The sequence below is a fragment of the Catellatospora sp. KI3 genome, from assembly GCF_029948125.1.
In the GTDB taxonomy this organism is placed as follows: Bacteria; Actinomycetota; Actinomycetes; order Mycobacteriales; family Micromonosporaceae; genus Catellatospora.
Window position 1 is genome coordinate 169,107 of sequence record NZ_JASAMB010000006.1, and the last position, 185,458, is coordinate 354,564.

Consider the following 185,458-nt stretch of genomic DNA (forward strand, 5'->3'; position numbering starts at 1 on the left):
GCTACCCGAAGGCGGGCCCCGATGACGTCAGACATCTCTCGTGGCTCATACGGTACATGGGAGGAGGCCACTTCGGCATCTCGGGTTGCCGGGTGTCTGGCAGCCCACGGGAACCTGTCCGTTTTATGACTTGTAAGGAGTATATCGCTCCCGGTTCATAACGGATCAGTATGACGGCGCGGCCCCGGGGATCGCCCGGAGCCGCGCCGCTGACCTGCTGAACCAGGCTAGACCCGGATCGTGCGCAGCCGGCCCACGTCGGCCATGCGCTGCTCGGCGAGCCGGTCCGCCGCGGTCGCCGGGGAGATCCCCTCGGTGTCGGCGAGCTCCAGCAGCCGCTGGGTCGTGTCGAAGATCTTCGTGGCGCGCAGCTTGGCCCGCTCGAAGTCGAAGCCCTCGATCTCGTCGGCGACCTGGATCACACCGCCGGCGTTGACCAGGTAGTCGGGCGCGTAGAGGATGCCGCGGTCCATCAGCAGCTTCTCCACGCCGGGGTGGGCCAGCTGGTTGTTGGCGGCACCGGCGACGATCTGGGCGCGCAGCGCCGGGACGGTGTCGTCGTCCAGGGCGCCGCCCAGCGCGCAGGGGGCGTACACGTCGATGTCGCTGGTGATCAGCGCGGTCGCGTCGGCGACCAGGCTCACCTGCGGGTGGGTCTCCTTCGCCCAGGCCAGCGCCTTCGGGCTGACGTCGGTCGCGACGACCTCGGCGCCGTCCTCGAGTAGGTGGGCGGTCAGGTACTTGCCGACCTTGCCCAGACCCGCGATGCCGACCCGGCGGCCGCGCAGCGAGGTGCTGCCCCAGCGGTGACCGGCCGCGGCGCGCATGCCCTGGAACACGCCCCAGGCGGTCAGGATGGAGGAGTCGCCGGCGCCGCCGTACTCGACGCTGCGGCCGGTGACGAAGCGGGTCTCGCGGGCCACCAGGTCCATGTCCTGCACGTAGGTGCCGACGTCGCAGGCGGTGTAGTAGCGGCCGTTCAGCGACTGCACGAAGCGCCCGTACGCCCGCAGCAGGGCCTCGGACTTGAGCTGGTCCGGGTCGCCCCAGATGACGGCCTTGCCGCCGCCGAGGTCGAGGCCGGCCAGGGCGTTCTTGTACGCCATGCCGCGGGACAGCTCCAGCACGTCGTGCAGGGCCTGCTCCTCCGTGGCGTAGGGGTAGAAGCGCGTGCCGCCCAGGGCGGGCCCGAGCGCGGTCGAGTAGATGCCGATGATGGCCTTCAGACCGCTGGCGCGGTCCTGGCAGAACACGACCTGTTCGTGACTGCCGTCGGTGAATACACCCACTGCTGGCTCCAAGGAGACGTCGCTGGCCCTTGTGAGGCCATGGCCGCCGGTCTTTCCGGAGGCTGGGAGACGCCCCGGTAGTGGCGCTCCCGCTGACAGCCTAATCGTGGGAGGATCGCGAGGTGCCGTCACAGTTCGCCGCGTACCTGAGGGTGTACGAACCGCTCACCGCGTTCGGCCCCGAGCGGGAGCGGTTCTGGCGCCGATACGTCGATGAGGGGCGGGCGGTGGGCGTGGCCGACGGCCCCGGCCGCCAGCGCGCCACGGTGCTGGAGGCGCTGGGCGCGAGCTGGTCCCGCCTGCCCGACCTGCCCGACGAGGCATACGTCATGTCCGGCCTCACCGGCCCGGCCGACGTCCCCCTCGTCTGCCCGTGGAACCTGCGGGTCCGGGTGGCCGAGGCGGCGCTGCAGGCGCGCGACGGGGTGCCGCAGGTGCTCGCCGACGCGTTCGTGCCCCCGGCGCTGGTCGGGCTCGCGCAGACCGTGGTGGAGCAGGTGCGGGCCGAGGACCGGATGCACGAGCAGGTGGCCACCTGGGGCGTGCCGCTGCGCTGGTTCGTGCTGGTCTCGCCGGCTGAGCGGGACCTGGTGCTCGAGCCGGGCCGACGGGTGCTGCGCTACCGCACGGAGATAGGAAAGGCCCGCCAGCGGGCGCACAAGGGGCTGCGGACGCTGCGCAAGACCCTGGGCGACGTGCCCATCACCGAGTCGCTGCGGGAGACGGCGCGCTGGCTCGAATCGTTCCACCCCGGCTCGGTGGTGGAGCTGGACTACGGCGGCCTGACCGCGCTGCTGCCCGACGACGCCCTGCGCGACGACGACTCGGTCGAGCTGGTCTCGACCGGCCTGGCCGGGCTCGAACGCGAGGACGGCGACGCGGCCACGGCGGCGTATGAGCAGCTCGTGCAGCGGTGGCGGGCGATCCAGTTGCTCGAACGAAGCAACTGACGCTACGCGGTGGTAGCGCCACCATGCGTGACATGAAGCTATGAAATTACTGTCTTCATGCCCTTAATGCGGACATGTCGTTCTTTCATCATCCGTCCATCCACGGACCTTCACCCGTTCGGCCCATGTCGGACATCGGGGACTAGCCGGACTATGGGTAACGCGTTGGCCGGCGGGACCCCGGCCTACGTCTATAGGTACTTGTGGAGGAGTGACCGCATGGCGTCGCGTACGCACGAACCAGAGCCCCTGCTCACCCCGGCAGAGGTTGCGTCGATGTTCCGCGTCGACCCGAAGACCGTGACCCGGTGGGCCAAGGCGGGCAAGCTCAGCGCCATCCGGACGCTGGGTGGGCACCGTCGCTACCGTGAGTCGGAGGTGCGTGCTCTGCTCCAGGGCCAGATCCCGCACCAGCGTCAGGGCGACTGACACAACTGAACAGCAAGGACCCCTTGACTGAGGCGCCCTCCCGCACCGTCCCCCAACGGTGCAGGAGGGCGCCTCAGTGTTGTCGGCGCCCGCCTCCGCGGGCGCGGCGATCGGCCTCTCAGCCGACCGCATCGGCGCGTCGCTACATCGCTGCGCGATGCCACGCTCCTTCACCGATGCGGTCGGCGGCCGATCGCGGGTCGGTGACCGGGGTCAAACCGCTGCGGGGACCAGGGCGCCGTCGCGGAGGGTCACTACCCGGTCGGCCATGTCCATGAGGGCGGGGTCGTGGGTGGCGACCAGGGCGGTCATGCCGCGGGCGTGGACCAGGGCGCGGAGCAGGTCCATGATCTGGCGGCCGGTCTCCGAGTCGAGCTGACCGGTCGGCTCGTCGGCGATGAGCAGCTGCGGGTCGTTTGCCAGGGCGCGGGCCACGGCGACGCGCTGCTGCTGGCCGCCGGACAGCTCGTACGGCCGCTGGTTGGCGTGCGCGCCCACCCCGACCAGCTCCAGCAGCACCGACACGCGCTGCTCCCGCTCGGCGGCGGGCACCTTGGCCAGCCGCAGCGGCACGCCCACGTTCTCGGCGGCCGACAGGATCGGCACCAGGCCGAACGACTGGAACACGAACCCGATGACGCTGCGGCGCAGCTTCACGAGCTGGTTCTCCGACGACGACGTCAGCTCCTGGCCGGCCACGAAGACCTTGCCCGAGGTCGGGCGGTCCAGGCCGCCGACCATGTTGAGCAGGGTGGTCTTGCCCGCACCGGAGCGGCCGCGGACGGCCACCAGCTCACCCTGCCCGGCCGTGAACGACACGTCGCGTACGGCGTGCACCACCCGGTCGCCCTTGCCGAAGTCGCGGCACACCGACTCCACCCGTACCAGCTCAGCCACGGCGCACCTCCACGTGCTCGCTCTCCAAGTTCAGCTTCACCCGGTCCTTGAGCGCCAGCGCCTCCACGAAGGCGCCCGGCAGCTGCATCCGGCCGGCCCGGTCGAGCACCGCGTACTCCTCGGTCACCAGCTCGGTCTCGCCGTCCGCGGTCTGGCGGGAGGTGCGGCGCACCTCCGAGGCCAGGCGGCCGTCGCGGATGGCGACGGTGCGGCGTACCTGGCCGGCCACGTTGTGGTCGTGGGTCACCACGACGACGGTCACGCCCAGCTCGGCGTTGATGGTCTGCAGCGCGCCGAAGACGTCCGCCGCGGTCGACTCGTCCAGCTCGCCGGTGGGCTCGTCGGCGAACAGCACCTCGGGCTCGTTGGCCACCGCCAGCGCCACCGCGACGCGCTGCTGCTCGCCGCCGGACATCTGCCCCGGCCGCCGCTGCGCGCAGTAGCCGACGCCGACCATGTCCAGCAGCTCCATCGCCCGCCGCCGGGCCGACCGGCCCGAGCGGACCCCGGCCAGCTGCATCGGGGTGACGACGTTCTCCAGCGCGGTCAGGTACGGCAGCAGGTTGCGGCCGGTCTGCTGCCACACGAAGCCGACCATGCGCCGCCGGTACGACAGCCGCTTGCGGGCCGACATGGTGAGCAGGTCGTAGTCGCCGACCCGGGCGATGCCCGCGGTGGGCACGTCGAGGCCGGACAGGATGTTCAGCAGCGTCGACTTGCCCGAGCCGGACGCCCCCACGATGGCCAGCAGCTCGCCCCGGTCGACGACCAGGTCCAGCCCCTGCAGCGCGACGACCTCGACGCCTTCGGTCTTGTAGATGCGGACCAGGCCGTCGCAGACCAGGTGGCCGCGCAGCCGGTCGGCTCCGCCCGCCCGGTCGGCGGCCCGCTGCGCGGCCCGCGCCTGCAGCGTCGCCAGGTCGGGTACGGAGTCGTCCCGTGCGGGTGCCCCAGCCGTGCCGGCGAGCCCCGTTCCGAGGTCAGTAGTCATCAGCTGTCTCCCGCGTCGAAGGAACCCAGCCGCAGCACCTCGCCGAGGCGCAGCCGCCGGTTGAACAGGGTCTCCACCAGCAGCGCCGTCAGCAGCCCGGCCAGCACCATGCCGACCGCGCCGGCGACGACCACCGGGTCGAGCCGCACACCCACGTCGAACCCGCCGGTGTACGTAGTCAGCCCCAGCGCCGGGGCCAGCAGCTGCGGCAGCGCCACGCCGACCAGCGCGCCGGTGAGCACCGCGACCGTCACCAGCGGCGCCAGCTCGACCAGCAGCAGGCGCCGGCCCTGGCCGCGGCTCAGGCCCATGGTGCGCAGGCGCGACAGCACCTGCCCTCGCGCCCGCGCCCCGGCCAGCACCGCGAACGCGACCGCCAGCAGGGCCAGCGACAGCCCGCCGAACGCGCCCACGCCGTAGGCGAAGGTCAGCACGCCGTTCACGCCGGTCTGCTCCAGCCCTTCCCGGTACCGGGCCCAGGTGTTCACCCGGGTGGTCAGGTCGGGGCCGCCGACGGGGCTGCCGATCGAGGTGACCCAGCGCAGCTGGCCCTCGTCTCCGGCCTTGACGATCGCCGCCTGGTCGGCGTGCCCCGCCACCAGGAAGCCGTTCGGGCTGATCACCTTGTCGCTGCGGACGTCGAGCGCCTGCCACGGGATGACGATGAAGCTGGAGCTGTCGGGCAGGCCCGGGAAGCGGTCGACGACTCCGCCGACGCCGAACTCGTACACCCGGCCCTGGAGGTCGGCAGCGGCGCTGGTGTGGCCCTTGAACTGCTCGTACACCGAGGGTGAGAGCAGCGCCGGGGCCGGTCGGCCGGGTCGGGCGTCGACGAAGCCGGGCGGCAGGTCCAGATCGCGGCCGGAGTCGCGGATCACCTGGGCCAGCCTGGGCGCGTCGACGACCACCACGTAGAAGACGCCGAGCCGTTCGGCGCCGATCTCCTTGGAGGCGGTGACCGGGGTGGGCGGCTGCGCCAGCACCGGCGCGACCGACCGGACGCCCGGGACGGCCGCCAGCGCGTCGGCGGTGTCGGGGGCGAAGAAGAAGCCGTTCACGGACAGGTCGCCGGGGACCGCCTGGTCGGCCGCGCGGTCGCGACCCGCGTCGACCGTGCCGGAGACGCCGAGGCTGAACACCGTGGTGCAGATCGCGACGACCAGCACCGCGATCGGGCCGACGGCGGCGGGGGCGGTGCGGCCGGAGCGGGCCAGCCCGAGGAAGCCCACGGCGCTGCGGCCGCGCGAGGCCAGTCGGCTGACCAGGCCCAGCGGCGCCGGGATCGCCCGCAGCGTGAGCACGGCGGCGCCCGCCGCCAGCAGGACCGGCACCGCGGCCAGGTAGACGTCGACGCTCTCGGCGGCGTCCAGGCCCCGGCGGCGCACCAGCCACACGCCCAGCGCACCGAGAACCAGCAGGCTCAGTTCGGCGGTGCGGCGCTTGGCGCCGACCTTCGACCCGGCCAGGTCCTCCCGCTCGCCGGAGAACGACAGCCGGCGCAGCGTCAGCATCGCGATCACCGGCATCGCCAGTACCGCGAGCAGTGCGAACAGCACCATCACGGTGAGCGTGTCGGCGGGGCGGCCCGGCAGCGCGGCACCGGCCAGCCCGCCGAGGACCGCGCCCGGCAGCACCACGGGCAGGACCTCGGCCAGCGTCCGGCCGCCGATCTCCAGCACCGAGCCGCCCCGGGCCCGCAGCAGCGCGAACTCGGACCGCCGCCGGGAGACCGCCAGCCGCGCCGCCAGCAGCACCAGGCCGGCCAGCGTCGCCAGCGTCCCGGCCTGCACCACCGCCAGCAGCGACTGCCCGGCGCGGGCGGCGTCGGCGAAGCGCGACAGCGCGGTGTCCAGGCCGCCCTCCATCTGCGCCTCGATGCCCTGCGAGCGCGCCGCGTACAGGGCCGACACCATGCTGGGCAGCACCGCCATGTCCAGGTGCTCCGGGCCGACCCGGTAGCGCAGGTCGTACAGCGTCGGAACGTCTACGTAGTGGGCGCGGTCGACACCTGCCGTGTCGGTGAAGAAGATCGCCTGGAACGCCTCGCCGTCGTCGCGCGGCTGGTAGGGCTTCAGCGCCAGCGCGGCGGTGTCCCAGAAGCCCGCCTTCGGGTCGACCGGCTCGACGATGCCGACGACCTGGACGCCGCCCGCCGCGCCGAACCGGTAGCGGCTGCCCACCTGGTAGTGCAGCGCGGTGGCCTCGGCGGGGGTGATCACGATCTCGATCGGGAAGCCGGGTTCGTCCAGCGTCGCCGGCCAGCGTCCCTCGACCAGCCGGGTCTCCTGCTGCAGGCCGCTGGCGGCGCGCAGGCTGAACTGGGCCTTCGACGGCAGCCCGGTGTCGGTGGCCCACGACTCGGCCAGGTCGGTGTAGACCGTCCACCAGGACTGGCTGATCCGGTTGCGCAGGTCCGGGTAGAACACGTCCCGCTGCGACTGGAGCCGGTTCGGCATGGTCCGGGTGGACCGGTTGGCCGGGAAGCCGCCCCGGTAGTTCACGTCCTTCACCAGGTACGGCAGGGACGCGACGCGGTCGCGCAGCGCCTGGTCGGTCAGGCCGTTGGCCACCCGCGGGGTGCCGATCACCAGCACCCCGGCCACCGCCGTGAGCAGCCCGAGCAGGACGAGCTGCCCGAGCGAAGCCCGCATCCGCCTTCTCATCGGTCAGCTCCGATCCGCAGCTGTGCGGCGGCCAGCCGCTGCCGCATCGTGGTCGCGATCAGTCCGGCCATCGCCATGGACAGCACCAGCAGCAGCGCGCTGGTGCCGAGCACCGGCAGCCAGTCGAGGCTGAGCAGCGGTGCGGGCACCGGCCGGGCGGCGCTCGGGGTCAGGATGATCAGTGGTGCCATGGTCGCGGCCACGCCGATGCCCACGACCAGGCCGACGGTCACGCCCAGCCCGGCGAGGAACGCCTGCTCGACGATGAGCGCGCCGGCCAGCAGGCGCGGGCCGGCTCCGAGGGTGTGCAGCACGGCCAGCTCGCCGATGCGGCGCCGGGCGGTGGCCCGGACGTCGACGGCGACCCCGACCAGCGCCAGCGCGATGGCGCCGAGCGCCGCGATGAACAGGGCCAGGCGGGCGCCGACCCCGTACGGGTCGTGCCCGGCCTGGTCGGCCAGGGCCATCCGGTCGGTGACGCGCAGGTTGCTCAGCTGCCCGGCGGCGGCCGCGGTCGCGGCGTGCTGGGCCGGGTCGGTGGAAAGCCACCACTCCTGGGTGCCCTGGACGCCGCCGAACAGCTCGAAGTAGGCGGCACTCAGCGACGGCAGGTCGAGCAGCACCGCGGAGGTGTCGACGACGCCCGGCAGCGTCGGGACGGAGCCGACGATCTTCACCCGCAGTTGCGCGCCGTGGAACCGGACCGTCGTGGTGCCGCCGACCTCCAGGTGCATGGCCTCCAGCGCGGCGGTGGTCGCCAGTGCGGGCACCGGGCTGTTCGGCATCGTCCGGGCGACCGTGGTGTGCAACGGCGGCGGGAAGCCCCCGCCCTGGTCCTCGCTCCGGGTGTACGCCACGGTCAGCCCGTCGGCGGTCGCCGCGTCGGCGGGCAGCGGGTGGGTGCCGTTGGGCGGGTTCTGGTACTGCCAGGGCGCCTCGGCGACCCGCAGCGACAGCGGCGCGGCCGTCCCGTTCGCGTCGACGGTGGCCAGGCCCTTGACGCTCCACTCGACGTCCACGCCGTACCCGGAGAAGCCGTCGATCATGAAACCGGCCAGGCCGACCGCGCCCGCGGGCACGGCCGCCTCGAACGGGGCCGGGGTGCCGTTGAGGGCCAGGTTGCTCAGCGCGACCCGGTAGGTCTGGCCGGACGCGCCGTAGAACACCGCGTCGGTGCTGCCACTGCCCTGCCCCAGCGCCGGCAGCGGCGCGCTGAACCGCAGCGTGCCCCGCAGCTTCGCGGTGCCCTCCGGCAGCTTCACGGCGGCCCCGGACAGCCGGGCGTCAGCCAGGCGGCGCAGCAGCGCGGGCATGTCGCCGAGGTCCTCCCGCAGCTTGACCACGCCGGTCGCGGCCGCGCTGTCGATGGCGACCAGCGTCGACGGGGTCGACTTCTCTCCCAGCGGGATCGAGGTGCGCCACACCGGCAGCGCCGCGCGGACACCGGGCAGGGCGGCGAGCTCGGCGGTGCGCCCCGCCGGGTCGAAGCCGGACGCCTCGGTGAGCCGCAGGTCGGCCCCGGTGACCTGGTCGGCCTGGTCGTGGTTGGAGCGCTCGCCCGTGGCGGCCAGGGTCCAGGCCAGCGTGCTGACCGCGACGGCCAGCGCCAGCAGCAGCACCGGACCGGCGTGCGGGCGGCGTCCGGCCTGCCACATGCCGAGCTGGGTGGCGAACCACGGCCGCCGGTCGAGCAGCCGCTCGATCAGGCGGGTCAGCGGGGGCAGCAGCCGCAGCGCGAGCACGGCGCCCGCGAGCACCCCGATCGGGGCGGCGGCGGCCAGCAGCGGGTCGATGCCGAGCTTGCCGCCGAGGCCGGCCAGCGGAGAGTCGTACTGCCGCAGCTGGAACCAGGCCAGCACGGCGAAGCCGATCAGGGCGAGGTCCGCCCCGGCGCGCTGGACCGCGGCGCCCCGGCTGGGGCGGGAGCGGGCGGCCAGGTCGGCCACGTACGTGCCGGCGGACTTGAGCGTGGGCAGCATCATCGCCAGCACGCAGCCCGCACCGGCGGCGAGGGCGACCAGCCATACCGCGGCCGTCAGCGAGCCGTCCGGGTGCAGGCCCACCTCGCGGAACACGCCAAGCCCGCCGGTCCGGCCGAGCAGCAGCGTCGCCAGCGGCGGGGCCACCAGCACCGCGGGCAGCGCGACCAGCACCGCCTCCCGCGCGGCGAGCCCGGCGAGCTGGCCCCGGGCGGCGCCGCGGGCACGCAGCAGCGCCGTCTCGGGGCGCCGCTGCTCGGTCAGCAGGGCCGCCAGCAGCATCAGCGCGTATCCGCCGAGCACGACGGTCAGCAGCATCGGGGTGAGCAGCGCGGAGCGGCCGACCAGGTCGGCGGCCTTGAGCCGGTCCACCAGCCGGTCCAGGTTGGTGGTGGTCTGGCCGGAGTTGCCGAAGCCGACCGCCTTGGGCAGCTCGGTCAGGCCGGTCAGCGCGTTGCTGACCCGCACCAGCCCGGTCAGGTCCGATCCGGCCAGGCGCGGCTGCGCCACCCAGCCGGCGGCGCCGTTGGCAGCCCAGCCGCCGCCGAAGAAGTCGGCCCGGTCCAGCACCAGCGGTCCGTAGGTGGACCCGCCCAGGATCGAACCCTCGACCAGCTCCGGGGTGAGCAGCCAGTACGGGTCGTCGGCGTGCTCGGCGGTGAAGACGCCGGTGACGGTGACCTCGGTGACCTGGCCCGACCGCCGGTCGGTGACCGGCACCCGGTCGCCGGGCTGCACGTTCATGAGCCGGGCCGCCGCCTCGCCGAGGACCGCCTGCACCGGCGTGGAGCCGGGCACCGCCCAGGCGCCGGCGCGCAGCTGGGCGTGCTCGGACAGCGCGTCGAGGAACATCACCTGCGCGAAGACCAGGCCGCCGGAGTCGGGCACGGCGCTGCCGGTGGCGCCGGTGAACTGGCGGCCGCTGGCGTAGCCCGCGCCGACCAGGTCCACCTGGGCACCGCCCAGGCCGTCGGCGAACCAGCCGCGGACCTTGGCGTCGGCGCCGGTCCAGGCGTCGCCGCTGCCGGCGGGGCCGCGGACCACGATGGACCGCTCGCTGGGCGGGGCGGCGGCGACCGCCGCCTGTCCACCCGCCTCGACCACGGCGCTGTTGTAGCTGACCAGACCCGCCAGCAGCACGGTCGCGATCAAGGCCGCGGCGGCGGCCGCCGCGAGCAGGCTCCTCGCGCTGTTGGCGCGACGCCAGACCAGCATCTCCACTCCCACGTTCGTCGGCTGTTGGCCGCTGTAGAGAGCCAGGACGATGCCGGAAAGGTTCGCGTGGGAACAACGGTCGTTACTCGAATGTGACAGCGCTCTCAGAGTCGATCAGGTAACCCCGCCGTCAACTGGGCGAAAGCGGACCGCCGGGCGGCGGCCAGGTCGGGGCTCAGCCCGGCCGCCCAGGACCACAGCGCGGTGTCCCAGGCGCCCTGCGCCGCCGCGGCCACCAGCAGCGGGTACGGGTGCGCCGCCGGCACCCCGCACCGCGCGCCCACGAACTGCGCCACCTGCTGCCGCAGCTCCTCGCTGAGCAGCAGGTACGTCTGCAGCAGCATCGGCTGCGCCTCGACCAGCCGCAGCCGGGCCCGGATCTGGGCCAGCTCCGCCGGGCCGGTCAGGTCGCCGGCCTCCAGCACGGCGCGCACGGAGGTCAGGGGCGCTTCGTCGGCGGGCCGGGTCAGCAGCGCCTCCCGCAGGTCGGCGACCCGCCGGTGCGCGACGTCGCCGAAGAGCACGTGCTGCTTGGACGAGAAGTAGCGGAAGAAGGTGCGCACCGAGACCCCGGCCGCCGCGGCGATCCCCTCGACCGTGGTGTCGTCGAAGCCGCGCCGCGCGAACAGCTCCAGCGCGGCCTCCTCGAGCGCCGCGCGGGTGTGCTCCTTGTGCTGCTCGCGCCGGTTCAGCACCCTGCCGCTCATTCACTCATCCTGCGTGCCCCCACCCGGGCAGTCAAAATGCCGAGGCATCGGCGGTTGTCGGCCGCTCGTTGCCATTCGGAGCACAGACGGAGGATGGCAACGATTAAGGCCGCAGAGCCGATGCCGGGAAATGCAGAGCCGAGGCCGGGAAAGATTGCTCGATATAGCGGCATTCAAGTCCTATGCCCGGTTAACGTCGGCTCATGGTGGCGCACCGACTGCTGCGGAACCTGGCCGGCGGCACCGCGGTGCTGGCTGCCCTGCTGGTGGTCGTCTTCGGCCTGCCCGCGCTCAACCGGGCCGTCCCGAACGACCGCTCGCTGACCGGGCAGCAGCGCTACGAGGTAGGGGCGGGTGTCAGCGTCCAGCCGCCGCCCAGCGCCCGGATCGACGCGAGCAAGACCAGGCCAGGTGCCGACCGGGCCGCCGTGCTGTTCCTGCTCGGGGCGGTCCGCTACGCCATCGTGGTCACCCCGTTCGACGGGGGCATCGAGGACGCCGCCGGGCGCCTCCGGACGAAGATCAAAGCGACCCAGGGGTACCAGGTGACCGGCGACGAGGACGGGGTGCGCACCGCCAGCGGCATCGACGGGCTCGCCGGGGGCTACACCGCGCCCGGCCGGTGCGGCAGGTACGCCGTGTTCCTCACCGGCGGCGTCTCCATCGAGGTGACCGTCAGCGGCGCGGAGTTCGAACTCGGCCAGGTCATCTCCGGCATCGACGCCAGCATCGACTCCATCGCCTACGGCGGTGGCCGGTGACCGCGGTGGGGCAGACCGGGGGCAGGCGCTGGCGGTTCTCCGTACGCCCGACGCCACGCCCGGCGCGGGCGCTCAAGTCGCTCCAGCTGCCCGCGTTCTGGCTGCTCGGACTCATCCTGCTGGCCGGGCTGGCGCGGCTGGGCGGCATCCTGCGCGCCGACCTGGCCAAGTATCCGGTGGCCACCACCAGCGCGATCATCCTCTTCGCCGTGTACGCCATCCCGTTCTGGCTCTTCATCGCGTCGATGGACTTCCTCGAACGCGAGCCGCCGCTGCTCATGGCCACCGCGTTCGCCTGGGGCGGCGCCGTCGCCACCACCGCCGCCATCCCGGGCAACCAGGCCGTGCACGACCTGCTCGCGAAACTGATCTCCCCGGCCTTCGCCGCCACCTGGGGCCCGGCCATCGCCGGGCCGACCATCGAGGAGCTGCTCAAGGCGCTCGGCGTGGTCATGATCGTGCTGGTGGCCCGAAAACAGATCAACAGCGTGCTGGACGGGATGGTCTACGGCGCGCTGGTCGGGCTGGGCTTCCAGGTCGTCGAGGACATCGTGTACGCCGTCAACGCGGTCTCCGTCAGCGGCCGCGGCGACGGCGTCGGGCCGGTCGTGGCCACCTTCTTCCTGCGCGGCTTCCTGGCCGGGCTGTGGAGCCACACCCTGTTCACGGCACTGGCGGGCGCGGGCATCGCCTGGTTCCTCGTCCGCACCGACAAGCCGGTCTGGTGGCGCGCGGGCGGCCTCGCGGTCGGCCTCGGCCTGGCCTGGCTCACCCACTTCATCTGGAACTCGCCCCTGTTCGCCGACGGCATCGGCTCCGGCGCGGCCGGGGTGCTGCTCGGCATGCTCGGCAAGGGCCTGCCCGCCCTGGTCATGGTGCTGGCGCTGGTCTGGGTGGCCCGGCACCGCGAGGCCCACTTCTACGTGGCGCACCTGGCCGCGCTGCACGATCCGGCCATCGCCACCCCGGGCGAGCTGCAGATCATGGGCCACGGGCACCTGCGGGCCGACGCGCGCCGGTACGGCAAGGCACGCTGCGGCCGGGCGGGTGAGCGCGCGGTACGGGGGCTGCAGACCGCCCAGGCCCGGCTGGCCGTCGAACTCAGCCGGGTCAGCCACCTCGACCCCGCCGACGCGCTGCTGATCTACTGCCGGGACGAGGTGCTGGCGCAGCGGCAGCGGCTGGTGGCCCTGGGCCATCCAGAGGCGATCGTGTCGCCGTGCCGCCCGGCGGTGCCGCGGATCGTGGTGCTCGGCGCGCTCGGGGCCGTCCTGCTGGTCCTGCTCATCTGGCAGGCCATCCGCTCCATGCACGCCGCCTGAGCCGCACGGCCGCCCCGCCTTGCGTGAACGCCGACCCGAGCTGCACCCCGCCCCCGCCTCACATAAACGCTGGCCTGAGCTGCACCCCCGCCCCGCCTTACATAAACGCTGGCCTATCTAGAAGACGGATTTCGGAGAATCGTCTTCTAGATAGGCAAACGTCGATTTAAAGCGGGGCCGCTCGGGGCGGCGGGGAGGGTCAGGCCGGGGCGTGGCCGCCGTCGCCGTCCACAGTCGTCTCGGGGGTGCCGTCCTGGTCGAGGTCGACCAGGGTGATGTCCACCTTGCCGTCCAGGTCGGTGTCGAACTGGAACAGGTCGGCCTTGCCGTCGCCGTCGGTGTCCGACACCCACACGTCGGCCTTGCCGTCCTGGTTGGTGTCGCCGACGATCAGGTCCCGGCGGTCGTCGCCGCGGGTCTCTACGGTCTCGCTCATGAGTGCTCCTTCTCGGGATCCGGTGCGGTCAACACGTTAGTGCCGGATGGTCGCACCCGCATCGACCAGGGCCTTGATCGCTTCGGCGGATTCGGCGTACCCGATGATCAGCACGCCGTCGGCCTTGAGCGGCGCGACCTCCTTGGCGATGGTCGCCAGCTCGGCCTTGTCCTTGACGGTGCCGTCGTCGTTGATCTGGTACGTGTACGCGTGGATGTCGGTCTCGCTGAGCCCGGCCTTGACCAGTTCCTTCTTGACGTCCTCGGTCAGCTTGGTGCCGTAGTTCGCCGCGTGCGCGATGATGGCGATCTTGCGGTCACCGTCGCGCAGCATCACGTCGGCGATGGCGCGGGCCTGCAGGATGTCCGAGGGCGCGGTACGGAAGTACAGCCCCTGGTCGTCGGCCGTGGTCAGCGACGCCGAGGTGTTCGACGGCGAGAACATGATCATGTTGTTCTTCACCGCGTCGGGCAGCGAGGCCAGGGCCACGCCGGAGGCGCCGGTGCCGATCAGGATCTGCACCCCGTTCGCGTGGTGCGAGGCGATCGTCTGCCTGGCGACCTTCGGGTCGGTGCCGTCGTTGCCGTCGATCCACTTGACGTCCTTGCCGAGCACGCCGCCCGCCGCGTTGATCTCCGCGATGGCCAGCGCCGCGCCCGCGTCCATCGGCTTGGTGATGAAGGACAGGGCGCCGGTCCTCGGCAGCAGGCCGCCGATGGTCAGCGGCGTCGACGACTTGGCGTTCGCGGCACCCCTCGGCAGGTCCTTCGAGGTCACGTCGCTCTCGTTGCCGGTGCCCAGGTACTCGGTCTTGCCGCTGTCGACCTGGTTGGTGGTGTCGAAGTGCAGCGTGGCGTACGTGGTGGTCGACGGCTCGCCCGCGTCGGTGAAGCCGTACTTCACCGTGACGCCCCGGTAGGCGATGTTGTCACCCTTGCGGGCGGCCTGCAGGCACTGCGCGACCGTCTTGCACACGGCGCCGTCGGTCGTCACACCGTTGATGTACTTGGCGATGTCCGTGGCCTTGGTCGACCCGGCCTGCTGCGCGGCGAGCGCGCTGATGATGACCGCGTCATAGGTCTCCCCCGCGTAGGTGAAGTCCTTCAGGGTCGGGTCGATCGCCTTCAGCTTGCCCACGAACACAGCGTCCAGCGGCGTCAGCGGCAGCGTCCCCTTCATGCCCGCGAGCACGCCCGGGTGGTCGGCGAAGATGTCGCCGAACTCGTTGCTCATGTTGCCGTCGGTGCCGTAGAGATACGCACCGAGGTACTCGGCGGCACGCGGGTCGTCCGCCTTGTTCGAGCACGCGGCGAGGGTGAGCAGCGATACGCAGGCGGCGGCTGCGACAGCGCGCGAGATACGCATGAGGGTGCCTCCATGGCCATGGTCCAACGGGCACCTTAGCGTTGTTCCCGGGATTGGGGGAGGGGGCGGTTACGTCCGTTGGGTGGCGAGTGCTCCGGTACGGTTGCCGCCGCCCGATAGGCTCCCAGCGTGACCGTCGATCCTGACTACGCGTTCGAAGACGCCGCTCTCATCCTTGACCAGGCACTGGCAGGCGACGGGAGGGCGGTGGCAGGAACCTTCGACGCGGTAGTGAAGCGGGAAGGGGCGTCCGGGGCGTACAACGTCGCCTGGTGCCTGGCCGGCGAGCTGGCCGGCGACGGCCTGCGGAAAGGCCCGTGGACGCTCGACTACCCCGAGATAGACGAGGCGCACTACGACGCCCGCTGGGTGGCCAGATTCGTCAGCGCGTACGTCAACGAGGATGAGCCGACCGGAGAAGCCCTGGTCGGAGCGGCACTCGCCGACGGCAGGCTGCCGGAATGCCTGCTCACCCTGGCCGGCTCGACGGTGGCGACCCTGCGCCGCCGCGAACTTCCCTGAAGGTCGCCGACGCCCGCGTCACGCTTCCGAGATTGCGACAGGTTCGGGGAAGGTGCTCGAATGCAGGCCAAGATTCCTGCGCTTTCCCCGAAACTGCACTCACGCGCCGACCTGACCCGGCATACGAAAAAGCCCCGAACCCGCTTCCTGAGATGACTCAGGCGCAGTTCGGGGCTGCAAAGCCCGGCGAAGAGCTTTGGTGGCCAGGGGCGGGGTCGAACCGCCGACCTTCCGATTTTCAGTCGGACGCTCGTACCAACTGAGCTACCTGGCCGAACCCACCGAGGTGGTCTAGCAAAAGCGGTCCTGACGGGACTTGAACCCGCGACCTCCGCCTTGACAGGGCGGCGAGCACTCCGACTGCTCCACAGGACCTTGCTTGTCTTGCGCCTTGCTGTCTTGCTTCCGGGAGAGACCTTACCAGGTCTCCCGGTCGTGCCCCCAACGGGATTCGAACCCGTGCTACCGCCTTGAAAGGGCGGCGTCCTGGGCCGCTAGACGATGAGGGCGGCCGCACCATCATTGCACAGTATTGCGGTGAACCCGCAGCTACTTATGCTCTGACGGTTTGTTGCTCCCATCCGGCCCCGCCGGAGGCTCGGAAAGCATATGTGACCAGCGGCCGTTCCGCCAAATCGGGGGTCGGGTCCGCCGTGGCGGGGCGTTCAGAGGGCGTCTGGCAGGCGTACGAGCCGGTACTTCGCGCGCAGCGTGGTGATGATCCGGGGCAGCGCGGCGAGGGTCTGCCCCCGGTCGCCGCCCCCGTCGTGCATGAGCACGACCGAGCTGGAGCGGGTCCCCCGGATCACCCGGTTGGCGATGGTGCCGGCGCCCGGCCGCCGCCAGTCCTGCGGGTCGACCGCCCAGTGCAGCGGGCTCATGCCCATGCTGCGGGCGACCCGGGTCGCGGTGATGGTCCAGTTTCCGCCCGGGTGCCGGAAGTACTTGATCGGTACGCCCGGGACGGCGGCGTGGATGGCGTCGTTGGTCCGCTGCAGGTTCGCCCGGACCTTCGCGGTCGACCAGGTGCCGAGCTTGAACTCGTGGTTCCAGCTGTGGTTGCACAGGGTGTGCCCCTCGGCCACGATCCGGCGGATCAGGTCCGGGTGGGCGGCGGCCTGCGAACCGATCACGCAGAAGGTGGCCTTGACCCCGCGCGCCTTGAGCGCGTCCAGGACCTTCGGCGTCCACGCGGACGGGCCGTCGTCGAAGGTCAGCGCGACGCCGCCGATGCCGGTGGTCCGCTGCAGGTTCATCTTCTCGGGGATCGGCGACCGCTTGACCGTCGGCGACGCCGACGGACTCGCCGAAGGGCTCGGCGAGGGTGCGGCCGCGGTCGGTGACGCGCTGCGGGCCGCGGCGTCGTCGTCGCGGTCGCCGGTGCACGCGGACAGGGCGAGGGTGAGGCTGAGGCTGATCACCGCAGTGACCAGGCCGTGGCTGCGCCGTTGCGCCATGGCCGCTCCCGGGGGTGGAGTGGTGTCGCGGGCGGGAAGCCCCGGCGGTCCGCCGCGACGGCGACCACCGGCGACTGCTCACCAGCGGAGGGGAGCCCAGCGTGACACAGCGGCGCAGGCTCTGCCAGGGGACGGCCGATGAAGTCTCGGCGGATCGCCGGGGACGGGGCTAGGCGTTGTCCCCCAGCGCCACCTCGGTCACGCCGGCCAGCCAGGGGGCGAAGTCGTCCGGGCTGCGGCCGAGCCAGGCGCGCAGGTCGGCCGGGGAGATCCAGCGCAGCGCGGCGACCTCGGCCGGGTCGGGCCGGGGCGGTTCGGCGTCGGCGCCGAGGATGCCGAGCAGGACGTGGTCGTACTCGTCCTCGACCCGGCCGGTGTCCGGGTCGACGGCGCGGTAGCCGTACACCCCGATCTCGGTGAGTTCGACGGAGCGCACGCCGACCTCCTCGGCCAGGCGGCGCGCGGCGGCCGTGACGACCGGCTCGCCGGGGGCCGGGTGGCCGCAGGTGGCGTTGGCCCAGCGCAGCGCGAACCGGGTCTTCACCGAGGCGCGCTGCTGCAGCAGCAGCCGCCCGGAGGCGTCCATCAGATGCACCGAGAAGGCGCGGTGCCTGGTGCCCGGGGCGCTGTGCGCCTGACTGACAGTGGCCTTGCCGCAGGCCGTGCCGTCGGCATCGACCAGTTCGACCAGGTCTTCTTCCCGTGACCTCATGAGCGCGCTCCGATCACCCGACGCGCGGCCGCCCTACCCGAGATCAGGACCATCGGTACTCCGACGCCGGGGCGCGTGCCGGACCCCGTGAACACCACATTTGTCAGGGTCGGATGCAGGTTACCCGGCCGCAGGGGTCCGCTCTGCCGCAAGGTGTGCGCACTCGCGAACGGTGTGCCGAATGTCATACCCTGTCGGGCCCAGTCGTCGGGCGTGACCACATAGGACAAGGCCAGGTCGGCGCCCAGATCCAGGTAGCCGCGGGCCTCCAGGGTGGCCAGCAGCTCGCCGGCGTACCGGCGGCCTACCGGGCCGTCCCAGCGCACCGGCGCCGTCTTCAGGTTCGGCACCGGCACGGTCACCTGGTACGTCTGCCGCCCCGCCGGGGCCGCCCCCGGATCGGTCCGGCTCGGGTTGGTGACCAGCACCGTCGGGTCGCTCATCAGCTCGCCCCGGTTGACCACCTCGTCGAACGTCCGCTGCCAGGACCGCCCGAAGTGCAGATTGTGGTGCGCGATCCGCTGGTAGCCGCCCCGGTCGTCCCGGGTGCCCAGGTGCAGCACCACGCACGAGGGCGCCGGCCGCAGCCGCCGCACCCGCGCCGGCGCCCCGCCCGGCAGCAGCCCGTACGCCGCGGGCAGGTCGGGATTCAGCACCACGGCGTCAGCGGTCAGCCGCTCCCCGTCCGCGGTGTGCACCGCCACCGCCCGGTCCCCTCGCGTCTCCACCCGCGTCACCTCCGTATGGAACCGGAAGCTCACCCCGTGCTTCTCCGCCGCCGCGGCCAGCGCCCTGGGCACGGCGTTCATGCCGCCCCTCGGGTACCAGACCTCCGTCACCGTGTCGAGGTACGACGCGACCCGCGGGTCCCGCCCCGTCAGCAGGTTCCGGAAGGCGAACAGGCGCTGCGTACGCGGATCGGCGAAGAAGTCGGTGAGCCGCCGCCGCGCGCCCTCGCTCGCCAGCGTGCGCCAGTGCCCGGCCGGATCACGCCGCTCGAACGACTGCAGCCGCCGCGCCCAGCGCAGGAACCGCAGGTAGCCCGCGGCCTCCTTGCCGCCGCAGAGGCGGGCGATCGCGGCCACCATCCGGTCGGGGTCGGCGTGCACGTCCAGCCTCGTCCCGTCGGGGAAGTGCGCCCGGTAGGCCGGGTCGAGGCGGATCAGCTCGATCCAGTCGTAGAGGTGCTCGCCGACCGCGTGCAGCGGTTCGGCCAGCAGCTCCGGCGATGTGATCATCGTGGGCCCGGTGTCGAAGCGGTGTCCGTCGAGTTCGAGCACCCCGACCTGCCCGCCGGGGTGCCCGCTCCGCTCCAACACGGTGACCTCGCGCCCTGCCCCTGCCAGGTGCAGCGCGCAGGCGAGCCCGCCCAGGCCGGCCCCCACCACGACGACATGATTTGTCGGCCCTAGTACGGTTCGCACCGGTTCATGGTGGCACGTTCGGCCAGTCCGACACGCCATTCAGCCACTCTCTACCCGCCACCTAGCCGATATCTGACAAATCGGACATCGGGGTGGGTGCAGTTTCGGGGAAGTTGCACGAACCCGGGCCAAGATTCCCGCACTTTCCCCGAAACTGCCCCAAAACGCGGGGACCGCCCCCACCCCTGGGTGGGGTGGGGGCGGTCCGGGGCGGGCGTCAGAGGGCGGTGCAGGTGATCGGGGAGGGGACGGGGTTGGCGGTGGTGTAGTTGGCGTTGAAGCCGGGGTTGGCGGTGGAGCCGGGGGCGAGGCCGCCGTTCCAGGACTCGTTGGTGATCTGGACGGCCGCGCCGGTCTGGGTCTTGATGCCGCCCCAGAGCTGGCTGATGACCTGTCCGGCGGTGTAGTTGAAGTTGACCCGCCAGCCGGTGGTCGCCACCGTGCCGGTGCTGGTCACCACGATCTCGCCCTGGAAGCCGCCGGGCCACGAGTTGAGGATCTTGTACGTGGCGCTGCACGCCTTCCCACCCTGCGGCGACGGCGACGCGCTCGGCGAGACCGACGGCGACGGCGAGGCGCTGCGCGAGGGCGACGGAGACACCGACGGCGACGCCGAAGCCGACGGGGACGCCGAGGTCGAGGCGCTGGGCGAGGCCGACGGGATCACCGAGGTGTCGCCGTACAGGATGCCGCGGCCGTTGGTGCCCAGGTAGACGCGGCCGTACGTGCGCGGGTCGCCGGTGATCGAGTCGCCGGCGTTGCCCCACTGGTGCTGCGCGTCGTTGATGCGGACCCAGCTCGCGCCCGCGTCGTTGGAGCGGTACACGCCGCGTACGCCGTCGATGGTGGCCATGGTGTAGACCGCCATGTTGCTGCGGCCCGGCGCCGCCTTGCCGAAGCCGACGCCGACCGCGCTGGCCGAGGCGGCGAACTTGGTGAAGCTGGTGCCCGAGTTGGTCGAGCGGTAGAGGCCGGTGTCGCTGGCCAGCCACAGCTCGCCCTCCACGCCCGGGATCGCCTTGAACCCGGCGATGACGCCCAGGCCCGAGGCGGCCGCGGTGAAGCTCTGCCCGCCGTTGGTGCTGACGTAGACGGTGCCGTTGTACGCGGCGTAGAACTTGTTCGCGTTGACCCGGTCCGACTCCACCTTGGCGGTGGCCGGCGCGCCGCTGGCCTGGGTGAACGAGCCGCCGAAGCTGGTGGCGTAGAAGACGCCGTTGGCCTCGGTGCTCCACACCACGCGGGTGCCGTTGGCGTTCAGCGCGACGGTGCCGCCCTGGGCGCCGCTGGGCGAGCTGCCCGACCACCAGTTCGCGCCGCCGTCGCTGGACACGCCGATGTTGGTCTGACCGTTGGCGGTGCGCGCGCCCTTGCCGACCCGGACCACGTAGCTCGGGTTCGACTCGGCGTAGTCGAGGCTGTTGGTGCTGCCGAAGTACGGCATGTCGAACATGTCCGGGACCACGGTCAGGTCGGTGTGCCGGAAGCCGCCGATGTCACCGACGCCCGAGATCAGCGGGGCCGAGCCGGTCGGCGGGCTGATCAGGTCGAGTACGGCGGTCTCCTCCAGGCCCTTGATCACCGGGGCCAGGGCGACCGTGCCGCCGGTGTCCAGCGCGGTCAGGTTGGTGGTCCCGTAGATCGTCGCGCCGGTGCCGAACATCATCCGGTTCGAGTTGAACGGGTCGATCTCCAGCGCCTCGGTCATCCAGCCCAGCTTCGGCGACTGCTCCGGGGCCGACTTCTGCTCGTTGAAGTCCAGCCACGGCACTCCGCTGATGTTCAGGGTGTACTTGTTGGTGCGGTTCGGCCAGGCGTAGTCGTAGAACTGCTTCCACGTCGCGCCGCCGTCGGTGCTGCGCCAGATGAAGGTGTCCGGGTACCAGGAGCTGTAGCCGGTGACCATCAGCGTGCTCGGGTTCTGCTTGTCCACGGACAGGCCGGAGTAGCCGAACCAGTTGTTGTTGGTGTCGGTCGACGGGACCGGGCTGATCTGGGTCCAGGTGCCGGTCGACAGCTGCATCTTCCACACGTCGCCGTGGCCGCCGTCGTACGGGCCGCCCTTGTCGCTGGTGGTGATGTAGAGGTACCCGCCCGCGATCTCACCCTGGTGGGCCAGGAAGCCGGTCGGCTGTCCGGCCACCCGCTCCCAGCTGGTGCCGCCGTTGAGGCTGCGGTAGACCGTGTTCTGCAGGTCGGCCACGCCCACGTAGATGGCCTGGGTGGTGTTGCCCGCGGTGCCGGTGGACTTGTCGAACGCGACCCAGACCACGCCCTGGTTGTACGTCAGGTACTGGTTGGTGTCGGCGGCGTCCTGCACGTAGTTGCCGACGTTCGGGAAGTTGGTGACCTTGGCCCAGGTCACGCCCGAGTCGGTGCTGCGCCACAGGCCGTTGCCGGCCTCGGTGCCGAAGTAGAGGGTGCTGTTCTTGTTCGGGTCGATCGCGAGGCGCTCGCCCATGCCCCGGCCGGGCATGTTGCCGCCGACCTTGAACGGCAGCGTGGTCGCCGCCCAGGTGGCGCCCTTGTCCGAGGAGCGCAGGATGGCGCCGTTGTTCGGGTCCCAGCTGTTCAGGTACATGCCGACCGCGGCGTACACCTTGTTGGTCTGCACCGGGTCGGTGGCCAGGCTCAGCACGCCGTTGTAGTTCCAGTTGTCCCAGCCCGCCCAGTCCAGCAGCGGGGTCCAGCTGCCGGCCGACTGGTTCCAGCGGTAGGCGCCGCCGATGTCGGTCCGGGCGTAGATCAGGTTCTGCTCGGTGGGGTTGAAGATGATGCCGGGGACGAACCCGCCGCCGTCGATCCGGACGTTCTTCCAGGTGTACGGCTCAGACGCGGCGGCCAGCGCCGGTGTGCCACCGGCCAGCTGGGTCACCACGGCCAGTGCGCCGGCGGCGAGGGTGGCGGCTACCGCACCGGCGAGGGTGCGGGTTCTTCGAGCACGCGTTGGCATTGCGGCATTCCTCTCAGGGACGCGAGAAGGGACGTCGCCGCCGTGTACGGGGAGAGCGTGAAGCGGGCCCGGGCAGTGTCGACCGCCGCACTCACCCGTCGGTCGGCGACGGAGTTCGTGCTGCTGCGGGACTGCCCTCGGCGCACACGGCACCGGCCCCGTGGAGAGGTTCACACGGGGCGCCGAGCCGTGTCAATAGTTGGGGGTATCAACGAATTATCGGCTACGTTGACCAGCTGTTCTGATCCGGTGAGAGGGCTCTGACGGAAGATCAGGGATCGACGCGCGCTACTCGATGCGGTCCAGTGCGGGGTCCGGGCGCTCGCCCAGGAACTCGATCCAGCGCTGCTTGGCGCAGGGGTAGTGGACAGCCGACTCCACCAGGGTCAGGAAGTCGGTCATCGTGGTGGTGAACCGGCGGGCCAGCTCCGCGTCGCCGACAGCGCCCCGCTCGTCCATCGCCTGATGCGCCTGGGCCAGGGAGAACATCTCCGGGTACACCCGGGCGCCCAGGTGCTCCAGCGGCACGCGCAGCGCCCACAGGCCGCGGTTGCCACCCACCATGGACGGTGAGGCCGACATCAGCAGCACGTGCCGGGCGGCGAACGGCTGCGGCCGCAGCCGCGAGGCCCAGTCGATCAGGTTCTTCAGGCCGCCGGGCAGCGAGGCGTTGTACTCAGGTGCCGCGATCACCAGCGCGTCCGCCCCGGTCAGCGCGGCGCCGAAGGCGCCCACCGGGTCCGGCAGGCCCACCGCGGCCTCCTCGTCGCCGTCGTAGGTGGGCAGCGGCCAGTCGCGCATGTCGGCCAGGTGGACCTGGGCGCCGAGGCGGCCCGCCTCCGCCGCGGCGTACGCGGCCAGCTTGCGGTTCAGCGACTCGCGCCGCAGCGACCCGCCGAACACGAGCAGCCGCACCGGGCGGTCGGGCGACGAGTGGTCCATGCCGCCACTCAACCACCCGGGACGGCCCGGCGTCGGCGGATCGGGCGAACGCGGCCGCCCGAGATTGTCAGGTTTGGGGCGGGGACTGGGCCGCAGTGACGGAGTAGGGCACTATGACGGCGGCGCGGTGAGACGCGCCGGCTATACCCTTCAACCCCTCCGGAGCTCGATCATGAGTGAATACACCCCTCAGGTGAACCTGGTCAGCCGCACCGGTGCCGGTGTGGTCGGCGGCGTCGCCGGCGGGCTGTTCCTGGCCCTGGTGCTGCAGATCCTGGGCCACATCAAGCCGTACGCCCAGCTCGTGGGCGAGACCGATGCGTCGACCGCATGGGTGATGACCCTCGTCGTGGCCGGTGCGGGCGGCGGCCTGTTCGGCGCGTTCCTGGGCAAGTTCATCCGCGGGCAGATCATTCCCGCGATCGGTGTCGGCCTGGTCTACGGCATGATCACCTGGGTGCTGCTCGCCCTGATCGTGCTGCCGATCCGGGGCGACGGCGCGTTCCTGGGCATCGCCGACGCGGGCGGCATCTTCGTCCTCGGCGTCTACGTCATCTTCGGCGTGGCCACCTCGATCGTGTACGCCATGTTCGGCCCGCGCCGCCGCCACTACTACCGCCGCCGCCGCGAGTACGGCTTCGTCATGGCGATGCCGTCCATGTCGCGCCGGCGCCGCAAGTCCCGTCGCAGCCACGACGACATCGACATCGATGTGGACGTGGAGATCGACGACTGATCCCCGCTCTCGGATCCGGCCCGGGTACGCCCGCCCTCGCGGTGCGCACCCGGGCCGTTCTGTCACCGGACCAGTTCGGCCAGCACGTCGGCGGGGACCTCCACCACCGTCTCGTGCGCCGGGACGTCCAGCTGCGACAGCGCCTCCGGGTCCGTCACCCGCCAGCCCTGGACGACGAAGGTGCCCCGGTCGGTGCGGTAGAGCGACGGGCAGTTGGTGTCGCCGGACAGCGCCGTCTTGCGGATGAACGTGAGCTGCACTGGTCCCCCTGGCCTCGACGTCGAAACACCCTTATCGGGTATATCGGTAGCTTAGCCACGCCCACCCCGCGCCGCCGGGGAGAGGCGCGCCGCCGGGATGATCGATCGGAGGGCTCCGGTGTGGAGGGACTTCGGCTGCCTTGTGACCTAAGTCACGTGATTGCGCACGGAATCGCCACATGCCGCCAAGAGCACATGGTCGAGGCCGCCGGGCGTGTCGCGAACCGCGCGAGGCAAGATACGTACATCCGCTAAAGACAAAGTCGTTCGCGATAGGCAGGCTAGACACCATGAGCTTGATCCTGCGCGCCGTGACCGTCACCGACCCGGGTCTGGTTCGGGAGAACAACGAGGACTCGGCGTACGCGGGCCGTCGACTGATCGCCGTCGCGGACGGCATCGGCGGCTCCCCCTCCGGCGAGGTGGCCAGCCACATCGTCATCAACGAGCTCGCGCCGCTGGACGCCGAGCCCGCCGACGGTGACCCGGCCGACCCCCTGCTGGCCCGCCTGGCGAGCGCCAACCAGCGCATCCGGGAGGTCACCGACGCCGACCCCGCCAGCGAGGGCATGGGTACGACGCTGACGGTGCTCGTCTTCGACGACGGCCGCGCCACCCTGCTGCACGTCGGCGACTCCCGGGCGTACCTGCTGCACGAGGGCGAGCTCAGCCAGCTCACGGTCGACGACACGCTGGTCCAGGCGATGATCGAGCGCGGGCTGCTCACGCCCGCCGAGGCCCGGGTGCACCCGCACCGGTCGATCATCACGCAGGCCGTGCAGGGCCGGGAGTTCACGCCGGTCATCCTCACGCTCCAGCTGCGGCCCGGCGACCGGGTCATGCTGTGCAGCGACGGCCTGTCCGACGTCGTCGACGACGAGGCGATCGCCGACGTGATGTCCCGCGTGATCGACGTACGCCCGTGCGCCGACCGCTTGGTCTCGCTCGCCCTGGCCGGCGGCGCCCCGGACAACGTGACCGTGGTCGTCGCGGACGTGGTGACCGCCTAGACCGCACCACCCCGCCCGCCCTTCGGCGGGTTGATCATGCACTTTCGGGGAGAGTGCTGGAATGGACGCCAAGATTCCAGCACTTTCCCCGAAAGTGTTTCCTGATCTTGACGCGCGTCGCGTGACGCGACGCTCGGGTCGGGCATCGCGGCGGTGCCCCTGCCGGCTAGGCCGAGTCGCGCAGCACCAGTTCGGTGGGCAGCACGGTGGGTCCGTCGTCGACCTGCTCGCCGCGTACCGCCCCGAGCAGCCAGCGGGCGGCGACCGTGCCGATCTGCTCCACCGGCTGGTGCACCGTCGTCAGCGCGGGCCGGATCTGCTCGGCCAGCGCGTGGTCGTCGAAGCCGACCACGGCCACGTCCTCCGGGATGCGGCGGCCTGCTTTGCGCAGGTAGCGCACGGCACCGGCGGCCATCACGTCCGAGGCGGCGAAGACCGCGTCCAGATGCGGGCGCTGGTCGAGCAGCCGCTGCATGGCGTGCGCGGCCGAGGCCTGGCTCCAGTCGCCGTACGCGACGGGTGCGTCGTAGACGCCGATGGCCTGCATGGCGTCGCGGTAGCCGGCCAGCCGGTCCGCGCCGACGCCGGTGTCGGGCGGGGCGGCCAGGTGCGCGATCGAGCGGCGGCCCGTCGAGATCAGGTACTCGACGGCGGCGCGGGCCCCGCCCCGGTTGTCGGCGTCGACGTACGGCACCGGCTGGGGGCGCAGCGGCCGGCCGATCACCGTGACCGGCGTGCCGAGCGTCGCCAGCGTCGCGGCCAGCGGTAGCGGGCCGTGGTCGGAGACGATCATGATGCCGGAGACGTGGCCGCCCTGGAGGTATCGCCCGACCGTCTCGACCAGCGGGCCGCTGACCGTGGTGACCAGCAGCGGGATGCCGTGCTGGGCCAGCTCCAGTTCGGCGGCGCCGATGAGGCGGGCGAAGAACGGCTCGCTGAACAGCAGCCGGTGACCGGCGTGGATGACTGCGGCGAACGCGTTGACCTTGCGCTGGGCCTGGCCCCACGCGGCCCGGTGGCGGCGGTAGCCAAGGCTGCTCGCCGCGTCGCAGACCCGCTGGTACGCCTCGGCGCTGACCCGGCTGGAGTTGTTCAGCACCCGCGACGCGGTGGCGATGGAGACCCCGGCCGCCCGAGCGACTTCAGCCAGCGTGGGCGGGGTGGCGTTCAGCGACTCCAACTCAGAAATGTCGATGGAAGCGCTCCCGTGGGTCATTCGTGCACCCTAACTCGGAACGGACCCGGACGCGATAGTCGACGATCGCTCGAGCTTGCGACAAGCGGTGTCGTGGTGGTGTCGAGGCCGGTGGGACTGACGCGAATATGCTGTCAGTGCTATATTGAACGAGTGCTGATCGGCTGGTCGAGCGAGTTCGACAGGTGGCTGAGCGAGCTCGAACGGCGGGCCGAGGCGGGGTATGGCCGGGCCCGGGAACAACTCGACCTGGTGACGGCGCAACTGGAGTACCTGCAGGATCTCAAGGAAGCACCGACCGAGGACACGCCGACGCTCAAACGGGTCCGTCAGTCCGGCAGGTTTCCGTATGGCGGCTGTCGCATCCCCGTCGGGACGGCATGCGATCCGCTTGATCATCTGGTTTCCGCCGGAGGCACCACCGATGATCGTGCTGTTCGGTAATGACAAGGCCCAGATGGGCGACGTCTTCTACAACAGCGTCGGCAGCCGTGCCGATCAAGTGATCACGGCGTACCTCAGTCTGATTGATGGAGGCGACGATGACTAGCCAGCCCGACCCTGCCGACTCCACCACTTTCGTCGGCACTGAAGCGGTGCAGGACCGGATCGCTCGGCTGCGGGGGAGGCGTGGCGCCGCCGAGCGCGTGGACGGGATTCGTGCCGAGATGGCCGAAGCCGACCGCGTCTACGCCGAGAACCTCGCTGCGGTGCGCAAGGCCGCGGACCTCACGCAGGTCGAGTTGGCCAAAGCCATGGGAGTGGCGCAGTCCGAGATCAGCCGCATCGAGAGCCGCCCTGACATGCTGCTGTCCACGCTTGCCGGCTACCTGGCGGCGGCTGGCGACCGGCCGCGTGTGGTGGTCACGATCGCAGGGCACGACGTCGAGATGGACCTGACCCCGTTGATCAAGAGATGACCGCACAGGCTGGGTGGGGCGCCGGGCTGCCTTCGCGCTGGGCCTGCGGCGCGTGTCACCTTGGCGCCGACGCCCGTTGCTGGGCTCGCTGCCGTGCGGAGATCGAAAGCCCCTACCGGGACCGGTAGGGGCTTGACGTGCCGTGATGGTGGGCCGCCAGGGACTCGAACCCTGAACCTACGGATTAAAAGTCCGCAGCTCTGCCATTGAGCTAGCAGCCCGTGCTGATCAGGCTACCGCACGACCCTTTTCGGCCCCACCGAGAACCTTCGCCATTTCACTTCGTCAGGTTCTGAGGTGGTGTGGGCTGCGAGTCGCCCCGGGCGCCAGCCCCATCAACCCGCACCGCCGCCCGCTCGCACCTCGCAGGCAGACCGCATAGTCGTCAACGTCTATGCAAGGATTCGGCCTCATAGAGTTCTCTGAGGTGATCCGGCGTCGGCGCATGGTGCGAAGGTTCGCCGACCGGCCGCTCGGATCGGAGACGGTCGACCGGATCCTGGCGAGCGCGCTGCGTGCTCCATCTGCTGGATTCGCGCAGGGCTGGGCCTTCCTCGCCCTCACCGAACCGGAGGATCTCGATCGATTCTGGCCGTTCGTCCCCAACCAGGTCCGGCACACTCCGGATCTGAGGAACGCGCCGCTCGTGGTCATTCCGCTCGCGCACAAGGCCGCCTACCTCGAGCGTTATGCGGAGCCGGACAAGCGTTGGGAGGACCGGGCGGAGTCGAGATGGCCTGCGCCGTACTGGCACATCGATACCGGCATGGCGGCACTGATGATGCTGCTGACTGCTGTGGACGAAGGTCTTGGCGCCTTCTTCTTCTGGATCATGCCGCCCGTGTCGGAGCTTGAGGTCGACGGTGCGGTGCAGGTTCATCTGGCCGCGCTCCGGGCCGAGTTCGGCATTCCCGACGACTTCACTCCGATTGGCGCGATCGCCGTAGGGCATCGGGCAACCGACCTGGAACCCCAGGATCCTCGACTGTCCCACCGTCGCCGCAGCATGGCGGATGTCGTGCATCGAGGTGGCTGGGGCAGGCACTGAGGCGTGGTCGGCACGCTCCGTACTCGCATTCGCCAGTGGGCCGGGGGTGCAGGCTGCACTCCCCGGCTCTCGCTCAGAGCGTGGTCTCGCCGGATACGCCGAAGAAGTCGTGCCACTTCGCGCCGCCGGAGAACGATGTGCCGGTGGACAGGCCCACGTAGACGTCGTTGGTGCTGCCCTTGGTGAAGACGATGACGTCGTCGCGGCCGTCGCCGTTCACGTCACCCAGGTACGGGAACTCCCCCGCCGTGCAGAAGAAGTCGTTCCACTTCACCGTCGTCCCGAGGAACGCGCTCCCGTTGGAGGCGGCGACGTACACGTCGGCGTTGGCGTCGCAGGTGAAGGTGACGATGTCGGCCTTCCCGTCGCCGGTCACGTCGCCGATGCGCGGCTGCTCGGCCCCGACCGCGAACAGGTCGTGCCAGATCGCGGCGGTCCCGAACGAGCTGCCGGTGGACAGCGCCACCCACACGTCGGCGTTGGCGCCCTGGGTGAAGGTGACGATGTCCGCCCGGCCGTCGCCGTTCACGTCGCCCAGGCCCGGGTACTCGCCGGCCACCGAGAAGAACTCGTGCCATTTCACCGCGGGGCCGAAGGAGGTGCCGGTGGACAGGGCGACCCAGACGTCGGCGTTGCCGTCGTGGCTAAAGCTGACCAGGTCGGCCTTGCCGTCGCCGTTGACGTCGGCGACCGCGGGCACCTGGGCGCCGGGTGAGAAGGAGTCGTGCCACTTCGCGCCGCCGGAGAACGCGGTGCCGGTGGACAGGCCTACATATACGTCGTCGGTCGTGCCCTTGGCGAAGGTGACGATGTCGTCCTTGCCGTCGCCGTTCACATCGCCGGTGGACTGCTGCTCGCCGTCGAGGCCGAAGAAGTCGTTCCACTTCACGCTGGTGCCGGTGAAGGCGGTGCCTGTCGAGGTCGCGGCGTACACGTCGGCGAGGGTGCCCTTGGTGAAGGTGACGATGTCGCTGCGGCCGTCGCCGTTGACGTCGGTGGCCGAGCCGGCGTGGTATTCGGCGCCGGTGACCGGCGGCGGCGTGGTGCTGCCAGGGGTGGCGATGACCAGGTTCTTCATGTATCGCGCACCGGCCTGGCTGATCGCGGTGCTGCGGTAGAGGCCGGTCTTGAGGTAGCTGGTCTGGCCGGAGTACAGCGTCCCGGCGCCCTTGGGGTGCTGGCCGAAGACGGTCTGCGTGCCGTTGTACCAGGCGTCCATGACCGCGGTGCTCGCGTTGACGGAGAACTTGACCCGCACGGTGATGGTGATGGGCACCCCCGTGACGGCGTTGCCGATGTCGTACGACCAGGCGCCGTTGTTGCCGTCGAGGGCGTACCTGCCGTGCCCGATCTTGATCTCGATGGGCGGCGAGCCGGTGGAGGCGTTCTTGAACTGCATGACCCCCTGCCAGTCGCCGGTGCCGGTCGGGAAGCCGGGGGCCAGGTAGTCGGTGAACCGGACGATGTAGGTCTGGCCCTCGGTGATGTTCTGGGCCGCGGTGGGTTGCGACTCGTTGCGCTGCTGCCCGCCGGCCAGGTAGAAGCGCGCGGCCCGGCCCTGGCCGTCGGGCGAGTTCTGGATCGTCGGCCGGGCGACGGCGCCCTGCGGCTGGTCGTTCCACGGGGTGTCCAGCCAGCCGGCCCAGCCGTTGCTGAAGTCGGTCGACCAGATGACGTTCATGCCGGGTTCCGGCTCGGCGGTCGCCGGTGCTGCCGGCGCGGCGGCGACACCGGCGGCGGCGAGCGCCACGGCGGCCAGTACGCGGCTCAGTGGGGTGCGCATGGAAACTTCCGTCCTCGGAGGTGGCGAAAAGTTTCCTCAGTAAACCAGTCAAGAAAATAAACTTCAATGACGATGATCGCTGTGTATGAGCGGTCACCGGTGGGTGACATTGCGTGGCGGTGGCGGATTCTGTCGCCAACCGGACCTCTCGTGTGCGGTGAAACACAGGGTGCGCGGCAACGGGTCCGACCAGGGTGAATACGTGGTGGATCTTCGCGCGGCAGGGGCTGCTGGCTGCGGTTATGCCCGGTGGATGTCTGGTGTGGTCGGTCCGGATGCCTTTACTCTTCCACTGCGAACATCCGGTTAACGACCTGTTATAGCCCGGTCGGCTATTGCCAGGAAACGAAGAGGCCATTCCAGACCGGGCGGTCACCTGACAGGGTCTCCGTAGGCTTCCCAGGGGAGCCTGTTTTTTCTGTACTCAATCAAGATTCCTAGGGGTGTGGGGGTCACTGTGCGCGCGCGCAAGAGCGTGGCATCTGTCGTAGCAGCTTCCTTAGCCGGAGCGCTGCCTGTTCTGGCTGTGGTCGCGTTCAACGTCGCCACCGCCCCGGCCGCATCCGCGGCCCAGCCCAAGCCTGGGCACACGAAGCTGGTGCCGGACATCCCGCGGACGAACACGCCGCGGATCACCACCGGCGAGATCACGGACATCGAGTACATCGGCAACCGGGTCTTCATCGCCGGCACCTTCACGTCGATCCGCAACAACACGTCGACGAACACGACCAACTACAACCAGGCCTACGTCGCGTCGTACAACATCGACACGGGCCTGGTCGACACCGCCTTCAAGCCGGTCTTCGCCGGCGGCGGCGTGACCGAGATCGAGGCGTCGCCCGACGGCACGAAGCTGTTCGTGGCCGGCCGCTTCACCACCATCAACGGTGTGTCGAAGAAGAAGGTCGCCTCGATCAGCCCGACCACCGGCGCGCCGGTCGCGGGCTTCACCGCCAACGCCAACGGCGCGGGCACCACGCTGGCGGCGACGAACACCACGCTGTACATCGGCGGCCAGTTCACCACCATCAACAACGTGGCGAAGGTCGGCCTGGCCGCGGTCAACGCGTCCACCGGCGCCGTGGTGACCGGCTTCTCCAACGACCTCTCCGGCGGTATCGGCGTCGACGGCGCCCTCACCGTGCAGGCGCTGGTGCTCTCGCACGACGACAGCAAGCTGATGGTCGTGCACACCGGCCGCAAGATCGCGGGCCAGGACCGCTACGGCGTCGGCCTGATCGGCACCTCGAACAACCAGCTGCTGCCCTGGCGCACCCGGCTGTGGGAGGACAACCTCCAGTTCGTCGGCGGCATCCAGCGGGCGTACGCGGGCGACATCGCCCCCAACGACCAGTACATGGTCGTCACCAGCGGCTCCGGCGGCGACCGTCCCCCGGTCAACGACACGGTGATCGCGTTCCCGATCGCGGGCAACGACAACGTGCAGCCGCTGTGGATCTCGCGCTGCTTCGACTCGGTGTACTCGGTCGCGGTCGCGGAGAACGCGGTCTACGTCGGCGGCCACTTCTCGTGGAACGAGTCGCAGCTGGCGCCGGACCCGTGGCCGGGTCTGGACAACGTCGGCTACGGCACCGGCCAGGGCCTCGGCGGCTACGGCCTCGGTGACGCGGTGGTGCGGCGCGACCACATCGGCGCGCTCGACCCGACCAACGGCAAGGCGCTGGAGTGGAACCCGGGCTCGAACTCGTTCGAGGGCAACAAGGCCATGCTGGTCACCCCGCGCGGTCTGTTCGCCGGTGGCGACGCGACCACCCAGGGCGGCTACAACGTCGGCCGGGTCGCGTTCTACGACTTCAACACCATCCCGGCCGCCTCGCCGTACGACACCAAGATCACGTCTCCGGTCGAGGGTTACGTCTTCCCGGCCGGGCAGCAGTTCACGCTGACGGGCACGGCGACCGCGACCAGCGGCGTCTCGCGCGTCCAGCTTGAGATCATCGACACCGCCAACAACCGGTACCTGCAGAAGGACCTGGTCACCTGGGGTGCCGCGACCGTGATCAACACGAACCTGGCGTCGCCGAACGCGGTCAACACGACCTGGTCGCTGCCGCTGACCGTCGCGGGCAACCACGCGATCAAGGTGCAGGCCAAGGCGTTCGCGGTCAACGGCAGCAGTGACGCGACCAAGGCGATCAAGAAGTTCGAGACGTTCAGCCTCGACGACCGGACCCCGTCCGCCTCGATCTCCGGCCCGTCCAGCCCGGTCATGACCACCACGTTCACGGTCACCGGTACGGCGACCGACGACCACGGTGTCAACTCGCTCAGCTATACGCTGCGCGACACCAACACCAACCGGTACGTGCAGGACGACGGCTCGGCCGGCGCCACCTACAACTCGTTCCGGATCACGCCGGACGTGGTGGGCGGCACCAACACCACCTGGTCGGTCGAGGTCGAGGTCCCGTACGAGGGCTCGTGGCAGATGCAGGTCGTGCCGGTGGACACCTCCGGCCAGTCGTCGCTGGACACCAGCGACCGCACCTGGATCGTCAGCACCACCGGCATCGCGCCGTCGGTCAACGTCACCGCGCCCGCGGTGATGAACCCGCCGACCGCGACCGCGCCGCTGACCGTGGCGCCCGGCGGCAAGCTGACCTTCTCCGGTTCGGCCTCCGACGACCAGAACCTGTTCAGCGTCGAGATCCAGCTGCGCAACAGCACCACGCGCGAGAACCTGGCCTCGGACGGCACCTGGAGCACCGACGTGCAGGCGGGCTGGTTCCGCGTCACGCCGCTGAACCTCAACGCCACCACCACCAACTGGTCGTGGACCACGCCGTTCAACCTGAAGCAGGGCACGTACTCGTTCTCGGTCAAGGCCGTGGACGACGTGGGTCTGGAGACCAGCAGCGGCAACCAGGGCAAGCTCACGATCAACGCGCAGATCCCCGGCGACACTCCGCCGAACGGCCTGCTCAACGTGACGGGCAACCAGGTCAGCCAGGTGCTCAACCTGAACATCGCCGGCACCGCGACCGACGACAAGGGCGTGGCGAGCGTCAAGGTCGCCTTCCGGGAGACCACCAGCAGCCGGTACCTGCAGGCCGACGGCACGCTCAGCGCCGCGTTCGCCACCCGCGACGCGGTCCTGGCCACGCCGAACGGCACCAGCACCACCTGGACCCTCGGCGTGAACCTGCCCAGCCAGGGCAACTACTCCGTGACCGCGTACGCCTACGACAACGCGGGCCAGCAGGACACCAGCACCACCGGCGCGACGGCCACCTACCAGATCTTCCCGGGTGACCTGCCGCCGACCGTGACGGCGAACCTGATGGCGCCGCAGGAGGGTGCGACGTTCACCGACGCGCGCATCTTCGTCAGCGGCCGGGTCGAGGACGACCAGCAGATCGCGCAGGCCCAGGTGGCGATCGTGGACAGCAACGGCCGGTACATGAGCTCGTCCGGCACGTTCACGAGCACCTCCGAGAGCTGGCGGTCGGCGTTCCTCAACTCGCCCGGCTCGCCCGGCTCGAACTACTCGTACACCACCCCGGTCATCCCGGCCGGCAGCTACACCGTCCGGGTGCGCGGCGTCGACCAGCACGGGTTCGCCACGAACCCGACTGCCGACGTGCACGTGACCGTGACCGTCCCGCCGAACAACCCGCCGGTGGCCAACTTCACCGTGTCGTGCGCGCAGAACGTCTGCACCTTCGACGGCCGCACCTCGACCGATGAGAACACCCCGGCGCTGACGTACTCGTGGAACTTCGGCCAGGGCTCCGGCTCGGGCGCGGTCGCCACGAAGACGTACACCTCGGCGGCGACGTTCAACGTGGTGCTGACGGTGACCGACGAGTACGGCGCGACCGCCACCAAGACCACGCCGGTGACCGTCACGGAGCCCGCGGGCAACGTGGCACCAGTGGCCGTGATCGGCACCCCGTCGTGCGCCCTGCTGGTGTGCAACTTCTCCGGCGCGGCCTCGACGGACGCCAACGTGGGCGACACCCGTACCTACGCCTGGAACTGGGGCGACGGCACGGCGCAGAGCACCTCCGCCTCCCCCTCGCACACCTTCGCGGCGGCGGGCACCTACACGGTGACCCTGACCGTCACGGACGGCTGGGGCAAGTTCACGACCGCAACGGTGCAGGTGACCGTCTCGGCCGTGTAATACGCGGTGACCGAGACGCCCCCTGCCGGGTCATCCGGCAGGGGGCGTCTCCGTTCAGCGGTACGGCCGATCAGCCGGCCAGGCCGAACCGGTCCAGGGTCCAGGCGGCCACGAACGCCTCCTCGCGCCACGCGTCGTAGCGGCCCGACGGGCCGCCGTGCCCGGCGCCCAGCTCGGTCTTGAGCAGGTATTCGCCGTTCGGGGCGGTGGCGCGCAGCTTCGCGATCCACTTGGCGGGCTCGCTGTAGCGGACCCGGGTGTCGTTGAGGCTGGTCACCGCCAGGATGGCCGGGTACTTCAGGTCGGCCACGTTCTCGTACGGCGAGTAGCCCTTCATGTACGCGTACACCTCGGGGGACTCCAGCGGGTTGCCCCACTCCTCCCACTCGGTGACCGTCAGCGGCAGCGACGGGTCGAGGATCGACGACAGCGGGTCCACGAACGGCACCTGCGCCACGATCCCGGCGAACGCGTCCGGGGCCAGGTTGGCGATGGCGCCCATGAGCAGGCCGCCCGCCGAGCCGCCCCGGGCGACGATCCGCTCGGCGCCGGTCCAGCCCGTGTTCGCCAGGTGCCGGGCGCACGCGACGAAGTCGGTGAAGGTGTTGCGCTTGAGCAGCATCTTGCCCTCGTCGTACCAGCGGCGGCCCAGTTCGCCGCCGCCGCGCACGTGCGCGACCGCGTAGACGACGCCCCGGTCGAGCAGGGACAGCCGCGGGATGGAGAACCACGGATCCATGCTCGACTCGTACGAGCCGTAGCCGTACAGCAGGCACGGGTTGGCGCCGTCGAGCTTCGTGCCCGCCCGGCACACCACCGAGATCGGCACCTGGGTGCCGTCCTCGGCCGTCGCCCAGACCCGGTGCTGCTCGTAGCGGGCCGGGTCGTACGGCACCCCGGCCGGGCCGGGCAGCACCGGCTTCTGCTTGCGCAGCAGCAGGGCGCCGGTGGCCAGGTCGTAGTCGTAGATCGAGTCCGGCGTCACCATCGAGGCGTAGCCCAGCCGCAGCTGCGTCGCGTGGTAGTCGGGGTTCGTCGACAGGTTCACCGTGTACAGCGGCTCGGGGAAGGTCAGGTCGACCGGGTCGGCCCCGGCCGGCAGCAGGCGCAGGCCGGTCAGGCCCTCGCGGCGCAGCGACACCACGAGCAGGTCGTGGAAGGCGTCGACGTCGTCGAGGCGTACCCCCGGCTCGTGCGCGATCAGCTCGCGCCACTCCGCCGGGCTGTCCACCGACGCCTCGGCCAGGGTGAAGTCCTCCGCGTCCCGGTTGTGCAGGATCAGCAGCCGGTCGCCCTGCGCCTCGACCGAGTACTCCAGCCCCTGCACCCGCGGCTTGACCACCTGCGGCGCCGCGGCCGGCTGGTCGGCCGGGATCAGCCACACCTCGCTGGTGACCTTGCTGTGCACGTCGATGTGGATGAACCGCTGCGAGCGGCCCAGCTCCACGCCGATCCAGAACCGCTCGTCGGGCTCCTCGAACACCAGCTCGTCCGGGCCGGTGGTGCCGACCGCGTGCCGCCACACCTTGTGCGGGCGCCACGCCTCGTCGACGGTCAGGTAGAACAGCGTCGAGCCGTCCGCCGACCAGGCCGAGCCGTAGAAGGTGCCGGTCACCTCATCGGGCCGCAGCTCGCCGGTGGTCAGGTCCTTCACCCGGAGGGTGAACCGCTCACTGCCGTCGAAGTCGGTCGAGTACGCCAGCAGCTTCCCGTCCGGGCTGATGTTGTATGTCCCGAGCGAGAAGTAGTCGTGCCCCTCGGCCAGCACGTTGCCGTCGAGCAGGATCTCCTCGCCGGCCAGCGGCGCGCCGTCCGGCGGGATCGGCGGGGCGGTCTCGCCCTCGGCGACGGCCCGGCGGCAGAAGATGCTGTACTGCCTGCCCTCCTCGGTGCGGTTGTAGTACCAGTAGGAGCCCTTGCGGACCGGGACCGACAGGTCGGTCTCCTGGGTCCGGCCCTTGATCTCGTTGAAGAGGGTCTCGCGCAGGCCGGACAGGTGCGCGGTGGCCGCGTCGGTCCAGGCGTTCTCCGCCTTGAGGTAGTCGAGGACGGCGGGATCCTCCTTCACCTCCAGCCACGCGTACTCGTCGAGGACGTCGTCGCCGTGGTGGCTGCGGGTGCTCGCCATCCGCTGGGCGGTCGGAGGCGTTCCGGGCGCGCCGAGGAGATCGGAAGTCATGGCGGTAACGCTACCGGGCGGCGGCGCGGGCCAGCGGCGGTGATTGCCCGACAGCAGCGCGTTGCGTACTATCGAACACATGTTCGAATCATTCGGGCTGCGATCTGGCCCGAGAAGTGAGTTTTTCCACTATGCGGAAAAGTGACTCTCTGGCGTATCGCATCCCGGCCTCCGCGGGAGTCAACTTGTCATGGACGGGCACCATCGCGGTTGGAGCGTGAGATGACGGCACCGGTGCGTGAGGAGTCCAACGTGGACGAGCTGTCGGGGCTGTGCCCGGTCCGCCCGGGCGACCGGCTCGACGGCATGGCCGTGCGGCGTTTCGCCAGCCCGCGCGACGTGTCGGAGGCCGCCGCGGTGATGGGCTGCGCGTACCGGACGGGGCTGTCGGTGCTGCCGTACGGCGGCGGTTCGAAGCTCGCCTGGGCCGACCCGGCCGCCTCGGTCGACCTCGTGGTGGAGACCGTCGGGCTGGCCCGGACCGGCTACGACACCGCCAGCGACCAGATCACCGTCGGGGCGGGCGAGTCTGTCGCGGCCGCCCAGGACACGGTGGCCCGGTTCGGGCGCCGCCTGGCCCTGGACCCGCCCACCGACCGGGCCACGCTCGGCGGCGTGCTGGCCACGGCCGAGTTCGGCCCGCTGGCCCACCTGTACGGCCCACCCGCGGTGCAGGTCGCCGACGCGACCGTGGTGCTGCCCAACGGCACCGTCACCACCCTGGCCGACCGGGCCCGGCTGCTCGGCACCGGCGTGTTCGACCTCCGCTGGACGAACCCGGGCCGGCCGCACCACGCCAGCCTGATCATCGACGTCACGCTGCGGACGTACCCGCAGCCTCCGGCCTCGGCCTGGGTGGTGTGCCCGGTCGAGCAGCCGCTGCGCGTGCCCGAGCTGCGCGAGGAGGTGCTCGCCGCGCACCTCGCCCCGACCGCGATCGAGCTGGACCTGCCCGGCATCCGGCGCGGCGCGCAGGCCTCGGCCCGCCGCGACGCCACCGGCACCCTCGCGGTGCTGTTCGAGGGCTCCGAGGTGAGCGTGGCCGACCGCACCCGGCGGCTGCTTGAGCGCCTGGGTGACCGCGCCCACCTGGCCCGGCGCCCGCCGGTGTGGTGGGGGCGCTACCCGTTCCGGTCCGACGAGGTGGCGGTGAAGCTGCACGTCCCGGACGGCTACCTGCACTCCATCTGCTACGTGCTGGCCGACGCGGTCGGCATGCCGGTGCCGGTGCGCGGGAGCATCGGGTTCGGGCACGCCTGGGCCGCGATCCCCGGTGACCTGCCCGTCAACCAGCTCGCCATCGTGCTGGAGACGCTGCGCGAGGTGCTGCTGGCCCGCAGCGGCTCCGCTGTGGTGCAGGCCGCCCCCGCGCACCTGCGCGAGCCGCTGGCCGCCTACCGCGTGCCATAATCCACCTGCTGTGATCGACACGAATGAGCCGGTGGATCGCTACCCGGCAGACGCACCCGCCTCCCAGGAGCTCTTCGACCGGGCGGCCGCCATCGTGCCGGGCGGGGTGAACTCGCCCGTCCGGGCGTTCCGCGCCGTCGGCGGCGTGCCCCGGTTCATGGTCCGCGGCGAGGGTCCCTGGCTGTTCGACGCCGACGGCCGCCGCTACGTCGACCTGGTCTGCTCGTGGGGGCCGCTGCTGCTTGGCCACGCCCACCCGGAGGTGGTCGGCGCCATCCAGGCTGCCGCGGTCCGGGGCACCAGCTTCGGCACGCCCACCCCGGGCGAGGTCGAGCTGGCCGAGGAGCTGGTCGCGCGGACCGCCGCCGAGCAGATCCGGCTGGTCAACTCGGGCACCGAGGCCACCATGTCGGCGATCCGGCTGGCGCGCGGGTTCACCGGGCGCACCAAGATCATCAAGTTCGCCGGGTGCTACCACGGGCACGTGGACGCGCTGCTGGCCGCGGCGGGGTCCGGCGTGGCCACGCTGGCGCTGCCGGACACGCCCGGGGTGACCGGTGCCGGGGCGAGCGAGACCATCGTGCTGCCCTACAACGACCTGGCCGCCGTCGAGCAGGCGTTCACGGCGCACGGGCCGGACATCGCGGCGGTGATCACCGAGGCGGCCGCCGGCAACATGGGCGTGGTCGCGCCGCTGCCGGGCTTCAACGCCGGGCTGGCCGAGATCGCGCACCGCCACGGCGCGCTGCTGATCATCGACGAGGTGATGACCGGCTTCCGGGTCTCCCGCTCCGGCTGGCACGGGCTGGAGCCCGTGGACGCCGACCTGTGGACGTTCGGCAAGGTCATGGGCGGCGGCCTGCCCGCCGCCGCGTTCGGCGGCCGGGCCGAGGTCATGTCCCGGCTGGCCCCGGCCGGGCCGGTCTACCAGGCGGGCACGCTGTCGGGCAACCCGCTGGCCTGCGCCGCGGGCCTGGCCACGCTGCGGCTGGCCGACGACGCGCTCTACGCCCGGCTCGACGCCACCGCCGCGACCATCGGGCAGCTGGCCGCCAAGGCGCTGGCCGAGGCGGGCGTGCCGCACCGGCTGGCCACCGCGGGCAGCATGTTCTCGATCTTCTTCACCGACGCCGACGTGCGCGACTACGACGGGGCGAAGACGCAGAACGTGGACGCGTTCCGGGCCTTCTTCCACAGCATGCTGGCCCAGGGGGTCTACCTGCCGCCGAGCGCGTACGAGTCGTGGTTCGTCTCCGGGGCCATCGGCGACGAGGCGCTGGACCACATCGCCCGCGCGCTGCCGCACGCCGCCCGCGCCGCGGCTGCGGCCTGAACCGGGCCGAGCCATGCGAACCACGGTCCACCTGCTGCGCCACGGTGAGGTGCACAACCCCACCAAGATCCTGTACGGCCGCCTGCCCGGTTTCCAGCTCTCCGACCTCGGCCGCCAGATGGCCAAGGCCGCCGCGTCGGCACTGGCCGAGCACGATGTGATGTACGTCGTCTCCAGCCCGCTGGAGCGGGCGATCGAGACCGCCCAGCCGATGGCCGAGCAGTTCAACCTGCCGATCGCGACCGACCCGGACCTGATCGAGAGCTCGAACTACTTCGAGGGCATGCGGGTCGGCGCCGGGGACGGCGCGCTGCGCGACCCGCGCCACTGGCGGGTGCTGCACAACCCGTTCCGGCCCAGCTGGGGCGAGGCATACCGGGACATCGCGGTGCGGATGACCCGCGCGCTGCACGCCGCCCGCGACGCCGCCCGGGGGCACGAGGCCGTCTGCGTCTCGCACCAGCTTCCGATCTGGACCCTGCGTACCGCGCTGGAGGGCCGCCGCCTCTGGCACGACCCGCGCCGCCGCCAGTGCGGGCTGGCCAGCCTGACCTCGTTCGTCTTCGAGGACGACCGGTTGGCGCAGATCACATACGCCGAACCGGCGGCCCACCTGGGACCCGGAGCCGGACGCGGGGCATGATGGGGCGCGTGATGCCTCCCCCGCACACCTCCCGCCGCGCGGTGCTGGCCCTCGCCGGTGCCGCCCTGCTCGCGCTGACCGGCTGCGGCGGCGCGGACGACGCCGACACCGCCCTGGTGCTGCGCATCGCGCCGGGCGACCGCAAGCCCGCGCCCGCGGTCTCCGGTGACCTGCTCACCGGCGGCAGCTACGACCTGGCCGCGCTGCGCGGCAAGGTGGTCGTGCTGAACTTCTGGGCCAGCTGGTGCCCGCCGTGCCGGCGCGAGGCGCCCGATCTGGAACTGGTCTACCAGGCGACCAAGACGTCCGGGGTCGAGTTCGTCGGCGTCAACCACCGCGACGGCCGGGACGCGGCCAAGGCGTTCGAGTCCGCCAAGACCAGCTTCCCGAGCATCTTCGACCCGGCCGGCCGGCTGGCCCTGCGGTTCACCGAGATACCGCCGGCCGGCACCCCGACCACCCTGATCATCGACCGGCAGGGCCGGGTGGCCGCCGCGATCCGCAAGGCGACCTCGGTCGACGAGCTCAGCCCCATCGTGCGGGAGATCGCCGCCGAGCAGGCCTCCTGATGGCCGTGCCGTCCACAGAGCCGGACTTCGCCTCGGTCGTCACCGGCGGACCGCTGATCGCGGCCGTGGCCGTCGCCGCGCTGGCCGGGCTGGCCAGCTTCCTGTCGCCGTGCGTGCTGCCGCTGGTGCCCGGCTACCTGTCGTACGTCACCGGCCTGGTCGGCGCCGACCTCGACGCGACGCTGGGCGAGGACCGCAGCGGTGAGGGCACCCGCCGCCAGGGCCGGGTCGTGGCCGGGACGCTGCTGTTCATCGCGGGCTTCGCGGCCGTCTTCCTCACCACCACCCTCGTACTGGCGCAGGTCGGCCGGATGCTGCTCACGCACGACCGGCTGCTGGAGACCGTCGTCGGTGCGCTGATCGTGGTGATGGGCCTGGCCTTCGTGGGCGTGCTGCCGGGGCTGGACACGCAGTGGCGCATCCAGCGCCTGCCGCAGGCCGGGCTGTGGGGCGCACCCGTGTTCGGCGCCGTGTTCGCGCTGAGCTGGGCGCCGTGCGTGTCGCCGACGCTGGGTGCGGTGGGGATGCTGGCCACCGTCAGCGGCGACACCGCCCGCGCGGCCGTGCTCGGCCTCGCCTACTGCCTGGGCATCGGCATCCCGTTCCTGGCCCTCGGGCTGGGCATGCGCCGCCTCGGCGGGATGGTCGGCTTCATCCGGCGCAACTCGCGCTGGGTCACCCGCATCGGCGGGGCCATGCTGATCATCGTCGGGGTGGCCCTGATGAGCGGCGCCTGGGGCGACTTCGTTATCTGGCTGAAGACCAACGTCGGCGTGGGCGAGGTGAGCATATGAGCACCGACGTCGACGCGCCGGTGGAGACGGGGCGCGCGGGGCCGCCGTCGGGGCGTACCCCCCGGTTCGTGGTGGCCGCGCTCGTCGCGGCCCGCAACGCCTGGCGCCAGCTGACCAGCATGCGCACCGCGCTGGTGCTGCTGTTCCTGCTCGCCGTCGCGGCCATCCCCGGCTCGATCCTGCCCCAGTACTCGGTCAACCGGGAGGCCGTGGACCGGTACCGCGCGGCCCACCCGGACCTGGCGCCGGTGCTGGCGAAGCTGTGGGGCTTCGAGGTCTACTCCTCGCCCTGGTTCGCCGCGATCTACCTGCTGCTGTTCACCTCGCTGATCGGCTGCATCACGCCCCGGCTGGCCGAGCACGCCCGCGCCCTGCGCACCCCGCCGCCGGACGCGCCCCGGCGGCTGGAGCGGCTGCCGCACTCGGCCGAGCTGGCCGTCGCCGACGAGAGCGCGGCCCGCGCCGCGCTCAAGGGCTGGCGCACGGTACGCCGGGAGCAGCCCGACGGCACCGTCACCCTCGCCGCCGAGAAGGGCTACCTCAAGGAAGCCGGCAACCTGCTGTTCCACAGCTCGCTGCTGGTCATCCTGGTCGGCGTCGGGATCGGCGCGCAGTGGGGCTGGCACGCCAACCGGCTCGTCGTGACCGGCCCCGACCAGGCGTTCTGCAACACCCTGCAGCAGTACGACGACTACGGGCTCGGCCCGCAGGTCGGCCCCGGCGACCTGGCCGACTTCTGCCTCGAGCTGACCGGCTTCAAGGCCGACTTCCGCGAGAACGGCAGCCCCATCTCGTTCGAGGCGACCACGCAGGTCACCGATGCGCACGGCCGCGATCTAGGCAGCCGCACCTTCGCGGTGAACCACCCGCTGCGGCTGGACGGCGCGAACGTGTACCTGCTCGGCCACGGCTACGCCCCGGTGCTGCGCTACACCGACGCCAAGGGCGTCACCCAGCAGACCGTGGTCCCGTTCCCGTTCACCGACGCGACGCTGACCAGCCAGGGCGTGGCGATGTTCCCCGACGCCAACGGCGGGGCCAAGGACGCGCAGCTCGGGTTCGACGGCCTCTACCTGCCGACCCGCGACAAGGCGCCGTACGCGGTCTCGGACTTCCCGCTGGAGCGCAGCCCGGTGCTGGTGCTCACCGCCTACCGCGGCGACCTGGGGCTGGACGCCGGGATCACCGGCTCGGTCTACGAGCTGGACCAGCGGCAGATCGAGACCGGGCGGCTCAAGCGCTTCGGCGACGCCAAGCTGCTGCGCAAGGGCGAGACCTGGACGCTGCCGGACGGCAGCCGGCTGGAGTTCGTCGGCACCCGCCAGTGGATCACCGTGTCGATCCGGCACGACCCGGGCGAGCAGATCGTGCTCGTCGGCGTGATCCTGCTGCTGGTCGGGCTGCCGCTGTCACTGTACGGCCGGCGCCGCCGGGTGTGGCTGAAGCTGCGCCCCGACGGCACGGCGCAGGCCGGGGGCCTGCCACGCACCGAATACCCCGGATTCGAAGACGAGTTCGCCTCGCTGGTCGAAAGGTGGCGACGCTAAGTGGCTGCGCTCTCCGACAACCTCCTCATCGTCACGATCATGTCGTACGTCGTGGCGATGCTGCTGCACGCCGCCGAGTACTCCTTCGGCGGCCGCGGCGTGATCGCCAAGGCGGCCGCCGCCCCGGCCCGGGAACTGGTCGGCGCGGGCGGCCCGCCGGTGGTGGAGGAGTCGCCGTACGCGGCCCCGCCCGCCCCGGCCGCGCCGCGCCGCCGGATCAACGCTGAGCTGATCGGCCGGGCCGCGGCGGTCGTCACCGCCGTCGGCGCGCTGGCCCACGTCGGCACCATCGCTACCCGCGCGCTGGCCGCGGGCCGGGTGCCGTGGGGCAACATGTACGAGTACGTCCTCGCGGTCACCCTGCTCGGCGTGGCCGTCTGGCTGGTCACGCTGTGGCGCAACCCGCAGGTGCGGCACCTGGGCCTGTTCGTGATGCTGGTCGAGGTGCTGCTCGTCGGCGTCGCCGGGATGGTGCTGTACACGCCGGTCGGGCCGCTGGTGCCGGCGCTGGACTCGTACTGGTTCGTGGTGCACATCGGCGCGGTCGCGACCTCGTCGTCGCTGTTCCTGGTCGGCGGCGCCGCCTCGGCGATGTACCTGGTCCGCTCCGGCTACGACGCGGGCAAGCGGGGCTTCCTGTACGCCTTCGGCGCCCGGCTGGCCAACGCGGAGGCCGTCGAGCGGCTGTCGTTCCGGCTGCACGCGTTCGCGTTCCCGATCTGGACCTTCGGCGTCACCGCGGGCGCGATCTGGGCCGAGGCGGCCTGGGGGCGCTACTGGGGGTGGGACCCGAAGGAGGTCTGGGCGTTCATCTCGTGGGTCGTCTACGCCGCCTACCTGCACGCCCGCGCCACGCCCAGCGTGAAGCGCTCGGTCACCGCGTGGATCGCGGTCCTCGGCTTCGTCACGATGCTGATGAACCTCTTCGGGGTCAACATCTTCTTCACCGGCCTCCACTCGTACGGCGGCCTGGACTAGCGCACGCTCCCACCTCCTCCGGAGGTAAGGAAGGGCCCCTTCTTCTCGCTTTGCGAGGTAGAAGGGGCCCTTCTTAACGTGCGCGTCGGAGTGGTGGGCGCGCCGGAGCGGTAGTTAAGAAGGGGCCCTTGTTCTACGGAAAGCGATAAGAAGGGACCCTTCCTTTCGCTTTCAGCAGGTGCGGGCGGACCAGGAGTCGTACGGGCGCAGCCAGCGGAGGCAGTAGCCGTCCGCGGGGGCGCCGGGGGTGGTCGGGATGTCGCCCTGCCAGGGGCGCAGCGGGCCGGCGGGGCCGTCCTTGAGCTGGACGGAGTCGACGGACAGCTCCGGCAGGGCCAGGGCGGCGGGCTGGGCGGGGTCGGTGTGCAGCTCGACGTACTGCTCGATGCGGGCGCGGCCGGTCAGCGGCAGGGCCTGTTCGGCCAGCAGGTGCCACGAGTCGCCCCACCACAGCCAGGCCTGCCAGCGGGGGCGTTCGGTGTCGCCCTCGGTCTGCAGGTAGACCCAGAGGCGCTCGCCGGGCAGGACCGCGTACTGGTCGTAGAAGGACCAGGCACTGGTGTTCGTGTCGTACGTGTAGACGCGCTGGCGGCCGTCGCCGGACCAGCCGGTCTCGGTCCACCCGGCCTCCAGCCAGGCCACGTCGGCGGGGCCGTCGCCGGACTTGGCCATGAACCGGGCCGCGACGAAGTCCATCGTGCCGGGGCGTACGCCGGTGTCGCGCACCTCGATCCGGCCGAGGACCCCGGACCAGCGTCCGGCCGACGTCGCACCGAGGTGGTGGTAGCCGGGGCTGGGCACCGGCAGCGACGGCTCGGCCGAGGCGCCGGGCGGGTGCAGGACCGGCTGGAGCTGGGTCGCGCGGGCGCGGCAGGCGTTGGCGCGGCTCGGCGGGGCGGTGGGGGCGTGCGTGGAGGCGGCTTCGTCGCGCGGGCACCAGGGCAGATCAGGCTCGGCGGGGGTACAGCCGACGAGCGCCGCCAGCAGCAGTGCCAGCAGGCCCGCGATGGGGGGCTTCACATCTGCGTCAACTGCGCGCGGAACCCCCGGTGACGCCACTCTAGGATGGCGGGCATGGCCGCACCGCGCTTTCCCTTCGACGACCTGCAGGGTTTCCTCGACGCGCTGGAGCGCGCCGGGGAGCTGCACCGGGTCAAGGCCCCCGTCGACCCGACCCTGGAGATCAGCGAGATCGTCACCCGTACGGTGCGCGCGAAGGGCCCGGCGCTGCTGTTCGAGCGGCCCACGCGCGGCTCCATGCCGCTGGCGATCAACATCTTCGGCTCGGACCGCCGGATGGCGATGGCGCTCGGGGTGAAGGACTTCGACGAGATCGGCGCCCGGATCGGCGCGCTGGTCAAGCCGGAGCTGCCGGTCGGTTTCAGCGGCATGATGGACGGCCTGGGCAAGGTGATGCAGCTCAAGTCGCTGCCGCCGAAGAAGGTCAAGACCGCGCCGTGCCAGGAGGTCGTGCTCAAGGGCTCCGACGTCGATCTGAACCTGCTGCCGGGGCTGGTGATGTGGCCGGGGGACGGCGGGATCTACCACAACTACGGGTTGACCCATACCAAGCACCCGGAAACCGGCAAGCGGAACCTGGGGCTCTACCGGCTGCAGCAGCACTCGCACAACACGGTGGGCATGCACTGGCAGATCCACAAGGACTCGACCGCGCACCACGCGGTGGCCGAGCGGCGCGGCGAGCGCCTGCCGGTGGCGATCGCGTTCGGCAGCGACCCGGTGGTGTCGTACTCGGCGAGCGCGCCGCTGCCCGGTGACATCGACGAGTACCTGTTCGCCGGGTTCCTGCGCGGGGAGCGGGTGGAGCTGGTCGACTGCCTGACCGTGCCGCTGCAGGTGCCCGCCGGCGCCAACGTGATCCTGGAGGGCTGGGTCGAGCCCGGCGAGCGGCTGCCCGAGGGCCCGTTCGGCGACCACACCGGCTTCTACACCCCGGTCGAGCCGTTCCCGGTGCTGCACGTCGAGTGCATGACCATGCGGCGCGACCCGGTCTACCACTCGATCATCACGAGCAAGCCGCCGCAGGAGGACGGGCCGATCGGCCGCGCCACCGAGCGCATCTTCCTGCCGCTGATCAAGATCCTGGTGCCGGACATCGTCGACTACCACATGCCCGAGGCGGGCGTGTTCCACAACTGCCTCATCGTCGCGATCAACAAGCGGTACCCGAAGCACGCGCAGAAGGTGATGAGCGCGGTCTGGGGCGCCCACCTGCTCAGCCTCACCAAGCTGATCGTGGTGGTCGACGACGACTGCGACCCGCGCGACCTGCAGGAGGTGGCGTTCCGCGCCTTCGGCAACGTCGACTACGCGCACGACCTGGTGCTGACCCAGGGGCCGGTCGACCACCTCGACCACGCGTCGTACCAGCAGTTCTGGGGCGGCAAGGCCGGGGTCGACGCGACCCGCAAGCTGCCCACCGAGGGCTACACGCGCGGCTGGCCGGAGGAGATGCGGATGTCCCCCGAGATCGTCTCCAAGGTCGACAAGCGCTGGAAGGAGTACGGGTTCAAGTGAGCGCCACCGCCACTGTCGCCGAGAAGCCGAGCGGAGGCCACGTCAAGGCCTTCCTCAAGCTGGTCGCGATCGAGCACTCCGTGTTCGCGCTGCCCTTCGCCTACCTGTCCGCGTTCGTCGCGATGGACCGGACCCTTGGCCGCGTCGACTGGATCACGCTGCTGCTGATCACGGCCGCGATGGTCGGCGCGCGTACCTTCGCCATGGCCGCCAACCGGATCATCGACCGGCACATCGACGCCCGCAACCCGCGTACCGCCAAGCGGGAGCTGGTCACCGGCGCGGTGAGCGTGAAGACCGCCTGGGCGGGCGCGATCGTGGCGCTGGTGGTGTTCATGGGCGCCGCGCTGGCGCTCAACCCGCTGTGCGCGCTGCTCGCCCCGCTGGCCGTGGTCCCGCTGGTGCTCTACCCGTACGGCAAGCGCTTCACCGACTGGCCGCACGCGATCCTCGCGCTCGCGCAGGCGGTCGGCCCGATCGGTGCCTGGCTGGGCGTCACCGGCGCCTTCGCCGGGTCCGGCCCGGCCTGGCTGCTGGGCCTGGCGGTCGGCCTGTGGATCGGCGGCTTCGACCTGATCTACGCCTGCCAGGACGCCGAGGTCGACCGGCAGATCGGCGTCCGCAGCGTGCCCGCCCGGTACGGCGTGGCCAACGCGCTGCGCATCTCCACCGCCGTGCACGTGCTCACGTTCATCCTGTTCGTGCTGTTCGGGGTATGGGTCGGCCTCGGCTGGCCGTGGTGGATCGGCCTGGCGCTGACGGCCGCCGCGTTCGCCTACCAGCACATCATCGTGACCCCGACCGACCTCTCCAAGGTCAACCGGGCCTTCTTCACCGCGAACGGCTTCGTCGGCATCGCCCTGTTCGCCTTCGCGATGCTGGCCCTGCTCCTCGGCTGACCCGTTCACCTCGTGGCGCGCGTCCCATTCGGGCCGCGCCGCGTCGTATCCGGGGCGCGGCGCGCCGCGCTGGGCCGCGCTGGGCCGCGCTGGGCCGCGCCGCGCCGCGCCGGGCGCTCAAGATCCGCGCAGTTTCGGGGAAAGTGCGCGAATCTTGGCCCCCATTCCTGCACTTTCCCCGAAACTGCACTCGCCCGCGCCGCGCGTTCGGGCCGCGCCCGGTGGGTGGGGCGGGGGGTCAGGTCGCGCGGGTGCCGAGGTGGCCGGTCCAGCGGGTGAGGAGGTCGTGGTCGACGCCTACCGCGTCGAGGGCCTTGCCGGCGACGAAGTCGATGAGGCGCTGGGCGTCGGCCTTGGCGCCGATGCCGTAGAAGCCGGGGCTGGCGGGCAGCACCACCGCGCCGGAGTCGATCAGCTCGACCAGGTGCAGCAGGTGGCTGCGGGTGACCGGGGTCTCGCGCGGCACGACCACGACCGGCCGCCGCTCCTTGAGGTTCACCTCGGCGGCCCGCTGCAGCAGGTCCTTGGACAGCCCGAGCGCGATGCCCGCGCAGGCCGCCGTCGACGCCGGTACGACGATCATGCCCTTGGCCCGGTACGACCCGCTGCTCGGCCCCGCCGCGAGGTCCCCGGCGGGCCAGTACCGCAGGTCCGCGCCGTCGAGCGGGCACTCCAGCCACTGTCCGAGGTCCTCGCGCCAGTGCGCGTCGCGCAGCGAGTGCCCCGTCTCGTCGAGGATGGTCAGCCGCGCCGCCCGGGACACCACCAGGTCGACCGCGTGCCCCCCGGCCAGCAGCGCCCGCAGCACCGCCGCCGCGTACGGGGTCCCGGACGCGCCGGACACCCCCACGATCCAAGGTGTGCGGTGCGGTGCGGCGGACATGCCCCGACAGTAGCCGCCCCGTTGACCTGGCGACGCGCGGCCGCCTAGCCTCGATCATGACCGATCGATCAGCGACCTTGCGGGTGCCGATGCGGATCGTGATCGACCGCCCGGTCGACCAGGTCTTCGCTTTCCTGTCGGACCTGCGCAACGACGCGAAGTGGTGGGGCGGGGTCCGCGCGGCGGCCCGCCTGTCCGGCGACGGCGGCGTGGGCACCGTGTACGAGCTGGACACCGTGCTGCTGGGCGTGCGCGACCGGATCCGGATCGAGGTGACCGCGCACGAGCCGCCGCTGCGGCAGAGCATCCGGGTGCGGCAGGGGCGGCTGCCGTACACCGCGCACTACGAGTGGACCGCGCTGGCGCCGGGCCGCACCGGGTTCCGGCTGGTCGCCGAGGTGGAGGCGGTCCGGCCGTGGTCGTGGCTGGGGCCGCTGCTGTGCCCGGTGCTGTCGCTGCTGGGCTGGCGCTACCTGCGGCGGGTGCCGCGCATCCTGGCCGCGACGGCGGCCGGGTAGTCGGCGTTCTGCCGGCGGCCATACCGGCCGACCAGGGCTTATAGCATGGCGAGGTGAGCCGGGAGAGTGAGGAACTGAACCGGCGCCTGCTGCGCGCCCGTGATGCGATGGACCGCGCCTACGGCCAGCCGTTGGACGTCCGGGCCGTCGCGGCGGTGGCCCACATGTCGTCGGCGCACTTCAGCCGGTCCTTCCGCGCCGTGTTCGGCGAGACGCCGCACCGCTATCTGCAGCGGCGGCGGGTGGAGCGCTCGATGTTCCTGCTGCGGGAGCCCGGTCGCAGCGTCACCGACGTCTGCTTCGAAGTCGGCTTCGCCAGCCTCGGGACCTTCAGCCGGACCTTCCGGGAGATCGTCGGGCAGACCCCGTCGGAGTACCGGGGCGGCCACGGGCCGGTGGGGGTGCCGAACTGCGCCCTGATGGCCCACACCCGGCCCCGGGCGGCGGCCGTCCCGGCCGCGGCATGATCCAGCAGTTCTGGATAAGCACTGGTCGGACGGGCTGCCCTAGCCTGGCGAAACGTTGCTCGCGGACCCGAGGAGAACCCACATGATCACGAAACTGAACGTCGCATCGATCTACGTGCTGGATAAGGACGAGGCGCTGGACTTCTACGTCGGCAAGCTCGGACTGGAGAAGGGCAACGACGTCCAGCAGGGCTCCTACCGCTGGCTGACCGTACGCGTCCCCGGGGCCGACGGCACCGAGATATCCCTGGAGCAGCCGGGTGCCCCGCTGCACGACGAAGCCACGGCCGAGCAGCTTCGGGAGCTGGTCACGAAGGGTGCGCTGACCGGCCTCGTGCTCATCAGCGACGACGTGCGGGGACTGTACGAGACGCTCAGGGCGGGCGGCTTCACGGACTTCACCCAGGAGCCCACCGACCACTTCTACGGCACCGACATGGGCCTGCGGGATCCGTTCGGCAACCAGATCCGGATCCTCCAGCAGGGGTGACGGTCAGACCGCGTACTCGCCGATGGGGTCGGTGTGGCGGTGGGCGTACATGCGCTCGTGGAAGCGGACGAAGCGGTCCACGACGGTGCCCGCGCGGCGGTCGCCGAGCCGCTCGTCCAGCTCCGCCAGGCTGCCGGCCAGTCGGGCGCTGTGCTGGGCGTACAGGCCGGCGTAGTAGCTGAGGCTGTCGGCCAGGGCCCGCAGCGCGCCCTCGGCGTCGCCGGCCCGGCGCATGTGCCACAGCGCGAGGTTGCTCTCGGCGTTGTCGATGTCCTTCTGCAGCCGCGTGAACAGCGGGTCGGGCTCGGGGCTGGTGGAGGTGGTCGCGGTGGCGAGCACGTTGAGCGCGTCCTCGGCGGTGCTCGCGCCGACCTGCGCGCAGCCGGCCGCCAGTCGCTGGATCAGGGAGTTCTGCTGCAGCGCGGGCAGCCGCAGCAGCCGGGAGCCGATGTCGTTCTGCAGCCGGACCAGGACGGCGGCGTCGGCGTACAGGTCGGCCATCGTGCCGTCGGCCAGCGCGCGCAGGTAGCCGGGCACGGGCACCAGGACCTCGCAGAGCACCCCGATGAAGTAGCCCAGGGTCGGGGTGACCAGGATGCTGTGCTCGCCGAGCACGGCCAGCTCCAGGCGGGACAGGTGGGTGGCGCGCAGGGTCCGGTCGGCGGCCCGGTAGCGGTCGGCCAGCCCCTGCCGGACCAGGGTGGCGGTGTCGGTGTCGGCGAGCGCGGCGATGAGGTCGCGGCAGCTCTCGATGTTGGCGATCAGCGCGGACCAGACGCCGTACTCGAGTTCGTCGAGCATGGGGGCGGTGCGGCCGAGGGATTCGACGTGGCGCGCGTACTCCTCGGCCATACCGGCGTGCTTGGCGCGGGCCAGGCTCAGGTCGAAGCCGGAGGCGTGCCGCGCGGCTTCGCGCGCGGGCCCGGCGAGCAGGAGCATGGCGGGGGTACGCTGCGCCGGCGCGAGCGTCTGCAGCATGGCCCGGTTGAGGGAGCTGACGAGGTCGAGCCGCTCCTGCTGGACGGCGTCGAGGCGGGGCGAGCCGAGCCCGATGGCCAGGTTGTCGGAGACCACCTCGAAGACCTGGTACGCGTTCATGAGCCCGGCGAAGTGCAGCAGCACCGGCCAGTCGTCCTCCTCGACCAGGCCGGTGAGCAGACCGTTGGTCATGGTGACCAGCTGGATCACGCCGGAGCTCTGCAGGTACTCGTGGCGGCGGGGGTTGTCCGCGGAGTAGGCCCAGGCGGTGAAGTCGCGGTACGGCCCGGCGGGCATGTGCCGTGTCACGGCGTCTTCCAGGGCCGTGCAGGTCGCGGCGAGTAGCTGGGCGGCGCGCCGGTTGGTTGGCATGCGGCGACTCGTATCCTCAGGTCCGGCACGGGCCACGCCGGTACGGTGGCCCGTGGTAGGCGCCGGGTCAGCGCCGCGTGATGAGGTTACGACTCAGAGGGTTGTCCTGTCCTCCCCCGTCCGCAAAGAACTGTCGGGGTTGGACGGAGCCTTTCAGTACGTGGGCCGTCCCGCGGTCGGCCGGGCGGCGCCGTTGCCGCCTGGGGCGGGCTGCCCGGACGGGGCGGGTGGCGGCGGGACTTCCTCGTCTTCGAACTCGCCTTCGCCCTCGAGCAGGGCCCGCACCTCCGACTCGCGGAACCGGCGGTGCCCGCCGGGTGTGCGGATGCTGCCGATGCGTCCGGCCGCTGCCCATCTGGTCACCGTCTTTGGGTCGACCCGGAACAGCGCGGCCACCTCGCCAGGTGTCAACAGGCGGTCTCCCGTGTCCACGCCCACCTCCTCGCGTCTACGAAGCCGGTACGGGTCGCCCCGGGCCGCCTCCGCTGGGCCGTACGCCCAATTAGAGCACCATCGACAGATGGTGTCCCCAAAATGGTTGTATGCACCTTTTGGGGGGTTCGCTTACTACGTTGCGAACCTCATTCGTATATTGCCCGAAGATCGGCACCTCCGTGCCCACTCTGGAAGAAACTGCCTCTAAGGTGCTCTGTGTGGACGCCATCGACCGCAACCTTCTCGACCTGCTGCGCGGCAACGCCCGCCTCTCGTACGCCGAACTGGCGCGCCAGGTGGGCCTGTCCGCACCCGCGGTGCATGACCGCGTCGGCAAGCTGGAGGCGTCCGGCGTGATCCGCGGCTACCACGCCGACGTCGAGCCCAGCTCGATCGAGCTGGGCGTCACCGCGCTCATCGGCATCGTGGCCGACTCGGGCGCCGACAGCGAGAGCCTTCGCGAGTCGCTGCGCGAGTTCCCCGAGCTGGAGTCCTGCTACTTCATGGCTGGCGAGGAGTCGTACCTGGTGAAGGCGCGCGTCGGCACGATCAGCGAGCTGGAGCACCTGATCGTGAAGCTGCAGCGCACCCCGGGCGTGGCCCGCACCCGCACCGCGATCGCCCTCAGCACCACCTGGGAAGGCCGCCCCCGCCCGCTGACCTGAGCCGCCGCTGGCTGGGGAGCCGATCGCGCTGCTACGGTCCGAGCATGGAGCAGCTTGATCGGTGTTGTGACGACGACCGGGCCTGGGTGACCGAGGCGATCACGCGGGTCGTCGCCGACGCCAACCGCAGCGCCGACACCCACCTGCTGCCGTTCCCGCTGCCCGCGTCTTGGGGCATCGACCTCTACCTGAAGGACGAGTCGGTGCACCCCACCGGCTCGCTCAAGCACCGCCTGGCCCGCTCGCTGTTCCTGTACGCCCTGAGCAACGGCTGGATCCGCTCCGGCACCGCCATCGTCGAGGCGTCGTCGGGCTCGACGGCGATCTCCGAGGCGTACTTCGCGCGGATGCTGGGCCTGCCGTTCGTGGCGGTGATGCCCGCGACGACCAGCAAGGAGAAGTGCGAGCTGATCGAGTTCCAGGGCGGCGAGTGCCACCTGGTGGCCGATCCGTCGCAGGTGGTCGTCGAGGCGCGCTGGCTGGCCGAGGACCGCGGCGGGCACTTCATGGACCAGTTCACCTACGCCGAGCGGGCCACCGACTGGCGCGGCAACAACAACATCGCCGAGTCCATCTACCAGCAGATGTCGCTGGAGCGGCACCCGGTCCCCCGCTGGATCGTGGTCGGCGCGGGCACCGGCGGCACCTCCGCCACCATCGGCCGGTACGTGCGCTACCAGCGCCACTGCACGAAGGTCTGCGTGGTGGACCCGGAGAACTCGGCGTTCTACCCGGCGTACGAGACGGCGGACTGGTCGGTGGCGACCGGTAAGGGCTCGCGGATCGAGGGCATCGGCCGTCCCCGGGTCGAGCCGTCGTTCCAGCCCGCGGTCGTGGACCGGATGGTCCGGGTGCCCGACGCCGGCTCGCTGGCCGCGATGCGCGTCGCCTCCGAACTGCTGGGGCGCCGGGTCGGCGGCTCGACCGGCACGAACCTGTGGGGCGTGTTCGGCCTCGTCGCGGAGATGCTCGACCGGGGCGAGACCGGCTCGGTGGTGACGCTGCTGTGCGACGGCGGCGAGCGCTACGCCAACACGTACTACGACGACCACTGGCTGGCCGAGCAGGGCCTGCAGCTGGCGGCCCCGCTGGGCGTGGTGCGCCACTTCCTGGCCACCGGCGCCTGGCAGGGCTGACCACCGCACTTCAGCGCCCACACCTGTGGGGGTGTACGTACACCCCCACAGGTGTGGGCCCGCACCGCAAGCCGTCCGTGGAAAGCGCCAGCGGCGCCGGTCGGTCGACCGGCGCCGCTGGCGGCACTGCTTGCCTGCTGTCTGCGGTCAGGCGGTGGGCTGGGCCGAAGCCGGGCGCCGCTCGGTGAACTGGCGCGGACCGCGCTCGCCGCCCCGGTAACCACCCCGGTCGCCGCCGAAGCTGCGCTCGCCGCCGCGGAAGCCCCGGTCGCCACCCCGGTCGCCGCCGAAGCTGCGCTCGCCGCCCCGGTAACCGCCGCGCTCGCCGCCGCCGAAGCTGCCGCGCTCGCCGCCGCCGCTGAAGCCGCGGTCGCCGCCGCCGAAGCTGCCGCGCTCGCCGCCCCGGTAACCGCGGTCGCCGCCGAAGCTGCGCTCGCCACCGCGGTAGCCCCGGTCGCCGCCGCGGTCGCCGCGGAAGCCGCCCCGGTCGCCGCCGCGGAAGTCGCGGCCGCCGTCACGGCGCGGGCCGCGGCCGAAGCGGGGCTCCGGCTCGTCCACGACCGGCTTGCCGGAGGGCTCCTTGGCCCCGGTCAGCTCGACCAGCTTCTCGTCGTTGTACCGCAGCCGGTGCTCGGCGGGCTTCTCGACGCCGGCCTTCTCCATCATGGCCAGGGTGGACCGGCGCTGCTTGGGCAGCACCAGCGTGGCCACCGCGCCGGACTCGCCCGCGCGGGCGGTGCGACCGGCCCGGTGCAGGTAGTCCTTGGGGTCCTTCGGCGGGTCCACGTGCACGACCAGCGAGACGCCGTCGACGTGGATGCCGCGCGCGGCGACGTCCGTGGCGACCAGGACGCTCATCCGGCCTTCCTTGAACTCGGCCAGCGTGCGGGTGCGCACCCGCTGGGTCTTGCCGCCGTGCAGGCCGCCCGCGCGTACGCCGACCTCGCGCAGCTGCTCGACGAGCCGGTCGACGCCCATCTGGGTCCGCGCGAACATGATCGTCCGGCCGGGACGGTTGGCGACGGCGGCCGTCACCTTGAACTTCTCCTGCGGCGCGATCAGCAGCATCAGGTGGTCCATGGTGGACACCGAGGCGGCCGGCGGCGCGGTGGAGTGGGTGACCGGGTCGGTCATGAACCGCTTGACCAGCGTGTCCACGTCACCGTCCAGAGTGGCCGAGAAGAGCAGGCGCTGGCCCTCGGCCGGGCACTTGCCCATCAGCTCGGTGACCTCGGGCAGGAAGCCCATGTCGGCCATCTGGTCCGCCTCGTCAAGCACGGTGACCTCGATGTCGTCCAGGGCGCAGGCGCCCCGCTCGATCAGGTCGCCGAGCCGGCCGGGCGTCGCGACCATCAGGTCGAGGCCGCGCTGCAGGCCGATGATCTGCCGGTCGTACGGCACGCCGCCGACGGCGGTGCCGAGGTAGAGCTCCATCGCCTTGGCCAGCGGGCGCAGCGCGTCGGCGACCTGCATCGCCAGCTCGCGCGTGGGCACCAGGATCAGGGCCTTGGGGTGGTGCGGCCGGGCCGGCTTGCCCTGCGCGAGGCGGGCCAGCAGCGGCAGTCCGAACGCGAGGGTCTTGCCCGAGCCGGTCTGGCCGCGGCCCAGCACGTCGCGCCCGGCGAGCGCGTCGGGCAGGGTGGCGGCCTGGATCTCGAACGGGCGGGTGATGCCGGCGCGGTCGAGTTCGCGGACCAGCGGGCGCGGCAGGCCGAGCTCGGCGAAGCTGGGCACGGCGGTCTCGGTGTCGGCCGCGGGCTGCACGGCGGAGTCGTCGCCCTCGATCGCGATGTCGAAGACGGACGGGAACAGGGCAGGGTCGTGCTGAGTCAAAGCGTGATACCTCTCGGGTGGCGCATCCCCGCGCCGCGCGGCCTAGTGCCGCTGCAAGTCACCCGCAGGAACGCTCGAGGGCGCGGTGAGCGCGCCCAGATCAACCCGATGAGTGTACGGGTTCGCCGATGCGCCCCGCCCAGCATTACCCCGACGGTGTATCCAGAGTCACGCCGGATGCCCGGTTGTTCCGATTCGTTACTGCGGCTCGGTGGAGGGCGGAATGCTCTCGGCGACCGGGCTCGGCGACGCGGGCGGCTGGGGCGACGGCGACGGGGAAGCCGCCGGCGAAGGGCTGGCGCTGGCGCTGGCACTCGGGCTGGGGCTGCTGGAAGCGCTCGGCGAGGCCGAGGCCGACGGGCTGGCGCTGGCGCTCGGCGACGGGCTGGCGCTCGCGGAGGCGGACGGCGTCGGCACGCTCGGGGCCGGCAGCGCGTCGACCACGCGCGTCGCGAAGTCGACACTGTAGAGGTTCACCGGTGCGATCTTCACCACATCGCCGGTGGTGCGCGCGTGCACCATGCGCCCGTTGCCCAGGTACATGCCGACATGGTGGATGGTGCGCCAGTCGCCCGGATCGGTGGCGAAGAACAGCAGGTCGCCCGGGAGCAGCGCGTACTTGCTGACGGTCTTCTGCCGGGTGCCGTAGTACTGGTCCTTGGCGACCCGGTTGAGGGTGATGCCCGCCGACCGGTACGACGCCCAGACCAGGCCGGAGCAGTCGAAGGAGTTCGGACCCTCGTTGCCCCACACGTACGGCTTGCCGCGCTGGGCGAGCGCGTGCATGACCGCCTGGCGGGCCTTCGGCGCGGCCACCAGGCCCGCGTTGCTCTGCCCGGCGTCGTAGTTCGCGCCGAGGTTCTGCTCCTCCAGCTCGCGGCGCCGGTCCTCTTCGGACTGCAGCTCGGCCAGGCGGCGCTTCAGCTCGAGGAACGCGGCCTCCTTGCGCGCGCACTCCTTGACCAGGGCGGTCAGCTCGGTGGTGAGCTTGTGCTCGGTGTCGGTCGCGGCGGCGAGCACGCCGAACGCCTGCCGCTCCTCGGTCTGGACGCGGGCCAGGTCGCGCAGCGCCGCCTCGGTGGCGGGCGGGGCGTCGGCCGTGCGCGGCAGCAGCTTGTTCAGCTCGCCCCACTGGCCCAGCGAGTGGTCCAGCTGCGGCTGGTGGGCCGAGTGCTGGTAGGCCGCGACGGCGGCCTTCTCGGCGGCCTGCTTGGCCTCCCGCAGCCGGTCGGCGGCGTTGCGCCAGGCGTAGTCGGCGATGGCCTTGGCCACCATGGCGTTGCTGTACTGCTGCTGCAGTTCGCTGCGGCGCGCGTGCAGCACCGACAGCTCCAGGTCCGCCGCGTAGTACTGCGCGTTGAGGGCGTCCTTGGGGGTGGTGGGCAGCGCCACCGGCATGCTGAGCCGCCCGGCGGGAAGCATCGGCGGGGTGTCGAACGAGGGGCGGGCACCGATGTCGGGCACGGCCGTGATCTTCGAGCCGACGGGCGGGTCGGCCGCCGCGGGCAGCGCCACGCCACCGGCGATGAGCGCGCTCAGCACGGCTGACCCCAGGGCAGCCTGACCGTGACGTCCGGTCACACGACGACGGTTCGACATCGCAGGCCCCATCCTCCCCGTTGGTCCCTAGAAGTTCCTACCTGAAAAGCCCCTCACTGTCGACCCTGTCCGGTGTCGACCAGGCATCAGTCAGGTGTCCGGTTGGCGTCCGGGACAGGGCTGGGTAAGGGGTTCGGCGGGGGCGTCGTACGCTGGCTGCCATGGACGTGGGTTTGAAGCGTGAGCTGGAACAGAAGGTCTACGCGGGCGAGCGCCTGACGCGCGAGGACGGCGAGGCCCTGTACGCGAGTGACGATCTGGCCTGGCTGGGTCGCCTGGCGCACCACGTCCGGACGGAGAAGAACGGCGACCGGGTGATGTTCAACGTCAACCGGCACCTGAACCTGACGAACGTCTGCTCGGCCAGCTGCGCGTACTGCTCGTTCCAGCGCAAGCCGGGTGAGAAGGACGCCTACACCATGCGGGTGGAGCAGGCGGTCGCCAAGGCGCTGGAGATGAAGGACGAGCAGCTGACCGAGCTGCACATCGTCAACGGCCTGCACCCGACCCTGCCGTGGCGCTACTACCCGCGCGTGCTCAAGGAGCTGAAGCAGGCGCTGCCGGACGTCAAGCTCAAGGCGTTCACCGCGACCGAGGTGCAGTGGTTCGAGAAGATCTCCGGCCTGACCGCCGACGCGATCCTCGACGAGCTGATGGAGGCCGGGCTGGAGTCGCTGACCGGCGGCGGCGCCGAGATATTCGACTGGGAGGTCCGGCAGCACATCGTCGACCACGCCTGCCACTGGGAGGACTGGTCGCGCATCCACCGGCTGGCGCACAGCAAGGGCCTGCGCACCCCCTCCACGATGCTGTACGGCCACATCGAGGAGCCGCGCCACCGCGTCGACCACGTGCTGCGCCTGCGCGAGCTGCAGGACGAGACGGGCGGCTTCACCGTCTTCATCCCGCTGCGCTACCAGCACGACTTCCACGACAGCGCCGACGGCAAGATCCGCAACCGGATCCAGGCCCGCACCACGATGGCGTCGCCGGCCGAGTCGCTGAAGACGTTCGCGGTGTCGCGCCTGATGCTGGACAACTTCGACCACGTGAAGTGCTTCTGGGTCATGCACGGCCTGTCGCTGGCGCAGCTGTCGCTGAACTTCGGCGTGGACGACCTGGACGGCTCGGTGGTGGAGTACAAGATCACCCACGACGCCGACTCGTACGGCACGCCGAACACCATGCACCGCGACGACCTGCTGCACCTGATCTGGGACGCGGGCTTCACCCCGGTCGAGCGGGACACCCGCTACCAGGTCGTGCGCGAGTACGGCGCCCCGCAGAGCATGGCCGAGCGCCGGTCGCAGCCGCAGCAGGTCTGGGCCTGAGCGGCGTGGCCGAGTCGGCGGCCCGGGGTCCCAAGCGGGACGAGGCGGGCAGGTTCGTCGCGTTGACAGACCTGCTCGCGTTCACGGTGGTCGGAGTGCTGCTGTCCGTGGCGGCGATGGCCGTCTTCGACGGGGCCTTCGCCCTGCTCGGGCTGGGCCGCTTCGGCTCGATCAACGGCTGGCTGGCCGCCGTGTTCCCCGCCATGATCTTCGTGGAGCAGTTCCGGTCGGCGCGGGAGCTGTCGGGGCGCCTGCCCATCGCGCTGCTCGCGGCCGTGCTCGGCATCGGTCTGGGCCTGCTGGCCGCGGGCCTGGCCGCCGGGCTGCCCGCGCTGGTCTCCGGTGCGCTGGGCGCGCTGGTCGCCACCGTGCTCTACGCGGTGGTGTGGCACGTGGGCCTTGCGTTCGTGAATCGCTGACTAGCCGATACCCTGGTCCGGTGAGTCCTGCAGTCAAGTACACGCTGGCCAGGTTGGGCCTGTTCGCTGCCGTCTTCGCGGCGGCGTGGTTCGTGCCCGGCATCAGCGTGCTGGTCAAGTTGATGATCGCCATCGTGGTGTCCGCGGCGGCGGGCTGGTTCCTGCTGCGCAACCTGCGCGACGAGGTCAGCGCGCAGGTCGAGGGCGCGGTGGACCGCCGCCGCGAGCAGAAGGAGCAGCTGCGCGCGGCGCTGGCCGGGGAGACCGCCGACGCCGGCGCGGAGACGGAGAAGTCACACTCGTGACTTCGGCATTGCGGTGCGGACGGCGGCATGTACTAGCGTGTCGCTGACCGCTCCGCAGCGAAGCCGGTGCGAACCCGGCGCTGTCCCGCAACTGTGATCTCGTCCCCACCGGGGACGGGCAAGCCAGGTCGCCTGCGACGGTCGCGAACAACGCTCTCGAGGAAGGGCGTCTCGCAGACCGGGCGCCCCTTGTGACTCCTGCCCTGTCGGCGAAGACCTACCTCGACCGACAGGAGGACCACCGTGTTCCAGCACCGCTTCAGCCGCCGCCTGCTCGGCGCGCTCGCCGCGACCGGCCTCGTGGCCGCGCTCGCCGCCTGCGCCACCGCCGAGGACCCGGCCGCCGCCCCCAGCCCGTCCAGCGCCGCCGCCGCGTACCCCGTGACGGTCGGTTCGGTCACCCTCCCGGCCCAGCCGGTGAAGATCGTCTCGCTGTCGCCGACCGCGACCGAGATGCTGTTCGCCATCGGCGCGGGCGGGCAGGTCGCCGCCGTCGACGAGCAGTCGACCTTCCCGGCCGACGCGCCGAAGACGAACCTGTCCGGCTACCAGCCCAACGCCGAGGCGATCGCGGCGAAGAACCCCGACCTGGTGGTGCTCAGCGGCGACGCCAACAACGTGGTCGCGCAGCTCACCACCCTGAAGATCCCGGTCTTCGTGGCTCCGGCCGCGGTGACCCTGGACGACTCGTACGCGCAGATCAACGACCTGGGCAAGCTGACCGGCCACGCCGACCAGGCCGCCGCGCTGGCGAAGCAGATGAAGGACGACATCGCCAAGCTGGTCAAGGACCTGCCGCAGCGCAGCAAGCCGCTGACCTACTACTACGAGCTCGACCCGACCCTGTACTCGGTCACCTCGAAGACCTTCATCGGCTCGCTGTTCACCCTGGCCGGCCTCACCAACGTCGCCGACGCGGCCGACCCCAAGGGCAGCGGCTACCCGCAGCTCACCGCCGAGTCCCTGATCAAGTCGAACCCCGACCTGATCTTCCTCGCGGACACCAAGTGCTGCGCCCAGAACGCCGACTCGGTCAAGGCCCGCGCCGGCTGGGCCGCCCTCACCGCCGTCACCAAGAACCAGGTCATCGCCCTCGACGACGACATCGCCTCCCGCTGGGGCCCCCGCGTCGTCGACCTGGTCCGCGCCATCACCCAGGCCACCACCCCCATCCCGGCCGCCTGACCCCCTCTCGTCCGTCGATCATGAACTTATGGCACGGCTCGACGGCGTGTCCCCGCCATAAGTTCATGATCAACGACAGACTTGGTGCGAGGTGAGCGTGCGAGCGGCTGGGCTGCGGGTGGGGTGGCTGATCGGCGGGGTCGGCGCCGTCGTGGTCGCGCTGATCGCGGCGGTGGCGTTCGGGCCGGTGTCGCTGCCGCCCGGGTCGGTCGCCGTCGAGCTGCTCAACCTCATTCCGGGGGTACGGCTGAACTCCGGCCTCAACCCCCGCGAGATCGCCATCATCACCGAGATCCGGCTGCCCCGCGCCGTGCTCGGGCTGCTCGTCGGGGCGATGCTGGCCCTGGCCGGCGGCTGCTACCAGGGCGTCTTCCGCAACCCGCTGGCCGACCCGTACCTGCTCGGCGTCGCCGCCGGGGCGGGGCTGGGCGCCACCATGGCCATCGCGTTCGACGAGCGGGCCCTGCTCGCCCCGGCCGCCTTCCTCGGCGCGGCCGGGTCGGTGCTGGTTACGTACCTGCTGGGCATGGCCGGGGGGCGGGACCGGTCGTCGGCGACGCTGATCCTGGCCGGGGTGGCCGTGTCGAGCTTCCTCGCCGCGATTCAGACGTACCTGCTGCAGCGCAACGTCGACACCATCCGCGAGGTGTACTCCTGGCTGCTCGGGCGGCTGTCCACCGACGGGTGGCACGAGGTGCGGCTGCTGCTGCCGTACGCGCTGCTGACCGGGGTGGTCGTGCTCGCCCTGCGCCGGGAGCTGGACGTGCTCAGCGTCGGCGACGACGAGGCCGCCGGGCTGGGGCTGCACCCGCAGCGGTCGCGGCTCATCCTGCTGGCCGCCGCCTCGCTGGGCACCGCCGCGGCGGTCGCCGTCTCAGGGCTGATCGGCTTCGTCGGGATCATCGTCCCGCACGTGGTACGGCTGCTCGCCGGTGGCTCGTACCGGTCGATCCTGCCGCTGTCCCTGCTCTTCGGCGCCGCCTTCCTGACCCTGTGCGACCTGGCCGCCCGCACCCTGATCGCGCCCGGCGAGCTGCCCATCGGCGTGGTCACCGCGTTCTTCGGCGCGCCGTTCTTCGTGCTGGTGCTGCGCACCAGCCGGCAGGTGAGCCTGTAGATGCTGGTCATCGAAGGGGTACGGGTCACCCTCGGCGGCACCGAGATCCTGCACGGGGTGGACCTCAGCGTCGCCGCGGGCGAGTGGGTGACCGTCATCGGCCCCAACGGCGCGGGCAAGTCCACCCTGCTCAAAGCGCTCAGCGGTACGGTCCCGCACACCGGCGTGGTGACCGTGGACGGTACGGGCACCACCGCGCTGCCGCGCCGCCGCCGCGCCCAGCTCGTCGCCACCGTCGCCCAGCAGCCGGTGGTTCCGCCCGGCATGCGGGTGCTCGACTACGTGCTGCTCGGGCGCACCCCGTACATCCCGACCCTGGGCCGCGAGTCCGCGCGCGACCTGGCCAAGGTCGAGCAGACGCTGCACCAGCTCGACCTGCACCGGTTCGCCGGGCGCGAGCTGGCCACCCTCTCCGGCGGCGAGCGGCAGCGGGTCTTCCTGGCCCGCGCGCTGGCCCAGGACGCGCCGCTGCTGCTGCTCGACGAGCCCACCTCGGCCCTGGACATCGGGCACCAGCAGGAGGTGCTGGAGCTGGTCGACCGGCTGCGCCGCGAGCACTCGCTGACCGTGCTGGCCACCATGCACGACCTGTCCGTGGCCGGCGAGTACGCCGACCGGCTGGTGCTGCTCGCCGACGGCCGGGTCGCCGCCGACGGGCCGCCCGAGCAGGTGCTCACCGAGGAGCTGCTGGCCCGCCACTACCGCGCGCGGGTACGCGTCATCGCGGGCGAGTTCGGCCCGATCGTGGTGCCGGTGCGGCTCAGCTGAGCGCCCGCACCGCCGCCACCGCCCGGTCGACCTCCTCGACGCTGTTCACGATGCTGGTGCCCAACCGCAGACAGGACGGGTTGTACGGGGTCGCGCTGGCGGCGATGCCCTGGGCGCGCATCGCCTGCACCGCCGCGGCGGGCTGCGTACCGGGGATGTCGCAGCACACCAGGCCCGCCGACACGGCGGGCGAACGCGGCGTGATCAGCTTGAGTCCCGGGATCTGGGCCAGGCCCGCCTTCAGCGTGGCGGCCAGCTGCGCGGTACGGGCGGCGACCCGGTCGCGCCCCAGCGCGTTGTGGAACGCGAACGCCTCGCGCAGCGCCCAGCGGTGCTCGAACGCGTGGTAGCCGCCCGGCGACGGCGGCACCGCCCCGGCCGGACCAGGTCCGAACCCCATCCAGGCGCCGATGCTGGCGTTGTCGAACGGCGGGATGACCGGCCGGAACCGCTGCCAGGCGGCCTCGGTACCCCAGACCATGCCGGTGCCGCGCGGCCCGAACAGCCACTTGTGGCAGCCCGAGACCAGGAAGTCGCAGCCCAGCTCCGCCGGCCCCGCGTCGACCGCGCCGAAGCCGTGCACGCCGTCCACGCACAGCAGCGCCTTCTCCTGCGGCGAGCGGCTCCGGTTCACCTCGGCCAGGGCGGTGGCGATCTCCCGGACCGGCAGGCGTACGCCGGTGCTGGAGTGCACCCAGGTCACCGCGACCACCCGGGTCTTCGGGGTGACGGCGGCGAGCAGGGCGCCGACCATCTCGTCCACGCCGGCTGCGGCCGGGTCCCGGTAGAGGCGGGCGCGGCGCACCGTGACGCCGTCGCGGGCCGCGCGCAGCCGCAGCGACTCGTGGGTGGAGTAGAAGTCGTGCTCGGTGGTCAGCACCTCGTCGCCGGAGGCCAGCGCCAGGCCGCCGTAGAGCAGGCCGAGGCCCATCGTGGTGGAGTCGGTGAGGTACAGCTCGCCGTGGGCGCCCAGGTACTTCGCCGCCTCCTGGGTGATCTGGGCGTCGCGGGCGACCTCGTTGGCGTGCAGGTAGGTCAGCGGGTCGCGGTCGAGCTGGGCACGGTGGGCGTCAATCGCGGCGCGTACGGTCGCGGGCGGGCTGGCGAAGACGAACGCGTCGAAGTGCGCCACGGCGGGATCGAGCACGAACTGCGCGCGCACACTGGCCCAGTCCTGCGGATCCAGCGGCGGCGGGGTGGCCTGGCCGGTCGGCTTCGGAGGGTCGTCGTCGCACGCCGCGAGCGCACCCAGCGCCGCCGTTCCCGCCGCCGCGCCGAGCACCAGCCGCCGACTGACCGCCATGTCCCCGATCCATGCCATGCCCTTCATGGCAGCACGCCCACCCCGCCCGCCACCACACCCCGAACCCACTCGCCGCGAAAGCGTTAGACGCCGTTGCGCGAGCCTCACGCGCCGCGCCCGCACCCGCGCCGCGCCCGCGCCGCGCCCGCACCCGCACCCGCGCTGCGTGGTGCTGCAGTTTCGGGGAAAGTGCTGGAATTCGGGCCAATATTCGCGCAGTTTCCCCGAAACTGCACGCCGCTTTGGCCGCACCAGCGCCCGACAGGGGCGCCGCTGGCGTTCTGCGGCGGTGTGGTGCGGGTTGGGAAGGGGCCCTTCTACATCGGAAATCGATAAGAAGGGTCCCTTCCTTAGCGCAGGGCGGTGGGGAGGGGGGCGGTGTGGAGGACGGTGAGGCTGGTGACGGCGCGGGTGAGGGCGACGTAGAGGCGGTGCAGCCCGCGCGGCTCGGCGGCGACGATGGCGGCGGGTTCGACGACGATGACGTGGTCGTACTCCAGGCCCTTGACCAGGGTGGCGGGGACGACGACGAGTCGCCCGTCGCCGTCGAGGTCGGACGGGTCGAGGCCCGCCTCGCGCAGCTGGGCCGTGATCGCCGGGACGTCGGCGTCGGCGGCGATCACGCCGATGGAGCCCTCCAGGGTCAGCGCGGCGCGGGCGGCGGCGGCCACGTCGGCGGACTCGGTGATGTCCAGGGAGCCGTCGCGGCGCAGCGAGCGCGCGGGCGGGACCTGCACGTCCAGCTCGGGCAGCAGCTTGTTGGCCAGGGCCACCACTGCGGCGGGCACCCGGAAGCCGGTGCTCAGCGCCACGATCCGCCCGTCGGGGCGGCCCAGGTGGGTGAGCGTGTCGCGCCAGTCGCGGGCCGACCAGGGGGCGGTGCCCTGGGCGAGGTCGCCGAGGATGGTGAGCGAGCCGTGGGTGCTGCGCCGGGCCAGCGCGCGGGCCTGCATCGGGGACAGGTCCTGCGCCTCGTCGACGACGATGTGGCCGAAGCCGGGCTGCCGGTCGAGCAGGCCGGCCACCTCGTCGATCAGGACCGCGTCGGCGGCGCTGAACTTGGCCTGCTTGACCGTACGCGGGGCGGTGGGCCAGCGCAGGGCCTCCTGCTCGGCCTCGGTGAGGATGCCGTCGGCGGCGGCGCGCAGCCGCTCGGGGTCGCCCAGCAGCTCGGCCACGACCTGCGGCGCCGCGACGGCGGGCCAGCAATGGTCTAGCAGTTCGACGACGGGCTTGGCCTTGCCGATCCTGCGGAGCCAGCTGTCGGAGGGGGACTCGGCGCGCCGGGCCTCGGACTGGCGCTGGAGCAGGGCCACGACGCGGGCGCGCACCCGGTCCCGGCCGACGGCGTAGCCGGGCTGCTCGCGGCGTACCTCGTCGACGACGCGGCGCAGCACGCCCTCGTCGATCCGCCACCGGTAGGAGCCGTCGGAGATGGTGATCGGGCCCTGGGGCCGGTCGATCCGGTTCCACAGCGCCCGGTGCAGCACCTGTGCCATACGCGGGTCGTGTTTGAGGGCGGCGGTCGCGTCGGAGTCGGTGCCTCTGACCGGGGTCTCCAGCAGGTCGGTGATGGTGGCCTGCTCGACCTCGATCTCGCCGAGCGCGGGCAGCACCGCCGAGATGTAGTTTAGGAACGACCGGTTCGGCCCGATGATCATCACGCCGGAGCGGCGCAGCCGCTCCCGGTGCAGGTAGAGCAGGTACGCGGCGCGGTGCAGGCCTACCGCGGTCTTCCCGGTGCCGGGCGCGCCCTGTACGCAGATGGTGTCCGCCAGCTCGGCCCGGACCAGCTCGTCCTGCTCGGGCTGGATGGTCGCGACGATGTCGCGCATCGGCCCGACGCGGGGCCGCTCGATCTCGGCGGTGAGGATGGCGCTGCCGGTGCCCAGCTCCTGCCCCTGGTCGAGCTGCTCGTCCTCGAAGCTGGTCAGGGTGGTCGGCGCGCCGGGCGCGCCGGGCGCCCAGCCGAACCGGCGCCGCACCGCGACGCCCTGCGGCTCGCTCGCGCTGGCCTGGTAGAACCGCTGCGACATGGGCGCGCGCCAGTCGAGCACCAGCGGCTCGCCCGCCGCGTCGGTGACGTGGCGGCGGCCGATGTGCCACACCTCGGGCTCGGCCATGGTCAGCTTGCCGAAGAACAGCGGCGCGGCCGGATCGTCGGTCAGCTCCTTGATCCGCTGGGCCATCTGCCGTCCGAGCTGCTCGGCGGTGTACGCATCCCCGGCGACCCGGTCGCCGACATGGAACAGCTCCTCGGCGCGGTTGCGCATCGCGGCCAGCGCGGCGCGGGACACGGCCAGGTGCCCGCGTTCGGTGTCGAGGTCGGCCGGGCCGTCGAGGGCGCGGCGGATCGCGGGGGAGATGTCGGTGTGCATGGCCGTTTCCTCTGGTCGTCGGCGGATGAAGCGGCCGCCCGGCTCTGCGCCTGTGGGGCGGGCGCTGTCGGCTGTGCCAGAGAGGAGGGAATCGACCGACCATGCTAGTTCCTCATTCGGCGCCCGCACGTGATTTTCTTTACGGGTGAGCGCTGGGGAACAGTTGAGGATCACGGATCCAGCGGTGATGCGCGCGTTGGCGCACCCCGCCCGAATCGCGATCATGGAGCACCTGGCCGGGAGCGTCGACGACGTGACGGCCACCGAGTGCGCCGGGGTGGTGGGCCTGTCGCCGAGTGCGACGAGCTACCACCTGCGCGCCCTGGCGAAGGCGGGCCTCATCGAGGACGCGCCGAGCCGGGGCGACGGGCGCGAGCGCGTCTGGCGGACCAGGATGCGCGGGTACTCCATAGAGCTGGAAGGAAGCGCCGACTCCGAGGCCAAGGCGGCCGAGCGGGCGGTGACCGACGTCTTCCTGGCGCGCGGGGACGAGCGGGTCCGGCAGTGGGTGGCGCGGTCGGCCGACGAGGCGCCGGAGTGGTACGACGCGGCGCTGATGAGCGAGACGGTGCTGATGGTGACCGCGGCCGAGCTCAAGGAGATCACCGAGAACATGCTGGCGATGCTGGCGCCGTACAAGCGGAGCGTGCGGCAGAACGATCCGCCCGAGGGGGCGCGGCGCGCGCTGCTGCAGGTGCGGGCGGTCCCGCTCGACTGAGAGAGGTCTATTGCCCCACCGGGATGTGAAAGACATACTGTGAAGCATGTCTTTCACGTCTCGGTGGGCCGACGTGGTCGTCGCCTCGATCGCCCAGCTCATGGCCGCGCTGGGCACCTTCCTGGTGATGACGACCCTGGTGCTGGCGCTGCAGGAGCGCGGCGGCAGCGGCCTGCAGGTCGCCCTGCTGGTGGTCGCCGAGACGCTGCCCGTGGTGCTGCTCGCCCGCTGGGTCGGCCGCCTGGTCGACCGGGTGGACAGCCGCCTGCTGCTCATCGTCGCCGGACTGGGCCAGGTCGGCGCCGCGTTCGCGCTGGCGAACGCCGCGAGGTACGAGTGGATCGTGGCCGGCGCCGTCGCGCTGGCCTGCGCCACCGCGATCGCCCAGCCCACCCGCTCGGCCCTGCTGCCCGCCATGGTCACGCGGGAGGACCTGGCCCGCGCCAACGCGATCGGGCAGACCGCCGGGTCCATCGGCATGATGGCCGGGCCCGCGCTGGCCGGGCTGCTCGTCGGCACGGTCGCGGTCGAGCAGACGCTGCGCGTGTCGGCGGTGGCGTTCGCGTTCACCGTGCTCGCCGGAGTGCTGCTGCGCACCCGCCGCGGCGGCACCGCCGCCCGCCGCTCCGGCGCCGACCAGCCTGAGGCCGCGCCGGTCACCTGGCAGCTGCGCGACGACCGGATGTACTGGGTGATGGTGTGGAGCCTCGCCCTGATCATCGGCCTGGTCTCGGCGGTCAACGTGGCCGAGGTCTTCTTCGTCCGCGAGACCCTGGGCGCCTCCGCCGTCGTGTACGGCGTGGTCACCTCGGCCTGGACCATCGGCATGCTGGTGGGCGCCTGGGTGCTGGCCCGCCTGATCCGCCCCGCCACCCCCGACGGCGCCCTGGTCCGCTGGATCTTCCTCGGCCTGGCCGTCATCTGCGGCGCGGTGGTCCTCTGCGGCACGGTCACCGCCGCGCTCTGGATCATCCCGTGCTGGCTGGCGGGCGGCCTGGTCAACGGCGGTCAGAACGTCATCGCGGGCACCCTGCTCGGCCGCCGGGTGCCGGCGGAGGCGCGCGGGCGGGCCGCCGCCGCGGTGCAGTCGCGGGTGCAGGGCGGCGGGCTGGCCGGGTTCTTCCTCGGCGGCGTGGTCCTCGATCTGATCGACGCGCGCTGGGTGGTGCTCGGCGCGGGCGCGCTCGGGCTGCTCGGGCTACTGCTGGTCATGCCGCTCGTACGCGGCGTGACGGCGGCCGGGCGTACGTCACCGCAGGTCCAGGCGACGGCCGCCTGATCGACTCACCCGGGTAGGCTCCCTGATCATGAGCGCAGTGCGGCGTCCCCGGGTCGGCCACATCCAGTTCCTGAACTGTCTCCCCATCTACTGGGGCCTGATGCGTTCAGGCGCGCTGATCGACGTGGACCTGCACAAGGACTCCCCCGACCGGCTCAGCGACGCCCTCGTCCGCGGCGACCTCGACATCGGCCCCATCTCGCTGGTGGAGTACCTGCGCAACGCCGACGAGCTGCTGCTCCTGCCCGACCTGGCGGTCGGCTCGGACGGCCCCGTGCTGTCGGTCAACATCGTGTCGCAGGTCCCGCTGACCGAGCTGCACGACACCCGCGTCGCGCTGGGCAGCACCTCGCGCACCAGCGTGCTGCTGGCGCAGATGCTGCTGCAGGACCGCTACGGCGTACGCCCCGAGTACTTCAGCTGCCCGCCCGACCTCACCTCGATGCTGCTCGACGCGCAGGCCGGGGTGCTCATCGGCGACGTCGCGCTGCGCGCCCTGTTCGAGGCGCCCCGGCGCGGGCTGGCCGTCACCGACCTCGGCCAGGCGTGGCGCGAGTGGACCGGCCTGCCCATGGTCTTCGCGGTATGGGCCGTGCGCCGCGACTTCGCCGCCGCCCACCCCGGCCTGGTCAAGGACGTGCACCAGGCGTTCCTGCGCTCGCGCGACCTGTGCCTGACCGAACTCGACGACGTCGCCGCCGCGGCGGCCCGCTGGGAGCCCTTCGACGCCGCCACCCTCGCGTCGTACTTCCGCGTCCTGGACTTCTCGCTCGGCGGCCGCCAGGTCAACGGCCTGCGCGAATTCGCCCGCCGCGCCGCCGCCCTCGGCCACACCCCCGCCCTCCCCGCCGACGGCCCCGAGTTCATGCCCCTCTAGCCCAGAGCGGCAAGGAAGGGGCCCTTCTTATCGCTTTCCGATGTAGAAGGGCCCCTTCTTAACCCGCGACGCCCGGCCCGGCCCCGGTCGGGTCGGGTCGGGTCGCTCAGACGAGGTCGGTGCGGGTGCGGAGTTGGGTGGCGATGGACCTGGCGGTGTCGCCGCCGGTGGTCCAGGGCTTGCTCAGCGGGGGGCGGGTCAGCACGGCCATGGTCCAGGTGCTGCCCAGGGCCATGCAGTTGACCGTCCAGAAGCCGAGGGCCTGCCGGTCGACCCAGCCGTTCTTGATGGCGATGTCCTTCTGCTCGGCGGCGGGCCAGGCCTTGCGGATGCCGAAGTCGCCGGTGCCGCGTACCTGGCGCATCTCGTTGACGAGCCAGTTCGTCCACTTGGGGCCGGCGGCGGTGCCGTTGCCGATGCAGTGGGCGATGCGACAGGTGTCGCGGGCCGACAGTGCCGTGGTGCTCCAGCCGTCTCCGGCCTTGGAGTCGGTGAGCTTGCAGATGGAGACCAGGCGGCCGATCGTCGCCGACTTGCCGAGCTCGCCGTAGAGCGTCGAGGCGGGCTCGTTGGCGCTGTCGCGGATCATCGTGCTGATCATGTTCATCCGCGCGGTGCTGGGCGTGGTGCCCGACTCGGTGGCGCGCCGGAGGTAGTCGGCGGCCAGCCAGGCTTTGATCATCGACGCGGTCATGTTGGTCTGGTGGAAGTTCGGCGAGCCGATGATGCGGCCGGTCTGCCGGTCCATCAGCGCCCAGCTCCACCAGCCCGAGGTGTTGACGCTGACCAGGCCGGTCGTCGACTCGGTGAGGGCGGCGTGCGCCACGCCGGGCTTGCCCGGCTGCACCGGTACCACCGCGGCGGCCTCGCGGCTGGCGGCGGGCGACGGCGTCGGCACCGCCGACGGGCTGGGCGAGCTCGCCGGGAAGCTGGCGCCGAGCATCTCCGGGGTGCCCCTCCCGCCACGGGAGGCCAGCCAGAAGCCGCCACCGGCCAGTGCGGCCAGGCCGGCGCCGCCGGTCAGCAGGGCACGGCGTCGGTTCATCATCTGCGTCATGAGGGGACTCCGGGGGGAGGGGTGGTGCGGAGGGGCGTGGTGCGGGGGGGGGGGTGAGGCGGGGGCGCTGGGGTCAGGCTCGGGGCAGGAGCTGTCCGGCGACGCTGGCGCAGACGTCGGCACCGTACTGCAGGCCGTTTGCGACGGGGTAACGGGTCATCACGCTCATGATCCAGTCGTCGCTGATGGCCAGGCAGTTCAGGTGCCAGCTGCTGTCCGCGCCGATGGCGGTCCAGCCGTTCTTGATGGCGAGGGTGCGGGCGAGGGTGCTCGGTACGCCGTCGATGATGCCCCACCGGCCGCCGCCGCGGGTGGCCTGCTGGTCGGCGCGGGCGGTGCTGCCCTCGACCCGCTGCATCTCGGACAGCACCCAGCCGGTCCACTCGGCTCCGGCGGCGGTGCCGTCGGCGACGCAGGAGGCCAGCCGCAGCGCGTCGCGCGGCGACATCTGGGTGCGGCTCCACCAGGACTTGTACGCCGAGGTGTCGGTCATGCCGCACATCTGGATCATGCGGTGCACCGACTCGTCGCTGCCGTTGGCGACGTACAGGGCCTGGGCGGCGCGGTCGTCGGAGTGCCGGATCGCGTCGCTGGCCTTGGTGAGCCAGTCCTGCGTGACGGTCTGCCCGCTGTCGGCGGCGCGCCGCAGGTAGTCCGAGACCAGCCAAATCTTGATCATTGATTCGGTGCTGCTGGTCTGGTGCGCGTTCTCGGCGGCGACGACCTCGCCGGTGTGCCGGTCGAGCATCGCCCAGCCGAGGTAGTCGCCCTTGAAGTCGACGGTCACCGGGCCCGGCACCAGCGACCGGCTCTCCTTCGTGTTGCTGACCGGGCGCTGCGCCCGCACCTCGGGTGCCTTCGTCGCCGGGCTGGCCGAGGCGGGGGTGCTCGGGGTCGCCGGGGTGCTGGGCGCGGCCGGGACGGGGTCCGGGCTCGCCGCGGGCTGGGACTGGGCCGGGACAGCGCTCACCACGGTGGCCTCCGAGCCGGTGAGGGCCGATGCCGCGGATGGGATCAGCACTGCCAGGACCATAACGCCGAGCGCCGTGGTCGTGGCGGTGAAGGGTGTGCGCCGGGGCATGGGGGTGCTCCTGGGGGTGACGTCGCTGTCAGGGGGTGGTGCCCGTCCCGGCAGGGGTGGTCGCCGGAACGCGGTCAAAGGTAGGCCGGATCGCTGGGAGCTGCCTTTATGCCGGTCTTGCCCGAGCGTGAACCGGCTTGTTCCGGTGATGCTTGTCACTCGGCGGCAGTACCCGGCGGGGCGCATGGAACCAGGATGCGCAGGTGGGTGCGCTGCTTGTGACAGTTGTTGCGGCGATTGGCGAGAAGCTGTAACACTGACCGCATGGAGACCCCGCTGCCCGGTGTCGCGGGCGCCGACAGCCTGCTCGGAGAGGTCGAGGAGGCGGAGGCCGACCTGCGTGCCGCCGCCGACCGCGCCCTGGACGGCCCGGCCTCGTTCGACGCCGTGATCGCCGCCGACCAGAAGATCGAGCCGCGCGACGTGATGCCCGACGCCTACCGGGCCGGGCTGATCCGCCAGATCGCCCAGCACGCCCACTCCGAGATCATCGGCATGCAGCCCGAGGGCAACTGGATCAGCCGCGCGCCCACGCTGCGCCGCAAGGCGATCCTGCTGGCCAAGGTGCAGGACGAGGCGGGCCACGGGCTGTACCTCTACGCCGCCGCCGAGACCCTGGGCGTCAGCCGCGAGGAGCTGAACGAGGCGCTGCTCACGGGTAAGCAGAAGTACAGCTCGATCTTCAACTACCCCACGCTGAGCTGGGCCGACGTCGGCACGATCGGCTGGCTGGTGGACGGGGCGGCGATCGTCAACCAGGTGCCGCTCTGCCGCTGCTCGTACGGGCCGTACGCCCGCGCCATGATCCGGGTGTGCAAGGAGGAGTCCTTCCACCAGCGCCAGGGCTACCAGTCGCTGTACGTGCTGGCCCAGGGCACCCCGGCGCAGAAGGCCATGGCCCAGGAGGCGGTGGACCGCTGGTGGTACCCGTCGCTGGCCATGTTCGGCCCGCCGGACGCCGACTCGACGCACTCCGCGCAGTCGATGGCGTGGAAGGTCAAGCGGTTCTCCAACGACGAGCTGCGCCAGCGCTTCGTCGACATGTGCGTGCCGCAGGCGGAGATCCTCGGGCTCACCCTGCCCGACCCGGACCTGCGCTGGAATTCCGAGCGCGGCCACTACGACTACACCTCGCCGGACTTCGACGAGCTGATGCGCGTGGTGAAGGGCGACGGCCCGTGCAACCGGCAGCGGATGGCGCACCGCAACCGCGCCCACGCCGACGGCGCCTGGGTGCGCGAGGCCGCCGCCGCGTACGCGGCCAAGCAGAGCAGCAAGCGGAAGGAACTGGTGGACGCATGAGTGCCGAACCCTTGTGGGAGGTGTTCGTCCGGCCCCGGCGCGGGCTGGCGCACACGCATGTCGGGAGCCTGCACGCCCCCGACGCGGCGATGGCCCTGCGGCACGCGCGCGACCTGTACACCCGCCGCCAGGAGGGCGTCTCGCTCTGGGTCGTCCCGGCCGCCGAGATCACCGCGTCGAGCCCGGACGAGAAGGACCCGTTCTTCGACCCGGCCGCCGACAAGATCTACCGGCACCCGACCTTCTACGAGCTGCCCGAAGGGGTGGCGCACCTGTGAGCGGCACACCTGACCTGCTGGCCCTCGGCGACGACGCGCTCATCGCGGCGCAGCGGCTGGCCGAGTGGGTGTCGCGCGCGCCCACGCTGGAGGAGGACGTGGCGCTGGCCAACATCGCCCTCGACCAGCTCGGCGCGGCCCGGCTGCTGCTGACGGCCGCGGGCGAGCGGATGGCTCCGCCGCGTACCGAGGATGAACTGGCTTTTCTGCGCGACGACCACGCCTTCCGCAACTGCCTGCTGGTGGAGCTGCCGCTCGGCCCGGCCCGGGGCGACCTGGACTTCGGCTGGACCACGGCCTGGCTGCTGCTGCTGTCGGCGGCGCAGCTGCTGCGCTACACCGACCTGGCCGCCTCGGGCGACGAGCTGGCGGCGGCGATCGGGGCCAAGGCGGTCAAGGAGTCGACGTACCACCTGGACCACGCCTCGCAGTGGGTGGTGCGGCTGGGCGACGGCACGCCGGAGTCGCACCGCCGGATGCAGGACGCGCTGGACGCGGTGTGGCCGTACGCGCACGAGCTGACCGAGGGCGTCCGCGAGCGCTGGCTGGCGCTGGTGGAGCCGGTGCTGGAGGCGGCGACGCTGACCCGGCCCGCCGACCGGTGGACCCCGTCCGGCGGGCGGCTCGGGCAGCACACCGAGCACCTGAGCTACCTGCTGGCCGAGATGCAGTCGCTGCACCGCGCGCACCCGGGGGCGTCCTGGTGAACGGCACCGCGCTGCGCGATCCGCTGGAGCTGGCCGGGGCCGTGCCCGACCCGGAGCTGCGCGTGGTCACCATCGCCGAGCTGGGCATCCTGCGCGGCGTGGAGACCGGCGCCGACGGCCGGGTCACCGCGGTCATCACGCCGACGTACTCGGGCTGCCCGGCGATGGACGCCATCGCCGACGACGTCCGGGCGGCGCTGGCGGCGGGCGGGTACCCGGACGCGCGGGTGCGCACGGTGCTCAGCCCGGCCTGGTCCACCGACATGATCACCGAGTCGGGTTGGGCGGCGCTGCGCCGCGCGGGCATCGCCGCGCCGGGCGAGCACGGCACGCCGTCGTGCCCGCACTGCGCGGGCGGCGCCGGCGGGCCGGTGGTCGTGCAGCTCAGCCGGTACGCCTCGACGCCGTGCCAATCGCTGTGGCGCTGCCACGGCTGCCTGGAACCGTTCAATGCGATCAAGAAGCTGTGAGCCGTGAGCACGACATTCCATGAGCTGACCGTGGCCTCGGTCGAGCAGCTGACCCCGTCGGCCGTGGCGCTGACCCTGGCCGTGCCCGCGCCGCTGCGCGAGGTGTTCGCGTTCCGGCCCGGCCAGCACCTGACGGTGCGGCTGGACGAGACCGAGCGGCGGTCGTACTCGATCTGCTCGACCCCGGCCGACCTGCGCGAGCACGGACTGCTCACGGTAGGGGTGAAGCGGGTGCCCGGCGGCGCCTTCTCCACCCGGGCGCAGGAGTTCACGCCGGGGGAGCGGCTGGCCGTGCTGCCGCCGCTGGGCCGGTTCACCACCGAACTCGACCCGTCCCGCACCCGCCGCTACGGCGCGATCGTCGCCGGATCCGGGATCACCCCGGTGCTGTCGCTGGTCGCGACCGCTCTGGCGACCGAGCCGGGCAGCACGTTCACGGTGCTCTGCGGCAACCGCAGCGCGGCCGAGGTGATGTTCGCCGACGCACTGGCCGATCTGAAGGACCGCTTCCCTGGGCGGCTGCAGCTGGTGCACGTGCTGTCGCGCGAGATGCAGCCCAGCGAGCTGCTGTCCGGGCGGCTGGACACCGAGCGGACCACGGCGCTGCTCAAGGCGTTCGAGCTGGCGGCGGTGGACGAGTGGTTCCTGTGCGGGCCGCTGGGCGTGGTGCGCTCGGCCCGGGAGGCGCTGGCCGCGGTCGGGGCGACCGGGCGGGCGCACGTGGAGCTGTTCCACGCCGAGGAGCCGCCGCCCCCGGCCGCCGAGGCGGGCACGGGCGGGACGGTCGGCGTGCAGATCGTGCTGGACGGCCGGTCGACCGAGTTCGCGATGGAGCGCGGCGAGCGGGTGCTGGACGCGGCCCTGCGGCACCGGGGCGAGCTGCCGTACGCCTGCAAGGGCGGCGTCTGCTCGACCTGCCGCGCGAAGGTGGTGTCCGGGTCAGTGGAGATGGCGGCGAACTGGGCGCTGGAGCCCGAGGAGCTGGCCGCCGGCTACGTCCTCACCTGCCAGTCCACCCCCACCACCGATGAACTGGCACTCGACTTCGACGCCTGAAGGCGTTAAGGAAGGGCCCCTTCTTATCGCTTTCCGATGTAGAAGGGGCCCTTCTTAACGTGCCCTGTCGGGCGGCCGAGCGACGTCCGGCCGCCACTGTCGAGCGGTTAAGAAGGGCCCCTTGTTCTACGGAATGCGATAAGAAGGGCCCCTTCCTTACCTCAGGGCTGGGGGTGGGCGGTGAAGAAGGCCCAGATGAGGGTGTTGGCGTCTACCGGGTGAGCGCCCCCGTCGGGCCACTCGTGGCCCATGCCGATCACGCTGTAGACGACGTGCTCCGTACCGTTGCCGCAGCTCGCGGTGTATCGGTGCGCCTTGCCGTGCGGGCCGGTCAGCGTCTGCACCGCCGGTTCGCCGCAGGCGGCCAGGCGGCGCCACTGGTTGTTGGTGCCGGGCCAGGAGCCGGCGAACCGGTCCGTGCTGCCCTGGAAGGTGAGCAGGGATACGGGGGCCGCCAGCGGCCCGGCGCCGTCCGGCTCGGTCTCGTTGCGGCCGCTGACCGGGGCGAGGGCGCCGAAGCGGCCGGGCAGGTCGCGGGCGAGCCGGTAGGTGAAGGCGGCGCCGTTGGAGAAGCCGGCGGCGTAGGTCCGCTTCGGATCGGCGCCCCACTCCTTGACCAGGTGGTCGAGTAGCGCGCCGATGAAGCCGACGTCGTCGGCGCCGCCCGTGCGCGAGGTGTTCCAGCGGTCGCCGAACCCCTGGGGGTACGCGACGAGGAAGCCCTTCGTGTCGGCGAGCGGTGACATCCGGCTGGTCCGCTCGGCGTCAGTGCTCTTGCCCGGCTGGCCGTGGAAGACCAGGACCAGGGGCAGCGCGGTGCCCGGCGTCCAGCCGGGCGGGGCGTGCAGCCGGTAGTCGCGGCGTACGCCGCCGTGCATCAGGGCGAGGTCGTGGTCGCCCGGTCCGGGCTGCTCCGGCGGCAGGCTGACCGCCGGGCTGGGCGCGGCCGCGGGAGGCGTCCCGGTCGCGGCGCAGCCCGTGAGTACGGTGGCGAGGGTCAGCAGCACGGCGAACTGTTTCACGTGAATCCCCCTATGTCAGAGTTGACATGTCAGAAGTTACATAGTGAGGAGGCGCGATGCGGGCGCGCGACGGTGACGATTCGGTATCGGTGTCCGGTTCGGCGCTCGGCTACGCCCTGCTCTCGCTGCTCACCCGGGGTCCGGCCACCGGATACCAGCTGACCCAGCGGATGAAGTCCCCCATCGGCCACTTCTGGACCGCCCAGCACAGCCAGATCTACCCGGAGCTGGCCCGGCTGGCCGCTGCCGGCTGGGTCGAGGCGGCCGAGGGCGACGGCCCCGGGCCACGGCAGAAGAAGACCTACACGCTGACCCCGGACGGGCTGGCCGCGCTGCGGGAGTGGCTGCCCCGGCCGCCGGTGGTGGCCCCGCGCAGCGAGACCGTGCTCAAGGCGTACGCGGCCAACAGCGCCGACCCGGCCGCCATGGCCGACCTGTACGGCGGCATCGCCGCCCGGCAGCGCAGCCTGCTCGACGAGTGGACGCGCGAGGCGGCCATGCTGCGAGACGCGGGTCACGACGATCCGGCCCACCCCGGCTTCGGCAACTACGCGGTGCTGCTCATGGGCATCGAGTCGGCCCGCAGCACGGCCGCGTGGGCCGACTGGCTCGTGACCTGCCTGCGGACCGGCCGTGCCGTCGGGTTCGGGGACCCGATACCCTCGGGGGCGTGAGTGCGAACCGGGAGATCGACAGCATCGTGCAGCGGGCCGCCGACGGCGGCCGCATCAGCGCCGAGGAGGCGCTGCTGCTCTACACCGAGGCACCGTTCCACGCGCTCGGCGAGGCGGCGGACGCGGTGCGGCGGCGGCGCTACCCGGACGGCATCGTCACGTACCTGATCGACCGCAACATCAACTACACCAACGTGTGCGTCACCGCGTGCAAGTTCTGCGCCTTCTACCGGGCGCCCAAGCACGCCGAGGGCTGGACCCACGACACCGCCGAGATCCTGCGCCGCTGCGGCGAGGCGGTCGAGCTCGGCGCCACCCAGGTCATGCTGCAGGGCGGCCACCACCCGGACTACGGCGTGGAGTACTACGAGAACCTGTTCTCGTCGGTCAAGCAGGCGTACCCGGACCTGATGATCCACTCGATCGGGCCCAGCGAGATCCTGCACATGGCCAAGGTCTCCGGCGTCTCCATCGAGGACGCGGTGATCCGGATCAAGGCGGCGGGCCTGGACTCGATCGCGGGCGCCGGCGCCGAGATGCTGCCCGACCGGCCGCGCAAGGCGATCGCCCCGCTCAAGGAGTCCGGCGCGCGCTGGCTGGAGGTCATGGAGGTCGCGCACCGCCACGGCGTCGAGTCGACCGCCACCATGATGATGGGCACCGGCGAGACCAACGCCGAGCGCATCGAGCACCTGACGATGATCCGCGACGTCCAGGACCGGACCGGCGGCTTCCGCGCGTTCATCCCGTGGACGTACCAGCCGGAGAACAACCACCTGAAGGGCCGCACCCAGGCGACCAGCCTGGAGTACCTGCGCCTGATCGCGGTGGCCCGCCTGTTCTTCGACAACGTTGCCCACCTGCAGGCCTCCTGGCTCACCACCGGCAAGGACGTGGGCCAGCTCGCGCTGCACATGGGCGTGGACGACCTGGGCTCGATCATGCTCGAGGAGAACGTCATCTCCTCGGCCGGTGCCAAGCACCGGTCCAACCTGGTCGACCTGGTGCAGCTGATCCGCACCGCCGGGCGCATCCCGGCCCAGCGCGACACGCTCTACCGCCACCTCAACGTGCACTGGACCCCGGCCGACGACCCGACCGACGAGCGCGTCACCTCGCACTTCTCGTCGATCGCGATCCCGGGCGGCGGCGTCGGCAAGACGCTGCCGCTGGTGGAGGCGCGCTAGCGGATCCGCATCCGTCAAGATCCGCCCGATCGGCCCATGTGGCCGGTCGGGCGGCGCCGCCTATCGTCCACGAATGCGTGAACGGGGAACGCTTCAGGCTGTCCGCTGTGCGGCTGCCCTACTGGCAGGGGCGGCGCTGCTGCTCGGATCGGGCGCGCCGGCATGGGCCGACGGTCCGGCGGATCTGGCGCTGCGCTCGTACGCGGTCCACGGGGTCGACGTCGGCGAAGGCGCGCGGGTGCCGCTGGCCGTGCACAACTACGGCCCCGCTGAGCCGCTGCCGACGGCCATGGTGGAGGTGTCGGCGCCGCCCGGGACCCGCATCCACCGCTCCTCGACCCCGCCGGACGTCCCGCCATGCCAGTTCTTGGAGGGCGACACCCGGATGCGCTGCCGCCTGGGCACCCTGTGGCGCGGGCAGGCCATCCCCGTCGGCGGATCCAGCGGCCTGATCACGATCGTCTTCGACGTACGCGCCGACTTCGTCTCGCCCGCCGAGGGCTGGGCCGAGGTGCAGTGCAGCTGCGACCCCTACCCGGCCAACAACCGGGTCGCGATCGTCCTGAACGGTGAGAATCCGCCACTGCCGAAGCCCGGGCCGCGATCGTCCGCGTCCAGCAAGCCGGCGGCGTCGGTCAAGCCGTCCGCGTCGCTGCGGGCCTCGCGCGCCGCCTCGCCCCTCGCCTCGACCGCGACCACGTCGCCCACCGGTGACTCGGAAGCAGCGCCGACGGGACCGATGCCGGAGCTCACGCCCGACCCGACTGCCGAGGTGGATTCGGCCACGGCCCCGCCTGGCTCCTCGGGGCCGGACCTGGTCCTGCTCGCCGGCATCGCCATCGTGCTGCTCGCGCTGGCGGGACTCGGCGGCGCGGTGTACGTGTGGCGCCGTGACCGAACGGAGTAGCGATCGGGCGTTGTGACCGATCAGCCCATTTTCCGGCGTCTTGCCGATGTCTATCGTCCACGCGTGCGTGAACGGGGAACGTCTCTGGCGGTGCGGGCCGCGACCGTGCTGCTGTCGGCCACGGTGCTGGTGCTCGGGTCCGCCCTGCCGTCGTCGGCGGCGGGCAAGGCCGACCTGGCGCTGCGGTCGTACGCGGTGCGGGAGGTCAAGCTCGGCGACACCGTGACCATGAAGCTCGGCGTGATCGACTTCGGGCCGGACGCCCCGGCGTCGACCGCCCGCCTGATCCTGCAGGCGCCTCGCGGCACCCGCATCGTCCGCGGCTCGGTCGACCACGGCGGGGGCGCCTGCGAGATCAACTCGACGGACACCAGGGTCGTGTGCACGCTGACCCGCACCCAGCAGTGGAAAGACGTCCAGCCGGGCGGTCCCATGGTGTGGGGCACGTTCCAGCTGCTGGTCGTGGGCAAGATCGGGTCGGTCGGGTCGGCGGTGGTGAGCTGCGCCTGCGATCCGTACACGCGCAACAACCGGACCGCCCTGGTGCTCAACGGCAACAACCCGCCCGCGCCCAAGCCCGGTCCGCAGACCTCGCCGACGCCCTCGAAGTCGGCCGAGCCGTCCGCCTCGCCCAGCGCGGAACCGACCGAACCCAGCCCGGCCGTGCCGACCGAGGCCGAGGTGCCCGCCACGGACGCGTCCGCGCCGGACGAGGACGGATCCGGCGTCGACCTGCTCTTCGTCATCGGCGGGTTGGCGGTGGCGGTGGCGCTGGCCGGGCTCGGCTACGCGGTCTACCTGTGGCGCAACAGCGACGAAGAGGAAGACGAGGGCTGAGCGGGCCGCCTGCCGCCGGGTACCTGCCGCGGCACGGCGCACCGAGCAGGGCGGCTGAGTCCCGCGCTCGCCGGAGTGTCGTGGCGGACGTCTGGGTGAGCCGGATGCGCGGGCGTCGCGGCGGTTTGGCAGAGTGGCGCCATGACGCGCGCAGACCTGGACAAAGAGCCGAACGAGATCGCCGCGATGTTCGACGGCGTGGCCGAGAAGTACGACAAGACCAACTCGGTGCTGTCGTTCGGCCAGGACAAGTCGTGGCGGCGCGCGACCCGGTCCGCCCTGGACCTCAAGCCGGGCGAGAAGGTGCTCGACCTCGGCGCGGGCACCGGCGTCTCCACCGAGGAGCTGGCCCGCTCCGGCGCGTACGTGGTCGGCGCCGACCTGTCGCTGGGCATGCTCCGGGTCGGTCGGCGCACCCGGCCGCACGTGCCGCTGGTCGCGGGCGACGCGCTGGCGCTGCCCTTCGCCGACCAGACCTTCGACGCGGTGACCACCTCGTTCGTGATCCGCAACGTGGCGAACACCCCGGCGGCGCTGCGGGAACTGGCCCGGGTCACCAAGCCGGGCGGCCGCCTGGTCATCTGCGAGTTCTCGCACCCGACCAACGGCGCGTTCCGCACCGCGTACCTGCAGTACCTGATGCGCTCGCTGCCCGCCGTGGCGCGCAAGGTCTCCAGCAACCCCGACGCGTACGTGTACCTGGCCGAGTCGATCCGGGCCTGGCCCGACCAGCGCGAGTTCGCCGCGATCATCGGCGAGAACAACTGGTCCCAGGTGAAGTGGCGCAACCTCACCGGCGGCATCGTCGCCCTCCACCGCGCCACCCGCCCCTGACCCACCGCCCCGCCCCGCCCCGCCCCGCCCCGCGCGGGGCGCGGCGCCGTTCGTGCAGTTTCGGGGAAACTGCACGAATCATGAGCGCGATTCGCGCAGTTTCCCCGAAACTGCACCCTGCCCCACCCGCCCGGGTCACGATCGGAGGGTGGGGTATGAGGAGAGCGCGGTGATCGGGCCGCTCGGGGGCGGGTTCGGCGAGCCCCCGGTGCGCGTGGCGGATCTCGAAGAGGCGGCGCGGCGCCGAGCGGCGGCCAGACGAGCCGCAGCGGCGGCAACCCACCCCGCCACGCCCACGCCGACGTCGCCCGCTCAAGCACCACCCGAACCGACCGAACCCGAGCCGACCCGCCTCCAGCGCCAGCGTGCCACCGAGTGACGAGCACCGGGTGCCGAACTCCTGGTGACGAGCAAGGAAGGGCCCCTTCTTCTCGCATTGCGTAGAGGAAGGGTCCCTTCTTAACCCGGTGGCCAGGCCCGCGTGCATAGGCACGTGGGCACCACAGGTTCGGTCAGCCGGTCAGTCGGTCGCCGGTCAGTCGGACAGCTGGTCAGGCGCGGCGGCGGCGGGCGAGCACCAGCAGGATGGCGCCGCCGAGGGCGACGGCGGCTCCGGCGCCCGCGACGCTGACCGCGCTGAAGCCGGTCCGCGGCAGGTCGCCGCCGCTGCCACCGTCGCCGTCCGCGACCGGCGGGGCCGAGGTCGGCGTAGTCGTACCGGTGGCCGAGGGCGACACGGCGGCGGACTTCGACGGGCTTGCCGACGCCGTTGCGCTCTTGCTCGCCGACGGCGCGGGCCCGGCCGTCAGGCTCGGACCGGCACCGGGACTGCTGCTGGCGCTGGCGCTGGCACTGGCACTGAGGCCGGGGCTGGCGCTGGCGCTGGCGGTGGGGCTCGCGGTGCGGCTCGGGCTCGCGCCGGCGGAGGGCGAGGCCGATGCCGAGGGCTTCGGGCTGGTCGACGCGCTGGGCGTCGGGCTGGGCACCGCCTTGGCGGGCCGGACGGCGACCTCGGCGTAGTTGTCGTCCGGGTTGTCGTCCTCCTGGTCGAGGCTCTCGTACGCCCAGTCGTCGGCGAACGCGAAGACGAAGTTCTCCGCGTTCTCGGTGAGCTTGACGGTGACCTTGCGGGTGGCGGTGGCCCCGGCCTTGAGCGAGTCCAGCTCGCAGTCGAAGTAGACCTCCGGCTCGGCGAACTCCTGTGCGGCGGCGGCCTCGGCCGCCGGCTCGTCGAGGTTGAACTCGAGGCACTCGGCGGGCTTGGCCACGACCTGGACGCCGGGGGTGGTGAGGAACCCGTAGTAGGGCTCCTTGGCGTCGGCCGTACCCCGGTTGGTGATGGTGAACGTCAGCTCGGCGACCTTGCCGACCTGGACCTCGGTTGTACGCGGGGACGCGGTGAACGTGATGTCGCGCTTCGCGGCGGCGGCCGCGGCACCGCCGACGGGCTCGCCGGACGGCGTCGGCGCGGGTTCGGCGTGGACCGGGTTGGTGAGGCCGAACACCGCTGCGGCCAGCGGGGTGACGGCGACGGCGCCGAGGCGCAGGGCACGGCGGTGCCCGGGGGTGACGTGCACGGGGAGCTCCAGAGGGGGTGGACTGCGAGCACGAAGAGTAATACATCCAGGTCAGAACCTATTAATCAGGGGTTCATGTGGATGTTTGAGATTCCTGGATGCCCGGATATATCGGAAAGGGCACCCACCCCGTCTCCACCTGCCACTTAGGGTCACCTAACCATTAGGGGATCTCGGCGCGGTTCTAGACTGCACGCCGGACTGGCTTGTGAAGACTTTCACGAGCCCGGAACGAGCGTTAAGGCCGAGGTGGAGGTGAGCATGACACCGACCGATGTCGATGCGGATGTGATCGTCGTAGGTGCCGGTCCGGGGGGCTCCGCCACCGCATACCACCTCGCCAAACACGGTGCGAAGGTCCTGCTGCTGGAGAAGACCGAGTTCCCTCGGGAGAAGGTCTGCGGCGACGGACTGACCCCGCGCGCGGTCAAGCAGCTGATCGACATGGGCGTCGACGTGAGCCCTGAAGCGGGCTGGCTCCACAACAAGGGCCTGCGCGTCATCGGCGGCGGCGTCCGGCTTGAGCTGGACTGGCCCGAGCTCGCCAGCTTCCCGAACTTCGGCCTGGTCCGCACCCGGATGGACTTCGACGACATGCTGGCCAAGCGTGCCGTCGCGGCCGGGGCCGACCTGCGCACCGGTCACAACGTCACCGGCCCGGTGCTCGACGCCGAGGGCCGCGTGGTGGGCGTCGAGGTGAAGACCGCCGAAGGCGTCAGGACGCTGCGCGCCCACGTGGTGGTCGGCGCCGACGGCGTCTCCGGTCGGCTGCCGCTCGCGCTGGGCATCGCCAAGCGCGAGGACCGGCCGATGGGCGTGGCGGTGCGCCGCTACTACCACTGCCCGGCGAAGGCGGACGACGACTACCTCGAGTCGTGGCTGGAGCTGCGCAGCCGGGAGGCGGGCAGCGCGCAGCTGCCGGGGTACGGTTGGATCTTCGGTCTCGGAGACGGCCGGGTCAACGTGGGTCTGGGCGTGCTCAACTCGTCCAAGGCCTACCAGGCCACGAACTACCGCACCATGCTCACTGACTGGCTGGGTGCCACTCCGGAGGAGTGGGGTCTGAACGACGAGGCCAACGCCGACGGCAAGATCCTGGGCGCGGCGCTGCCGATGGGCTTCAACCGCACTCCGCACTACACCCGCGGCCTGGTGCTGGTGGGTGACTCCGGCGGCATGGTCAACCCCTTCAACGGCGAGGGCATCGCGTACGCGATGGAGTCGGGCCAGCTGGCGGCCGAGGTGATCATCCAGGCGCTGGCGCGCCCGGCCGGTCAGGCCCGGGAGCTGGCGCTGCACGCGTACGGCACCGAGCTCAAGCGGCGGCTGGGCGGGTATTACCGCATCGGCGGGATCTTCGTGAAGCTGATCGGGAACCCGCAGGTCATGAAGGTCGCCACCAAGCACGGCATGCCGCACCCGACGTTGATGCGGTTCGTGCTGAAGCTGCTGGCGAACCTCACCGATCCGCGCGGTGGCGACGCGATGGACCGCATCATCAATGCCCTGTCCCGCGTGGCACCCGCTGTGTAGCGGAACGCCGCGCGAGGATCTTACGAGTACCGCAAGCAGGCGAAACAGGCCGGCTTAAACCACAGGAAGGGACGCAGGCAAGTGTCGCTCTCCGCGTACGTGCCGATTGTGGGGCTCTTCGCGCTCGCCGGTGCCTTCGGGCTCTTCTCGGTGGCGGCAGCACCATTCATCGGACCCCGTCGCTTCAACAAGGCGAAGCTGGACGCCTACGAATGCGGCATCGAGCCGACCCCTCAGCCGGTCGGCGGCGGTCGTTTCCCGGTCAAGTTCTACCTGACCGCGATGCTCTTCATCGTCTTCGACATCGAGATCATCTTCCTTTACCCGTGGGCGGTCAGCTTCAACATGCTGGGCGTCTTCGGCTTCGTGGAGATGCTCCTGTTCATCGGCACGGTGTTCGTCGCGTACGCCTATGTATGGCGTCGCGGCGGCCTGGATTGGGACTGACATGGGACTCGAAGAGAAGCTCCCGAGCGGGGTGCTGCTCACCACCGTCCAGGGGCTCGTCAACTGGACTCGTAAAGCCAGCTTCTGGCCCGCCACCTTCGGCCTGGCCTGCTGCGCGATCGAGATGATGGCCACCGGTGCGGCCCGGTTCGACTCGGGCCGCTTCGGCATGGAGGTCTTCCGGGCGTCGCCCCGCCAGGCCGACCTGATGATCGTGGCCGGCCGGGTCAGCCAGAAGATGGCCCCGGTGCTGCGCCAGATCTACGACCAGATGCCCGAGCCCCGCTGGGTGCTCTCGATGGGTGTCTGCGCGTCGTCGGGCGGCATGTTCAACAACTACGCGATCGTGCAGGGCGTCGACCACGTCGTGCCCGTCGACATGTACCTGCCCGGCTGCCCGCCGCGGCCGGAGATGCTGCTCGACGCGATCCTCAAGCTGCACGACAAGATCCTGGCCGAGCCGCTCGGCGCCGGTGGGCGCAAGATGCTGGCCGCCAAGGAGGCCCGCGAGGGCAAGCCGGTCGTCGCGCCGGGTGCCATGCCGTCCAGCTACCGGTACAACAAGCAGTTGCGCCAGGAGTGGGAGCAGGCTGCCGCCGAGGGCCGCGAGGAGCAGCTGCGCATCGAGAAGTGGATGGAGCGCAAGCGATGACCCAACCTGAAGGCCTGTTCGGGGTCAGCGGCTCCGGTGACACGTCCGGCTTCGGCGGCCTGGTCCGCAAGCGGGCCGTGGTGCTGGAGGCGCAGCGCCCGCTGGGCGGCGACTTCGACGAGATCGTCGACGCGCTGGAGGAGGCGTACCCCGGGTTCGCCGACGCCATCGAGCGGATCGTGATCGACCGGGGCGAGCTGACCCTGCACATCGTCCCGGCGAAGATCGCCGAGGTGTGCCGGTCGCTGCGCGACGACGCGTCGCTGCGCTTCGAGCTGTGCAACTCGGTGTCGGGCGTCGACTACCTCAACGAGGAGCGCCGGCTGCACGTCGTGTACCAGCTGACCTCGATGACGTACCGCCGCCGGCTGCGCCTGGAGTGCGCGGTCACCGTCGCCGACCCGCACCTGCCCAGCGTCACGGAGATCTACCCGACCGCTGACTGGCAGGAGCGCGAGGCGTACGACATGTTCGGCGTCATCTTCGACGGCCACCCCAACCTGACCCGGATCCTGATGCCGGACGACTGGGACGGCCACCCGCAGCGCAAGGACTACCCGCTGGGCGGGGTCCCGATCGAGTACAAGGGCGCCGAGATCCCGCCGCCCGACGCGCGGAGGTCCTACCGATGAGCGCGAGGAACGTAGCGCAGCGGAGTCCCGCAAGCGCCATCCTTGGGGAGCACCGATGAGCAACGCAGGTTACGCGCAGGAGCGCGAGACGACCGAGGGCAAGGTCTTCACCGTCACCGGTGGCGACTGGGACAGCATCGTCTCCGGCCACGACCCGCTGCACGACGAGCGCATCGTCGTCAACATGGGTCCGCAGCACCCGTCCACGCACGGCGTGCTGCGCCTGGTGCTGGAGATGGAGGGCGAGACGGTCACCGAGGCCCGGACCGTCATCGGCTACCTCCACACCGGCATCGAGAAGAACATCGAGTACCGCACCTGGTCGCAGGGTCCCACGTTCGTGACCCGGATGGACTACCTCGCCCCGATCTTCAACGAGACGGCGTACTGCCTCGCGGTGGAGAAGCTGCTGGGCATCGAGGACCAGATCACCGAGCGGGCCACCACCATCCGCGTGCTCATGATGGAGCTCAACCGGATCTCCTCCCACCTGGTGTGGCTGGCGACGACCGGCATGGAGCTCGGCGCGCTGTCGATGATGATCTACGGCTTCCGCGAGCGCGAATTCATCCTCGACATCTTCGAGATGATCACCGGTCTGCGCATGAACATGGCGTACGTCCGGCCCGGCGGCGTGTCGCAGGACGTGCCCCCGGAGGCGGTCAAGAAGATCCGCGAGTTCCTGGGCTTCATGCCCAAGCGGATCAAGGAGTACGAGGACCTGCTCTCCGGCCAGCCGATCTGGACCGCCCGTACCAAGGGCGTGGCCGTGCTCGACGTCACCGGCTGCGTGGCGCTCGGCATCACCGGCCCGGTGCTCCGCAGCTCCGGCCTGGCCTGGGACCTGCGCAAGACGATGCCTTACTGCGGTTACGAGACGTACGAGTTCGACGTCCCGACGCAGCCCGACGGCGACGTGTGGGCCCGCTACCTGGTCCGCCTGGCCGAGATGCGCGAGTCGCTGAAGCTCGTCGAGCAGGCGCTGGACCGGCTCAAGCCCGGCCCGGTCATGGTCGAGGACCGCAAGATCGCGTGGCCGGCGCAGCTGGCCGTGGGCGGCGACGGCCTGGGCAACTCGCTCGAGCACGTCGCGCACATCATGGGTCAGTCGATGGAGTCGCTGATCCACCACTTCAAGCTGGTCACCGAGGGCTTCCGGGTCCCGCCTGGCCAGGTGTACGTGCCGATCGAGGCGCCGCGCGGCGAACTGGGCGCGCACGTGGTCTCCGACGGCGGCACCCGGCCCTTCCGGGTGCACTTCCGCGAGCCGAGCTTCGTCAACCTCCAGGCCATCCCCGCGATGGCCGAGGGTGGCCTGCTGGCCGATGTGATCGCGGGCGGGGCCAGCCTCGACCCGGTGATGGGTGGGTGTGACCGATGACAGCGCCGAAGACGGACGTCTTCACCGACGAGACCCGGGAGCGGGCCCGCGAGATCATCGCGCGCTACCCCGAGGGCAAGCAGCGTTCGGCGCTGCTGCCGATGCTGCACCTGGTGCAGTCGGTCGAGGGCTACGTGTCGCCGAACGGCGTGGCGTTCTGCGCCGAGCAGCTGGGCCTGACCAAGGCCCAGGTCGGTGCGGTGGCGACGTTCTACACCATGTACAAGCGCCGCCCCACCGGTGACTACCTGGTCAGCGTCTGCACCAACACCATGTGCAACGTGCTCGGCGGCCAGGCCGTCTACGACGAGCTGTCGCAGGCACTGGGCGTCGGCCACGACGAGACCACCGAGGACGGCAAGATCACGCTGGAGCACGCCGAGTGCCTCGCCGCGTGCGACTACGGCCCGGTGCTCACCGTCAACTACGACTTCTTCGACGGGGTGACCCCGGAGGGCGCGCTGCAGCTCGCCGCCGACCTCAAGTCGGGCAAGCGGCCGATGCCGACGCGCGGCGCCCGCCTGTGCACCCTCAAGGAGATGTCGCTGCAGCTGGCGGGCTTCGCCGACGAGCGCGAAGGCGCGGTCGCCGACGGCCCGGCGGGCGACGCCACCCTGCGCGGCCTGCGCCTGGCGCAGGAGCACGGGATCAGCCCGGCCGGTTTCGACATCAACACGCCCATCCCGACTCCCTCGAAGGAGGCGGCGAAGTGACCACGCCCAGCAAGGCCGTACTGGAGAAGCTCACGCCCGTCCTGACCAAGCGCTGGCTGTCGCCGGACGCGTGGCGGCTGGACGTCTACGAGCGCCTCGACGGCTACGCGGCCCTGCGCAAGGCCCTGGCCGTGCACCCGGACGACCTGATCGCCCTGATCAAGGACTCCGGCCTGCGCGGCCGCGGCGGCGCGGGCTTCCCCACCGGGCTCAAGTGGGGCTTCATCCCGCAGAACGACGGCAAGCCGCACTACCTGGTCGTCAACGCCGACGAGGGCGAGCCGGGCACCTGCAAGGACCTGCCGCTGATGACGCACGACCCGCACTCGCTGGTCGAGGGCGTCATCATCGCGTCGTACGCGATCCGCGCCAACCGCGCCTACATCTACATCCGCGGTGAGGCGGTGCACGCCGCGCGGCGGCTGCGCCACGCGGTGCAGGAGGCGTACAAGGCCGGCTACCTCGGCAAGAACATCCTGGGTACGGGGTACGACCTGGACCTGGTCGTCCACTCCGGCGCGGGCGCCTACATCTGCGGCGAGGAGACGGCGCTGCTGGACTCGCTGGAGGGCTTCCGCGGCCAGCCCCGGCTGCGCCCGCCGTTCCCGGCGACGCACGGCCTCTACGCCAGCCCGACCGTGGTGAACAACGTCGGCACCATCGCCAGCGTGCCGTACATCGTGCTCGGCGGCGCGGCGTGGTGGAAGACGATGGGCACGGAGAAGTCGTCCGGTCCGATGATCTACTCGCTGTCCGGCCGGATCAAGAACCCGGGCCAGTACGAGTGCTCGATGGGCATCACCCTGCGCGAGCTGATCGAGCTCGCCGGCGGCATGCAGGACGGCCACCAGCTGCGGTTCTGGACCCCGGGCGGGTCCTCGACGCCGCTGCTGGCCGCCGAGCACATCGACACCGCGATGGACTTCGAGTCCGTCGCGGCGGCCGGCTCCATCCTCGGCACCACGGCGACGCAGATCTTCAGCGACCAGGACTGCCCGGTCTACGCGACCTACCGGTGGCTGGAGTTCTACCACCACGAGTCGTGCGGCAAGTGCACCCCGTGCCGCGAGGGCAACTACTGGATGGTCCGGGTCTACCGGCGGATCCTGTCCGGCGAGGGGACCCTGGAGGACCTGGACACGCTGCTGGACACCGCCGGCAACATCCTGGGCCGTTCGTTCTGCGGTCTCGGTGACGGCGCCACCAGCTCGGTGACCTCGTCGCTGCAGTACTTCAAGCAGGACTACCTCGACTACATCGAAGGCCGTACGGCGCCGAAGCTCAGCGCCGCCGCCCTGGCGGGAGCACACTGATGAGCCAGGAAGTACAGAAGCACACCGACACCGTCAAGCTGACCATCGACGGGATCGAGGTGGTCGCGCCCAAGGGCGAGCTGGTCATCCGGACCGCCGAGCGGCTCGGCATCGACATCCCGCGGTTCTGCGACCACCCGCTGCTGGCCCCGGCCGGCGCCTGCCGGCAGTGCCTGGTGGACGTCGAGGGCCAGCGCAAGCCGGTCGCCTCCTGCACCCAGACCGTCGCCGACGGCATGGTGGTGAAGACGCAGCTCACCTCCGAGGTCGCCCGCAAGGCGCAGGAGGGTGTGATGGAGCTGCTGCTCATCAACCACCCGCTCGACTGCCCGATGTGCGACAAGGGCGGCGAGTGCCCGCTGCAGAACCAGGCGATGCAGGTCGGCCGCCCGGAGTCGCGCTTCCACGAGCACAAGCGCGAGTACGAGAAGCCGATCAACATCTCGTCGCAGGTGCTGCTGGACCGCGAGCGCTGCGTGCTCTGCCAGCGCTGCACCCGGTTCTCCGAGGAGATCGCGGGCGACAAGTTCATCGACCTGATGGACCGGTCCTCGGCCGAGCAGATCGGCATCTACCGGGACGCGGCCTTCGGCCACCCGCACGCCCACGGCACGATCGACGAGCTGGCGTACGACCAGGAGGAGCCGGAGTCGGGCGACGTGCCCTTCAACTCCTACTTCTCCGGCAACACCATCCAGATCTGCCCGGTCGGCGCGCTCACCAGCGAGCAGTACCGCTTCCGCGCCCGGCCGTTCGACCTGGTGTCGAGCCCGAGCGTGTGCGAGCACTGCTCCTCGGGCTGCGACCAGCGCACCGACCACCGCCGCGGCAAGGTGCTGCGCCGCCTGGCCGGCAACGACCCGCAGGTCAACGAGGAGTGGAACTGCGACAAGGGCCGGTGGGGCTTCCGCTACGCCACGGCCTTCGACCGGCTCACCACCCCGCTGGTGCGCGACACCGAGACCGGTGAGCTGCGCGAGGCGTCCTGGACCGAGGCGCTGCGCGTCGCGGCCGAAGGCCTGCGCGCGGCGCGCGACGGCGCGTACGGCGTCGGCGTGCTGACCGGCGGCCGCCTGACCGTCGAGGACGCCTACGCGTACGCCAAGTTCACCCGCGTGGTGCTGGGCAGCAACGACATCGACTTCCGGGCGCGCCCGCTGAGCGCCGAGGAGGCCGACTTCCTGGCCTCGTCGGTGGTCGGCGAGACGGGCGTGACCTACACCGACCTGGAGCAGGCCAAGCACGTGGTGCTGGTCGGCTTCGAGCCGGAGGAGGAGAGCCCGATCGTCCTGCTGCGCCTGCGCAAGACGGCGGCCAAGCGGAAGCTCAAGGTCACCTCGGTGGCGCCGTTCCTCACCCGGGGCGCGGAGAAGGCCGGCGCCTCGCTGGCCGAGTGCGTCCCCGGTGGCGAAGCGGCCGTCCTGGGCAACCTGGAGGGCGTCGACCCGGGCACCGTGATCCTGGTCGGCGAGCGGCTGGCCACCGTACGCGGCGGCTTCTCGGCCGCGGCGGCGCTGGCCGCGCGGACCGGCGCGAAGCTGGCCTGGGTGCCGCGCCGCGCCGGTGACCGGGGTGCCGTGGACGCGGGCTGCCTGCCCAACCTGCTGCCGGGCGGCCGCCCGGTCGGCGACGCCGCCGCGCGGGCCGAACTGGCCGGTGCCTGGGGCGTGGCCGCGGGAGTCATCTCCAGCAAGCCGGGCCGCGACACCGACGCGATCCTGGCCGCCGCCGCGGCGGGCAAGCTGGGCGCGCTGGTCGTGGCGGGCGTGGACCCGTCCGACCTGGCCGACCCGAAGGCCGCCGACGAGGCGCTGGACAAGGTCGGCTTCCTGGTCTCGCTGGAGCAGCGGATGAGCGGCGTCGCCCGCAGGGCCGACGTGGTCTTCCCGGTCGCCGTCGACGCGGAGAAGTCCGGCTCGTACGTCAACTGGGAGGGCCGCCTGCGCACGTTCGAGCAGGCGCTGGAGACCCCGAACACCGGCGCCAAGCTGACCGACGGCCGGGTGCTGGACGCGCTGGCGTCCCAGCTCGGCGTGGTCCTGGGCGTCGCCGACGTCCTGGCCGTACGCCGCGAGCTGGGCAGCCTGCCCGCGACCGCGGCGCCGCGCCCGTCGGCTCCGGCCGAGGTGGGTGCCGCGGCTCCGTCGCTCAAGGACGGCGAGGCCATCCTGGCGACCTGGGCCCAGCTGATCGACCTGGGCAGCATGACCGACGGCGACGAGGTGCTGGCCGGCACCGCCCGCCCGCCGGTGGTGCGCCTGTCCAAGGCCCGCGCCGCCGCGCTGGGCGTCGCCGACGGCGACCCGGTGACGGTCGGGACCGCGCGGGGTGCGATCACCCTGCCGGCCGCGCTCACCGAGCTCTCCGACGACGTCGTCTGGCTGCCGACCAATTCGCCGGGCTCCACCCTGCGGCGCACGCTGGGCGTGTCCGCCGGCGCGGTGGTCACCGTCACCGGAGGAACCAAGAAATGATCCTCTCCCTTTTGTCCGACGTGCCGCCGCTGACTCCGCTCGGTGGCGACCCGACGCTGGAGGACTTCGGCAAGGACCCCTGGTGGATCGTCCTCATCAAGGTCCTGGCGGTCTTCGTCTTCCTCGTCGTGATGACGCTGTTCACCATCTGGTACGAGCGCCGCGTGGTGGCCCGGATGCAGGTGCGTCCCGGCCCCAACCGGCACGGGCCCTTCGGTCTGCTGCAGTCGCTGGCCGACGGCCTGAAGCTGGCGTTCAAGGAAGACATCATGCCGCTCAAGGCGGACAAGATCGTCTTCTTCATCGCGCCGGTCATCTCGACGGTCTGCGCGTTCACCGCGTTCGCGATCATCCCGTTCGGGCCGATGGTGTCGATGTTCGGCGTGAAGACGCCGATGCAGCTCACCGACATCCCGGTGGCGGTGCTGCTGGTGCTGGCCTGCTCGGGCATGGGCATCTACGGCATCGTGCTGGGCGGCTGGGCGTCGGGCTCGACGTACCCGCTGCTGGGCGGTCTGCGGTCGAGCGCGCAGCTGATCTCGTACGAGGTCGCCATGGGTCTGTCCTTCGTGGCCGTCTTCATGACCGCGGGCACCATGAGCACCTCCGGGATCGTGGCCGCGCAGGCGCACGGCGGCGAGGCGTTCGGCTGGCTGCCCACCCCGGGCTGGTTCGCGCTGCTGCTGCTGCCGAGCTTCGTCATCTACTCGATCTCGGCCGTCGGTGAGACCAACCGCGCCCCGTTCGACCTCCCCGAGGCCGAGTCGGAGCTGGTCGGCGGCTTCCACACCGAGTACTCGTCGCTGAAGTTCGCGCTGTTCTTCCTGGCCGAGTACATCAACATGGTGACCGTCTCGGCGCTGTGCACCACGCTCTTCCTGGGCGGCTGGCGCGCACCCGCGCCGATCACCACGGTCTGGGCGGGCGCCAACTCCGGCTGGTGGCCGCTGCTGTGGTTCACCATCAAGGTGCTGCTGCTGCTGTTCGTCTTCGTGTGGCTGCGCGGCACGCTGCCCCGCCTGCGCTACGACCAGTTCATGCGGTTCGGCTGGAAGGTCCTCATCCCGGTCAACCTGGTGTGGATCCTGGCCCTGGCCGGCCTGAAGGTGGCGCAGAAGTCGAGCTACAGCACCACCGACAAGCTGATGTTCGTCGGCGTCCCGCTCGCGGTGATCATCCTGCTCGCGCTCTTCTGGCCCGCCAAGGCCGAGGAGGAGCCGAAGACGGTTCAGGAGCAGGTGGCGGAGCGCCCCGAGGGCAGCTTCCCGCTCCCGCCGATGGACCTGCAGGTGCCGGTCAGCCCCCGGGCCAAGCGCCTGACGGCCGAGCGCGAGACCGTACCGGCCTCGACCGAGAAGGAGGTGTGACATGGGTACGTTCATGGGCGGCGTGAAGAGCTTCGGCGTGACCTTCTCGCACATGTTCAAGAAGACCGTCACCACCGAGTACCCGGAGAAGCCGGACGCCACGGCGCCGCGCTACCACGGCCGGCACATCCTCAACCGGTGGCCGGACGGCCTGGAGAAGTGCATCGGCTGCGAGCTGTGCGCGTGGGCCTGCCCGGCGGACGCCATCTTCGTCGAGGGTGGCGACAACACCGACGACCAGCGCTTCTCGCCCGGCGAGCGGTACGCGTCGAACTACCAGATCAACTACGCGCGCTGCATCTTCTGCGGCCTGTGCATCGAGGCCTGCCCGACCCGCTCGCTCACCATGAGCAACGAGTACGAGCTGGCCCGCGACAGCCGCCAGGACCTGATCTTCACGAAGGAGCAGCTGCTCGCGCCGCTGCTGCCCGGCATGGAGCAGCCGCCGCACGCGATGCGGCTGGGCGCGACGGAGAAGGACTACTACCTGGGTGCGATGAGCAACCCGGGCACGTCGGCAGGGGCTGAGACGCGATGACTCTCGCTACTGAGGTGCTCGCCGCCGCGGGCCAGGTCGGGACCGGGGAGAAGGTCGTCTTCTTCATCCTCGCCCCGCTGGCCGTGGTCGGCGCGCTGGGCATGGTCATCGCCCGCAACGCGGTGCACTCCGCGCTCTGGCTGGTGCTCACCATGCTCAGCCTGGGCGTGTTCTACATCGTGCAGACCGGGCCGTTCATCGGCATGGTGCAGATCATCGTCTACACCGGCGCCATCATGATGCTGTTCCTGTTCGTGCTGATGCTGGTCGGCCGCGACGCCAGCGACTCGGTGATCGAGACGCTGCGCGGCCAGAAGGTCGCCGCGATCATCCTGGGCGTGGGCCTGGCCGGCCTGCTCGGCTTCGGCGTCTACGAGGCCACCCGGGGCATCGTCCCGGTCGGCCTGGAGGGCGCGAACGCCGCGGGCAACGTCCAGGGCATCGCCAAGCTGCTGTTCACCAAGTACGTCTGGGTCTTCGAGGTTACCAGCGCCCTGCTGATCACGGCCGCCGTCGGCGCGATGCTGCTGGCGCACCGGGAGCGGGCCGCTGGCGAGCGCGTCGGCCAGGTCGCGATGATGAAGGACCGCTTCCGGCCGGGCAACTACCCCGGTCCGAAGCCGGGCCCGGGTGTCTTCGCGAACTCGACGTCGGTGGCGACCCCGGCCAAGCTGCCCGACGGCACCCCGGCCGAGCGCAGCATCTCGCCGATCCTGCCCACCCGTGAGCTGACCGCGGCGGAGATCGCGAACAAGCCCACCGAGGGGAAGTGAACCCATGACCCCCATGTACTACATCGTGCTGGCCGCCGTGCTGTTCAGCATCGGCGCGACCGGCGTGCTGATCCGCCGCAACGCCATCGTGCTGTTCATGTGCATCGAGCTCATGCTCAACGCGGCGAACCTGGCCCTGGTCACCTTCGCCCGGATGAACGGGACGCTGGACGGCCAGGTCATGGCGTTCTTCTCGATGGTGGTCGCCGCGGCCGAGGTCGTGGTCGGTCTGGCCATCATCATGTCCATCTTCCGCACGCGGCGCTCGGCGAGCGTCGACGACGCCAACCTGCTGAAGTACTGAGGCGGACATGGTTGCAACTCTGATCAACGAGCAGGCGGAGGCGGTCGTGTACGCGCCCGCCACCGGCCTGCTGTCGTACATGTGGCTGCTCATCGCCATCCCGGCGGTCAGCGCGCTGATCCTGCTGCTGGCGGGCAAGGCCGCGAACCGCTGGGGCCACTGGCTCGGCGTCGCCTCGGTCCTCGCCTCCTTCGTGCTCGGCCTGACCCTCTTCTTCCAGCTGCGCAACCTGGAGAACCGGTCGGTCGTCGAGAACCTCTACAGCTTCATCCCGGTGGGCAACCTGCGGGTGGACTTCGGGCTGCTGTTCGACCCGCTGGCGGCGTGCTTCGTGCTGCTGATCACGGGCGTCGGCTTCCTGATCCACCTGTACGCCACCGGCTACATGGCCCACGACGAGGGACGTCGCCGCTTCTTCGGCTACTTCAACCTCTTCATCGCGGCGATGCTGCTGCTGGTGCTGGGCAACAACTACGTGATGCTGTACTTCGGCTGGGAGGGCGTCGGTCTGGCGTCGTACCTGCTGATCTCCTTCTGGTACGGCCGCCCGGCCGCCGCGACCGCGGGCAAGAAGGCGTTCCTGATGAACCGCGTCGGCGACGCGGGCCTGGTCCTGGGCATCTTCCTGATGTTCGCCTGGCTCGGCTCGACGAACTACGAGGTCGTCTTCAACAACATCGGGACGCTGGGCAGCACCACGGTGCTGCTGATCGGCCTGGCGCTGCTCGCCGGCGCCTGCGGCAAGTCGGGCCAGTTCCCGCTGCAGGCGTGGCTGCCCGACGCGATGGAGGGCCCGACCCCGGTCTCGGCCCTGATCCACGCCGCGACGATGGTGACCGCCGGTGTGTACCTGATCGCGCGCTCCAACCCGATCTTCTCGGAGAACACGACGCTGCAGACGGTCGTCGTCAGCGTCGGCGCGATCACGCTGCTGCTCGGCTGCATCATCGGCACGGCCAAGGACGACATCAAGCGGGTCCTCGCCTGGTCGACGGTCTCGCAGATCGGCTACATGTTCCTGGGCGTCGGGCTGGGCGGCGGCGCGTACGCGCTGGCCATCATCCACCTGCTGGCGCACGGCTTCTTCAAGGCCAACATGTTCCTCGGCGCCGGTTCGGTCATGCACGGCATGAACGACCAGGTGGACATCCGCCGCTTCGGCGGGCTGTACAAGTACATGCGGATCACCTGGCTCACCTTCATGATGGGCTGGCTGGCGATCATCGGCATCCCGCCGCTGAGTGGCTTCTTCACCAAGGAGCCGATCATCGTGGCCGCGTTCTCGCGGCCCGGCTGGACCGGCTGGCTGTTCGGCCTGGCCGCCCTGCTCGGCGCCGGTCTGACCGCCTTCTACATGACCCGCCTGTTCATCCTGACCTTCCACGGTCCGAAGCGGTGGACCACCGCCAAGGAGGGTCTGGTCGATCAGCACCCGCACGAGTCGCCCGCGGTCATGACGATCCCGCTGATCCTGCTGGCGCTCGGCTCGATCGTCGCCGGCGGCCTGATGGTCACCTCGGTGCCGCAGTGGCTGGAGCCGGTCCTCGGCCCGGAGACGGCCGAGCACCCGAAGATCGCGCACGGTGCCCTCACGGCGCTGAGCCTGGTGCTGACGGTCGCGGGCGCCGGTCTGGCGTACGCGCTGTTCCGCAAGGGCACCGCGCTCACCCCGCAGCCCGCGGGCGTGCTGGTCACCGCGGCCCGCAACAACCTCTACACCGACGCCTTCAACGAGGCCGTGTTCGAGAAGCCCGGCAACTGGCTGACCCGACTGCTGGTCTTCGTCGACAACAAGGGTGTCGACGGTCTGGTCAACGGGCTCGCGGCGGCGGTCGGCGGCGGTTCGGGCCGGCTGCGGCGGCTGCAGACCGGGTTCGTCCGGTCCTACGCGCTCTCAATGCTGGTCGGCGGGGTGCTGGTGCTCGGCGCCTTCCTCGCGGTGCAGCTCGGCTGGATGGGATAACGATGAAATACCTGTCAATCCTGACGCTCGTACCGCTGGTCGGTGCGCTGGCGGTGGCGTTCGTGCCGCGCAGCAGGCCGCAGCTGGCCAAGCAGTTGGCGATGCTGGTCTCGCTGGTGGTGCTCGGCGTGGCGGTCGCCACCTGGCTGGCCTTCAAGACCGGTGCGGGCGCCCCGCGCCTGCAGCTGCAGGAGTCCTACAACTGGATCCCCGCCTGGGGTGCCAAGTTCGCGTTCGGCGTGGACGGCATCGCCCTGGTGATGATCGCTCTGATCGCGCTGCTGGTGCCGCTGGTGATCCTGTCCGGCTGGCACGACGCCGAGCGCAGCCAGCGCAGCGTCCCGGCGTACTTCGCGCTGCTGCTGGCGCTCGAAGGCATGATGATCGGCAACTTCGTCGCGACCGACGTGCTGATGTTCTACCTGTTCTTCGAGCTGATGCTGGTCCCGATGTACTTCCTCATCGGCTCCTTCGGCTCCGACGTGCAGCCCAAGCAGCGCCAGTACGCCGCGGTGAAGTTCTTCCTGTACTCGCTGGTCGGCGGCCTGTTCATGCTGGCCGCCGTCATCGGCCTGTGGGTGCTGGGCGGACACACCTTCGACTGGCAGACGCTGACCGACGCGGAGTTCGCCACCAACGCGCAGCGGTGGCTGTTCCTCGGGTTCTTCCTGGCGTTCGCCATCAAGGCGCCGTTCTTCCCGTTCCACACCTGGCTGCCCGACGCGGGCGGCGCGGCTCCGGCCGGTGCCGCGGCGCTGCTGGTCGGCGTGATGGACAAGGTCGGCACCTTCGGCATCCTGCGCTACTGCCTGCCGCTGTTCCCGGAGGCGTCGCGCTGGTTCGCGCCGTGGGCGATCGCGCTGTCGCTGGTCGGCATCATCTACGCGGCGCTGCTCGCGGTCGGCCAGAACGACCTCAAGCGCCTGGTCAGCTACACCTCGATCGCGCACTTCGGCTTCATCGGCATCGGCATCTTCGCCTTCACCATCCAGGCGGGCAGCGGCTCGGTGCTGTACATGCTGAACCACGGTCTGGCCACCGGCCTGCTGTTCCTGGTCGTGGGCATGTTCGTGGCCCGGCGCGGCAGCACGATGATCGGCGACTTCGGCGGCGCGGGCAAGCTGGTGCCGGTCCTGGCGGGCGTCTTCTTCATCGCCGGCATGGCCTCGCTGGCCCTGCCGGGCCTGGCCCCGTTCGTCAGCGAGTTCCTGGTGCTGATCGGCACGTTCACCGTCAACAAGACGGTGGCGGTGATCGCGACGGTCGGCATCATCCTGGCCGCGGCGTACGTGCTGTGGATGGTGCAGCGCACCACCCAGGGCACGCTCAACGACAAGCTCCGGGACATCGAGCCGATGAAGAAGGACCTGTCGCTGCGTGAGGGCGTCGTCGTGGCGCCGCTGATCGCGCTGCTGCTGGTGCTCGGCTTCTACCCGAAGCCGGTCCTCGACGTGATCAACCCGGCGGTGCAGGCCACCCTGAACGGCGTGGTCAGCCCGGAGCGGTCTGACCCGGCGCCCGCCACCACTGTGGAAGCAGGAAAGTGACCATGGGCGACACCATCTCGTTCCCGCATCTGGACTACGCCGCACTGTGGCCGATGCTGATCCTCTTCGGCGCGGCGTGCGTCGGGGTGCTCGTCGAGGCGTTCGTGCCGAAGGCGTGGCGCAACACCGTACAGCTGGTGCTCAGCCTGCTGGCGATGGGTGCCGCGCTGGTCATGGTGATCAAGCGGGCCGCGGCCGGCGTGACCGCCGCCAACGCCCACACCGCCTCCGACGCGATCTCGATCGACAAGGCGGGCCTGTTCCTGCAGGGCGCGCTGCTGGTGCTCGGCATCGTCTCGCTGCTGCTGATCGGTGAGCGGACGCTGGAGACCGGCGGCCCGTTCGTGGCGCAGGCTGCGATCACCGTCGGCTCCGAGGCCGACCGCCGCCAGGCCGCCCGGGAGTCCGGCGCGACCGAGGTGTACCCGCTGGCGCTGTTCGCGCTGGCCGGCATGCTGCTGTTCGTGACCGCGAACGACCTGCTGGTCATGTTCGTGGCGCTGGAGGTCTTCTCGCTGCCGCTGTACCTGCTCTGCGCACTGGCCCGCCGCAAGCGGCTGCTGTCGCAGGAGGCCGCGGTGAAGTACTTCCTGCTCGGCGCGTTCGCCTCGGCGTTCTTCCTGTTCGGCGTGGCCATGGTCTACGGCTTCGCCAACGCGGTCGACTTCAACTCCATCCACGCCAACATCAGCACCTCGGACAAGCCGTTCGCGCTGCTGCTGATCGGCCTGGCGATGCTGGCGATCGGCCTGCTGTTCAAGGTGGCCGCGGTGCCGTTCCACGTGTGGACGCCCGACGTCTACCAGGGCGCGCCGACCCCGGTCACCGCGTTCATGGCGGCCTGCACCAAGGCGGCGGCCTTCGGCGGCCTGGCCCGCGTGCTGTACGTCGGCTTCGACCGCAGCAACTGGAACTTCACCCCGGTGCTGGGCGTCATCGCGGTGCTGACGATGCTCGTCGGCGCGGTGCTGGCGGTCACCCAGACCGACCTCAAGCGGCTGCTGGCCTACTCCTCGGTGGCCAACGCCGGTTACCTGCTGGTCGGGGTGCTGGGCGGCGGTGCGGCGGGCCTGAGCAGCATGCTGTTCTACCTCGTCGCGTACGGCTTCGCCATCATCGCCGCGTTCGCGCTGCTGACCCTGGTGCGCGACGCCGACGGCGAGGCCACCCACCTGTCCCGCTGGGCGGGCCTGGGGCGGCGGTCGCCGTTCTTCGCCAGCGTCTTCACCTTCCTGCTGCTGGCCTTCGCCGGTCTGCCGCTGACCAGCGGTTTCACCGCGAAGTTCGCGGTGTTCGGGGCGGCCATCGGCGGCGGGCAGACCTGGCTGGTGCTGTTCGGTGTGCTCAGCAGCATCATCCTGGCCTTCCCGTACCTGCGGGTGATCGTGATGATGTGGCTGTCCGAGCCGGGCGACACCACGCCCAGCGTGTCCATCCCGGGCGCGCTGACCTCGGCCGCGCTGATGGTCGGCGTGCTGGTGACGCTGCTGCTCGGCGTCGCGCCCAGCTCGCTGCTGGACCTGGCGAACAACGCCGCGTCGTTCGTCCGCTGATCGGTTTCGACCAGTAAGAAACGGTAAGTCCGAAGCTCCCCCCACGGTCTGTCGAAGGCATGGGGGGAGCTTCGATCATGTGTGAGTCATGTGGCATCGTGGGGGCGTGGTGAGCAGTGTTAACGGTCGTACTGCGCGGGGAGCCGGCGTCAGTTTCGACGACCCAGTCCTGGAGGCGACGGTAACCCGGACGCTGGCGCAGGTGGAGGCACGCCTGCGGGAGTCCGTCGAGTCCGCCGACCCCTTCGTGACCGAGGCTGCCCGGCACCTGCTGGACGCGGGCGGCAAGCGGTTCCGCCCGATGCTGGTGTCGGTCTGCGCACACTTCGGCGACCCGGAGGCCCCCGAGCTGATCGACGCCGCGGCGGTGCTGGAGCTGACCCACGTCGCGACGCTCTACCACGACGACGTGATGGACGAGGCCCTGGTCCGCCGGGGCACCCCGAGCGCCAACGCGCGCTGGGGCAACTCGCTGGCCATCCTGGTCGGCGACTTCCTGTTCTCGCGCGCCGCCGAGCTCGCGGCCGGGCTCGGCCCCGAGGCCGTGAAGATCCAGGCGCAGACCTTCGCCGCCCTGGTCCACGGCCAGATCGCCGAGACCGTCGGCCCCCGCGACGCCGACCCGGTCGAGCACCACCTGTACGTGCTGGCGGGCAAGACCGGCTCGCTCATGGCCACCTGCGCCACCTTCGGCGGCATGTTCTCCGGCGCCGCCCCGGCCGTCACCGCCCGCCTCACCGCGTACGCGGAGACGCTCGGGCTGGCGTTCCAGCTCTCCGACGACCTGCTCGACATCGCCAGCGACAGCTCGGACTCGGGCAAGACCCCGGGCACCGACCTGCGCGAGGGCGTGCCCACGCTGCCGGTGCTGTACGCCCTGGCCAGCCAGGACACCGACCCGGCCGCGGTGCGGCTGCGGCAGATCCTGGCCGACGGCCCGGTGACCGACGACGACAGGCACGCCGAGGCGCTGGAGCTGCTGCGCGAGAGCGAGGCGATGCGCCAGGCCCGGCAGACCGTGCGCGGCTACGCCGAGCGGGCCCGGGCCGAACTCTCGGGGCTGCCGGACAACGCCGCCAAGGCGGCGCTGGAGGCGCTCTGCGACGTCGTGGCGGACAGGATCAGTTGACGTCCGTGTCGTGAGTGGATCGACCTAAGTCGCTACCTTTCGGCCCTTCACCTGAGCCCTGCATTTGCATATCGTAGGTGCGGCTGCCTGGAGGTGCTGACGATGCGAGATTCCACAGTCCCGCCATCGGACATGGTCAGCAGCGTCGCCCGAGCGCTGCGGGTGCTCGAAGTGGTGGGCGAGACGCCAGCCGGATTGTCACCGAAACAGATCGCCCGCCGCTGCGACATCACCCCCGCCGCCGCCTATCGGATGCTGCGGACCCTGGCCCATCAGGGCTACGTGATGCGGCGCGGCGACGGCGGCTACACGCTGGGCCTGGCCGTGGCCGACCGGTTCCGGGAGCTCGTGGTCGCCATGCGCGGGCCCGCCGAGGTCGGCACCGTGCTGCGCCGGGCGTCGGCCGACATCGGGTACAGCCACTACCTGGGCAGCTTCGTCGACGGCCGGGTCGCCATCACCGCCATCGCCGAGGGCATCCGCTCCCCGCACGTGGAAGACCTGGTGCCCGGCTTCGACGACGGGGCGCACGCCACGGCCCTGGGCAAGAGCCTGCTCGCCACGCTCGAACCGGCCGCCCGGGAGCGCTACCTCAAGGAGAACGGGATGCGCGCCTTCACCCAGGCGACCATCCGCTCCTCGTCGGCGCTGGACGCCGACATCGCCGCGGGCATGCGGCGCGGCATGCAGGTGGAGATCGGCCAGTTCCGCTCCGGCGTCGCCTGCGCCTCGGTGGCCGTGCAGACCGCGGGCGACCTCTCGCAGCGCTACGTCGTCGCCTGCGCGCTGCCGGCCGTCGACCTGGTGGCACAGGCGCCCGTGATCCGCGAGCGGCTCTACAGCACCGCCAGGGCCCTCTCCGCCGCCCTCAACCCGCCCCTCTCCGCCGCCGCCTGACTTTGGCGCAACTGACGCAAGGAAGGGCCCCTTCTTATCGCTTTGCGATGTAGAAGGGACCCCTCTTACCGGCAGTGCGGTCAGGAGCCGACGGGCTTGCCGTCGAGGCGCCATACGCCGACGATGCCGGGCTTGCTGTAGTCGCCGTCGGGCCAGGTGCTGGCCGGCTTGTCGAACGACGCACCGGTGAGCTCGCCGGGGTGCTGCACCGCGGCGAAGACCGTCTTGTTGTCCGTGGCGATGAACGGGCCGCAGGTCTCGGCGCCGCGCGGCACGGTCAGGAACTGCTTGAGGTGGCCCGCCTCCGGACCGGAGAGGGCGGTGGCGAACAGGCCGTCGTTGCTGAGCAGCCCGTTGCCGTCAGTGGAGATCCACAGGTTGCCCTTGCTGTCGAAGGCGACGTTGTCCGGGCAGGAGATCGGCGAGACCTTGGTCTTGTCGTACCCCATGAAGTAGGTCGACGGGTCGGCCGGGTCGCCGCAGACGATCGGGATCGCCCAGCTGAACGTGGTGCCGGTGTGGTCGCCGCCGTCCTCGGTCAGCTCGAGGATGTGGCCGTGCTTGTTGGCGTTGCGCGGGTTGGCCTCGTCGGCCAGGGCGCCCCGGCCGGTGGTGGTGCCCCGGGCGGTGTTGTTCGTGAGCGCGGCGTAGATCTTGCGGTTGACCGGGTTCGGCTCGACGTCCTCGGGCCGGTCCATCTTCGTCGCGCCGACCGCGTCGGCGGCCTGCCGGGTGAAGACCAGGACCTGCTCCACGGTCCAGCCCGTCACCATCGACCGGCCGTCCTTGACCAGCGGCAGCCAGGTGCCGGTGCCGTTGAAGGCGCCGTCGGTGGGCAGCTTGCCGGTGCCGTCGATCTCGGCCGCGCTGGTGAAGTCGAGCTTGGCCACGTACAGGTCGCCGGACTCCAGCAGGGTCAGGTTCTGCTTGCGGGCCCAGTACGAGTCGCCGTGCGCGATCTTCCGGGTCGAGACGAACTTGTACATGTAGTCGAAGCGCTCGTCGTCGCCCATGTACGCCACCACGTGCCCGCTGTCGGCCACGATGACGTTGGCGCCCTCGTGCTTGAACCGGCCCATGGCGGTGTGCTTGCGCGGGGTCGAGCCCGGGTCGAACGGGTCGATCTCCACGATCCAGCCGAAGCGGTTGACCTCGGTCGGATTCGCGGTCAGGTCGAACCGGGCGTCGACCCGGTCCCACCTGCGCGAGTCGGCGGGGTAGCGGGCGGTCGTCGACACGCCGTAGCGGTTCAGCGCCGGCTTGGCCTCCTCCGGCACGCCGTCGCCGCCGACGAAGTACTGGTTCCAGTTCTCCTCGCCGGACAGGATCGTGCCCCACGGGGTCACCCCGCCGGCGCAGTTGTTGAGCGTGCCGACGACCCGCTTGCCGGTCGGGTCGGCGGCGGTCTTCAGCAGGGCGGAACCGGCGGCCGGACCGGTCACCGCGAACACCGTCTCCAGGGCGGTGATGCGGCGGTTGTACGGGCGGCGGCCGCGGGTGACGACCTGCCACTGACCCGTATGCCCGACGCGCTCCAGCTCGACCACGGACAGGCCGTGCGCCGCGATCGCGGCCCTGACCTGCTCGTCGCTCAGCGCGTCCAGCGTGGTGAACCCCGGGAACATCAGGTTCTCGTTGGTGTACTCGTGGTTGCAGACCAGCAGCGCCCGGTCGTGGCCACGGCCCAGCGGCAGCACCGCCACGAAGTCGTTGTTGTAGCCGAACTGCTTCGACTGGCTCGCGCCGGTCTGGGCGGCCGGGTCGAAGTCCGGCGCGCCGGGCACGACCTCGTCGCCCCAGCGGATGATCACGTTGTGGTCGTACCCGTTCGGGACCACCAGGTTGTCCAGCGTGTTCGGGGGGATCGGCGCGAACGTCAGCGCGGCCGGGCCGCCCGACGCGTGCAGCGAAGCGGCCGAGAAGCCCTCGGCCGCGGCGGACTCGGCCGGACCGGCGAACGCGGGGGCGGCACCGGCCGCGGCACCGGCGGCCACACCGGCCGTCGCACCGGCGAAGCCGAGCGCGATCGCACCGGCCGAACCGGCCTTGAGCACGCCACGGCGGGTCACCTCGGCCTCGACCTGGTCGCCGAAGTACTCGTTGGCGGAGGTGTTGGGGGCGGGGTGGTCGCAGGCGTTGGCGCAGCGGTACAGGCAGGTCATCGAGGAGCGGCTGCCTCCGCTGTGGCCGTCCCCGCCGAGCAGGGGGAGCCGGCGGCGGGATTCGTTCATGAGGGATTGCCTCCAGGCGTGAGGATCGGCACGAGCCTTTCGTCACGCACGGTAGGGACGCCGGATGATCCCACCCCTGACCCGCGATGAACGCGGGGTGAACGTCTCCACCACCCCGCTCCCGCCGCGCCGCGCGCGTCCGCGCCGCGCCCCGCCGGGCCGCAAGATCGCGACACTTTCGGGGAAAGTGCTGGAATCTTGGCGGTGATTCGTGCACTTTCCCCGAAACTGCAGGCTTCCGCCGCGCCGCGCCTCGCCGCGCTACGCGGCGCGGGCGGGGGTGGCGGTGGGGGTCGGGGTGGCGGCCGCGGTCAGGCGGGTGGCGCGGGCGGTGCGCAGCCCGTCCCAGGTGAAGACGGCCAGGGCCAGCCAGACCAGGCCGAAGCCGAACAGGCGTACCGGGGGCATGGGCTCGTGGAAGAGGAAGACGCCCAGGGCCAGCTGGAGGGTGGGGGCGACGTACTGGAGCATGCCGAGGCTGACCAGGGGGAGGCGGTTGGCGGCGCCGGCGAACATCAGCAGCGGCACCGCGGTGAGCACGCCCGCGGCGGCCAGCAGCACGGAGTGGCCGGTGCTGAGGTGGCCGAAGGTGAGCTGGTCGTGGCGGGCGTACCAGATGAGCAGGGCGAGGGCGGGCAGGCTGAGCACGGCCGACTCGACGAACAGGCCGTCGGTGGCGGGCAGGCCCAGGCGCTTCTTGACCAGGCCGTACATGGCGAAGCTGAACGCCAGGATCAGCGCCACCCACGGCGGGTGCCCGTAGTCGACGGTGAGCACCAGCACCGCCACGGTGCCGATGCCGACGGCGGCCCACTGGGCGGCGCGCAGGCGCTCGTGCAGGATCACCACGCCGGCCACGATGACCACCAGCGGGTTGATGAAGTACCCGAGAGAGGTCTCGACGACGCGGTCGATGTTGACGGCCCAGATGTAGGTGGCCCAGTTGACGCCGATGAGCACCCCGGCCAGGGCGATCCCGGCGAGGGTGGCCGGGCGGTGGCGCAGCTGCGCGATGCGGCGCCAGCCGCGTACGGCGGTGAGCAGCAGGACCATGAACAGCACGGACCAGACGACGCGGTGCGCGAGCACCTCGAACGGACCGGTCGGTCGCAGGACCTTGAAGTACGCGGGGAAGAAGCCCCACATGACGTACGCGCCGAGCCCGTACAGGTAGCCGAGGCGAAGCTGACTCACCCTCGAATCGTAAGGGGTGGGTCGGCGAGTGCTACTGACAATGTGATGGCGATCGCTGCCTGAGGTCGGAACCCGGGGTTACCACCCGGATTCCGACCGCAAACGGCGATCATGGCCTGGCGCCGGACAGCGCCGACGGTGCGGCGGAGGTCAGTCCTTGTCGGGGATGAGCAGGTTGAGGGCCCAGCTGACCAGGCCGACGACCAGCGCGCCGAGCAGCGCGGACAGGAAGCCGTCGACGTGGAACGGGACGTCCAGCGCCCCGGCGATGACGCTGGTCAGCCAGAACAGCAGGCCGTTCACGACCAGCGCGATCAGGCCGAGGGTGAACACGTAGAACGCGCAGCCGACCGTCTTGATGACCGGGCGCAGCAGCGCGTTGCACACGCCGAAGATCACGGCGATGGCGACGAACGTACCGATCTTCCCGAGGGTGGTCTCGGCGTTCACCGTGATGCCGTCGATCAGCAGCGTCGCCACCCAGACGGCGGCCGCGCTGGCGGCCAATCGGAGGAGGATGCCCATGGTGCGGCATCGTGCCACGTATCGCCGCGGAAAGCACCCCCGCCCTAGCGGGTGCCGCGCGCCGCCGATCCGATTAGCTGCTGCTCGTACGAGGTCAGCGACAGCGCCGCCCAGCGCACCGAGCGCCGGTGCACCACGCCGATCATCCCGGGCTGCGCCCGGGACAGCCACGCCTCCTGGTCGCGCGACAGCCCCAGCACCGACACCGCGACCGCGGCCTCGGCCGGCTGCAGCGGCTGGAGCAGGGCCAGGTCGGCGCGGCCGAGCACGTCCACGTCCACCGGGGACAGGTCGTCGCGCACCACCAGCGTGCTGTGCCAGGGCGAACCCGGCGTGCGGTCGGCCGAGACCGGGCCGATGTCCACGATCGTCAGCAGTGGCCGCAGCGGGGTGCCCGGTGGCACGGTCACCGGACCGGGGGCCATCACGGTGAGCGGCGCCCCGGCGCCGAGCCCCCGGGAGAACGCCTCCCAGGCCCAGGGCCGGGTCGTCTGCACCAGCACGTAGCCGCCCAGCGCCATGGCGCGCACGGCGACCGTCTGCGCCACCGGCACGCCGCCGATCAGCACGGCCCGGGTCGCCTCCGGGCGGAACAGCCGGAACGAGACCGCCTCGTTGTTCCGGTTCACGCCGATCATGAGCCCGCTGCCGCCGTACGGCGTGACGAGCGCGCCCACGGCGGCGCCGCGCCGGGCGGGGCCGAGGTGGCTGCCGGGCGCGACACCCGACGGGGTGGGGCCGCCCAGCGGCAGCGTGGCCAGGAAGCCGTCGAGCTGCTCGCCGTCCAGGCGGCGGGCCTGCGCGTGGTCGGCGGCCAGCACCTGGCGCAGCGCGCCCGCGGCGTTGCCGAGCGAGGTCTGGTCGGGGGCGGTCAGGCGCACCGACAGCTGGCCGTACACCTGGTCGCCGTGGCCGGTCCAGGGGCCCGCGGTCAGCGACACCGCGACCGTGGTGGCGGGCAGCCGCAGCAGCCGCGGCAGCAGCGCGTGGGCCGGGTCGGCGTGGGTCTGCGGCCAGCGCTCCACGGTGTACACCGTCTGCAGCAGGCCGCCCGCGTACAGCGCCGACCAGCCCTCCTGGACCGCCTGGCCGCTGTCGTGCCCGGCCGTCTCGCCCACCACGCGCAGCGCGGCGACCTCGCCGAGCAGCCGGTTCGGGACGGTGCCCAGCCGGGCGCGGACCTTGCGCACCACACCGGCCAGCGCCCGCTGCAGGTCGTGCTCGGCCCAGCCGTCGGCCCGCTGCACCCGGACGCAGAGCACGGCGCGCTCGTCGGCGAGCAGGCGCCCGCCGGTCAGCTGCCGGTATGACGAGGCGGCCGGGGAGGAGCCGTTGGCGGCGTTGGCGAGCAGCAGCAGCTGGAGCCGCACCGGCGGCGCGTCCGGGGCGGGCGCGGGCAGCAGCGCCGCGGGCGACGGGAGCGGGTGCCACGACCGGGTCGGCAGGACCGCCTGCTCGCCCAGCTCCAGCAGCACCGCCAGCCCTTCGGCGTCGGCGAGCACCGCGCACGGCTGGCCCTCGACGTCGGCGGTGCCCACCCGGCAGCCCGGGTGCACCAGGTCGAGCAGGTCGGCGACGTCGGCACCGGCCTCGATCCGGCGGCGGCGCGAGCGGAAGCGCGCGTAGACCGACAGCCACTGCGACAGCCAGCGGCCGCGCCAGCGGCCCCAGCCGAGCACCACCAGCGCCGCGGCGACCGGCACGGCCAGCGCGATCGCGGCCGCGCCCGCCTGCACCGCACCGACCAGCAGCACCAGTGCTATCTGGACACTGACGATCTGGCCGCCGCTGAGGCCGAGGAAACGCCGCGGTGGCAACGGATACGCCACGGCCGCGGGTTCGGTGGTGCTCGACGTCGGCCCGGTCAGCGTGTCGACTGTCATCGCGGTAACCTCCCATCGGCGCGTACCGCCGCATTCGCCTGGCTCATGTTAGAGCCGCTCGCCGATCTGTGGGGGAGGGCCCATGCCGTCGAGACAGGACCAGCTGCACTCGTACCAGTTCAGCGTGCAGCGCGTGGTCTCGGCTCTGGTCATGCGGGACACCGATCCGGCCCAGTCGCCGTTTCGCCGCGCCGCCAGCAGCACCGTGGCCAGCATCTGCCTCGCCGTGGTCATCGCCGCCGGGTTCGGGGTGTACGGCGTGTTCAGCGAGCGCGGCGACGTCGGCTGGCAGCAGGACGGCACCGTCGTCATCGAGGACGGCACCGGCGCGGTGTACGTGTACCGCAACGAGAAGCTGCACCCCGCGCTGAACCTGGCCTCGGCGCTGCTCGCCTCCGGCCAGTCGCAGCCGACGACCAAGACGGTGTCCCGCAAGTCGCTGGCCGGGATCGCCCGCGGCCTGACCGTCGGCGTGCCCGACCTGCCCGACTCGCTGCCCGACGCCGACGGACTGCTCGGCGCGCCGTGGTCGCTGTGCTCGCTCAGCGGCGAGAAGAAGCCCGTCGCGGCGGTCGCCGTCGGCGACGCGGCGCTGGCGGCCAAGGGCCGCCCGCTGGGCGACGACGCGCTGTTCGTCCAGGCGGCGGGCCAGTTCTACCTGCTCTGGCACGGCCGCCTGTTCAGCACCGACGCGTACGCGGCGCAGACGCTGGGGGGCGGCAGCCCGGCCGTGTCGGTGCCGGTGGCCTTCGTCAACCCGCCCGCCAAGGGCCAGCCGCTGGGCCTGCCGAAGGTCGACGCGCCCGGCGCGGTCTCGGCCGCGCTGCCGAACTACCGCAACGGGCAGGTGCTGAAGATCAAGGACCTCGACGGCGCGGTCAAGCAGTACGCCGTGGTGCTGGACGACGGCCTCGCCCTGATCACCGCAGTGCAGGCGACCCTGCTGGTGGGCGGCTACCACAGCCAGTGGAACATCCCGGCCGAGGAGACGGTCGACAAGAGCCGGCTGTCCGAGCTGGACAAGTCGCCGCGCAACCTCGTGCCCGACCCCAACGACCAGCGGCAGCCGCCCGCCGTGATGCCGACCATCGCGCAGTACGGCAGCGGCGCGCTGTGCGCGGTGTTCCGCGACGAGACCGGCGTGGTCGAGGCCCGCCTCGACGTCCCGGTGAACGTCTCGGGCCGCCCCGCGACCGTGGCCCGCGCCGGCAACGGCTCGCCGTACGCCGACTACGTGCTGGTGCCCTCGGGGCAGGGCGCGATCGTGGCGGCGGGCACCACGCTGAGCCTGGTCACCGACCAGGGGGTGCGGTTCGCCGCGGCGAAGGCGGAGGTGCTCAGCACGCTCGGCTACAGCGGCAAGGGGCCGCTGAAGCTGCCGCCGAAGCTCGTCGACGTGCTGCCGGAGGGTCCGGGCCTCGACCCGCAGACCGCGTCCGCGCAGCTGGCCCTGGGCTGATCCAGCCCGCGCCACGGGCGGTTATCCACAGGTGACATCGATCGGGCTGGCAAGACTGGTCGTCGGACGCTACCGTCACCGAGACAGGCGCACCGCCATCAACGGTCCGCATGGGACGGTGGATGCGCAACTGCACAAAGGGAATGGGGTGACGCAAGACAATGTCGGGGAGTTCGTCTTCCGAGGCCGCCATCATGGCGTCGACCGCGCAGAAGTTCGACCACGCCAACGACGCACTGCAGAGCATGCTCAGCCGACTGCTGAGCGAGCTCGAGGGTCTGCAGACGGCCTGGGTCGGTCGCGCCGGAAACTCGTTCGAGCAGGTCAAGCGGTCCTGGTCGGAGGACCAGAAGGCACTGCACCAGGCGCTGGGCGAGACCTCGCGCGCCATCCGCACCGCCGCACAGGAGTACACCCGCGCCGACGAGGAGCAGGCCAGCAAGGTCGCCTCCAAGCAGTCCGGCGGCATCAACCTGAACCTCTGATGGCAGACCACAAGGGGGAGGAGCTGACATGAGCGACAGACTCGTCGTTGATTTCCAGGCGCTGCACGCGGCCAGTGAGCACATCCAGAAGGCCATCAACAGCCTCGACTCGCACCTCGACCAGCTGGAGAGCGACGCGAAGCCGCTGATCTCCACCTGGAGCGGCTCGGCGCAGTCGGCCTACCACGAGCGCCAGCACAAGTGGCGCAGCGCCGCCAACGACCTCTCGGCGATGCTGCGCGACATCAAGGGCGCCGTCGACGAGGCCGCGGTGCAGTTCAAGGACGCCGAGGACCGCAACACCCGGCTGTTCCTGCCGCACTGACCCACCGCACGGATCCGCACGCCCGGACCCTGGGTGCCTCCCGGCACCTCGGGGATCCGGGCGTTCGCCTTTCCGGGAGCGGGCCGCGACCGGGCACACGCTGCGACCGGGCGCACGCCGTGACCGGGCGCACGCCGCGCTTCGTCGCGTCATGGCCGGCCGCGCCGCGCGCGGCCATGATCGGCTGCAGTTTCGGGGAAACTGCACGAATCATGGGCCCGATTCCGACACTTTCCCTGAAACTGCAGCCACGGCCGGAGGGCGGGCGCGGCTGCGGCCATGCCCGGGGGCTGCGGCCATGCCCGGGGCTGCGGTTACGCCTGGTGGGGTGGGGAGGTCGGGCGGGGTCAGTCGGGGGCGCCCGCTGGGCGCCAGCGGCGGCGGATGCCCTTGGGCAGGGCCAGGGCCAGGCCGAGCACGAGCACGGCGAGTCCGATGCCGATGGCAGCCAGCCACAGCGACCGCTCCTGCCGCCGGTCGGCAGCGGCGGCGGCCGCCTCGGCGGCCGGGTCGATCTTCGGCGGCACCAGCGCGGCCGGGGTCGTCCGGATGCCGTCGTCGAGCACGTCGGTCACCGCGCGGACCGGGTTGACGACGCCCGCGCCGTACTCTTCGCTGCCCAGGCCGCCCGGGGCCGGATCGGCGGTGGCGAGCAGGCGGCGTACCACCTGTTCGCGGTTCAGGTGCGGGAACCACTGGCGCACCAGCGCGGCGGTGCCCGCCACCATCGGGGCGGCGTAGCTGGTGCCGCTGAGGTTCGCCAGCTGCCCGCCGCCGGGCCAGGCGCCGGTGACGTTCTCGCCGGGGGCGACGATGTCCACGTAGGACCCGGTCTGCGACTGGGCCTGCCGCTGGCCGTCGGCGCTGATCGCGCCGACGCCGAGCACGCCGGGCCAGGCGGCCGGGTAGGGCGTCTTGTTGCCCGAGTTCTTGCCGTTGCCCGCCGCGGCGACGACGACGACGTCGTGGGCGAGCGCGTAGTCGACCGCCGCGCGGATCTCCGGCAGGCCGTCGGGCCCCGTACCCGTGTAGCTGAGCGACAGGTTCATCACCCGGGCGCCGTGGTCGACCGCCCAGCGGATCGCCCGCGCCATGTCCGGGTCCAGCGCGATCCGGGCCCGGTCCTGCTCCGGCTTGTCCTGGCCGCCGACCTGCTCGCTGACCCGGATGGGCAGGATCTCGGCGCCGGGCGCGATGCCCCGGAACTCGCCGGGAGCCACGGCACGGGCCGCGATGATGCTGGCGACCCCGGTGCCGTGGCCGAGGCAGTCGTGGCGGCCGTCGGTGCCGGGCTTCTCCAGCACGTCGTATCCGGCCAGCACCCGGCCGGCCAGCTGCGGGTGGTCGCCCGCGACGCCCGAGTCGACGACCGCCACGATCACGTCGTGGCCGTCGGCGCCCGGGGGCAGGCGGCTGAGGTCCCAGAGCTGCTGCGGCCAGGGCTTGGCGGTGACCTGCGCGGCGGGCTTCGGCTCGCCGCTGGGGCACGGCGCGGCCAGGGCGGGGGCTGTCGTCAATCCGACGAGCGACGCCGTGCAGGCCAGAGTGGCCGCTGCGGCGGCGGACAGGGTGCGGCTGAGATGCAAGGTCGTGCTCCCGGCGGACCAAGGGGTGAAGGGGACGCGAGCGTTCTCAGCCGCCGATGGTACTGGAGCGGGCCGACCTAGACTGCTGGTTGCGGCGCGCCTACTCGGCGCAAGGTAAGTTGTGTGACGTACTCTCCCGGCGGCAGGAGGTGAGCGCGTGATGGGTTGGCAACCGGCCAACGACATTGAGATCGCGCTGCTCGAGGCGTTGCACGCCGGCGATCAGGAGCAGTATTTCCGGGTGCTGAGCCGCTGCGAGCTGATCCTGCCGGTGGCGGAGGAGAACCGTCCGGGCGGTGCCCCGGGCTGGGGCACCTGGGTGGCCGAGGGCCGCACCCACGTCCTGTCGTTCACCTCGGCGTCCTCGATGCGGACCTGCCTGGCCGAGCATGCCGGCGCCGCCCGGCGGGTCCCGTTCCAGGAGCTGGCCGCCGCTTGGCCGAACCATGAGTGGTGGCTGGCGGTCAACCCGGGCCTGCCGATCGAGGGCTACCTGCCCGCCTGGTTCGTGACCCAGATGGTGCGCGGCGACGTGCGCATCGCCGGGGCGCCCGCCGAGGCGCGCGGGCGGCTGGAGCGGCTGGAGGCGCTGGAGCGGGCCAAGGCCGCCCGCTCGGCCGCGCCGCCGCCGCAGCGCCCCGCGCACCCGCCGGCGCCGGTCGGCGATCCGACCATCGTCGACGCGGAAGTGATCGAAGTCTCAGATCATCCGCCGGCGCTGCCGGCCCGCCGCAACTACGAGCCGCCGCCGCTGCCCGCGGCGCCGCCACCGGCGCTGCCGCCGTACACGCCGGTCGCGCCCGCGCCGCTGCCGCCGAGCATGCCCGCACCGGCACCGCTGCCGCCGGCCGTGCCCGCACCGGCACCGCTGCCGCCCGTCGTGCCCGCGCCCGCGCCGCTGCCGCCGGTGGTGCCCGCGCCGGCACCCCTGCCGCCGGTCGTGCCCGCACCGCTGCCGCCGACCGCGGACATGTGGACCACGACGCAGCCCATCGTCGTGCCGTCGACGCCCGCGCCGCTGCCCGATGCGGCACCGCCGGTCGTGCCGCCGCCGGGCGACCCCGACCAGGGTGGGGGCCGGTACGGGCAGGCGCCGCGCCGCGAGGTCCCCGCCGGGTCGCCACGGCACGTGCTGCCCAGCGACGAGCCCGACTTCATTCCGGCCAACAGCGTCGAGGCGCAGCTGCTCGACGCGGCCGAGGCGGGCAACACCGACGCCTTCCTGTCCACGCTGCTGCTGGCCACGGTGCTGGTGCCGACCGCCGGGCCGGGCAGCCCGCTGCCCGGCGAGGAGGGCTTCGCCTGGCAGCCCACCGACATCGACGGCGAGCCGCACATCGTCAGCTTCACCTCGGCGCAGTGCATGCCCGCCCCGGGCGACGTGGTGCCGGTCCGCTTCATCAAGCTGATCAAGACCTGGCCGGACCCTGCCTGGTCGTGCGCGGTCAACCCGGGCACGGCGATCGGCGCCTCACTCCCCGGCGACCAGCTGCTCGAACTGGCGCGCTGGGCGGCCGAGATGGGGCTGGGCGGCGAGGAGCGCGAGCCGGTCATGCCCGCGCCGACCGCGGGCACGGCGCCGCCTCCGGCCAAGCGCGACGAGGTCACCGAGATGCAGAAGGTGATCGCGGCCAGCCAGGTCGGCTACTACCTCGAGCGCGGCTACGACCGGGTGTCCGGGTTCGTGCACCGGGCGCGCGAGGTCGGCCACCTGCGCGGCCCGCAGGCACTGCGCGGTGCGCTGGGGCTGACCTGGGTCGGATCGCCGTTCCAGGCCGAGGACACCGAGATCTTCGTGCTGCGCTGGCCGGCGTACCGGCCGAGCCTGTACCGGATTCCGTACGGCGGGCAGCACGAGGCCGCGATGCGGGCGATGGAGGGCTGGGTCATCGAGCGGGCCCCGTTCCGCGGCAACGGCTTCGCGCCCGGGGACAGCACCGAGATCATCGCCGAGTTCAAGGTGGACAGCATCCGCCTGCCCCACGGCGCGCGCCTGCTGCGCGTGGACGCCGAGGGCAAGGAGGAGATGGTCGCCGTGCTGGACAGCGACGGCCCCCGCTGGCTGCGGACCGACGGAGGCGAGTGATGCGCGACGGCTTCATCGCGTCGTACCTGGGCCGGGAGTACGAGGCCAGCCCCGACGGCGACAGTGTGCGCCTCTACCGCCCCGAGGGCGCCGACGGCTTCGAGGAGGTCCGCCCCGGCCGCTTCGTCCGGGTCGTGCCCGTCGCCGAGGTGGACGAACTGGCGTACGTGCGCACCGTGTGCAACTGGCGCGGGCAGCCGTTCGTGGTGCTCGCCGAGCACGACGGCTGGCTGCGCGTGGAGTACACCGGGGGGCGGGCGCCGGTCGCGGCCGAGCTGGGCCTGGAGGAGTTCGACTACGGGGTCTACCAGGGCTGGGCCCCGCGCGCCGAGGTCACCGAACTGCGCGAGACCCGGGCCTGACCGCGGGCCCCGCGCCCGGGTGAGAGCTACTTCGCCCAGCGGATGATCTCACCGGCGACCAGGTCGGGCCGCTCCACGTGCAGGAAGTGCCCCGCGTCGTCGATCAGGTGCCACTCGTAGTCGGCCAGCACGTACCGGCCTGAGCCCTGCGCGGTGGCGGTGAGCGTGATCGGGTCCAGCGCACCCTGCAGCTGCAGCGTCGGGGTGATGATCGGCTGCCGCACCGCCCGGATGAACCGGTAGCCGTGCAGGCGCAGCGTCGACCGGAACGCCCACCGGTAGGCCTCCATCGCGCAGAAGGCGGCCTGCGGGATGCGCATCGCCTCCCGGCAGCGCGCCTCGTACTCCCGGTAGGCCTCGGTCTGGCGGAAGGTCGGGCCGGTCCACGCGCGCATCAGGTCGCCCGCGAGCTCGGCGCCGCCTCGGGTCAGCACGTGCTCGTAGCGGGGCAGCTGGAACCGCAGCAGGGCCCGCCCGGCCCGGCGCTGGGCGGCGTCGGCCACCAGCGCGGTACGCAGCCGCAGCGGATGCGCGGAGCCCAGCACGACCAGGCGGTTGACCAGCTTCGGGTGCAGGGCCGCCGCCGACCAGGCGATCAGGCCGCCCGCCCCGGCGCCGACGACCGTGGCGCTGCGCTCGCCCAGGGCGCGGATCAGGCCCACCACGTCCGCGGCGAGCGTGAAGCCGTCGTACCCGCGCGGGGGTTTGTCGGTGGCGCCGTAGCCGCGCAGGTCGACCGCGACCGCGCGGAAGCCCGCGTCGGCCAGCAGCGGCAGCTGCTCATGCCAGGCCCACCAGAACTCGGGGAAGCCGTGCAGCAGCACCACCAGCGGTCCGGTGCCCAGTTCGGCGACGTGGAAGCGGCTGCCGTTGGCGCTGACGAAGCGGTGCGTCCACGGACCCTCGGTCAGCACGCACGCCTCGTCCACCGGGCCGTGCGGGCCTCGGTCACTCATGCCGAAACCACGCTTCGCGTGTTTTCGGCATGAGGCACTTTCGCACCGTGCCCCACGATTCGCTCGCTCATAGGTGCAGGCTAGCGTGCCCGTGCGCGGACCTGTCTGCGCAGCAGGGCTGCCGCCAGCAGCGACGCGATCAAGGACCCGACCAGCACCGCTTCCTTGATCAGGATTTGCTGCGCGCCGACCGGGAAGGCCAGCTCGGCGATGAGCAGGCTCACCGTGAAGCCGCAGCCGGTGACGACAGCCACCGCCAGCAGGTCGCGCCAGGTCAGCCCCTCGGGCAGCTGCGCGAGGCGGGACTTCACCGCGACCAGCGCGCCGCCGAGCACGCCGACGGTCTTGCCGACCACCAGGCCGACCAGCACGCCGAGCGCGGCCCGGTCCGTGAACAACGCGGCCAGCGTGCTCATGCTCACGGCGATGCCCGCCGAGAAGAAGGCGAACAGCGGCACGCAGATGCCCGCCGAGATCGGCTGCAGCGTGTGCTCCAGCTGCTCGGCCGGAGCCTCGTGCTCGCCCTCGTCGGGCCTGACCCGGGTGAGCAGGCCGACCGCGACGCCCGCGATGGTGGCGTGCACGCCCGAGGCGTGCACCAGCGCCCAGGCGGCCACGGCCAGCGGCAGGTACAGCCACCAGCCGCGCACCCGGAACTGCTGGAGCAGGAAGTACACCAGCAGCACCGCGGCCGCGCCGAGCAGCGGGAGGAACGCCACGTGGGCGGTGAACAGGATCGCGATCAGCAGGATCGCGCCGAGGTCGTCCACGATCGCCAGCGAGAGCAGGAAGACGCGCAGGCCGGGGGGCAGGTCGCGGGCGCAGATGGCGAGTACCGCCAGGGCGAAGGCGATGTCGGTGGCGACCGGGACGGCCCAGGCGTCGGTGCCGCCGGGTGCGCCGTACGCGATGAAAAAGCAGGTCAGCGCCGGTATCAGCATGCCGCCGACCGCCCCGGCGATGGGCAGCGCCGCCTGGCGCGGGTCGCGCAGCTCGCCCACGACCAGCTCGCGTTTCAGCTCCAGCCCGGCGACCACGAAGAAGACGGTGAGCAGGCCGTCCTGCGCCCACGCGGCCACCGACAGGTTCAGGTGCAGCGACTCGGGCCCGAACGTGTAGTCGCTGAGCCGCTGGTAGGCCCCGGCCAGTGGCGAGTTGGCCACGATCAGGGCGAGCGCGGTCGCGCCCAGCAGCACCAGGCCGCCGATCTGCTCGGTACGCAGGAACCGGACGACCTCGGCGGCGGCGGAGCGGGCCGCCTGGGCCCGGCGCCGCTTGATCCGCTTCATCCGCGGGCTCGGCGCGGGCCTGGTCCGGCTGTCTCCCATGATTCGGATCCTACGTTTCGGACCAGGGGTTTTCGGGCACCTGGCCCAACTGGCAGCGGCCGCCATATCCCCTGGCGTGCCCCGGCCGGGGTGCGGCAGAGTTCCGGACATGACCACCCCCCTGCGCGTCGTGGACGTGAGCGGCACCCCCGAGCAGCTGGGCGAGGCGTACGGCGCCGCCGCCGCAGACCTCATCCAGGCCAACGTCGCGACCTACCTCACCCGTTTCGCCCGCTCGGCCGGGCTGGACCGGCAGACCGTCCTCGCCCGGGGCGCGGCCTTCCGCGACACCACCCGGGAGCTGGCGCCCCGGCTGGCCCGGATGCTCGACGCGACGGCGGGCGGCGCCGGGCTGGCGCCGGAGCTGATCTACGCGATCAACGCCCGGTCGGAGCTGCTCTACGGCGACCCGTCCTGCGGGTCGCCCGGCGGCGCGGAGGCGGGCGAGTGCACCAGCGTCGGGGTGCTGGACTCGCGTACCGCAGACGGCCACACGGTGCTCGCCCAGAACTGGGACTGGCACCCCGAGCACCGCGACACGAACCTGCTGCTGGTCACCCGGGACGAGCGCGGGCACGTGGTGGCCGCGCTGACCGAGGCGGGCATGCTGGCCAAGGCGGGGCTGAACAGCGCCGGGGTGGGTGTCTGCGTCAACCTGCTGGGCTGCGACCGGGACGGGCGGCCCGGTGGATTGCCGTACCACGTGCTGCTGCGCTCGGTGCTGGAAGCCGACTCGCTGTCCTGGGCCATCCGCAACGCCGTCCGCGCGCCCCGGTCGGCATCCATCAACCTCCTGATCGGACAGCCTGGTCCGGCGGGCGGCGAAATCATCGACCTGGAGCTCGCGCCCGGTGACGCCGGTTGGCTGCACCCGGTGGACGGCCTGCTGGTGCACGCCAACCACTTCGAGACGTCACTACCCGTATACGACACCATCAAGGACTGGGGCGGATCGTCGCTGTTCCGCTCGGCCCGCGCGCGGCGGCTGCTGGCGGCCGCCGGGGACCGGCTGCGGCGCGAGGACGTCCTGACGGTGCTGCGCGACCACCACAGTCACCCGGTGTCACTTTGCCGCCATATCGATCCTCGGGACGCGGATGCCGACCGATCCGAGACGATTTGGACCGTTTTCATGGACCTGGATGCCCGATCTATCCAGCTCATACCCGGGCCGCCCTGTATCGGTGGGGAAGGTACGACATTCACCGTCCAAGCGCGACTGTGAAAAATCTGGGAACGTTCCAACTGATGACAGCGACGGTCAGTTATGCAAGGCTGCTTTCACAATCGACGACGCGGCCCTGCCGATAACCCTGCCGTGCCCGTGCCTCGTCGTCACCGTCAAAGGGAGGGAGGACCCTTTGCGAATCCGCAAAATTGGCAGCGCAGTCGGGATCACCGCTGCTCTGGTCGCGGCCAGCCTCGCGGGTGCCCCCGCGAGCGGCGCGCCGAAGCCGGTAGTCCCGCAGGAGCCGTCGCTCGCGCACCGAGACGACAACCTGCCCAACCCCCTGGCCGAGTCCAAGTCCGAGCTGACCAAGCAGGCTATCGCTGCCGTCGTCTCGGGTAAGGCGAAGGCCGTCGAGCGCAACGGCTCGCAGGTCGTCCGCCTGGGCGGCCGCTGGGCAGAGCTGAAGAAGAAGGCCGACAAGGTCGACCCGATCTTCGTGGTGCTGTCGCAGTTCAGCGACACCCCGCACCCCGTCGTCGGCGGAGCCCCCGGCCCCCAGAAGAACGAGATCCCGCAGCCCGACCGGGCGGTGGACAACTCGACCTACTGGGAGTCGGACTTCAACCAGGCCCACTTCGACAAGCTGTACAACGGCGACACCGAGTCGGTGGCCGACTTCTACTACCAGCAGTCGGGCGCCAAGTACACGACCAAGGCCGCGGTCTCCGACTGGGTCCAGGTCCCGTACAACGAGGCTCGCTACGGCAGCAACAACTACGCCGACAGCAGCACGTACTGGCCGTTCATCAAGGACTCCGCGAACGCCTGGTACAACGCGCAGATCGCCGCCGGCAAGAGCCCGGCCGAGATCGCGGACTACCTCAAGCAGTTCGACATCTACGACCGGTACGACGCCGACGGCGACGGCAACTTCAACGAGCCGGACGGCTACATCGACCACTTCCAGGCTGTGCACGCTGGAGAGGGCGAAGAGGCCGGCGGCGGCGCGCAGGGCGCCGACGCGATCTGGTCGCACCGCTGGTACGCGTACTCCAACGGCGCCGGCACGACCGGTCCGGCGGGGGCGCTGCTGGGCGGTACCCAGATCGGCACCTCGGGCATCTGGATCGGTGACTACACCATCCAGCCCGAGAACGGCGGCCTGGGCGTGTTCGCGCACGAGTTCGGCCACGACCTCGGTCTGCCGGACCTGTACGACACCGCCGGCGGTGACAACAGCACCTCGTTCTGGACGCTGATGTCGGGCGGTTCCTGGATGAGCCACAGCGCCACGAACATCGGCACCTCGCCGGTGTACATGGGGCCGTGGGAGAAGCTCTTCCTGGGCTGGCTGGACTACACCGTCGTGGAGAACGGCACGACCAAGATGGTCTCGCTGGGCTCCGCCGCCACCCCGAAGGGCCTGCCGCAGGCGGTTCTCGTGCCGCTGCCGACGCAGACCCTGACCACCGAGTGGAACACCCCGTTCTCGGGCTCCTACGAGTGGTGGGGCGGGTCGGCCGACGGCCTGAGCAACACCCTGACGCGCACCGTCGACCTGACCGGTGCCACCACGGCGACGCTCAGCGCGAAGGTCCAGTACGACATCGAGACGGACTACGACTACCTCTACGGTGAGGTCAGCACCAACGGTGGGGCCAGCTGGACCCAGCTTGGTCAGCTGGACGGCAGCTCCAACGGCGCGTGGGAGGATCTCTCCTACGATCTGTCGGCCTACGCCGGCCAGGTGTTCACGTTCCGTTTCCGGTACGCCACCGACGGCGGCGTGCACTACTCGGGTCCGTTCCTGGACAACATCGCCCTCACCACCGACGGCGCCGGCGGTTTCTCCGACGACGTCGAGGCCGGTGTGGGCGGCTGGACCGCGAGCGGGTTCACCCGCTTCGGCGGCACCAGCACCCGCCAGGCGGAGCACTTCTACCTCGCGGAGTACCGGTCCTACACCGGTTACGACAAGAACCTGAAGACGGGTCCGTACAACTTCGTCGGCGGCTCGCGCCCCGACTGGGTCGAGAAGTTCGCGTTCCAGGACGGTCTGCTGGTGTGGTACGTGAACTACGCGTACGACGACAACAACACCTCGGCGGAGGGCCAGGAAGGCCACGGCCAGGTGCTGCCGGTCGACGCCCGTCCCGCGCCGCTGACGTTCTCGGACGGCAGCCTGCTGGGCAACCGTCGTCAGCCGTTCGACGCGACCTTCGGTCTGCAGAAGACGGACGCGGTCACGTTCCACCGCAACGACATGGTTCTGAACGTGCCGTCGAAGCCGGGCATCCCGACCTTCGACGACTCGGACCCGAACCGCTACTGGTCGGCCGCGAACCCGCTCAACTCGGTCAAGGTCGCCGGTGACGGCGTCAAGATCTCGATGTGGCTCGAGGTCCCCGGCACCCTGCCGGTGGTCCTGCTCCAGGTCAAGAACTGACGACCTGAACCACCAGCACCAAAGAGGAGCTCGCCCGTGAGGGCGGGCTCCTCTTCTCATCCCCGACGGCGGCCGACGGCCGCCGTTTCCGTCCCTGAGAAAGAGGCATCCATGTCAAGACCTGCCCCAGCGCTCCGAGCGGTGGCGCTGGCCGCGGCCACGACAGTCGCCAGCGTGGCCTGCCTGCCCTTCGGGCAGCACCTCGTACCGGCGGCGCCGGGCTCCGACGACTACCACCTGCCGATCACGGCAGGCGAGATCGTGCTGCCGGTCGTACTGGCGCTGCTCTGCCTCGCCGGTGGCTGGTGGTTCGGGTCGCGTGGCGGGGTGCTGTGGACGGCAGGGGCGATCAGCCTGCCCGCAGTGGTGGTGTACTCGGTGTCCTGGGCCTCCGCCGAGTCGATCGGCGCCAACATGTGGATCATCGGCACGGTGGTGTCCGTGCCGGTGCTCCTGCTCGGTTCGGGTGTGCTGGCACTGGCCGGCCTGTGGCTGCGTCGCCTGGCAGACCGCCGCAAGGCCGCGTGACCCCGTGCACGCGGCGTGGGCGGCACCCGGTCCGGGTGCCGCCCACGCTACGAGCCGATCGGTCAGTCCTCGTTCGAGGAGCCGGAGTTCATACCGGCGGCGATCAGGTTCATGACCGCCGAGTCCTGCAGGGTGGTGACGTCGCCCAGCGACCGCTTCTCGGCCACGTCGCGCAGCAGCCGTCGCATGATCTTGCCGGAGCGGGTCTTCGGCAGCTCCGTGACCAGCATGATCTGGCGCGGCTTGCAGATCGGGCCCAGCGTCTTGGAGACGTGCTCACGCAGCTCCGCCACGCCGACCTCGGCCCCGCCGCGCAGGATCACGAACGCGACGATCGCCTGGCCGGTGGTCGGGTCGGTGGCGCCGACGACCGCGGCCTCGGCCACCGCCGGGTGCGCCACCAGGGCCGACTCGACCTCGGTGGTGGAGATGTTGTGGCCCGACACGAGCATCACGTCGTCGACCCGGCCGAGCAGCCAGATCGCGCCGTCCTCGTCGCGCTTGGCGCCGTCGCCGGCGAAGTAGAAGCCCTGCTCGGCGAAGCGCGACCAGTACGTCTCGATGAACCGCTTGTCGTCGCCCCAGATGGTGCGCAGCATCGACGGCCAAGGACCGGTCAGCGCCAGGTATCCGCCGCCGCCGTTGCCGACGATCGAGCCGTCGTCGGCCACCACCTCGGCCTTGATGCCGGGCAGCGGGCCCATCGCCGAACCGGGCTTGCAGCTGGTCACGCCGGGCAGCGGCGAGATCATGATGGCGCCGGTCTCGGTCTGCCACCAGGTGTCCACGATCGGGCAGCGGTTGCCGCCGATGTGCTCCCGGTACCACATCCAGGCCTCGGGGTTGATCGGCTCGCCGACCGAGCCGAGCAGCCGCAGCGAGCTGAGGTCGAACTGGGCCGGGATGTCGTCGCCCCACTTGGCGAAGGTGCGGATCGCGGTCGGGGCGGTGTAGAGGATCGTGACGCGGTACTTCTCGACGATCTCCCAGAACCGGCCGCGGTGCGGGGTGTCGGGGGTGCCCTCGTACATGACCTGGGTGGCGCCGTTGGAGAGCGGGCCGTACACGATGTAGCTGTGGCCGGTGACCCAGCCGATGTCGGCGGTGCACCAGTAGACGTCGGTCTCCGGCTTCAGGTCGAACACCGCGTGGTGGGTGTACGACGCCTGGGTCAGGTACCCGCCGGTGGTGTGCAGGATGCCCTTCGGGCGGGCGGTGGTGCCCGACGTGTACAGGATGAACAGCGGGTGCTCGGCGTCGAAGGCCTGCGCCTCGTGCTCGGCCGACGCGGTGCCCACGGCGTCGTGCCACCACACGTCGCGGCTGTCGTCCCACGCCACGTCCTGCCCGGTACGCCGCACGACCAGCACCTTCTCGACGGTCGGGCACTCGGCCACCGACTCGTCGACGGTCGGCTTGAGCGCGCTGGGCGCCCCCCGGCGGTAGCCGCCGTCGGCCGTGATGACGACCTTGGCGCTCGCGTCCTGGATGCGTCCGGCCAGCGCGTCCTTGCTGAACCCGCCGAACACGACGGAGTGGGTGGCACCGACGCGGGCGCAGGCGAGCATCGCCACGGCGGCCTCGGGGATCATCGGCAGGTAGATGGCCACCCGGTCGCCCGCGGTCACGCCCAGCGAGGTCAGCGCGTTCGCGGCCCGGCACACCTCGGCGTGCAGGTCGGCGTAGGTGATGGTGCGGGTGTCGCCCGGCTCGCCCTCCCAGTGGATGGCGACGCGGTCGCCCAGGCCGTTGGCCAGGTGCCGGTCCAGGCAGTTGTACGCGATGTTGAGCTTGCCGCCGACGAACCACTTCGCGAACGGCGGGTTCGACCAGTCCAGCACCTGGTCCCACGGCTGGGCCCAGTCGAGCCGCCGGGCCTGGGTCTCCCAGAAGGCGAGCCGGTCGGCGTCGGCCGCCGCGTACGCCTCAGCGGTGACGTTGGCCTGCGCCGCGAGTTCCGCCGGCGGGTCGAACCGCCGCGACTCGTGCAGCAGATTCTCCAGGGTCTCGCTCACTGCCGCGCCTCCTTGGGGTGTCGAATATGCCTGTGACGTCGGTCTCGGGGCTGATGTTACGTCGCCGTGACGGACGTTTACAGTTAGGGTCCCTAACAATTTCCGGCGAAGTGCCGTGACGAGGCCATGCCCGACCGGCGGCTAGTCTCCGGGCATGACTATGGACCCCCTGGCCCCGCTGCTGGAGCTGGCCGACGTCGAATCTGCGGTGAACGGTGCCCGCGCTGCGGTGGATGGCGCGTACAAGCACCGGGCCCTGCGGCGCCAGGGCGGGGCGGTCGCGGCCGAGATCAGCCTGCGCTGCGCGGTGGCCAGCGCCGCCCTCGAAGGCCACCGGTACGAGCTCAGCGCCGTACGCGGCGGAACGGTCCTGGATGCGGTCCTGCAGGGTGCGCTGCGCGTAGCCGAGGCCCTGCCGACCCTGCACGAGCGCTGGCGCACATCCCCCCGCCAGGTGCTGGCCCGACTGCACCTGCTCGCCGGCACCGGCGTCCTGCCCGAGCACGACCTCGGAAAGCCGCAGTCCGCGGCCGCCCCCCGGCTGGACACGCTGCTGGAGCTGGTCACCGCCGAGGCGGGCGATCCGCTGGTGCGGGCCGCCGTCGTACACGGCGAACTGCTGGCGCTGCAGGCATTCCCCGGCGTCAACGGCATCGTGGCCCGGGCGGCCGCCCGGCTCACCCTGGTCGGCAGCGGCTTCGACCCGCGCGGCCTGGTCCCCGTCGAGATCGCCCACCTGGACCGCGAGCCCGAGTACATCGGCGCCGCCAACGCCTTCGCCACCGGCACCCCCGACGGCCTGCGCTCCTGGCTACGCCACTACACCACCGCCGTCACCCAGGCCTGCACCCGGCTCCCCGACCTGGCCGACCCCTTCCTCTGACCCACCACCACCACCCTCTAGCCCGCCATCACCACCGACCCCGCGCCCTGCACAACCGGCTCCTACCTGGACAAGCTCACTCACACCCGGGCAGTTCCAGCCCGACTCCCCGCAACGCCCGGCTACCCGCTACGCGGAAAGGCTCACCGAACGTGTCCAGCCGGTTCGGCAGGCGCACAGAATCCCTCGTTGATCGCTACCAGCGGTCAAACCAGCCGGTTCTGAACGACATTCCGACCGCGCACAGTGATCAAGGCCGCGAAAGCACCCGAAGATCGCGTCCAGCGGACACTTCCCGGGCACCCAAATCGACGAAATCCAAGGTTCCGACCCCCAGCACTGATCAAGCCAAGCCCGAGACAGCAAGATCGCCACCAGTGGTCATCCTCCGGGCGAGCCCTCCTGCGGCGAGTGGCCATTCCCGAACAAGGCTTCACTGCGGCGAGTGGTCCATCCTCCGGGCGACGCCGCTACGGCCCCAGACTCGACTCACCGGCAACAAGCGGCAAGCCCCACCCCATACCAAATGAAAAGCAGTCGCCGCCCCACAAGCAGCAACCCGCACAGCCCTAACCCGCACAAAGCCGAAAGCCCCGCCCCGCCCATCCTCCACTCAGCCCAACCCGCGCGCGCTCGCCGGCGGCGTCTGGACTGAGGAGCGTGACTGGGCCGAAGGCCCAGCAGCGACGAGGGAAGACGCCGCCTGAAAGGCGAGCGCGCGCGCCCGCGGAGGCGGGCGCCAGAAGCAGAGCGAGCGCGCCGCGCCTGCGGAGGGAGGCGCCGAAAATATGGATGGCGCCGCATGTTCGCGACGCCATCGCGCACGTCCGCCCGGGTTACCAGGCGTGCACCTCTGGCTAACTGCCCTCGGCGGACCCGTGGGTCTCGCCGGGACTTTGCCTTCACGACGGCTAGATCGCGCGTGGGTGCCCGGTGGCCGTGCTCGAAAGCTGGCTTCTGCCAGCTAGTTTCGGCTGCAGAACGCTTCCGTACTCACTTTTCTACGCCCGTTTCGCCCCGATGGCCAGCCCTCGCCGGGAATGTGTGACAGATGGGGCTGGTGTGGCACTCCGGTCACTCGGAGGCGTGGTCCGATTGCTCAGAGTGCGGCTGCTGCCGCGGCGGCCCGGGCGCGGCGGCGGCGGCCGTACCAGGCGATGCCGATGGCGACGGTCACGCCGAGCCCCAGCGCGGCGGCGGCCACGGGCACTGCCGGCCGGTTGCGCAGCCGTCGGGCCAGCGGCACCGGATGCCGGAACTCCAGCACGGGCCACCGGCGTTCGAGGGCTTCGCGGCGCAGCGCCTTGTCGGGGTTGACCGCGCTGGGGTGCCCGACGGCGGCCAGCAGCGGCACGTCGGAGACCGAGTCGGAGTACGCGTAGCACTCGGCGAGGTCGTAGCCGCGCTCGTCGGCGATGCGGCGCACCGCCTCGACCTTGGCCTGGCCGGCGGCGTAGAAGTCGATCTCGCCGGTGTAGCGACCGTCGGCGACCTTCATCCGCGTCGCGATCACGTCGGTGATCCCGAGCTGCGCGCCGATGGGCGCGACCATCTCCTCGCCGGAGGCCGACACCAGGATGATGTCGCGGCCCGCGGCCTGGTGTTCCTCGATCAGGATGGCCGCCTCGGCGTAGATGTAGGGGTCGATCAGCTCGTGCAGGGTCTCGCCGACGATCTGGCGCACCTGGTCGACTTTCCAGCCCTTGCACAGCTCGGCCATGTAGTCGCGGGTGCGGACCATCGACTGGTCGTCGGCGCCACCGCGCTTGAACATGAACTGCGCGTACGCCGTCTTGACGACGTCACGCTTAGTGATCAGGCCGTCTCGATAGAACGGTCTGCCGAAGGCCAACGCGCTCGATGTCGCGATGACGGTCTTGTCCAGGTCGAAAAACGCGGCGCTGCGGCCCACGGCGAGAAAGTGTAGCCGGGATGTTTCGTTCGCGGCGTCCGGCAGGCGCAATCGTTCACGGGAGGGCGGTAACTGAGCGGCGAATCAGTGATTGCGCAGCGTAGGATCTTGACTTCATCTACGGCGTGTCGGGGCGTGTCGGGACAGAAGCCTCTCGACGGCGCCGCGTCGGGTGGGGCATGCTTTCGCACACGAGCCCTCAGCGGTTGCCTCCCCCCCGCAGCCGCTGAGCGGGTTCCGGCCCACATCCCCCCTTTGGCCGGACCCCAGGACGGCCCCCGTCTCCCCGGACGGGGGCCGTCGTCTTTCCGGGTCCGGCCTGCGTCTTTCCGGGTCCGCGCGCCGCGGCGGCATAGCAGATCGACACCCGGGGCGACGCTTCGTCCACAAGCGACCGGTCGTCCACAGGGCGGCCGCCGCGGCGGTGGAGTCGGCACTGGACGGCGGCGCACAGTGCCCGCATGAGCCGTACCCCCAACCGATCCGGCGACACCGCCCGCGCGCTGGTCGTGACCGCCGACCCCGAACTGCTCGACCACGTGCTGCGCGTCGCCGCGGCCGCCGGGGTCGAGATCGAGGTCGCACACGACCCCGGCGCGGCCCGCCTGCGGTATGGCCGCCCGCCGCTGATAGTGCTCGGCGGCGACCAGGTCGGCGCGTGCGTCCGCGCCCGGCTGCCCCGCCGCCCCGGCGTCGTCATCGCCTGCCGCGACGGCCGCGACGCCCGCCCCTGGGACGACGCCCACCTGCTCGGCGCCGAACATGTGGTGCTGCTGCCCGCCGCCGAGCCCTGGCTGCACGAGCGGTTCGCGGGCCTACGCACCGCGCCGCGCGGCGGTCGGGTGCTCGCCGTGCTCGGCGGCCGCGGCGGCGCCGGGGCCAGCGTGCTCGCGGCCGGGCTCGCCGTCACCGCCTGCCGGGACCGGCTGCGCACCCTGCTCGTCGACGCCGACCCGCTCGGCGGCGGCGCCGACCTGCTGCTGGGCTGGGAGGAGATGCGCGGGCTGCGCTGGCCGCAACTGGCCCGCGCCAGCGGCCCGGTCGACCCCGCCGCGCTGGTCGAGGCGCTGCCCAGCCGGGGCGACCTGGTGGTGCTGTCCTGTGCCCGGGACGTGCCCGACGAGGAGTCGCCGGTCATGCCAGCGCTGCCCGCCGACGCCATGGCGGCCGCCCTCGACGCCGGACGGCGCGGGCGGGACCTGGTCGTCGTGGACGTACCCCGCCGACTGGACGAGGCGGCGGCGGTGGTGCTGCAGGCCGCGGACCGGGCGCTGCTCGTCGTCCCGGCCGAGCTGCGCGCCGCCGCGGCGGCGGCCCGGATCGTCGACCTGGTGCTGGCCCAGCGCCGCGAGCTGTCCGTGGTCGTACGCGGCCCAGGGCCGGGCCGGCTGGGCGCCACCGAGATGGCGCAGGCCCTCGGGCTGCCCCTGGCCGGGATGCTGCGCCCGGAGCCGAGACTGGCCGCGGCCCTCGAACGCGGCGAGCCGCCCGCCTCCGCGCCGCGCGGTCCGCTCGCCCTGCTCTGCGCCAAGCTCATCCGCGAGGTGACGGCGTGAGCGAGCAGGTCACCGTACGCAGGACCGGCGGCGGGGCCGAGCGCGACCTCGTCGGCGCCGGGGCGCTCGCGCCTCTGCTGGCCGACCCCGACGTCACCGACGTGCTGGTCAACGGGGTGCAGGTGTGGACCGACCGGGGCCAGGGCCTGGTACGCGAGCAGCTCACCATGCCGTCGTCCGACGCCGTACGGAGACTCGCGCAGCGGCTCGCGGCGGCGGCCGGGCGCCGCCTCGACGACGGCACCCCGTTCGTCGACGCCCGGCTGGCCGACGGCACCCGGCTGCACGCGGTGCTGCCGCCGGTGGCGACGTCCGGGCCGTACCTGTCGCTGCGCACGTTCCGGCAGCGCACGCTGTCGCTGGCCGAGCTGGTGCCGCCCCGGCTGGCGGAGTTGCTGCACGCCGTGGTGGCCGCCCGGCTGACCCTGCTCATCTCGGGCGGGACCGGCTCGGGCAAGACCACCCTGCTCAACGCGTTGCTGGCGCAGGTGCCCGCCCGGGAGCGGATCGTCGTGGTGGAGGACTCCGCCGAGCTGCGGCCGGTGCACCCGCACGTCATCGGGCTGCAGGCGCGCACTGCCAACGTGGAGGGCGTCGGCGGGGTCGGCCTCACCGAACTGGTCCGGCAGGCGCTGCGGATGCGCCCGGACCGGCTCGTGGTCGGCGAGTGCCGGGGCGCCGAGGTGGTCGATCTGCTGGCCGCGCTGAACACCGGGCACGAGGGCAGCGCGGGCACCCTGCACGCCAACGCGGCCGGGGACGTGCCCGCGCGGCTGGAGGCCCTCGGCCTGCTCGGCGGCCTGCCTCGGGCGGCACTGCACGCGCAGGTGGCCGCGGCGGTGCGGGTGCTGCTGCACCTGCGGCGTACGCCAGGCGGCCGCGTCCTGGAGTCCGTCTGCCTGCTGACCGCCGACAACCCGGACCGGCTGGTCAACGCCCGCCCGGCCTGGACCGCCGAGACCGGACCCGGCCCGGCCGCCGCAGAACTGCGCCGACTGCTGCGCGAACGCGACGTTCCCGCGCCGACCTGGCTGGTCCAGCCGTGAACCCGGCCTCGCCCACGCCGTACCGGCCGCGCACCGCACTGGCGGGGGTGCTGGACGCGGTGCCGACCGCGCCGTCGCGCCGAGCCCGCAGGCTGCTCGGGCTGGATCGCGGCCCGTCGTTCCAGCCACCCCGCCGGATGCTGGCGGTCGTCGCCGCGACAGTCGGCGCGACCGGCGCGGCGCTGCTGCTCGGGTCGGTCGCCGCCGGTGCCGTCGTCGCCGGCTACACCGCGCTCGGGCTGCGGATGCGCGGCCGGTCCCGGGCCGACCGGCAGCGGGCCCGACTGCGCGCCGACGCGCTGGACCTGCTGGCGGCGGCCGCGGCCGAGCTGCGCGCCGGAGTCGTGAGCCGGACGCTACTGCTGCCCGACGAGGAGATCGACCGCCAGGTCCACGCCGCCCGGCGACTGGCCGACGGAACCGGCGCACCCCTGGCCGACCTGCTGGAACGGCTCGAATCCCAGTGCCGGGCCGCCGACCGGGCCGACGCGACCGCCACCGCGCAGGCGGCGGGCACGCAGCTCACCGCGATCCTGCTCGCCGGGCTGCCGGTCGGCGGGATCGGGCTCGGCTACCTCATCGGGGTCGACCCGCTGGCGATCCTGCTGCACACCCCGCTCGGCCTCGGCTGCGCGTTCGCCGCCGTGCTGCTGCAGGCGGCAGGCCTGACGTGGGCCCAGCGGCTGGCCCGGGGCGCCGCGGACCCCGCACCCGGCCGGGCCGCGGGTCGCAGGCTGCGCCGCCTGCGGCTGCGGCGGCGGCAGCAGCCGGCGTCGACGCGTACCCGGTGGCTGCTGGCGTTGGCCGCCGGGGCCGGCACCTGCCTGATCGTGCCGCAGCCCGCCGGACTGGCGGCGGGAGCGCTGGCGGCGGCAGGCACCTGGCTGCTGCTGAGTCGGCAGGAACCGGCCGCGGTCCGGCTCGAACGCGAACAGGCCGTCGGCGAGCTGCCCTGGGCCGCGGACCTGGTGGGGGCCGCACTGCGCGCGGGCGTGCCGCTCGACGCGGCGGTGCTCGCCGTCGCCGCGGCGCTGCCCGGACCGCTGGCCACCCGGCTGCGCCGCGTCGGCCGCAGCCTGCGGCTGGGCGCCACCCCGGCCGAGGCATGGCAGCACGTCTCCGACCTGCCGCTGGCCGCACGCCTCACCGCCGCGGTCGAGCGCAGCTCCGCCAGCGGTACGGCGCTGGCCGGGGCACTGCACCGCTGCGCCGACGACCTGCGCGCCGAGTCCGGATTCCGTCGCCAGGCCACCGCACAGCGCAACGCCGTACTCGTCGTACTTCCGCTCGGGCTGTGCTTCCTGCCCGCCTTCGTACTCGCCGGCCTGGTGCCGGTGGTCCTCGCCGTGCTCGGCGAGGTGCTCTGAGAACCGCTACCGAAAGGAGTCCGCCCATGCGGCGACGACCGTCCACCACCCAGACCCTGACCGAGCCCGACCTGCTCCCACCCGTCGCGCCCGACCTCGACGAGCCCGTCCACCACGACACCGACCTCGACGAGCCCGCCCTGCGCGACAGCGACCTCTACGAGACCGACCCGGCCGACCCGGCCGAAGTGGAGGACCCGGCCGACTGCCTCTATCCCGCCTCGGACGAGCCGGGTCGGCAGACCGGGCGCGGCGCCGCGCCGCGCCGTCGGGTGACCGCGCCCGACGCGGGCATGAACACCGCCGAGTACGCCGTCGGCACGCTCGCGGCGGTCGCGTTCGCGGGCATCCTGCTCAAGGTGCTGACCAGCGAAAGCGTGCAGGCGGCGCTGGCCGGTGTGGTCCAGCGGGCACTCGGGTGATCCGACGAGACCGGGGTAGCGCCACCGCCGAGCTGGCGGTGGCGCTACCCGCCGTCGTCCTGCTGCTCGTCGCCGGGCTGGGCGCGGTCGCGGCGGTCACCACCAAACTCGGCTGCACGGCGGCCGCCCGCGACGCGGCACTCGCCGCCGCCCGGGGCGACGGGGTGCCGGACTGGGCCGCCATCGAGTCCACCGACGACACGGTCACGGCGACGGTCCACCGCTCGATCAAGGTCACGGTGCTGACCTGCTCGGCGACGGCGGCCCGGGAACCCGGTGCACCATGAGCACCCTCGACCCGGTGCGGCCGGCGGTCCGCCGCCGGACCGGGGTCACGATGCTGACCGGCATGGCCGTGGCAGCCGGGGAATCGGGTGCGCCGTGGGCACGTTGACGGCGCTCGCAGTCGGGCTCGTGTTCGTGCTGGCCGGGACGTCGCTCGCGGCTACCGGTGCGCAGTCGGTCGCGCGGGCGCAGGCCCGTACCGCCGCCGACCTGGGCGCGCTGGCGGGGGCGGCCAGAGCGGCCGATGGCGCGGACGTGGCCTGTGCCCGAGCCGGGCAGCTGGCGGCCGCCAACAGCGGCACGCTCCTGCGCTGCGAGCTGGACGGACTCGACCTGACCGTCGAGGTCCAGGTGGTGACCGCCGCGGGGGCCGCGACCGCGACTGCGGTAGCCGGCCCGGTCCGCATCACCGACCAGTCCGCCACGGCCCGTCCAGCGGGTGCGCGCTGGACGATCACCGAGCCGGGCCTGGAATCGGTGGCTGCGGGCTTGGTGATGGCCGAGTCGGGCCTGGAACCGGTGGCTGCGGGCTTGGCGATGGCCGAGTCGGGCCTGGAACCGGTGGCTGCGGGCTTGGCGATGGCCGAGTCGGGCCTGGAACCGGTGGCTGCGGGCTTGGCGATCGCCGAATCAGGTCGGGAACCGGTGTGGGAGGCAGGGTCATGACCCGAGGTGGCGATCAGCTACGGCTGGACCAGATGGCGGCCGAGCAGGCGGGACTGTTCACCCGAGTGCAGGCTCGCGAATGCGGCTACTCCGACGATCAGATCAGGCGGCGGTTGCGAACCGGAGACTGGCAGGTGGTGCTGGGCAAGGTCCTGGTCCGGGGCGGGCGGGTGGTGACGGCACGCCTGCGGGACCGGGCCGTCCACCTCGGCGTACCGGGGGCGGTGCTCTGCGGTCCGTCGGCGGCACGCCGCTACGGCCTCGACGTATCCGACGGGCGCAGTTGGATCACCGTGGGGCCCGGTCGTCGCGTGCGGTTGGACGGGGTCGAGGTACGCCGGGCGGACCTGCCCGACGACGACATCACCATGGCCGACGGCCTGCTGCTGACCAGCCCCGCCCGAACCGTGCTCGACTGCGTACGGGTCCTGCCGCCCGACGATGCGGACGTGCTGCTGGACCGGGCGATCCAGGCGCGCCTGATCACGTTCGACGAGTTCGTGGGCAAGATCGGAGCGGAGGTGGGGCGGCACGGCGTACGGGCGCTGGTCGGCGCGGTTCGGCGGCATGCGCTCGGGGCGAGGTCCACGGCGGAGCGGCTGCTCGTCGGGGAGCTGCGTCGACGCCGGATCAAGGGGTGGCGGACCAACCTTCCGGTCCATGACGCGGACGGGCTGATCGGGGCGCTCGATCTCGGATTCGAGGAGGTGCTGCTGGCGGTGGAGGTGGACGGCCGGGCGTGGCACAGCGCAGGCGACCGTTTCCAGCACGACCGTACGCGGCAGAATCGGCTGGTCCGGGCAGGCTGGACCGTGCTCCGCTTCACCTGGCACGACCTGCGGGACATGGAGCGGGTGACCACCTTGATCACCGAGATGGTCCACCGCCTGCGCCGACGACAGGCGGACCACGGCCGCAGCTCGGGCGCTCGCCACTGATCACCGCCGCCACAGACGCTGGGCGTCCGCCCAAGCCGGGCTGATCATGGCCCATGTTCGGGGAGCCAGGTACTGACGACCTCGCCGCAGGCGCCGAATGTCCGCACGAGTTGGCCGTGGCACCAGCTCGGACACTCGGCCCGGGTGGCCGCCGCTCGCACGCTTCGAGTACCTGAAGGAGTTGAGCTGATAATCGCCGCAGCTCGGCAGCTCGGCAGCTCGGCAGCTCGGCAGCTCGGCAGCTCGGCAGCTCGAAGGCTCGGGGATTAACGCTTGCGGGCGACGAGCGTCTGCTGGCGACGAATCGGCCGCAGGTTCTGACCTCGATCGCAGATCTATCCATGGCAGACCGGGGGAGATCACGATCGTCGGTCAGGACCTGCGGCAGAAAGCCGTCTTCCGACCGTCAACGGTGATCAAGCCACCGCTCCGGCACGAAGATCGGCGTCTGGGGTCGACTCCTGGGCGTGGTCGTGGGCCTGGTCGTGGGCGGAGCCGCAGATTGCTTCCACAGGCGGCGATCAAGCCCCTGGCTCGGAAAAGTGGACGACCCGTTTCTCGGCCCGGTCGCCACCGGGGTCCACGATCGGCGTCCGTGGTCGGTTTCCTGGCGGGTGATGGTTGGCGACCAGTGGTCATGTCCGCAGACGGTGATCAGGCTGTGGTTCGGAAAGGGCAGGCGGCATTCACAGTCGTTCTGGTGGCCGAGGGCGGGCGGCGAACACTAGGTTGCGACCGTAGGTGGCGATCAGCCTGTGGTGGGGGAAGGGTGATCGGCCTTTGCGGCCGTTCCGTGGGGCGGGAGCGGGCGGCGGACCCGAGATTGTGACCGCAGGTGGCGATCGAGGGGCACTGTCGGTCGAAGACCGCCACCTGCGGTCAAACGCCGAGGCTAGAGCCGATCTAACGACCCCGAACGGTGATCACACCGGCCGGGCGCGACCCAGGGTGGCTCGCAGGGTGCGCGAACCACAGCGGACCAGATTCACAGCGGACCAGATCCGCGGCGGACTAGTTGCGCGGCGGACTAGTTGCGCGGCGCGGGGTCGGGGAGGTGGGTGAGGATGGTGTCGAGGACTTGGACGGCGCCGGCCTTGTGCAGCGGATTGTTCCCGTTGCCGCACTTCGGGGACTGGATGCAGCTCGGGCAGCCCCGTTCGCAGGAGCAGTCGGCCACGGCGGTACGCGTGGCGCCGAGCCAGTGCGCGACCATCCCGTACGCCCGCTCGGCGAATCCGGCCCCGCCCGGGTGCCCGTCGTACACGAAGATGGTCGGCGCGTCGGTGTCGGCGTGCCGGGCGGTGGACAGCCCACCGATGTCCCACCGGTCGCAGCTGGCGACCAGCGGCAGCAGCCCGATCGCCGCGTGCTCGGCGGCGTGCAGCGCCCCGGGCAGGTCTTCGAGCTCGCCCACCGCCGCCTCGGCGATGGTCGCCCAGACGGCGACGGTACGCAGGGTGCGCGTCGGCAGTTCCAGGGGCCAGGTGCCCAGCACCTCGCCGCTGTCCATCCGCCGCCGCTGGAACGATACGACCTGGCTGGTCACCTCCACCTCGCCCAGGAACAGCCCGACCGGGCCGCAGTCGAGGTAGGACCGGACCTCCAGCACGGTGAGCGCGATGGTGTCGCGGGCGTGCGTGGAGAACGGCGGGTTCTCGGCGTCGACCAGGGCGACTCCGTCGGCGAGGTCGAGTGACTGGACGACGTACGTGCGGCCCTGGTGGGTGTAGACGGCGCCGGGGTGCAGGTGGTGGTGGGCGGCGCCGGAGTCGGCGGTGCCGATGAGGCGGCCGGTCGAGGCTTCGATGACGGCGACGGGCGGGCCGCCGGTGCCGCGCAGGTCGATGTCGGGGCGCTGCGGGTGTGTCCAGTACCAGCCGGTGGGGCGGCGGCGCAGCGCGCCGGTGGCGACGAGGTCGGCCATGAGCTGCTCGTCGGCGCCGAACAGGGGCAGGTCGGCTTCGGTGAGGGGGCGCTCGGCGGCAGCGGTGCACAGGTGCGGGGCGAGCACGTACGGGTTGGCGGGGTCGAAGACGGTGGCCTCGACCGGGGTGCCGAACAGGGCGTGCGGGTGGTGGATCAGGTAGGTGTCCAGCGGGTCGTCGCGGGCGACGAGCACGCACAGCGCGTCGCGTCCGTTGCGCCCGGCCCGCCCGGCGCGCTGCCACATCGCGGCGCGGGTGCCCGGATACCCGGCGAGCAGCACCGCGTCGAGTCCGGTGACGTCGATGCCGAGTTCGAGGGCGTTGGTGGTGGCCACACCGGTGAGGCTGCCGTCGGCCAGCGACCGCTCCAGGGCGCGCCGCTCCTCGGCGAGGTAGCCGGCCCGGTATGCGGCGACCTGGCGGCCCAGCCCCGGCTGTGCCTCCTCGAGGGCGGCCTTGGCCTGGGCGGCGACGACCTCGGCGCCGCGCCGGGAGGGGACGAAAGCCAGCGTTCTGACCCCCTGGACGACGGCGTCGGCGAGCAGGTCGGACGTCTCGCGCAGGGCGGAGCGGCGGACCGGGGTGGCGTCGCCGTCGGCCGATACGCCGGGCAGCTCCGGCGGCTCCCAGAGCGCGAACGTGGTCGACCCGCGCGGCGCGGTGTCCTCGGCGACCGCGACGACCGGACGCCCGATGAGCCTGCTCGCGCTGCCCGCGGGATCACCCGAGGTGGCGGAGGCTAGGACGAAGACCGGCCCGCCGCCCCGCTTCGCGGCAGTGCCCGCCGCAACCGTATCCCGGACCTCGACCGCTCCGGCTCCCAGGTCGCCCGATCCGAAGCCTGCGGTGCCGGCGCCAGCCGCCCCGGCAGCGGCGTTGAGAAGGGGCCCTTCACCTACGGATTGCGGTAAGAAGGGTCCCTTCCTTGCGCTGTCGGCGGAGGGGGCGGCGGGGGTGGTGAGGCGGCGGAGGCGGCGCAGGACGTGGGCGACGTGGGCGCCGAAGACGCCGCGGTAGCTGTGGCTCTCGTCGACGATGACGTACCGCAGGTTGCGCAGCACGCCGGACCAGCGGGTGTGCTGCGGCAGGATGCTGTGGTGCAGCAGGTCGGGGTTGGTGAGGATGATGTTGGCGTGCTGCCGGATCCAGTCGCGGTCCTCGCGGGAGGTGTCGCCGTCGCAGACGGCGGCGCGTACGCCGGGCAGGCCGAGCGCGGCCAGTGTCCGGAACTGGTCGGCGGCCAGGGCCTTGGTCGGGGCGAGGTAGAGCACCCGGGCGCGCGGGTCGGTGAGCACCGCCGCCAGGGCCGGGAGCTGGTACGCCAGCGACTTGCCGGAGCCGGTGCCGGTCGAGATGACGACATCGGCGCCGCGGTACGCCAGTTCGGCGGCCTGCGCCTGGTGCCGCCAGGGTGCGCCGATCCCGGCCCGGCCCAGCGCCTCGACCAGGGGCGCGGGCACCCAGTCCGGCCAGGTCGCGGGCTGTCCGGCGCGGGCGGGCAGCCGTTCGACGTGCGTGATCTGGTCTCGGTTGAGCCAGTCCGGCAGCAGGTCCACCCCAGCACTCTGCCACCGCACGGCCCGGCGCGGCCAGCCCGGCGTACGCGTAGCCGCCGGGCGTGGGCGATGGTTAGATGCACTGAGACACAGTCAGGCCGGGTACGGCGTCGTGAGGAGGTGCCGATGGAGCTGTCGCTGGCGACCCGGGTGGTCGCGGCGCACACCGTGCTCGAGGTCGGCGGCGAGGTTGACGTCTACACGGCGCCCAAGCTGCGCGAACGGATCGCGGAGCTGCTGGACAGCGGGGTGACCGCGGTCGTGGTGGACCTCGGCCGGGTCGAGTTCATGGACTCCACCGGGCTCGGGGTGCTGGTGGGCGGGCTGCGCAAGGCGCGGACCGCGGGGGCGACGTTCGGCGTCGTGTGCGCCCGGGACTCGCTGCTGAAGATCTTCCGCATCACCGCGCTGGACCAGGTGCTGCCGCTGTTCCCGTCGGTCGACGCGGCCACGGCGGGCTGAGCCGGGCAATGGCGACGGTACGCCTCGAATTCACCCCCGAACCCGCGCACGTGCGTACGGCGCGGTTGGTCGGCGTGGCCGTGGCCCGGCGGGCCGGGGTCCCCGACGACCAGCTCGACGAGGTGCGGCTGGCGATCGGTGAGGCGTGCGCGCGGGCGGTGGCCCGGCACCACCGGGTGGGGATGCGCAGCGCGGTGTCGGTGGCGTTCACCGACGGCGACCGGTTCGTCGTGCAGGTGTGGGACCACGCGGACGACGACGCGCCGATCGAGGACGAGGAGCAGATCACCTTCGACGTCAGCGCGAGCCTGCTGCAGGGGATCGTAAAGGATCTGCAGGTGCGGCCGCTGGAGTCGGGGCCGGGCTCCGAGGTGCAGATGGTGTGGCCCGTTCGGCGCGCCTCGCGCTTGGGGCGTTGAAACCACGCTCGGCGGGCATAGAGTCGCTGAGCGTACCGCATATACCCCCGTGGGCGCAGCAAGAAAGATCACCGCGACGCGGAAGGTCCTGGATGTGACCCGGACCACGTGCCCGGTTTACAGTTCACGGGTTGTTTCTGCGTCGTAACCGCCGCCGTACATGCGTCGGGACTCGATCGCGCGTTTCAGTTGATCATGATCCTCGGGAGGACAAAGATGTCCGGGACCACACCTGTCGCCGCTGGCGACGGGCTGTCCCTTACCGGCACGAACGTGTCGTACGTAGTTGTCGCGGCAGTGATCGCGCTGGTGGCGTTGGGTTTCGCCGCCGCGCTGGTCAAGTCGGTGCTGGCAACCGGTAAGGGCACCAACAAGATGCAGGAGATCGCCGCCGCCGTCCAGGAGGGCGCGTCGGCTTACCTGTTCCGCCAGTTCAAGACGCTCGGCATTTTCGTCGTGCTCGCGGTCATCCTGCTCTTCCTGCTGCCGGTCCACGGCAGCGGTGACAACGAGACCGCCCTGAAGATCGGCCGCTCGGCCTTCTTCGTGGTGGGCGCGCTGTTCAGCGCGTTCATCGGCGGTGCCGGCATGGCGCTGGCGACCCGCGCGAACCTGCGCGTCGCCGCCGCCGCCCGTGAGGCGGAGGGCGGCCGCGAGACCGCCATGGCGATCGCGTTCCGCACCGGCGGCGTGGTCGGCTTCCTCACCGTCGGCCTCGGCCTGTTCGGCGCCGCCCTGGTGGTGCTGCTGTACAAGGCCGACGCGGCGACCGTGCTGGAGGGCTTCGGCTTCGGTGCCGCGCTGCTCGCGATGTTCATGCGGGTCGGCGGCGGCATCTTCACCAAGGCCGCCGACGTCGGCGCGGACCTGGTGGGCAAGGTCGAGCAGAACATTCCCGAGGACGACCCGCGCAACGCGGCGACCATCGCCGACAACGTGGGCGACAACGTCGGCGACTGCGCCGGCATGGCGGCCGACCTCTTCGAGTCGTACGCGGTGACCCTGGTCGCGGCCCTGATCCTGGGCAAGGCGGCGTTCGGCGTCAGCGGCCTGGTCTTCCCGCTGATCGTCTCCACGATCGGCGTGCTGATCGCGATCGTCGGCGTGTTCCTGACCCGCCTGCGCAAGTCCGACAAGAACGGCCTGCAGGCGATCAACCGCGCCTTCTACATCTCGGCCGCGCTGTCGGCGGTCGTGGTGGCCGGTGCCTCGCTGTGGTACCTGCCGAAGACCTTCGCCGAGCTGGGCAAGCCGGAGTTCTCCGGCAACCCGCAGATCGTCGCCATCGGCGCGGTCATCATCGGTATCGTGCTGGCCGCCGCCATCCAGGCGCTGACCGGCTACTTCACCGAGACCGACCGCCGCCCGGTGCAGGACATCGGCAAGACCTCCGAGACCGGCCCGGCCACCGTGGTGCTCTCCGGCATCAGCGTCGGCCTGGAGTCGGCGGTCTACTCGGCGCTGCTCATCGGCGCCGGCGTGTACGGCGCCTACCTGCTGGGCGACGGCAACCTGGTCGTCTCGCTGTTCGCGATCGCGCTGGCCGGCTGCGGCCTGCTGACCACCGTCGGCGTCATCGTCGCGATGGACACCTTCGGCCCGATCTCGGACAACGCGCAGGGCATCGCCGAGATGTCCGGCGACATCGACGAGAAGGGTGCGCGCACGCTCACCGAGCTCGACGCGGTCGGCAACACCACCAAGGCGATCACCAAGGGCATCGCGATCGCGACGGCCGTGCTGGCCGCGACCGCGCTGTTCGGGTCGTACACGGACACGCTCGGGGTGTCGCTGACCGAGGCGGGCAAGACCGCCGGCGACGTCATCGACGAGATGCTGAACGTGGCCAACCCGGCCAACCTGGTCGGCCTGCTCATCGGCGTCTCGGTCGTGTTCCTGTTCTCGGGCCTGGCCATCAACGCGGTGTCGCGCTCGGCCGGTGCCGTGGTGCACGAGGTGCGCCGCCAGTTCCGCGAGCTGCCGGGCATCATGGACGGCACCCAGCGGCCCGAGTACGGCAAGGTCGTCGACATCTGCACCCGGGACGCGCAGCGCGAGCTGATCACCCCCGGTCTGCTGGCGGTGCTGGCCCCGATCGCGGTCGGCTTCGGCCTCGGCGCGGGCGCGCTGGCGTCGTACCTGGCCGGTGCCATCGGCGCGGGCACCCTGATGGCCGTGTTCCTGGCCAACTCCGGTGGCGCCTGGGACAACGCGAAGAAGATGGTCGAGGACGGCGCGCACGGCGGCAAGGGCTCGCCCGCGCACGCCGCGACCGTCATCGGCGACACCGTCGGCGACCCGTTCAAGGACACCGCCGGTCCGGCGATCAACCCGCTGATCAAGGTCATGAACCTGGTCTCGCTGCTGATCGCCCCCGCCGTGGTGGCGCTGTGGTACGGCGAGAGCGCGAACGCCGGTGCCCGCACCGGGATCGCCCTGTTCTGCGCCGCGGTCATCGTGGTGGCGGTGTTCATCAACAAGCGCAAGCCGGTCGCGGTGGGCGCGGGTGACGAGGGAAAAGCTGACGCTGCGTCCTCGTCGCAGCGTGAGAAGGTCAACGCCTGAGCACCAGCAGGTACTGATCTCCAGAGATCAGTGGTAATCGTGGGGGCTGCCGGGAGGCGGCCCCCACGGCATAAGGTGCGGAGTATGCGTTCGAAATCCGGTGCCGTGCCGGCGCTGCCGCTGGCCGTGCTGGTCGGGCTGGTGGGGCTGGTCGGGCTCGGTGGCTGCGTCGCGTCCGGACCCCCGCCGCGGGTGTGGGCGGCCTCGGTCTGCTCGGCGCTCACCCCCTGGCGCGATGAGATCTCCACCCTGACCACCCGGGCCCAGCAGCAGACCCCCACCTCGACCACGCCCGAGCAGGCCAAGGAGAACCTGGTCCGGATGCTCCAGGGGGCCCGGGACGCCAGCGAGCGCGCCCGCGGCAAGGTCGTCGCCGCCGGGGTGCCCGAGGTGGACGACGGCTCGGCGATCGCGACCGGGGTGGCCGACTCCCTGACCAAGGTGCGCGACGCGTACGGCAAGGCCGGCGACGCGGTCCGCGACCTGTCCACGGAGGACTCGGGCGTCTTCTACGAGCGCGTCTCCGGCGTGATGGTCACCCTGCAGCAGGAGTACTCCGCCAGCGCGCTCGACACGAGCTCGCTGCGCTCGGCCGAGCTGCAGCAGGCGTTCGCCGAGGTACCGGAGTGTCTCTGAACCGGCAGCTGGCCATGTTCTCCGCCGAGTCGGTGCGGCCCTCGCCGTACGACCTGTCGGGGCTGCTCATCGGGCCCGGCCAGGTGACCCGGATGGGCGGCACGGCCCGGGTGTCGACGGTGGTGGACGCCGCCTGGCGGGTGCACGCGCTGGCGGCCGAGTTCACCGCGCGCGGCCTGGAGACCTCCTGGGAGGAGGCCGCGATCGAGGGCCACTTCGGGGTGCGTACGTCGTACACGGGGATTCTGGCGCCGCTGGGCGAGGCCTGGCTGCGCGGCTCGGGCAAGCGCCCGCCCGCGGGGTTCGCCCTGGACGGCGCCCGGCTGCGGCTGTGGTTCGCGGCGGCGGGCACGGTCGAACCCGAGGGCGACGGCGCGACGCTGCGGCTGGGTGCCAGCGACGAGCACTGCGGCGCGGTGGCGCTGCGCGCGTTCACCGCCCTGGCCAGCGCCGCCGAGTTGGCGAAGGGCCCGGCGCTGCGGATCAGCGGGCGGCGGCGGGTGGCCCGGCTGCGGGAGCTGATCGGCGAGCGCCCCCACGTGGCGCCGCCGGGCACCTGGCCCGGCGACGCCACGTTCGCCGCGGAGTCCGACGCGACGTCGGCGCGGCGACCCACCCCGGCTCCGAAGTCGCCCCCCGCGACTGTCGAAGCGCCGAGTGCCGAGGAGTGGCTGCTACTGGATCAGCGTCCGGCCGGCACGGGGACCGACTCGACCGGGCCGTAGCGGGCCGAGGCTGCGCCGGTGACGTGCGCCCAGTAGCGGTCGCCGTAGGACCAGTGCCACCACTCGGTCGGGTAGTTGACCATGCCGACCGAGGTCAGCGCGTCGCCGAGGATGCGGCGATGGCGGGCTGCCTCGGCGGAGACGTTGGCCGAGTCGGTGTGGCAGGCCTCGCTGTCGGTGTCGTTGACCTGGGTCCCCATCCAGATCTCGGTCCCGTCGGCGGTGCACAGCGTGAGGTCGACCGCGGCGCCGGCCACGTGCGGGGCGACCTCGGGCGGCGAGATGTAGCGGCTCGCCCGCCGGTGGTACCAGTCGTCGTCGCGGCCGGGTTGGATGCCGCGCAGCCGCTGCTTGTGCGCGTCGAAGTACTCGCGCTGCAGGCGCATCGGCCGGTAGCACTCGACGATGAGCAGCCGCAGCCCCGACGGCAGCAGGGTCTGCGCGGTGACCAGCCGGTCCACCACGCTCAGGCGGACGTGCGCGAAGGCGCCGTCCGGATCGGCCAGCCGGTCGTCGAGCCGTAGCGCCCCCACGGTCCGCAGATCGATCAACGCCTCCTGGCAGTCGGTCACCGGGGTCTGCACGACCGCGGCATCCGACAGCAGCACCATCTCCGCCATGACACTTCCCCCTTCCCCCCGTGCCCAGGCGTATGTGTGCCGGATACGGGTGGCTGGCCCCGTGCCCAGCCACCCGTATCTCCGACGGCTGTCATCTTTCCGGCAGACGCTTTAACTTTTCTGTAATTGACCAGGTCGGATGGCCTGCGGTGCACATCGGAGGCCGATTCCCACGGTCAGTGGCCGGGCGCGTACTCCACGTACTCGCGCGCGCCGTGGTCGTGGAAGACCTTGCGGGCGCGGTCGCGAGCCGCGGCGGCCCCTTCGCGGTCGCCGCGGGCGCTCAGCAGCGCCGCGCGGTCGCGGTCCAGGCGCGCCTGCCACAGCGGCACGTCCATGGTCTGCCAGATGCCCAGCGCCGCGTCCAGGCAGGCCTCGGCCAGGTCCAGCCGGTCGCAGGTCAGGTGCAGCTGCCCGAGTACGCGCAGCGTGGCCGCCTGCCCCCAGCGGTCGCCCATGGTGTGGCTCACCGACAGGGCCCACTCCAGCCGGGGCAGCGCCTCGTCCGGGAACCCCTGCCGCAGCCGCGTCTTGGCCAGCGCCCGCACCGCGTACGCCTCCATCAGCTCGTCGCGCTGCTCGTGGAAGATCTCCACGGACAGCTCGCACAGCTCCCGCGCCCGGTCCCACTCGTCCCGGGCCCGGTGATAGAGCCCCAGCGTGCGCAGCGTGTGGCCCTCGCCCAGCCGGCTGCCCACCCGCCGGTACGCCGCCAGCGACTCGAACAGGTCCTCCCACGCGCCGGGGTAGTCGCCCAGCTCCAGCCGGATCGACCCGGCCAGCCGCCGCGCGTACCCGATGCCGGTGTCGTCGCCCGCCTCGTGCAGCAGCACCACCGCCTGGTCCAGGAAGTGGATGCCCTCGGCCAGGCGGCCCGGTTCCCGGCAGGCGATGCCCAGCCCGGCCAGCGCGGCGGCCTGCCCAGGCTGGTCGTCCAGGTCGCGGAACAGGCTCAGCGCGGCCCGGAAGTGGCGCCGCGCGTCGGCGTAGTGGTCCTGGTCGTAGCGCAGCTGACCCAGCTCGGTCAGGATCACCGCCTCGTCCTGCGGCAGGCCGGCCTCGCGGGCCGCGCTCAGGGCCGCCTCGACGACCCGGCTGCGCGCCTCGAACCGGTTGGTGCCCATGAACGCCGACGCGTTGCGGGACGAGGCGAACTCGCACACCAGGTCGTACATGCCCAGCGCACCCGCGCGCTCGACGCCCGCGGCCAGCGCCGACTGCTCGGCCTCGAACCAGTCCCACGGGTCGGCGATGACCAGCGCGGTCACCTCGTCGTCGACCGGGAAGAAGGTCGACGGGGCGCGGCGCCAGCGCATCTCGGCCGGCGGCGACTCGGCCGCGGCCCGGTTGATCAGCGCCAGCCAGCCGCGCAGCGCCCGCGCCACCGCGTCGGTCAGCTCCTGCGGCGGCTCCTCGATCACCGCGCACTCGCGGGCGTAGAGGCGGATGAGGTCGTGCAGCCGGTAGCGCATGCCGCCCATCCGGTCCACCCCGACGAACTCCACCAGGTGCTCGTCGACGAGGCGCTCCACCAGCTCCTCGGCGTCGGCCAGCGGCGCCGAGGCCAGCCAGGAAACCACCCAGGGCGAGAAGTCGGGCACCCCGAAGTAGCCCAGCCGCCGCAGCACCGAGCGCGCGTCGGCCTCCAGCGCGCGGTAGCTGACCTCGATCGTGCTGCGTACCCCCACATCGCCCACGGACAGGTGGTTCAGCCGCCTGCTCTCGTCGGCCAGCTTGTCGGCCAGCTGCCGCAGCGGCAGCGTACGGCGGCCCGCGAGCCGGGCGCTGACGATGCGCAGCGCCAGCGGCAGCCCGTCGCAGTACTCGATGATCCGGGCCGCGGCGGGCAGGTCCGCGTCGATGCGCTCGGTCCCGGCCAGCCGCCGCAGCAGCTGCAGCGCCTCGCCCGGGTCGAGCATCGGCAGCTCGGTCAGCACCGCCCCGGCCAGGCCGGGCAGCCGGTCCCGGCTGGTCACCAGCACGGCGCTGCCGGTGCTGCCCGGCAGCAGCGGGCGCACCTGCGCCTCGGACCCGGCGTCGTCGAGCAGCACCAGCATCCGGCGCTGCGCGAGCAGGCTGCGGTACAGGTCGGCCCGCTCGGCCGCGCCGTCGGGCAGCTGCGACTGGTCGACGCCGAGCGCGCGCAGGAACCGAGCCAGGATCTCGGCCGGGTCGGCCGGGGCGTCGGACATGCCGTGCAGCTCGGCGTACAGCTGCCCGTCCGGGAAGTCGGCGGTGAGCTGGTGGGCCACCCGAGCGGCCAGGGTCGACTTGCCGGTGCCGCCGGGACCGGCGATCACCTGTACGGCGGGCAGCCCGCCCTCGCGCAGCCGCAGCGCCGTGACCAGCCGGTCCACCTGATCGCCCCGGCCGGTGAAGTCGGCGGGCACCGGCGGCAGCTGCGCCGGCACCGGGTGCACCGCCCCCGAGGCGGCCTGCTCCGGTGAGCTCGACGTGGCGGCCAGCAGCTCGGTCTCGCCGCGCAGGATGGCGTGGTGCAGCGCGGTCAGCTCCGGCCCCGGCTCGACCCCCAGCTCGTCGATGAGCACCTCGCGCGCGTCGCGGAAGCAGGCCAGCGCGTCGGCCTGGCGGCCCAGCCGGTAGTAGACCGTCATCAGCTGGCAGCGCAGCCGCTCGTTGGTCGGATTGCGGCCGACCAGGACGGTCAGCTCGCCGACCAGCTCGCCCCACTGGCCCTGCGCGATCTCGGCGGCGATGCGCTCCTCGGCGGCGGCCACGCGCATCTCGTCCAGCCGGGCGGCGTCGGCGGCCAGCCCGGTCTCGGCCAGCCCGGCCAGGGCGGCACCCTCCCACAGCGACTCGGCGCGGCGCAGCAGGTTGGCGGTCAGCGGATGGTCACCGGCCGCCGCGGCGCCGCGGGCCTGGGCGACCAGGTCGGCGAACAGGTCGCGGTCCAGCGAGCCGGCCGGGATGCGCACCGTGTAGCCCGGGGCGGTGGTGGCGATGACGTCCTCGACGCCGCGTGCCGCGAAGGCCCGGCGCAGGCTGGAGACGTACGTCTGGATCAGGGCGCGGGCGCTGTCGGGCGGGTCGACGCCCCACAGCACGTCGACCAGGCGCTCGGTCGGCACGACCCGGCCGTGCTCGAGCAGCAGCGCCGCGAACAGCGCTTTGGGCTTGGTCCCGCCCAGCGGCACAGACTCCCCGGCGACTGTGGCGCTGACGGGCCCGAGCAGCCGGAACTCCACTTCGCACCTCACCGTCACACCTCAGCGGCGCCCAGTGTAGCGGCCCGGTGACCAGGGCAAAGCGTCTCGCGCCAGGTCACCAGGGCCGCCGGGTCCTGCCGCACCGCGTTCCCGCGCAGGTCCCGGCGCTGTGTCGGCGCGAAACCTTCAGCTGTGCGTAATCACAGCGCCACCAGCGAGTTGGCGGGCTTTCGCCATGACGGAACCCCGCCAACGACGCCTATTCACCTGAGGGGTCGCCGACCGGTAGACCCTTGTCATGTTCTCCCCCTCACAGCCTTCCGGCTCCCGGCGCAGACGCTGGCAGCTGATCTCGGCGGCCGCCGCGGTGCCGCTGCTGGCGGCGGGTCTCGCCGTCGTGCAGGCGCCCGCACTGGCCGCGCCGAGCAAGCCACTCGTGCCCGCCAAGCCCTCGGCGACCCACAAGGTCACCCTGGTCACCGGCGATGTCGTCACCGTCACCACGATGTCTGACGGCCGGCAGATCGCCGATGTCGACCGGCCGGACAACGCCGTCGGCGGCGTGAAGATCCAGGAGATCAAGGGCGACCTCTACGTCATCCCGGACGAGGCCGCGTCGCTGCTGTACGCGAACAAGCTGGACCGGCGCCTGTTCGACGTCACGGACCTGATCGAGATGGGCTACGACGACGCCAGGTCGAGCCAGGTGCCGCTGATCGCGACGTACACCCAGCCCAAGGCGAAGACCAAGGCGGCCGACCCGGCGGCCCCGCGCGGCAGCAGGCTGGTGCGCAGGCTGGCGGGCGTCCACGGTGCCGCGCTGTCGGCCGACAAGCGGCAGACGCGCACCTTCTGGACCACCATCGCGTCACCGGCCGCCGCCACGGCGGGCAAGGGCAGCACCACCCTGGGCTCGGGCGTGGCGAAGCTGTGGCTCGACGGCCGGGTGAAGGTGAACCTGAAGGAGAGCGTGCCGCTGATCGGCGCGCCCGAGGCCTGGGCGGCCGGGTACGACGGCCACGGCGTCAAGATCGCCGTGCTGGACACCGGCATCGACACCACCCACCCCGACCTGGCCACCCAGATCGACGGCACCGCGAGCTTCGTGCCCGGCGAGACCGTCATCGACATCCACGGCCACGGCACCCACGTCGCCTCGACGATCGTGGGCACCGGCGCCGCCTCCGGCGGTGACTACAAGGGCGTGGCGCCCGGCGCCGACCTGATCGTCGGCAAGGTGCTCGGCGGCGAGGAGGGCTACGGCGCCGACTCGTGGGTCATGGCCGGCATGGAGTGGGCGGCCCAGCAGGGCGCCGACATCGTCAGCATGAGCCTCGGCGACACCACCCCGTCCGACGGCACCGACCCGATGTCGATGGCGGTCGACCAGCTGTCCGCGCAGTACGGCACGCTGTTCGTCATCGCCGCCGGCAACGCCGGTCCGGAGACGATCTCGGCACCCGGCGCGGCCGCCTCGGCGCTGACCGTCGCCGCGACCGACAAGCAGGACCAGCTGGCGTACTTCTCCAGCACCGGCCCGCTGACCAACGGCGCGATGAAGCCTGACATCTCCGCGCCCGGCGTGGACATCACGGCCGCCCGCTCGCAGCAGCAGACCACCCCGGCCAACGACGGCATGTACTGGACCATCAGCGGCACCTCGATGGCCACCCCGCACGTGTCCGGCGCGGCCGCGATCCTGAAGCAGCGGCACCCCGACTGGACCGGCCAGCAGCTCAAGGAGGCGCTGATGAGCAGCGCCAAGGGCCTGGCCGAGTGGTACAGCCCGTACGAGGTCGGCACCGGCCGCGTCGACGTGGCCGCCGCCGTCCGCAACACGGTCCGCGGCACCGGGACGCTGTTCTTCGGCAACTACACGTGGCCGCACCAGCCGAGCGAGACCGCCGTCACCAAGGACCTGACCTTCACCAACAGCGGCACCGCCGACACCACGCTGAACCTGGCGCTGACCAACACCGACGGCACCTTCACGCTGGGCGCGAGCACCGTCACCGTCCCGGCCGGCGGCACCGCCTCGGTCCCGGTGACCGGTGACCCGCAGACCGCCCCCACCGGCCGCAGCGTCGGCTACGTGGTCGGCACCGACGCGGCCACCGGCCAGGCGGTGACCCGTACCTCCGTGGGCCTGCTCAAGGAGGACGAGCGCTACGACCTGACCATCAAGCTGGTCGGCCGCGACGGCAAGCCCGCCGCGGGCTACGTCGGGATCAACCTGGCGGGCGACGGCTGGCCGTGGGCGCAGTACGTCGACGGCTCGACCACCCTGCGCCTGCCGCCGGGTGCGTACACCCTGACGACGTCCCTCGACGTCGCGGGTGAGAAGCCGGACCGCAGCGGTCTGGCCGTCCTGGTCGCCCCGGAGGTCCTGCTCACGGGCGGCTCCGCCGAGGTCGTGTTCGACGCGCGCAAGGCGCGGCTGCTGGAGACCCAGGCGCCGCAGCGCGCCGAGGACCGCCAGCGCAAGGTGGACTTCAACGTCCACTACCGCGACCTCGACCCGTACTTCGACTTCCGCAGCGCCTACCAGATCCCGATGGCGTACGACGACATCTACGTGTCGCCGACGCAGCAGATGACCAGGGGCGACTTCACCCTGACCACCCGCTGGCGCAAGGGTGAGGCGCTGATCAGCGTGAGCGCGGTGGCCGGCCTGGTCCAGTTCGACACGATGACGCAGGCGGGCAGCGCCCTGGGCACGGCCTCGGAGACGCTGCGCGCGATCTACGCCGGCAAGGGCGCGGCGGCCGACTACAGCAAGGTCAAGGCCAAGGGCAAGCTCGTCGTCGTGGAGCGCAGCGACACGGTGACGCCCGAGGAGCGCACCGCCGCCGCGATCGCGGCCGGGGCCAAGGCCCTGGTCGTGGTCAACGACCAGCCCGGCGGCCTGCTGGAGTACGTCGGCGAGTCGACGATCCCGGTCGCCTCGGTGCACCGTGACGCCGGCAAGACCCTCATCGCCCTGGCCAAGCTGGGCTTCTTCAACCTGCGGGTGAAGCAGACCGAGTACACGCCGTTCATCTACGACCTGGCCCGCGACTACCTGGGCCAGGTGCCGAACCAGCCGCTGGTGTACAAGCCGAGCCAGCGCGACCTGGCGAGGATCGACGCCCGCTACTACAACGCGGCCGAGCCGGGCGACGCGTCCGGCTACCGCTACGACCTGACGCTCAGCCCTTCGCTCGGCTTCCACGAGCGCGAGTGGCACCCGGGCACCCGGGTCGAGTGGGTCACCCCGAACCAGGTGTGGGTCGAGTCGCACGCGCAGAACCTGAACAGCGAGCTGCCGTGGGAGATGGTGTCGGGCGTCAACACGTACGCCAAGGGCAGCACGACCCGCCTGGACTGGTTCGCCCCGGCGACCCGCCCCGGGTTCAGCGACTCGTTCGGCGTGTACAACTCGCGCGCCCAGAACTTCATGACCTGGAACGTCCAGCCGTGGAGCTCCTCCAGCGACACGATGCGGCTCGGCGGCTACCTGCCGTGGGGTGCCACCCCGACCCACCTGCAGGTCTTCCAGGGCGACACGCTGCTGCGCGACAACCAGTTCAGCGCGGACATGCAGTGGCAGGAGGTGCCCGCGGGCAACCTGCCCTACCGCGCCGTCCTGGACGCGGAGCGGCCCGGTGACCAGTTCCGGCTGTCGACCCGCACCCACAGCGAGTGGACCTGGATGTCGGACTACGTGGACTCGGACTACTTCCAGCCGTTCTCGGTGCTGAACCTGGACTACAAGCTGGAGTCCGACCTGCACGGCGACGTGAAGGCGAACGCGGTGCAGCAGATCTCGCTGCACCCGGTCTCGATGGACCTGGGCACCGTGCCCGGCAAGGTCGTCAAGGTGACCCTGTCGGTCTCCTACGACGACGGTGCCACCTGGCAGAAGGTGACCCTGGCCAAGGGCGCGAACGGCTACTGGACCGGTTCGTTCAAGACTGCGAACAAGGCCGGCGGCTTCGTCTCGGTGCGCGCGAGCGCCGAGACCGACAGCGGCTACAGCGTCAAGAACGAGATCATCCGGGCGTACGGCCTGCGATGAGTCACCAAGGTGGGCCCCGGGGAGGCGACTTCCCGGGGCCCGTCCCGTCTGACCGCCCGTCAACAGGGACTATTCAAGCTTCCGCGCCGTGGCGCATACTCTCCCCGCAGTCATCGCCGATGGGGAGGGTGCCGATGCTGGGCGCGCTGGGGCTCGACCCCGCCGAGGAGCGGGTCTACCGGGCCCTGCTCAGCCGCCCCGCCGCCACCGCGATGCTGCTGGCCGACGTGCTGGAGCTGCCCGAGCCGGAGGTGGACCGGGCGCTGGCGCGGCTGGTCGAGTGCGGCCTGGCCCTGCGCTCCGGCGGCGAGGCGTACGTCTCCGCGCCGCCCGCGATGGCGCTCGGCGCCATGATCACCGAACGGCGCGACGGCCTGCGGATGGCCGAGCAGGCACTGGTCACGCTCGCCGAGGAGCACCGCGCGGCGGTGGCCGGGCGCAGCATCGGCGAACTGATCGAGGTCCTGTCCGGCGTCGACGCCATCCGCCACCGGTTCCAGCAGGTGCAGCAGGCGGCCCGCAAGGAGATCCGGCACTTCGTCACCGCGCCGTACATCGCGGTGCCGCCGGGGTCGAACGCCCAGGAGGACGCCGCCGCCGAGCGCGGGGTGCGCTTCCGCGTGGTGCTGGAGCGGCCGGTGCTGTCCGAGCCCGGCATCGTGCCGGAGATCATCGACTCGCTGCGGCGCGGGCTGGAGCTGCGGGTCGCCGACTCGCTGCCGATGAAGCTGATCCTGGCCGACGAGGAGCTGGCCCTGGTGCCGATCGCGGTGTCGTTCCTGCCAGGCAGCGAGCCCGGCGCGGTCCTGCTGCACCGCAGCGCGCTGCTGTCGGCGCTGGAGGCGCTGTTCGAGATCGTCTGGCAGCGGGCGTACCCGCTGGAGCTGGCCGCGTTCGCGTCGGGTGAGGCGACGTACACGGAGCTCGCGACCGACGGGCCGACCGAGCTGGACCGGCGGATCCTGGCCCTGCTGCTCTCCGGCCTGACCGATCAGGCGGTGGCCACCCAGCTCGACCTCTCCCTGCGGACACTCCAGCGCCGCCTGCGCCACCTGATGGACCTGGCCGCCGTCGACACCCGCATGCAGCTCGGCTGGCACGCCGCCCGCCACGGCTGGGCCTGACCGGCGCGGTCCCTGCGGCGCCGCGCCCGGGATTCGTGCACTTTCGGGGAAAGTGCACGAATGAACGCCAAGATTCCTGCAGTTTCCCCGAAACTGCACCACGAAACGATCTTGGTGATGTGCGACTGGTGGAATCCCTCTTGTCCGGTTTATGGCGCGGAGTATCGTGTCTCCGGTCACAAGAATGTGCCCGTACGTCGATGGGGCGTGTAACCCCTGGCGCACACTGAGCGTTACCTTGAACATCCGCGGCCGGTTGTCCCCCTCTCGGGGGCAGTCGCCGCCGCCCGCTCGCTGCGTAACCTCAGACCGAGCCGCCCCGTAGCGGCTACAGCCACCCGGACCACCGCGGAGAGAGAAACGTGCCGACAGCTTCCAGGAACCGACTGGTGATCGTCGAGTCCCCGGCGAAGGCGAAGACGATTTCGGGCTACCTCGGCCCGGGATACGTCGTCGAGGCGAGCCTCGGGCACATCCGCGACCTCCCGGCGGGGTCCAAGCAGATGCCCGAGAAGTTCAAGAAGGAGCCGTGGGCCTACCTCGGCGTCGACGTGGACAACGGCTTCGCCCCCGTATATATCGTCAACCCGGACCGGGCCAAGCACGTGAGCAAGCTCAAGGAGCTGCTCAAGAACGCCGACGAGGTCTTCCTCGCCACAGATGAGGACCGCGAGGGCGAGGCGATCGCCTGGCACCTGGTGGAGACGCTCAAGCCCAAGGTGCCGGTCAAGCGGATGGTCTTCCACGAGATCACCAAGCCGGCCATCCAGGCGGCCGTGGCCAACCCGCGCGAGATCGACCGCGACCTGGTCGACGCGCAGGAGACCCGCCGCATCCTGGACCGCCTCTACGGGTACGACGTCTCGGCGGTGCTGTGGAAGAAGGTCCAGCGCGGCCTGTCCGCGGGCCGGGTGCAGTCGGTGGCGACCCGGATCGTGGTCGAGCGGGAGAAGCAGCGGATGGCGTTCCGCGCCGCCGACTACTGGGACATCACCGCGACGCTCGCGGTCGAGAAGCCCGGCGACGGCCCGCGCACCTTCACCGCGACCCTGATCGCGCTGGACGGCGACCGCATCGCCTCCGGCAAGGACTTCGAGCCGACCACGGGCAGGCTCAAGCCGGGCGCGGGCGTGGTGCAGCTCGACGGCGACGGCGCCCGGGGGCTGGCCGCGCGGCTGGACGACCGGCCGTTCACGGTCACCCGGGTCGAGGAGAAGCCGTACCGGCGCAAGCCGTACCCCCCGTTCATCACCTCGACGCTGCAGCAGGAGGCGGCGCGCAAGCTGCGCTTCTCCTCCGCGGCGACGATGCGCACCGCGCAGAAGCTGTACGAGAACGGCTACATCACCTATATGCGTACCGACTCGGTGAACCTCTCCGAGTCCGCGCTGGCCGCCGCCCGGACCCAGATCGCCGAGCTGTACGGCTCCGGCGCCGTCCCGCCGCAGCCGCGCCGCTACTCCGGCAAGGTTAAGAACGCGCAGGAGGCGCACGAGGCGATCCGCCCCGCCGGCGACCACTTCCGCACCCCGGGGTCGGTCCGCGGCGAGCTGTCGACCGAGGAGTACAAGCTCTACGAGCTGATCTGGCAGCGCACCATCGCCTCGCAGATGTCCGACGCGGTCGGCATGAGCGTCAGCGTGCGCATCCGCGCCACCACCGCCGCCAACGAGGACGCCGACTTCGGCGCCAGCGGCCGCACCATCACCGACCCGGGCTTCCTGCGCGCCTACGTGGAGTCCTCCGACGACGACACGGCCGAGGCCGACGACGCCGAGCGCAAGCTGCCGGTGCTGGTCAAGGACCAGAAGCTCAAGGAGGAAGGGCTGGAGGCGGTCGGGCACACCACCCAGCCGCCCGCCCGCTACACCGAGGCCTCGCTGGTCAAGGCGCTGGAGGAGCTGGGCATCGGCCGCCCGTCGACGTACGCGTCGATCATGCAGACGATCCAGGACCGCGGCTACGTCAACAAGCGCGGCCAGGCGCTGATCCCGACGTTCGTCGCGTTCGCGGTGATCGGGCTGCTGGAGCAGCACTACCCGCGGCTGGTCGACTACGGCTTCACCGCCGCGATGGAGGACCAGCTCGACCAGATCGCCGGTGGCGACGCCACCGCGCTGGAGTTCCTGACCTCCTTCTACTTCGGCTCGCCGAGCGCGGCAGAGGGTTCGGTCGCGCAGGCCGGCGGCCTGAAGAAGCTGGTCACCGAGCACCTGGGCGAGATCGACGCGCGCAGCATCAACTCGATCAAGCTGTTCACCGACGAGCAGGGCCGCGACGTGGTGGTCCGGGTCGGCAAGTACGGGCCGTACCTGCAGCGCGGAGCGAACGGCCACGGCCACGCGCCGGGCACCGACATCGACCCCGACGCCGAGACCGCCAGCGAGGGGGACCGCGTCTCCATCCCGGAAGGGCTGGCCCCCGACGAGCTCACCCCGGAGAAGGTCGAGGAGCTGTTCCTCGGCGGCGGCGGTGAGCGCCGCCTGGGCGACCACCCGGAGACGGGCGAGCCGGTCGTGCTCAAGTCCGGCCGCTACGGCCCGTACGTCTCCAGTGGCGAGGTCAACTCCTCGCTGCTCAAGACGCACACCCCGGACACGCTGACCCTGGCCGAGGCGCTGCGGCTGCTGTCGCTGCCCCGCCTGGTCGGCAAGGACGCCGACGGCACCGAGATCTTCGCCAAGAACGGCCGGTACGGCCCGTACATCGAGCGGGCCGGGGACTCGCGCTCGCTGGAGAGCGAGGAGCAGCTGTTCACGGTCACCCTCGACCAGGCGCTGGCGCTGCTGGCCGCCCCGAAGCAGCGGGGCCGCAAGGCCGCCCAGCCGCCGCTGCGGGAGATGGGTGTCGACCCGCTCACGGAGAAGCCCCTGGTCATCAAGGACGGCCGGTTCGGCCCGTACGTCACCGACGGCGAGAGCAACGCCTCGCTGCGGCGCGGGCAGACCCCGGAGAGCCTGACCATCGAGCAGGCCAGCGAGATGCTGTCGGAGAAGCGGGCGAAGGGCCCCGCGCCGAAGAAGACGGCCGCCAAGAAGGCACCGGCGAAGAAGGCCGCCGCGGCCAAGACCACTGTGGCGAAGAAGACGGCCAAGAAGACCGCCGCCAAGAAGGCGACCGCGAAGGCGGCTCAGCAGGGCGTCGAGCCCGCCAAGAGTGTGCCGAAGAAGGCTGCCGCCAAGAAGACAGCAAGCTGACCGCTTACCGACCCTGCCCAGGGTCGTTGACCCTGGGTAGGGTGTCGATGCGAGCGTCGCGTCCGGGTCCCGGAACGCACGCCGCGGTGAGGAGCGGATAAGTGTCCACACCAGCAGTCAGTACCGGCCCGCTGCGTCGCGTGCCGGTGCAGGGCCGCAGTGTCGCGCGGGTGCAGCGCATGCTCGACGCGTGCGCGGAGTTGATCGACGAGGTCGGCTACGACGGCCTCAGCACGACGCTGCTCGCCGAGCGGGCCGGCGTCGCGATCGGCTCGGTGTACCAGTTCTTCCCGGACAAGCGCGCCATCGTGCAGGCGCTGACGCTGCGCAACGTCGAGGCGTACATGGAGCGCCTGGCCGAGCGGATCCCCGCCGGTGAGCTGGCCCACTGGTGGGACGGCGTCGACGGGGCCATCGAGGAGTACATCGAGCTGCACCGCAGCGTGCCCGGCTTCCGTACGCTGCACTTCGGCGACGTGGTGGACGTGCACCTGATCGACCCGGAGCGCGACAACAACGCGGTCATCGCCGACCACCTCGCCGACCTGCTGGTCCGGTTCCACAACGCGCCGGACGGGCCGGAGCTGCGCTTCGCGCTCACCGTCTCGGTCGAGGCCGCGGACGCGCTGATCAAGCTGGCGTTCCGCCGCCATCCGGACGGCGACGCGGCGGTGCTGGCGGAGTCCAAGCGCCTGGTCCGCGGTTACCTGCAGACGTTCGCACTGGCCTGAGGGTTTTGGCCGTACCACTCCCGCGTTTTTGCGGCAAGTCTTCAGGGTTGGATCCGGGTCGGCCCCCGCTGGGGCAGGGCTAGAGTGAAGCCGCAGGAACGCCCGGCTGACGATCATGCTCTGGGCAGCGACGCGGGAGGGTACGGCCATCAGCACGCCAGCGCAGGCACCCGACGGTGAGCCGTTTCCGGCTGCCGTCACCCAGGCCGATCCGACCGGAGGCGCGGACCTGCGCGCCATCCTGCGAATCCGACCCTTCCGGCGGCTGTGGCTGGTGCTCAGCGTCGCCTCGCTGGGCGACTGGCTGGGCCTGCTGGCCACCGCCACCTTCGCCTCGGCGCAGGTCAGCGGCGATGCGGCCAAGGGCTTCGCGTTCGGCGGCGTGATCGCGATCCGGCTGCTGCCGGCGCTGGTGCTCGGGCCGCTGGCCGGCGTGATGGCCGACCGGTTCGACCGGCGCTACACGATGGTCATCTGCGACCTGCTGCGCTTCGTGCTGTTCGCCACGATCCCGACGGTCGCGCTGTACTCCACCGACGCGAAGATCACCGTCGGCTGGGCGGCGGTGGCCACGTTCATCATCGAGGCGATCACGCTGATCTGGATCCCGGCCAAGGAGGCCGCGGTCCCCAACCTGATCCCGCGCGCCCGGCTCGAAGCGGCCAACCAGCTCACCCTGATCTCGACGTACGGCATCACGCCGGTGCTCGCCGCCGCCGTGCTGGCGGTGCTCAACCAGTTCTACGCGTGGCTGGAGAAGAGCGGCACCCACGTGGCGGCCTGGGCCGACCCGTCCAGCCTCGCCCTCTACTTCAACTCGCTGTCGCGCCTGGCCACGGCCCTGGTCGTGTTCTTCGGCATCCGCGAGATCTCCGGGCACAACGGCAAGCAGCAGCGCAGCGAGAGCATGCTGCGCCAGTTCGTCGACGGCTGGCGCTTCATCGGCAAGACGCCGATGGTGCGCGGCTTGGTCTTCGGCATCCTCGGCGCGTTCGCCGCCGGCGGCGTGGTCATCGGCACGGCGCAGTTCTTCGCCAAGTCGCTGGGCGGCGGCGACTCCACCTTCGCCATCCTGTTCGCGGTGATCTTCATCGGCCTCGGGTTCGGCATCGCGCTGGGCCCGCGCCTGATCGGCGCGCTGTCGCGCAAGCGGTGGTTCTGCCTCAGCATCATGCTCGCGGGCGCCTCCGTGGCGCTGCTCTCGCTGGCCCCGCACCTGTCGCTGGCCGTCGTCGGCGCGCTGCTGGTCGGCTCCGGCGCGGGCATGGCCTTCCTGTCCGGCACCACGCTGCTGGGCGGCGAGGTCGGCGACGAGGTGCGCGGCCGGGTCTTCGCCACCGTGCAGATCGGCACCCGGGTGGTGCTGATGCTGGCGATCTCGCTGTCGGGCGTACTGGTCGGCGTCGGCGGCTCGCACGACGTCGGCGGCACCGGCGTGCCGATCTCCTCCACCCGCGTCCTGCTCGGCGTCGCGGGCGTGCTCGGCGTGCTGGCCGGGTTCTGGGCCCTGCGCCAGATGGACGACAAGCCGGGCGTGCCGCTGTTCGCCGACCTCATCGGCTCGGTGCGCGGCCGCCCGCTCACCGCCGCCGAGCACAGCGTGCGCCAGGGCGTCTTCGTGGTCTTCGAGGGCGGCGAGGGCGCCGGCAAGTCCACCCAGATCGCGCTGCTCGCGCAGCGGCTGCGGGCCGAGGACCGCGACGTGGTCGTCACCCGCGAGCCCGGCGCCACCGAGATCGGCGCCCGCATCCGCAAGATGGTGCTGGAGACCAGCGCCGCCCCGGCCGAGGCCGGCGCCCCGCTCGCCCCGCGCGCCGAGGCGCTGCTCTACGCCGCCGACCGGGCCCACCACGTCACCACCGTGGTCCGGCCCGCGCTGGCCCGCGGCGCCGTCGTCATCTCCGACCGGTACGTCGACAGCTCGCTGGCCTACCAGGGCGCCGGGCGCACCCTGCCCGTCGACGAGATCTCCTGGCTGTCCACCTGGGCCACCGGCGGGCTGCGGCCCGAACTGGTCGTGCTGCTCGACGTCGACCCCAAGGTCGGGCTGGCCCGGGTCGACCGGCGCGGCAGCGCCGACCGGCTGGAGAGCGAGTCGCTGGCCTTCCACGAGCGCGTCCGGTACGGCTTCCTCGACCTGGCCGCCAAGGACCCCGACCGCTACCTGGTGCTGGACGCCACCCGGGCCGAGGACGACCTCGCCGCCGCGGTCGCCGCGCGGGTCTCGGCGCTGCTGCCGGCCGCGCCCCGCGACACCGACCCGGCCGCCCCGGACGAGCAGCCCCGCCCCCACGGCGTGGCCGAGCCGCGCACCCCGGGCGAGTCCTCCGCCGAGTTACGGACCAGCCGGGCATGAACGACGTCTTCGCCCAGCTCGTCGGCCAGCCCGAGGCCGTGGCCACGCTGCGTGCCGCGTCCCGGGCCGCCGCCGCGGTGCTGCGCGGGGAGGCCGTCGGCGCGGGCGCCATGACGCACGCCTGGCTGTTCACCGGCCCGCCCGGCTCGGGCCGCTCGGTCGCCGCCCGCGCCTTCGCCGCCGCCCTCCAGTGCACCGAGGTAAGGAAGGGCCCCTTCTTATCGGATTCCGTAGTAGAAGGGTCCCCTCTCAACGATGAGGCCGGGCCCGGCTGCGGTGTGTGCACCGGGTGTCATACCGCGCTGGCGGGGACGCATCCTGATGTGCGGTTCGTGGTGCCGGACGGGTTGAGCATCCCGGTGGCGCAGATGCGCGACCTGGTGCTGCGCTCGGCCACCACCCCGGCCAACGGCCGCTGGCAGGTGCTGCTCATCGAGGACGCCGACCGGCTCACCGAAGCGGCGGGCAACGCGCTGCTCAAGGCGGTCGAGGAGCCGCCGGACCGGACGATCTTCCTGCTCTGCGCCCCGTCGGACCACCCCGACGACATCTCGGTCACCATCCGGTCGCGCTGCCGGGTCGTGCCGCTGCGCCAGCCCGGCGCCGAAGCCGTCAGCACGCTGCTGGTCGAGCGTGACGGCGTCGACCCGGCCACCGCGGCCTGGGTCGCCGCCGCCGCGCAGGGGCACGTCGGCCGGGCCCGCCGACTGGCCGGGGACCGCGAGGCGCGGGACCGCCGCGCGGCCGTGCTCGCCGTACCGCGCCAGCTCACCGGCGTCGGCGCCTGCTTCGACGCGGCCGCCGCGCTGATCGAGGCGGCCGAGGCGGAGGCGGCGGCCTCGGTCGCGGCCACGGACGCGGCCGAGCGGGCGGCGCTGGAGACCGCGCTCGGCGCCGGCGGCACCGGCAAGGGCTCGGCCGGGGCCGCGCGCGGCATCGCCGGGCAGCTCAAGGACCTGGAGAAGCGGCAGAAGTCCCGCGCCACCCGGGCTCAGCGCGACGCCCTGGACCGGGCGCTGCTGGACCTGGCCGGGTTCTACCGCGACGTGCTCAACGCCCGCTGGGGCGGCGCCGTGGCGCCGGTGCACGCCGACACCGCGCCGCTGGCCGAGGCGGCCGCGCAGCGGTGGACGGCGGAGAGCACGCTGCGGCGGCTGGAGGCCGTGCTCACGTGCCGTACCGCGATCGACGCCAACGTGAAGCCGCGCATCGCCGTCGAGGCGATGATGCTGGAGCTGTGGCAGGGCTGAGCCCGCTGCGTCCACAGTGGATTATCCACAGGGGCTGCCGCGCTGATCGTGCAGCCGGTACGGTGAGCGCATTGTCGCCGCGTCGACGGGCACTGCCGTGACCGCCGGCGGGCACCGCGCAGTCCACTGAGGAGCGACGCATGCCCCGGGAGATCGACGACGCCTGGATCGAGGAGGCGATCGCGTCATACCGGCGCATCGAGGAGCGGCAGGAGACGCTGACCCGGGCCCTGGCCCGGATCGAGGTGGCCGTCCGGTCCCCGGACGACCTGGTCGAGGTCGTCGCCGACGCCGACGGCGCGGTGCGCCGGGTGGTGGTCACCGGCTCGATCGAGGGCCGGACCGCCGTCGAGCTGACCCGCGCCATCCAGCAGGCGATCACCGCGGCCGGTGACGCCGCGGGCTGGGCCAGACGCAAGGTGTACGAGGAGACGTTCGGCGGCTACGCCGACCTGGGAGGTGCACGCTGATGGACCGTCTCGCCGCGCGGATGGACACCGCCGCGCAGGAGCTGGCGCAGGTGCGCGCCGAACTCGGCCGGGCCCGCCCCGGCACGGCCTGGCTCGACGCGGTGTGGCCGCAGGCCGCGATCGACGTCGACCACCCCGGCTCCGCAGCCCGCCCCGGCACGGCCGGCCGGACCGACTCGATCGACCTGCCGGGCCGCCTCGGCCGCCTGGCCGGCAGCGCCCAGGCCCAGCTCGACACCGCCTGGTCGGCCCGCCAGGACGGCGCCCACCGCAGCGAACGCGAGCTCGTCGAGCTGGCCGCCGCCGTCCGCGCCGCCGCCGCGGGCTACCGCGCCGCCGACGACGCGACCGGGCCGGTGGCGTGATGGACGCGCTGGCACGCCTGCACCCGCACACGGCCGGGCTGCTCGGCCAGGTCGACGACCTGCTCGCCCGGTGCGGCGCCCCCGCCGACCACCCCGTCTGGCCGCTGCTGCGGCGCACTGGCGCCCTGCCCGGCGACCTCGTCGGCGGCCTCGTCGCCTGGAGCCCCGGACCCTGGCTGGAGCAGGCCGAGGCGCTGCGCCGGGCCGCCCGCGACGCCGCCGAACTGGCCACCGACCTGCCGGTCGAGCGGGCCGGTGCATACGGCTGGAACGGGCCCGCCGCCGACGCCTTCGCGCGGCGCGCCGGTGCCGTACGGGCCGAGGTGCGCGACTGGAGTGAGCAGCTGCGGGCCGACGCGGAGCGGCTGGACGAGCTCGCCCACTGGCTGCAGTCGGCGCGGCAGCGTGCCGCGCGGGTGCTGGCCCGGGTGGCGAGCAGCACCCAGGCGGTCGCGCTGGTCACCGGGGTGGCCCCGGGGGCGCCGTCGGCCCGGCTGGACGCGGACGGCGGTGACCGGGTGCTGCGGGTGCGGGCCGCCGCCGCGGCGGAGATCGGGGCGGCGCTGCTGGCCGAGTTCGACGCGCTGCTCGGGGAGGGCGAGGAACTGGTCGGGCGGGTACCGATCGTGCGCGAGAGCACCGCGGCGACCCTGGACCTCAGCCCGTCCGCCGCAGCCCTACACGTAGACCTCTGACCAGGCCCCAGGCCTGGCGCACATGGTGATCGCCGCCTCGGGTCAGAAGCGGCGCGTCGCGCGCAGTTCGTGACACGAGACGGCGATCATGCCGCCCGGAGCCCGGAGCCCGGAGCCCGGAGCCCGGAGCCCGGAGCCCGGTTAGTTGAGCAGGTCGGTGGGGCCCTCGGTGGCGCGGCGGCGGGACAGGAGGAGCAGGAAGCGGCCGGCGACGAAGAGGAGGACGCCCGCGCCCGCGATCAGGGCGATGTTGGTGCCCGTACGCGGCAGGCGGCAGCCGGGGGTGTCGCAGTCGTTCGTGTCGGCGACCGGGGACCGGTCGGGGCCGCTGCCGCCGCCACCGCCGGGGTTCGCCGACGGCGAGGTGCCGCCGCCGGGGACACCGGCGGTGGTACTGGGCTGCGGGCTGCTCCCGCCGCCACCGGTGCGCTTGGGCGCCGCCGCGGCCGCGTGCAGCATGCCGACGCCCAGGTCGAGCACGGCGGCCCGCTGCCCGCGGTCGTTGCCGAGCGCGAGCACCTCGACCCGCAGGCTCGTGGCCTGCGCGGTGACGCCGCGGTCGCTGACGCGCTGCTCCACCTTGCCGATCGAGATCTTCACGACGGCCAGCTGGCACGGCCCGTCGAGGCCGCCGAGCCGGGTGCCGCCGAGCAGGTCGCCCAGCTCGGGCAGGCCGCCGAGTTCGGGCAGCTCGGGCAGCAGGGTGCCGCCGCCGCCCGTGCCGGTGAGGCGGTTCGCGACCGTGGTGAGGCTGCCGACCGGCAGCGCGTTGAGCAGGCCGCCGAGCGGGTTGCCGCCCTCGAGCAGCGGCAGGCCCTCAAGTTGGGCGCGCTGGCGCAGGGCGGGCAGGTTCAGGCTGCCGAGCAGGCCGCCCGTGGCGGGCAGCGGCACCGCGACCTCGAACGTACGGTGCAGGCTGTCGAGCGTACGGGTGCCCAGGCCGGGCGCGGTGATCTTCAGCAGGGGCGCCTGGTAGTCCACCGCGGAGGTGGCGGCGTCCCCGGTGGCCAGCACCTTCAGGCGCGGCGGCTTGAGCACGTCGACCTGGACCGTACCGCCGATGAGGTCGAGGCCGACGAGGTCGATCTCGGCACCGGCGGCGGAGGCGGCCCGGCCGCGGTGGATCAGGGTGCCGGTCATGGCCTTGCTCGCGGCGTTGCTCTCGGCGCGGACCAGTGCGCCGCGGCTGCCGGGCAGCACCGCGGCGTCGAGCAGCGCGGACGAGGCGTCGCCCGCGGGCCCGTGCGCGGTGCCGCAGCCCATGCCCTCGTCCCAGGCCGCGCTGGCGACGAGGCTGCCGGTGCCCGCCCGGACCAGGCCGAAGTCGACCGAGGTGGCGGTGTTGCGGACGGGGTCCTGGTGCGCCGGCGGCGCCTGCTGGTAGACGCGGGCGGCCAGCGGCCCGGCGGGCAGCCGGAGCCCGAGCAGCCGCGCGTCGGCGTACCGCGCCGCGCCGCTGCTGCGGACGGCGCTGGTGGCGGACATGTTCGCGCTGGCGGAGCCGATGGTCAGGTTCGCCACGGCGGGCAGCGGCAGGCCCAGCGGGCGCAGGTCCAGGGCGGCGACCTTCAGCAGGTCGGCACCGGCTCCGGCGGCGTACCCGCCGGGGCGGTCGCAGCCGGTCGCGGCGCGCGACGGCGTGGAGACGAGCGCGAGTGAGCTGACCGAGACGAGCGCGACGGTGCCGGCAGCGGCGAGATGGCGACGCATGCTTCCTCCGGGGGCGGAACCGGGCGCGTCCCGCATCCGCCGTACGGCGGTGTCGCGGAGCGGTCCTGGTTCACATGGGCGGGGGCGCGCGGGGGTGCGCACCCTACGCCGAGGCCCAACGAAGGGTCACCGGCCGGGTTACGGCGGTCTGCGTACACGTATCCGGAAGAGCTAACGACGAATCAGCCGAAAAGGTACGCAGGCTATGACTTCTGTCCGAGCGTGCCCACCGTTTCCGCCGATTCCCGAAGTAAGGTGTGCCGATGGGCATGCTCTGCGCGGTCACGTTCAACCGGTACGGGCGTCTTTACTACCTCGACCCCGGTGACTTCCGCCCCCGCGTCGGCGACAAGGTGCTGGTCGCCACCGACGAGGGCCCCGAGGTCGCCGACTGCGTCTGGGCCACCGAGTGGGTCGACGAGGACACCTCCGGTTTCCCCAAGGTCATCGGCATCGCGGGGGAGGAGGACGCCCGCCGCGACGAGCTGATCCGGCAGCGCAAGGCCGAGGCCAGGGTCGCCGCGAACCGGCTCATCCGCGAGCACGAGCTGCCGATGAAGGTCATCGCCGTCGACCACGTGCCCGGGGGCAGCCCCGGCGACGAGGTCGGGGCGGGTCCGCGTACCACCGTGTACTTCACGGCGCCGCACCGCGTCGACTTCCGGGCCCTGGTCCGCGACCTCGGCGCGACGCTGCGCTGCCGGGTGGAGCTGCGCCAGCTGTCGGCCCGCGACTCGGCCAAGGTGCAGGGCGGCATCGGCTCGTGCGGGCGCGACCTGTGCTGCTCGACGTTCCTGACCGAGTTCGAGCCGGTCAGCATCCGGATGGCCAAGGAGCAGGACCTGCCGCTCAACCCGATGCGGATCTCGGGGGCGTGCGGCCGCCTCATGTGCTGCCTCAAGTACGAGCACCCGATGTACGTCGACTACCACGCCACCGCCCCGGCCATCGGCGAGCAGGTCAGCACGCCCGAGGGCGACGGCCGCGTGGTCGGCCACTCGGTGCCGCGCGACTCCGTCGTGGTACGCCTGAACGCCGACGGCTCCCGCACCGTCTGCCCGAAGGCGTCGGTGTGCGGGAGCCGCAAGTCGTACGAGGACCGCTACGCGGTCTGAGCGATCGTGCTCGCGTCGATCGTGTCCGACGGGATCTCGGCCGGCGGGGCGGCGTGCCGCGCCGCCGGTGCCAGCGTGATGACGTCGTCGATCAGGCGCGGGCGCAGCGGCCTGCTCGGGCGGAACCACGAGCCGGTCGGCTGCGCGACCCACTTGCGGCCGACCCGGTCGATGCCGATCGGGTAGATCGTCAGGGCCCCGTCCGGGGTGAAGTGCATCCGCAGGAAGCACTTGAAGTCCTCGATGCCCTGACCGGCGAACAGCTCGTTCACGTTGACCCGGAACCGGGCCGCGACCAGCAGGTACGCCGAGACCAGCAGCGCCGCCACGACGCCCGCCGGGATCAGGTAGACCGCGACCGCCATCGAGGTGACCTGCCACTGCCGCCAGTTCTCGTCCGGCAGCAGGCGCCAGATCAGCATGCCGCCCACGCCGAGGGCTATGTGCGCCGTGCCGTGCAGCACGCCCAGGACCACCGCCGATATTCGGGTCTGCCCCTCGGTGAGGCCGACGGCGAAGAAGATGGTCGAGGCCATCACGATGGCCGTCATCAGGAAGATCGGCACCGTGATGATCCGGCCGTTGGCGTTGTTCAGCGCCAGCATGAGCATCGTGTGCAGGATGCCGAGCATGGTGGCGAAGCCCGGATTGCGCCACGGCAGCCGGGCGAAGACCCCGGTGCCGAGCCAGCGCGAGCGCATCTTCGTCGGGTACGTCGCCTGCAGCTCGTACGGCTGGCCGGTGCTCTGGCGGCGTACCTGGGAGTGCTTGGGCGGCACCGTGATCTGGTCGGGCAGGTTGTCGGTGGCCGCGGTGTAGGCGCCGCCACCGCCGCACGTGATCAGCTGGCGGCCGTCGTCGGACTGGGCGTACCGCGCGTAGTGGTGCAGGTCGCCGCTGAGCATCATCGCCACGTCCGCGCCGCTCGGGTCGATGACCGCGCGCAGGAAGTAGTCGATCGTGTCGTAGTAGAGCGGGTGCTGCTCGGACTGCACCCAGGCGGGCTGCGGGGTGAGCAGGATGATCCGGTCGCCGGGCTCGAACGTCGCCGCGACGCCCCGGAAGTACTCCAGCTGCGGGTCGTCCATGTACGCCGCACCCTGCACGTCCAGGGCCAGCAGCCACCACCGGTTCGGCAGCTTAAGCGCGAAGTAGCTGCGCGTCTGCCGGGTGCGCCAGCCGCCGATGCGGGCGCCCTCACGGCGCGCGAACAGGCGCAGAAAGGCGGTCAGGCCGTCGTACCAGTCGTGGTTGCCGGGCAGGGCGTAGACCGCCGGCGGCGGCGTGTGCGGGGCCTGCGGCAGCGCGGCACGGTACGGGCCCTCGAAGCGGTCCTCATACGCCTTGCCGCTCGCGGTCGGGTACACCTGGTCCCCGCCCAGCACCAGCACCTCGGCGCGCGGCAGCTGGTGCCCGTTGACGTCGAGGCCGTCCTGAGCCACCAGATAGGCCATCGAGTACGTGGCGTTGAACCCGTCCCCGAGGTCGGCGACGTAGTCCAGCCACAGGTCCTCGCACTCGGCGTGCTCGTCGTGGACCTTCGTGGGGAACGCGTTCTGCAGCTCGCGCTTGTCCAGATAGGCGCCGAACTGCGCGGCGAACGCCACGCGCGCGCCCGTCGCGGCCAGCTGCACCGGGCTCAGCCAGGCCACCGGCTTCTGTGGAGTGAAGCCGAGCTGCGCCGGCTCGAGCTTGCTCGGACGGGGCTTCGGTACGCCCACCGGCGTGGGGTCGGAGGGGCTGCGCGGAGGGGTCACTGTCACAGCAGCGCAGCATAGTCCGAGGTGGATCGCCAGTCAGCAGCCCGAACGGGCAATACGAGTGTGTTACGGCTTTCGGACAGAGCCCCCGCTCTCCGCCGACGCGCCTCGACCCGCGCTGGCCGCGCTGGCCGCTGGCCGCTGGCCGGGTGGGTCGTGCTGCGGTTTCGGGGAACTTGCACGAATCTTGGCCGTCTTTCGCGCAGTTTCCCCGAAACTGCAGGACCGCTCGGGTGGGGGGTGGGCGGAGTTGCGGCGCGGTGAAGGGGGAGGGGCAGGTGAGGGGTGGTCGGGGAGGGGGTGGTAAGGGTAGCCTAAGCGGCATGATGATCACTGAGGGCAAGGCCCCTACCGACCGAGCCGCCCGCTACCTCAAGCAGGTGCTGTCCCACTTCAGCCACAAGATCGACGTGGAGCAGGGCGAGGACAGCGGCAGCGCCACGTTCGGCGCGGGCAAGGCGTACCTGACGGCCACCGAAGATGCGCTCGTCGTACGGGTCGAGGCCGCCGATGCCGAGGGCGCCGCGACGGTGCAGCGGGTCATCGTCGGCCACGCCGAGCGGTTCGGCGAGAAGGACCAGCTCAAGTTCGGCGACTTCGCCCCCGTCGCGGCCTGAGTGTGACTCGCCGCCTACCCGGTGGGCACAGCCGCTCTCGATCGCGTATAGTGATGCGACGTTGCCGCCTTAGCTCAGTCGGTAGAGCGTGTTACTCGTAATAACAAGGTCGACGGTTCGATTCCGTCAGGCGGCTCGGTAAGGAGAAGCCCCAGGTCAGTCCGCTGACCTGGGGCTTTTCGCTGCTCCGGCCGAGTGTCTCGCCCAAGATCTCCTTCTCGGGTCCGGCGGCGCGGTCGGAGCGCACCTTCCGGCCGTAGACGGCGATCAAGCCGGACGGGGCGGCGGACCCGGCCGGGTCAGACGCCCAGGTCGAAGTCGGCGCGCCGGGTGGGTGGCTCGGCCGCGGGGCGGCGGCGCAGGTGGACCAGGGCGAAGACGGCCGCCGCCGGGAGCAGCAGCAGGCCGCTCGCCGAGATCCCGGCACGCAGCGAGCCGCGCCCCAGCGCCCCCACGGGCGGCCCGCCCGCTATCTGCCCCAGCGCGTCCACCTGGGCCTGCATCGAGATCACCGTGGCCCTGGTGGCGGACTCGGTCTCCGCGACCAGCAGCGCCGTCAGCAGCGGCCCCACCGCCGCCCGCAGCAGCCCCGCCACCAGGTACGCGGCGAGCGCCGCCCAGAAGCTCCCGGCCAGCGCGAACGCCACGACCGCCAGCGCGGCCCCCGTCTCCAGCCAGGCGAGCAGCCGCCCTACCGGCCGGGCCCGGCTGAGGTCCACCCGCCGCCGGATCACCTCGGTGACCAGGGCGGAGCCGAGCATCGCGGCCACCGTGCACAACCCGAGCCACACCAGCGGGGTCAACGCCCCGGGGAAGCGCAGGTCGGCCAGGAAGTGCGGCTGCGACAGCCGGTCGAACCCCTCACTGCCCATGGCCAGGAACAGCGTCGCCGCGACCAGGCCGAGCAGCGCGGAACTGCGTCGAATGACCTTGAACCCGTCCCGGACCTGACCGCCCATCGACCGGATCGCCGAGGCCATGGCCGACTGCCCGGCGATCCGGGCGGAACCGGCCGAGCGTGCCGGTGCCGGAGTGAACGAGCGCACCGGCGTGAAGTGGCGTTCGGGCATGGTGAGGGCGAGCAGAGCGCCGAGGGCCAGGGTCACGATCGCGCCGACCACGATGGGCAGGGCCAGGTCGAGTGAGGCCAGGGCGACGGCGGCGCCGATGCCGAGCACGCCGCCGAGCTGGGCGAACTGCCCGCCCCGGGCGAACGCCGGTCCGGCCCGGTCGGCGCCGAGCTCGTCACCGGCCCAGGCTTCGAGCGCGCCGTCGACGCAGACCGCGCCCACTGCCCACACGACGTTGGCGGCCAGCAGCGCGGGGTAGGTGGGGACCAGGCCCCACAGCAGCAGTCCCGCCCCCATGAGCAGGTATCCGATGATCACTGACAGCCGCCTGCTGTACAGGTCGGCGATGACGCCCGTGGGCACCTGGGCGGCGAAGCAGACCGCCTCCATCAGGGTGCCGACGAGGATGAGCTGCAACGGGTCGAGCCCGATCACCTGCACCTGGTAGACCAGGTTCAGGGTCCACGCGGTGTGGCCCGCGAACGAGCCGACGGCGCTGAGCAGCAGGAAGATGCGGTACGCGGACATGCGTCTCCGAAGGTGGTCGGGATGGGGGATCCCGGTGCCGGAGACGGCGGACTGGCGGAGGGGTCAGCAGACCCGAGCTGCGGTCGCCACGGCACCGGTGGACACGGCGGTGCGGGCAGACCTCATCGGGAGCTCCTCTCGTCACACGAACTCGGCGACCTTAACCCGCCGCGAGCGCGCGGGTAAAGGCCGTTAAGAAGGGGCCCTTCCACTACGGAAAGCGATAAGAAGGGTCCCTTCCTTACCTCGGGGCTAGGCGGGCAGGACGAAGTCCCAGAAGGCGCCCTGGCGGGGGAAGACGACCTGGCAGCGCGCGCAGGTGGCGGTGTCGGGAGTCCAGTCGAGGCGGCTGACGCACTGCGGGCAGACCACGCGGCGGGCCAGGTCGGCCACGTGCGGCGCGAGGTCGTCGCCGTGCTGGCGCAGCCGGTCGTACGCCGGGGCGGCCGGGTCGTTGCGGCGGCCGAGGACGAACTGGCTGGGCCCCCACCAGCCCCGTCCGGCGGTCTGGGCGACGACCTCCATGCCGTGCACCAGCGGCCGGGCCAGCTTGGTGGCCTTGGCCGGGGCGACCTTCTCCCACTGGCGGAAGTTGTTGACGCTGGCGCCCAGCGCGGTGCGCCAGCCCATCGCGCCCAGCCGGGCCCGGACGGCGCGCAGCTGGAAGTTCCAGTACGGCTCCTCGACGCCCATCGCGACCGGCTCCGGCCCGCGTACGCGGCGCAGGTCGCCGCCCTTGAGGCCCCGGGCCAGCCCCAGCACATGGTGCTTGATCGGCACGTCGACCAGCCACTGACCGCCGATGGTGCGGCTCATCTCGGTCAGGCCCCGGTCCAGGTCGGACAGGTGGTGCAGCACCCGGACCACCATGGCGGCGTCGAAGGCGAAGTCCCGGAACGGGATGCGGTACAGGTCGCAGCGGATCAGGTGCAGGCGGCCCGCGGCCACCTCGGCGGCGTACCGGTCGCCGGCGTTGCGCAGGTTGGTGGCCGAGTAGTCCATGATCACCGAGTGCTCGGCGTGCGGCAGGTAGTGCCCGGCGTTGCGGCCGAAGGCGCCGCCGAAGTCGGCGAACCAGCGCGGCCGCCCCAGCTTGGGCACCAGGCGGCGCAGCACCCGGTCCTCGGCCCAGAACTCGTAGTCGCGACCGGACCAGTAGCTGCGGTAGTCGTACCCGTTGGCGTCGTAGTCGATGACCTCGACAGGTTTCGTCTGCATACGACCGCTCCGCTCGGTTTCGCCGTTATGACCCGTCAATAGGTTAAGCGACCTATAGGGGCGAATTCGGGCGAACGCGCGGTCGGGCAGCTCAGCCGCGCGTCACGCGGGGACGATCGCCGGTTCGGGTTCACCCGCACGGACGAGTTCAGCGCGCGCCTGCTCCTCGGCCTGCTTGCGGGCGAGGCCGTCGCGGCCGTCGTACCGCCAGAAGCTCGGCAGCAGGCCCGCCAGCACGCCCGTGCCCGCCACGCAGAGCACGCCGCCCCAGACCACGGCCCCGCTGTAGCCCCAGTAGCGGGCACTGAGCCCGGCCCGGGTCTGGCCCAGCATCGGCCCGGTCAGGTAGGACAGCATCTCGATCCCGGCCAGCCGGCCGCGCAGGAAGTCGGGAATCGTCTGATTCCAGATAGTGGCCCGGAACAGCCCGGAGATCATGTCGGAGCCGCCCGCGACGGCCAGGCCGATCAGCGCCAGCCACAGCTGGTCCGCGACGCCGAACAGCACGATGCCCAGCCCCCAGGCGCCGGCGGCCAGCAGCACCGCCCGCCCGTGCCGGTGCACCCGGACGGTCCACGAGGAGGTCAGCGTGACCAGCATCGAGCCGGCCGCCAGCGCGGCGTAGAACAGGCCGAGCACCGAGGTGCCGCCGAAGCGGTCGGCCACCCACGGGTAGAGCGCCACCGGGAAGGCGAAGAACATCGCGTTGATGTCGACCAGGTACGTGCCGATCAGCTCGGGACGGCTTTTGGCGTACCTGATGCCGTCGGCTACCGAGCGCAGCGACGGCCGGTCGGCCGCCTCCGGCGGGGCCACCGCGCGCACCATCGAGAAGCAGATCAGCGAGATGACGAAGGTGGCCAGGTCGAAGCCGAACACCCAGGCCACGCTCAGGTTGGCCAGCATCAGCCCGGCCAGGGTCGGCGCACCGATCTGCGCCACCTGGTAGCGCAGCGAGTTCAGCGCCGCGACCGCCGACATCTGCTCCGGCCTGGCCAGGCGCGGCATCATCGAGTCCATCGCCGGGCGGTGGATGCCGTCGACGGCCGCGGTCAGGCCCGCGACCGCGAACATCACCCAGATGCTGGGGCCGGTCAGCGCGTTGATCAGCAGGACACCGGTCAGTACGGCCAGGGCCAGCTCCGCCCAGAACACCAGCTTGCGGCGGTCCACATAGTCGGCCAGGGCACCGCCCACGAACGCCATGAAGATCAGCGGCGCCAGCTCGACGATGCCCAGCAGGCCCACGATCAGCGGATCACCGGTCATCTGCTTGAGCTGGATCGGCACCGCGACGTACGTGATCATCGAACCGAAGCTGCTCACCCCGGCCGCCGTGTACACCAGCCGGTAGTCGCGCCCGCGCAGCGGCGACAGGTCCAGGGAGAAGCGCTTCTTCGTCACGAGGCCCGATGGTCTCCCGTGACCAGGCAGAATGGCAACCGGATTAGGGTGTGGCGTACGTCAGTCGACGAAGATCTCGCCGGTCTCCTCGAACCGGGCGAGGTGCTCCAGGGTCCAGGTCACCGCGCCGGAGGTGGGCTCGGGCAGCGCGTCGGGGGCGAACCAGCCGCAGTCGGAGGCCTCGTACGGGTCCGGGTCGAGCTCGCCGGTGACGTCGGTGAGCAGGTACGAGCCGGAGATGTGCTGGTAGGTGTCGCCGAAGACGTTGGTGAACGTGTACTGCGGGCCGGACAGGAACGCGAACAGGACGGCGTTGCCCGCCTTCAGGCCGGTCTCCTCGAACGTCTCCCGGATCGCGCAGTCGCGCATCGACTCGCCCAGCTCCATCGCACCGGCCGGGAACGCCCAGTAGCCGTTGTCGGTGCGCTTGATCAGTAGGATCCTGCCCTGCCCGTCGCGGATCACCCCGCGCGCGGCCAGGAAGAAGAGCGTGGCGCTGCCCATGGCCGCCCGCACCCGGCCGTGGTACGAGTTGTACCAATCATCGTCGGAGCCCATGAACGTCAACAGTAGAGCCCGCCCGGTTCTGGCGGTACCGGCCACCTGTCGGGTCATACCGTGGCAATGTTGCCCATATGAGGGCGATCTGGAAGGGCGCCGTCTCGTTCGGGCTGGTTTCGATCTCGGTGAAGCTCTACTCCGCAACGGAGGAGAAGGACATCCGGTTCCACCAGGTGCACCGGGCCGACGGCGGGCGGATCAAGTACCAGCGCGTCTGCTCGCTCGACGGCGAGCAGGTCAGCTACGACCAGATCGCCAAGGGGTACGACGTCGGCGGCGGCGAGATCGTGGTGCTGACCGACGACGACTTCAAGAACCTGCCGCTGGTCACGTCGCGGGCCATCGAGGTGCTGGAGTTCGTGCCCAACGAGCAGATCGATCCGATCCTCTACGACAAGGCGTACTTCCTGGAGCCCGACGGCGCCGCCGGGGTCAAGCCGTACCTGCTGCTGCGCGAGGCGCTGGCCCACGTCGACCGGGTCGCGGTGGTGAAGGTGGCGCTGCGCCAGCGCGAGACCCTGGCCACGGTACGGGTGCACGAGGGCGTGCTGGTCCTCAACACCATGCTGTGGCCGGACGAGGTGCGCGAGGCGGCGTTCGACTTCCTCGACGACGACATCAAGCTGCGCCCCCAGGAGATCAAGATGGCGTCGTCGCTGGTCGACTCGATGTCGGGCGACTTCCACCCGGAGGAGTTCACCGACCAGTACCGCGAGGCGCTGCAGCAGGTGATCGACGTCAAGATCGGCAAGAAGGACACGGTGGTGCAGCCCACCACCGAGGAGCCGATCGCGCCCACGATCGACCTGATGGCGGCCCTGCGCGAGTCGGTGGAGCGGGCCCGCGCGGCCCGCGGCTCGGCCAGGCCGGAGGAGAAGGCCGCCGACCTCAAGGACACCCACGCCACGGTCACCCCGATCAAGAAGGCGGCCAAGAAGTCGGTGCCCGCCAAGGAGGCCGCCTCCGCCAAGTCGTCCACGGCCAAGAAGTCGACCGAGCCCGCCAAGGCCGCGGCGAAGAAGAGCACCGCCAAGAAGGCGCCGGCGAAGAAGGCCAAGGCCGCTTGATCGTCGCGCCGATGCTGGCCACCGCGGGCCCGCTGCCCACCGGCCCCGACTGGGCGTACGAGGTGAAGTGGGACGGGTTCCGCGCCGTCTACGCCGACGGCAGCTTCTACGGCCGCTCCGGCCGCCGCCTGACCGGGCCCAGGCTGCCCGCGTTCCCGGAGGTGATCGACGGCGAACTGGTCGCCTTCGACTCGCGCGGCCTGCCCAGCTTCCACGCCATGCAGCAGGGCGTGCCCCCCGCGTACGTCGCCTTCGACGTGATCCGCCCCGACCTGCCCTACACCCGGCGCCGCGAGCTGCTGGAACGGCTGGACCTGCCCGTTTCGCCGAGCTTCGACGACGGCGAGGCCACCGTCGCCGCCGCCCGCGAGCTGGAGCTGGAGGGAGTGGTGGCCAAGCGCCGCTCGTCCCGCTACCAGCCGGGCGTGCGCTCGCCGGACTGGATCAAGTGGAAGTTCGTGCACACCGGCGACTTCGTCATCGGCGGCTGGCGCCCCGGCGCCCGCCCGCTGGGCGCGCTGCTCATCGGCACCCCGCTGCCCGACGGGCGGCTGCGCTACCGCGGCCGGGTCGGCGGCGGCCTGACCGTACGCGACGAGCGGGCGCTGCTGCCCGTACTGCGCGAGCTGGCCCGGCCGGACTCGCCGTTCGAGCCCCCGGCCGAGCCCGCGAGCTGGGTGGAGCCGCTGCTGGTGGTCGAGGTGCGCTACACCGAGATCACCCCCGACGGCCGCCTGCGCTTCCCCTGCTACCTGCGCATGCGCCCCGACAAGCTGCCCGCCGACTGCGCCGACCCGGCAGACCCGGGCGGGGACGGCGCCGATGCGTACTGAGGTCGACGGCCGCCGGCTCACCCTCAGCAACCTGGACAAGCCGCTGTACCCCGACGGCACCACCAAGGCCGAGGTGATCGACTACTACCTGCGCATCGCGCCGGTGCTGCTGCCGCACCTGGCCGACCGCTCGCTGACCCGTATCCGTTTCCCGGACGGCGCCGACCGCCCCGGCTTCTTCGAGAAGAACGCCCCGGCCAACCGCCCGTCCTGGGTCCCGCTCGCCCCCGACGGCCTGATCATCTGCCAGGAGCCCGCCACCCTGGTCTGGCTGGCCAACCTGGCGGCCCTGGAGCTGCACACCCACCAGTGGCGCGTCGGCGCCCCCGGCCCCGACCGGGTCGTCTTCGACCTGGATCCGGGCCCGCCCGCCGGACTCGACGAGTGCCGCGCGGTCGCCCTGGCGCTGCGCGACCGCCTCGCCGTGGACGGCCGCGAGGCCCACCCGAAGACCTCCGGCCGCAAGGGCATGCAGGTGACCGCCGGGTTCGCGGGCGGCTACGGCGAGGTACTCGACTACGCCCGCACGATCGCGGCCGAGTTCGCCGCCGCGGCCAAGGACATGATCACCGATCAGATGGCCAAGGAGGTGCGGCCGGGCAAGGTCTTCATCGACTGGAGCCAGAACAACCAGGCCAAGACCACGGTCTGCGTGTACTCGCTGCGCGCCGGCCCCGCGCCGACCGTCTCCGCCCCGCTGACCTGGGGCGAGGTCGCCACGGGCGACTTCACCGCCGCGGACTTCACCCCCGCCGAGGTCCTCGCCCGCACCGCCCGCCTCGGCGACCTCCACCACGGCCTTCTGCTCTGACGCGCGCCGGCGGACACGAGGGCGCCGACAGGCGGCGGTGGTGGAACCGGAGCCCACAGTCGGTGGCGCTGGCGGCGGCTGCGCGTGATCATCACATGTGGGTCGCCGCTTCGTGTCTGTCGGGTTGCTCACCGTAGTCTCCGGCGCGGAAGGACTTCGTGCCGTGCGTTACGCCTCATATGGTGTGGCCACATCACCTGAGGTGTGACGTGTTGCGAGGGCGGCCTCGGTCGGGCCGTTGTCCACAGCCGGCGGTCCGGTTGTCCACAGGGGCTCGATCTGCGACCGGGCCGGCGGCAGCATGGAGCGGTGAAGGCGGAGCAGGCCTCGTTGGCGCGGCGGCTGGGGAGGCTGCTGCGGGACGAGCGGGAACGGCGCGGACTGAGCCAGCAGGAGCTCGCGCTCCGGGCGGAGGTCTCGCAGCAGCACATCTCGAGGATGGAGAGCGGCCGCCGCTCTGTCAGCTCGGCATACGCGGATCGGATCTTCGGGCTGCTCGGCCTGCAGCTTCGGGTGGAGGTCGAGGCGGCGGGGAGCCATCTGGACGAGGTCGTGGCGAACGCGGCGGCCAACCTGCGGAACCTTCAGTTCCAGCAGGTGTGCGACATCCACCTGCTGACCGTGCGGGCGCCCGGAGGGCTGCGGTATGTCCTGGACGGGCCGTGTGCGGCGGTGCTGCAGGGGGTGCCGGTCGAGGCGCGGCACGTCGACATGCTGATGGCCGAGGCGGACGTCGAGGTGCTGGCGGCCTGGATGCTGCGGAAGGCGCTGCCGCGATGGGACGAGCGGACCCGGGAGTTCAGCGGGTACCTCATCGACCCGCGCGATCCGGGGCCGCTGCGGTGGGGCGACGGGATGGTCGAGCTGCGGGTGCGGCTGGTGCCGGAGCTGCCGCGGCCGGTGCTGGTCGAGTTCGACGGCGAGCTGCTGCCGGTGCGGCCGCTGCCCGCCGTCGAATCCGATCATCCTGAGGTCGCCTGGGTGCTGGGCCGCCTGCGTGAGCGACCGGAGCTGGCCAGTCGGCCAGCGGGTCAACCGGTCGGCCGGCCCGCCGGTCAGGCGCCGCCCGGCGGCTCGGGGGAGAGCACGTCGGCGGCGTCGACGATGGTGTAGGCGTAGCCCTGCTCGGCGAGGAAGCGCTGCCGGTGGGCGGCGTAGTCGGTGTCGACGGTGTCGCGCGACACCACCGAGTAGAAGTGCGCCTGGCGGCCGTCGGACTTGGGCCGCAGCACCCGCCCCAGCCGCTGGGCCTCCTCCTGGCGCGACCCGAACGTGCCCGACACCTGGATCGCCACCGCCGCCTCGGGCAGGTCGATGGAGAAGTTGCCCACCTTGGACAGGATCAGGGTGCGCAGCGAGCCGTCGCGGAAGGCGTCGAACAGCCGCTCGCGCTCCTTGGTCGTGGTGGCCCCGTGCACGATCGGGGTCTCGGTGCCCCGGTCGGTGAGGAACCGCCCGATCTCGTGCAGCTGGTCCAGGTAGCCGCCGATGACGAGCACCTGCTCGCCCGCGTGCCGCTCGATCAGCGCCTCGATCACCGGCAGCTTGCTGTGCACGGTCGCCGCGACCCGGTACTTCTCCTCCGGCTCGGCGGTGGCGTACCGCATGCGCTCCTCGTCGGTGAGCGAGACCCGGACCTCGGTGCAGTCGGCGGGGGCGATCCAGCCCTGCGACTCGATGTCCTTCCACGGGGCGTCGTAGCGCTTCGGCCCGATGAGGCTGAACACGTCGCCCTCCTTGCCGTCCTCGCGCACCAGCGTGGCGGTCAGCCCCAGGCGGCGCCGGGCCTGCAGGTCGGCGGTGAAGCGGAACATCGGCGCGGGCAGCAGGTGCACCTCGTCGTACACGATCAGGCCCCAGTCGCGGGCCTCGAACACCGACAGGTGCGGGAACGCGCCCCCGCGCCGCGTCGTGAGCACCTGGTACGTCGCGATGGTGACCGGCCGGATCTCCTTGCGCTCGCCGGAGTACTCGCCGATCTCGTCCTCGGTCAGGGTGGTGCGGGCCAGCAGCTCGCGCCGCCACTGCCGGCCGGCGACGGTGTTGGTGACCAGGATCAGCGTCGTCGCGCTGACCTGCGCCATGGCGGCCGCGCCGACCAGCGTCTTGCCCGCGCCGCAGGGCAGCACCACCACGCCGGACCCGCCGGCCTGGAAGTGCTCCACCGCCTCCCGCTGGTACGACCGCAGCTGCCAGCCGTCCTGGCGCAGCGCGATCTCGTGCGCCTCGCCGTCGACGTACCCGGCCAGGTCCTCGGCGGGCCAACCGAGTTTGAGCAGCACCTGCTTGAGGTGGCCGCGCTCGGACGGGTGCACCGCGATGGTGTCGGGGTCGAGCTGGGCGCCGAGCATCCCGGCGACCTTCTTCGACTTGGCCACCTCGATCAGCACCGCCCGGTCCAGCCCGCGCAGCACCAGCCCGTGCGCCGGGTCGTTGAGCAGCTGCAACCGGCCGTACCGGTCCATCGTGTCGGCGACGTCCACCAGCAGCGAGTGCGGCACCGGGTAGCGGGAGAAGCGCAGCAGCGCGTCGACGACGCTCTCGGCGTCGTGCCCGGCGGCGCGGGCGTTCCACAGCCCGAGCGGGGTCAGCCGGTAGGTGTGCATGTGCTCCGGCGAGCGCTCCAGCTCCGCGAAGGGCGCGATCGCCATCCGGCAGGCGGTCGCGTCCGGGTGGTCCACCTCGAGAAGTAGCGTCTTGTCCGACTGGACGATCAGCGGTCCGTTCGTCATGCTCACCTCGTCTGCGTCGGCGGGACACGGCTCGCGGCCGTATCCGAGGCAGGTCAACAGTCCAGTCTCCCACGGAGGGCAACCCCCGCCCAGGTGGAGACCGTCTTAGCTGCGGGCAGCGACGCTGCCCGGATCAGCCGTGAGCCTTGGGGAGGGCCTGGTGCGTCGTACCGTCGTGACCGCGCTCGCGATCGCCTGCCTGGTGGGCACCGCCGCCTGTGAGCCGAAGTCCGCGGCGCCGGGCCCGGCGGCCCAGGCGCAGGCGTCCGACCTGCCGTTGCCGCTGCCCGCCGACTCGGCGGGGCCGTCTGCCGGCCTCTCGCCCGAACCGTCGCCCAGCGAGGTGCCGCCGCCCCCGCCGTCGCCGAAGCCTTCGGCCAGCCCGAAACCGGCCACCTGCCAGCAGGGCGAGCACCAGCAGGTGGTGGAGCAGGCGCTGGCGGCGCTCGGCGGATACGGCAAGGTGACCGTGGACGGCAGGCAGTCCCAGGCGGACTGCGACGCCATCAAGAAGTTCCAGAAGCGGTTCGACCTGCGGCCGGTGGACGGCAAGGCCGGTCCGATGACCCGCAACGTGGCCGAGCGCCTGGTCGCCAGCAAGGCGGGGGCCTGCGGCGCGGGCAGCGGCCTGACCGCCTGCGTCGACCTCACCCACCAGACGGTGTGGCTGATGAACGGCGGAAAGATCGTGTACGGGCCGACCGTGACCCGCACCGGCATGAAGGGCTACGCGACCGACACCGGCTCGTTCGCCATCCACGACCGGCAGCTGAAGAACTGGTCGGAGGAGTGGGACGTGTGGCTGCCGTACTGGCAGCGCGTGGTCGGTGGTAGCGGTTTTCACCAGACGACGACCTGGATCCACAACGGCGGCATCGGATCGCACGGCTGCATCAACCTTCTGCCTGCTGACGCCGTCAAGTTCTGGAACACGCTGAAGAACGGGACCTCGGTAAAGATTTTCGGCCGTCGGCCGGGCACCTGATGCCGATGTGGACGGTCGGGTCAAGCCGATCGGTCGTTCGGTTGAATCCGGGGTCGAAACGCAACCTGGGACCGCCTGGCACGCGTAATCCGAGTGCCGTGCGCGTTCGGGGCGCCTGACGGGGGCGAGCGCAACGTCAGTGGGCCGTGGCCGCGGGGGTGGCTACGGCCCACTCCCTTTTCCATGGCCCGGCCCGCCCATGCACCGCGCGGGTCAGCGGCGGGCGCGCCAGGTCGTCCCGGCTATCGACACCACCAGCAGCAGCGCGATGGCGGTGCCGATCGACTCTCCGGCCGCGTCGACGATGTTGCGCCGCAGCCCCAGCCAGGCCCAGAAGAACCAGGCCACCAGCGCCGCCGCCACCCCGGCGACCGCGAGCAGGAGGCGGTTGGACACCGCCCGGCCCGGTGCCGGCGGCTCGACCTGCTCCCGTACCGCGTCCTGCTCTGTCGTCATCGCGCCCCCTGTCCCTGACCACCAGCGTGCCATCCGTGGGCGGCTTTCGTCCTGGCTTGCCAGGCATTAGGGGGATATCAGGTCAATCGGCCGGGGCCGCCGCCGTGATCCGGTGCAGCGCGAACGTGTGCAGCGTCTGGGTCCGGTCGTCCTCGGCCCGCAGGTAGCCCGCCCCCAGCGAAACCGGTCGGACCAGGCGCGACGCGTTCGCGCCGTGCGCGTCGACGTACCCCACCCAGACCTTGGCCTTGTCCCGCACCGCCTGCTGCAGCACCGCCAGCGCCTGGGAGTGCGCCTGCACCGCGGTCAGGCTCGACATCGGATGCCCGGCCGCGGCCCGCACCTCGGCCGGGGCCCGGCGGGCGGCCCGCGCCCGCGCCTCGCCCCGGCGGATCTCCTCGACGATGCCGAGCAGCCGCGGCTCGGTCAACCCCGGGGCCTCCAGCGGATCGGGCTGCGGCTCCAGCGCCGCGCGCGGCGCGGCCCGGCGGCTCTTCGGCCGGGTCAGTACGGCGGCGCCGGTGGCGTCCTCGGGCACCGGCGCGTACCCGGCCTCGCGCAGCGCCGTCACCAGCCGCCCCGAGCTGAACGGGGTGACCAGCACGGTCGGCGCCAGCCGCCGTAGCTGCAGCGCCGACAGCCGCCGGTCGGCCAGCGCCGCCGACACCAGCCCCTCGTCGTCGCTGCGCAGGTAGGCCTGGGCGGCGCCGGCGCGCAGGCCGCCGTGGGTGCGCGCGACATCGTCGATCAGGTACGTCAGCGCCTGCGGCACCGCCGTGCGGGAGCGCCGCTGGAACAGCGCGTGCAGATCCGCCCCCGCGTACCCGGCGTCCAGCGCCCGGCGCAGGCTCGCCGCGGTCACCCGGTACACGCTGGCGCCGCCGCCGGACTCGTGGTCGGCGACCAGGTCCAGTTCGGCGGCCAGGGCCGACTCCGGCGGGCCGGGCACGACCACGGTCAGGTCGGCCTGCACCAGCACGTGGTCGACCGGCGGCGGCAGCAGCGCCGCCAGGGCGGTCACCAGCGGCGTCTGCTCCGGCGGCAGCTCGGCCTCGGGACGCAGCCCGAGCGGATCGGCGTCGGGGTCGCCGTGCCCCACGTCCAGCAGCCTCCTGCCGTACCCGGTCAGCGCCCCGGAGCCGGTCACGCCCAGCTCGGCCGCCTCCGAGAGCGCCTCGCGGTGCAGCTCGGCCCGGCCCCGCAGCCGACGCGGCGCCTGCCAGCGCAGCCGCTCCAGCAGCTCGTCGGCGCTGGGGGCGGTGCCGGGCGGCAGCTGCGCCAGCGCGGTCAGCACGGCCCGGCGCGCGGCGGGCATCCCGGCCCGTTCCAGCTGCGGCGACAGCACCGTCAGCGGCCGGTCCTTCTCGTCGCGGCCGCCGGTCAGGCCGGGCTGGCGCGGCATGGCCAGCCAGGCCCCGGCCAGCACCGCCCAGCGCTGCGCCAGCGGGGTGCCGCGCCACAGGTCGTACCCGGCGGCGGGCAGGAACACGGTCTCGCTGCCCAGCTCCAGTTCGCCCAGCAGCCCGGCCGCCAGCGCGGTCTCCAGCAGCAGCGCCGCCAGCGGCTCGCCGATCCCGGCGGCGCGGGCCAGCCGCCGCAGCGGCAGCACGCCCAGCCCGCCGCCGCGCAGCACCGGCGCGGGCTCGTCGTGCAGCGCCTCCAGCAGGTCCTCGGTATGGCGCACCGCGCTCATGGCCTGCCCGGCCCCCGCCCGGTCGGCGCTGGCCACGGGCCGGGGCGGTGCGGCGACCTCCGGCGGTTCGGGGTGCAGCTGGCCCAGCGGCCCGGCGTCGCGGCGCAGCAGCAGGCCCAGCTCGCGGGGCAGCTCGACGGAGTCGTCGGCGGTCGCGACCAGCAGGTGGTGCTCGAGCAGCCAGGCGACCGGCTCGCTGCGGTTGGTGCTGGTGCCCACGGGCGGCCCCTCGGCCAGCCGGTCCAGCACGGCGCGCGCGTTCGGCGGCGCGCTGAGCAGCGTACGGCGCAGCTTCGCCGGGTCGCCGACCAGCGCCGTCACCGCGCCGCCGGACTCGGCGGCGGTGTCCAGTTCGGCCGCGGGCCGCCCCAGCCCGGCCAGGTACGGCGAGCACACCTCGTCGACGGTGGGGATGAGCCGGAGCGCGTCGTCCGGTCCGTACACCAGTGCCCTGGCCCGTAGCCTGCCGACGGCCTCGGCGACGCGGGCCGGTTCGGGGCCGCCGGCCGGGGCGCACGCCATGGCCACGACCGCGGCCAGCGAGGTGGTGTGCCCGTCGGGGTCGCGGGTGAGCCGCAGCCCGTCCAGGATCTCCAGGGTGAACCGGTCGAGGGTGTCCAGCGTGCGGGCCACCGAGACCCGGGTCTGGGCCCGGGCGGCCAGCACCGTCACGTCGGTCGGGACCGGCGTGATCAGGTCGGGGCGCAGGCGCAGCAGCGCGCCGAGGTCGTCGTCGGGCAGCGTGCGCAGATGTTCGGCGTACTCGGTGGTCATCGTGTCTCCACGCTAGCCGGTCCGGCCCGCGCGCGCGGACCGCCGGGGACAGGTTCCCCTCGCGGGCGCTGACATCGACTAACATAACTTCGTCGGTCGGGCCGGGGATTCCAGTTGGGTGCCCGGGACCCGATCGCTAGCCTTGTCAGCGGGCCACCGTCGGCGTGGTCGGTGTCGGACGTGTCGGGCGCAGGCGCCCGCGGTGCAGAGAAGCAGGTGTTGCAGCAGTGCCTACTGGTCGGGTGAAGTGGTACGACACGGAGAAGGGCTTCGGTTTCCTGACCCGTGACGAGGGCGGGGACGTCTTCGTGCACAAGGCCGCGCTGCCCGCCGGGGTGGCCGACCTGAAGCCGAACCAGAAGGTCGAGTTCGGCGTCGCCGCCGGTCGCAAGGGCGACCAGGCGCTGCAGGTGAAGCTGATCGACGCCCCGCCGTCGCTGGTGGAGCTGCGCCGCCGCCCCGCCGACGAGCTGAACAACATGATCGAAGACATGATCAAGGTGCTGGAGGGCAAGATCCTGGTCGATCTCAAGCGCGGCCGCTTCCCCGAGAAGAAGAGCGCGCAGAAGATCGCCGAGGCGCTGCACGCGATCGCCCGCGAGCTGGAGGTCTGACCTACAGCGTCACCGCGGGAACGAGGCCGGCCGCCGCCGCCCGGGTCAGCAGGGCCCGGGCGGCCGCGTAACCGGCCTCGCCCAGTTCCTCGGTGAACTCGTTCACGTAGAGCTTGATGTGCTGGTCGACGACGTCGGGCTCCATCTCCTGCGCGTGCGCGAGCACGTAGTCGCGGCTGGCCGCCGGGTCGGCCCAGGCCGCCCGCACCGACGCGCGCACCCACTCCGTCGCCGCGACCGGGTCGACCGTGCCGCGCCGGGCCAGGATCGCCCCGAGCGGGATCGGCAGGCCGGTGTCGGTCTCCCACCACTCGCCGAGGTCGACCAGGCTGGTCAGGCCGTACCGCTGGTAGGTGAACCGGGCCTCGTGGATGACCAGCCCGGCGTCGAACCGCCCCTGCGCCACCCCGGGCATGATCTCGTGGAACGGCACCACCTCGATGCGCCCCGGCACCTGCCCGGTCTGCTGCGCCCATAGCCGGAACAGCAGGTATGCCGTCGTCCGGTCCCCGGGCACGGCGACCGTCGCCCCGGTGAGGTCGGTCCGTCCCGCGGTCAGCAGCAGCGGGCCGCAGCCCCGGCCGAGCGCGCCGCCGCAGGGCAGCAGCTCGTACTGCGCCAGCAGCCAGGGCAGCGCCGCGTAGCTCACCTTCACCAGGTCGAACCGCCCGTCCAGGGCCGCGGTGTTGGTGACGTCGACGTCGGCGAAGGTCACGTCCAGCGCCGGAGCGCCCGGGACCAGCCCGTGCGCCAGCGCGTGGAACACGAACGTGTCGTTGGGGCAGGGCGAGAACGCGATGCGCAGCGGCGTGCTCACGAGCGCCGCTCCCGCCGGTGCCGGTCGTGCACGATCATCGTGGCCAGGCCGGGCAGCCCCCAGAGCACCCCCGCCGCGCAGATCCACAGCCAGTGCTCGTGGCCGTTCGCCACCAGCCAGTCCCGGAAGATCAGAAAGACGAGACCGACCAGCGCGAACGCGCCGATGCCGGCCAGGGCGAAGGGGACGGTCGGCGGGTCCAGCGGTTTGGGTGGTTCCATGGGCACCCTGACAGGGTACGCGCTGGCAGGATATGCACCATGCCCCTGATGCAAGCACTGCGCCGCCTCGCGGACCTGCTGGTCCGGATGATCCGCATGCTCGTCGCCACGGTGAACCGGTCGGTGGTCGGCATCCGGTGGCTCACCCGTACCGCCCTGCGGGTGCGGGCGGTGGGCTCCGGCGGCGATCCGCGCGCCGCGCGCCTGTTCGACCTGCACGCCGTCGCCGTCGCGGCCGACCTGTCCCTGCTGGCCGGGCTGGTGTGGGCGGCGGGTTCGCCGGGCGCCCTCGGCTGGTCCGCCGCGCTGACCGGCGGCGTGGTCCTGGCCATCATCGCCGCGGTGCTGATCAGCGGGGCACCCGGCCTGGCCAGGGCGGTGATCGGACTCACGCTGATCGGTCGGGCGGTGGCCACGGTGCTGGCCGCCCAGTGGGCCGGTGACCTGTGGCTGCTGCTGCTGATCCTGCTGGCGCTCGTACTGCCGCAGTGGGCGATGCACCTCTCCGCGCTGTGGCGGCTCCTGCCCCGCGCCGTGCACCCGCTCGGCGGCCTCTACCGCGCCACCCAGTACGGCCTGATCGCGGGCCTGGCCACCGGTGTCACCGGCCTGGTCGTCGGGCTCGCCGTGCCCGCCTGGCCGATGTGGGTGGCGGCCCTGCTGCTCGGCACCGGCGCCCTGCTCGCCCTGCGGCTGCCCGCCGAGCACCCGGCCGGGGCGGGCGGCCCGGCGCTGCGCGGAGAGATCGTCTCTGGTCCGCCCGGCGGCTCCGGCACCGTGGCGCGCGTGCCGCAGCAGGAGGCGCGCACCATCCCCGAGGGCTTCCACGTGTACCGTCCCTCGTCGCTCGACCCGACCGACGAGGGGACGAAGAAATGACGCTGCTGGTGGTGACCGCGGTCGCGGCCGAGGCGGAGGCGCTGCTGCGCGGCATGCCCGCCGGCCACCCGGTGACCGTGACGCCGGTCGGGGTCGGCCCGGCCGCGGCCGCCGCGGGCACCGCCCGGCTGCTGGCGCTGGCCGGTTCGCGCTACCGCGCGGTCGTCTCGGCCGGGATCGCGGGCGGCTTCGGCGTCGAGCCCGGCGGCACCGTCCTCGGCGCCCGCAGCATCGCCGCCGACCTGGGCGCCCAGGCCCCCGAATCGGACACCGGCTTCATCAGCGTCGATGACCTGGGCTTCGGCACCGCGACCCTGGACGCGGACCGGGACCTGCTGGCCGCGCTGCGGCGGGTGCTGCCCGAGGCCGCCGTCGGCGACGTGCTGACGCTGTCCACGGTGACCGGCACCGCCGAGACCGCGCGCGAGCTGGTCGCCCGGCACCCGCTGGCGCTGGCCGAGGCGATGGAGGGGTACGGCGTCGCCTGCGCCGCCGAGCAGGCCGGCGTGCCGTTCGCGGAGCTGCGCGCCATCTCCAATCCGGTCGGCCCGCGCGACCGCGCCTCCTGGCGCATCGGCGACGCCCTGTCCGCCCTCACCGCGGCAGCCCCCCACCTGGCCGCCCTCACCGGCAGCTGGTGACCCGGCCGTCCAAGACCAACGAAATCGCCGGGCAATCGGGGGTATGACAGGTGCTCATACGCCCGATTGCCCGGCAACTTGAACGATCTTGGTCAGACTTCTTCGACGCCGCCGTCGTCGTAGATGGTGGGCGGGGCGGGGATGACGGTCTCGTCGATGAGGACCTCGGAGTGGCCGCCGCAGCCGTGGTCGAGCGAGACGATCCGGCCGTCGTCGGGGGCGTACACGTTGGCGCAGGCGCCGAAGACGCGGCCCAGGGAGCCGGCCAGCGGGGCGTAGAACGCGCACGACACGCACCGGGCGGTACGCGGGGCCGCCACCGAGATGGGCGCCTCGGGGCCGTTCTCGCCGTCGTACCAGCGCTGGGCGGCCTCCTCGCGGCCCAGCGGCGACAGCACGCGCGGGCGGCCCAGGCCCAGCTCCCAGGCGACCTCGTCGACGGCCGGGTCGCCGTTGAGCATGTAGCCGGGGGTGAGCCGGTCGTCGTCCTCCGGGGTGGGCAGCAGGTCGCCGACGCCCAGGTCGCCGGGGTGCAGCCGCTCGTGCCAGGGCACCCAGCCGGGGGCCAGCAGCGCGTCGCCGCCGGGCAGCAGCACCGTCTCGCAGATCGTCACGTGCTTGCTGCGCGGGGCGCGGGTGACGGTCACCGCCCACTGCCATCCCCGGTATCCGGGCAGGTCGCAGGCGAAGTAATGGGTCACCACCCGGTCGCCCTCGGCGACCGCGTTCAGATGCTGGCCGACATGGCCGGCGTCATCGGTGATCGCGGTACGGGCCGTCTCGACGGCCTCGGCGCATACCTGGTCGACTTTCGGGGCACGGGTGGCGGTCCTGGTCACGTTCCCCATTCTTCCTCATCGCTGATTCGAGGTTTAGTGGACCCGGTCCGGATCTGATACACAAACGGGTCTTCGATCTGGGACGATGCGGCCCATGAGCACAGCAGGTACGGGCGCGGTCGGTGGCCTCGACCGCTTCTTCGAAATCTCCGCCCGCGGGTCGACGATGTCCCGCGAGGTACGTGGTGGCCTGGCCACCTTCTTCACGATGGCCTACATCGTGGTCCTGAACCCGCTCATCCTGGGCGGGAAGGGCGACATCACCGGGGCGATGCTGCCGATGGCGGCCCTGGCGGCGGGCACCGCGCTGGTGGCGGGCCTGCTCACCATCCTGATGGGCGTATGGGGCAGGTTCCCGCTCGCCCTGGCGGCCGGTCTCGGCGTGAACGCCCTCGTCGCGCTGGAGATCGCACCGAAGATGACCTGGGCCGACGCGATGGGCCTGGTCGTCATCGAGGGTGTCATCATCGGCATCCTGGTGCTGACCGGCCTGCGCACGGCGGTCTTCCACAGCGTGCCGATGCAGCTGAAGACCGCCATCGGCGTCGGCATCGGCCTGTTCCTGGCGATCATCGGCTTCGTCGACGCCGGTTTCGTGCGCTCGACCGGTACGGGTTCGCCGCCGATCGGCATGGGCATCAACGGCACGATCATCACCTGGCCGGGGCTGGTGTTCGTGGTGGGGCTGCTGCTGACGGCGGTGCTGGTGGCGCGCAAGGTCAAGGGCGCGATCCTGATCGGCATCGTCGCCTCGACCGTGCTGGCGATCATCGTGGAGGCGGTCGCGAAGGTCGGTCCGTCGTTCGTCGACGGCAAGCCGAACCCGGCGGGCTGGAGCCTCAACGTGCCGTCGGTGCCCACCAAGTGGGTGGCGGTGCCGGACCTGTCGCTGCTGGGCCACTTCAACGTGCTCGGCGGCTGGAAGACGGCCGGTCCGATCGTCGTGATCATGTTCGTGTTCACGCTGCTGCTGACCGACTTCTTCGACACCATGGGGACGATGGTCGCCGTGGCGCAGGAGGGCGGCATGCTGCAGGAGGACGGCACGGTGCCGCGTACGCGGGAGATCCTGCTGGTGGACTCGATCGCGGCCGCGGCCGGCGGTGCGGCGAGCACGTCCAGCAACACCTCGTACATCGAGAGCGCGGCGGGCGTGGCCGAGGGGGCGCGGACGGGCTTCGCGAACCTGGTCACCGGCGGGCTGTTCCTGCTGGCGATGTTCCTGGCGCCGCTGGTGACGGTGGTGCCGTTCGAGGCGGCGTCGACGGCGCTGGTCATCGTGGGCTTCCTGATGATGACCTCGGTCCGCAACATCGACTGGACGGACTACGAGATCGGCATCCCGGCGTTCCTCACGATCGTGGTCATGCCGTTCACGTACTCGATCTCCAACGGCATCGGCGCCGGCGTGATCTCGTACGTGCTGATCAAGCTGGCCAAGGGCAAGGTCCGCGACGTGCACCCGCTGCTGTGGGCGGTGGCCCTGCTGTTCGTGGTGTACTTCCTGCGCGGTGTGCTGGAGAAGGCGATCTTCTAGGCCGGTGCCCGGGAGCGCTGTGACGGCGGTGACAGCGCTCCTTCCAGGGAAAACCATTTCGTTAGCCAGGCTTATTAGCTAGGCTATGGATTGTGACGGAGCAGGTGGTGATGGTGGCGCAAGCCTCCCCCGAGGAGCTGACGGAGCGGCTTCGCGATGCCATCACCCGGCTCAACCGGCGACTGCGCCAGGAGCGGCCGCTCGGCGATCTCACCGTGACCCAGCTTTCCGCGCTCACCAGCCTGCGGATCGGCGGCGCACTCACCCCACGTGAGCTGTCCGAGGCCGAGCGGGTGCAGCCGCCCACGATGACCAAGATCGTGGCGAAGCTGGAGGACCGCGGTCTGATCAGCCGGGCCCCGCACCCCACCGACGGACGGCAGGTCCTGCTGTCGCTCAGCCCGGAGGGGATCGCGGTGCTCGACCGCTACCAGCGCGTACGGGACGAGTGGCTGGCCGACCGGCTGGCCGGGCTCGCCCCGGACGAACGCGACACCGTGGAGCGTGCCGCCCAGTTGCTGGAGCGGCTGGCCCGGGAGTAGGCGCGGGCCCACCCCGCGAATGCGCCGAGCAGCCTGGTCCGTCCCAACCGGATGGCTGCTATCCAAGGAGGCGCAACCTGCGTGCGGGCGAGAATGAGCACCACCTTCCGTTCCCTGAAGGTCCGTAACTACCGGCTGTTCGCGGGCGGTCAGCTGATCAAACTGGTCGGCGTCTGGATGATGTACGTCGCCCAGGACTGGCTGGTCCTGGAGCTGACCGACGACTCGCCGACCGCCCTCGGGCTGGTCACCGCGCTGCAGTTCGTCCCGGTCATGCTGCTCACGCTGTACGCGGGCACGCTGGCCGACCGCCTCGACAAGCGCACCCTGCTCATGCTCTCCAACGGGGCCTGGGCGGTGCTCGCCGTCATGCAGGCCGTGCTCATCGCCACCGGTGCCATCCGGTTCTGGCACATCCTGATCTTCGCGGGCCTGCTCGGCATCGCCCAGGCCATCGAGACCCCGGTCCGCCAGGCGTTCGTCTCCGAGCTGGTCGGCAAGGAGCTGCTGCCCAACGCCCTGTCGCTGTCGGCGGCCACGTTCCAGACCGCCCGCATCACCGGCCCGGCCCTGGCCGGCGTGGCCATCGCCGCGCTGGGCACCGGCCCGGTGTTCCTCATCAGCACGGTGATGGCGATCGCCCCGGTGTTCATGCAGTGGCGGATGCGCCCGGCCGAGCTGATCCGCCCCGAACTGCCCCCGCGCAGCGAGAAGGCCCGCGTCACCGACGGCCTCAAGTACGTCCGCAACCGGCACGACCTGCTGCTGCCGATGGCGATGATGTTCGTGATCGCCATGTTCGGCTACAACTTCCAGCTCACCCTCGCGCTGCTGGCCAAGACCGTCTTCGCCACCGGCGCGGCGACGTTCGGCCTGTTCAACACCGCGCTGGCGGTGGGCTCGCTGGCCGGGGCGCTGGCGGGCACCGCCCGCAAGGGCCGCCCGTCGGTCTACCTGCTGCTCGCGTCGGCCGTGGCGTTCGGGGTGCTGGCGGTGGCGGTGGGCTTCGCGCCGTACCGCTGGCTGGTGCTCGCGCTGCTGGTGCCGACCGGCTTCAGCACCGTCTTCCTGGCCCAGGCGGCCAACCAGCGGGTCCAGCTGGGCGTGGAGGCCGCGTTCCGGGGCCGGGTGATGGCCCTCTACGTGCTCATCTTCCTGGGTACGGCGCCCGTCGGCTCCATGGTCATCAGCTGGATCGTCGAGCGCTTCGGCGCCGCCGCCGGCATCTGGCTCGGCGGTGCGATCTCGCTGGTGGCCGCCGTGGTGTGCCTGGCCTGGCAGCTGCGCCACGCCGGGGACAAGCTGTCCATCCAGGTCCGGCCCAGCCCACGGGTGCGCGTCGTGCACGCCGACAATGTCGCAACCGCCTGATGGGATTCGATCGACGGCGGTGCGAGCAGCCGGGAATGGCGACGCACCGACCGTCCGTTGGACGTACGTACGGTATGCGGTGGCGAGTGGCGAAGGGTTGGGCATAGTGTCATGAGCGTGGCTACCGACAGCGCACTTCCGATCACCCTGGGGGTGATGGCGCTTGCCGGCATGCCCGCCGCTATCGCCGCCGTGATCTGCGCCGACGACATGGTGGTGCAGGTGCGCCACCGCGCCGAGAAGGTGCGCGAGGCCTGGCACGAGCAGCGCACGCTGGACCGCCTGGAGCGGGCCTTCGCCCCGGCGCCGCCGGCCGGACCGCCGTGGACCAACGCCGCCCGGGTGGCCACCGTCGCGCTCGGTGCCGCCCGCGAGACGATGGTCCAGTTCGCCGCGCAGCGGCTCAGCGCCGTCGGCCTCGCCCCGGCCTGGCTGCCCGAGCCCGCCCCGGTGGCGCTCGGCCCGGTCCCGGTGCCGTTCGAGCAGATCGTGGCCGCCCTGCGCCAGCTGCCCCGCACCGACGTCGCCTACGACCAGGCCCTGCGCGACGCGTGCCTGTGCCTCGGCATCGACGAGCACCTGGCCGAGGTGGCCGGGCTCGACCTGGAGATCGAGCGGGTGCGGGTCGAGGGCGCGCTCAGCACCGCGGGAGTGGTGCTCGCGGGGTCCTGATGCGCCTGTTCGTGGCCGTCTTCCCGCCGCCGGAGGCCCTGACGCACCTGTCGGGCCTGGTCGACCGGCTGGCGGTGAGCCGGGCCCACGCGCGGGTCAGCCCGCCGGAGCGCTGGCACCTGACCCTCGCCTTCCTCGGCGAGGTCCCCGACGAGGCCGCCGACTCCGCCACCGCCGCCCTCAACGCGGTCACCGGCACCTGCGGCGAGCTCTCCATCACCGGCGGCGGGAAATTCGGCCACGGCCGCTCCACCGTGCTCTGGACCGGACTCGACGGTGACGTGGACGGCCTGGTCCGGCTCGGCCGCGAGGTACGCCGGGAACTGCGCGCCCGCCGCCTGCACCCCGACGACAAGCGCTTCCAGCCGCACCTGACGCTGGCCCGCCCCGGCGACCGCCTGCCCGCGTCCGCGCTGCACGGCGACCTGGAGCTGCTGCGGAACTACTGCGGCCCGAACTGGGCGGTGCGGGAGTTGGTGCTGGTGCGCAGTGAGCTGGGGCCGCGGCCGTCGTACCACCCGCTCACCGCGTCGGCGCTGCGCGCCGAGGAAGGAAGGGACCCTTCTTATCGCAATGCGAGGTAGAAGGGCCCCTTCTCAACGGCGGAGCGGTTTACCAGGCCCAGGCTTCGGGGCCGGGGCCGCCCTTGCCGACGGGCGGGAACAGCTCGTCGAGGCGGGTGAGGGTGTCCTCGTCGAGCTTGAGGGTCAGCGCGTTGAGCGAGTTGTCGAGCTGCTCGACCGTGCGCGGGCCGATGATCGGGGCGGTCACGCCGGGCCGCGACAGCAGCCAGGCCAGCGCCACGTCGGCCGGGTCCGCGCCGATCGACTCGCACAGCTTCTCGTACGCCTCGATGGTGGCCCGGTTCTCCGCCAGTCCCTCGGCGGAGCGGCCCTCGGCGACGCGGCCGCCGGTGCCGTCCTTGAGCTTGCGGATCGCGCCGCTCAGCAGGCCGCCGTGCAGCGGCGACCACGGGATGATGCCCAGGCCGTAGTGCTGGGCCGCCGGGGCGACCTCCAGTTCGATGTGCCTGGTCATCAGGTTGTAGATGCTCTGCTCGGCGACGAGGCCGAGGAAGTTGCGGTGCTTGGCCGCCTCCTGCGCGGCCGCGATGTGCCAGCCGGCGAAGTTGGACGAACCGACGTAGAGCACCTTGCCGGCGGCGACGAGGGTCTCCATCGCCTGCCAGATCTCCTCCCACGGCGTCTTCCGGTCGACGTGGTGCATCTGGTACAGGTCGATCCAGTCGGTCTGCAGGCGGCGCAGCGAGGCGTCGGCGGCCCGGATGATGTGCCGGGCGGACAGTCCCTGCTCGTTGGGCCACTCGCCCATCTTGCCGTACACCTTGGTGGCGAGTACGACCTTGTCGCGGCGGCCCCCGCCCTGCGCGAACCAGCGGCCGATGATGTTCTCGGTGATGCCTTCGCCGATCTTCCAGCCGTACACGTCGGCGGTGTCGAAGAAGTTGAGCTCGTGCTCCAGGGCCCGGTCCATGATGGCGAAGCTGTCCGCCTCGGTGGTCTTCGGACCGAAGTTCATGGTGCCCAGGCAGAGCCTGCTGACGTTCAGGCCGGTGCGACCCAGTGTGGTGAACTCCATGAGTCCCCACCCTATCCCCGGCGCGGCCGCTGCCGACCCGCCATGATCGTCGTCTTCGGCCAGAACGCGCGCCTGAGCGGCACTCTCTGACCGAAGACAGCGATCTGTGAGTGGTGTTTGTCAAGCGGCGTGGGTTTGCATGATGCG

Annotated in this window: 157 protein-coding genes, 5 tRNA genes, 4 pseudogenes and 1 riboswitch; of the genes and pseudogenes, 108 read left to right on the forward strand and 58 right to left on the reverse strand. The window is 72.0% G+C overall.

Annotated features, from left to right (window positions below):
* Window positions 1-227 precede the first annotated feature (227 nt).
* Window positions 228-1,289: a Glu/Leu/Phe/Val dehydrogenase gene (locus tag QEZ54_RS12625; protein WP_281304745.1), complete on the reverse strand. Its 1,062-nt coding sequence runs from the start codon at window positions 1,287-1,289 to the stop codon at window positions 228-230.
* A gap of 122 nt (window positions 1,290-1,411) precedes the next feature.
* On the opposite strand from QEZ54_RS12625, the gene QEZ54_RS12630 reads away from it, so the two are divergent.
* Both QEZ54_RS12630 and QEZ54_RS12635 read left to right on the forward strand, forming a co-directional pair.
* A complete protein-coding gene (locus tag QEZ54_RS12630) occupies window positions 1,412-2,239 on the forward strand; it encodes a hypothetical protein (protein ID WP_281304746.1) in 828 nt (275 codons plus the stop codon).
* Between the two features lie 219 nt (window positions 2,240-2,458).
* Entirely contained in the window at window positions 2,459-2,668 is a 210-nt protein-coding gene (locus QEZ54_RS12635; protein WP_020522548.1) for a BldC family transcriptional regulator, read from the forward strand.
* Window positions 2,669-2,881: 213 nt separating this feature from the next.
* On the opposite strand, the gene QEZ54_RS12640 is transcribed toward QEZ54_RS12635, so the two are convergent.
* The 5 genes from QEZ54_RS12640 to QEZ54_RS12660 all read right to left on the reverse strand — a co-directional run bounded on the left by QEZ54_RS12640 (window position 2,882) and on the right by QEZ54_RS12660 (window position 11,120).
* Complete coding sequence (locus tag QEZ54_RS12640) at window positions 2,882-3,565, reverse strand: ABC transporter ATP-binding protein (protein ID WP_281304747.1); 684 nt, start codon at window positions 3,563-3,565, stop codon at window positions 2,882-2,884.
* A complete protein-coding gene (locus tag QEZ54_RS12645) occupies window positions 3,558-4,556 on the reverse strand; it encodes an ABC transporter ATP-binding protein (protein ID WP_281304748.1) in 999 nt (332 codons plus the stop codon). Before QEZ54_RS12645 ends, QEZ54_RS12640 begins: the two co-directional genes overlap by 8 nt.
* Window positions 4,556-7,207 (reverse strand): FtsX-like permease family protein, encoded by a 2,652-nt coding sequence (locus QEZ54_RS12650; RefSeq protein ID WP_281304749.1) that lies wholly within the window; start codon window positions 7,205-7,207, stop codon window positions 4,556-4,558. Before QEZ54_RS12650 ends, QEZ54_RS12645 begins: the two co-directional genes overlap by 1 nt.
* 8 nt (window positions 7,208-7,215) lie before the next feature.
* Window positions 7,216-10,413: an FtsX-like permease family protein gene (locus QEZ54_RS12655; protein ID WP_281304750.1), complete on the reverse strand. Its 3,198-nt coding sequence runs from the start codon at window positions 10,411-10,413 to the stop codon at window positions 7,216-7,218.
* 104 nt (window positions 10,414-10,517) lie between these two features.
* A complete protein-coding gene (locus tag QEZ54_RS12660) occupies window positions 10,518-11,120 on the reverse strand; it encodes a TetR family transcriptional regulator (RefSeq protein WP_281304751.1) in 603 nt (200 codons plus the stop codon).
* A 203-nt stretch (window positions 11,121-11,323) separates the two neighbouring features.
* Between QEZ54_RS12660 and QEZ54_RS12665 the strand changes: the two genes are divergently transcribed.
* Window positions 11,324-11,881, forward strand: coding sequence for a hypothetical protein (locus tag QEZ54_RS12665; protein WP_281304752.1), 558 nt, complete (start codon window positions 11,324-11,326; stop codon window positions 11,879-11,881).
* Entirely contained in the window at window positions 11,878-13,203 is a 1,326-nt protein-coding gene (locus QEZ54_RS12670) for a PrsW family intramembrane metalloprotease (protein ID WP_281304753.1), read from the forward strand. The genes QEZ54_RS12665 and QEZ54_RS12670 overlap by 4 nt, the downstream gene beginning before the upstream one ends.
* A 199-nt stretch (window positions 13,204-13,402) precedes the next feature.
* Here the strand turns inward: QEZ54_RS12670 and QEZ54_RS12675 are convergent, their stop codons facing one another.
* Together QEZ54_RS12675 and QEZ54_RS12680 are read right to left on the reverse strand one after the other, a co-directional pair.
* Complete coding sequence (locus tag QEZ54_RS12675; RefSeq protein ID WP_281304754.1) at window positions 13,403-13,639, reverse strand: hypothetical protein; 237 nt, start codon at window positions 13,637-13,639, stop codon at window positions 13,403-13,405.
* A 36-nt stretch (window positions 13,640-13,675) separates the two neighbouring features.
* Window positions 13,676-15,004 (reverse strand): ABC transporter substrate-binding protein, encoded by a 1,329-nt coding sequence (locus QEZ54_RS12680; protein ID WP_281304755.1) that lies wholly within the window; start codon window positions 15,002-15,004, stop codon window positions 13,676-13,678.
* Window positions 15,005-15,133: 129 nt separating this feature from the next.
* On the opposite strand from QEZ54_RS12680, the gene QEZ54_RS12685 reads away from it, so the two are divergent.
* Window positions 15,134-15,526, forward strand: coding sequence for a hypothetical protein (locus QEZ54_RS12685; protein ID WP_281304756.1), 393 nt, complete (start codon window positions 15,134-15,136; stop codon window positions 15,524-15,526).
* 197 nt (window positions 15,527-15,723) lie between these two features.
* Here the strand turns inward: QEZ54_RS12685 and QEZ54_RS12690 are convergent.
* The 8 genes from QEZ54_RS12690 to QEZ54_RS12725 all read right to left on the reverse strand — a co-directional run bounded on the left by QEZ54_RS12690 (window position 15,724) and on the right by QEZ54_RS12725 (window position 23,014).
* A tRNA-Phe gene (locus QEZ54_RS12690) sits at window positions 15,724-15,800 on the reverse strand.
* Between the two features lie 27 nt (window positions 15,801-15,827).
* A tRNA-Asp gene (locus QEZ54_RS12695) sits at window positions 15,828-15,901 on the reverse strand.
* 61 nt (window positions 15,902-15,962) lie between these two features.
* Window positions 15,963-16,035: transfer RNA gene (locus QEZ54_RS12700), tRNA-Glu, on the reverse strand.
* Window positions 16,036-16,191: 156 nt separating this feature from the next.
* Window positions 16,192-16,983, reverse strand: a complete 792-nt coding sequence (locus QEZ54_RS12705) for a polysaccharide deacetylase family protein (RefSeq protein WP_281304757.1) — start codon at window positions 16,981-16,983, stop codon at window positions 16,192-16,194.
* 169 nt (window positions 16,984-17,152) lie between these two features.
* Window positions 17,153-17,695: an isopentenyl-diphosphate Delta-isomerase gene (gene idi / locus QEZ54_RS12710; RefSeq protein WP_281304758.1), complete on the reverse strand. Its 543-nt coding sequence runs from the start codon at window positions 17,693-17,695 to the stop codon at window positions 17,153-17,155.
* Window positions 17,692-19,119 (reverse strand): phytoene desaturase family protein, encoded by a 1,428-nt coding sequence (gene crtI, locus QEZ54_RS12715; protein WP_281304759.1) that lies wholly within the window; start codon window positions 19,117-19,119, stop codon window positions 17,692-17,694. Before crtI ends, idi begins: the two co-directional genes overlap by 4 nt.
* A 217-nt stretch (window positions 19,120-19,336) precedes the next feature.
* A complete protein-coding gene (locus tag QEZ54_RS12720) occupies window positions 19,337-22,072 on the reverse strand; it encodes a cellulose binding domain-containing protein (protein ID WP_281304760.1) in 2,736 nt (911 codons plus the stop codon).
* Window positions 22,073-22,360: 288 nt separating this feature from the next.
* Window positions 22,361-23,014 (reverse strand): NAD(P)H-dependent oxidoreductase, encoded by a 654-nt coding sequence (locus QEZ54_RS12725; RefSeq protein ID WP_281304761.1) that lies wholly within the window; start codon window positions 23,012-23,014, stop codon window positions 22,361-22,363.
* 172 nt (window positions 23,015-23,186) lie between these two features.
* Between QEZ54_RS12725 and QEZ54_RS12730 the strand changes: the two genes are divergently transcribed.
* The gene (locus QEZ54_RS12730) at window positions 23,187-23,750 is read left to right on the forward strand and encodes a hypothetical protein (protein ID WP_281304762.1); all 564 of its coding nucleotides are present in this window, start codon (window positions 23,187-23,189) and stop codon (window positions 23,748-23,750) included.
* Window positions 23,751-23,812: 62 nt separating this feature from the next.
* Here the strand turns inward: QEZ54_RS12730 and QEZ54_RS12735 are convergent, their stop codons facing one another.
* Window positions 23,813-24,010 carry a hypothetical protein gene (locus QEZ54_RS12735; protein ID WP_281304763.1) on the reverse strand — a complete coding sequence of 66 codons (198 nt, stop codon included), beginning with the start codon at window positions 24,008-24,010 and terminating at the stop codon, window positions 23,813-23,815.
* Between the two features lie 290 nt (window positions 24,011-24,300).
* Between QEZ54_RS12735 and QEZ54_RS12740 the strand changes: the two genes are divergently transcribed.
* On the forward strand, window positions 24,301-25,020 hold the full coding sequence (locus tag QEZ54_RS12740; RefSeq protein WP_281304764.1) for a protein phosphatase 2C domain-containing protein: 720 nt from the start codon (window positions 24,301-24,303) through the stop codon (window positions 25,018-25,020).
* A gap of 166 nt (window positions 25,021-25,186) precedes the next feature.
* Here the strand turns inward: QEZ54_RS12740 and QEZ54_RS12745 are convergent, their stop codons facing one another.
* Window positions 25,187-26,236, reverse strand: coding sequence for a LacI family DNA-binding transcriptional regulator (locus QEZ54_RS12745; RefSeq protein ID WP_281304765.1), 1,050 nt, complete (start codon window positions 26,234-26,236; stop codon window positions 25,187-25,189).
* 132 nt (window positions 26,237-26,368) lie between these two features.
* On the opposite strand from QEZ54_RS12745, the gene QEZ54_RS12750 reads away from it, so the two are divergent.
* The 3 genes from QEZ54_RS12750 to QEZ54_RS12760 are packed head-to-tail and all read left to right on the forward strand — an operon-like array spanning window position 26,369 to window position 27,135.
* Window positions 26,369-26,659 (forward strand): hypothetical protein, encoded by a 291-nt coding sequence (locus QEZ54_RS12750; RefSeq protein ID WP_281304766.1) that lies wholly within the window; start codon window positions 26,369-26,371, stop codon window positions 26,657-26,659.
* Window positions 26,640-26,765 (forward strand): hypothetical protein, encoded by a 126-nt coding sequence (locus QEZ54_RS12755; protein ID WP_281304767.1) that lies wholly within the window; start codon window positions 26,640-26,642, stop codon window positions 26,763-26,765. Before QEZ54_RS12750 ends, QEZ54_RS12755 begins: the two co-directional genes overlap by 20 nt.
* Window positions 26,758-27,135 (forward strand): helix-turn-helix transcriptional regulator, encoded by a 378-nt coding sequence (locus QEZ54_RS12760; protein ID WP_281304768.1) that lies wholly within the window; start codon window positions 26,758-26,760, stop codon window positions 27,133-27,135. The genes QEZ54_RS12755 and QEZ54_RS12760 overlap by 8 nt, the downstream gene beginning before the upstream one ends.
* A 146-nt stretch (window positions 27,136-27,281) precedes the next feature.
* Here QEZ54_RS12760 and QEZ54_RS12765 read toward each other — a convergent pair.
* Window positions 27,282-27,356: transfer RNA gene (locus tag QEZ54_RS12765), tRNA-Lys, on the reverse strand.
* A gap of 191 nt (window positions 27,357-27,547) precedes the next feature.
* Here QEZ54_RS12765 and QEZ54_RS12770 point away from each other — a divergent pair.
* Complete coding sequence (locus QEZ54_RS12770; protein ID WP_281304900.1) at window positions 27,548-28,183, forward strand: nitroreductase family protein; 636 nt, start codon at window positions 27,548-27,550, stop codon at window positions 28,181-28,183.
* 73 nt (window positions 28,184-28,256) lie between these two features.
* Here the strand turns inward: QEZ54_RS12770 and QEZ54_RS12775 are convergent, their stop codons facing one another.
* Window positions 28,257-29,966 carry an FG-GAP-like repeat-containing protein gene (locus QEZ54_RS12775; RefSeq protein WP_281304769.1) on the reverse strand — a complete coding sequence of 570 codons (1,710 nt, stop codon included), beginning with the start codon at window positions 29,964-29,966 and terminating at the stop codon, window positions 28,257-28,259.
* Window positions 29,967-30,492: 526 nt separating this feature from the next.
* Here QEZ54_RS12775 and QEZ54_RS12780 point away from each other — a divergent pair.
* Window positions 30,493-34,116 (forward strand): PKD domain-containing protein, encoded by a 3,624-nt coding sequence (locus QEZ54_RS12780; RefSeq protein WP_281304770.1) that lies wholly within the window; start codon window positions 30,493-30,495, stop codon window positions 34,114-34,116.
* A gap of 70 nt (window positions 34,117-34,186) precedes the next feature.
* Here QEZ54_RS12780 and QEZ54_RS12785 read toward each other — a convergent pair whose 3' ends face one another.
* Window positions 34,187-36,295 (reverse strand): S9 family peptidase, encoded by a 2,109-nt coding sequence (locus QEZ54_RS12785; protein ID WP_281304771.1) that lies wholly within the window; start codon window positions 36,293-36,295, stop codon window positions 34,187-34,189.
* A 222-nt stretch (window positions 36,296-36,517) separates the two neighbouring features.
* Between QEZ54_RS12785 and QEZ54_RS12790 the strand changes: the two genes are divergently transcribed.
* Genes QEZ54_RS12790 through ccsB form a run of 7 tightly spaced genes read left to right on the forward strand, consistent with a single transcriptional unit; the run spans window position 36,518 to window position 43,569 of the window.
* Window positions 36,518-37,705 carry an FAD-binding protein gene (locus QEZ54_RS12790; protein WP_281304772.1) on the forward strand — a complete coding sequence of 396 codons (1,188 nt, stop codon included), beginning with the start codon at window positions 36,518-36,520 and terminating at the stop codon, window positions 37,703-37,705.
* Between the two features lie 10 nt (window positions 37,706-37,715).
* Window positions 37,716-39,038 carry a glutamate-1-semialdehyde 2,1-aminomutase gene (gene hemL / locus QEZ54_RS12795; RefSeq protein WP_281304773.1) on the forward strand — a complete coding sequence of 441 codons (1,323 nt, stop codon included), beginning with the start codon at window positions 37,716-37,718 and terminating at the stop codon, window positions 39,036-39,038.
* A gap of 13 nt (window positions 39,039-39,051) precedes the next feature.
* Window positions 39,052-39,681, forward strand: coding sequence for a histidine phosphatase family protein (locus tag QEZ54_RS12800; protein ID WP_281304774.1), 630 nt, complete (start codon window positions 39,052-39,054; stop codon window positions 39,679-39,681).
* An 11-nt stretch (window positions 39,682-39,692) separates the two neighbouring features.
* Complete coding sequence (locus tag QEZ54_RS12805; RefSeq protein WP_281304901.1) at window positions 39,693-40,250, forward strand: TlpA disulfide reductase family protein; 558 nt, start codon at window positions 39,693-39,695, stop codon at window positions 40,248-40,250.
* A complete protein-coding gene (locus QEZ54_RS12810) occupies window positions 40,250-41,044 on the forward strand; it encodes a cytochrome c biogenesis CcdA family protein (RefSeq protein WP_281304775.1) in 795 nt (264 codons plus the stop codon). Before QEZ54_RS12805 ends, QEZ54_RS12810 begins: the two co-directional genes overlap by 1 nt.
* Window positions 41,041-42,591, forward strand: a complete 1,551-nt coding sequence (locus tag QEZ54_RS12815) for a cytochrome c biogenesis protein ResB (RefSeq protein WP_281304776.1) — start codon at window positions 41,041-41,043, stop codon at window positions 42,589-42,591. Before QEZ54_RS12810 ends, QEZ54_RS12815 begins: the two co-directional genes overlap by 4 nt.
* A complete protein-coding gene (ccsB, locus tag QEZ54_RS12820; RefSeq protein ID WP_281304777.1) occupies window positions 42,592-43,569 on the forward strand; it encodes a c-type cytochrome biogenesis protein CcsB in 978 nt (325 codons plus the stop codon).
* A gap of 171 nt (window positions 43,570-43,740) precedes the next feature.
* Here ccsB and QEZ54_RS12825 read toward each other — a convergent pair whose 3' ends face one another.
* Entirely contained in the window at window positions 43,741-44,589 is an 849-nt protein-coding gene (locus tag QEZ54_RS12825) for a hypothetical protein (RefSeq protein ID WP_281304778.1), read from the reverse strand.
* Window positions 44,590-44,643: 54 nt separating this feature from the next.
* Here QEZ54_RS12825 and QEZ54_RS12830 point away from each other — a divergent pair, with 54 nt between their 5' ends.
* Window positions 44,644-46,107, forward strand: a complete 1,464-nt coding sequence (locus QEZ54_RS12830) for a menaquinone biosynthesis decarboxylase (protein ID WP_281304779.1) — start codon at window positions 44,644-44,646, stop codon at window positions 46,105-46,107.
* Window positions 46,104-47,006 carry a menaquinone biosynthesis prenyltransferase MqnP gene (gene mqnP / locus QEZ54_RS12835; RefSeq protein ID WP_281304780.1) on the forward strand — a complete coding sequence of 301 codons (903 nt, stop codon included), beginning with the start codon at window positions 46,104-46,106 and terminating at the stop codon, window positions 47,004-47,006. The genes QEZ54_RS12830 and mqnP overlap by 4 nt, the downstream gene beginning before the upstream one ends.
* A 238-nt stretch (window positions 47,007-47,244) precedes the next feature.
* On the opposite strand, the gene QEZ54_RS12840 is transcribed toward mqnP, so the two are convergent.
* Complete coding sequence (locus QEZ54_RS12840) at window positions 47,245-47,889, reverse strand: UbiX family flavin prenyltransferase (protein WP_281304781.1); 645 nt, start codon at window positions 47,887-47,889, stop codon at window positions 47,245-47,247.
* A 56-nt stretch (window positions 47,890-47,945) separates the two neighbouring features.
* Between QEZ54_RS12840 and QEZ54_RS12845 the strand changes: the two genes are divergently transcribed.
* From QEZ54_RS12845 to QEZ54_RS12855, 3 genes are all read left to right on the forward strand, one after another.
* A complete protein-coding gene (locus QEZ54_RS12845) occupies window positions 47,946-48,407 on the forward strand; it encodes an SRPBCC family protein (RefSeq protein ID WP_281304782.1) in 462 nt (153 codons plus the stop codon).
* 53 nt (window positions 48,408-48,460) lie between these two features.
* Entirely contained in the window at window positions 48,461-48,874 is a 414-nt protein-coding gene (locus QEZ54_RS12850) for a helix-turn-helix transcriptional regulator (RefSeq protein ID WP_281304783.1), read from the forward strand.
* An 82-nt stretch (window positions 48,875-48,956) separates the two neighbouring features.
* Complete coding sequence (locus QEZ54_RS12855) at window positions 48,957-49,364, forward strand: VOC family protein (RefSeq protein WP_281304784.1); 408 nt, start codon at window positions 48,957-48,959, stop codon at window positions 49,362-49,364.
* Window positions 49,365-49,367: 3 nt separating this feature from the next.
* On the opposite strand, the gene QEZ54_RS12860 is transcribed toward QEZ54_RS12855, so the two are convergent.
* Window positions 49,368-50,714 carry a hypothetical protein gene (locus QEZ54_RS12860; RefSeq protein ID WP_281304785.1) on the reverse strand — a complete coding sequence of 449 codons (1,347 nt, stop codon included), beginning with the start codon at window positions 50,712-50,714 and terminating at the stop codon, window positions 49,368-49,370.
* A gap of 153 nt (window positions 50,715-50,867) precedes the next feature.
* Window positions 50,868-51,146, reverse strand: coding sequence for a BldC family transcriptional regulator (locus tag QEZ54_RS36370; protein WP_348650537.1), 279 nt, complete (start codon window positions 51,144-51,146; stop codon window positions 50,868-50,870).
* A 221-nt stretch (window positions 51,147-51,367) separates the two neighbouring features.
* Here QEZ54_RS36370 and QEZ54_RS12870 point away from each other — a divergent pair, with 221 nt between their 5' ends.
* Together QEZ54_RS12870 and QEZ54_RS12875 are read left to right on the forward strand one after the other, a co-directional pair.
* Window positions 51,368-51,814, forward strand: a complete 447-nt coding sequence (locus QEZ54_RS12870; protein ID WP_281304786.1) for an Lrp/AsnC family transcriptional regulator — start codon at window positions 51,368-51,370, stop codon at window positions 51,812-51,814.
* Window positions 51,815-51,858: 44 nt separating this feature from the next.
* A complete protein-coding gene (locus tag QEZ54_RS12875) occupies window positions 51,859-52,950 on the forward strand; it encodes a PLP-dependent cysteine synthase family protein (protein WP_281304787.1) in 1,092 nt (363 codons plus the stop codon).
* Between the two features lie 147 nt (window positions 52,951-53,097).
* On the opposite strand, the gene QEZ54_RS12880 is transcribed toward QEZ54_RS12875, so the two are convergent.
* The gene (locus QEZ54_RS12880; protein ID WP_281304902.1) at window positions 53,098-54,714 is read right to left on the reverse strand and encodes a DEAD/DEAH box helicase; all 1,617 of its coding nucleotides are present in this window, start codon (window positions 54,712-54,714) and stop codon (window positions 53,098-53,100) included.
* A 267-nt stretch (window positions 54,715-54,981) separates the two neighbouring features.
* Window positions 54,982-56,325: a C40 family peptidase gene (locus QEZ54_RS12885; protein ID WP_281304788.1), complete on the reverse strand. Its 1,344-nt coding sequence runs from the start codon at window positions 56,323-56,325 to the stop codon at window positions 54,982-54,984.
* 218 nt (window positions 56,326-56,543) lie between these two features.
* Here QEZ54_RS12885 and mqnE point away from each other — a divergent pair, with 218 nt between their 5' ends.
* The 6 genes from mqnE (at window position 56,544) to QEZ54_RS12915 (ending at window position 61,507) form a co-directional block, all read left to right on the forward strand.
* Window positions 56,544-57,713: an aminofutalosine synthase MqnE gene (gene mqnE / locus QEZ54_RS12890; RefSeq protein WP_281304789.1), complete on the forward strand. Its 1,170-nt coding sequence runs from the start codon at window positions 56,544-56,546 to the stop codon at window positions 57,711-57,713.
* A 5-nt stretch (window positions 57,714-57,718) separates the two neighbouring features.
* Window positions 57,719-58,132 carry a hypothetical protein gene (locus QEZ54_RS12895; RefSeq protein ID WP_281304790.1) on the forward strand — a complete coding sequence of 138 codons (414 nt, stop codon included), beginning with the start codon at window positions 57,719-57,721 and terminating at the stop codon, window positions 58,130-58,132.
* A gap of 20 nt (window positions 58,133-58,152) precedes the next feature.
* Window positions 58,153-58,437, forward strand: a complete 285-nt coding sequence (locus QEZ54_RS12900; protein WP_281304791.1) for a DUF4229 domain-containing protein — start codon at window positions 58,153-58,155, stop codon at window positions 58,435-58,437.
* Window positions 58,438-58,460: 23 nt separating this feature from the next.
* Window positions 58,461-58,592, forward strand: a riboswitch (cobalamin riboswitch).
* 145 nt (window positions 58,593-58,737) lie between these two features.
* The gene (locus QEZ54_RS12905; protein ID WP_281304903.1) at window positions 58,738-59,622 is read left to right on the forward strand and encodes an ABC transporter substrate-binding protein; all 885 of its coding nucleotides are present in this window, start codon (window positions 58,738-58,740) and stop codon (window positions 59,620-59,622) included.
* 91 nt (window positions 59,623-59,713) lie between these two features.
* Entirely contained in the window at window positions 59,714-60,739 is a 1,026-nt protein-coding gene (locus QEZ54_RS12910; protein ID WP_281304792.1) for an iron ABC transporter permease, read from the forward strand.
* Window positions 60,740-61,507, forward strand: a complete 768-nt coding sequence (locus QEZ54_RS12915) for an ABC transporter ATP-binding protein (protein WP_281304793.1) — start codon at window positions 60,740-60,742, stop codon at window positions 61,505-61,507.
* On the opposite strand, the gene QEZ54_RS12920 is transcribed toward QEZ54_RS12915, so the two are convergent.
* Together QEZ54_RS12920 and QEZ54_RS12925 are read right to left on the reverse strand one after the other, a co-directional pair.
* The gene (locus QEZ54_RS12920; RefSeq protein ID WP_281304794.1) at window positions 61,500-62,828 is read right to left on the reverse strand and encodes an aminotransferase class V-fold PLP-dependent enzyme; all 1,329 of its coding nucleotides are present in this window, start codon (window positions 62,826-62,828) and stop codon (window positions 61,500-61,502) included. The two genes, QEZ54_RS12915 and QEZ54_RS12920, sit on opposite strands and share 8 nt — an antisense overlap.
* A gap of 332 nt (window positions 62,829-63,160) precedes the next feature.
* Window positions 63,161-65,188: an AAA family ATPase gene (locus QEZ54_RS12925; RefSeq protein ID WP_281304795.1), complete on the reverse strand. Its 2,028-nt coding sequence runs from the start codon at window positions 65,186-65,188 to the stop codon at window positions 63,161-63,163.
* Window positions 65,189-65,375: 187 nt separating this feature from the next.
* Here QEZ54_RS12925 and QEZ54_RS12930 point away from each other — a divergent pair, with 187 nt between their 5' ends.
* Genes QEZ54_RS12930 through QEZ54_RS12940 form a run of 3 tightly spaced genes read left to right on the forward strand, consistent with a single transcriptional unit; the run spans window position 65,376 to window position 68,062 of the window.
* Entirely contained in the window at window positions 65,376-65,906 is a 531-nt protein-coding gene (locus QEZ54_RS12930) for a winged helix-turn-helix domain-containing protein (RefSeq protein ID WP_281304904.1), read from the forward strand.
* Between the two features lie 46 nt (window positions 65,907-65,952).
* Window positions 65,953-67,185, forward strand: coding sequence for an MFS transporter (locus QEZ54_RS12935; protein ID WP_281304796.1), 1,233 nt, complete (start codon window positions 65,953-65,955; stop codon window positions 67,183-67,185).
* 25 nt (window positions 67,186-67,210) lie between these two features.
* Window positions 67,211-68,062, forward strand: coding sequence for a menaquinone biosynthesis protein (locus QEZ54_RS12940; protein ID WP_281304905.1), 852 nt, complete (start codon window positions 67,211-67,213; stop codon window positions 68,060-68,062).
* A gap of 106 nt (window positions 68,063-68,168) precedes the next feature.
* On the opposite strand, the gene QEZ54_RS12945 is transcribed toward QEZ54_RS12940, so the two are convergent.
* Together QEZ54_RS12945 and QEZ54_RS12950 are read right to left on the reverse strand one after the other, a co-directional pair.
* Entirely contained in the window at window positions 68,169-69,119 is a 951-nt protein-coding gene (locus QEZ54_RS12945; RefSeq protein WP_281304797.1) for a hypothetical protein, read from the reverse strand.
* A 73-nt stretch (window positions 69,120-69,192) separates the two neighbouring features.
* On the reverse strand, window positions 69,193-70,140 hold the full coding sequence (locus QEZ54_RS12950; protein WP_281304798.1) for a hypothetical protein: 948 nt from the start codon (window positions 70,138-70,140) through the stop codon (window positions 69,193-69,195).
* A 324-nt stretch (window positions 70,141-70,464) separates the two neighbouring features.
* Between QEZ54_RS12950 and paaA the strand changes: the two genes are divergently transcribed.
* The 5 genes from paaA to QEZ54_RS12975 are packed head-to-tail and all read left to right on the forward strand — an operon-like array spanning window position 70,465 to window position 74,013.
* The gene (gene paaA, locus QEZ54_RS12955) at window positions 70,465-71,502 is read left to right on the forward strand and encodes a 1,2-phenylacetyl-CoA epoxidase subunit PaaA (protein WP_281304799.1); all 1,038 of its coding nucleotides are present in this window, start codon (window positions 70,465-70,467) and stop codon (window positions 71,500-71,502) included.
* Window positions 71,499-71,780, forward strand: a complete 282-nt coding sequence (gene paaB, locus QEZ54_RS12960; protein ID WP_217397115.1) for a 1,2-phenylacetyl-CoA epoxidase subunit PaaB — start codon at window positions 71,499-71,501, stop codon at window positions 71,778-71,780. The genes paaA and paaB overlap by 4 nt, the downstream gene beginning before the upstream one ends.
* Window positions 71,777-72,487: a 1,2-phenylacetyl-CoA epoxidase subunit PaaC gene (gene paaC / locus QEZ54_RS12965; RefSeq protein WP_281304800.1), complete on the forward strand. Its 711-nt coding sequence runs from the start codon at window positions 71,777-71,779 to the stop codon at window positions 72,485-72,487. Before paaB ends, paaC begins: the two co-directional genes overlap by 4 nt.
* The gene (gene paaD / locus QEZ54_RS12970) at window positions 72,484-72,957 is read left to right on the forward strand and encodes a 1,2-phenylacetyl-CoA epoxidase subunit PaaD (protein ID WP_281304801.1); all 474 of its coding nucleotides are present in this window, start codon (window positions 72,484-72,486) and stop codon (window positions 72,955-72,957) included. The genes paaC and paaD overlap by 4 nt, the downstream gene beginning before the upstream one ends.
* Before the next feature lie 3 nt (window positions 72,958-72,960).
* Window positions 72,961-74,013 (forward strand): 2Fe-2S iron-sulfur cluster-binding protein, encoded by a 1,053-nt coding sequence (locus tag QEZ54_RS12975; protein WP_281304802.1) that lies wholly within the window; start codon window positions 72,961-72,963, stop codon window positions 74,011-74,013.
* Window positions 74,014-74,174: 161 nt separating this feature from the next.
* On the opposite strand, the gene QEZ54_RS12980 is transcribed toward QEZ54_RS12975, so the two are convergent.
* Window positions 74,175-75,035, reverse strand: coding sequence for a PHB depolymerase family esterase (locus tag QEZ54_RS12980; protein ID WP_281304803.1), 861 nt, complete (start codon window positions 75,033-75,035; stop codon window positions 74,175-74,177).
* Window positions 75,036-75,091: 56 nt separating this feature from the next.
* On the opposite strand from QEZ54_RS12980, the gene QEZ54_RS12985 reads away from it, so the two are divergent.
* The 5 genes from QEZ54_RS12985 to QEZ54_RS13005 all read left to right on the forward strand — a co-directional run bounded on the left by QEZ54_RS12985 (window position 75,092) and on the right by QEZ54_RS13005 (window position 79,474).
* Entirely contained in the window at window positions 75,092-75,709 is a 618-nt protein-coding gene (locus QEZ54_RS12985) for a PadR family transcriptional regulator (RefSeq protein WP_281304804.1), read from the forward strand.
* Complete coding sequence (gene mqnC, locus QEZ54_RS12990) at window positions 75,706-76,896, forward strand: cyclic dehypoxanthinyl futalosine synthase (protein ID WP_281304805.1); 1,191 nt, start codon at window positions 75,706-75,708, stop codon at window positions 76,894-76,896. Before QEZ54_RS12985 ends, mqnC begins: the two co-directional genes overlap by 4 nt.
* A gap of 73 nt (window positions 76,897-76,969) precedes the next feature.
* Window positions 76,970-77,803 carry a hypothetical protein gene (locus QEZ54_RS12995; RefSeq protein ID WP_281304806.1) on the forward strand — a complete coding sequence of 278 codons (834 nt, stop codon included), beginning with the start codon at window positions 76,970-76,972 and terminating at the stop codon, window positions 77,801-77,803.
* A gap of 63 nt (window positions 77,804-77,866) precedes the next feature.
* Window positions 77,867-78,640, forward strand: coding sequence for a hypothetical protein (locus QEZ54_RS13000; RefSeq protein ID WP_281304807.1), 774 nt, complete (start codon window positions 77,867-77,869; stop codon window positions 78,638-78,640).
* Between the two features lie 141 nt (window positions 78,641-78,781).
* On the forward strand, window positions 78,782-79,474 hold the full coding sequence (locus QEZ54_RS13005; RefSeq protein ID WP_281304808.1) for a demethylmenaquinone methyltransferase: 693 nt from the start codon (window positions 78,782-78,784) through the stop codon (window positions 79,472-79,474).
* Window positions 79,475-80,025: 551 nt separating this feature from the next.
* Here QEZ54_RS13005 and QEZ54_RS13010 read toward each other — a convergent pair.
* Window positions 80,026-81,051 (reverse strand): LPXTG cell wall anchor domain-containing protein, encoded by a 1,026-nt coding sequence (locus tag QEZ54_RS13010; protein WP_281304809.1) that lies wholly within the window; start codon window positions 81,049-81,051, stop codon window positions 80,026-80,028.
* Window positions 81,052-81,312: 261 nt separating this feature from the next.
* Here QEZ54_RS13010 and QEZ54_RS13015 point away from each other — a divergent pair, with 261 nt between their 5' ends.
* The 17 genes and pseudogenes from QEZ54_RS13015 (at window position 81,313) to QEZ54_RS13095 (ending at window position 100,267) form a co-directional block, all read left to right on the forward strand.
* Window positions 81,313-82,584, forward strand: a complete 1,272-nt coding sequence (locus tag QEZ54_RS13015) for a geranylgeranyl reductase family protein (protein WP_281304810.1) — start codon at window positions 81,313-81,315, stop codon at window positions 82,582-82,584.
* 81 nt (window positions 82,585-82,665) lie between these two features.
* A complete protein-coding gene (locus tag QEZ54_RS13020) occupies window positions 82,666-83,031 on the forward strand; it encodes an NADH-quinone oxidoreductase subunit A (RefSeq protein ID WP_217397102.1) in 366 nt (121 codons plus the stop codon).
* Between the two features lies 1 nt (window position 83,032).
* Window positions 83,033-83,683, forward strand: coding sequence for an NADH-quinone oxidoreductase subunit B (locus tag QEZ54_RS13025; protein WP_281304811.1), 651 nt, complete (start codon window positions 83,033-83,035; stop codon window positions 83,681-83,683).
* Entirely contained in the window at window positions 83,680-84,315 is a 636-nt protein-coding gene (locus QEZ54_RS13030; protein WP_281304812.1) for an NADH-quinone oxidoreductase subunit C, read from the forward strand. The genes QEZ54_RS13025 and QEZ54_RS13030 overlap by 4 nt, the downstream gene beginning before the upstream one ends.
* A gap of 55 nt (window positions 84,316-84,370) precedes the next feature.
* Window positions 84,371-85,696, forward strand: coding sequence for an NADH-quinone oxidoreductase subunit D (locus QEZ54_RS13035; protein ID WP_281304813.1), 1,326 nt, complete (start codon window positions 84,371-84,373; stop codon window positions 85,694-85,696).
* Window positions 85,693-86,379, forward strand: a pseudogene (gene nuoE / locus QEZ54_RS13040) (NADH-quinone oxidoreductase subunit NuoE); the annotation flags it as partial. The gene QEZ54_RS13035 and the pseudogene nuoE, both read left to right, overlap by 4 nt.
* A 26-nt stretch (window positions 86,380-86,405) precedes the next feature.
* Window positions 86,406-87,722: an NADH-quinone oxidoreductase subunit NuoF gene (gene nuoF, locus QEZ54_RS13045; protein ID WP_281304814.1), complete on the forward strand. Its 1,317-nt coding sequence runs from the start codon at window positions 86,406-86,408 to the stop codon at window positions 87,720-87,722.
* The gene (locus tag QEZ54_RS13050; RefSeq protein ID WP_281304815.1) at window positions 87,722-90,196 is read left to right on the forward strand and encodes an NADH-quinone oxidoreductase subunit G; all 2,475 of its coding nucleotides are present in this window, start codon (window positions 87,722-87,724) and stop codon (window positions 90,194-90,196) included. The genes nuoF and QEZ54_RS13050 overlap by 1 nt, the downstream gene beginning before the upstream one ends.
* Window positions 90,193-91,563: an NADH-quinone oxidoreductase subunit NuoH gene (gene nuoH / locus QEZ54_RS13055; RefSeq protein ID WP_281304816.1), complete on the forward strand. Its 1,371-nt coding sequence runs from the start codon at window positions 90,193-90,195 to the stop codon at window positions 91,561-91,563. The genes QEZ54_RS13050 and nuoH overlap by 4 nt, the downstream gene beginning before the upstream one ends.
* 1 nt (window position 91,564) lies before the next feature.
* Entirely contained in the window at window positions 91,565-92,101 is a 537-nt protein-coding gene (gene nuoI / locus QEZ54_RS13060) for an NADH-quinone oxidoreductase subunit NuoI (protein WP_348650538.1), read from the forward strand.
* Window positions 92,098-92,874, forward strand: a complete 777-nt coding sequence (locus QEZ54_RS13065; protein ID WP_281304817.1) for an NADH-quinone oxidoreductase subunit J — start codon at window positions 92,098-92,100, stop codon at window positions 92,872-92,874. Before nuoI ends, QEZ54_RS13065 begins: the two co-directional genes overlap by 4 nt.
* A 4-nt stretch (window positions 92,875-92,878) precedes the next feature.
* On the forward strand, window positions 92,879-93,178 hold the full coding sequence (gene nuoK / locus QEZ54_RS13070; protein ID WP_212834180.1) for an NADH-quinone oxidoreductase subunit NuoK: 300 nt from the start codon (window positions 92,879-92,881) through the stop codon (window positions 93,176-93,178).
* Window positions 93,179-93,185: 7 nt separating this feature from the next.
* On the forward strand, window positions 93,186-95,141 hold the full coding sequence (gene nuoL / locus QEZ54_RS13075; protein WP_281304818.1) for an NADH-quinone oxidoreductase subunit L: 1,956 nt from the start codon (window positions 93,186-93,188) through the stop codon (window positions 95,139-95,141).
* 2 nt (window positions 95,142-95,143) lie between these two features.
* Window positions 95,144-96,688, forward strand: coding sequence for an NADH-quinone oxidoreductase subunit M (locus QEZ54_RS13080; protein WP_281304819.1), 1,545 nt, complete (start codon window positions 95,144-95,146; stop codon window positions 96,686-96,688).
* A 2-nt stretch (window positions 96,689-96,690) separates the two neighbouring features.
* A complete protein-coding gene (gene nuoN, locus QEZ54_RS13085; protein ID WP_281304820.1) occupies window positions 96,691-98,241 on the forward strand; it encodes an NADH-quinone oxidoreductase subunit NuoN in 1,551 nt (516 codons plus the stop codon).
* Between the two features lie 88 nt (window positions 98,242-98,329).
* Window positions 98,330-99,370, forward strand: a complete 1,041-nt coding sequence (locus tag QEZ54_RS13090; protein ID WP_281304821.1) for a polyprenyl synthetase family protein — start codon at window positions 98,330-98,332, stop codon at window positions 99,368-99,370.
* A 102-nt stretch (window positions 99,371-99,472) separates the two neighbouring features.
* Window positions 99,473-100,267: a helix-turn-helix domain-containing protein gene (locus QEZ54_RS13095; protein ID WP_281304822.1), complete on the forward strand. Its 795-nt coding sequence runs from the start codon at window positions 99,473-99,475 to the stop codon at window positions 100,265-100,267.
* 80 nt (window positions 100,268-100,347) lie between these two features.
* On the opposite strand, the gene QEZ54_RS13100 is transcribed toward QEZ54_RS13095, so the two are convergent.
* The 4 genes from QEZ54_RS13100 to QEZ54_RS13115 all read right to left on the reverse strand — a co-directional run bounded on the left by QEZ54_RS13100 (window position 100,348) and on the right by QEZ54_RS13115 (window position 106,100).
* On the reverse strand, window positions 100,348-102,498 hold the full coding sequence (locus QEZ54_RS13100; protein ID WP_281304823.1) for a PhoX family phosphatase: 2,151 nt from the start codon (window positions 102,496-102,498) through the stop codon (window positions 100,348-100,350).
* Window positions 102,499-102,759: 261 nt separating this feature from the next.
* On the reverse strand, window positions 102,760-103,692 hold the full coding sequence (gene rarD / locus QEZ54_RS13105) for an EamA family transporter RarD (protein WP_281304824.1): 933 nt from the start codon (window positions 103,690-103,692) through the stop codon (window positions 102,760-102,762).
* A 150-nt stretch (window positions 103,693-103,842) separates the two neighbouring features.
* Complete coding sequence (locus tag QEZ54_RS13110; protein ID WP_281304825.1) at window positions 103,843-104,217, reverse strand: phage holin family protein; 375 nt, start codon at window positions 104,215-104,217, stop codon at window positions 103,843-103,845.
* Between the two features lie 44 nt (window positions 104,218-104,261).
* The gene (locus QEZ54_RS13115) at window positions 104,262-106,100 is read right to left on the reverse strand and encodes a type VII secretion protein EccE (protein WP_281304826.1); all 1,839 of its coding nucleotides are present in this window, start codon (window positions 106,098-106,100) and stop codon (window positions 104,262-104,264) included.
* A gap of 82 nt (window positions 106,101-106,182) precedes the next feature.
* Between QEZ54_RS13115 and eccB the strand changes: the two genes are divergently transcribed.
* The 3 genes from eccB to QEZ54_RS13130 all read left to right on the forward strand — a co-directional run bounded on the left by eccB (window position 106,183) and on the right by QEZ54_RS13130 (window position 108,369).
* On the forward strand, window positions 106,183-107,559 hold the full coding sequence (gene eccB / locus QEZ54_RS13120; RefSeq protein ID WP_281304827.1) for a type VII secretion protein EccB: 1,377 nt from the start codon (window positions 106,183-106,185) through the stop codon (window positions 107,557-107,559).
* A gap of 194 nt (window positions 107,560-107,753) precedes the next feature.
* The gene (locus tag QEZ54_RS13125) at window positions 107,754-108,044 is read left to right on the forward strand and encodes a WXG100 family type VII secretion target (protein WP_281304828.1); all 291 of its coding nucleotides are present in this window, start codon (window positions 107,754-107,756) and stop codon (window positions 108,042-108,044) included.
* A gap of 28 nt (window positions 108,045-108,072) precedes the next feature.
* On the forward strand, window positions 108,073-108,369 hold the full coding sequence (locus QEZ54_RS13130; RefSeq protein ID WP_281304829.1) for a WXG100 family type VII secretion target: 297 nt from the start codon (window positions 108,073-108,075) through the stop codon (window positions 108,367-108,369).
* Window positions 108,370-108,716: 347 nt separating this feature from the next.
* Here QEZ54_RS13130 and mycP read toward each other — a convergent pair whose 3' ends face one another.
* The gene (mycP, locus tag QEZ54_RS13135) at window positions 108,717-109,955 is read right to left on the reverse strand and encodes a type VII secretion-associated serine protease mycosin (RefSeq protein ID WP_281304830.1); all 1,239 of its coding nucleotides are present in this window, start codon (window positions 109,953-109,955) and stop codon (window positions 108,717-108,719) included.
* A 157-nt stretch (window positions 109,956-110,112) separates the two neighbouring features.
* Between mycP and QEZ54_RS13140 the strand changes: the two genes are divergently transcribed.
* The gene (locus tag QEZ54_RS13140) at window positions 110,113-112,041 is read left to right on the forward strand and encodes an SseB family protein (RefSeq protein ID WP_281304831.1); all 1,929 of its coding nucleotides are present in this window, start codon (window positions 110,113-110,115) and stop codon (window positions 112,039-112,041) included.
* Window positions 112,038-112,403: a hypothetical protein gene (locus QEZ54_RS13145; protein ID WP_281304832.1), complete on the forward strand. Its 366-nt coding sequence runs from the start codon at window positions 112,038-112,040 to the stop codon at window positions 112,401-112,403. The genes QEZ54_RS13140 and QEZ54_RS13145 overlap by 4 nt, the downstream gene beginning before the upstream one ends.
* A 26-nt stretch (window positions 112,404-112,429) precedes the next feature.
* Here QEZ54_RS13145 and QEZ54_RS13150 read toward each other — a convergent pair whose 3' ends face one another.
* On the reverse strand, window positions 112,430-113,359 hold the full coding sequence (locus QEZ54_RS13150; protein WP_281304833.1) for an alpha/beta hydrolase: 930 nt from the start codon (window positions 113,357-113,359) through the stop codon (window positions 112,430-112,432).
* A gap of 80 nt (window positions 113,360-113,439) precedes the next feature.
* The gene (nhaA, locus tag QEZ54_RS13155; RefSeq protein ID WP_281304834.1) at window positions 113,440-114,687 is read right to left on the reverse strand and encodes a Na+/H+ antiporter NhaA; all 1,248 of its coding nucleotides are present in this window, start codon (window positions 114,685-114,687) and stop codon (window positions 113,440-113,442) included.
* 109 nt (window positions 114,688-114,796) lie between these two features.
* Between nhaA and QEZ54_RS13160 the strand changes: the two genes are divergently transcribed.
* From QEZ54_RS13160 to QEZ54_RS13170, 3 genes are all read left to right on the forward strand, one after another.
* On the forward strand, window positions 114,797-115,912 hold the full coding sequence (locus tag QEZ54_RS13160; RefSeq protein WP_281304835.1) for a C45 family peptidase: 1,116 nt from the start codon (window positions 114,797-114,799) through the stop codon (window positions 115,910-115,912).
* A gap of 136 nt (window positions 115,913-116,048) precedes the next feature.
* Window positions 116,049-118,304, forward strand: coding sequence for an immune inhibitor A domain-containing protein (locus QEZ54_RS13165; RefSeq protein ID WP_281304836.1), 2,256 nt, complete (start codon window positions 116,049-116,051; stop codon window positions 118,302-118,304).
* 111 nt (window positions 118,305-118,415) lie between these two features.
* The gene (locus tag QEZ54_RS13170) at window positions 118,416-118,832 is read left to right on the forward strand and encodes a hypothetical protein (RefSeq protein WP_281304837.1); all 417 of its coding nucleotides are present in this window, start codon (window positions 118,416-118,418) and stop codon (window positions 118,830-118,832) included.
* A gap of 62 nt (window positions 118,833-118,894) precedes the next feature.
* On the opposite strand, the gene acs is transcribed toward QEZ54_RS13170, so the two are convergent.
* Window positions 118,895-120,847, reverse strand: coding sequence for an acetate--CoA ligase (acs, locus tag QEZ54_RS13175; RefSeq protein WP_281304838.1), 1,953 nt, complete (start codon window positions 120,845-120,847; stop codon window positions 118,895-118,897).
* Window positions 120,848-121,001: 154 nt separating this feature from the next.
* Between acs and QEZ54_RS13180 the strand changes: the two genes are divergently transcribed.
* Window positions 121,002-121,730: an oxidoreductase gene (locus QEZ54_RS13180; RefSeq protein ID WP_281304839.1), complete on the forward strand. Its 729-nt coding sequence runs from the start codon at window positions 121,002-121,004 to the stop codon at window positions 121,728-121,730.
* 1,099 nt (window positions 121,731-122,829) lie between these two features.
* Here QEZ54_RS13180 and QEZ54_RS13185 read toward each other — a convergent pair.
* Entirely contained in the window at window positions 122,830-123,642 is an 813-nt protein-coding gene (locus tag QEZ54_RS13185) for an HAD-IB family hydrolase (protein ID WP_281304840.1), read from the reverse strand.
* A gap of 509 nt (window positions 123,643-124,151) precedes the next feature.
* Between QEZ54_RS13185 and ssd the strand changes: the two genes are divergently transcribed.
* The 7 genes and pseudogenes from ssd to QEZ54_RS13220 all read left to right on the forward strand — a co-directional run bounded on the left by ssd (window position 124,152) and on the right by QEZ54_RS13220 (window position 129,922).
* Entirely contained in the window at window positions 124,152-125,198 is a 1,047-nt protein-coding gene (gene ssd, locus QEZ54_RS13190) for a septum site-determining protein Ssd (protein ID WP_281304906.1), read from the forward strand.
* Window positions 125,199-125,242: 44 nt separating this feature from the next.
* Window positions 125,243-126,244, forward strand: a pseudogene (locus tag QEZ54_RS13195) (TadA family conjugal transfer-associated ATPase); the annotation flags it as partial.
* A gap of 887 nt (window positions 126,245-127,131) precedes the next feature.
* A pseudogene (locus tag QEZ54_RS13200) lies at window positions 127,132-127,611 on the forward strand (type II secretion system F family protein); the annotation flags it as partial.
* A 293-nt stretch (window positions 127,612-127,904) separates the two neighbouring features.
* On the forward strand, window positions 127,905-128,033 hold the full coding sequence (locus tag QEZ54_RS13205) for a DUF4244 domain-containing protein (protein ID WP_217397346.1): 129 nt from the start codon (window positions 127,905-127,907) through the stop codon (window positions 128,031-128,033).
* Window positions 128,030-128,197, forward strand: a pseudogene (locus QEZ54_RS13210) (TadE/TadG family type IV pilus assembly protein); the annotation flags it as partial. The gene QEZ54_RS13205 and the pseudogene QEZ54_RS13210, both read left to right, overlap by 4 nt.
* Window positions 128,198-128,414: 217 nt before the next feature.
* Window positions 128,415-128,984, forward strand: coding sequence for an Rv3654c family TadE-like protein (locus QEZ54_RS13215; protein ID WP_281304841.1), 570 nt, complete (start codon window positions 128,415-128,417; stop codon window positions 128,982-128,984).
* A complete protein-coding gene (locus tag QEZ54_RS13220) occupies window positions 128,981-129,922 on the forward strand; it encodes a DUF559 domain-containing protein (protein ID WP_281304842.1) in 942 nt (313 codons plus the stop codon). Before QEZ54_RS13215 ends, QEZ54_RS13220 begins: the two co-directional genes overlap by 4 nt.
* A gap of 1,027 nt (window positions 129,923-130,949) precedes the next feature.
* Here QEZ54_RS13220 and QEZ54_RS13225 read toward each other — a convergent pair.
* Window positions 130,950-133,403 (reverse strand): DEAD/DEAH box helicase, encoded by a 2,454-nt coding sequence (locus tag QEZ54_RS13225; RefSeq protein WP_281304843.1) that lies wholly within the window; start codon window positions 133,401-133,403, stop codon window positions 130,950-130,952.
* A 126-nt stretch (window positions 133,404-133,529) separates the two neighbouring features.
* On the opposite strand from QEZ54_RS13225, the gene QEZ54_RS13230 reads away from it, so the two are divergent.
* The 5 genes from QEZ54_RS13230 (at window position 133,530) to QEZ54_RS13250 (ending at window position 138,210) form a co-directional block, all read left to right on the forward strand.
* The gene (locus tag QEZ54_RS13230) at window positions 133,530-133,865 is read left to right on the forward strand and encodes an STAS domain-containing protein (protein WP_281304844.1); all 336 of its coding nucleotides are present in this window, start codon (window positions 133,530-133,532) and stop codon (window positions 133,863-133,865) included.
* An 8-nt stretch (window positions 133,866-133,873) separates the two neighbouring features.
* Window positions 133,874-134,284 carry an ATP-binding protein gene (locus QEZ54_RS13235; RefSeq protein WP_281304845.1) on the forward strand — a complete coding sequence of 137 codons (411 nt, stop codon included), beginning with the start codon at window positions 133,874-133,876 and terminating at the stop codon, window positions 134,282-134,284.
* Between the two features lie 216 nt (window positions 134,285-134,500).
* Window positions 134,501-136,849 (forward strand): sodium-translocating pyrophosphatase, encoded by a 2,349-nt coding sequence (locus tag QEZ54_RS13240; protein WP_281304846.1) that lies wholly within the window; start codon window positions 134,501-134,503, stop codon window positions 136,847-136,849.
* Between the two features lie 75 nt (window positions 136,850-136,924).
* A complete protein-coding gene (locus QEZ54_RS13245; protein ID WP_281304847.1) occupies window positions 136,925-137,485 on the forward strand; it encodes a hypothetical protein in 561 nt (186 codons plus the stop codon).
* Complete coding sequence (locus QEZ54_RS13250; protein ID WP_281304848.1) at window positions 137,476-138,210, forward strand: hypothetical protein; 735 nt, start codon at window positions 137,476-137,478, stop codon at window positions 138,208-138,210. The genes QEZ54_RS13245 and QEZ54_RS13250 overlap by 10 nt, the downstream gene beginning before the upstream one ends.
* Here QEZ54_RS13250 and QEZ54_RS13255 read toward each other — a convergent pair.
* Both QEZ54_RS13255 and QEZ54_RS13260 read right to left on the reverse strand, forming a co-directional pair.
* Window positions 138,168-138,830, reverse strand: a complete 663-nt coding sequence (locus QEZ54_RS13255; protein ID WP_281304849.1) for a M15 family metallopeptidase — start codon at window positions 138,828-138,830, stop codon at window positions 138,168-138,170. The genes QEZ54_RS13250 and QEZ54_RS13255 overlap by 43 nt on opposite strands.
* 176 nt (window positions 138,831-139,006) lie before the next feature.
* Window positions 139,007-142,051 (reverse strand): AfsR/SARP family transcriptional regulator, encoded by a 3,045-nt coding sequence (locus QEZ54_RS13260; RefSeq protein ID WP_281304850.1) that lies wholly within the window; start codon window positions 142,049-142,051, stop codon window positions 139,007-139,009.
* Window positions 142,052-142,298: 247 nt separating this feature from the next.
* Here QEZ54_RS13260 and QEZ54_RS13265 point away from each other — a divergent pair, with 247 nt between their 5' ends.
* The 9 genes from QEZ54_RS13265 (at window position 142,299) to QEZ54_RS13305 (ending at window position 156,245) form a co-directional block, all read left to right on the forward strand.
* Complete coding sequence (locus tag QEZ54_RS13265; protein WP_281304851.1) at window positions 142,299-146,057, forward strand: S8 family serine peptidase; 3,759 nt, start codon at window positions 142,299-142,301, stop codon at window positions 146,055-146,057.
* A gap of 134 nt (window positions 146,058-146,191) precedes the next feature.
* Window positions 146,192-147,181: a helix-turn-helix domain-containing protein gene (locus QEZ54_RS13270; RefSeq protein ID WP_281304852.1), complete on the forward strand. Its 990-nt coding sequence runs from the start codon at window positions 146,192-146,194 to the stop codon at window positions 147,179-147,181.
* Between the two features lie 362 nt (window positions 147,182-147,543).
* The gene (topA, locus tag QEZ54_RS13275; protein WP_281304853.1) at window positions 147,544-150,378 is read left to right on the forward strand and encodes a type I DNA topoisomerase; all 2,835 of its coding nucleotides are present in this window, start codon (window positions 147,544-147,546) and stop codon (window positions 150,376-150,378) included.
* A 101-nt stretch (window positions 150,379-150,479) separates the two neighbouring features.
* Entirely contained in the window at window positions 150,480-151,109 is a 630-nt protein-coding gene (locus tag QEZ54_RS13280) for a TetR family transcriptional regulator (RefSeq protein ID WP_281304854.1), read from the forward strand.
* A gap of 115 nt (window positions 151,110-151,224) precedes the next feature.
* The gene (gene tmk, locus QEZ54_RS13285; RefSeq protein WP_281304855.1) at window positions 151,225-153,465 is read left to right on the forward strand and encodes a dTMP kinase; all 2,241 of its coding nucleotides are present in this window, start codon (window positions 151,225-151,227) and stop codon (window positions 153,463-153,465) included.
* Entirely contained in the window at window positions 153,462-154,715 is a 1,254-nt protein-coding gene (locus tag QEZ54_RS13290) for a DNA polymerase III subunit delta' (RefSeq protein WP_281304856.1), read from the forward strand. Before tmk ends, QEZ54_RS13290 begins: the two co-directional genes overlap by 4 nt.
* Window positions 154,716-154,855: 140 nt before the next feature.
* A complete protein-coding gene (locus tag QEZ54_RS13295) occupies window positions 154,856-155,185 on the forward strand; it encodes a YbaB/EbfC family nucleoid-associated protein (RefSeq protein ID WP_281304857.1) in 330 nt (109 codons plus the stop codon).
* The gene (locus tag QEZ54_RS13300; RefSeq protein ID WP_281304858.1) at window positions 155,185-155,550 is read left to right on the forward strand and encodes a hypothetical protein; all 366 of its coding nucleotides are present in this window, start codon (window positions 155,185-155,187) and stop codon (window positions 155,548-155,550) included. The genes QEZ54_RS13295 and QEZ54_RS13300 overlap by 1 nt, the downstream gene beginning before the upstream one ends.
* On the forward strand, window positions 155,550-156,245 hold the full coding sequence (locus tag QEZ54_RS13305; RefSeq protein ID WP_281304859.1) for a hypothetical protein: 696 nt from the start codon (window positions 155,550-155,552) through the stop codon (window positions 156,243-156,245). The genes QEZ54_RS13300 and QEZ54_RS13305 overlap by 1 nt, the downstream gene beginning before the upstream one ends.
* Before the next feature lie 141 nt (window positions 156,246-156,386).
* On the opposite strand, the gene QEZ54_RS13310 is transcribed toward QEZ54_RS13305, so the two are convergent.
* A complete protein-coding gene (locus QEZ54_RS13310) occupies window positions 156,387-157,955 on the reverse strand; it encodes a hypothetical protein (RefSeq protein WP_281304860.1) in 1,569 nt (522 codons plus the stop codon).
* Between the two features lie 263 nt (window positions 157,956-158,218).
* Here QEZ54_RS13310 and ricT point away from each other — a divergent pair, with 263 nt between their 5' ends.
* Window positions 158,219-159,070 (forward strand): regulatory iron-sulfur-containing complex subunit RicT, encoded by an 852-nt coding sequence (ricT, locus tag QEZ54_RS13315; RefSeq protein WP_281304861.1) that lies wholly within the window; start codon window positions 158,219-158,221, stop codon window positions 159,068-159,070.
* On the opposite strand, the gene QEZ54_RS13320 is transcribed toward ricT, so the two are convergent.
* Window positions 159,058-160,833: a metallophosphoesterase gene (locus tag QEZ54_RS13320; RefSeq protein WP_281304862.1), complete on the reverse strand. Its 1,776-nt coding sequence runs from the start codon at window positions 160,831-160,833 to the stop codon at window positions 159,058-159,060. The two genes, ricT and QEZ54_RS13320, sit on opposite strands and share 13 nt — an antisense overlap.
* Before the next feature lie 320 nt (window positions 160,834-161,153).
* Here QEZ54_RS13320 and QEZ54_RS13325 point away from each other — a divergent pair, with 320 nt between their 5' ends.
* Both QEZ54_RS13325 and QEZ54_RS13330 read left to right on the forward strand, forming a co-directional pair.
* Window positions 161,154-161,447: a DUF2218 domain-containing protein gene (locus QEZ54_RS13325; protein ID WP_281304863.1), complete on the forward strand. Its 294-nt coding sequence runs from the start codon at window positions 161,154-161,156 to the stop codon at window positions 161,445-161,447.
* A gap of 63 nt (window positions 161,448-161,510) precedes the next feature.
* Window positions 161,511-161,583 (forward strand) — tRNA-Thr (locus tag QEZ54_RS13330).
* A 163-nt stretch (window positions 161,584-161,746) separates the two neighbouring features.
* Here QEZ54_RS13330 and QEZ54_RS13335 read toward each other — a convergent pair.
* The 4 genes from QEZ54_RS13335 to QEZ54_RS13350 all read right to left on the reverse strand — a co-directional run bounded on the left by QEZ54_RS13335 (window position 161,747) and on the right by QEZ54_RS13350 (window position 166,225).
* Window positions 161,747-163,045, reverse strand: a complete 1,299-nt coding sequence (locus tag QEZ54_RS13335) for an MFS transporter (RefSeq protein ID WP_281304864.1) — start codon at window positions 163,043-163,045, stop codon at window positions 161,747-161,749.
* A 252-nt stretch (window positions 163,046-163,297) separates the two neighbouring features.
* Window positions 163,298-164,263, reverse strand: coding sequence for a class I SAM-dependent methyltransferase (locus tag QEZ54_RS13340; protein WP_281304865.1), 966 nt, complete (start codon window positions 164,261-164,263; stop codon window positions 163,298-163,300).
* A 102-nt stretch (window positions 164,264-164,365) separates the two neighbouring features.
* Window positions 164,366-165,667, reverse strand: a complete 1,302-nt coding sequence (locus QEZ54_RS13345) for an MFS transporter (protein ID WP_281304866.1) — start codon at window positions 165,665-165,667, stop codon at window positions 164,366-164,368.
* Between the two features lie 60 nt (window positions 165,668-165,727).
* Window positions 165,728-166,225, reverse strand: a complete 498-nt coding sequence (locus QEZ54_RS13350; RefSeq protein WP_281304867.1) for an NUDIX domain-containing protein — start codon at window positions 166,223-166,225, stop codon at window positions 165,728-165,730.
* A gap of 77 nt (window positions 166,226-166,302) precedes the next feature.
* Between QEZ54_RS13350 and QEZ54_RS13355 the strand changes: the two genes are divergently transcribed.
* The 4 genes from QEZ54_RS13355 (at window position 166,303) to QEZ54_RS13370 (ending at window position 170,052) form a co-directional block, all read left to right on the forward strand.
* The gene (locus QEZ54_RS13355; protein ID WP_281304868.1) at window positions 166,303-167,295 is read left to right on the forward strand and encodes a Ku protein; all 993 of its coding nucleotides are present in this window, start codon (window positions 166,303-166,305) and stop codon (window positions 167,293-167,295) included.
* A gap of 11 nt (window positions 167,296-167,306) precedes the next feature.
* Window positions 167,307-168,128, forward strand: a complete 822-nt coding sequence (locus QEZ54_RS13360; RefSeq protein ID WP_281304869.1) for a DNA ligase — start codon at window positions 167,307-167,309, stop codon at window positions 168,126-168,128.
* On the forward strand, window positions 168,118-168,939 hold the full coding sequence (gene ligD / locus QEZ54_RS13365; RefSeq protein WP_281304870.1) for a non-homologous end-joining DNA ligase: 822 nt from the start codon (window positions 168,118-168,120) through the stop codon (window positions 168,937-168,939). Before QEZ54_RS13360 ends, ligD begins: the two co-directional genes overlap by 11 nt.
* Window positions 168,940-169,248: 309 nt before the next feature.
* Window positions 169,249-170,052, forward strand: coding sequence for a helix-turn-helix transcriptional regulator (locus QEZ54_RS13370; RefSeq protein WP_281304871.1), 804 nt, complete (start codon window positions 169,249-169,251; stop codon window positions 170,050-170,052).
* Here the strand turns inward: QEZ54_RS13370 and QEZ54_RS13375 are convergent.
* Window positions 169,995-171,671, reverse strand: coding sequence for a DNA repair helicase XPB (locus QEZ54_RS13375; protein ID WP_281304872.1), 1,677 nt, complete (start codon window positions 171,669-171,671; stop codon window positions 169,995-169,997). The genes QEZ54_RS13370 and QEZ54_RS13375 overlap by 58 nt on opposite strands.
* A 160-nt stretch (window positions 171,672-171,831) precedes the next feature.
* Between QEZ54_RS13375 and QEZ54_RS13380 the strand changes: the two genes are divergently transcribed.
* A complete protein-coding gene (locus QEZ54_RS13380; protein ID WP_281304873.1) occupies window positions 171,832-172,656 on the forward strand; it encodes a L,D-transpeptidase family protein in 825 nt (274 codons plus the stop codon).
* A 213-nt stretch (window positions 172,657-172,869) separates the two neighbouring features.
* On the opposite strand, the gene QEZ54_RS13385 is transcribed toward QEZ54_RS13380, so the two are convergent.
* Window positions 172,870-173,112 carry a hypothetical protein gene (locus tag QEZ54_RS13385; protein ID WP_281304874.1) on the reverse strand — a complete coding sequence of 81 codons (243 nt, stop codon included), beginning with the start codon at window positions 173,110-173,112 and terminating at the stop codon, window positions 172,870-172,872.
* A gap of 82 nt (window positions 173,113-173,194) precedes the next feature.
* On the reverse strand, window positions 173,195-175,579 hold the full coding sequence (locus QEZ54_RS13390; RefSeq protein ID WP_281304875.1) for a helicase-associated domain-containing protein: 2,385 nt from the start codon (window positions 175,577-175,579) through the stop codon (window positions 173,195-173,197).
* 227 nt (window positions 175,580-175,806) lie between these two features.
* Here QEZ54_RS13390 and QEZ54_RS13395 point away from each other — a divergent pair, with 227 nt between their 5' ends.
* A complete protein-coding gene (locus tag QEZ54_RS13395; protein WP_348650539.1) occupies window positions 175,807-176,193 on the forward strand; it encodes a cold-shock protein in 387 nt (128 codons plus the stop codon).
* 1 nt (window position 176,194) lies between these two features.
* On the opposite strand, the gene QEZ54_RS13400 is transcribed toward QEZ54_RS13395, so the two are convergent.
* Both QEZ54_RS13400 and QEZ54_RS13405 read right to left on the reverse strand, forming a co-directional pair.
* The gene (locus QEZ54_RS13400) at window positions 176,195-177,010 is read right to left on the reverse strand and encodes a 1,4-dihydroxy-6-naphthoate synthase (RefSeq protein ID WP_281304877.1); all 816 of its coding nucleotides are present in this window, start codon (window positions 177,008-177,010) and stop codon (window positions 176,195-176,197) included.
* Window positions 177,007-177,231, reverse strand: a complete 225-nt coding sequence (locus QEZ54_RS13405; RefSeq protein WP_217397339.1) for a DUF2530 domain-containing protein — start codon at window positions 177,229-177,231, stop codon at window positions 177,007-177,009. The genes QEZ54_RS13400 and QEZ54_RS13405 overlap by 4 nt, the downstream gene beginning before the upstream one ends.
* 39 nt (window positions 177,232-177,270) lie before the next feature.
* Here QEZ54_RS13405 and QEZ54_RS13410 point away from each other — a divergent pair, with 39 nt between their 5' ends.
* Both QEZ54_RS13410 and QEZ54_RS13415 read left to right on the forward strand, forming a co-directional pair.
* Entirely contained in the window at window positions 177,271-178,110 is an 840-nt protein-coding gene (locus QEZ54_RS13410; RefSeq protein WP_281304878.1) for a hypothetical protein, read from the forward strand.
* Window positions 178,107-178,751: a futalosine hydrolase gene (locus QEZ54_RS13415; protein ID WP_281304879.1), complete on the forward strand. Its 645-nt coding sequence runs from the start codon at window positions 178,107-178,109 to the stop codon at window positions 178,749-178,751. The genes QEZ54_RS13410 and QEZ54_RS13415 overlap by 4 nt, the downstream gene beginning before the upstream one ends.
* 92 nt (window positions 178,752-178,843) lie before the next feature.
* Here QEZ54_RS13415 and QEZ54_RS13420 read toward each other — a convergent pair whose 3' ends face one another.
* Window positions 178,844-179,599 (reverse strand): DUF3027 domain-containing protein, encoded by a 756-nt coding sequence (locus QEZ54_RS13420; protein ID WP_281304880.1) that lies wholly within the window; start codon window positions 179,597-179,599, stop codon window positions 178,844-178,846.
* Window positions 179,600-179,684: 85 nt separating this feature from the next.
* Here QEZ54_RS13420 and QEZ54_RS13425 point away from each other — a divergent pair, with 85 nt between their 5' ends.
* From QEZ54_RS13425 to thpR, 5 genes are all read left to right on the forward strand, one after another.
* Entirely contained in the window at window positions 179,685-181,127 is a 1,443-nt protein-coding gene (locus QEZ54_RS13425; RefSeq protein WP_281304881.1) for an NCS2 family permease, read from the forward strand.
* 110 nt (window positions 181,128-181,237) lie between these two features.
* Window positions 181,238-181,669, forward strand: coding sequence for a MarR family transcriptional regulator (locus tag QEZ54_RS13430; protein WP_281304907.1), 432 nt, complete (start codon window positions 181,238-181,240; stop codon window positions 181,667-181,669).
* Between the two features lie 81 nt (window positions 181,670-181,750).
* Window positions 181,751-183,040 carry an MFS transporter gene (locus QEZ54_RS13435; RefSeq protein ID WP_281304882.1) on the forward strand — a complete coding sequence of 430 codons (1,290 nt, stop codon included), beginning with the start codon at window positions 181,751-181,753 and terminating at the stop codon, window positions 183,038-183,040.
* Window positions 183,041-183,157: 117 nt separating this feature from the next.
* A complete protein-coding gene (locus tag QEZ54_RS13440; RefSeq protein WP_281304883.1) occupies window positions 183,158-183,712 on the forward strand; it encodes a hypothetical protein in 555 nt (184 codons plus the stop codon).
* Window positions 183,712-184,296 carry an RNA 2',3'-cyclic phosphodiesterase gene (thpR, locus tag QEZ54_RS13445; protein ID WP_281304884.1) on the forward strand — a complete coding sequence of 195 codons (585 nt, stop codon included), beginning with the start codon at window positions 183,712-183,714 and terminating at the stop codon, window positions 184,294-184,296. Before QEZ54_RS13440 ends, thpR begins: the two co-directional genes overlap by 1 nt.
* A 28-nt stretch (window positions 184,297-184,324) precedes the next feature.
* On the opposite strand, the gene QEZ54_RS13450 is transcribed toward thpR, so the two are convergent.
* Window positions 184,325-185,311, reverse strand: a complete 987-nt coding sequence (locus QEZ54_RS13450; RefSeq protein ID WP_281304885.1) for an aldo/keto reductase — start codon at window positions 185,309-185,311, stop codon at window positions 184,325-184,327.
* Window positions 185,312-185,458: the final 147 nt, after the last annotated feature.

Bases quoted from the DNA above. Each gene is read 5' to 3' on its own strand.
- tmk (WP_281304855.1), top strand. From the start codon at position 151,225: ATGCTCTGGGCAGCGACGCGGGAGGGTACGGCCATCAGCACGCCAGCG.
- QEZ54_RS13270 (WP_281304852.1), top strand. From the start codon at position 146,192: ATGCTGGGCGCGCTGGGGCTCGACCCCGCCGAGGAGCGGGTCTACCGG.
- QEZ54_RS13405 (WP_217397339.1), bottom strand. From the start codon at position 177,231: ATGGAACCACCCAAACCGCTGGACCCGCCGACCGTCCCCTTCGCCCTG.
- QEZ54_RS13385 (WP_281304874.1), bottom strand. From the start codon at position 173,112: ATGACGACAGAGCAGGACGCGGTACGGGAGCAGGTCGAGCCGCCGGCA.
- QEZ54_RS13305 (WP_281304859.1), top strand. From the start codon at position 155,550: ATGGACGCGCTGGCACGCCTGCACCCGCACACGGCCGGGCTGCTCGGC.
- QEZ54_RS13035 (WP_281304813.1), top strand. From the start codon at position 84,371: ATGAGCAACGCAGGTTACGCGCAGGAGCGCGAGACGACCGAGGGCAAG.
- QEZ54_RS13335 (WP_281304864.1), bottom strand. From the start codon at position 163,045: ATGTCCGCGTACCGCATCTTCCTGCTGCTCAGCGCCGTCGGCTCGTTC.
- QEZ54_RS12800 (WP_281304774.1), top strand. From the start codon at position 39,052: ATGCGAACCACGGTCCACCTGCTGCGCCACGGTGAGGTGCACAACCCC.
- ligD (WP_281304870.1), top strand. From the start codon at position 168,118: ATGCGTACTGAGGTCGACGGCCGCCGGCTCACCCTCAGCAACCTGGAC.
- eccB (WP_281304827.1), top strand. From the start codon at position 106,183: ATGCCGTCGAGACAGGACCAGCTGCACTCGTACCAGTTCAGCGTGCAG.
- QEZ54_RS12660 (WP_281304751.1), bottom strand. From the start codon at position 11,120: ATGAGCGGCAGGGTGCTGAACCGGCGCGAGCAGCACAAGGAGCACACC.
- QEZ54_RS12675 (WP_281304754.1), bottom strand. From the start codon at position 13,639: ATGAGCGAGACCGTAGAGACCCGCGGCGACGACCGCCGGGACCTGATC.
- ricT (WP_281304861.1), top strand. From the start codon at position 158,219: ATGGGCATGCTCTGCGCGGTCACGTTCAACCGGTACGGGCGTCTTTAC.
- QEZ54_RS13205 (WP_217397346.1), top strand. From the start codon at position 127,905: ATGAACACCGCCGAGTACGCCGTCGGCACGCTCGCGGCGGTCGCGTTC.
- QEZ54_RS13415 (WP_281304879.1), top strand. From the start codon at position 178,107: ATGACGCTGCTGGTGGTGACCGCGGTCGCGGCCGAGGCGGAGGCGCTG.
- QEZ54_RS12840 (WP_281304781.1), bottom strand. From the start codon at position 47,889: ATGTCCGCCGCACCGCACCGCACACCTTGGATCGTGGGGGTGTCCGGC.
- QEZ54_RS12805 (WP_281304901.1), top strand. From the start codon at position 39,693: ATGCCTCCCCCGCACACCTCCCGCCGCGCGGTGCTGGCCCTCGCCGGT.
- QEZ54_RS12720 (WP_281304760.1), bottom strand. From the start codon at position 22,072: ATGCCAACGCGTGCTCGAAGAACCCGCACCCTCGCCGGTGCGGTAGCC.
- QEZ54_RS13090 (WP_281304821.1), top strand. From the start codon at position 98,330: ATGTGGCATCGTGGGGGCGTGGTGAGCAGTGTTAACGGTCGTACTGCG.
- QEZ54_RS12985 (WP_281304804.1), top strand. From the start codon at position 75,092: ATGCGGGCGCGCGACGGTGACGATTCGGTATCGGTGTCCGGTTCGGCG.
- QEZ54_RS13235 (WP_281304845.1), top strand. From the start codon at position 133,874: ATGGCGACGGTACGCCTCGAATTCACCCCCGAACCCGCGCACGTGCGT.
- paaB (WP_217397115.1), top strand. From the start codon at position 71,499: ATGAGTGCCGAACCCTTGTGGGAGGTGTTCGTCCGGCCCCGGCGCGGG.
- QEZ54_RS12830 (WP_281304779.1), top strand. From the start codon at position 44,644: ATGGCCGCACCGCGCTTTCCCTTCGACGACCTGCAGGGTTTCCTCGAC.
- QEZ54_RS13150 (WP_281304833.1), bottom strand. From the start codon at position 113,359: ATGAGTGACCGAGGCCCGCACGGCCCGGTGGACGAGGCGTGCGTGCTG.
- QEZ54_RS13295 (WP_281304857.1), top strand. From the start codon at position 154,856: ATGCCCCGGGAGATCGACGACGCCTGGATCGAGGAGGCGATCGCGTCA.
- QEZ54_RS13005 (WP_281304808.1), top strand. From the start codon at position 78,782: ATGACGCGCGCAGACCTGGACAAAGAGCCGAACGAGATCGCCGCGATG.
- QEZ54_RS12995 (WP_281304806.1), top strand. From the start codon at position 76,970: ATGCGTGAACGGGGAACGCTTCAGGCTGTCCGCTGTGCGGCTGCCCTA.
- QEZ54_RS13265 (WP_281304851.1), top strand. From the start codon at position 142,299: ATGTTCTCCCCCTCACAGCCTTCCGGCTCCCGGCGCAGACGCTGGCAG.
- QEZ54_RS13425 (WP_281304881.1), top strand. From the start codon at position 179,685: ATGAGCACAGCAGGTACGGGCGCGGTCGGTGGCCTCGACCGCTTCTTC.
- QEZ54_RS12645 (WP_281304748.1), bottom strand. From the start codon at position 4,556: ATGACTACTGACCTCGGAACGGGGCTCGCCGGCACGGCTGGGGCACCC.
- QEZ54_RS13300 (WP_281304858.1), top strand. From the start codon at position 155,185: ATGGACCGTCTCGCCGCGCGGATGGACACCGCCGCGCAGGAGCTGGCG.
- QEZ54_RS12860 (WP_281304785.1), bottom strand. From the start codon at position 50,714: ATGCCAACCAACCGGCGCGCCGCCCAGCTACTCGCCGCGACCTGCACG.
- QEZ54_RS12760 (WP_281304768.1), top strand. From the start codon at position 26,758: ATGACTAGCCAGCCCGACCCTGCCGACTCCACCACTTTCGTCGGCACT.
- QEZ54_RS13080 (WP_281304819.1), top strand. From the start codon at position 95,144: ATGAAATACCTGTCAATCCTGACGCTCGTACCGCTGGTCGGTGCGCTG.
- QEZ54_RS12790 (WP_281304772.1), top strand. From the start codon at position 36,518: ATGACGGCACCGGTGCGTGAGGAGTCCAACGTGGACGAGCTGTCGGGG.
- QEZ54_RS13360 (WP_281304869.1), top strand. From the start codon at position 167,307: ATGCTGGCCACCGCGGGCCCGCTGCCCACCGGCCCCGACTGGGCGTAC.
- QEZ54_RS13025 (WP_281304811.1), top strand. From the start codon at position 83,033: ATGGGACTCGAAGAGAAGCTCCCGAGCGGGGTGCTGCTCACCACCGTC.
- QEZ54_RS13355 (WP_281304868.1), top strand. From the start codon at position 166,303: ATGAGGGCGATCTGGAAGGGCGCCGTCTCGTTCGGGCTGGTTTCGATC.
- QEZ54_RS12915 (WP_281304793.1), top strand. From the start codon at position 60,740: ATGCTGGTCATCGAAGGGGTACGGGTCACCCTCGGCGGCACCGAGATC.
- QEZ54_RS13230 (WP_281304844.1), top strand. From the start codon at position 133,530: ATGGAGCTGTCGCTGGCGACCCGGGTGGTCGCGGCGCACACCGTGCTC.
- QEZ54_RS12925 (WP_281304795.1), bottom strand. From the start codon at position 65,188: ATGCACACCGACATCTCCCCCGCGATCCGCCGCGCCCTCGACGGCCCG.
- QEZ54_RS13130 (WP_281304829.1), top strand. From the start codon at position 108,073: ATGAGCGACAGACTCGTCGTTGATTTCCAGGCGCTGCACGCGGCCAGT.
- QEZ54_RS13255 (WP_281304849.1), bottom strand. From the start codon at position 138,830: ATGGCGGAGATGGTGCTGCTGTCGGATGCCGCGGTCGTGCAGACCCCG.
- mqnE (WP_281304789.1), top strand. From the start codon at position 56,544: ATGGACGTGGGTTTGAAGCGTGAGCTGGAACAGAAGGTCTACGCGGGC.
- nuoH (WP_281304816.1), top strand. From the start codon at position 90,193: ATGATCCTCTCCCTTTTGTCCGACGTGCCGCCGCTGACTCCGCTCGGT.
- QEZ54_RS12755 (WP_281304767.1), top strand. From the start codon at position 26,640: ATGATCGTGCTGTTCGGTAATGACAAGGCCCAGATGGGCGACGTCTTC.
- QEZ54_RS13420 (WP_281304880.1), bottom strand. From the start codon at position 179,599: ATGGGGAACGTGACCAGGACCGCCACCCGTGCCCCGAAAGTCGACCAG.
- nuoI (WP_348650538.1), top strand. From the start codon at position 91,565: ATGGGTACGTTCATGGGCGGCGTGAAGAGCTTCGGCGTGACCTTCTCG.
- nuoN (WP_281304820.1), top strand. From the start codon at position 96,691: ATGGGCGACACCATCTCGTTCCCGCATCTGGACTACGCCGCACTGTGG.
- QEZ54_RS13015 (WP_281304810.1), top strand. From the start codon at position 81,313: ATGACACCGACCGATGTCGATGCGGATGTGATCGTCGTAGGTGCCGGT.
- QEZ54_RS13325 (WP_281304863.1), top strand. From the start codon at position 161,154: ATGATGATCACTGAGGGCAAGGCCCCTACCGACCGAGCCGCCCGCTAC.
- QEZ54_RS12650 (WP_281304749.1), bottom strand. From the start codon at position 7,207: ATGCGGGCTTCGCTCGGGCAGCTCGTCCTGCTCGGGCTGCTCACGGCG.
- QEZ54_RS12845 (WP_281304782.1), top strand. From the start codon at position 47,946: ATGACCGATCGATCAGCGACCTTGCGGGTGCCGATGCGGATCGTGATC.
- QEZ54_RS13170 (WP_281304837.1), top strand. From the start codon at position 118,416: ATGTCAAGACCTGCCCCAGCGCTCCGAGCGGTGGCGCTGGCCGCGGCC.
- QEZ54_RS12855 (WP_281304784.1), top strand. From the start codon at position 48,957: ATGATCACGAAACTGAACGTCGCATCGATCTACGTGCTGGATAAGGAC.
- QEZ54_RS12875 (WP_281304787.1), top strand. From the start codon at position 51,859: ATGGAGCAGCTTGATCGGTGTTGTGACGACGACCGGGCCTGGGTGACC.
- QEZ54_RS12930 (WP_281304904.1), top strand. From the start codon at position 65,376: ATGCGCGCGTTGGCGCACCCCGCCCGAATCGCGATCATGGAGCACCTG.
- QEZ54_RS13390 (WP_281304875.1), bottom strand. From the start codon at position 175,579: ATGACCACCGAGTACGCCGAACATCTGCGCACGCTGCCCGACGACGAC.
- QEZ54_RS12745 (WP_281304765.1), bottom strand. From the start codon at position 26,236: ATGACCCACGGGAGCGCTTCCATCGACATTTCTGAGTTGGAGTCGCTG.
- nuoK (WP_212834180.1), top strand. From the start codon at position 92,879: ATGACCCCCATGTACTACATCGTGCTGGCCGCCGTGCTGTTCAGCATC.
- QEZ54_RS12730 (WP_281304762.1), top strand. From the start codon at position 23,187: ATGAGTGAATACACCCCTCAGGTGAACCTGGTCAGCCGCACCGGTGCC.
- QEZ54_RS12945 (WP_281304797.1), bottom strand. From the start codon at position 69,119: ATGACGCAGATGATGAACCGACGCCGTGCCCTGCTGACCGGCGGCGCC.
- QEZ54_RS13065 (WP_281304817.1), top strand. From the start codon at position 92,098: ATGACTCTCGCTACTGAGGTGCTCGCCGCCGCGGGCCAGGTCGGGACC.
- QEZ54_RS12740 (WP_281304764.1), top strand. From the start codon at position 24,301: ATGAGCTTGATCCTGCGCGCCGTGACCGTCACCGACCCGGGTCTGGTT.
- QEZ54_RS13290 (WP_281304856.1), top strand. From the start codon at position 153,462: ATGAACGACGTCTTCGCCCAGCTCGTCGGCCAGCCCGAGGCCGTGGCC.
- idi (WP_281304758.1), bottom strand. From the start codon at position 17,695: ATGAGGTCACGGGAAGAAGACCTGGTCGAACTGGTCGATGCCGACGGC.
- QEZ54_RS13430 (WP_281304907.1), top strand. From the start codon at position 181,238: ATGGTGGCGCAAGCCTCCCCCGAGGAGCTGACGGAGCGGCTTCGCGAT.
- QEZ54_RS13110 (WP_281304825.1), bottom strand. From the start codon at position 104,217: ATGGGCATCCTCCTCCGATTGGCCGCCAGCGCGGCCGCCGTCTGGGTG.
- QEZ54_RS12635 (WP_020522548.1), top strand. From the start codon at position 2,459: ATGGCGTCGCGTACGCACGAACCAGAGCCCCTGCTCACCCCGGCAGAG.
- nhaA (WP_281304834.1), bottom strand. From the start codon at position 114,687: ATGGGAGACAGCCGGACCAGGCCCGCGCCGAGCCCGCGGATGAAGCGG.
- thpR (WP_281304884.1), top strand. From the start codon at position 183,712: ATGCGCCTGTTCGTGGCCGTCTTCCCGCCGCCGGAGGCCCTGACGCAC.
- QEZ54_RS13240 (WP_281304846.1), top strand. From the start codon at position 134,501: ATGTCCGGGACCACACCTGTCGCCGCTGGCGACGGGCTGTCCCTTACC.
- QEZ54_RS12680 (WP_281304755.1), bottom strand. From the start codon at position 15,004: ATGCGTATCTCGCGCGCTGTCGCAGCCGCCGCCTGCGTATCGCTGCTC.
- QEZ54_RS12665 (WP_281304752.1), top strand. From the start codon at position 11,324: ATGGTGGCGCACCGACTGCTGCGGAACCTGGCCGGCGGCACCGCGGTG.
- QEZ54_RS13375 (WP_281304872.1), bottom strand. From the start codon at position 171,671: ATGACGAACGGACCGCTGATCGTCCAGTCGGACAAGACGCTACTTCTC.
- QEZ54_RS13050 (WP_281304815.1), top strand. From the start codon at position 87,722: ATGAGCCAGGAAGTACAGAAGCACACCGACACCGTCAAGCTGACCATC.
- QEZ54_RS13310 (WP_281304860.1), bottom strand. From the start codon at position 157,955: ATGCGTCGCCATCTCGCCGCTGCCGGCACCGTCGCGCTCGTCTCGGTC.
- QEZ54_RS12935 (WP_281304796.1), top strand. From the start codon at position 65,953: ATGTCTTTCACGTCTCGGTGGGCCGACGTGGTCGTCGCCTCGATCGCC.
- QEZ54_RS12705 (WP_281304757.1), bottom strand. From the start codon at position 16,983: ATGGCGCAACGGCGCAGCCACGGCCTGGTCACTGCGGTGATCAGCCTC.
- QEZ54_RS12920 (WP_281304794.1), bottom strand. From the start codon at position 62,828: ATGGCATGGATCGGGGACATGGCGGTCAGTCGGCGGCTGGTGCTCGGC.
- QEZ54_RS13100 (WP_281304823.1), bottom strand. From the start codon at position 102,498: ATGAACGAATCCCGCCGCCGGCTCCCCCTGCTCGGCGGGGACGGCCAC.
- QEZ54_RS13450 (WP_281304885.1), bottom strand. From the start codon at position 185,311: ATGGAGTTCACCACACTGGGTCGCACCGGCCTGAACGTCAGCAGGCTC.
- paaA (WP_281304799.1), top strand. From the start codon at position 70,465: ATGGAGACCCCGCTGCCCGGTGTCGCGGGCGCCGACAGCCTGCTCGGA.
- QEZ54_RS12815 (WP_281304776.1), top strand. From the start codon at position 41,041: ATGAGCACCGACGTCGACGCGCCGGTGGAGACGGGGCGCGCGGGGCCG.
- QEZ54_RS13350 (WP_281304867.1), bottom strand. From the start codon at position 166,225: ATGGGCTCCGACGATGATTGGTACAACTCGTACCACGGCCGGGTGCGG.
- QEZ54_RS13220 (WP_281304842.1), top strand. From the start codon at position 128,981: ATGACCCGAGGTGGCGATCAGCTACGGCTGGACCAGATGGCGGCCGAG.
- QEZ54_RS12810 (WP_281304775.1), top strand. From the start codon at position 40,250: ATGGCCGTGCCGTCCACAGAGCCGGACTTCGCCTCGGTCGTCACCGGC.
- QEZ54_RS13095 (WP_281304822.1), top strand. From the start codon at position 99,473: ATGCGAGATTCCACAGTCCCGCCATCGGACATGGTCAGCAGCGTCGCC.
- QEZ54_RS13115 (WP_281304826.1), bottom strand. From the start codon at position 106,100: ATGACAGTCGACACGCTGACCGGGCCGACGTCGAGCACCACCGAACCC.
- QEZ54_RS13030 (WP_281304812.1), top strand. From the start codon at position 83,680: ATGACCCAACCTGAAGGCCTGTTCGGGGTCAGCGGCTCCGGTGACACG.
- QEZ54_RS12775 (WP_281304769.1), bottom strand. From the start codon at position 29,966: ATGCGCACCCCACTGAGCCGCGTACTGGCCGCCGTGGCGCTCGCCGCC.
- QEZ54_RS13180 (WP_281304839.1), top strand. From the start codon at position 121,002: ATGACTATGGACCCCCTGGCCCCGCTGCTGGAGCTGGCCGACGTCGAA.
- QEZ54_RS13410 (WP_281304878.1), top strand. From the start codon at position 177,271: ATGCCCCTGATGCAAGCACTGCGCCGCCTCGCGGACCTGCTGGTCCGG.
- nuoL (WP_281304818.1), top strand. From the start codon at position 93,186: ATGGTTGCAACTCTGATCAACGAGCAGGCGGAGGCGGTCGTGTACGCG.
- QEZ54_RS13340 (WP_281304865.1), bottom strand. From the start codon at position 164,263: ATGCAGACGAAACCTGTCGAGGTCATCGACTACGACGCCAACGGGTAC.
- QEZ54_RS12725 (WP_281304761.1), bottom strand. From the start codon at position 23,014: ATGGACCACTCGTCGCCCGACCGCCCGGTGCGGCTGCTCGTGTTCGGC.
- QEZ54_RS12655 (WP_281304750.1), bottom strand. From the start codon at position 10,413: ATGCTGGTCTGGCGTCGCGCCAACAGCGCGAGGAGCCTGCTCGCGGCG.
- QEZ54_RS13160 (WP_281304835.1), top strand. From the start codon at position 114,797: ATGACCACCCCCCTGCGCGTCGTGGACGTGAGCGGCACCCCCGAGCAG.
- QEZ54_RS13125 (WP_281304828.1), top strand. From the start codon at position 107,754: ATGGCGTCGACCGCGCAGAAGTTCGACCACGCCAACGACGCACTGCAG.
- QEZ54_RS12785 (WP_281304771.1), bottom strand. From the start codon at position 36,295: ATGACTTCCGATCTCCTCGGCGCGCCCGGAACGCCTCCGACCGCCCAG.